Origin of the sequence: Jiangella endophytica, from assembly GCF_003427025.1 — a bacterium.
Classification (GTDB): Bacteria; Actinomycetota; Actinomycetes; order Jiangellales; family Jiangellaceae; genus Jiangella; species Jiangella endophytica.
On record NZ_QVAI01000002.1, the window covers coordinates 54,824 to 283,910 of the forward strand.

The following is a 229,087-nucleotide window of genomic DNA, read 5'->3' on the forward strand; positions in this document are numbered from 1 at the left end:
GGCCGGGCAGGAAGCCGAAGACGAGCCCGATCGCCATGCCGATGGTGAGGTACACCAGCGACGTCGGCTCGAGCAGCATCAACAGACCGTCGAGGAGAGCCTGGCCCATAGCGGAACTCCGTTACATGCGGGTGTTCGGGTCCGTGCCGGGTACGGGGCGCGCGTCCCGGCGACGCGCGCCCCGCGGCTGCCGGTTCAGTCCGACAGCAGTGCGCTCAGCGATTCGATCGACTCGCTGACCGTGCTGGACAGCTCCATGGTGTCGGCGCGGTTCAGCGCGTTGACCGGGTAGCTCGCGGCTTCCATCTCGTCGGCGTAGCCGCTCTCCGACGCGGCGGCGAAGATCGCCTCGGCCAGGTAGTCGGCGCGGGCCTCCGGCACCCCCGGCGGTCCGACGACCATCCGCTCGAGGTCGTAGACGGAGGCGAGAGGGGCGAGCTGTTCCTGCTGGTCCGCGTCGCCGAACTCGCCGATCACCGGGACGTCGGGCAGTTGCTCCAGCGGCTCGTTGCTCACCGCGACCACGCCGTGCGCCCCGGAGCCCTCGACCATGAGGACGCCCGCGCCGCCGGAGTTCACCGACACGTCGACCTCACCGGCCAGCAGTGCGGCGTCGGCCTCGTTGCTGCCCGGGTAGCCGCCGATGATCTCGTGCGGGAAGTCGAACACGTTCGAGATCGCGACGGCGACGTAGTAGGCGTCCGAGCCCACACCGCCGAGGCCGAACTTCACCGTGTCGCTCGCCCCGAGGATGTCGTCGAACGACGTGTACTCGGTGTCCGGCGACGTGTACACCAGCGGCGGCAGCGCGCCGAGCCGGCCGTACTGCGTCCACTCCGTGCTCTCGAACGTGACACCGTCGGTCCCCGTCACCTCGGCGAAGACCGCGCCGGGGTAGTTGATGAGGCCGATGGTGAGGCCGTCCGGCTCCGCCTGGTACACGGCGTTGGCGCCGATCAGCCCGCCGCCACCCGGCTGGTTCTCCACCCGGATGGTCGTGTCCGGCAGTTGTTCCTCCAGGTACGGCACCAGCAGCCGCAGATAGGCGTCGAAGCCGCCGCCCGGGTTGTAGGGCACGACCATCGTCAGCGTCTTGCCCTCGTAGAAGGCGGCCGGATCGTCGTCCTCGCTACCGGCCGTCGGCGAGGCGTCGCCGCTGCACGCCGTCAGCACCAGTGCCGTCGCGGCGGCGGTGCCGGCCAGCATCAACCCTTTCGCGTAATGCCCTCGCATGGCGTTCCCCACTTCGCTCGCGGTGGACGATCGGGACGGGTCGGGCGTCTACTGGGCCGTGCCGCCCTCGGGGAAGCGCTCGATGGCATGCAGGCCGAGCGCCTTCATCGAGAAGGTGTCCTGGACGGCCAGGTAACGGCAGGTGTCGGTGTCGCTGTCGTTGAAGTGCTGGTGCCACATCCAGACCGGGAAGCTGAAGAGGTCGCCCTCTTCCCAGTCGATGCGCTGCTCGTTGACGCCGTCCCAGCTGATGATCGAGTGGCCGAAGCCCTTGACGATGTAGATGACGGCCTCGGTGGTGTGCCGGTGGTTCACCGACGCACCGCCGGGCGGGAGCTCGCTCAGGTGCGGCTGGAGCCGGATGTCGTGGCCGAGGCGGTAGAACCGAGCGCTGGTGTTCCGGTACTCACGGGGCGTCAGCTCCGTCGTCCGGAGGTCCTTGATCAGCACGGCCTCGGTCGGCGGGTTCTTCTTGTTCCACGTCTCCCGCTGACCCATCTCGCTGTTGCGTGCGCCGCTCAACGGCTGCTCGCGACGCTCGATGTCGTCGAGGTCCGGCACGGACTTGCTCTGCGGTTCCACGGTCATGCGATGGCCTTCTTCCTGTGCGTCCGACCTGGATCGGGATGGGAGCCTCCGCGATGCTCCGACATGACGAGCGTCACGTTCTCGGAGCTCTTGAAGAGAGGATACATGATACAAATGGCGCGTCAACGGTCTCGGCGGACTCGTTCCGCCTGTCGACAATTGATGTCTGACCTGCTTCTATGAAGTTACTGCTGCGTCAACGCCGGCCAGCCAGCGCTTGATGCGACCGACCGATTCCACCGGCGCCTCCCAGAAGTAGCCGTGCTTCACGCCGGGCAGCACGGACAACGTCGCGGACGGCAGCGCACGCGCCAGGTAGAGCGACTGCTCGAGGTGCGAACCCGTCCCGCCGGCGTGCGCGTCCTCGTCGCCGACGAGCACGAAGGCGGGGTGTGCGATCAGCCGCAACAGCTCGACGGTGTCGTGCTGTTGCCGCGCGGCGACGTGCTGGAAGTAGTCCACGAGCGTCGGCCGCCCCGCCCAGAACGCGTCGAACAACCAGTCGACCGGCTCCGGATGCGCCTGCGCGTACGACTCGGTGAAGAAGGTGTCACGCTGGAGCTTGCGGACGTAGCCGTCGTAGCCGAGCTCCACCATCCCGGCGGCCGTCTTCGCGGGGATGCCCCGGACGTGCCGGTCTTCGCTGCCGGGCAGCGGTCCCGGCCCGCTGGCCGCCAGGACCAGCCCGCCGACCCTCGCCCCGCCGTCGATCGCCATCCACTGCGCCACCCGGCCGCCCATCGAGTGACCGAGCACGTGCGCAGTGGGGATCCCCAGCGTGGCCAGCAGTCCGAGGGCGTCGCGGGCCAGCGTCCGGGTCGAGAACGCACTCGACGGCCCGGTCGTCCGGCCGGTGCCGCGGTGGTCGTACGTGATGACGGTGTAGTCGCGCGCGAGGTCGTTGACCATGCCCGGCCACCACGTGCCGCCGTTGTACCCGGTGCCGGCCACCAGGAGCAACGCCGGACCGGCCCCGGTCACCCGATAGGCGACGTCCAGCTCGCCCACCCGAACTCTGCTCATCCGGCCTCCTGGACTTGATTAAATATCCAAGCTAGTGGGCGCCGGCGTTGGCGGTCAATGGGCGACGCGCTCACCGGCGCCTTCATGATCATCCAGGATCTGACCACCCATAGGTGGTTGGATCATTGATGATCATGGACGTCGGCCTACGGCAACGACGAGAGCGACCACGCCGAACACGACGAGAGCCCACCCAGCCCCGAACGCCGTCGCCAACGTTCCGGCCACGAGGGCGAACACCGGCCGCAGTCCCAGGTGCGCCATCGTGAAGACCGCCATCACCCGGCTGCGGAACTCGTCGGGCGACACCATCTGCAGCGCCGCGCTCAGCAGCGGAATGCTCAGCGAGAACCCCACACCGATCGGCAGCGCTCCGAGCGCGAGCACCGGCAGGCTCCCACCCACCGCCAGCACCCCGGCACCGGCGGCCTGCAGTCCGAACGCCGTCGGCAGCATCCAGCGCCGGGGCAGCACCTTCTCGATCCACCCGAACGTCACCAGGCCGAGCATCGCGCCGATGCTGTTCGCCATGATCAGCACACCCGCGGCGTCAGGCAGGGAGAGCTCGGACGACAACGTGGGCGCGAGCGTGCGCAGCGCCTCCACCGCGGCGTTGGTGAGGACGACGGCGGCCAGGATCGCCGGCATCTGGGGTGTCCGCACGACGAACCGCAGGCCTTCGGCCACGCCACCCGACGAGCGGGGCCGGGCCAGGTCCCCGCGCCCGTCGGAGGCCGGGAGACGGATGAGGAACATCGCCACGATCGGGCCGAGGCAGCTGACCGCGTTGATCGCGAACGCCCACGTCGGCGTCGCCGTCAGCAGGATGACCGAGGCGATGCCAGGGCCGGCGATCTGGCCGAACTGGAACTGGACGACGTTCAACGCCGTCGCCCGAGCGACCAGTGGCCGCGGCACGAGCAACGCGATCAGCGCGAGCATCGGCGGCTTGGTGAACGCGTTCGCGGTGCCCAGCAGGAAGCAGGTGCCGGCCAGCAGCCACGGCGTCAGCGCGTCGACGCCGCTCAGCACCGTCATCACCACCGCCACGACCAGCGCGGCCGACTGGGTGACGACGATCATGCGGCGACGCTCGACGCGGTCGCCGAGCGCACCGGCGGGCAGGCTGAACAGCAGGTTAGGGATGAAGAGGGCGAAGTTGACGACGCCCACCATGAACGGCGACCCGGTCAGCGACAGCATGAGCACCGAGGCGCAGACGTTGCTGGCCCAGCTGCCGGGGCTCGAGACGATGCCGGCCCACCAGTAGATCGCGAAATCGCGCCGGCGCAGCGGCCCACGCGCGTCGCCGTCGCCGTCGCCGAACAGAGAGTCCGTCACACCACTCCTTCAGGAGCCGCGCGGATCTGATTTTCGATCTAAGATACATCCATCCGAGCGAAGGAGCCCGCACCATGACCGACTCCGCAGGACCGGGGTTGCAAGCGCTGGTCTACGCCGCGCTTCCACCGAACGCGACGCCGACGGGCACCGCGTGCCACCCGATCCACCGGCACGTGCTCGAGCACGCCGAGGGTGACATCGTGGAGCTGACCAAGCAGAAGATGAGCGCGGAGTTCGGCGCCGACCCGCACGTCGTCATCACCATCGGCGACGGCGAGCTCGACCCGGCCACCGACGGCGACCTCATCGGCCCGCTGACGCTCACCGCCGGCGGGCTGCTGGTGTTCGGTGTGACCTACCGGCTGGAGGATGCGTGAACGTCACCGAGGAGACCTGCCCCGAGTGCGACTCCGGGACGAGGGTGGAGTTGAGCCGCGCGGACCAGCCCGACGCGCGCGGCTTCGTCGCCGTGCTCTACCAGTGCGAGGAGTGCGGCACGGCCTGGGACGCCTACGTCCGGCCGCAGCCGTAGAACAGCAGGTCAGCGCGCGCCGGCCGCCGCGGGGTCGTTCTCGGAGACCAGCTTCTGCAGTTCCTCGGAGACGTGCGACAGGTGGTCGCGCAACCACTTCTTGCCGCCCTCGAGGTCGCCCTTCTCCAGGTGCGACAGCAGGCCGGGGTGGCCGCCGTGCTCCTCGGTGACCCGCAGCAGCAGGAGATACCGGCCGACCGAGCCGCGCAGGTGCTTGGCCTCGGCGAGCGCCCGCGGCCGCTCGGCCAGGGCGTAGAGCTTCTCGTAGAAGTCCTTGCGGATCTCGAGGCCGTCGGCGAGGTCGGCGGCGGACTCCATGGCCTCGGCGGAGCGGCGCAGGTCGCGCAGGATGTCGTCGGTGAGGTGCGGCATGGCCCGCTCGAGCAGGTAGGTCTCGAGCAGGATGCGCAGCTCGTAGATCTCGGCGATCTCGTCGGGCAGCAGGACGGAGACGGTGACGCCGCGGTGCGCGTGGATGCGGACCAGGCCCTCACCCTCCAGCTGACGCAGGCTGGCCCGGACGGGCATGCGGCTGACGCCGAGGGTGGCGGCGATGTTGTCGAGGTTCAGCCGCTGTCCCGGGGGGAAATGCCCCTGCAGGATCGCCTCGCGGATGAACGACTGCGTCATGTCTTCGACGGTCTGGAAGGTGCCCCGCACGGACTGAGCGAGCCGGTCGAGGACCTCCTGACCGGCCGCTGACTGCCCGTTGTCCGCCCCGGCGGACTTCGCCTTCGCCATGATTGTTCCCCTGCCTCCGCTATTGCTTGAAGATACATTAGTCAATCGCTGCTCATCAGGCGCCAAACGCGCTCAGGAGTAAGTGGGAGACGGTCGGGCCACTTGCCGACGGCCCGTGCCACGGCCGCCGCCACCGCTCCCCCGATCGGATTGAGCGTGCCTTCCCCCGCGCCTTTAGCGCCATACGGTCCCACACCGTCCCTACGCTCGGCAATCATCAGATCGATCTTGCGTGGGAGGTCCTTCACGCGGGGTACGCGGTAGTCGACGACGTTCGCGTTGGCCAGCTGCGCGCCGTCGTAGACGAGCTCTTCGTGCAGCGCGCTGCCCAGGCCCTGCGTGGCCGCGCCGAGATCCTGCCCCTCGACGGCGCGCGGGTTGATGGCGAACCCGACGTCGGCGACGGTGACCAGCTGGTCGACGGCGACGACGCCGGTCTCGGGGTCGATCTCCACCGCGACGCCGACCATGCCGACCTCCCAGAACGGCGGCATCTTCTGCGTCGCGCCGTCGCGGCGGAGCAGCCCGACGCCGGTGACCTCGCCGGCCGAGCCGCCGAACCACTGCCGCACGACGGCGCCGAAGTCCAGCTCGCGTCCATCGGGGCCGGCCACGGCGCCGGGCAGGTCGCGCACCTCGCCGGGCGAGCACTCGAACAGTTCGGCGGCCATGTCGCGCAGCCGGGACCGGGCGTCGGCGCAGGCCCGCTGCAGCGCGAGGCCGACCAGCGTGGTGGTGCGGCTGGCACCGGTGGTCCGCTCGTACGGCGTCACCGAGGTGTCGGACTGGACGACCGTGACCACGGACAGGTCGACGCCCAATTCCTCGGCGGCGACCTGCGCGAGCAGCGACCGGCTGCCCTGGCCCATCTCCGTCGACCCGCTGAGCACCAGTACCGAACCGTCGATCTGCACGCGCACCTGGGCGGTCGAGATCGGGTAGGCGCCGGCGTCGGACGCGGAGCAGCCGAAGCCGATGCCGTAGTACGGAACGTCCTTGCGGTCGCGCTCCAGCGACTCGACCACCATCTCGAGGTCGGCCGGGATGTCGGCGTCGATGCCGCGCTTGCCGGGCAGGATCTCCTCGCCCTTGCGCACGAGGTTGCGCCGGCGGATGTCCGCGCCGGAGATGCCGAGGCGCTCGGCCGCCTGGTCGAGGTTGGTCTCGCCGGCCAGGTTGCCCTGCGGCGCACCGAACCCGCGGTACGACGACGCCGGCGAGGTGTTCGTGTAGATGGAGCGGCCGCGGGCGCGCAAGTGCGGCACCCGGTACGGCCCGAAGCACCGGTTCACCGACTTCGCCATGACCAGCGGGCTGTTGTCGGCGTACGCGCCGGAGTCCATGACGATGTCGAACTCGCGCGCCAGGATGGTGCCGTCGGCGGCGAACCCGCTCTTCACCCAGATGCGCGCGGAGTCGACCCGGGTCGTGTAGATGGCCTCCTCGACCGTCAGCGTCAGCTTGACCGGCCGGCCGGTGACCCACGACGCCACCGACGCCAGCGGCTCCACCTTCGTGTACGACTTCGAGCCGTAGCCGCCGCCGAGGTACGGCGACGTCACGCGCACCCGCGACAGCGGCAGCGAGAACACCCGGGCGAGGTCGTCGCGGACCATGTACGGGTGCTGCGCCGTGGAGACGACGGTCAGCGCGCCCTCGTGGTACGACGCGACGGCGTTGTACGGCTCCATGGCGTAGGCGTAGAGCATCGGGAAGTGCACGGTGTTCTCGACGACGACGGCGGCCTCGGCGAACGCGGCGTCGACGTCGCCCCAGCCGACGTTGACCTCGTGCGCGATGTTCGAGAGCACCGCTTCGGTGTCGTCCGCCTCGTCCTCGAGGTGTGACAGGTTCTGGAACGACTCGTCGCCGGTCGCGTCGTAGGACTGCTCGTGCACCAGCGGCGCGCCGCCGGCCAGTGCGGCGTCGACGTCCATCACCGCCGGCAGGTCCTCGTAGGACACCAGCACCAGCTCGACGGCGTCGGCGGCGGCCGCGACGGTCTCGGCGACGACGACGGCGACCGGCTCACCGTAGTAGCGCACCTTGCCGGTCGCCAGGATCCAGTGGTCGGAGATGATGTGGCCGAACCGCGCGTACAGCGCCGCGATGTCGTCGGCCGTCACGACCGCCACCACGCCGGGACTCTCCAGTGCGGCGGCGACGTCGATGCCGGTGATCCGCGCGTGCGCGCGGTCGGACCGCACGATCTTCGCGTGCGCCATGCCGGGCATCGTCACGTCGACGCAGTACTCCGCCGCGCCGGTGACCTTCTCGATGAGGTCGGGCCGGCGGACCGACCGGCCGACGACGTTCTCACCCATGCGTGCCTCCCCGCAGCTGCTCGGCGACGTGCTCGACGGCCTCGACGATCGGCTCGTAGCCGGTGCACCGGCAGATGTTGCCCTCGAGGTGCTCGACGATCGCCGCGCGGTCCGGGACCTCGTCGCCGTCGAGCAGCGCCTTCGACATCATCAGGAAGCCGGGCGTGCAGAACCCGCACTGCAGGGCGAAGTTGTCGACGAACGACTCCTGCAGCGGGTGCAGGGTCTGGCCGTCGGACAGCCCTTCGACGGTCGTGACGGCCGCACCGTCGGCGTCGGCGGTGAGGAACGTGCACGAGCTGACCGGGCGGCCGTCGACCAGCACGGTGCACACGCCGCACACCTGCAGCTCGCAGCTCACCTTGGTGCCGGTGAGGCCGAGGTCTTCGCGCAGGAAGTCGACCAGCAGCGACCGCGGCTCCACCTGCCTGCTGACGCTGACGCCGTTGATGTCGACGGTCACCGGGACGCGGGGTGGACCAGAGGGCTCGGTCATGCGCTCACCTGTTCCAGCTTGGCCAGGGCACGCCGCACGTAGACGGCCGTGACGTGCCGCTTGTACTCCTCGGAGCCGGACAGGTCCGGCGTCGGGTCGATCCAGGCGGCGACCTCGTCGGGGTCGATCTCGCCGAGCGACCCGAACGACCACGCCAGCGGCACCTCGCCGACCGCGCCGACGCCCAGCCGATACCAGCCGGCGGCGTCGTCGGCCAGCACCGCGACCCCGACCGTCGGCCGCTCCATGGTCTGGAACTTCACGTACGCGCCGCGCAACCCGTCGCGCAGCGGGATGCGGACGTCGACGAGCAGCTCGTCGGGCTCCTTCTCCGCGTAGTAGGGGCCGACGACGAACTCCTCGACGCTCGCCGTGCGCCTGCCCTCGGGTCCGGCCAGCGTGACCGACGCACCGAGCGCCATCAGCACCGTCGCGACGTCGGACTTCGGCTCGGCGAAGCAGAGGTTGCCGCCGATCGAGCCCTGGCTGCGCACCCGGGCGTTGCCGATGTGACGCTCCATGCGGGCGAAGACCGGCAACCGTTCCTGGATGACGGGATGCGTGGCGAGGTCGGCGTGCCGTTCGGTCGCGCCGATGACCAGCACGCCGTCCTCGACCCGGACCCCGGACAGCTCCGGGATGCGCTTGAGGTCGACCAGCGCGTCGGGCCGGTGCAGGCCGGCCCGCATGGCGAGGAGGAGCTCGGTGCCGCCGCAGTACGGCACCGAGTCCTCCGTCAGCTCGCGCAGCGCCTCGTCGAGCGTGACGGGACGCCGCAGAGCGAACGGCGGCAGCGTCATGCGGCGCCCAGCACCTTCTCCGCGTTGGCGAAGAACTCGCCGATGATCTTCTCGGCCTTCTTGTTGATGGTGCCGCCGCCCATGGCCGCGACCTTGCCGCTCACCTCGTAGACGCCGGCGACGCGCACCATGGTGCCGCCGTCAGCGGACGGGGCGAGGTCGAGCGTCGCGTCGACGACCAGCCGGGAGCCGACCTGGCGGTCCTCGCCCTCGGCGTGCACCGTGACGTGCTCCTCGGTGCGGACGTCGCTGAGCGTGATGGCGAGGTCGGCGCGCAGCTTGAACGGGCCGAGGCGGTCCAGCAGCACCGCCGAGTACCGCGCCAGGTGCTCCTGCTCCTCGGCCTGCTCGAGCACGCTGATCCACGACACCAGCACGGGCACGTCGATCAGCGTCGCCCACGCCTGCGCCGGCGCCGCGGACACCGACAGCTCGCGGCCGAACTCACTTCGAGGCATGCGGGCCCCCTTCTCGTCAGCCCTTGAGCTTGGGCAGGACCTCGTTGCCGAGCAGCTCGATCTGGTCGAACCACTTGTCGAACTTGAAGCGGAAGTCGAAGACCAGGTGCTCGACGCCGGCTGCCTCGAACTTACGGCATTCCTCGACGGCGCCGTCGACGTCGCCCGCGATGAGCTGGCCCTCGAGGTCCTCGACCGTCTCGAACGCGCCCGACGGCGGCTTGACCGCCCACTTGGACTTGTTCGCCCAGGCCAGCAGGCCCGGGATGTTGACGTGCCGGAGCGCCTCCTCGCGGGTGCGCTCGATCGACGTCGGCGGGATGACGGCGATCGTGGGACGCGGCTTGCCGGCCGCGGCCGACAGCTCCTCGATGGTCTCGACCCGCTTCCTCAGCGTGGCCATCGCGATGCGGCCGGGCATCCAGCCGTCGCAGAACTCCACCGCGAGACGGGCCGAGCGCGGCGTCGCGCCGCAGTACCAGAACGGGATGCGCCCGCCCAGCGGCTTCGGCTCGATGCTGACGTCCTCGAAGGAGAAGTTGTCGTCCTTGTAGGTGACCTCGTTCTCGGTGAACACCCGCTTGAGGATCTCGGCGTTGGAGCGGACCAGTTCGACGCGGTCGCGGTCGCCCCAGCCGATCGCCTCGAACTCGTGGTCGAACGTGCCGGCGCCGAAGCCCAGGATGAGCCGGTCCTCGCCCAGCAGGTGCGACATGGTGCCGGCCATCAGCGCCGTCACCAGCGGGTGCCGGAACGGGATCAGTGAGCCGGTGCCCAGCTGGATCCGCTCGGTGACCGCGCCGATCGCGGTGAGTGTGGTCAGCGCGTCGTAGAAGGTCCGGTTCGGCTTCTCCATCTCGCCGTGCGGCTCGAACACGAGGTGGTCGCGGACCCACACGGAGTCGAAGCCGAGCTCCTCGGCCCGCTGCGAGCCCCGCAGCAGCTTGTCGCGGTCGGCCTGCTCACCGAAATGCGGCAGCAAGAGTCCATATTTCATGCGTATCGTCCTTCGCGGGTTGGCGTCACGGGTGGGCGGTGGCGAGCCGGCCGTAGCCGGGCTTTCCGACGACGGCGCCGTCGGCGAAGACGTCCGCACCGCGGACGAGGGTGCGTTCGAACCGGACGCCGATGCTCCGGCCGTCGTACGGCGTCCACCCGACCCGGGAGAGGACGTCGTCGTTCGTGATGGTCCACGGGCTGTCGAGGTTCGCGATCACGAGGTCGGCGTCGTAGCCGACGGCGATGCGGCCCTTCACCCCGGTGAGGCCGAACGCGTCGGCCGGCCGGCGGGCGGCGGCCTCGACGGCACGCTCCAGCGGGAGCGTGCCCTGGCGGACCGCGTCGAGGAGCAGCGGGTAGTAGTACTGGATACCCGGAGTGCCGGTGTGGGCGCTCCACATCTTCGTCCAGCCGACCTCCTTCTCCTCACGCGTGTGCGGCGCGTGGTCGGAGGAGATCAGGTCGATGGTGCCGTCCAGCAGGCCCTCCCAGACGGCGGCGCGGTGGTCGTCGGGCACCCAGTACGACAGCGCGTACGGGCCGAGGGTCTCGACGTCGCGCCACGTCGACAGGAACAGCGCCCAGTGGTTGACCTCGCCCGTGACGTCGACCCCGCGCGCCTTGGCCCGGCGAACGGCGTCGATGGACCGGCGGGTCTGCATGTGGGCGATGTGGATCGGGCAGCCCGACGCCTCGGACAGCCGCAGCACGACGTCGATCGCGGTGTCCCAGATGACGCCGTCGCGGGCGGCGTAGGCACCGGCGTAACCCTGCGGGGTGTTGTCGCCGCGGGCCAGCACCTCGCCCTCGATGTAGTCCATCAGCGCCTGGTCGTGCGGGTGGATGATGAACCGTTTCCCGGTGGGCTTGATCAGGTCCATCATCTGCAGCAGATGGCCGTGGTCGTGCATGCCGGTGCCCGCGGGGTGCGGGTACGTGCGGCCGGTGTCGACGACCATGTAGATCTTGTAGGCGTTGATGCCGGCCTCGGCCATCGACGCGATGTCGTCGAAGTTCGTCGGCGCCGGGTTGTGGTTGTAGTCGACGATCGACTTCTCCGCGTACAGCGCCAGGACCTCGTCGAGGGTCTTGCGGTCCGTGGTCGGCGGGTCGAGGTTGGGCATGCCGAAGATCGTGGTGACGCCGCCCACCGCGGCCTGCTCGGTCGTGGTGGTGATGTCCTCCTTGTGCGTGTACCCGGGCTCGCGGGTGTGCACGTGGACGTCGACCATGCCGGGCAGCACCAGGCGGCCGGTGGCGTCGACGACCGTCGCGTCGTCGCCGATCGCGGTACCGGGCGAGACCAGCCCGGCGATCGTGCCGTCGTCGCCGATCAGGACGTCGGCGCGGACGGTGCCGCTCGGAGTGACGACGTCGCCTCCGTTGATCCGGGTCGTCACTGCCATGTCACTGCCCCTCCAGGTACGTAACCGACTCGGCCGGGCCGTCCTCGGTGGTGATGACGACGTCGCCGTTGCTCAGGTAGGTGTCGAACCAGCCCACGATCGCCGGGGTGACCTTCTCCCAGTACTTGTCGTAGGCGGCGTAGTGCGTAGTGTGGCGCTGCATGACCAGGCTGCGCGGGCCCTTGGCGGCCTCGTAGATCGCGACGGCGTGGTCGGTGGGTGTGGTCGCGTCGCCCTCGATGCCGATGACCATCAGCGGCGTGGTCAGCGTGCGGGCCGCGCCCAGCGGGTCGTACTCGAGGATCTCGTCGGCCGCGGCCAGCGAGATGGCGGTCGGGATGCGGCTGTCGACGTCGGCCTTGACGGTGGTGGCCCGCCGCTCCGGCGTCGGGACCATGATCTCCTCACGCGGGTGGACCAGCCGGCCCTTGCCGGTGGTGACCCGCTCGCGACGGTCGTCGTCCAGGCCCTTCAGGAAGTCCAGCCACTCGTACTCCGAGCGCATGCGGTGCAGCCAGTCGCGCCCGTTCGCGACGGGGAGCTGGCTGACGGCGGCCCGGACGCGGTCGTCGACCGCGGCCAGGAGGACGGCGTTGCCGCCACCGGTGCCGCCGGAGCCGAACACGCCGATGCGGTCGGCGTCGACGTCGACGCGCGTGGTCAGGTAGGTCACGGCGTTGCGCAGGTCCTGCAGCTGGACGGCCGGGGAGAGCTTCTTCTCGCCCTCGGAGTCACCGAAGCCCCGGTAGTCGATGATCAGCACGCCGAACCCCGCGGCGGTGAGCGCCTCGTGGTACCGCACGTACAGCTTGGCGTCCTTCAGGCCGAGCCAGCCCGGGCCCTGCACGATGGCCCGCAGCGGCCCGTCGGACCGATCCGGCGTGCGCCAGGACGCCGAGATCCGGCTGCCCTCGCTGTAGAAGACGACGTCTTCGCTCCGCATCGAACCTCCATTTTGGATAATTGATACAGAGTCTAAAGTCCGTGGCCTGTTCGGGCAAGACGCGAGCCGGCGCGACAGTGGGTGGCTCCGCCGGACCGATGCCGGTAACTAGCTACTTTATGCTGTATCCATCTGACCCTGGCCATGCGCCTTCAGCCAGGCGGTCACGTCGGTCAGCGACAGCACGTCGGCGTACTTCTGGTCTATGTCGAACAGGTTGATCGCGCGCGACGCCTCGTGCCGGTCGTAGACGCATTCCTCGACCACGATGACGTTGAGCCGGTGACTGCGGCCGTCGACGACCGTGGCGCGGACGCAGCCGCTGACGCTCTCACCGCAGACGATGATCGTGTCGATGCCCTGGCCGATGAGGTACGCGGCCAGCGGCGTGCCGAAGAACGCGCTCGGCGCCGTCTTCTTCAGCACCACCTCGCCGGGCAGCGGCGCGGCCTGCTCGACGATGTCCAGCCGGCGGCGGTGCCGGTCGGCCTCCTCCGGCGTGCGCACCGGCGGCGCGTGCCGCCCGCCGATCCGCGCACCCCAGGCCGGGATGCCGGACTCCTCCGCGCCGAGCGCCGTCAGATGGATGACCTCGACGCCGCACTCGCGCGCCGTCGCCAGCAGCCGCTCGATCTGCTCGAGCGCCGCCCAGCCGTCCAGGCCGGTGCTGCCGGGCCAGGTCCCGACCGCCTCGAGCAGCGGCTCCGGCCGGTCGCCGACCGCCTTGCGGTAGTTGTCGACCGAGAGCACGGCCGCCTTGCGGCCGAAGCCGTACGACGTCGTCGGCGGCGACGCGGCCAGGTGCGCCCGATCGCGCTCGGTGAGGAAGGCATCCCAGACACGCTCGGCCATCTCGACTCCGTCCGCCGGACCGCGGCGAGGACAGCCGCGACAGATTGGATACGAGATATAAGGCGCTCGTCCTCATCCGTCAACTCCGGCGCGGGAGCCGGGTAAGGTGGCGGTCCACCGGCCCGCGAGAGGGGACCATGGCGAGCCAGAAGCCCGACAGCAGGTTCTACCAGGGACTGGCCGGGATGTTCCTGCTGTTCGCCGTCATCTTCGCGATATCCGGCGCTGACGGCGCCGACGTCGTGCCGTGGATCTTCATCGGCGCGGCCGGGCTCGCGGTGGTCTTCGGCCTGCGGGCGAAGAAGTGACCCGTCCGCCCGCCGACGCCGGCGGGCGGACGTCGATCGCGAACGTCAGGAACGCGACCGCGCCCGGGCCGCGCGCTTCCGCGGCGCCGGGCCCTTGGCCCGCTTCTCGGCGATCAGCTCGACCGCCCGCTCGTGCGTCAACTGCTCGATGTCGGTGTCGCGCGGCACGGTCACGTTGACCTCGCCGTCGGTGATGTAGGGGCCGAACCGGCCGTCCTTGACCACCAGCGGCTTGTTCGACACCGGGTCGGTGCCCAGCTCGCGCAGCGGCGGGGTGGCCGCCCGGGCGCCGCGGCGGCCCTTCGGCTGCGCGAAGAGCTTCTCGGCCTCCTCGACGGTGACGGTGAACAGCGCCGGCTCGTCGGGCAGCGACCGGGTGTCGGTGCCCTTCTTCACGTACGGGCCGTAGCGGCCGTTGCTGGCGACGATCTCGGTGCCCTCGGCGTCCTTGCCGACCACCCGCGGCAGCGTGAGCAGCCGCAACGCGTCGTCGAGCGTGACGGTGTCGACCGACATGGTGCTGAACAGCGACGCCGTGGGCGGACGCTCGTTCTTCGGCGCGTCGTCGGGCAGCAGCTCGGTGACGTACGGGCCATAGCGGCCGGACTTGGCGACGACGGTGCGCCCGGTGGCCGGGTTCTCGCCCAGCTCGCGGTCGCCGTTGCCGCGGCTGACCAGCTCGCGGGCGAGGTCGACGGTCAGCTCGTCGGGCGGGAGGTCCTCGGGGATGCTGCCGCGGTTGCCCTCGGGGTCCTCGAGGTACGGCCCGTAGCGGCCGACCCGCACGGTGAAGCCGTCGCCGATGGGGAACGAGGAGATCTCGCGGGCGTCGATCTCGCCGAGGTTGTCGGCGAGCTTCTTCAGGCCCTCGACGCTGTCGTCGCCGTGCCAGAACTGCGCCAGCTCCGCGGCGCGGTCGGCGCGGCCGCCGGCGATCTCGTCGAGGACGTCCTCCATCCTGGCGGTGAACTCGTAGTCGACCAGCCGGGTGAAGTGCTCTTCCAGCAGCCGGACGACGGCGAAGGCCAGCCAGGCCGGCACCAGCGCGGTGCCGCGCTTGAACACGTAGCCGCGGTCGAGGATGGTGCGGATGATCGACGCGTACGTGGACGGGCGGCCGATCTCGCGCTCTTCCAGCTCTTTGACCAGCGTGGCTTCGGTGTAGCGGGCCGGCGGCTTGGTGCTGTGGCCCTCGGGCTCGACGCCGGCCGCCGTGAGTCCCTGCCCCTCGGCGAGCTGCGGAAGCCGGCGCTCGCGGTCGTCGAGCTCGGCCTCGGGGTCGTCGGCGCCCTCGACGTAGGCCTTGAGGAAGCCGTGGAACGTGATGGTGCGGCCGGACGAGGTGAACTCGGCCAGCTCGCCCGTCGAGGCCGTGGCGCCGACCCGGACGGTGACCGTCTCGCCCTTGGCGTCGCGCATCTGCGAGGCGACGGTACGCATCCAGATCAGCTCGTAGAGCCGGTACTCGTCGTCGCGCAGGCCGGTCTCGGCCGGGGTGCGGAAGGAGTCGCCGGCCGGGCGGATGGCCTCGTGCGCCTCCTGCGCGTTCTTCACCTTGCTGGTGTACTTGCGCGGCGCGTCGGGCAGGTACTCGGTGCCGTAGAGCTCCGCCACCTGCGCCCGGGCCGCGTTCAGCGCGGAGTCCGACAGCGTGATGGAGTCGGTACGCATATAGGTGATGAAGCCGTTCTCGTACAGCCGCTGCGCCACCTGCATGGTGCGGGCCGCGCCGTAGCCCAGCTTGCGCGAGGCCTCCTGCTGCATGGTGGTGGTGCGGAACGGCGCGTACGGCTTGCGGGTGTAGGGCTTGGCCTCGACCGAGCGGACCGTGTAGTCGACGTCGCCCAGCGCGGCGGCCAGGGCGCGGGCACGCTGCTCGTCGAGTACGACGACGTCGCGGCTCTTCACCTCGCCGCGGGCGTCGAAGTCGCGGCCGGTGGCGACCTTGGTGCCGTTGACCATGGCCAGCCGCGCCTCGAACGCGTGCGGCTCGTCGGACGTGCCGGTGTCGAGCGTCGCGGTGAGGTCCCAGTACTCCGCGGAGCGGAACGCCATGCGCTCGCGCTCGCGGTCGACGACCAGGCGCGTCGCCACGCTCTGGACCCGTCCCGCCGACAGGCCCTGCATGACCTTGCGCCACAGCACCGGAGAGACCTGGTAGCCGTAGAGGCGGTCGACGATGCGACGCGTCTCCTGGGCGTCGACGAGATCCTCGTCGATGTCGCGCGGGTTCTCGACGGCGGCCCGGATGGCGTCGCGGGTGATCTCGTGGAAGACCATGCGGCGCACGGGGACCCGCGGCTTCAGCTCCTCGCGCAGGTGCCACGCGATGGCCTCGCCCTCGCGGTCCTCATCGGTGGCGAGCAGGAGCTCGTCGGCCTCCTTGAGCATGGTCTTGAGCTTCTTGACCTGGTCCTTGGCCCGGCCCGCGGGCACGATGTACAGCGGCTCGAACCCGCCGTCGACGTCGACACCGACCGGATTGCCGTAGCGCTCGCGCTCGGCCGCCGGGACCTCCGTCTTCTTCGACGGGAGGTCGCGGATGTGGCCGAACGACGACTCGACCATGTAACCGTCACCGAGGTAGCCGGCGATGGTCTTGGCCTTCGCCGGCGACTCCACGACGACGAGACGGCGGCGGGCCGTGCCGTTCGTGGATCGGGCCATGAATGCTCCTCACTCCCCGGGCACGGTGAACCGACCCCTTCGGTTCACGCACACTCCCCTGCGACAACGCACGGTATCCGACGTTGTTCCCGAGACGCGAAGAGGATAACCGGACGGCGATACCGGCAGCCAATGATCAACACCGCCGTCTGCTGCGGCATCAGGCCGGCCGGGGCCGTGCGCCGAACACCGCGGAACCGATCCGGACCAGCGTCGCGCCCTCGGCGACGGCGGCCTCGAGATCACCGCTCATCCCCATGGAGAGCACCGGCAGGCCGGCCCCGATGACGTCGGCGGCGCGGTCGCGGAGCACGCGCAGGCCGCGGTAGGAGGCGCGCACCGCGGCCTCGTCGGGCGACTGCAGCCCGACCGTCATCAGACCGCGGACCCGCAGGCGGTCGAGGGCGGCGACCTCCTTGACGACGGCGACCGCCTCGTCCGGCGCGACGCCGGACTTGCTGGCCTCGCCGGACGTGTTCACCTGCACCAACACCTCGAGCGTGCGGTCGAGCACCTCCAGCCGGCGCTGCAGCCGTTCGGCCAGCTCGACGCTGTCGACCGACTGCACGCACGCCACGTAGCGCAGCACCTGGTTGACCTTGTTCGACTGGAGGTGGCCGATGAAGTGCCGCTCGAAGGACGCCGGAGCGGCGGTCGCCGTCAGCTCCGCGTCCTTGGCCGCCAGCTCCTGCACGCGGTTCTCGCCGATCAGCCGGGCGCCGGCCGCGACCGCCACCGCGATGCGGCCGGCCGGCTGGGTCTTCGTGGCCAGCAGCACCTCGACCTCGTCCGGTGCCCGGCCGGCCGCCGCACACGCGGCGTCGACACGGGCGCGCACCGCCGCGAGGTTGGCCCGGATGTCCGCGTCGGCCGGCATCGATCCCCTTCCAGGTCGGCCTCTAGAGTCTCAGACGTGACGGTACTGGTCGGCTGGATCCTCGCGCTCGGGATGGTCGTCGTGGTGCCATTCGGGCTGCGATTGATCGACGACGACCGGCAGCGGCTCGGGCCGGTCGGGCAGGTGTGGCCCGCCGCCGGTCTGCTCGGCGGATTGTCGCTGCTGCTGGACCGCGGCACCGCGTTCGCCGTGGCGCTGGCCTGCTGCTACGCCGCCGTGGCGGCCTGGCTCGCGGTGCTGGCGCTGTTGCGGCTGCTGCGACGGCGGTCGCTGGCGCCGGTCGAGATCGCCGTGCTCACCGCGATGGCCGCGCCGGCCGTCGCGGCGAGCTCGCTCATCGCGGAGCGCGGCGGCTGGGAGCTGTTCGGCTTCGGCATGACGACGCAGCTGCTGACCGTGGCGCACTTCCACTACGCCGGGTTCGCGGCGGCGCTGGTCGCCGCGCTCACGGCGAGCCGCGCGCCGTCCCCGTCGTCGTCGATCGCCGCCGTGACCGTACCGGTGGGGATCGCGCTGGTGTTCCTCGGCTACTTCACCGGCGACGAGGTCGAACTGGCCGGCGCCGTCGTGCTGACCGCGGGCATGTGGCTGCTCGGCTGGACCGTCTGGCGCGACGTGGCGCCGTCGGCGCGCGGACGGGTCACACGGGCGCTGTTCGGGGTGAGCGCCGCCGTCCTCGCGGTGACCATGCTGCTGGCGCTGAGCTGGGCGGCGGGCCACGTCTGGGACGCGGTCCCGCACCTGTCGCTGACCTGGATGGCCGCGACCCACGGCCTCGCCAACGCGCTCGGCTTCGCGCTGTGCGGGCTGCTCGCGTGGCGCCGGCTGCAGCGCGCGCCGTCGCCGGAGGTCAGGGAGCGGCCGTCCCGCCGTACTTGGCGATCTTGAAGTCGACGACGTCGATCGCGGTGCGCAGTGCCTCCATGCGGACCCGGACGGCCTCGCGGTGCCGCACGAGCAGCGCCAGCCGGTCGGGCTCGGTGCCCGGGCCGGCCGCGACCAGCTCGAAGTAGCGCTGGATGTCGCGGATCGGCATGTCGAGCTGGCGCAGCCGGGTGATGAACACCACCCGGTCGACGTCGTCAGGGGTGTAGTTCCGTCGCCCGGCGCTGTCGCGCGGGACGTCGAGCAGGCCGATGCGCTCGTAGTAGCGCAGCGTGTGGGCGGTCACGCCGGTGCGCTCGGCCACCTCTGAGATGGTCTCGGTGGGCGGGGTGATCGGGGTGTCGCGCAGTTCGAGCGTCGTCACACCTCGACGGTAGGACTTCGAGCGCACTCGAAGTCAAGTCATTCGTAGCCGAAGGTCTGGGTCCAGTACGGGCCGCGCGAACTGTCCGCCGCGCCGACGCCGATCGCCTCGAAGTCGCAGTTCAGGATGTTCGCCCGGTGGCCGGGGCTGTCCATCCAGCCCTCGACGACGTCCTCGGCCGACTGGTAGCCCCAGGCGATGTTCTCGCCGCCCCAGCTGTCGTAACCGGCCCGCTCGGCACGCTCACCAGGGCCGACGCCCTCCGGCGTCTCGTGGTCGAAGTAGTCGCGCTCGGCCATGTCCTGGCTGTGCTCGGCGGCCGCCTCGTACAGCCGGTCGTCGGCGCGGAGCGGGCCACAGCCCTCGTCCGCGCGGACCTCGTTGGTGAGCTCGACGACCTCCTGCTCGCGCTCGGACATGCCCTCGGGATCCGGCTCGTCCGGCGGCGGCTGGGTGCCGACGTTGGTGGGCTCCGGCTCGGCCGGCTCCTCGGGCTCGGGCTCGTCGGTCTCCTCGGGCTCGGGCTCCGGCTCGGGCTCCTCGGGGGTCTGCGTCGGCGACGGGGTCTGCGTGGGCGTGGGTGACGGAGTCGGCGTCGGCGTCGGGGTGGGAGTGACCGTGGGGGTCGGGGTCTCGGCGGGTGGCGGCGAGGCCGACTCCAGCGGGACCAGATCGGCGCTCTCCGCCCGCGGGATCGCCATCGGGTCGTCGCCGCAACCCGTCGCGAGGAACACCACGACGGCCACACAGGCCGCGACCCTCGCCCACCTTGGCCGCATGCCCGCCTCCGTCCGCTCGACGGTGGGCATTCTTGCCCCGGGCCCGAGTGTCCGAAACCTCCCGGTTCCGGATCAGAGCGTGCCGAGCCAGGCCCAGACGACGGTGCCGACGCGGCCCAGCTGAGCCGGATCGACGACCCCGGGCACGTCGCCGGGCGAGTGGTAGCCGTCGTACGGGATGCTGCCCAGCCGTGCCGACGGCAGGCCGGCCTTCTCGAACGACCAGTGGTCGCTGGCGCGGTTCTCGCAGGTCTGCACCGGGACGGCGGCCGTCGCGGCGGCGGCCACGAGCGCGTCGCGCAACGCCGTGGTGCCGCGCCCTCCGGTGCACACCGGCACGTGGCCCGCAGCCACGCCGACGCGGTCCAGCGACACCATGCCGGCCAGCGCCGCCGTCTGCTCCGCCGTCAGTTCGCGGACGTAGAACCGCGAGCCGAAGTGGTGCATGGCGTCGCCGTCGCCGCGCGGCTCCTCGGCGCCGAACGCGATGAACCGCACCGGCAGGCCGGGCGGTCGCGCGGCGGCCATGCGGGCCAACTCGACCAGGACGCCGACGCCGGACGCGTTGTCCTCCGCCCCCGGCGCCTGCGGGACGGTGTCGAGGTGCGCCCCGACCACGACGTGCGGTCGCGTGGGGTCGAACCCGGGCGGGTCGGCGATGACGTTGCGCGACGTCCCCGCTTCGACGTCGACACCCCAGGAGTTGCCGGCCGGCACCGCGAACGGCGTGGTGCTCACCTCGTAGCCGAGCGCCGTCATGGTGTCGACGACGTACTGCGCGGCCTGCTGGAATCCCGTAGACGTCGCCTCGCGCGGCCCGATCGTCCCGGCCAGCCGCTCGACGACGGCGTACGCGGCGGCCGGGTCGAACACCGGCGGCGGCGTGGGCGTGGGTGTCTGCGTGGGTGCCTGCGTGGGTGCCTGCGTGACAGTGGCCGTCGGCGCCGGTGCCGAGGACGTCGGCGCCGAGGCGGGCTCGTCGTCACCGTTGCACGCCGCCACCGTCAGGACGAGTGCGGCCGCCACGGAGAGGCTGTACCTGGCCACTCTGCATGATACGTCGGCCCTGTTCGGACACGGGACCGGCGCGGCCGTCGAGTTGATCATCCGGACGGCGGCAGGTAAGATCATTTCTATGTTCGAAAAAGCGCCTCTGACTGCCTTATCACCTGGTGTCGACCTGGTGGCGGGGTCGGCGGCGTGGCCTCCGGAACTGGACGGCTGGGAGCCGTTCGACCCGGTCGCCGAGATCGACCCAGCGCTGCTGCGGGAGTTGCGCACCGGCGAGCCGGCTCCTTCAGCGGCAGACGCGAGCCAGGTGCCGGTGGGTCCCCAGCCGGCGACGGAGCCCGCGTCCTCGCCGCACTCGCATCACGCCCCGAAATGCGCCCCGACACCACCGGCCACCGCTCACTGAACCCGGTCACCAACACCGCCGCCGAGATCGCCGCACGCTGCCACACCACCACCCGCCAAGCCGAGAACCAGGTCGGCCACGCCCTCCAACTCATCGACGACTTCCCCCACACCCACGCCGCGTTGTCCACCGGCCTGATCGACCACCGCCGCGCCCGCGTCATCACCGACGAACTCGGCGGCCAACACCCCGAGGTCCGCACACGCGTCGAGACAGCAGCGCTACCCGACGCGCCCGGACTCGACGCGGTCGCACTGCGCAAACGAGTCAAGAGGCTGCTGCACGAACTGACACCGGCCGAGACGGCCGAACGCCACCGCCGCGCCCGCGACACCCGCTACGTCGCCGTCACCCCCGCCTCCGACGGCATGACCCACCTCGAAGCACTCCTCCCCGCCGAAGACGCCACCGCCCTCACCACAGCGTTGAACGCCGCCGCGGCCGACGCCAAACGCACCGACACGTCCACTGACGCGCCGGCCCGCACCACCGACCAACGCCGCGCCGACGCGCTGGCGGAGCTGGGCTGGGCGGCGCTCGAGGCCTGCGCCCGCACGACCAACGTCGGCGACGCCGAGGCCGGCGCCGCACGCGCCCGGCCGGTCGCCGTGCATGTCACCGTCCCCTTCACCGCCCTCGCCGGCCTCGACGACCAACCCGGCCACCTCGACGGCTACGGACCCATCCCCGCCCACGTCGCCCGCGAACTCGCCACCGACGGCGTCTGGACCTGGCTGCGGACTCACCCCGCCACCGGCCACCTCCTCACCATGGGCCACACGAGATACCGGCCCAGCCCACGACTGGCCGAGTTCATCCGAACGCGCGACACCACCTGCCGCGCCCCCGGATGCCACCAACCCGCCAGACACGCCGACCTCGACCACGCCATTCGCTACGCCACCGGCGGCGCCACCAGCCCGGCCAATCTCCACGCCCTCTGCCGGACCCACCACCTCCTCAAACACCACGGCCACTGGACCGTCACCCGCCACCCCGACGGCACCACCCGATGGCGCAGCCCCACCGGCCACCAGTACCGGAAGCCACCCGAGGAGCTCGGCCCGGCGACCGCCAGACATCCCGAAGCCGACCGGACAGGCGGCGAGGCGAAGTTTTCCTAGGCCTGTCGAAGGCTGCACGACCCACCTGGATGGTTCTCGTGCCTCACCGTGACGCGAGCAGTGCGTCGAGGACCACCGAGAAGCAACCCGCAACCGACCGGCGGGGTCAGACAGGCATGAGCGTGGGACACGAAGACCTCCGTAGTGGGAGCCCTAGTCGCACGGTGTCGAGTCGCAGGGGCGATCCGCACTGACGGCGTAGGCGCGAGTGGTGCCCTCGTTCACCAGCCGCTCGACGGCGGCCAGGAGGCGGTCGACGTCGGTGGTGGTAGAGCCGAGGCCGAAGCTGGCCCGCAGCGCGCCGTCGTCGGCGCCCAGCCGTCCGAGCAACGGGTGCGCGCAGAACCGGCCGTCGCGCACGCCGATGGCGTGCTCGGCGGACAGGTACTCGGCCACCTGCCGCGCGGAGTACCCCTCGACGGTGAAGGCGACGACGCCGACGGCGGAGGCGCTGTCCGGCCAGAGACGCAGCGTCCGCACACCGTCGATGCGGTCGAGCCCGGCCAGCAGCCGTCGCCGCAGCGCGGATTCGTGCACCTCGACGCAGCCCTCGGGCAGCGCCGCGATCGCCTGACACGCGCGGGCCAGCGCGGCCGCGCCGATGACGTTCGGCGAGCCGCCCTCGTGCCGGGCCGGCGCGGGCGCCCACTGCGTGTTCGCCGTCGTGACCTCGCGAACGGCACCGCCGCCGGCCAGGTACGGCGGCGCGGCGTCGAGCCAGTCGCGCCGGCCGACCAGCACCCCGGCGCCGAACGGCGCGTAGAGCTTGTGGCCGGAGAACGCGACGTAGTCCAGCTCGCCGGCCACGATGTCGATGCGGCGGTGCGGCGCGAGCTGCGCGGCGTCGACGGCGATCCGCGCGCCGTTGCGGTGCGCCAGCCCGGCCAGCGCGCCGAGCGGCAGCTGCTCGCCGGTGACGTTCGAGGCGCCGGTGACGGCGAGCAGCGCCGCCGGGCGCCGGGACAGCTCGACCTGCAGCCGGCTCAGCGTCTGCGCCAGCGTCGGCGCGGCCTCGACGACGCGGTGCGGGCCGCGCTGCCACGGCAGCAGGTTGGCGTGGTGCTCGAGGTCGAGGACCACCACCTCGCCGCCGTCGGGCACGCAGCCGGCCAGCAGGTTCAGCGCGTCGGTGGTGTTGCGGACGAACACGACGACGTCGTCGGCCCGGGCGCCGACGAACCGGGCGACGCCCGCGCGGGCGTCCTCGTACCGCTGGGTCGACAGCTGCGACGCGTACCCGGCGCCGCGGTGCACGCTCGCGTAGGTCGGCAGGATCTCGGCGACGTGATCGGCGACGGCTCGCAGTGCGGGCGCGCTGGCGGCGTAGTCGAGGTTGACGTAGCGGGCGTCGCCGCCGTCGGCCAGCGGCGCTCGCAGGTCCGCGCCCACCACCGGAAGCAGCGGCTCCGTCGGCGCGGCGGGCAGCGGGGCGTCGACGCGGGGAAGGTCGGTCACGGTCACGGGGTCCTCCAGGTCCAGGACCCGGGGCTCGGGTCCGCGCTTGCCGGCTCGGGGCCGAGCCGGCCAGGTCGTCACCCGGGGCACCCCACCGCGGTGGAGGGTTGCCGGCCAGCGAGCCGGGGCTTGGCGCTGGCGCTCATGACCTCTCGACCAGGAGCCTAACCGTCCCCGGCGATCAACGTCCACACTTCGAGCAGATTCGTCTCAGAGAATGGGAACCTAAAGGCAGGCGAGTCCGGCTCGCGGCAATCCGGGCCGGCGCGGCAGAATGCCGGAGACGTCCTGACGAAGAGAGTGGAACCACGTGTCCAAGCCCGCCCTGCCGTCCGTCCAGCAGCGCATCGCCGAGGAGCTCGGCGCCCACGAGCACCAGGTCGGCGCCGCCGTCGGCCTGCTCGACGAGGGCGCCACCGTCCCGTTCATCGCCCGGTACCGCAAAGAGCGCACCGGCGGGCTCGACGACACCCAACTGCGCACGCTCGAGGAGCGGCTGCGCTACCTGCGCGAGCTCGAGGAACGCCGCGCCGCCGTGCTGGAGTCCGTCCGCGAGCAGGGCAAGCTCGACGACGCGCTCGAGGCGCAGATCCTGCTCGCCGACACCAAGGCCCGGCTCGAGGACATCTACCTGCCGTACAAGCCGAAGCGGCGCACGAAGGCGCAGATCGCCCGCGAGGCCGGCCTGGAGCCGCTGGCCGACGGCCTGCTCACCGACCCCACGCAGGACCCGCAGACGGTGGCGGCCGGCTACCTGAACCCCGAGGCCGGCGTCGACGACGCGGCCGCTGCGCTCGCCGGCGCCCGGGCCATCCTGGTCGAACGGTTCACCGAGGACGCCGACCTCATCGGCACGCTGCGCGAGCAGGTGTGGACGGCCGGGCGCATGACGGCGAAGGTGCGCGAGGGCAAGGAGCAGGCCGGCGCGAAGTTCGCCGACTACTTCGAGTTCGCCGAGCCGCTGACGAAGCTGCCGTCGCACCGGGTGCTGGCGATGCTGCGCGGCGAGAAGGAGGAGATCCTCGACCTCACCGTCGACCCCACCGGCGACGACGGCTCCACCGCGGCCTACGAGGGCGAGATCGCGCACCGGTTCGGCATCCGCGCCGAGGGCCGGCCGGGCGACGCGTGGCTGGCCGATACCGTCCGGTGGGCCTGGCGCACCCGCATCCTGCTCCGCCTCGACCTCGACCTGCGCACCCGGCTGCGCGAGGCGGCCGAGGAGGAGGCGATCCGGGTGTTCGCCACCAACCTGCGCGACCTGCTGCTGGCCGCGCCGGCCGGCACCCGGGCCACGCTGGGCCTCGACCCCGGGTTCCGCACCGGCGTCAAGGTCGCCGTCGTCGACGCCACCGGCAAGGTCGTCGCCACCGACACCATCTACCCGCATCAGCCGGCCAACCGATGGAACGAGTCGCTGGCCACGCTCGACCGCCTCGCCCGGGACCATCAGGTCGATCTGGTCGCCATCGGCAACGGCACCGCGTCGCGCGAGACCGACAAGCTCGCCACCGACCTCGTCAAGCTGCGGCCCGGGCTCACCAAGGTCATGGTCTCCGAGGCCGGCGCGTCGGTGTACTCCGCGTCCGCGTTCGCGGCCCAGGAGCTGCCCGGCATGGACGTCTCGCTGCGCGGCGCGGTGTCCATCGCGCGCCGGCTGCAGGATCCGCTGGCCGAGCTGGTGAAGATCGACCCGAAGTCCATCGGCGTCGGCCAGTACCAGCACGACCTCCCCGACTTCGCCCTGTCCCGCTCGCTCGACGCCGTCGTCGAGGACTGCGTCAACGCGGTCGGCGTCGACCTCAACACCGCCTCGACGCCGCTGCTCAGCCGGGTCTCCGGCATCACGCCGGGGCTGGCCGAGAACATCGTGGCCCACCGCGAGAACAACGGCCCGTTCCGCACCCGCACGGCGCTCAAGGAGGTCGCGCGGCTCGGCCCGAAGGCGTTCGAGCAGTGCGCCGGCTTCCTGCGCATCCCGGGCGGCGACGACCCACTCGACGCGTCCGGCGTGCACCCCGAGGCGTATCCGCTGGTCCGGCGCATCGTCGACACCTCGGGCCGCGAGCTCAAGGGGCTGCTCGGCGACACCCGGACGCTGCGCGAGTTCCGCCCGGCCGACTACGCCGACGAGGTGTTCGGCGTCCCGACGGTCACCGACGTGCTGCGTGAGCTGGAGAAGCCCGGCCGCGACCCCCGCCCGTCGTTCCAGACCGCCACGTTCAGCGACGGCGTCGAGAAGATCACCGATCTGACGCCCGGCATGCGTCTGGAGGGCGTGGTCACCAACGTCGCCGCGTTCGGCGCGTTCGTCGACGTCGGCGTGCACCAGGACGGCCTGGTGCACGTGTCGGCCATGTCGAAGCGGTTCATCTCCGACCCCCGCGAGGTGGTCAAGCCCGGCGACGTCGTCAAGGTCAAGGTGCTCGAGGTCGACGTAGACCGCAAGCGCATCTCGCTGACGCTGCGCCTCGACGACGAGCTGCCGGCGCCCGGTTCCGGTGGCCGCGGCGGCCAGCGCGGCGGCGGCCAGCCACGCGGCGGGCAGCCGCGTGGGAACGGCCAGCCCCAGGGCGGCGGCCGGCCGCAGCGCGAGCGCGACTCCGGGACCAGCGGCGCCATCGCCGACGCGTTTCGCCGGGCGGGGTACGGGCGCTGAGGGGCGCCGGCTCGCCCTCGGCGGCCCGGGCGGTCAGGCGAGCTCGGGGTCGAACGCCGTCACCCAGAACACCCCGTGCTCGGCGTCGTAGTCGTGGATCATCGCGGTGCTGCCGGGACGCAGCTCCTCGACGCCGTCGTGGCGCACCTCGATGACGACGGGTGCCCCGTCGGCGCCCGTGACCTCGGCCTGACCGGTGTCGGGGCCGACCTCGCCGGTGCGCACGACGCAGATGCTGCCGAGCAGCCGGGCCGGGTCGGACGGGCGGCCGGGCCGTAGCGCACGGCGGATCGGACGGGCCAGCAGCGCCGCGCCCAGAACGGCGGCCGCCAGCGCCAGCACGACGATCACGACGGACGCCGCCGCCCCCGGCGGGCGGGCGGCGGGATCGCCGCTGTGCAGCAGCGTGCCGGCCAGCGTCGCCAGCCAGGCGAGCACGATCAGCACCGATCCCGTGATGTTCAGCGGGACGCCGGTGCCGGACACGGGTGTGGTGCCGCCGACCATCACCAGCAGCCAATAAACGAGGACGGCGACGGCGAGGAACGTGAACGGCACCACCGGGAACGTCATGGCGGCGTCGAAGAGATGGTTGATCGCCACCGTCCAGCCTTCCGAACGCGCAGGTGGTCGACGTGACTATAGCGCCGCGGCCGCCCGCCGCACCGGGGATTTCCGGTAGCCGAATAAGGTCGGGCCGTGCGCGCGATGGTGTACGAGAGGTTCCGCGAACGGCCGGTCGTCCGCGACGTCGCGGCGCCGGCGTGCCCGCCCGGCGGCGCGGTCATCCGGGTCGAGGCGACCGGCCTGTGCCGCAGCGACTGGCACGGCTGGATGGGCCACGACGACGACATCGAGGTGCCGCACGTGCCGGGGCACGAGCTGGCCGGTGTGCTCGAGGAGGTCGCGCCGGAGGTCGCGGACCAAGGCTGGCGGCCGGGCATGCGCGTCACCGTCCCGTTCGTCTGCGCGTGCGGCGAGTGCGGGCAGTGCCGGGGCGGTGACCACCAGGTCTGCGAGCGGCAGACGCAGCCGGGCTTCACCCACTGGGGCTCGTTCGCGGAGTACGTGGCGATCGAATACGCCGCGGTCAACCTGGTCCGGCTGCCCGACGCGGTCGGCTTCGCCACGGCGGCCGGGCTGGGCTGCCGGTTCGCGACGGCGTACCGCGCCGTGGTGCAGCAGGGCAGGGTCGCCGCCGGCGAGTGGGTCGCGGTGCACGGCTGCGGCGGGCTGGGACTGTCCGCCGTCATGATCGCGGCGGCGCGCGGCGCGCACGTGGTCGCCGTCGACGTCGCCGCACCCGCGCTGGAGCTGGCCCGTGGCGTCGGCGCCACGGTCACCGTCGACGCGAGCGACGGGACCGATGTCGTGGCCGCCGTCCACGACGCGTCCGGCGGCGGGGCGCACCTCTCGCTCGACGCGCTGGGCAGCACGACGACGTTCCAGAACTCGGTGCGCGGGCTGCGCCGCCGCGGCCGGCACGTCCAGGCCGGGCTGCTGCTGGCCGAGCACGCGACCCAGGCGGTGGCGATGGGCCCGGTGGTCGGGACCGAGCTGGAGCTGCTGGGCAGTCACGGCATGGCGGCGCACCACTACCCGGAGATGCTGGCCGAGATCGCCGCCGGGACCCTCCGGCCGGAGCTGCTGCTCGGCCGCGAACTGTCCCTGGCGGAGGGCGTCGACGCGCTGCTGGCGATGTCGGACGGCTCGCCGACCGGCGTGACGGTCCTGCGCCCGCAGCAGCCCTGAAGGGGCCGTCCAGCGTCGCGACCTGGCCGAAGGGACCTATCGCCGATTGCTCCCGAATGGTATGACTGTTCACATGACCCGGAGACGACACACGGTCATCGCTGCCGCCGTCCTGTTCGCCGCCAGCTCCGTCACCGCCGCCACCCCGGTGAGCGCCGCCGACGCGCGCGTCCCGGAGCCCACCATCGCCACCGGTCTGGGCTTCGACACCTGCACCGCGCCGTCGGTCGCCGCGCTCGACGCCTGGTGGGGCACCTCGCCGTACACCACGGTCAACATCTACTTCGGCGGCATCAATCGCGGCTGCCGCCAGCCGAACCTGACGCCGTCGTGGGTACAGACGGTCAGCGGCATGGGCTGGGGACTGCTGCCCACGTACATGGGCCACCAGCCCATCTGCATCCTCGGCACCAAGGAACACCGGTTCACCGAGGCCGACGCCACCGCCATCGGCACCGCCAACGCCCAGGACGCCCTCGCGCAGGCCGAGCACCTCGGGCTGCTGCCGGGCAGCGCGCTGTACGCCGACGTCGAGCACTACGACCGCACCGACACCTCGTGCGTCACCGCGGTCCGCCGCTACGTCTCCGCCTGGACGACGACGCTGCACGACGCCGGCTACCTGGCGGGGGTGTACGTGCACCAGGACTCCGGCCTGCGCGACCTGTCCGCCGTCTACGACTCCCCCGAGTACGCCCGGCCCGACGCGGTCTGGATGGCCCGGTGGGACGGCAACCCGGCGCTCACCGGCTGGCCTACGGCGCCCGACACCCAGTGGTCGAACCACCAGCGGGCCAAGCAGTACCTCGGCGACCACAACGAGACCCACGGCGGCGTCACCATCAACATCGACAGCGACTCCCTGGACGCGCCCATCGCGACGGTCGCCGGTCGATAAGTACGCCGTCCTCCCTGTTCACCGGCGGTTTCGAGGAGCACACTCAGTGCTGGGGGTCCATCATGCGTACTCTCGGTAGAGCGGCCGGATCGGCCATCGCGGCGGCGGCCCTGGTGGCCACGACCTTCAGCACGGCGGCGGCGCTGCCGGAGGATCCGGCCGCCTACCCGGCGGGCTCGTCGGCGACGTGGGGCACCGGGCGCGGCTTCGACACCTGCACGGCGCCGTCGCTGGCGGCGCTGTCGGCGTGGCGGGCGTCGCAGTACCGGACGGTCAACATCTACTTCGGCGGGGTGAACCGGGGCTGCGCCCAGCCCAACCTCACCGCGGCCTGGGTGCGGAGCGCCGCGGCGGCCAGCTGGCGCATCCTGCCGACGTACTTCGGGCGGCAGCCGTACTGCATGCTCGGCAACAAGCCGCACCGGTACACGTCGGCCACGTCGAGCACGTACGGCGCGCAGGACGCCCAGGACGCGATCGCCCAGGCGCGGGCGCTGGGCCTGCTGCCGGGCAGCGCGCTGTACGCCGACGTCGAGCACTACGACCGGACGAACGCCGACTGCGTCCTGGCGGTACGCCGCTACGTCTCCAACTGGACGGTGACGCTGCACCGGGCCGGCTACCTCGCCGGTGTCTACGTGCACCAGGACTCCGGGCTGCGCGACCTGTCGGCGTCGTACCTGTCCACGTCCTGGGCCCGGCCCGACGCCGTCTGGATGGCGCGGTGGGACGGCAATCCGGCCCTCACCGGCTGGCCCACGGCGCCCAACTCCCAATGGGCCGGTCGGCAGCGGGCGAAGCAGTACCTCGGCGACCACACCGAGACCTGGGGCGGTGTCGCCATCAACATCGACAGCGACTCCCTGAACGCGCCGGTCGCGACGGTCGCGCTCTCCTACCGCGTCACCAGCTCGGTGCCGCTGTCCGCCCGCACCGGCCCGTCGACGGCGTACCCGCTGGTCCGCGGGTGGGCGCCGGGAAGCACGCTGTCGGTCGTCTGCCAGGGCGCCGGCCAGGCGGTCGGCTCGACGGCGGTCTGGAACCGGCTGACCGACGGGTCGTGGGTCACCGACTACTACGTCTCCACGCCGTCGAACACCACCTACTCCAGCCCGCTGCCGAAGTGCACGTACCCGGGGCCGGTCACCAGCACCACGCCGCTGGCCGCCCGCACCGGGCCGGGCACCTCCTACCCCGCCGCCGGCGCCGCGCTGCCGCGTGGGGCGCTGGCGTGGGTGATGTGCCAGCGGGCAGGCTCGCTGGTGGGCACGAGCCGGGTGTGGAACCGGCTCGACGACGGCCGCTGGGTCAGCGACTACTACGTGGGCAACCGCTCGGCGACCACCTGGAGCGCGCCGATCCCACGCTGCCCGTGATCAGTACGTCTGCCACTCCTCGCGGACGTACTCCAGCACGACCGGATCGAGCAGCGTCGACACCTCGGCGTCGGTGACCACGCGGTCCGGCGGGAACGCCGTCGCCGCGCGCAGCACGTCCTCGGACAGGTAGCGCAGCGGCGGCGCGCCGCCGGGCAGCGCCAGCGGCGGGCCGCTCGCCGTTCCCGGAGTGGCCAGCAGGAAGCCCCAGTCGCCGAAGCTCGGCACCGACGCGAGGTACGGGGTGACGCCGAAGCCGGCCGCGGTGACGGTCGCCCGGATGCTCGCGTGCGACCGCGGGGCGAAGTACGGCGATCCGGCCTGGACGACCATCCGCCCGTCCTCGGCGACGAGGTCGCGCACCATGCCGTAGAACTCCAGCGAGTACAGCTTGGACGTGGCCGTGGAGTCGGGGTCGGGCATGTCCACGACCACGACGTCGTACGGCTCGGCGCCCGCCTCGCGGTGCTCCCGGACCCAGCCGAACGCGTCGGCGGCGAACGCCTCGACGCGTTCGTCGGCGAACGCGTCGAGGTTGAGCGCGCGCACGCCGTCGTCCGTCCGGGCCAGCTCCAGCACGGCGGGGTCCAGCTCGACCAGGGTGACCGCCGCGACGTCCGGGTAGCGCAGGATCTCGCGCAACGCCAGGCCGTCGCCGCCGCCCAGCACCAGCACCCGCTCGCGCGACCCGGCCATCGCCGGGTGCACCAGCGACTCGTGGTAGCGGTATTCGTCGGGCGAGGCGAACTGCAGGTCGCCGTTGAGGAACAGCCGCAGGTCGTCGGCGCCGGAGAGCCGCCGCCGCTCGGTGAGCACGATCTCCTGGTACTCCGACCGCTCGGCGTGCACGATCGGATCGCGGAACAGCCGCTGCCGTGCGTCGACCTCGATGTCGTCGGCCCGCACCAGCAGCACGGTCAGCACGACACCCACCGCCGCCACCAACGCCACGATGACGCTCCAGCCGCGCCGCGACACCGTGCGCCGGAACAGCCAGGCCACGACGACGGTGCCCGCGACGAGGTTCAGGACGCCCGCCGCGATCGTCCCGCGGACCAGCCCGAAGGTCGGCAGCAGCAGGAAGGGGAAGGCCAGCCCGCCGAGCAGCGCCCCCAGATAGTCCGCGGCGAACATGTCCGCGACGGCGCTGCCGGCGTCCTGGGCGCGGATCCGCTGCAGCATCGTCATCAGCAGCGGGATCTCCGCCCCGATGAGCACGCCGATGAACGTCGCGAGCACGATCATCAGCGGCGTGTAGAGGTCGGTGACCGCGAACGCCCTGTACAGCAGCAACACGGCGGACCCGCCGGTCAGCGCCAGCAGCGACTCCACCACGACGAACGCCACCGCCGGCCACCGCTGCAACGGCTTGGCCAGCAGCGACCCGATGCCCATCGCGAACACCATGACGGACACGACGATGGACGCCTGGACCACGGTGTCGCCGATGAGATAGCTGCCCAGCGCGATCAGGGCGAGCTCGTAGACCAGACCGCAGGCGGCACAGACCAGCGCGGCGGCCAGGATGACGGCGCGCGCCGGCCGGGAGAAGCCGCCGGCCGGCGTCTCCCGGGGCGGCGTCGTGGTCGTGGACGTGGCCGGGCTCCCGGCGCTCAGACGATGGCGAGGGCGACGATGCCGGACACGACGATGCGCAGCACGCCCAGCACCCAGCTGGCCGGATGCGGCGTCTCGTGCACGAGGTCGTGCCGCACGCGGCCCGGGATCAGCAGGTCGACCAGCAGGAACACCACCGCGCTGATCACCAGCCCGATCAGGCTGTAGACGACGGTCGTCAGCAGGCCGTCGGCGAGCGCGTCGGAGCTGGCGTAGATGGCTGCCACCACGATCAGCCCCTGGGCGAGGAAGCCGGTCGACACGAGGACGGCGGCGTTGTGGTTGCGCTCGACCCAGATGAGGTCGCGCAGCTTGCCCGGCGTCAGCAGGTCGATCAGCACGAAGCCGAGCAGCAACATCGCCAGACCCACGCCGCAGTAGGCCAGCACGGCGCCGGCCTCCTCGACCAGCTCGCCGGCGTCGACCTCGCCATCGGCGCCCAGGGTGGTCAGCATGGGGTGTCCCTTCCCGTCGTCACTTGCCGAATCCGGACCCGCCGCCGGAGAAGCCGCTGCGGTAGCCGCCGCCGAACAGCCCCCACACCGGAACGATCACCGGCCCCCAGCGGTCGTAGCCGTCGCGGACGTCGGTGACCTCGATGTCCGAGCCACCGGCCGGCCCGGGAGCGATGTGCACCATGGTCTCCTCGTAGCCGAGGTAACGGTCCGAGCCCTCGCTGTGGTCGCGTCCGGCCTCGGCGGCGGACTCGATGGTCGCGGCGACGCTCAGCACGTCGTCGTCGCTGCGGTACGCGGCGTAGTCACCACTGTCGGCGACCAGCTCGTAGCGGTCGGCGATGGTGGAGCGGACGTCTTCGTCGGCGCTGCCGCAAGCGCTCAGCGTCAGCGCGGCGGCAACCAGAGCGGCCGGCAGGGCACGACGCGTCACCGGGTCAGCTCCGTCCGGGTGGTCACCAGTTGGCCGGCGCCGGGGTAGGCGTGCCAGGTGGACCAGCCCACCGCGCCGGCGTCGAGCCGGTCGGCCCGCAGCGCGGTGACGGCGTCGGGGTCGGACGGGAACGCGGCGACCACGGCGCCCGGCACTGCGGCGAGCCGGCGCAGCTCACCGACCCGGGCGCGCAGCACCGTCGCCGGCAGCTCCTCGACGGAGGCGCGGAAACGGTAGGTCCAGCCGCCGACCTCGCGGCGAACGGCGCCGGGCAGCCGGGCCGGCTCGCCCGGCAGGCAGGCCACCGTCTCGACGACGCCGTCCAGCACCACCTGGTGCGAGGCGCCCAGCACGCGCAGCTCGAGCGGTCCGGCGGCGGTCAGCGCGAGCGCCGGCACGACCGGGTGGTCCAGCGTCCAGACGAGATCGGCCGCGCGCGTGTCGACGTAAGGCACGTCCAGGGTGGCGAGCACGTCAGCGCTGGACCGGGTCGCTGCCGGGATAGACGGTGAGCGTGCCCGCCGGGACACGCTCGCCGACGGCGACCTCCCATTCCCCGCCCTCGAACCGCTCGAAGGACAGGTAGCGCCCGCGGGGACCCTCGAAGTCGACGTACTCGACCTGCCCGGCCGAGCCCAGGCCGGTGGTGCCCTCGGACGTGAACCGTGCGGTGCCGTGCTCGTCGCGCCGGTACTCGACGCCGTCGTGGGTGAGCGAGGCGGCGCTGGGGCGCAGCGCGGAGTTCTTCAGCCGGACCCACCGGACCACCTCGAGGTCGGGGTCCTCCTCGACCGAGAGCCAGCTGCGGCTGCCCGCGACATCGTCGAGGAAGTGCTCGCTCCACTGGTAGCCGCCCTCGCGCAGCCGCAGCGAGCCGCGGACGAACAGGCGGTCGCCGAGCAGCTCGACCATGTCGCCGGCGCGCAGCGTGCGCGGATCGCCGAAGGTGCTCTCGCCCGGGTCGAACGGGTCGCGCGGCGGTGGCGCCGCGGCGGGGCGCTGCCGGGACCGCAGTGCCCGGACCACCGCCACGGCCACGAACACGATCGCGATGACGGCCACGACGGTCAGCACGGTCCTCACGAGCAGCGAGCCTACATTGCACTGATCCGCCCCCGGCGACGGTGTCCGCGCCAAGACACCGCCCGATTCGGGCGCCGGACGTCCGGCCCTGGCTCTACGCTGCTGCTGCTACGCGTTCGTCGTCACAGGAGGGTTGACCCATGGCAGGGAAGTTCGAGCTCTACAAGGACAAGTCCGACCAGTACCGCTTCCGACTCAAGGCCGGCAACGGCGAGGTCATCGCCGTGGGCGAGGCGTACTCCAGCAAGAGCGGCGCCCTGAACGGCATCGACTCCATCAAGCGCAACGCCGCCGAAGCGGAGATCGACGACCAGACCGACTGACGTCCGTCCGTCGGCAGAGCCCCGGCCCGCCCCGTGCGGACCGGGGCTCCGATCGTCTAGCGTCGATGCGCATGGCAGCCCTCCGCGAGATCGTCGTCGACTGCGAGCACGCGCCGAGCGTGGCCCGGTTCTGGGCCGCCGTGCTCGACGACTACGACGTCCTTCCCTACGACGACGCCGAGATCGCGCGGCTGGCGGCACTCGGCCTCACCCCGGAGACCGACCCGACGGTGGCCGTCGGCGGGCCCGGCCCGACGCTGTTCTTCCAGCAGGTGCCTGAGCGCAAGACGGTGAAGAATCGCGTGCACCTCGAGGTCGAGGCTGCGGACCGGCAGGCCGAGGTGCACCGCCTGATCGCTCTCGGGGCAAGCGTGCACAGCGTCCACGAGCGGTGGACCACGTTGCTCGACCCCGAGGGCAACGAGTTCTGCGTCGCCGATCTCGGCTGACGCTCTAGTCCGCCGTGGTCGCCGCCTGGGCGGCCCGCTGCCGCAGCGCCTGCCAGGCCGGCAGCAGGGTCGCGGTCAGCGTGAGCCCCAGCGCGACCGCCACCACGCTCAGGTAGATCAGCGGCGAGCCCGACGGCGTCAGCTGATCGGCCCGCGCGAGGCTGAACGGGACCAGCGTCGCGGCCGACGCGAGCGTGCCGAGCGCGATGCCGATGGCCGCCACCAGCACGCCCTCGGCGCCGACCATCCGCAGCACCTGCGCGCGGGTGGCGCCGGTCAGCCGCTGCAGCCCGAACTCGCGCCGCCGCGCGCCGGTGCTGGCCGACAGCACGTTGATCACCGAGATCGCGGCGTACGCGACGATCATGATGACGATGGTGTAGTTGGCGAAGGCGAGGGTGCGTTGCCGGTCGCCGTACTCGTCGAACAGCGCCGCACGGTCGGCGACGGCCAGTCCGGGCGTCGCCGCGGCCAGCTCGCGCAACTCGGCGACGACCGCGTCCGCGGCGCCGTCGTCCGCGGCCACCAGGATCTCGTGCACCCCGCCGGTGGTCGTGTGCGGCGCCAGCAGGTCCACCGGCAGCAGCAGCGTGTCGTAGTCGTCGGCGGCGTCGAACGTCGCGGCCACCCGCACCGTCGCCGCCGCGCCGTCGCCCAGCCGCAGCGTCAGCTCGTCGCCGACGCCCACCCCGAGCGATCGCGCGTGGTCCGCGGCGAGCGCGACGGTGTCGCCGGTCAGGTCGGTGAGCGCGCCGTCGGCCGTCGCGACCGGGGCGGTCGCGGCCGCGCCGGCGGCGGTGACGCCCTGCAGCGTCCAGCCCTCGTCGCTCTGCGTGTCATCGTGCGGAGACTCGACGAAGCCGGTGCTGCGGGCCAGCTCCGAGGCGCCGGCGACGCCGGGCAGACCGGCGATCTGCTCGGTCAGCTCCGGGCCGGCGGGCGCGGACGACGTCACGACGGCGTCGGCGACCAATCCGTCGGCGAACGTGTCGCGGTTGACCGCCTCCTCGGTCGCCTGCAGGTAGAGCGTGCCGGTGGCGATGCCGGTGAGCATGATGATCGGGGTGACGACGGCGGCCGTGCGGGCCGTGCGGCCGCGTGCGTTGAGCACCGCCAGATGCCCGGACACCCCGGCCACTGCCCGGACCGGCCACTGCAGCACCGCGGTCAGCGCGCGGGTGAGGACCGGGCTCAGCAGTGCCAGGCCGATGGCCCAGAGGAACACCGCGGGTCCGGCCGTGCTGGACGTGAGCGGGCCGCTCATCACCGTCACCGTCACGACGCCCAGCGCGATGCCACCGCTCAGTGCCAGCAGGCCGAACAGCCAGCGCCACGCGCTCATCGTCCGGGTCTGCAGGTCGGCCTCGGTCAGCGCCTGGATGGGCCTGACGGCGGCGGCCCGGCGGCCCGCGATCAGCGCGCCGCCGATCGCCGCGATCAGCGCCGCACCGACCGCCGTCACCACCGGGATCCAGCCCTGCCGGAACTCCACCCCGTCCGGCACGATGCCCGCGCCGGTCATCCGCTCGAACAGGAACCGGCCCAGATAGTGGCCCGGGACCAGCGCGATCGCCGTCGTGAGGACCGCCAGCAGCAGCGTCTCGCCGAGCACCATGCGTCGCAGCTGGCCGGGAGTGCCGCCGACCGCGCGCAACAGCGCGAGCTCGCGGCCGCGCTGCTGGATGGACAGTGCCAGCATCGAGGCGACGCCGAACATCGAGACCATGATCGCCCAGCCGCCGAACACTCCCGCGAGCGAGATGAGGTCCTCGCTGCTGGCCCGCGCCTCGGGCAGCTCGGCAAGGCCGCGGTCGTCCCCGGTGAGCGTCGTGGTGGCGGTGCCGTCCAGCGCTGCGTCGACGCGCTCGCGCAGCTCGCCCGCGCCGACGCCCGGATCGGCGGTCACCGCGATCGCGTCGACCGTGCCGGCCGGCGCCGGCGCGTCCAGCACGCGCCCCTCGGCCGTGGCCACGCCGTCGACGGCGGCCACCGTCGCGACCAGCTCGTCGTCGACGCGCACCCGCTCGGGCAGGACGGCCGCCTCGTCGGTGCCGGGGATGTCGTAGCGCTGCTCCCCCGCGACGACGACGTCGGCGCCGGCCAGCTGCCGCGGCGGCACCGCCGTGCGGATGCCGGTCTCCATCAGGCCGCCGCAGGCCATGACCATGGCGGTGCCGAGCACCATCGCCACGAACGCCGCCGCGAACGCGCCCTTGCGATATCGCAGGGTCCGTACCGCCAGACCGAACATCGAAAGCTCCCGAGGACGTCGCCGCGCCGGGTGCGCGACCTCGGGATCGACGCTACGGAGCCGGCCGGGCCGGACCCATGGCGCTGACCGGCCGCTTCATCGGGGGGACAGCCCCACCTCAGGCCCTCAGCCAGTCGGCCCGGAGCAGGCCCATGAGGATGGCGTCGACCCGCTCGCCCTGCCAGAGCAGCGCACCACGCACCCGGCCCTCGACGACGAACCCGCACTTCTCGTAGGAGCGCTGGGCCCGCGGGTTGAACGCGTAGACCTCGAGGCCGACCCGGTGGACGCCGACCGCCTCGAACAGGTGGCGCAGCATCAGCTCCATGGCCTCGGGGCCGAGCCCGCGGCCGCGGTACGTCGCGACGAGGTCGATGCGGAAGCCGGCGGTCTCGTTGTCCTCGTCGACCTCGTTGACGGCCAGCCCGCCGGCGTACTCGCCCGACGCGGCGTCCTCGATGGCCCAGTCGAGACGGTCGTCCTGGGCGGCGCGGCTGGCGCAGAACGCGTCGATGGCCGCGCGGGTGAACGTCTGGTGGGTGCCGGTGAGCCGGGCCGACTCGGGCTCCTGCAACGACTCGAACACCGCCTCGGCGTGCTCGGGCCCGAGCGGGACCAGCCGGATGCGCTCGCCGGTCAGCGTGGGCGTGGTGGCCACGGCTGCTACGTTGATCACGGGCTCTGTCTACCGGCCGGGCCGACCGGCGGCAACGGGTTTTGGCCAGGCCCCGAAAAGGCGAAGGCCCCTCGGAGTAAGGGTCCGAGGGGCCTTCTCAGACGACCGGAACCATCGCGACCGGATGTACCGGCCTGATGCTCGCCACCTCCGATGACGGCGGCTCGAACGGCGAAGCTCACGGTTGCCCGCGGGGTACTCCGCTGCCCTTCCGGTCTGCCGTCCGGCTCCGTCAGCCACCCCGCCCATCGGTGTGCGGTCCGCCGGGTTGCCCCGACGTGGCGAACTGCCGTTCTCCGTCCGGCCCGCCTTCGACTTCCTTCGGCGTCTTTGACCAGGTCACCCCGGCTTTCCGGCTCCGAACTCGTCGATGACGATGGAGCATTTCTAGTCCCGTCGCCTAGGCCGCACAAGGGGGTTCGGCGAACAATTCCGGGCTGGACCGTCACCCACAAGCCTGTCCACAAGAGGCTGAGCGTGTGCCGCAGGTTACCCACAGCCCTGTGCACAGAATTTGTGGACAACTCACCGCCGGTTCAGCACCCGGGTGACGGCGGCGACGACGGTCGTGGCGAGCACCGCGCCGCTGAAGACGAGCCCGTAGGCCACGATGAGGTCGGTTCCGCGCGGGTCCCAGGCGGCGTCCTGGCCCAGGCTCAGGATCGGGATCAGCAGGTCGAGCGTGTAGCCGAACGGGTTGAACGTCGGGTGGACGTTCACCTCGACCGGGTCCAGCTCCTTGTTCCAGAAGTACGCCGTCCCGAACACCAGCAGGCCGAGGAACCAGATGGCCGCGAGGCCCGGCCGGTAGCCGAAGCCGACCGTGACGTCCTGCAGGTACCCCCAGCCCTTCATCAGCAGCTGACCGAACGACGACGTGCGCAGCAGGTCGCGGCGGTGCCGGAGCCGGGCCAGCAGGACGGTGCGCGCGGCGGCGTCGTCGCCGGAGCGGCGGTAGTGGTTGGCCAGCTGCTCGTACACCTGGTGCTGGTAACCGGTCGGGTCGCGGCGCAGCCAGGCGAGCGCAGTGTCGACGTCGGCGTCGCCGGGGTCGTCGAAGGTCAGGCCGGAGAGCATGACCATGGACGTGTCGGTGGGGTCCATGACCAGGGTCCGGACCTCGGAGTCGCGCAGGTCGACGGCGATCTCGCCGGCCGGCAGTTCGACGGTGCCGGCCTGCAGCTCGGAGAGGTCGATCAGCGCCCGCCGGCCGCGCTCCGCCGTGGAGCCGACGCTCAGGTCGTTCATGAGGATCCGCCGAGCGACCACGGACTCGTGCAGCGAGACCAGCGGGCGCACCTGCTCGGTCCCGGCCGCGCGGGAGTCCGCGGCGTGCTCCTGGCTGATGGTCACCTGCTCGCAGGAGAGCTCGCCGATGTGCGCGCGGTCGAGTCGCACCTCGCCGACGATGATCAGCGGGCCGTTGCCGGTGGAGCGTCGCGAGCCCAGCTCGACCGCCCCGGACACCCGCAGGTTGGGCGCGAACACCGCGGTGCCGCCCGGGTTCGTCAGAGTCGTGCGGCCCCGGACCAGCAGCCGGCCGGCCAGCGCCGCCTCGGCCAGCGAGAACTGCCCGGTCAGCGTGACGTCGCGGCATTCCAGGTTGCCCTCGACCTTGAGCCCGGAGGCCGCGACGATCTCGCGGACGGGGACCCGCCCGTCGTCCCGCTCGCCGATCTCACCGTGGACCGCCGTCATCGTGACGCTGAAGCCGACCTCGGCCCGGCGCAGCGCGACGCCGCCGGTCAGTTGCAGGTCGCGGACGAGCACCGAGCCGCCGGCCGCGACCTGGGCGGCGTCGACGGCGAACCGGCCCGGGTGGTGGTAGCGGCCGCCGTCGACGACGAGGTCGCCACCCACCCGGGACCGCGCGACGATGACGGCGCCGTCGACGTCGAGGCCGGTCAGCCGGAACACGCCGCAGGTGACGTCGGGCAGCAGCAGCGCCGTCTGCCCGGGCGCGGCGAACCGTGCGTGCCGCAGGCTCAGCCCCGCGGAGAACGCCGATCCGGTGAGCCGCAGCGCGCCGTTGAACACACCGCCGTCGACGAGGAACTCGTCGGACGTCGTCTGGATCGCGCTGAACACGATCGAGCCGTCGGTCGAGCCGACCCCGCGCCCGGCCAGGGTCGAGCCGCTGAGCACGAACCGGCGGCGTACGTGCGCCTGGTCGAACGAGACGGTGCCCTCGATCTCGGCCCGCTCGAGCGAGACCTTGCCGCCCACCTGCATCCCGGTGCAGTCCAGCGCCCGGTGGTCGGGCCTGCGCAGCACGGCGCCGTCGAGCACGAGGTCGCCGCCGACCTTGCCGTCGCGCATGACCATGCCGCCGTCGGCCCAGAACCCGCCGAGGTCGGACGAGTACGGGTCGTTGCCGACGACGAGGTCGCCACGGACCTCGATGCGCGGCGCGATGAGCGCGTTGCCGTCGGGGTTGTACAACTGCGCGCCGGTCAGCACGACGCTGTCGGCGACCGCCGCCGTGAGCCGGACGGCGCCGTCGCAGACCATGCCGCGAGCGGTGAACCGGCCGTCGACCCGCAGCCCGATGGCGTCGACGCCCATGCCGGAGGCCTCGATGTACGCGCCCCGCAACAGCACGTCGCTGCGGACCCGGGCCTGGAACAGCCGCAGCTGCCCCTGCACCCGGACGCCGTCCATCGCCAGGCTCTTGCCGAGGTCGGCGTGGGCGAGGTCGACGTCGCCGCGGCAGCGGAATCGCCGCCCGAGCACCATCCGCTCGCCGATCACGGCCCGCGAGGCGGCCAGCGCGCGGTAGCCGCCGTCGAGGTTCGCGCCGGTGAGGAAGACCGCCGCGCCGACCCGGATGCCCTTGATGTTCAGCCCGCCCTTGGCGGTCAGCCGCTCGAGGTTGAGGTCGCGTCGGACCGTCGCCGACTGCAGGCTCACCGCCCAGGAGTCGTCCGGGTTGGTGACCCGGGTCCCGACCAGCCGGACCGACGTCGCCTCCATCTCGTCCAGCATCACCCGGCCGACCAGCCGGGCGCGGTCGGCCACCAGCGAGCCGACCGCGGCGCCGATGCCGACCATGGCGTACCCGCCGGGGTTGCTGATCTCGATGCCGCGCAGCGCGAGCGTGTCGCGGACGACGGCGCGCGGGATCAGCAGGCGGCCGATGATGCGGGTGCCGTTCTCCGCCTCCAGGCGGTCGGCCTCGATGTCGCTGGCCACCAGCGCGTCGCCGCCCGGGTTGGCCAGCACCGCGGCGTCGAACACCACGCCGCCGGCCACCGTCGCGTGGCCGAGGTCGATGGTGCCGCTGCAGCGCAGGCCCTGGCCCTGCACCCCGCCCGCGATCAGCCGGCGGGCGTCGAGCGCGACGCCGTGGCGGTTGCGCAGCACGGCGTCGGTGAGGTCGACCTTCCCGGCCACGGTGGCGCCGGACAGCACGATCGGGCCTCGGACGCGAGCGCCGACCAGGCCCAGCCCGCCGTCGACGCGCAGCCGCTCGGCGTTGACGGCCTCGCCGGACGCCGCGAACAGCCGCGCCCGGGTGAGCAGCAGATCGCCGCCGACGCTGAGATTGCGGGCGTGGAACAGCGTCGAGTGGCCCAGGAACCGGCTGTCCTCGAACGACACCGACCGGTGCACGTGGGTGTCGACCATGCTCACCGAGCCGACCAGGCACTCGCGCACGGCGAGCGCGTTCTGCACGTCGACCGACGCCGTGCGCAGATCAGGCACCCGGCAGCGGACCAGCTCGACGCCGGCCGCCGTCAGCTCCGCGAGCGCGAGGATGTCGTCGATCCAGCACATGTCGAGCCGCAGCGGCCGGTCCAGCCGCCCGTCGCGCAACTGCAGGCCTCCGGTGATGCGGGCGCCGGTGAGCCGGACGGCCGCGCCGGGCACGCCGTCAGCGTCGCGCAGCAACTCGTCGACGATGCGGGCGCGGACGGTGCGCGACTCGTCCCACGCGTCGGCGGACTCGACGGAGCGAGGATCGATGTCGCGCCCGAGGTCGGCCTCGCCGCCGCGGGCCACGGCCGACCGCAGCGCCGACTCGGCACGGCTGAGCCTGTCGCGCACTCTGCCTCCTGGTCCGGCCGATCTCATCCCCGCCGTTCTCGGTGATCAATGTAACGGCTACGGCAAAGCGGTTGTATAGGGACGGACCAACTCGAACGGATCCCGGCGATGCACCGTGTCGTTACGCGGTGTTCATCGGGCGATGCGATAAGAATCGGGAAGACCCCTCGGGGTAAGGGTCCGAGGGGTCTTCCACCTGCAACGACACGGGAACGGACGGGGCGATACGCGGCGCGACCCACAGGTTGTGGATCAGTTGTGGAAAGCCCCGCCGAAACGTGACAAACGACGACGCGGACTGTCAATCGGCCGACACCGCCTGAAGGCCGTGCCCGCTGGGCGCCTCCAGCGCGAGCCGGTCACCGGTGATGGAGAACCGGACCGGGCCCGCGAGTACCGCCAGCACCGCCCCCTCGACCTGACGTACCGCGTCGTCGTCGCAGGCCGCGAGGGTGACGGCGGGACCGGCGACGGTGAACGTGTCGCCCTCGACGGTGACGGTGCCGGTCAGTTCGTTGCAGCCGGTGAAGGCGGTCAGGACGTCGCCGTCGATGCGCAGGTATGCCGTGACGCCGGCCGGCACACTCGAGGCCACCTCGCCGTCGGAGAGCCCGTCGACGTCCCAGCGCCGGCCGGTCAGCCCGACCGGAGGATCCAGCACGTCGCGGTCGGTCAGCGACACCACCCGCTCGCCCGCGGTGAGCACGAGGAGGTCGCCGTCGAGCTCCCAGGACGGCTCGGCGGACAGCAGGCCGGTGACCCACTCGTCGGAGGCCATGGCGTCGGACTCGCAGCCCATGGCCGTCATCGCGAGGTCGGCGGCGACGATGCGGCCGCGGGCCAGCTCGACCGGGCCGTTGGTGCTGTTGCAACCCGCCGCGGCCAGCAGCCGGCCGTCGTCGGTGAAGGTCAGCGTCAGCGGCCCGCCGCCGGGGATGCCGGCATCGCCGGTGGAGACGAAGGTGCGGCCGGTCAGCTCGGCGCCGGCGTCGTCGCCGGCCGCGCCTGCGGCGGCGTCACCGCAGGCGGCCAGGACCAGCAGGACGCCCAGCAGGCCGAAGCCACCCGCTGGGCGTCGCATGTCAGAGGTCGGTGGACGGGGCGTCGGACGCCATCATCGTCAGCGACTCGCCGTCGGCGTTGGTGATCGTCAGGCTGTCGCCCGTCACCGCGACCGTCACCTCGCCCCGGAGCACCGCCAGCATCGAGCTGTCGATCTGGCCGAGGTCGCCGGAGCAGCCGCGGCGGGTGGAGATGAGCGGCTGGAAGGTGATGCCGGCGTCGCTCACCTCGGCCGAGCCACTGAAGCCGTTGCAGCCGGTGGAGCCGGTGACGTCGCCGTTCTCGTCGATCTCGAAGTAGGCCTCGGGGTCGGACGGGCCAGCGACCGTCGCGCCGGCGGCCTGCAGCTCCTCGAGCACCCACCGGCTGCCCACGATCGGCACAGCCGGCTCGGTGGACCCGTCGGACCCGGAGTCGCCAGGGACGGCGGTGGTGTCGTCGCCGCTGTCGTTGCCGCCGCAAGCCGCCAGCAGGGCGATGCCGGCCACCGCGGCGAAGGTTCCTAGTCGTCGCATATCCATGGGACGGCCGCGGGGCCTTCGGCGTTCCTGGGTTGCGCGAAGTTACCGACAAGTAGCACCATGGGGTTACCGGCTGGTAGCAACGCGCTGACGGAGGATGCGATGAGCCACTACAGGTCCAACCTGCGCGACATCGAGTTCGCGCTGTTCGACGTGTTCGGCAGCGACGCGCAGTTGGGCAGCGGGCGCTACGAGGAGTTCGACACCGACACGGTGCGCAGCATCCTCGCCGAGGTCGACCGCATGAGCCGCGAGGACCTCGCCGCCTCGTACGCCGAGTCCGACCGCACGCCGCCCGTCTACGATCCCGCGGCCCGCACCGTCACCGTCCCCGAGGCGTTCAGGAAGAGCTTCGACACGCTGATGGACTCCGAGCTGTGGCGCTTCGCACTTCCCGAGGGCCTGGGCGGCACGCCGCTGCCGCCGTCGGTGTTCTGGGGCGCCGCCGAACTGATCCTCGGCGCCAACGCCGCCGCCTGGATGTACGCCTCGGGCCCGTCGTTCGCCAGCATCATCTGGCGCAACGGCACCAAGGCGCAGAAGCGCATCGCCGAGATCATGATCGACCGCCGCTGGGCGGCCACCATGGTGCTCACCGAGCCCGACGCCGGTTCCGACGTCGGCGCCGGCACCACCAAGGCCCACCCCCAGGCCGACGGCAGCTGGCACATCGAGGGCGTGAAGCGGTTCATCACGTCCGGCGAGCACGACATGAGCGAGAACATCGTCCACCTCGTGCTGGCCCGTCCGGTCGGCGTCGAGGGCGCCGGCGGCCCGGGCACCAAGGGGCTGTCGCTGTTCATCGTGCCGAAGGTCCGGTTCGACCCCGAGACCGGCGACCTCGGCGAGCGCAACGGCGTCTACGCCACCAACGTCGAGAAGAAGATGGGCCTCAAGGTCTCGACCACCTGCGAACTCACGTTCGGCGACGACGAGCCGGCGGTCGGCTGGCTGCTCGGCGACGTCCACGACGGCATCGCGCAGATGTTCCAGGTCATCGAGTACGCCCGCATGATGGTCGGCACGAAGGCCATCGCCACGCTGTCCTCGGGCTACCTCAACGCCCTCGACTACGCCAAGGAGCGGGTCCAGGGCGCCGACCTCACGCGGGCCACCGACAAGACCGCGCCCCGGGTTCCCATCACCCACCACCCCGACGTCCGCCGCTCGCTGATGACGCAGAAGGCGCACGCCGAGGGCATGCGGGCGCTCGTCCTCTACACCGCCACCATGCAGGACGCCGTCGCGGCCGCGACGGCGCGCGGCGAGACCGACGAGAACGCCGAGCGCATCAACGACCTGCTGCTGCCGATCGTCAAGGGCTACGGGTCCGAGCGGTCCTGGGTGCTGCTGGGCTCGGAGTCGCTGCAGACCTTCGGCGGCTCGGGCTTCCTGCAGGACTACCCGCTCGAGCAGTACGTCCGCGACGCCAAGATCGACACCCTGTACGAAGGCACCACCGCCATCCAGGGCCAGGATTTCTTCTTTCGCAAGATCGTCCGCGACAACGGCCAGGCCATCGGCTGGCTGTCGCAGCAGATCCAGCAGACCGTCGACGACGAGCTGGGCGGCGGCCGGCTGAAGGTCGAGCGCGAGCTGCTGGCCAAGGCGCTCCAGGACGTCCAGGGCATCCTCGGCACGATGGTCGGCTTCCTGATGTCGGCCGACGAGCGCACCGAGGGCGGCGACGTCCGCAACGTCTACAAGGTCGGCCAGAACACCACCCGGCTGCTGCTGGGCGCCGGCGACCTCGTCGTCGCCTGGTTGCTGCTCCGCCAGGCCGCCGTGGCCCTGACCAAGCTCGACGGCGACGTCTCGGCCACCGACCAGGCGTTCTACGAGGGAAAGCTGGCGGCCGCGCAGTTCTTCGCCCGGCAGGTGCTGCCGCGGCTGGCGGCCGAGCGGGCCGTCGCCGAGGCCACCGACAACGCGCTGATGGACCTCGACGAGGCCGCCTTCTGACCCGTCGCCCACGCGGCTGACCGCCGCCCCCGCACGTCGGCCCTCGGACCGTACCACCCACGGTCCGGGGGCCGTCGCCTGTCTTGACTGGGTCTTCGCGCCGCCGATATTCTGATATGCAGATAGCAACTTCCGGATTGCGGAATTTTTTGAGGAGCAGGCGATGGCGGGTATCGAGGTCACCGGTCCGATGCACGAACGGTTCGACGAGGTGCTGACCCCGGCCGCGCTCGCGCTCATCGAACGACTGCACCGCGAGCTCAACCCGCGCCGGCTCGAGCTGCTGCGCCGTCGCGCCGAGCGGACCGCCGCCGTCGCCGCCGGCGCCGAGCTCGACTTCCTCACCGAGACCAAGGACGTCCGCGAGGACGACACCTGGCGCGTGGCGCCGCCGGCGCCGGGCCTCGAGGACCGCCGGGTCGAGATCACCGGGCCCACCGACCGCAAGATGACCATCAACGCGCTCAACTCCGGCGCCAAGGTGTGGCTGGCCGACCAGGAGGACGCCAACACGCCGCTCTGGGAGAACGTCGTCCAGGGGCAGCTCAACCTGAGCGACGCCATCGACGGCACCATCGAGTTCACCAATCCCGACGGCAAGCACTACGCGCTGCGCACCGACCAGCCGCTGGCCACCATCGTCGTCCGGCCACGCGGCTGGCACCTGCCCGAGAAGCACATCACCGTCGACGGCGAACCGACCTCGGGCGGACTGGTCGACTTCGCGCTGTACCTCGCCACCAGCGGGCAGAAGCAGCTCGACCGCGGCCAGGGGCCCTACTTCTACCTGCCGAAGATGGAGAGCCACCTCGAGGCGCGGCTGTGGAACGACGCGTTCGTCATCGGCCAGGACGCGCTCGGCATCCCGCGCGGCACCATCCGCGCCACCGTCCTCATCGAGACCTACCCCGCGGCGTTCGAGATGGAGGAGATCCTCTACGAGCTGCGCGAGCACTCCGCCGGCCTCAACGCCGGGCGCTGGGACTACATGTTCAGCGTCATCAAGAACTACCGCACCCGCGGCTCCGACTGGGTGCTGCCCGACCGCAACTCCGTCACCATGACCGTCCCGTTCATGCGCGCCTACACCGAGCTGCTGGTGCGCACCTGCCACAAGCGCGGCGCGCATGCCATCGGCGGCATGGCGGCGTTCATCCCCAGCCGCGACCCGGTGGTCAACGAGGCGGCGTTCGCCAAGGTCCAGGACGACAAGACGCGCGAGGCCGGCGACGGCTTCGACGGCTCCTGGGTGGCGCACCCCGGCATGGTCGAGGTCTGCCGCGAGGCGTTCACCGCCGTCCTCGGCGACCGGCCGAACCAGATCGACCGCACCCGCGACGACGTCCACGTCACGGCCGCCCAGCTGCTCGACGTCGTGTCGACACCGGGTGAGGTCACCGAGGCGGGACTGCGCAGCAACATCTCCGTCGGCATCCAGTACCTCGCCGCCTGGCTGGGCGGACTCGGCGCGGTCGGCATCAACAACCTCATGGAGGACGCCGCCACGGCCGAGATCAGCCGCAGCCAGGTCTGGCAGTGGCTGCACAACGGTGTGGAGCTCTCCGACGGCCAGCGGGTCACCCGCGAGCTGGTCGAGCGCCTCATCGACGAGGAGTGCGCATCCATCGAGCAGCGCGTCGGCGCCGACGCCTTCGGCGGCGGGCACTGGGCCGAGGCCAGGGCCACCTTCACCGACCTCTCCCTCGCCGACGACTACACCGACTTCCTCACCCTGCCCGCCTACGAGCGGATGCCATGATCGGGGCATGAGTGACGAGCCTGCTCACGAGGTGACGAACGAGCTCCTCGAGCTCAGCGACGAGGAACTCGGCCGCACGATACGCGAGGCGATACTCGACTCCGGCCGCGACCACTGGCCCGATACCGACGAGCACGGCGTCCCCTACCCGCGGCTGCGCCTGGACGACCCGCCGGCGACGACCGACGACCCGCTGCTGACCGTGGGGTACACCCTGCTGGCCCACCTGCCGGACGGCTGGGAGTACGCGCTGCTCACCGTGTCGGCCGCGGCGGACGAGGTGCGGACCAACGTGACGGTCCGCCTGCCCGGCGGCGACGCCCGGAGCCGGATCCTGCTCTACCTCCCGGACGTCGCCGCGGCCTGCACGGCGCTACGCCGCGCGAGCTACGTGCCGGACGGACGGGGCGCCTGGTACGGCGCCATCGTCCGTCTCGACAGCGACGGCCGCCTCGCCACGAAGTACGACTTCGACAGCCCGCCGTTCCTGCAGTGGGGGCCGGGCGAGGTGGAGCTCCTCCGGCGAGATTACGAGCTCTACCCGCGCGATCCCGAGCACCTGCCGCCCTGGCACGCCGTCAACCGGCCTGGGCCGCCTGCTTGACGGCGGCGGCGACGGCCGGCGCGACCTCGGGGTCGAACACCGACGGCACGATGTAGCTGGCGTTCACCTGCTCCGGGCCGACGGCGTCGGCGATGGCCTGGGCAGCGGCGAGCATGACGGCGTCGGTGATCTCGTGGGCGCCGGCGTCGAGCATGCCGCGGAAGAAGCCGGGGAAGGCCAGCACGTTGTTGATCTGGTTCGGGAAGTCGGACCGGCCGGTCGCGACGACGGCGGCGTGCTCGCGCGCCGCGATCGGGTCGACCTCGGGGTCGGGGTTGGCCAGCGCGAACACGATCGCGTCGGACGCCATCGTCGCGATGTCCTCGCCGGTGAGCAGGTTCGGGCCCGAGACGCCGATGAACACGTCGGCGCCGGCCAGCACCTCGCGCAGCGAGCCGGCGGCGGCGCGCGGGTTGGTGTTCTGCGCGATCCAGCGGCGGAACTCGTCGCGGCCCTCGCCGTTGTCGGGGTGGACGGCGCCGCGGCGGTCGCAGGCGACGATGTCGGTGACGCCCTGGGCGTGCAGCAGCCGGATGATCGCGTGCCCGGCCGCTCCGACACCGCTGACGACCACGCGGACCTGGTCCAGCGGCTTCCCGACCACGCGCAGCGCGTTGTAGAGCGCCGCGAGCACGACGATGGCGGTGCCGTGCTGGTCGTCGTGGAAGACGGGGATGTCGAGCAGTTCGCGCAGCCGAGCCTCGATCTCGAAGCATCGCGGCGCCGCGATGTCCTCGAGGTTGATGCCGCCGTACACCGGCGCCAAGGCTCGGACGATCGAGACGATCTCGTCGGTGTCCTGGGTGTCGAGGCAGACCGGCCAGGCGTCCACGCCGGCGAACTGCTTGAACAGCGCGGCCTTGCCCTCCATGACGGGGAGGGCGGCGGCCGGGCCGATGTTGCCGAGTCCGAGCACGGCCGACCCGTCGGTGACGACGGCGACGGTGTTGCGCTTGATGGTGAGCCGCCGGGCGTCCTCGGGGTTCTCGGCGATCGCCAGGCACACCCGGGCGACGCCGGGGGTGTAGGCGCGGGAGAGGTCGTCGCGGTGCTTGAGCGGCACCTTCGGGTTGACCTCCAGTTTGCCGCCGAGGTGGATGAGGAACGTCCGGTCGCTCACCTTCCGGACGGTGACGCCGTCGACCTGCGTCAGCGCCTTGGTGATCGACTCGCCGTGGTCGGAGTCGACGGCGTCGCAGGTGACGTCGACGACCAGGCGGTCGGCGAAGGACTCGACGACGTCGAGGGCGGTCAGCGCACCCCCGGCCGCGCTGACGGCGGCGGCCAGGCCGCTGGTGGCCGTCGACGAGGACGGCGCCTCGACGCGGACCGTGATCGCGTATCCCGGGCTGGGCGTTGCCATGCGGTACCTCTCCAAAATTCTGTATTGCGGACGTTAGTATCTGCTGTGTGGAAACCGAGTCGTCGCGAGCTCGCTCGGGTGGCGTGCAGTCGGTCGAGCGTGCGTTCGGCCTGCTCGAAACCATGGCCGACCACGGCGGCAGCATGGGGTTGTCCCAGCTGGCCACGGCCTCGCACCTGCCACTGCCGACCATCCACCGCATCGTCCGTACCCTCGTCGACCTCGGCTACCTGCGTCAGGAGCCGTCGCGACGCTACGCCCTCGGACCGCGCCTGATCAGGCTCGGCGAGAGCTCTTCGACCATGCTCAGCACGTGGGCACGGCCGCAGCTCACTCACCTGGTCGACGAGCTGGGCGAGTCGGCGAACCTCGCGATGCTCGACGGTGACCAGATCGTATACGTGGCTCAGGTGCCGTCGCGCCATTCCATGCGGATGTTCACCGAGGTCGGCCGTCGGGTCTGGGCTCACTGCACCGCCGTCGGCAAGGCCGTGCTGGCCACGCTGCCGGAGACGACGGTGCGCGACATGCTGCAGCGCACCGGCATGCCGATGCAGACCGAGCACACGATCACCGACCCGGCGGAGTTCGGCCGCGAGCTCACGCTCACCGCGGACCGCGGCTACGCCATCGACGAGGGCGAGCAGGAGATCGGCGTCCGCTGCGTCGCGGTGGCCGTGCCGGACGCGCCGTCGAGGCTCGGGCTGTCCATCTCCGGGCCGTCGTCGCGGGTCACCGACGACCTCGTCGCCCGCGCCGTCCCGCTGCTGACCCGGGCTGCACGCGACCTCTCCGAGGAGCTGAGCGGGCAGACCCGAGCCTGACGGCGTCATCGCCGCGCCTTCTCCAGCGGCACGCCGCGGATGGACGCGTCGAGGATCTCGATCGGGTGCACGAGCGGGATGTCGGCGGTGAGGAAGCGGCGTACTTGGAGCAGGCAGCCGGCGTTCGCGGTGGCGATGACGTCGGGCGCGGCGGACTCGATGTTGGCCGCCTTGCGCCGGCCCAGTTCCTCGGCGGTGGCGGGTTGGACCAGGTTGTAGATGCCGGCCGATCCGCAGCAGATGTCGGCCTCGGGGATGTCGGTGACCTCGATGCCGGGGACGGCACGCAGCAGGTCGCGCGGCTGGGTCCGGATCCGCTGCGCGTTCGCCAGGTGACAGGCGTCGTGGTAAGCGACCTTGGCCTGGACGGGGTGCCGGGGCGCCCGCGGTTCCAGTTCGGCGAGCAGCTCGTTGACGTCGCGGACGGACGCGGCGAACCGGGCGGCCCGGTCGGCGTAGGCGGGGTCGTCGGCGAGCAGCCGGTCGTACTCCTTCATCGACGAGCCGCAGCCGGCGACGTTGACCACGACGACGTCCGCCTCGGCCTGCTCGAACGTGTCGATCAGCCGGCGGGCGCGGGCCGCGGCGTCGTCCTCCAGGCCGGCGTGCAGGTTCAGCGCGCCGCAACAGCGCTGGCCCTGCGGCACGACGACCTCGCAGCCCTCGGCCGCCAGGACGCGTGCCGTCGCGGCGTTGACGTCACCGAAGAGCACCCGCTGCGCGCAGCCCTCGAGCATGGCCACGCGCAGCCGCCGCTCCCCCGCCGCCGGCACGAGCGGCGCCGGCCGCCGGAACAACGACCGCACCGGCACCGGCGGCAGCAGGTCCTCGGCGGCGCGCAGCTCGGCCGGCAGCCGGGCCACGATGCCGAGCCGGTGCGCCAGCGCCCGCAGCCCCAGCCGCCGGTACAGCACCCCGAACAGCGCGGCGGCCCGCATCCGCGCCGGGTACGGGAACACCGCGAAGATCGCCCGGCGCACCAGCCGCTCGCGCCGGGTGCGCGGGACGTGCCGCTCCAGCTGCGGCCGGGTCGCCTCCAGCAGCAGGTCGTACTGCACACCGGACGGGCAGGCCGTGACGCAGGCCAGACACCCCAGGCAGGAGTCGATGTGCCCGGCGATGGTGCGGTCCAGCGGGATCTCGCCGCGCTCGGCCAGGTCCATCAGGTAGATCCGTCCGCGCGGCGAGTCCATCTCCTCACCGTCGACCGCGTACGTCGGGCAGCTGGGCAGGCAGAACCCGCAGTGCACGCAGTCGTCCAGCAGCTCGCGCCGCGGCGGGTGGTGCGCGTCGAACGAGCCGGAACCGCCTGGAGTCAGAACCATGGTGCGAACCTCCCGCTGCCGAGGCGATCGTCGGGGTCGAACGCGCGCTTGACCGCGCGCAGCACGGCGACCGCGGGCGGCGGCTCGCCCCACGCCGGCAGCTCGTCGTGCAGGCCGTCGGCCCAGCGGCACACGGTGGTCGCCGGGAATTCGGTGCGCAACGCGATCACGACGGCGGCGTGCGCGGCCGCGGTCGCGCCGCGCAGGCGCACGGTGTGCGCGCCGGCGAACGGGCTGCTGGTCAACGCCGCGTCGACGGCGTGCGCCCGCGCCTCACGGTCGACCAGCGCGGCCAACGACGGGGCGCGGTCCGGCGCCGCGCCGAGACGGACGACGGTGTCGCCGTCGGCGCCGCGGACCAGGTCGGCGACGGCGGACCAGCGCGCGCCCGCGCGATGGTCGTCACCGGGCAGCCACTCGGCGCCCGCTCCGGCGAGCGCCATCGCGCGGCGGCCCCGGTCCTCCACGCCACCTGCGGTGCCGTCGAACCGGGCCAGCAGTGTGCCGTCGCACCACTCGACCGCGACCGGCTCCAGCGAGCCGTGCACCAGCCGGCCGCCGAGGTCGAACGCCGCGGCCGCGTCGCACGGCACCGCCAGCGTCGCCGTCGCCGCCGGACGCGGGTGCAGCCGGAGCACCACCTCGGCCAGCACACCGAGCGTGCCGAGCGACCCGTGGAACACCTTCGCCAGGTCGTACCCGGCGACGTTCTTGATGACATGCCCACCGGACCGCGCCACCGTGCCGTCGGCCAGCACCACCGTCACCCCGATGACACAGTCGCGCGACGTGCCGAACGCGTGCCGCACCGGGCCGGCGTCGGCCGTGGCGACCAGCCCGCCGACGGTGCCCGCGCGGGCCGGGTCGAGCGCCACCCACTGGCCGTTCCCGGCCAGCGTCTCCTGCAACGCCGCGAACGGCATCCCGGCCTGCACGGCCACCGTCATGTCCGTCGGGTTGTAGGCGATCAGGCCGCTCATCGCGGTGGTGTCGAGGACGGCGTCATACCGCGGCGCGCCGCCCCACGCGGCGGCGCTGCCACCGCCGGCGATGGCCAGCCGCTCGCCCGCCCGGGCACTGTCGACCAGGGCGTCGCGCAACTCCGCCAATGCGGCCGGCCGGTAGGTCGTCACGGTGCTCATAGCCGCTCGATCACCCCGGCCTCCTCCAGCGGGTGCGGCCTGTACGGCCCGGGCCGCTCACCGCACAGCCGCGGCGTCGGGAAGACCTTGCCCGGATTGCACAGGCCGTCCGGGTCGAACGCCGTGCGCAGCCGGAGCATCGTCGCGAGGTCGTCCTCGCCGAACATCCGGGGCATCGAGCAGGCCTTGTCGGCGCCGATGCCGTGCTCGCCGGAGAGCGACCCGCCGAGCTCGACGCACAGCTCCGCGATCTGGGTCGACAACCGCTCGGCGCGGTCGTGCTGGCCCTCGGCCTCGCTGTAGAGCACCAGCGGGTGCAGGTTGCCGTCACCGGCGTGGAAGACGTTCGCGACCCGGACGCCGGCGTCGTCGGCCATCGCGGCGATGCGGCCGAGCACCTCGGCCAGCCGGCCGCGCGGCACGACGCCGTCCTGCACGAAGTAGTTGGGGCTGATCCGCCCGACCGCCGCGAACGCGGCCTTGCGGCCCTTCCAGATCAGCGCTCGGTGGTCGGCGTCCCTGGCCAGCATGATCTTCGTGCTGCCGTGCTGGCGGCAGATCTCCTGCACCTCGTCGAACTGCTCGGCGACGTCGTCGGGCGGGCCGTCCAGCTCGACCACCAGCGCCGCGACGGTGTCGGGGGTGTAGACGCTCTCGGTGGACGCGGCGACCGCCTGGATGGCGAGGTTGTCGAGCATCTCGACCGCCGCCGGCACGATGCCCGCCGCGATGATGCCGGTGACCGCGTCGCCCGCGCCGGCCACCGTCGCGAAGTCGGCCACCATTGTGCGGACCGCGGCCGGCTTGGCCAGCAGCCGCACGGTGACCTTCGTGACGATGCCCAGCGTGCCCTCGGAGCCGATGAACGCACCGAGCAGGTCGTAGCCGGGCACCTGCGCGGAGTCGCCGCCCAGCGTGGTGACGGTGCCGTCGGCGAGCACCACCTCGGCGGCCAGCACGTGGTTGACGGTGAAGCCGTACTTCAGGCAGTGGGCGCCGCCGGAGTTCTCCGCGACGTTGCCGCCGATGGTGCAGACCTGCTGGCTGGACGGGTCCGGGGCGTAGTAGAGCCCGTAGGGCGCTGCCGCCTTGCTGATGTCGAGGTTGGTGACGCCCGGCTCGACGACGGCGCGCAGGTTGACCGGATCGACCTCGACGACACGGCGCAGCCGCTGCAGCGAGATGACGATGCCGTCGGCCACCGGGAGCGCACCGCCGGACAACCCCGTCCCGGCGCCACGGGCGACGAACGGGACCCCGTGCCCGGCGCACACGCGGACGGCCGCGGCCACCTGCTCGGCGGAACGTGGCAGCACCACCATGGCGGGCTGAACGCGGTAGCCGGTGAGGCCGTCGCACTCGTACGTCCGCAACCGCGCCGGGTCGGTGATGACGTTCTCGCGGCCCAGCGCCTCGGCCAGCTCCGCAGACCAGCTCATATTCCACGATCCGGAACAGAACACGTCACCATACGGATACCTTAGGACCGCAGGGTGGGGCGGTCAACCGCCTCCGGCGGGGCGCGGTTCCGCCCTCACCGAGGTTCGCGGCACAACCTATAGGATCAATGACAGGTTTCCTTCGTGTTGCCTTGCGGTAAAGCCGCTGCAACCACAGCTGATCTGCGTTGTTGTCGGCCCTCGACACTCTGAGTCGAGCGGACGATCAGATAGGATCTCGCTGTTCGCGCGGAGGGAGTTGCATCGTGTCCACGGGCGCCGTGATCACCGGCATCGCCGGCCTCGCACCGCTGAATCGCATGCAACGCGCCGGACGCACCGCGCCGCACGTACGCGACCTGTTGGAAGAGGCCATCCTTCAGGGGGTGCTGCTACCCGGCGCGCACCTCAACGCCGACGGCCTGGCCAAGCAGCTCGGCATCAGCCACATCCCGGTCCGCGAAGCGCTGCGCGCCCTCGGCGTCGACGGCTGGATCGAGTTCCGGCCGCACCAGGGCGCGTTCGTCCGCGGCCGCAGCGAGCAGGAGCTGGCCGACCTCTTCGAGAGCCGCACCTTCCTCGAGGCGCATGCGGCGGCGCTGGCGGCCGAGCGGCGCACCGGCGAGCAGCTGGCCATCCTCGACGACGTCCTCGCCCGGCAGCGGCACTCCACCGACCCGATCGAGCTGGCCCGCATCAATGCGGAGTTCCACAGCGCCATGGCCGACTGCTCGCAGAACAACCTCATGGCCGGGTTCGTGCGCACGCTGAGCATGCGGGCGCGGTTCTACTTCTCCACGGTCCCGCCGCAGCGGCAGGACACCTCACGGCGGCAGCACGAGGCGTTGGTCGACGCGATCCGGCGGCGCGACAGCGCGGCGGCCGGCCAGCTGGCCCGCGAACACGTCGCCGCCACCCGGCGCGACGTGCGCGCGGAGCTGCTCGCCCCCTGACCCCGGCGGAGTTGATCACGTTCAGCACGGCCGCTCCCGCTTCACCATGCATGCATGCCTGGGGAAGCGAGCAGAAACCCACTTAACGTGGTCATTCACGGCGACGCGCCGCCGCGGCCCGGTGCGGGCGGCGACGGCGCGTCGTGGTGCCGTGCGGTGGTGTGACGGTGTGTCAGTCGCGGCGGCGGTACCCACCCGACGGGCGGCCGCGGCCGGCGCCGCCACCCTTGTACGGGCGACCCGAGCGGTTCGGACGGCCACCACCACCGGAGCGGGGCCGCTCGCGCTCCGGCGCCATGGCCGGGGCGTCGGCGAGCGCCGTCGGCGTGATCGGGCCCTCGACAGCGCGGGCGTCGACGTTCTTGGCGGTGACGCCCGCGCGACGGAACAGCTCACCGAGGCCGCGCACCTGCCGCGGCGTGGCGACGGTGACGACGGCCCCCGTGGCGCCCGCGCGGGCCGTGCGGCCGGAGCGGTGCAGGTACGACTTCGGCTCGCCGGCCGGGTCGAAGTGCACGACCATGCCGACGCCGTCGACGTGGATGCCGCGGGCGGCGACGTCGGTGGCGACGACCACCTTCGCCCGGCCCGACCGGAAGCGGTCGAGGTTGCGCTCGCGGACCCGCTGCGACAGGTCGCCGTGCAGGTCGACCGCGGCGACGCCGGCGTCCTCGAGGTCCTCGGCCAGCCGGGTGGCGCCGTCCTTGGTGCGGGTGAAGACGATGCTGCGCGGGTTGGCCCGCATCAGCTCCGTCATGACCTCGAGCTTGTTGTACGGGCCGACCACGAGCACGTGGTGGTCCATCGTCGTGACCGAGCCGGCGTCGGGGTCGATCTCGTGCTTGGCCGGGGCGTTGAGGTGCCGGCGGACCAGCTTGTCGACGTCGCCGTCGAGGGTGGCCGACAGCAGCAGCCGCTGCCCGCCCTCGGGCGTGGCCGCGAGCAGCTCGTCGACGACCGGGAAGAAGCCGAGGTCGCACAGGTGGTCGGCCTCGTCGAGGACGACGACCTCGACGTCGTCGAGCTTGCAGACGCCCTTCTCGATCAGGTCGCTGAGCCGGCCCGGGGTGGCGACGACGATGTCGGCGCCGCGGTCGAGCCGGCGGATCTGCCGGTCGTACGGCGCGCCGCCGTAGACGGTGACCATGCGCAGCCGCAGCGCCTCGGCCAGCGGCTCGAGCGCGGTGGTGACCTGACCGGCCAGCTCGCGGGTCGGCACGACGATGAGCGCCCGCGGGCGGTTCGGCTCGCTGCGCGCGCCGTCGAGACGGGTGAGGACGGGCAGGCCGAACGCCAGCGTCTTGCCGGAGCCGGTGCGGGCGCGGCCGAGCACATCGCGGCCGGCGACGGCGTCGGGGATGACGGCTGCCTGGACGGGGGTCGGCTCGACGATGCCGTCGACGCCGAGGATCTTCACGACACGGTCCGGCACGCCCATGCCGGAGAACGCCGAGCCGGCCGGGTCGAACGCCTCGATGGCGGCCCGGCGGGCGGGGTCGAAGGAACGGCGGTCGTTCGGACGGCCACCCTGGCGGCGGTCGCCGCGGAACGGCCGGCGGCCTTCGCCGTCGCGGCGGAATCCGCCTTCGCGACGGTAGCCACCCTCACGCCGGTGGCCGCCGTCCTCGCGACGCGGACCGCCGCGGCGGTCGGACTGCTGGCGGTAGCCGGAGGAGGAACGGGAGTCGGTGCCAGCCGAAGTGCTGGCAGAGTCGTACGAGGTCACAGTGCTCCGAATCGGTAGAGCGCGGGCGCGCACCCCAGCGCGTCCGCAAGCGGGCGGACGCACGGTGAGCCTTCGAGGGCGCGGGGTACCCGACTTTCCCTCGACGTTCCACCGTCACAGAATTCGGGCACAAATCAGGCCTCGCTGAGAACACGAGGCCTTGGCTTGGCCCTCAGTCTACCGGTTTCCGTCCCGCGGGACACCTCGGACGACGGAGACGCTCATCACCCCGCCGGAATGCGAGCGGCGGGCTCGCACGTTGGTCGCCACATGAGCGACGACTCCCTCCGCAAACTCCTCGCCGCACACCGCCTCGGCGTGCTGGCCACCGTGAAGCGCGACGGCCGGCCGCAGGTGTCGGTGGTGACCTACGTCTACGACCTCGGCTCGGACCTGATCCGCGTGTCCGTCCGCGATCCGCTGGCCAAGACCCGCAACCTGCGCCGCGACCCCCGGACGACGCTCGAGGTGACCTCGCCGGACGGCGGCTCGTGGGTGGCCGCGGAAGGGCTGGCGCAGCTGACCCCGGTGGCCCGCGACCCGCACGACGACACCGTCGAGGCACTGGTCGAGCACTACCGCGACGCTCGCGGCGAGCACCCGGACTGGGACGACTTCCGCGCCGCTATGGTCCGCGACGAGCGGGTGCTGCTCCGGGTGCCGGTCGACCACGTCTACGGCCGCGCCTGAGCCGCCACGGGATCGTCCGCGGCGGCCGCCGTCGCCACCCGGAACGGGGTGAGCAACCCGGGAGCCGCGGCGTCGGCCAGCTCGACGGCATCGGCCGCCGCGACGTCGAGCGCGGAGTACCCGCCCATGCCGGCCGCCGTCGTCGCCTCGACGGTCACCAGTCCCAGCCGCCGCTGCAACAGCGACTGCCGGAACGTGACACCGACGACGGCGCGGCTCTGCAGCGCCGCGGTGGTGCGGGCCCAGGCGCCGGATCGGACGACGAGGTAGCCGTCGGCGACAGTGTGCCCGAGCGCGCGGTACGCCACGACGGCCAGCCCCAGGCCCACCGGCAGTACCCCCAGCCCGGCGAACCAGACGCCGTCGGGCAACCCGTCGATCAGCGTGGTCAGCCAGGCCAGCAGCCCAGTGACCACCGCGGTGGTGGTGAGCGCCCAGCCCGCCCGGCGGCGCAGGGCACGGCGCGGGTGGGTACGCAGCGGCCGGTCGACGGGACTGGGGGTGGTCTCGAGCACCTCGGCGGCGACCCGGCGGGCGACGGAGACGGGCCCGCGCGGCAGGATCTGCGCCGACGGCGTCGTGCTCCACATGCTCAGGCCGGTCGAGACGACCGTGGTGTCGGCCATGCCGATCCAGCGCCAGAGCAGCGGCTCGGCGATCTGGACGCCGCGCAGGCGGTTGTCGTCGCGATTGACCTCCCGGGTCTTGAGCAGGCCCTGGGTGGTGCGCAGAACGGTGCCGCGCTCGCCGGGCACGCGTTGCAGCACGAACCGCCAGTTCTCGGTGACGAAGGCGACCGCCAGCCCGGCGACGCCGACGACCCCGACCGCGGCCACCGCGATGACGATGGTCCACGCGGTCCCGATGGCGTCCCAGTCGGCCAGGCCCTGGACGAAGCCCTCCGGGTCGAGGCCGAACATCCGCAGCAGCCAGTAGGTGCCCCACAGCAGACCGGCCGCCATGAGGAACGCCCAGATGCTGAACATGTTGTAAAGGACCCAGGACCGCTCCAGCCGGGCCAGCACCTGCCCGTCCGCCTGCTCCCGGCGAGGCGCGGCCTCCGCCGGTGCCGCCGGTGTGGCGCCGTAGAGGAGGTCCTGCCGCAGCCGCAGCGCGGTCTCGGTGCGGACGGCGTCGAGCACCAGCGCCGCCTCACCGGCCGCGCTGTGCTGACCGGCGCCGACGGTGACGACGCGCAGGCCGGCCAGCTTGTGCCGCAGCTTCGCCGACGTGTCGACGCTGCGGATGCGGTCGCGGCGGATGGAGCGGTGCTGGCGCACCAGCAGTCCGGTGCGCCGCTCGACGTACTGGTCGGTGATGCGGTAGCGGGTCTTGACCCAGCGCAGCAGGTCGGCGATGCCGCCGAGCACCCCGAACGCCGTGGCAGCGAGGATGGGGGCCATGGTGCCCCAGTTGATCTCGGCGCCGAAGAACGCGATGGCGATGCCGGCCGGGACCATGGACAGCAGCGTCTTGGCGGCGTCGACCCAGACGACGCGGGTGTCGAGCCGCTGCCACGGCTCGTCGGAGGCGGGGTCGGGGGTGTCGGTGACGGCCGGCTCGGTGCTCATGTCGCGTCGCCGGGAGTGCGCTGGGTGATCTTCGTCAGTTCGTCCGCCACGCGCGCGGCGACCTGCGCGTCGATGCCGGGGATCTTGACCGCGCCGCGCGACGAGGCCGTGGTGACGACCAGGGTGGCGAGGCCCATCGCCTGCTCGAGCGGCCCGCGGATGGTGTCGACGGTCTGGATGCGCGAGAGCGGCACGACCCGCCACTCGCGGACGATCCAGCCGGAGACGGCGTAGACGGCGTCCTCGGTGACCTCCCAGCGGTGGACGGCGTAGCGCCACAGCGGCATGACGACGGTGACGACGGCGCCCCAGACCACCACGACGACGAGGATCGGGCCGAGCCAGGAGCGCGCGCCGTCGAAGATCAGGTAGGCCGCCGTCAGCAGGCCGGCCAGCACGGCGAAGCCGATGAGCGACTGCAGCGCCCACAGGCCGATGGCGCGCCGCTCGACCCGGTGCTCCGGCGGGCGCAGGGCGATCGGCTGCTCAGCCACGGGTGATCCGGCTCAGGCGCGACCGGCGGACGGCGAGGTCGTACGTCATGGACAGCTCCTTCGCGTAGGCGGCGACGTCGGTGCCGGGACGGGCGAACAGCTCGGCCGGGATGGCCTCGATGCTGCCGAGCAGGGTGACCGCCATGAGCCGCGGCGAGAAGTCGCGGAACTCGCCGTGCTCCTGGCCCTCGCGCAGCATCTGCTCGATCTGGCCGACGGACTGCTCGCGCTGCGACCGCACCAGTTCGCCGTTCTCCTGCCCGCCGACGCCGGCCAGCACCTGGCCGAGCGCGAGCACGTGCGCGCGGTGGGAGTCGCAGAACAGCACGAAGCCCTCGATGAGCCGCTGCAGGGCCTCGCGGTAGCTGGCGGCCTCGCCGATGTGCTCGGTCAGCCAGCCGTCCATCAGCGCGTTGATATCAGCGACGACCTGCTGGAACAGCTCGGACTTGTTGTCGAAGTGGTACGAGATGAGGCCGGCGCTGATGCCGGCGTGCTCGGCGATGCGGGCGAACGACGACTTCGCATACCCCAGTTCGGACAGCGTCTCGATGGCGGCCTGCACGATCTGGTCGCGGCGTGCGGCCTCGATGAAGGAACGGCCCTTCTGGTTGGCCGCCCCATTTCTTGGTCGCATGACCAAAATTCTAGCGGTACCTTCAGGATCCCTGAAGGGTCGATCGTCAGTGCAGGTCAGCCACCGGAGAGCACGAGTTCGATGCGGCTGGTGCCGCCGTCGACCACGCGGACCGGGATGCCCCAGTCCTGCTGGTGGATGTGGCACGCGGCGTTCTCGCCGCCGTCGTCGCAGGACGCGGCCATGGCGGCGACGTGCAGGACGCCGGCGCCGTCGCTGCAGCCGTCGGCCGCGATGGTCAGCCGACGGGCGAGCGCGGTGTCGCGGCCCACCCCGCCGGTCAGCAACGGCGCGGGCGTCGACGACACCGCCAGCCGGGTGGCCGGGCCGTATCGCTCGTCCAGCTTCTGCCCCGGCGGCGGGTCGAACACGACGACCAGCTCGACCTCGCCCGGTGCGACGTCGAGAGCCGGGCGCTGGGTCCGGTGCGCCGAGCCGGACGCCGTCGCCGCCGATCCGAGCGGAACCCGGGTGAGCCGGTGCGCGGCGGACTCGACCACCACCAGGAACTCGCCGTCGACGACGGCGCCGCTCGGCTCGCGCAGGCCGGTGGCCGGCGTGCTCACCTCGCCGGTCGCGGGGTCGAAGCGGCGGACGGCGTTGTTGTAGGTGTCGCTGATCGCGACCGAGCCGTCCGGCAGCGCCGTCACGCCCAGCGGATGCTGCAGCAGCGCCTGTCCGGCCGGGCCGTCGCGGAAGCCGAAATCGAACAGCCCGGTGCCGACGGCGGTCTCGACGACGCCGTCGTGGATCGACCGCAGCGCCGACGTCTCGGAGTCGGCCAGCCAGAGCGTGTGGTCGGTCGTGACCGTCAGCCCGGACGTCTGCGCGAACCAGGCGTCGCGCGGCTTGCCGTCGACCAGCCCCTCGTTCGTGGTGCCGGCCAGCACGTGGATGGACGGTTCCTTCGGGTCGAACGCCCAGAGCTGGTGGATGCCCGCCATCGCGACGACGACGGTGGTGTCGGCCGGCGACCAGACGACGTCCCACGGCGACGACATCGGGATGGCGCGTGGGTCGCCGCTGACGTCGTCGCCGTTGGGATCGCCCTGCATCCACGGCGTGCCGGTGCCGGCGATGGTCGTGACGTGGCCGTCGGCCAGCCGGACGCCGCGCAGCACGTGGTTGACGGTGTCGGCGACGATGACGTCGTAGCCCGTGTGCGGGCGCAGCTCGGACGGCAGCAGCGTCAGGCCCTGCGGCTCACTGAAGCGGGCCTCGCCCGGGCCGCCGTCGACGAGGCCGCGCTCGCCGCTGCCGATGCGCCGGACCACCGTCTCAAGGTCGTCGGCCAGCTCGACCAGGCTGTGGTTGCCGGTGTCGCTGACCAGGAACGTGCCCCCGGGCAGCACGATGGCCTTGCCGGGGAAGCGCAGCGTGGTGGGCACCGGCTCCGGCGGGATGTAGGGGCCGTCGCCGCGGCGCAGCGTGCCCTTGGCCTCGTGCGCCGGGATCAGCTCGTCGAGGATCGCGGTGAGCGCGTGGGCGTGGCCCTCGCCGGAGAACTGCGCAGCGACGTACCCCTCCGGGTCGACGAGCGTCAGCGTCGGCCAGGCCCGGACGGCGTAGTTCTGCCACGTCGTCAGATCCGGGTCGTCGAGGACAGGGTGATGCACGCCGTACCGCTCCACCGCCGCGACGACGGCCTCGTGCTCGGCCTCGTGCACGAACTTCGGCGAGTGCACGCCCACCACCGTGAGCACGTCGCCGTACTGCTCCTCCAGCGGCCGCAGCTCGTCGAGCACGTGCAGGCAGTTGATGCAGCAGAAGGTCCAGAAGTCGAGGATGATCCATCGACCACGGAGGTCTGCGAGCCTGAGCTCCTCGCCGCCGGTGTTGATCCATCCTCCGCGCCCGACCAACTCTGGCGCGCGGACTCGCGCTCGTCCTCTCACATGACAAGTGTCCCTGACGCCCGACTGGGCGCTCGACCCTGGTAGCCCGCCGATCGTCGTTGCGCTGGGCATCAAGAGCCGGGGATCGCCGGCGTGGGAGCGCCTACCCCGACCGCTTCCAAGCCCATCTGTTGACCGTTCTGATGTCCGACCGTCGTTCTAGTCGGCTAACTACAACGGGAATCCGCCCGGCGTAGTCCAGAGATGGCTACCGGGCGGGCTGTGGGAGCGGCTCTCCGGTGGCCTCAGCACTCAGGAGGTAGCCGGTCCCCTTCGTGCGTCGGGCGGCGACCGACTTCACAGGCGCGACGGGCGGGCGTCACCGAGTGGCCCATCACCGCACACCTTCCCGCCCGAGAGTGGGTGGTTCACCCCCACCCCATCGGGAGAACCCCATGCCCAGCACCCTGAGGACGACGGCGGTCACCACCGCCGCGGTCGCGCTGACGGTCGCCGGCTTCGTCCGCGCGGACGACCACGCGCCACCGCCGAGTGCACCCGAGCAGACCACCGTGGCGGCCCAGCCGACCGGCCGGGTCCGCGGGATCGACGCGATCCACGAGCTGTACCTGGAGCACGGGCCGGATGCCGGCGTCATGGTGATCGCGCACCGCGGCTACTGGCGCGGCGCGCCGGAGAACTCGATCGCCGCCGTCGAGCAGGCGATCGAGCGCGGTGCGCACGTCGTCGAGATCGACGTGCAGCGGACGGCGGACGGCCAGCTCGTGCTCATGCACGACACCACCGTCGACCGGACCACGAACGGCACGGGCGCGGTCTCGTCGCTCACCCTCGCCCAGATCAAGGCGCTGCGACTGAAGGAGCACCTGGGTGGCGCCCAGGCCGCCGTCACCGACCACCAGGTGCCCACGTTGGAGGAGGCGCTGGCCGTCGTCAAGGACCGGGCGATGGTCAACCTCGACAAGGGCTGGCCGTTCCGCGACCAGGAGTACGAGCTGCTGACCGAGACAGGCACGCTGCGCAACGCGATCTTCAAGAGCAGCGCCCCGGTGGACGAGGTCGAGCAGTTCCTCGCGCGCGACCCGGAGATCCTGTACACGCACGTGGTCAACGACGGCAACGCCGCGTCGATCGGCGCCTTCACCGACGGCGCCGGCCGGCCACAGGCGTACGAGGTGGTGTTCGACCGGCTGACCGACCCGCAGATCCAGCCGGCCGCGGTCGCCGGGATCCGCGAGGACGCCCGGGTGTGGGTCAACACCATGTGGTACGGCCTGGCCGCCGGGTACACGGACGAGAGGTCGCTGGCCGACCCGGCCGAGGGCTGGGAGTCCGTCGTCGAGCGGCACGGCGCGTCGATGATCCAGACCGACGACCAGGACCAGCTGGTCGACTGGCTGGCCGCGCGCGACGCCGGCAGGGACTGGCCGGCGCTCCCGCGCGACGTGGTGCGGGTCGAGGCCGAGGACTACTCGACCGCCGGGCTCGGCGTCGGCTACGCGGACCAGGACGTCGAGAACCGTGGCGGCGCGGCCCGCGAGTACGAGGGCGTCGACGTCTGCGACAACGGCGGCGCGATCGTCGTCTGCTGGATCCGCGGCGGCGAGTGGATGCGCTACTCCGTCGACGTGCGGGTGCCGGGCCGGTACGCCGTCACCGCGCGGGTGTCGTCGCCGTACCGCCCGGCCGGCCGCTTCACGCTCGAGTTCGACGACGGCGCGAGCCTCGGCCCGGTGGACGTGCGGACCACCACCGGCCACAACCTCTTCATGACGCAGCCGGTCGGCGAGGTCGTCCTGGACCGCGGCGTGCACGCGTTCACCGTCCGGATCGACCCGGACGCCTACCAGAACTTCAACCTCGACCGGATCGACGTCGAGCGAATCGGGAGCCGCTGATGCGCCGCACCACCGTCCTCACCGCCGCCGCGGCGCTGGCCCTCACCGGGGCGGTCGCGCCGGCCGCCACCGCCGACCAGCCGGTCGCCGAGACCGTCCCCGTCCAGCTGCTGTCGATCACCGACTTCCACGGCTACTTCGGCGACTACACCGCGAGCATCCGCGGCGCGCAAGCCGGCGACCCCGCGCAGACCGTCGGCGGCGGCGTGTACCTGGCGACGCACCTGAAGCAGCTCGCCGCGGGGCAGCCGAACTCGATCCTGTTCTCCGCCGGCGACGACTTCTCCGGCTGGCCGGACGAGACCGAGTTCTTCTGGAACGAGCCGACGATCGAGTACCTCGACGCGATCGGGCTGGAGTTCAGCACTGTCGGCAACCACGAGATGGATCGCGGCTTCGCGTTCCTCGACCACCTGCGGAACGGCACCTGCGAGGGCCGCCCGGACGACGACCTGTGCTTCACCGACTCGACCGGCCGGGTGTTCGACGGCGCGGAGTACGACTACTACTCGGCGAACCTCATCGACCGCGCGACCGGTGAGCCCGCGCTGTCGCCGTCGCACATTCAGTACGTCGACGACGGCGCCGGCGGCACGCTGCCGATCGGGTTCGTGCACGCGACCACCTCGCTGACGTCGAGCGAGCAGATGTCGTACACCCCGGCCGGCTACGACTACGCGCCCGAGGTGGCCGCGATCAACGCGGCGACGGCCGCCCTGCGCGGCCAGGGCGTCGAGGCGATCGTCGTCGTGCTGCACGAGGGCTTCTCGCAGCAGGCCGGCGCCGGCTACGACGACTGCGTCGCGCCGTTCGGCCCGGCCGTCGACTTCAATCGCGAGATCGACCCGGCCGTCGACGCGATCGTCACCGGGCACTGGCACGGCATGGCCAACTGCTTCCTGCCCGACCCCGACGGCGTGCCGCGGCCGATCGTGCAGGGTGGCAACCATGGCCACCTGATCAGCGAGATCGGCCTCGAACTCGACGCGGACACCGGCGACGTCGTGCGCGACCGCACCACGTCCGACCTGCACCCCAACACGCAGGACGTCGCGCCGGACCCGGAGGCGGCGCGGATCGCCGGCTACTGGCGGGCCCAGCTGGCCGAGCGCAACGCCGCCGAGGTCGCCACCATCACCGGCGACATCCGGCGGGCGCCCGGCGACGCGGCCGAGTCGCCGGCGTACAACCTGGCCGCCGACGCGTTCCTGTGGGCGGCGAACCAGGACGGCGCCGCGGACCTCGCGGTGGCGATGCCCGGCATCCTGCGGGCCGATCTGACCTACGCCCCGACGCCGACGCGGCCCGGCGACGCGCCGGGGCGGGTGCTGTTCCCCGAGCTCGCGGTCGGCGTGGTCTACGACTCCGGCATCGGCGTCGGGCTGGTCCGCGGGACGGTGACGGGGCGGGATGTGCTCGACCTGCTGGAGAGCCAGTGGCAGGCGGGGCCGAACGGCACGGTCACGTTCAGGTCGATGGCGGTGTCGGGCAACGTGACCTACACCTACGACTCGACGCGGCCGCTGGGCCGGCGCGTGGTGCCCGGCTCGGTGCGGATCGACGGCCGGCCACTGCGTCCGGGCGGCGACTACCGGGTGGCGACGCTGGCGAACAACTTCTTCGCCAAGAACGCGACGCCCGGTTTCACTGCCCTGTTCGATGCCCGCGACCAGGATCGCAGCCTCTTCAACGGCGGCGACGCACTGTGGCGGTACGCCGAGGCGCACTCGCCGCTCGCCCCGCCAGAGGTGGGCAGGGCGAGCGCGCGCTGACGAATGCGGGGGCGCCGGCGGTCAGGTGAGGATCGCCGGCGTCTCCCAGTCCTTGCCGAGCACGTGGTGCGCGAGGAAGGCGAACACCGTCTGGTACCAGACCTTCGCGTGCTGCGGCGAGAGGATCCAGTGGTTCTCATCGGGGAAGTACAGGAACTTGTGCGGCATCTCGCCGTCCTCGCCCTGGGCCCGGGAGGCGATCTCGAACCAGAGCCGCAGCGCCTCACCGATGGGGACCCGGTAGTCGCGGTCGCCGTGGATGACGAGCATGGGCGTGGTGATGGAGTCGACGTGGTTGTGCGGCGAGTTGGCCGCCGCCATCTCGGCCGACATCTCCTTGACCCAGTAGAACGCGGCGTCGGTGGTCGGGCCGAACTGGTCGAGGGCCCAGAGGCTGGCGTGGGTGACGATCGCGTCGAAGCGGTCGGTGTTGCCGGCCACCCAGTTGGCCATGTAACCGCCGAACGAGCCGCCCATGGCCCCGGTGCGGGTCTCGTCGACGTCGTCGCGGGCGACCGCGGCGTCGGTGACAGCCATGAGGTCGGTGAACGGCGCCTTGCCCCACGCACCCCAGCCGCGGCGGATGAAGTCGAGGCCGTAGCCGGTCGACAGGGCGGGGTCGGGCAGCAGGACGGCATAGCCCTGGGCGACGGCCAGCCACGGGTTCCACCGCCACGACCACGCGTTCCACGACCCGAGCGGGCCGCCGTGGATCCACAGCAGCAGCGGCGCCGGGCTGGTCGCGGACGCGCCCTCGGGCAGCGCAAGCCAGGCCCGGACTCGAACACCGTCTGCCGCCGTCGTCTCGATCTCGGTGAGAGTGCCGGGAAGCTCCGGCACCGGCGCGGGCGCCGGCAGCGGCTCGGAGTCCTGCCGGGCCGCGGTGGCGGACAGGCGCACCGGCCGCGGCGGCTCGAGGTAGGACGTGCGCATGGCGTAGAGCGTCTGACCGTCGGGCGAGACCACGAGGTCGGAGTAGGCGAAGTCGTCGGCGGTGAGGCGGGTGATCTCGCCGCTGGCGAGGTCGGCCCGGAAGACCGGCGCCCGGCCGTCGTCGTCGCTGGCGAACAGGATGGCCGAGCCGTCGGGCGTCCACACCGGGGCGCCCGGCCAGCGGTCCCAGTCGGCGGTCAGCGATCGGACGGCGCCGTCGGCGACGGTGATGACCACCAGCTCCTGGTCGACCGGCTCGGTGGGCGTCGAGCGGCGGCCCTTGATGGCCGCGATGGCGGCGCCGTCAGGAGCGAACCTCGGGGCGTCGAACTCGTGCTCGGCCTCGTCGGCCAGCACGCGCCGCTCACCGGTCGCGACGTCGATCAGGACCAGCGCCTGACGGAACCCGCCGCGCTCGGGCATGTTCCACAGCGCGACGACGGTGGAGCCGTCGGGGCTGACGTCGAACGCGGACGAGTCGAGCGCCCGGCCGGCGTCGGGGGTGAGGTCGCGCAGCTCGACCGCGGGATCGTCGAGCGGCGACTCGCCGTCGCGCAGCGTGCCGGCGAACAGCCGCGGGGCGTCGGGACCGAGGTCGTGGTCCCAGTACCGCACCGGGTAGCGCTCGTGCAGGATCGCGGCGACCTTCTTCTCCTTGCGCTCCTTGCGCCGCTTCGCCTCGGACTCGACGTCGGTCGACGAGGGGAAGGTGCTGGAGGCGACCACGACGGTCCCGGACTCGCGCGCGACGACCACGCCACCGACGCCGCCGGGCCGCTTGGCGACGACGCGCGCCTCGCCGCCGTCGGCCGGGAGCAGCCACAACAGCGGAACGGCGTCGTCGGCGTCTCCGGAGGAGGACGGGTCGGGGCGGCCCGAGCCGAACAGCAGCGAGCCGTCGGGCAGGAACGCGGCGCCGCTCTCGCCCTTGGCGCTGCGGGTCAGGCGCCGGGCCGGACGCTCGCCGGCGGGGTCGACCTCCCACAGCGCGGTGACGTACTTGGTGCTGTCAGGGCTCAGCGTGGACACGGCGGTCACCAGGCGGGTGCCGTCAGGCGACAGCGTCAACCCGCCAGTCCGCGGCAGTGCCACGTAGGCGTCCAGGTCATGGAACGGAGTGGGTGGGATGGCCGGGGTCTCCGGCGTGTTCTCTGTCACGGTTTCTTACCTATCACGGGAATGAGACGTCCTGACAGGACTACGTACGCAAGACCACGACGGCGTTCTACCTGCTCGGCGTCGTGGCCGTGAGCACGATCGTCGCGTAGTCCACGGTGATGCTCCCACCTGCGGCTCGACCACGTCACCGAGGCCGGAGAGCAGCTCCTCCAGCTGCTCGGGCGCGATGCGGTCGTGGCCGCCGGATCGTAGGGCAGGCCCGGGTCGACCCGGCGGTACACCGCGCCGACAAGCAGGGCGACCCGCTGGACACCGAGACGATGATCGGCGCCCGGGCCAGCAACGACCAGCTGGAGAAGATCCTGAGGTACCTGGAGATCGGCAAGGCCGAGGGCGCCCGCGTCCTCACCGGCGGCGAGCGGGCCGACCTCGGCGGCGACCTGTCCGGCGGCTACTACGTGCAGCCGACCATCTTCGAGGGCGACAACTCGATGCGGATCTTCCAGGAGATCTTCGGCCCGGTCGTCGCCGTCACCGGCTTCAGCGGCTACGACGACGCCATGAAGATCGCCAACGACACGGCCGCGGCCCCGCCCGTGCACGGGCCGCGGCACTGACGGCATCAGCGCGGCGGCGCGGCGCTGGTGCGGACGATCAGCCGGGTCGGGACGGTGGTGACCGACGGCTCGCTGTCGACGCCGGAGCGCAGCCACTCGACCAGCGCCGTCGCGGCCACCCGGCCCTCCTCGCGGACGTCCTGCTTGACCGTGCTCAGGCCGAACAGCCAGGACAGATCGTGGTCGTCGACGCCGACGACGGAGAGGTCCTCGGGCACCCGGACGCCCTGCTGCCGGGCGGCGTACATGACGCCCATGGCGACCTCGTCGGAGACCGCGAACAGCGCCGTCGGCCGGACGTCGCGGGCCCGCAGTTCCTCATACGCGGCGATGCCGGCCTCGACGGTGAACTTGGCGGGCACCGTGAGCCGAGGGTCGGGCTCGACCCCGGCCTCGCGCAGCACCTCGGCGTAGCCGAGGCGGCGGTCCGGCGAGACCGGGAAGCCGAGGTGGTCGTCGGGGTCGCCGCCGGCGAACGCGATGCTGCGGTGGCCCAGCTCGACCAGGTGCCGCGTCGCCTGCCGGCCCACCTCGACGTCGTCGACGCGGACCGTGGGGATGCCCGGCACGATCGGCCCGACCACCATGACCGGACGGTGCATGGCGTGCAGCGCGGCGACCTCGTCGGCGTCCAGCGGCAGGCTCATGATGAGCAGGCCGTCGGCCCGCTTGCGCAGCAGCTGGGTGTCGAACACCTTGCGCCGGTTGGTCTCGACCTCGGACAGGTCGTAGCGCAGGACGTCGTAGCCGTGCTGCGCCAGCACCTCCTGCGCACCCTCGAGAACGGCGGTGAAGTACCAGCCGCGGGCCACCGGCGACACGACCGCGACGGCGCCCGTGCGGCCGGTGGGCAGGCCGGCCGCGCTGGGCGACGCGACGTAGCCCAGCTCGGCCGCGATGTCCTGCACGACCTGCCGGGTGGCGGCGGACACCCCCGGCAACCCGCGCAGCGCCCGGGACACCGTCGCCACCGAGACCCCGGCTCGGGCGGCGACGTCGACGATTCCGGTCATCGTTTCGATCTCTCGGCGACGGTCGGGTCCAGGGTCACCCCTTGACGCTACCCGCGAGCAATCCGCGGACGAAGTACCGCTGCAGCGACAGGAACACGATCACCGGGATGACGATCGACACGAACGCTCCCGCCGTGAGCAGGTGCCACTCCGTGCCCTGGCTGCCGGCCAGCTCGGCGAGGCGGGCCGTCAGCGGCGCCACGTCCCGCGTGCCGCCGACCATCGTGACCGCGACCAGCAGGTCGTTCCAGACCCAGAGGAACTGGAAGATGCTGAACGCGGCGATCGCCGGCGTGACCAGCGGCAGCATGATCCGCAGGAAGATCGTGACGTGTCCCGCGCCGTCGACCCGCGCCGCCTCGACCAGCTCGGCCGGGACCTCCTTGAAGAAGTTGTGCAGCAGGAAGATCGCCAGCGGCAGCGCGAAGATCGTGTGCGAGATCCACAGCGGCCAGAACGACCCCGCTCCGTGCAGGCCGGTGTCGACGTACAGCCGCAGCAGCGGGATCAGCGCGATCTGCAGCGGCACGATCTGCAGGGCGAACACCGCGACGAACAGCGTGTCGCGGTACGGGAACCTCATCCACGCGAACGCGTAGGCCGCGAGGCACGCGATCGTCACCGGGATGACCACCGCCGGGATCGTGATGACGATCGAGTTGATGAAATACGTCGAGAGCGCGGTCCCGCCGTAGAGCACCTCGTCGTAGTTGGCGAGCGTCAGCTCCGGGTTGGTGAACCAGGTCCACCAGCCGGTGGTCTTCAGCGACTGCTCCGGCCGGAACGACGTCAGCAGCAGGCCGAACGTCGGGATCGTCCACAGCACCGCGATGATCAGCGCGGCCAGCGACGCCCAGCGGGACGTGAGGCGCTTGCGCGCGCGGCCGGAGATGGTGGCCGGCTCGCCGCCCGCGAGCTCTTCCTGGACGGCCGGGGTCGGGATGACGGCGCCGCTCATCGGTACTCCGCCTTTCGCATCTGCCGGACGTTGTAGACGACGATCGGCACCACCAGCACGAACAGCACGACGGCCAGCGACGACGCGATGCCGGTGTTCAGCGTCCGGAAGCCCTGCGTGTAGAACTCGTACGAGATGACGCTGGTCCCGAACTGACCGCCGGTCATGGTCCGGACGATGTCGAAGACCTTGAGCGTGCCGATCGCGATCGTCGTCAGCACGACGACCAGCGCCGGCCGGATGCTCGGCACCGTGATGTAGCGGAACATCCGCACGCCGGTCAGGCCGTCGAGCTGGGCCGCCTCGGTGATGTCCGCCGGAATCGCCTTGATGGCCGCCGCCAGGACGGTCATCGCGAAGCCGGCCTGGACCCACACCATGATCACGATGAGGAACAGGGTGTTCCACGGCTCGCCGATGAGGAACTGCCGTGGTTCGGCGCCCAGCCAGACGAGTACTTGGTTGAGCAGGCCGATCTGCTCGATGCCCTGCTGGTCCGGCCGGTACTCGTAGACGAACTTCCAGATGATCGACGCGCCGACCAGCGAGATCGCCATCGGCAGGAAGATGACCGCCTTGGCGGCGGCCTCGACCCGGCTGCGGTCGACGAGGACCGCGTAGACCAGTCCGATGAACGTCGACAGGAGGGGCGTCAGGAACACCCAGATCGCAGTGTTGCGCAGCACCGTGATCATCGCTTCGTTCGTGAAGACGAAGTCGTAGTTGTCCAGGCCGACGAAGTTCTCACTCGTGCGGTCGAAGAACGACTGGTAGCCGGTCCGGATGGCCGGATAGACCAGCCCGACGATCAGGAGCAGCAGCGCCGGCGCCACGAACGCCAGCGACTGCCAGAGATCGGCTCTGCGCCGAGCCCGGCCGGTGACCAGCAGGATCACGCCCATCAACGCGACGAACAGGGCGATCGCCAGGAGCATCTGGCCGAGCTTCTCGTAGTTGTCCACGTGTCACCACCTCGAGATGCAGACGACAAGGGGCATGGAGACGAGCACGGACGAGCGGGATGCGGAGCCGGCGTCTGACAACCGGCGAAGCACCCGCTCGCCCGTGGCTCACCCCTTTACGGCCAGGCGTTCTCGATCGCGTCGACCGTCTCCTGCGTGCTGGCGCCGGTGATCCAGTTGACCATCCCGGTCCAGAACGCGACGGTCCCGACCTCGGCCGGCATCAGGTCCGACGCGTCGAATCCGAAGGCCGCCTCGGGGTCCTGGATGATCTCCGCCGACAGCTGGTTGACGGGGCTGTCGTACGCGTCGACCGGCACCGTCTTGTTGGCCGACACGAAGTTGCCCTTGCTGGCCCGCTCTGCATGCCAGTGGTCGCTGGACAGGTAGGTCTGGAAGGCCTGGACCTCGGGACGCTCGGTGAACGCTGCGGTGAACTCGCCGCCGCCCAGCACCGGGTTGCCCTGCGCGGGGTCGATCCCAGGCAGGTAGAAGGCGTACACGTCGCCATCCTCAGCAACCTCGACGCCGTCGCCCCAGTTCGCCTGGTAGAACGACGCTTGGCGATGCATCCAGCACTGGCCCTGCAGGATCGGCAGGCCGCCGTCCTCGAACCGCGTGGTGGCAATGCTGGAGACGTCACCCAGGCCGCCATTGACGTACTGGTCGTTCTTGAGGATCTCGCCCACGGTGTCGAACGCCTCGACCACCTGAGGGTCGTTGAACGGGATCTCGTGCTCGTACCACTGCCGGTAGACGTCGATGCCGGCGGTGCGGAGCATGACCTCCTCGACCCAGTCGGTGCCCGGCCAGCCGGTGGCGTCGCCGGAGCCGAAGCCGGCACACCACGGCATGCCCCCGTCGGCGACGATCTGATCGGACAGTGCGATCAGGTCGTCCCAGGTCTCGGGGATCTCGTAGCCGGCCTCCTCGAAGGCCGACGGCGAGTACCAGACGAACGACTTCACGTTCGCGCCGAACGGCGTGCCGTAGTACGTGCCGTCGACGGTGCCGTAATCGATCCACGCCGCGTCGAACGACGCCTCGACGTTCGCCCGGGCGTCGTCCGGCACCGGGATGACGGCGTCGTAGTCGCGGACCAGCGTGGCCAGCAGACCCGGCTGCGGAATGATCGCCAGATCGGGCGGCGAACCACCCTGGATGCGCACCGGCAGCTGAGCCTCGAACTCGTCCGAGCCCTCGTAGACGACCGTCATGCCCGTGCACTCTTCGAACGTGTCGAAGGACGCCTCGAGGGGCGCGTCCTCCGGCGCGACGATGGTGCTGTAGACGCTCACCTGAGTGCCCTCGAGGTCGCCGTAGTCCTCCGCGAAGGCACAGTCGGCGTCGCCTCCGCCAGTGTCGCCGCCGCCCGCGGTGTCGTCGTCGCCGTCGTCGCCGCCGCACGCGGCCAGGACGAGCGACACGCTTGCAGCCAGGCCGACAGCCGCCCAACCCTTGCGGGCGCTGCTCATCGCCATGTGTCCGTCTCCCTCCCAGCAGGGATCGGTCCGAGCTCCTGCCGCTCGAATCCCAGTGCATGAACGAAAACGTTTACGCTCGAAAAATGCAAGAGCCCATCGGCAACTTCGCCGTAACGATTACGTCACGCCGCACGGGCGCATGTGAGGTGTCACACGTCGGTGAGCGTCAGGCGTGCCGCCGCGCCGCGACCACCCGGAACCGCGAGGCCACGAACGCGGCATCGGTGAGACAGGCGTTCGCGGCCGGGTTGGCGCCGGTGCCGTGGAAGTCGGAGAACGCGGCCGACTGGTTGACGAAGACGCCGCCGGTCAGGTTGATCGACAACGGCACGCCGGCGTCGACGGCGGCCAGCTCGGCGGCATCCAGCACGGCCGGGTCGGTGGAGTAGACCGACGCCGTCATGCCACCGTGCTCGCGGACCGACGCGGCGAAGCGGTCCAGCGCCTGCTCCGTGGAGTCGGCGGCGATGAGGAACGAGACCGGGCCGAAGCACTCGGCGGAGTAGCGGTCCTCGTCGGCGATGTCGACGGCCACGACGGCGGGCGTGCGGACGGTGGCGCCCGGCCAGGCCGGGTGCGTGATCGTGCGCGCGGCGAGGACGGCGCCGTCGTCGCCGGCCGTCGCGTCGACGCGGTCGCGGACGCCGTCGTTGACCACGGCGCCGAGGATCTCGACGGCGCGGGCGTCGTCGCCGAGCAGTTTGTCGATGGCGCCCGCGAGCGCCGCGCCGAACTCGTCGAACGTCACCTTGCCCTGGTCGGTGAGGATGCCGTCGCGCGGGACGAACACGTTCTGCGGCGCGGTGCACATCTGCCCGGTGTAGAGGCTCAGCGAGAACGCGAGGTTGTTCACCAGGCCGCGCAGGTCGTCGGTGGAGTCGACGACGACGGTGTTCAGCCCGGCCTTCTCGGTGAACACGACGGCCTGGCGGGCGTTCTGCTCGAGCCAGGAGCCGAACGCCGTGGAGCCGGTGAAGTCGACGATGCGGATCTCGGGCCGGACGGCGAGCACCGCGGCCAGCCGGTCGGCCGGGTCCTCGGCCGCGAGCGTGACGAGGTCGGGATCGAAGCCGTACTCACCGAGCACCTCGCGGATCGTCTGCACGGTGATGGCCAGCGGCAGGACGGCGTTGGGATGCGGCTTGACGACGACGGCGTTGCCGGTGGCCAGCGATGCGAACAGGCCGGGCCAGGAGTTCCAGGTCGGGAACGTGTTGCAGCCGATGACCAGGGCGACGCCGCGGGGCACCAGGTGGAACGTCTTCGTCATGCGCAGCGGCTCGCCCTTGGCGGGCTTCTCCCACAGCACGTCGCCGGGGATGCGGGCCTGCTCGGCGTGCGCGTACGCGACCGCCTCGAGCGCGCGGTCCAGCGCGTGCGCGCCGCCGGCCTGGAATGCCATGACGAACGCCTGGCCGGAGGTGTGCATGACCGACTGGGCCACCTCGAAGATGCGTCCGTGCAGCCGCGACAGCACCTCGAGGCACACCGCGGCTCGGCCGTCGGCGCCGGCGTCGCGCCAGGCGGGGACGGCCGCCTGAGCCGCGGCCAGCAGCGTCGTGACGGCCTCGTCGGTGGCCGGGACCCGCGGGTAGCGGACCCGCAGTTCCGGCCCGAACGGGCTGGTCTCGGTGGCGACGGTGCCCTCGGCGCCGGGGGTCCGGAGCGGGAAGTCGGTGCCGAGGTGCGCCTCGTGCGCGGCCTGCCCCTCGGCCGCTGCCGTCTCGCCATAGACTCGCGGGCTCGGCGACTCCGGGTAGGCGGAGAAGAACGTCCGCTCACCGATGGCGGTCTCGGCCCGGCCGAGGAGGTCGCGGTGCCGATCGATCAGACTTCCCAGCGCCATCGCGGGACCTCCAGAGCATGTGACAGACTAACGCACAGATGGCTCTACTCTGTCACAACGACCCGCCGCCCGTCCATGAGGGGAGACACTCGGAACATGGACGCGATCGCTCGTTCAGTGCCCGTCGGCGTCGTCGGCGCCGGGACCATGGGCGCGGGCATCGCCCAGGTGGCGGCGGCGGCCGGGCACGAAGTGCGGCTGTACGACGCGGCCGCCGGCGCCGCCGAGACCGCGGTCGAGACGATCTTCCAGCGGCTGGCGCGCGCGGTCGACAAGGGCCGGTTGCTCGCCGAGGAGGCCGAGGACGCCGTGAGCCGGCTGCACGCCGTCGCGACGCTCGAGGACCTCGCCGGCTGCGGCCTGGTGATCGAGGCCGTCGTCGAGGATCTGGGGGTCAAGCGGGCGCTGTTCACCGGGCTCGAGGCGGTCTGCGGTCCCGACGCGGTGCTGGCCACCAACACGTCGTCGCTGTCGGTCGACGCGGTCGCCGCCGAGCTCGCCCACCCGGCCCGGTTCGCGGGCCTGCACTTCTTCAACCCGGCGCCGTTGCTCCCGCTGGTCGAGGTGGTCAGCGGCGAGCACACGGATGCCGCGGTGGCGGACCTGCTGGTGGCGACGGCGCAGGCCTGGGGCAAGACCCCGGTGCGGGCGGCGTCGACGCCCGGCTTCATCGTCAACCGGGTGGCCCGCCCGTTCTACGGAGAGGCGTTCCGGCTGCTCGAGTCCGGCCGGGTCGACGCCGCGACGATCGACGCGCTGCTGCGCGAGTCCGGCGGCTTCCGGATGGGCCCGTTCGAGCTGGCCGACCTCATCGGCCACGACGTCAACCTCGCGGTGAGCCGCTCGGTGTGGGAGGCGTTCGGTCGCGACCCTCGGTTCACGCCGTCGGTGCTGCAGGAACGGCTGGTCGCCGACGGCCGGCTGGGCCGCAAGACCGGCGGCGGCGTCTACGCCGCGGACACGCCGCGCCCGGAGCCGGCGACGGCCGACCCGGTCCCCGCCGCACCGGCGGCGTGGGCCGGCGCAGGCGGGGTGGACCCGTCCGCACCGGGCTGGAGCGTGGGCACCGGCGAGGTCGAACTGCGGCCCACCGACGGGCGCACGGCCGCCCAGCACACCGGCGGCGGGCCGCGCACCGTCGTCCTGGTCGACCTCGCGCTGGACACGTCGCCGGCACGCGTCGGCATCGCCGCACCCGAGCACGCGCCGAAGGAGCATCTCGAGGCCGCGATCGGATTCCTGCAGGGCCACGGCTACGCGGTGACGGTGCTGCCGGACGTCCCCGGCCTGGTGGTGGCCCGGACGGTCGCGACACTCGCCGCCGCGGCCGCCGATGCCGTCGACTCCGGCGTCGCGACCGCCGAGGACGTCGACACCGCGATGCGCCTGGGCACGAACTATCCGCGCGGCCCGTACGAGTGGGGCTCCGCCCTCGGCTGGGACTGGGTGACCGGCGTGCTGGACGCGCTGGCCGCCGCCGACGACCCGGGCCGCTACCGGGTCTCGCCGCGGCTGCGCGACCGCGCCACGGCCGGCGACGGCTGGCGCGACGACGCGGAGGTCGCCGAGCGCGACGACCTGGCCCGCAATGCCGCCGAGGCGATGTGGTCGGCCGACGCCGCCTCGCGGGCCCTGGGTATGGCGGTCGAGCAGGTCTCGTCCGGCACGGCCGTGGTGAGCATGCTGGTCCGTCCCGACATGATCAACGGCCACGGCGTGTGCCACGGCGGCCTGGTGTTCGCGCTGGCCGACAGCGCGTTCGCCGTCGCTTGCAACACCCACAACCGGCGCACGGTCGCGCAGGGTGCGGACGTCACGTTCGTCGCGCCCGCCCACGAGGGCGACCGGCTGCTCGCCGTCGCCGACGAACGGCACCGTGGCGCGCGCAGCGGCATCTGCGACGTCACCGTGTACCGCGAGGATCCCGCGGGCCTCGAGACGATCGCCCTGTTCCGCGGCCGGTCGCGGGAGATCCCCGGCACGCTGGTGCCCGACGAGGAGGAGACATGACCGAGGCGTTCCTGGTCGGCGGCGTGCGCACCCCGATCGGCCGGTACGGCGGCGCGCTGTCGTCCGTGCGCCCCGACGACCTCGCGGCGCACGTGCTGCGTGCGCTGCTGGTCCGCCATCCCGAGGTGCCGGCCGACGCCGTCGACGAGGTCGTGCTCGGCTGCGCCAACCAGGCCGGTGAGGACAACCGCAACGTGGCCCGCATGGCCGTGCTGCTGGCCGGCTACCCGGCGACGGTGCCGGGCGTGACGGTGAACCGGCTGTGCGGCTCCGGGCTGGACGCGCTCGCCTACGCCGCCCGGGCCGTGCGCACCGGCGAGGCGGACGTCGTCGTGGCGGGCGGCGTCGAGTCGATGTCGCGGGCGCCGTTCGTCCTGCCGAAGGCGCAGTCCGCGTTCGACCGCGGCAACGCGCAGGTCTACGACACCACGATCGGCTGGCGGTTCGTGAACCCCGTGCTGGAGACCGCCTACGGCACCGACTCGATGCCCGAGACGGCGGAGACCGTCGCCGCCGAGTACGCGATCTCGCGCGCCGACCAGGACGCCTTCGCACTGCGCAGCCAGCAGCGGGCGGCCGCCCGGCGCAAGGAGCTGGCGGCCGAGATCGTCCCCGTCACCGTCCCCCGCAAACGCGGCGAGCCCGATGTCGTCGACGCCGACGAGCACCCGCGAGAGACCTCGCTCGAGGCCCTGGGGCGGCTGCGGCCGATCGTGCGGCCCGACGGCACCGTCACGGCCGGCAACGCGTCCGGCGTCAACGACGGCGCCGCCGCGCTGCTGGTGCTGAGCGCCGCCGCGGTCGAGCGCTACGGCGTCGAGCCGCTGGCCCGGGTCACCGGCGCGGCCACCGCCGGCGTCGAGCCGCGGGTCATGGGCCTCGGCCCGGTTCCGGCGACGCGCAAGCTGCTCACGAAGGCCGGCGTCGCGCTGGCCGACGTCGGGAACGTCGAACTGAACGAGGCGTTCGCGGCCCAGTCGCTGGCCTGCCTGCGGCTGCTCGGGCTGCCCGACGACGCCGAGCAGGTGAACCCGAACGGCGGCGCGATCGCGCTCGGCCACCCGCTGGGCATGAGCGGTGCCCGCCTCGCGCTGTCCGCCGCGCTGGAGCTGCAGCGGCGCGGGTCGCGGCACGCGCTGGCCACCATGTGCATCGGGGTGGGCCAGGGGATCGCCGTCCTCCTGGCCCGTCCCTGAGCCGACGTCGGCGCCGGGTTCCCCGTCGACCTCCGGCCCGTCGGCGCCGCGATGGGGCACGATGGGCCCTATGAGTGATGATCAGCTGGAGGACGGGGCGCACGAGGCGATCATCTACGACGAGGACGGCCTGCCCGTCGCCGTCGCCGACCTGGATCGGGTCTCGACCAGGGGCATGTGGCTGGCGTTCGCGCTGGCCGCCGAGAGCGGGCACCTCGAGAGGTTCACCCCCATCATCAACGACGCCCTCGAGGGAGCCGGCGACGAGGCCCAGTACATCCTGACCGCGGCGCTGCACACCCTCGGCGGGCTGCTGCTGAACGACGCCTTGACCATCGCGGAGTCCGCTGGCGTCGACATGCGCGGCACCATCCGTGCGGTGCGCGACGGCGAGGACTACCCGCCCGGCGGCCGGGCCTGAGGGCCTCCGCCGTGCCGGGCGTCGCGTGACGCCGCCGCACAGCGGAGGCCCAAGGCGTCGATCAGCCCCAGACCAGGGCGTTGCCCGGGTCGTCGAGCAGCGCGGCGATGTCGGCCAGGAACTTCGAGCCCTGCTCACCGTCGACCAGCCGGTGGTCGAACGACAGCGCGAGCGTGGTGACCCAGCGCGGCTTCACCCGGCCCTTGTGCACCCATGGCTGCTTGCGCACCGCGCCGAACGCGACGATGGCCGCCTCGCCGGGCGGCAGGATCGGTGTGCCGGTGTCGACGCCGAACACGCCGACGTTGGTGATGGAGATGGTGCCGCCGAGCATGTCCTCGGGCGGCGTCTTCCCCTCGCGCGCCGTGGCCGCCAGCTGGTTGATCGCCACCGCCAGCTCGCGCAGCGGCAGCAGATCGGCGTCCTTGACGTTCGGCACGACCAGCCCGCGGGGGGTGGCCGCGGCGATGCCGAGGTTGACGTAGCGCTGCACGATGATCTCGCCGGCGGCGTCGTCCCAGCGGGAGTTGACGTCGGGGTTGCGGCGAGCCGCGATGCAGACCGCCTTGGCCAGCACGGCCAGCGGCGACAGCTTCACGTCGCGGAACTCGCGGGCGTCACGCAGCCGCTCGACCAGTTTCATCGTGCGGGTGACGTCGACGGTGACGAACTCGGTGACGTGGGGAGCGGTGAACGCCGAGGTGGTGACCGCCTTCGCCGTGGCCTTGCGGACCGACCGGATGGCGACCCGCTCGTGCCGCGGCAGACCGGCCCAGCCGGTGCCGGCCGGCGGCACGGACGGGGCGGCGGGGACGGCGGCCGGCCCGGCGGCCGCGGCCTGGACGTCGTCGCGGGAGATGGTGCCGTTGGGGCCGGTCGGGCTGACGGTGGCGAGGTCGACGCCGAGATCCTTGGCGAGCTTGCGCACCGGCGGCTTGGCCAGCACCGACACCCGTGCGAAGGCCGGCTCGGGCGCCGGCGCGACCGGCGCCGGTGCGACGGGCGCGGGTGGGACGGGTGTGGGTGGGACGGGCGCCGCCGCGACGGGCGCGGCGGACGGCGCCGGCGCGGGAGCGGGAGTCTTGCGCTGCCGCCGCTTCGCCGTCGTCGACCGCGGGCCGTACCCGACCAGTACCGCCTGCCGCTCCCCCTCGGGCTCGGCCTCGGCCGCCGGTGTGGGCACGAGGTCCTCGGCCGGCGCGGGCGCCGCGCCGGCACCCGTGCGCACCGCGATGATCGGGGTGCCGACGTCGACCGTCTGCCCCTCGTCGACCAGCAGGGTCTCGACCACGCCGGCGAACGGGCAGGGCAGCTCGACCAGCGACTTGGCCGTCTCGATCTCGACGATGACGTCGTTGACCTTCACGTCGTCGCCGGGCTTGACCTTCCACGACACGATCTCCGCCTCGGTCAGCCCTTCGCCGACGTCGGGGAGGTTGAACTGCGACACACTCATGCAGACCCTCCTCAGTAGGCGAACGTGCGGTCGACGGCGTCGAGCACGCGGTCGAGGCCGGGGAGGTACTCCTCCTCGACCCGCGCCGGCGGGTACGGGGTGTCGTAGCCGGTGACGCGCTGGACCGGTGCCTCGAGCGAGTAGAAGCACTCCTCGGTGACGCGAGCGGCCACCTCGGCGCCGATGCCGAGCGTGCGCTGCGCCTCATGCACGACGACCAGCCGGCCGGTGCGCCGGACGGAGTCGTACACCGCGCGCAGGTCCAGGGGCGCGAGCGTGCGCAGGTCGATGACCTCCAGCGACCGGCCGTCGTCGGCGGCGGCCGCGGCGGCGTCGAGGCAGGTCTTCACCATGGGGCCGTAGGCCACCACCGTGGCGTCGGTGCCGGGTACCGCCACGCGCGCGGACTCGAGCGGGAGGTCGGCCGCGCCGTCGAGGTCGACCTCGCCCTTGGTGTAGTAGCGACCCTTGGGCTCGAAGAACACGACGGGATCGTCGAGCTCGATGGCCTGCTGGATCATCCAGTACGCGTCGAGTGGGTTGGAGCAGGTGACGACCTTGAGGCCCGGTGTGTGGGCGAAGTACGCCTCAGGGCTCTCGCTGTGGTGCTCGACGGCGCCGATGCTGCCGCCGAACGGGATCCGGATGACGATCGGCAGCCGCAACCGGCCGCCCGAGCGGTAGTGCATCTTCGCGACCTGGTTGACGATCTGGTCGTACCCGGGGAACACGAAGCCGTCGAACTGGATCTCGCATACCGGGCGGTACCCGCGCAGCGCCAGGCCGACCGCGGTGCCGATGATGCCGGACTCGGCCAGCGGGGTGTCGATGACGCGGTCTTCGCCGAAGTCCTTCTGCAGACCGTCGGTGACCCGGAAGACGCCGCCGAGCTTGCCGACGTCCTCGCCCATGACCAGCACCTTGGCGTCGTTCTCCATCGAGCGCCGCAGGCCGGCGTTGATCGCCTTGACGATGTTGAGGCTCGTCATCGGGCCACCTCCTCGGCGAAGCTGTCGAGGTACGCCGACATCGCCTCGCGCTGGGCGACGAGGTCGGGCGTCGGCTCGACGTAGACGTGGTCGAAGATCGACGCCGGGGTCGGGTCGGGCAGCGCCCGGCAGGCCGCCCGCAGGTGCACGGCCAGCTCCTCGGCCTCCTGCTCGACGCTGTCGAAGAACGCCTGGTCGGCGATGTCGCCGCGGACCATATAGGCCTTCACCCGCTCGATCGGGTCTTTGAGCTTCCAGTGCTCCAGCTCGGCGTTCAGGCGGTAGCGGGTGGGGTCGTCGGTGGTGGTGTGCGCGCCCATGCGGTACGTGAACGCCTCGACCAGCGTCGGGCCCTCGCCGTCGCGAGCCCGCTGCAGCGCCTCGCGCGTGACGGCCAGGCAGGCGAGGACGTCGTTGCCGTCGACGCGGACGCCGGGGAAGCCGAAGCCGGCGGCGCGGCGGTACAACGGCACCCGGGTCTGCCGCTCCAGCGGCTCGGAGATGGCCCACTGGTTGTTCTGGCAGAAGAACACCACCGGGGCGTTGACCACGCTGGCCCAGATGAACGCCTCGTTGACGTCGCCCTGGCTGGTGGCGCCGTCGCCGAAGTAGGCGATGACCGCGGCGTCGCGGTCGGGGTCGCCGGTGCCGATGGCGCCGTCGCGCTGAATGCCCATGGCATAGCCGGTGGCATGCAGCGTCTGTGCGCCGATGACGATCGTGTAGAGGTGGAAACGGGTCTCGACGGAGTCCCAGCTGCCTTGGTCGACGCCGCGGAACAGCGCCAGCAGCTTCACCGGGTCGACGCCGCGGCACAGGGCTACGGCGTGTTCGCGGTAGGTCGGGAAGACGTGGTCCTGGTCGCGCAGCGCGCGGGCGGACCCGACCTGGGCCGCTTCCTGGCCCAGCAGGCTGGCCCACAGTCCCAGTTCGCCCTGCCGCTGCAGGGCGACGGCCTCGCCGTCGACGCGGCGGCCCAGCACCAGGTCGCGGTACAGGGCGCGGACGTCGTCGTCGGTGATGTCCGCGATCAGGGCGTCGTAACGCTCATGCGGGACCCGCTGACCCTCGGGGGTGAGCAGCTGGACGAGCTCGGGATCGGGCGGGGTGGCCCCGGCCGCCGTCTCGACAGTCATGTGTCTCCTTCACGTCGTCGGCCCCGCAGGATTGCCGCGGGAGCCTGCTCCTCGTGACCACCGGCGGCGTGGGTGAGGACTACGGGTGGGTCCTCGCCCTCGCCGCGGTGCATGACCGTGACCGGAGTCACGACCTCGCTACCGCCACGGTACCCAGATCCGGGGTCGGACGGGTGCATCGCGGCGGCAGGTGGGGCTCATCCTGCAGCACCTGATGTCAGCCTGCCCGCTGGGGATCGCTCACAGGCTCGTCGTTCCGGACAAACTTCCTCGCCGTGACCCTGCAGTGACCGCACAAGTCGTCTGTCGTCCGACTAACCGCGGCCGCCGGGCCAGGAACGACGCGAAGCCGCGCGGTGCGCCCCGGAGGACGCGCCGCGCGGCTTCGGATGTGGCGTACGTTACTCCGGGCCGTTACTCACCGGCCGCGGCGAAGCGGCGACGCAGCAGGAACGCGGCCGCGGCGACCAGTCCCAGGCCGACCGCCAGCAGCAACGTCGGCGAGGCACCGGTGTCCGGCAGGTCCTCGTCCGGCGTCTCGCTCGGCGACGGCGTCGGGCTCTCGCTCGGCGTCTCCGACGGGGTCTCGCTCGGCGTGGGCGTCTCGGACGGGGTCTCGGTCGGCGTCGGGGTCGGCGTCTCCGACGGCGTCTCGGACGGGGTCTCGCTCGGCGTCGGCGTCGGGGTCGGGGTCGGGGTCTCGGTCGGGGCGGCGGTCCAGTCGACCGTTCCCTCGACCGTGAGCTCGGTCTTCTCCGACTGCGCCAGGATCAGCGACTGGGTGCGGATCTCCTCCACGGAGCCGACGAAGAGCCGTCCCGTGTTCAAGTTCGCCTCGGCGTGCAGCTGGACCGTGCCGTCGCCCGGCTCGGCGTCGGCCGGCACGTCCACGCCGAAGGTGTCGCCGTCGGCCAACTGGCCGTCGAGCGGCGCGCCGTCGGCGTCGACCAGCTCGACACCCTCGGGAAGGTCGGCGGTCACATCGACGGTCTCGGCGTTGGTGCTGACGGTGAACGGGCCGAGGACGCTGCCCACCTCGCCCGACAGCGACGTCGGGTCCAGGGTCAGCGCGGGCTCCGGCTGCTCGCCGATGCCGACGTTCTCCTCGCCGGTCAGGTAGTCGTAGAGCGCCAGGACGTCGGCGTCGATCTGGTCGTTCGCCGTGGTGATGTCGTCGCGGTCGACCGTCATGCCGTCGCTGAAGGTCCACACGGCCGCCGCGGTGGCAGTGATGGCCTCGTCGGCCGAGAGCCCGCCGTTGAACGCGACGTCGGGCAGCGCGGCCTCGATCTCCTCGACCGAGAGCACGGGGTACGAGTGCTGCAGCGCCCAGAGGATCCTGGGCGAGTTCGCGGTGAACGGCGCGCCGGGCACCGGGTAGGCGTCCCAGGGCACCTCCGACATCTCCACGTCGGGCGCCGCGATGGGCACGTTGAGCTCGACGCAGTAGGCCCGCAGCAGCGCGCCGTCGTCGGCCCGCAGCCCGAACAGCACGGCTGCCACGGTGCCATCGGCGTCGGTCCGGTTCACGTCGTAGGCGAAGTCGTGGCCCCCGGGGTCGAGGTTCGCCCGCGGCTCGACGCCGGACAGGTCGAACTCCGAAGCGGCGGCGGGGGTGAGGAACGCGCCCCCGGCCAGCACGCCGACGGCCAACGCGCCGGCACCGAGGCGGCGCCGGCTCGGAAGGGTGGACATAGAACTCCTTAGGGAAATGTCATCGCTCACGAAGGCAGGCGCCGCGGCACAGAGAAATGGCAAGAAAACGCCAGCGAAGCCCCCCAAGGCGGGCATCCTAGTTGATAAGCCCATTCACCCGGAAGACCGGGACGATCAGCGCCACGCACACGACCGTCGGCGCTGTCGATGTGGCGCGGAGTCGCATAGGGTCTTGACTCGTGCCTGACTTCGACGAAGCGTCGGCAACGCGCCGGGTGTCGCCCGGGCGCCACGACGTCGACATCGACGGGACCTGGTCGGTGGGCGACGTGCCGAACGGGGGCTACCTGCTGGCTCTGGTGCTGCGCGCGGTGCTGGCCGAGTCGGCGCACCCGCACCCGGTGAGCACCAACGCGCACTTCGTGGCGCCGCCCAGCGCCGGTCCGGCGCACGTGCTGGTCGACGTCGTGCGCACCGGGCGGACCATCGAGACCCTGCGAGCCACCCTGGTCCAGGACGACGAGCCGCGGGTCGAGGCCACCGTCACCACCAGCGTGCTGTCGCGTACGTCGCCGGTCGAGTGGGTCGGCCCGCCGCCGGAGCCGGTGGCGCCGGTCGACGAATGCATCCCGGCGGTCGTCGACCTCCCCGACGGCACCCACGTCGGCCTGCTCGAACACGTCGACCTGCGGCTGGACCCGCAGACCCTGGGCTGGTTCTCCGGCCGCCCGGCCGGCCAGCTGTCCATGCGCGGGCACGTCCGGCTGGCCGACGGCACCCAGCCCGACCCGGTGGTGCTGGCGCTGGCCGTCGACTCCCTGCCGCCGACGGTGTTCGGGCTGGGCCGGCTCGGCTGGGCGCCCACCGTCCAGCTGACGGTCCTCACCCGCAGCCTGCCGGCACCGGGCTGGCTGACGGTGCACCTGCGTGGCCGGCTGGTCCGCGACGGCTGGTTCGACGAAGAGGCCGAGGTCTACGACGCCGACGGCGCCCTGGTCGCCCAGTCGCGGCAGCTGGCCCGGATCCGGGTGACCTGAGCGGCGGGCCTGATCCGGTGAGCGTCACCGAGTCCGGCCGCCCGGACGTACGGCTGCGCCGAGCCCGCTGGGTGGTGCTGCTGTTCGCGCTGGTGGCGGCCGTCGCGACGGCGCTCGCCGGCGGACTCGTCGGGGTGCTCGGCGAGGACGACGCGACCCGGGCCGCACTGGGCGCGCTCGGTGTCACGCTGTTCTGCTCGGCCCAGGCCGGCGCGCTGTACGCGGTGCTGACGCCGTCGGTCGGCGAGCCGGCACGGCGGCGCCGGCTGGTCGCGTTCCTGCTGGCGGCGGCCGCATCCGTCCCGCTCGTCGGACCGGCCGACGCCGACGACTGGGAGACGTGGGCGTGGCTGGGCGGGCCGCTGGCCGGGTCGGCGCCGCTGCTGCTCGGCCGGGTCGCCGGGACCGCGCTGGCCGCCGTCGCCGTCGGGGTCTCGGCCCTGGTGGGCTGGTGGACCGGCGGGTCGGTGCCGACGTACGTCCTGCTCACGCTGATCAACGCGATCACGGTGGCGGCGCTGTGCGGGGTGCCCATGTGGCTGTGGGACCTGCTGGTCGAGGCGCGCGAGGGCCGGGTGGCGCAGGCACGACTGGCCGCGACCGAGGAGCGGCTGCGGTTCGCCCGCGACGTGCACGACCTGCTCGGGCACACGCTCTCGGTGATCGCGCTCAAGACCGAGCTGGCCGCCCGCCTCGCGCCCGTCGACGGCGACCGCGCCGGCCGCGAGGCCGAGGAGGCCCGCGCCCTGGCCGCGTCGGCGCTGAACGAGATGCGCCAGGTGGTGCACGGCTACCGGACGGTCGACCTCACCGGCCAGCTGGACGCGATCCGGCGCGTCCTGGAGTCCTCGGGCGTCCGCTGCACCGTCACCGGCTCGGCCGGGTCGCTGCCCGAACAGGTGAGCGCGCTGCTGATCCCGGTGCTGCGCGAGGCGAGCACCAACGTGCTGCGGCACAGCCGGGCCCGATGGTGCACCATCGACATCGGCAGAGAGGGTGACGAGGTGCGCATGACGGTGATCAACGACGGCGCCACGGGCGACGGCCCCGACGCGCACAGCTCCGGCCTGCGCGGGCTCGCCGACCGGTTGGCCGAGGCCGGCGGCACGCTGCGCTCCGACCGCGACGGCGACACCTTCACGCTCGACGTCACGCTGGCGGTGCGGCCGTGATCCGCGTGCTGCTGGCCGACGACGAGGAGCTGATCCGCACCGCCGTCGCCGCGCTGCTCGGTCTCGAGCCGGACCTCGAGGTGGTGGCGCAGGCACCGGACGGCCGGGCCGCCGTCGACGCCGCGCTGGCGCACCGGCCGGACGTCGTCGTCGCCGACCTGGAGATGCCGCGGCTGTCCGGCATGGAGGTGGCGGCCGAACTGGCCACCGCGCTGCCGTCCTGCGCCGTCGTCATCCTCACCGGGCACGGCCGGCCGCCGCACCTGCAACGGGCACTGACGGCGGGTGCGAAGGGCTTCCTGCCGAAGGGGTCGCCGGGCGGCACGCTGGCCGACGTCATCCGCCGCGTGCACGGCGGCGAACGCTACGTCGACCCCGGGCTGGCCGCCGATGCGCTGACCGCCCCCGTCAACCCGCTGACGCCGCGCGAGCTGGAGGTGCTCCGGCTGGCCGGCTACGACACCCCGGTCGCCGTCATCGCCCGGCGCACGCACCTGTCCCCCGGCACCGTCCGCAACTACGTGGCCGCGGCCGTCGCCAAGCTCGGCGCGTCGAGCCGGGCCGAGGCCGTGCGCATCGCCGACGAGAACGGCTGGCTCTGAGACCGGCTACCCGAGCACCGTCAGCGTCAGCAGCGCGACGTTGAGGCTGACGACGACCACGCTCACCAGCACCGCCAGCGCCGTCGTCAGCCGCGAGTTGGCCCACCGGCCCATGACCGACGACTTCGCCGTGACGGCGACCAGCGGGATGATCGCGAACGGGATGCCGAACGAGAGCACCACCTGCGAGAGCACCAGCAGCCACGTCGGCTCGGCGCCCGTGGTCAGGATCGCGACCGCCGGCACCAGCGTCACCAGCCGCCGCACCAGCAACGGAATGCGGCGCAGCAGCAGGCCCTCCATGATCACCGCGCCCGCGTAACAGCCCACCGACGTCGACGCCAGGCCGGACACCAGCAGCCCGACCGCGAACAGCGCGCCGACCGCCACCCCCAGCCCGGACTCGACGGCGGCGTGTGCCCCCGCGATGGTATCGGTGCCGTCGACCCCGCGCAGCGAGGCCGCCGCGACCAGAAGCAGCGCGATGTTCACGCTGCCGGCCACGACCATCGCGGCACCGACGTCGACCCGGGTGGCGCTCAGCAGCCGCCCGACCAGCCCAGGCTCCGGCGTGGCGCCGAAGCGGTCGCGGGCCAGCGCCGAGTGCAGGTACACCACGTGCGGCATGACCGTGGCGCCGAACATGCCGGCCGCCAGCAGCACCGTCTCGGTCCCCTCGAACCGCGGCACCAGCCCTTCGACCATGCCCGAGGGCGACGGCGGCTGGACGAACAGCCCGGCCACGAACCCGACGGCGATGACCAGCAGCGCCGTCGTCACGACCCGTTCGAAGGCGCGCTGCCCGCGGCCGTTCTGCACCGTCAGCAGCGCCATGGAGGCGACGCCGGTGATCAGGCCGCCGAGCCACAGCGGCAGGCCGAACAGCAGGTTCAGCGCGATGGCGCCGCCGACCACCTCGGCGATGTCGGTGGCCATCGCGACCACCTCGGCCTGCAGCCAGTACGCCAGCCGGCCGCCGCGGGGCAGCCGGTCGCGCAGCACCTCGGGCAGCGACGACCCGGTGACCACGCCGAGCTTCGCCGAGAGGTACTGCACCAGCCCGGCCATCGCCGTCGCCAGGACGAGCACCCACACCAGCAGGTAGCCGTAGCCGGCCCCGGCCGACAGGTTGGTCGCGACGTTGCCGGGGTCGACGTAGGCCACCGCCGCCACGAACGCGGGACCGAGCAGGCCCATCCCGGCGCCGGGCAGCCGAGTGACTGGCTCGGCGGACCGATCAGGCCGGCGACGCCGCACCCGTACGTACATGGGTCCCTATCCTCCGCTGGCTCGGGCGTCGACCTCGTAGCTGGTGTTGATGGACTCGAAGAAGTTCACCAGTTGCAGCGTGTCGTTCGCAGTCGCCATCCACTTGGCGGGATTGGCGACCTTGTAGTGCGGTTCGAAGCCCAGCTCCTCCAGCCGGCGGTCGGCCAGGTACTTCACGTACTGGTTGATGTACTCGGCGTTCATACCCAGGATGCCGGTCGGCAGCAGGTCGCGGTTGTACTGCTCCTCCATCGCGACGCCGTCGATGATCATCTGCTCGATCTCGGCGGCGAACTCCGGCGTCTGCAGCTCCGGGTTCTCGTCGAGCACGGTGAGGACGAGGTTGATGCCGAACTTCAGGTGCAGGCTCTCGTCGCGGACGATCCAGTCGATCAGCGACGCGAAGTTGCGCAGCAGGTTCCGCTGGCGGAAGCTCAGCGCCACCATGAACCCGCTGTAGAACCAGATGCCCTCGAGCACGATGTTGTAGGCGACCAGGTTCCGGACGAAGTCCTGCTTGCCCTCGACGGTGGTGACGTCCAGCGTCTGCTCGGCCATCCGCTTGATGTAGCGGACCTCGAACTCCTCCTTCGCCACCATCGACGGGATCGTGACGTGTGCGGCGTAGGCCTGCTCGCGGTCGATCGGGAACGTCTCGAGGACGTATTCGAAGGCCATGACGTGGTTGGCCTCCTCCCACATCTGCTTGGCGAGGTACAGGTGTGCCTCGGCCGCGCTCAGGTACGGGTAGACGCCGAACGCCAGCGCCTTGTTCACCAGCAGCTCGTTGGGGTTGAAGTAGCTCATCAGGAACGTCAGCGCGTGCCGTTCCTCGTCGGACATCTTCCTGAAGTCGGCCATGTCCTCGCCGAGCTGCACCTCGTGCGGGAACCACGTGTTCGCGACGGCCTGGTTGTACAGCTCGTAGGCCCAGGGATAGCGGACCGGCTTGAGCAGCAGGCCCTCCTGGATACCGGTGCCGAGAATGCTCATCGACGTGTCTCCTCTACTGGCAGGACTCGCACTGCAGCCGTTCCTGGGGATCGACGGGGCAGGCGATCGCCTCGTCGCCGGTGTCGACCAGGTCCAGCTCCGCGACGGTCTCGGGCTTGACGGGTTCGGGCACACGCTCCGGCGACAGCGGGGCGGGGGCCGGCGCCGGCGCCGCCGCCCGGGCCGCGCCGAAGCCGCGCCGTTGCCCGCCCGCCGAGGCGCCGGTGCCGGCCAGCGACTCGGCCTTGTTCACCCGGACGGTGCTCTGCTCAGCCGTGTGCCGCGGCTTGACGTGCAGGTAGTAGGTGGTCTTGACGCCCTTGGCCCAGGCGGCGGAGTAGATGTCGACGTAGTCGTCCAGGTCTCGGGTCTCGAGGTACATGTTGCGGCTGATGGCCTGGTCGATCCACTTCTGCGCTCGGGCCGCGACCTCGATGAACGCGTACGGCGACAGCTGGAACGACGTCTTGTAGATCGCCTTGAGATCGGCCGGGACGGCGTCCAGCGTGGACACGTCGCCCTGGGCGCGCAGCAGGTCCTCGCGAACCTCGTCCCACAGCCCTCGCTCCTTGAGGTCGGCCACCAGGTTGCGGTTGACCTCCAGGAACTTGCCCGAGCTGGTGGCCCGGCTGAACAGCTGCGAGAACTGCGGGTCCAGCCCCGGGGTGGTGCCGGCGACGAGGCCGATGGACGCCGTGGGGGCGATGGCCATCAGGGTGGCGTTGCGCATGCCGCCGCGGACCTTGTCGCGCAGCACGTCCCAGTCGAGCCGGCTGGCCCGCGAGACGGTGATCGGCACACCGCGCTCCCGCTCGGCGCGGTCGAGCGTGTCGATCGGGACCAGGCCACGGCTCCAGCCCGAGCCCTCGAAGTTGGCGTACGAACCCCGCTCGCGAGCGAGGTCGGCGCTCTCGTCGATGGCGTGGTAGCTGATGAACTCCATCAGCCGGTCGATGAGGTCGTAGGCCTGCTCGCTCTCGTAGGACCAACCCAGCCGCTCGACGACGTCGGTGAAGCCCATGACGCCGAGGCCGACGGCGCGGTTCAGCTCGTTGGACCGCTCGGACTCCGGCACCGACGAGACGGTGATGTCGATGAGGTTGTCGAGCTGCCGGACGGCGAGCCGGACGCTCTCGCGCAGCCGGTCCCACTCGACCCGGCCGTCGGCCAGGTGCGCCGACAGGTTGATCGACGCCAGGTTGCAGACGGCGATGTTGTCGCGGTCCTGCGGCAGCGTGATCTCGGTGCACAGGTTCGACAGGTGGATGGTGCCGGTGTTGTCGTTGAGTGCGCGGTTGTTGATGGTGTCCTTCCACGTCAGCCAGGGGTGCGACGTGGTCTGCAGCGCGACGAGGATGGCCCGGAACTGCTCGCGCGCCTTGATCCTGGTGAACGAGCGCAGTTCGCCGGCCTCGGCCGCCGCGGCGTACTCGGCGTAGCGGCGGCTGAAGGCGGCGCCGTACAGCTCGGGCAGGTCCCGCACCTCGAGGGGGTCGAACAGGTACCAGTCGTCGTCGTTGGCGACCCGGGTCATGAACTCGTCGGAGATCCAGACCGCGGTGTTGGCGGTGCGGACCCGCCGGTACGGGTCGCCGGCGTTCTGCTTGAGGTCGAGGAACTGCGGGAAGTCGAGGTGCCAGTTCTCGATGTAGAAGGCCAGCGCACCGAACTTCTTACCGCCGCGCGACACCGCCCGCAGCGTGGAGTCGATGGTGTGCATGAACGGGATCGGGCCGGTCGAGGCGGTGTTGTTGCTGCGGATGGGCGAGCCCTCGGCGCGCAGCTTCGTCACCGACAGGCCGATGCCGCCCGTCCCTTTGGTCAGCCACATGACGTCGCGCACGCTCTTGGCGATGTGCTCGATGTCGTCGTGCATCTCCATGACGAAGCAGTTCGACAGCTGCGAGTACGCCGTACCGGCGTTGACCAGCGTCGACCCGGCCGCCAGGTAGTCCAGGCGGGACATCTTGGCGTAGAACTCGACGGCCGTCGAGGTCGGGTCGGCCTCGTTCAGCGACAGTCCCATCGAGACGCGCATCCAGAAGAACTGCGGCACCTCCAGCCGGTGGCCGTCACGGTCGTTGATCATGTAACGGTTGCTCATGGTGACCGCGCCGATGTACTTCAGCAGGTCGTCGCGCGACGGCTCCAGCGCGGCGGCCAGCCGGTCGAGGTCGAAGTGGGTCACGAGCCGATCGTCGAGAAGCCCAGCGGCCACGCCCTCCGCCACGTAGCCGGGGAACCTCTGCCGATGCAGTTCGGCCAGCTGGTCCGGGGTCTCGTAGTCGCCCAGGACCCGCTTGTACACCGTCTTCAGCAGCACCCGCGCCGCGACGGTGTCGAACGCGGGGTCGTCGCGGACGTTCTGCAGGGCCACCTGGACGACGGCCTCGTCCAGCTGCTGACTGGTGATGCCGTCGAAGACGGTGATCTCGAGTTCGGACTGCAGCTGCGTGACCCGGGCGACCTGGTTGTCCAGGCCCACGCTGGCGGCCTCGATGGCCCGGGCGATCTTGTAGCCGTCATAGGGCTCCACCGACCCGTCACGCTTGACGACGCTGACGCTCATGCTCTCTCCTCGCGAGCTCGGCTGGCTCGGCCCGCGGCACTGAGGCAGGTTCTGGAGAGATGCGTCGCCGGCACCGCGCCTGGTGCGCTGGTGGCGCGGCGCGGCGGTGAGTACGTCGCCGTATCGTCCCCTGGCCCCTCCCTCGGGAGCCGCGGACCACCGCACGCGTGTGGCGTGCGGTGCGCTGGCAGGTCTTCGGACTCACGGGCACGGAGGCCACCTGGCGGGTGGCGTTCCATCTACTGGCCGTCGCTTCCCAGGCCCTCTCGCGTGGAGGGCCCAGTGCTTCGTTGACGGCGGTCGTTCCCGTTCACCGCTGCGGGGCAGTCCCGGACTCACACCGGGTTCCCTGTTGCCTCCACCGCTCTGGCTGAACGGTGGAACCAGCTGCAAGAGCCACAGTATCTGGTAGTTACAAAGATGCAAGTCACCTACATCTAGTGTCTCGCCAGCCGGTCGCTCACACCGTGACATATGCCGCGGAGGCGTTGTCCCGATATCGCAGCGACATGGCCGAAACTCGCTGTCGCTCCTGGCCGGCCATCCGCAACAATGAGCGCGGTCAGCACTGTTAGGAGGAGACGCTCGTGACCCAGGCGCCCGCACGGCCCACCATGATCTGGGCCGCGCTGATCGTCGTCTACATCGTGTGGGGCTCGACGTATCTCGCCATCCGGGTGGTGGTCGAGGCCGACATCCCGCCGTTCCTCGGCATGGGGCTGCGGTTCCTGGCCGCCGGACTGCTGATGCTGGGCTACCTGTGGCTCCGGCACGGCCGGGAACGGCTGCGGGTGAGCCCGCGCGAGCTGCGCGGGGCGGCCGTCATGGGGCTGCTGCTGCTCGTCCTCGGCAACGCGATGGTCGCGGTCGCCGAGCAGACGGTGCCGAGCGGTCTGGCCGCACTGGTCGTCGGGGCGATCTCGCTGTGGTTCGTCCTGCTCCAGGTCGCCGGCGGCCAGCGCCCGCCCGCGCTGACATGGATCGGCATCCTGGTCGGCCTGGCCGGCGTCGCGGTCATCTGCCTGCCCCGCGGCGGCATCGAGGGTGTCGAGGCGTGGGGCATCGGGATCCTGCTGTTCGGCACCATCTCGTGGGCGTTCGGGTCCTACTTCTCACCCCGCCTCGGGCTGCCCCGTAACGCGCTGGTGGCCTCGGCGTACGAGATGCTGACCGGCGGCGTGCTGCTGCTGATCGTGTCGGCCGCGACCGGCGAGTTCGCCGACCTGCACGTGGCGTCGGTGCCGGCGAAGGGCTGGCTGGCACTCGTGTACCTGATCGTGCTGGGTTCACTGCTCGCCTACACGGCCTACGGGTACCTGCTGGCGCACGCACCGTTGTCGCTGATCGGGACGTACGCCTACGTGAACCCGGTGGTCGCGGTCATCCTCGGCTGGGCGATCCTGGCCGAGCCGGTGACGTCGATCGTGCTGGCCGGCGGCGCGCTGGTCGTCGGCGGCGTCGTGCTGGTGGTCAACGGCGAACGGACGCCCACCACGGGGCCGCGCGCCGAGCCGGCACCGGACCGCGCGCCCGACGAGGCCGTGGTCTGAGTCGATCATTCAGAGCCGTTGACATTTCGTCGCGCAAGTTGCAATGATTCACGGCACTCTTCCGAAAGGGCGCGTTTGTCGCGTCCAAGCCGCCGGAAGGAGGTGAGAGACGTGATCCGAAGGATTGCCCTCGCGACGCTGGTCGCCGTGGCGGGCCTCACCGGGACCGCGGTCGTCGCGGTCGGCGGCCTCGGCGGCGCCCCCGCAGAAGTGGCCCCCTGGAACGATGACGGCGTGCGCAACACGCCAGACGGCGGCTCCGACTTCTGTTGCTGATCGGCTCGGACGCACCGATGCCCCAGCGCTTCCGGCGCTGGGGCATCGGTGTGTTGCGAGGTGCCTGTGACCGTCAGGCCGAGGCCGACGAGAGACCGAGCGGGCCGTCGAGACCCCCGGTGACGGCTTCGTCGGCGAGACCGGCCGGGATGTGCGGACCCACGCGGACCGACCGCAGCGCGTTGTCGTAGGCATCGAGCGCCGCGTCGGTGCGACCGAGGTCGCGGTAGAGGTCGGCCAGCTCACGCCAGGCCAGCGCCGCCACGCGCGACGCCCCCATGGACTCGAGCGCCGAAGCCGCCAGTGCCGCCTCGCGGATGCTCTGCTCGACGTCGCCCTGGGCACGCAGCACCCGTGCCAGGGTGAGCCGCGCGAGCGCCCCGCCCATCCGCGGCTGGTCGCCGAGCTCGCGCAGCGCGAGGTCGGCCGCGTCGCGAGCGTCGTCCAGCCGGCCGAGGCGCAGCAGGGCTTCGGCGCGCTTGGTGCCGAAGCTGGCGATGTCGGTGGCGCTGCCATGCTGGCGGATGGCCGCCTCGACGCCGTCGAGGATGGTCAGCGCCTCCTGCGCCCGAGGCTCGCTGCCCTGGAGCAGCAGCCAGGCGTGTGCCAGCCGCAGCCGGGCGAGGTTGCGGAGGTCGTCGCCCTCGCCGAACATCGCCAGCGCGCGGTCGACCAGGTTCAGCGCCAGCGCCAGCTCGCCGCGGGACTCCGCGATGAGCGAGGCGTTCCAGTACGCCGCGCCGCGAGTGTGCGGCGTGCCGATGCGGTCGGCGGCGGCCACCAGCTCGGCGGCGAGCGCCTTGGAGCGCACGAGGTCGCCGCGGCCGGAGTAGGCGCCGAGGACCGTGCACCCGAGGCGGATGTACTCGTCGGTGCTCTCGAGCCCGAGGTCGAAGGCCGCGCGGCGGGCCTCCTCGCCGACCTGGATGGCCATGTCGTAGTCGCCGGCGCGGTCGTAGCACCGGGTCAGCGCGATGGCGACGTCGAGCCAGGACTGCACCGCGGGCGTCTGCCGCGCTTCGTCGGCCAGCTCGCTGAGGATCTCGATGGCGCCCTCGAGGTCGCCGGTGCGCTCGCGGGCCAGTGCCCGGCCCAGACGGGCGGCGCGGCTCTGCTCGTCGTTCAGACCCGGATCGCCGACCAGCGTGGTGAACTGCTCGTAGGCTTCCTCGGGCCGGCCCTCGCGCAGCGCCATCTCGGCGCGGCCCAGGGCCAGGCGGGCCTTGGTGCGGACGGACGCGTCGACGCCGTCGCGCAGGTACTCGACGTCGATGCGCAGCCTCTCGGCGATGTGCGCGAGCGCGGACGACGCCGGCTGGCGGCGGCCGCTCTCGACGAGCGAGACGTAACTGGGGGACAGCATGCCCTCTGCGATCTCTGCCTGGGAGAGACCGAGCTCCAACCGGCGGGATCGGATACGCTGCCCGACGGGCGTCGGAAGCGGCGCCTCGTCCACTGTTGCTGGCTGGTCTTCTGTCATGACAGTATTGGACTACAGTCAGTCACATTTTGCCAGTCCAAATGCCGACTTTAGGAGTTCGATCTAGATGGGGCGTGCCAAGCGAGTTGTGATCGCGGTTGTCGCATCGTTCGCACTCACGTTCACGGTGAGCGCACCTGCGGTTGCCGCCTTCTCGCCGACCGCGAGCCCTGGAGACTTCTGCTGCTGACGCAGTAGCCATAGACCGCACGGACGGCGTCCGGCGTCTCGCCCCCCGAACGCAGGACGCCGTCCGTGCTCATTCGCCCAGCGTCCTGGGATCAGTGCTCGGAGGTCGCGTCAGCGTGCCTTCCACTCGCCGGTCAGTCGAATGAGCCTGTCATTGGCCTCCTGCTCGGCGATCGTGACCCGGCAGCCGTCGCCCGCGAAAGGCCGCACGACCAGCCCCGCGTCCTCACAGAAGCGGGCGAAGTCGACGGTCTGCCCACCCAGCGCCAGCCACACGAAGTTCGCCTCGGTGTGAGGTATCTCCCACCCCTGCCCCACCAGGGCGTCGTACACCCGCGTCCGCTCCCCGACCAGCGCCTCGACCCGCTCGAGCAGCTCGGCCTCGCGGGCCAGCGACTCGACGGCGGCCCGCTGGGCGATGCCGGAGACGCCGAACGGCACCGCGGTCTTGCGCAGCGCGTCGGCCACCTCGTCGTGCGCGATGGCGAAGCCGACCCGCAGCCCGGCGAGACCGTACGCCTTCGAGAACGTCCGCAGCACGCACACGTTGCCGTGCTCGCGGTAGGCCTCGATGCCGTCGGCGGCCTCGGGGTCGCGGACGAACTCGCGGTACGCCTCGTCGACGACCACCAGGACGTCCTCGGGCACCCGGCGCAGGAACGCCGTCAGCTCGGCGCGCGTCACGACCTGACCGGTCGGGTTGTTCGGCGTGCACACGAACACCACGCGGGTGCGATCGGTGATGGCGTCGGCCATGGCCGTGAGGTCGTGTCGCGCACCGGGCGCCAGCGGCACCTGCACGGCGGTGGCGCCGGAGATGCCCACCACGATCGGGTACGCCTCGAACGACCGCCATGCGTAGACCACCTCGTCGCCCTCGGCAGCGGTGGCCTGGACGACCTGCTGGAGCACGCCGACGCTGCCGGTGCCCGTGGCCACGTGCTCCGGCGGCACGTCGAAGCGGTCGGCCAGCGCCGAGACGAGGCCGGTGGCGAACATGTCCGGATAGCGGTTCAGCGACCCCGCGGACGCGGCGACGGCCTCCAGCACACCCGGCAGCGGCGGGTACGGATTCTCGTTCGACGAGATCTTGAACGCCGGCTCCGCACCGGCGCCCGGCGCCGCCGGCCGGCCCGGCTTGTAGGACGGCAGACCGTCGAGAGCCTTGCGAATGCGCACCTGGGAACCGCTCATGTTCCGCACGATAGCCGCTCCCACGGAGGGCCTCCGATGTGTACGCTCGGCAGCCGTGACGTCCTTCATCATCCGCCTGCTCGTCAACGGATTCGCCCTGTGGGTGGCGACCCGGATCGTCGACGGCGTGACCATCAGCTCTGACAGCACGTCAAGCGAGCTACTGACCTTGCTTGTCGTGGCCCTGATCTTCGGACTCGTCAACGCGTTCATCAAACCAGTGGTCCAGTTGTTGTCACTGCCATTGTTGATCTTGACTCTCGGCCTGTTCACGTTGATCGTCAACGCGCTGATGTTCGAGCTGACCTCGTGGATCGCCGACGTGCTCGACGTGCCGTTCCACGTCGACGACTTCTTCTGGTCGGCGGTGCTCGGTGCGCTCGTGGTCTCGTTCGTCAGCTGGATCCTGAATCTGTTGTTGCCGAACTGACGAACGGGGCACGGCCGGTCGTCCGTCCGTCGTCGTGGAGTGGGCCTTAACGCCAACTTGATACGACCCTTCTTCCGCTGGGCCGATGTTTGACGTACCTTTGGCCCTAGCATCCTCTGCACGACGGATAGGCGCCCGTTTCTGCTGGCGCCACGGGGGTTCGTTGTGCCCTGAACTCAGTGTGGGCATGGTGAACAAATGACGATCGGCTACGGCCCCGTCGGATCGGTTCTGACCGAACAACCTCCTTCGGGCCATCAGCGCGCCCGGCACCCGGATCGCGGCACCTCTCCGTCGCGACCGGTACCTCTCGCGGTCACCACGCCGCCGGGATATCCGGAACCCGACACCAACCGGCACGCGCTGACGGGCTCGATGGTCTACGAGGTCGTCTACGACGATCCGCATGGCAACCCGATGCTCGCCTTCGCCGACGGCCAGTGGTTCGATGTCACCTCCTTCTCGCCACGTCCGGTGTCGGTCCGGCACGCGCTGCGCCGTGATCCCGCGTGGTCGGGCGCCGTCGTGCAGACCATCTGTCTGTGGATGCGTAGCAACCCGAACCACGAGCGGTCCTTCGATCTGGCCACCGAGCTCGCGTTGGCCGTCGGGGAGCTGGCGCGCCAGCGCCGCTGAGGCGCCCGGCCGTGACCGACCCGAGCACCCCATACCGCGTCTGCGTCGTCTGCGCCGGGAACATCTGCCGGTCGCCCATCGCCGAGTTCGTGCTGCGTCACCGCCTCGAGGGGGCCGGCCTCGGTGACCTCGTCACGGTCGACTCCGCCGGCACCGGCGGCTGGCACGCCGGCCAGCAGGCCGACCCGCGCGCCCTCGCCGCGCTGCACGACCACGGCTACGACGGCAGCGACCACCGGGCCCGGCAGTTCCGCCGTGAGTGGTTCGCCGACGTCGATCTCGTGCTGGCCCTCGATCGCGACAACTTCGCCGACCTCAGCACGCTGGCTCCCGACGACGACGCCCGCGCCAAGGTGCAGTTGCTGCGCAGCTACGACCCCGACGCCGAGGCCGGCGACGACACCGAGGTCCCGGACCCCTATTACGGCGACGCCGCGGCGTTCGAGCGGGTCCTGCTCATGATCGAGCGGGCGTCCGACGGCTTCGTGACGGCTGTGAGCGAGGAGATCGAACTCGACGTGCCGGGCGGTGAGCCCAGTCGACAGTGAGCATCTGCACACGTTGCTGGGCACCGCCGTCGAATCGCTCACCCCGGTCGGCGGCGGTTCCATCTGCGAGGCGCGGCGAGCCCGGCTCGGCGACGGCCGCACCGTCTTCGTGAAGACCCGGGCCGGCGCTCCGGAGGGATTCTTCCGGGCCGAGGCGTTCGGCCTGGAGCGACTGGCGGCGGCCCGAGGCGGCGTCCCCGTCCCGCAGGTGCTCGCGCACGACGAACGCTGCCTCGTCCTCGAATGGGTCACGACGGGTGTCCCGTCCGCGGCGGCCGCCGAACGGTTCGGCCGAACCCTCGCCGCGACGCACCGGCACGGCACCGACGTGTTCGGTTCCGCCCACGGCGCCGGCTGGATCGGCAGCCTCGACCTGCCCCAGGGTCCATGGCGGCACTGGGCGGACCTGTGGGCGTACGGACGCCTCGAGCCGTACCTGCGCACGGCCCGCAAGGCCGGCACCGTCGACAAGCGCACCGTCGCCGACGTCGAGAAGGTCATCGCCGAGCTGCCCCGGCTGGCCGGCCCGGCCGAACCGCCTGCGCTGATCCACGGCGACCTCTGGGCCGGCAACGTGTTGTGGACCGAGACCGGCGCCTACCTCGTCGATCCCGCCCTGCACGGCGGGCACCGCGAGACCGACCTCGCCATGCTCACGCTGTTCGGGTTGCCGCACCTCGACCGCGTCCTCGCCGCCTACGACGAGGCCTGGCCGCTGGCCGCGGGCTGGCGCGAACGGCTGCCGCTGCATCAGCTGCATCCGGCGCTCGTCCACGCCGTGCTCTTCGGCGGTTCCTACGGCGCCCAGGCCGGCCGGCTGGCCCGCCAGGCGCTGCGCGCCGGCTGATCATCCGGGTTCGCCGGGCTTGCCCCTCCTCCTGAGGTCGGACACGCACCTTCCGCAGCGCGAATGAGCTGGCCGGGGCCGCTCAGCGGGTAGGTTCGCAGCGACCGACCAACGATCGGGAGATCATGATCACGGCCAAGGGGCTACACAAACGATACGGCGCGAAGACCGCCGTCGATCATCTGTCGTTCGAGGTGCGTCCCGGCATGGTGACGGGCTTCCTCGGACCCAACGGCGCGGGCAAGTCGACGACGATGCGGCTCATGCTCGACCTCGACAACGGGGGCGGCGAGACGCTGTTCGACGGTCGCAGGTTCGGCACGATCATGCACCCGATGCGTGAGATCGGCGCCGTGCTCGAGTCGAAGGCGTTCCACCCGACCCGCACCGCCCGCAACCACCTGAGGATGCTGGCCGCGGGCAGCGGCATCGCATACCACCGGGTCGACGAGGTGCTCGAGTTCGTCGGCCTCACCGAGGTGAAGAACAAGAAGCCGAAGAACTTCTCCCTCGGCATGGCACAGCGGCTCGGCCTGGCGCAGGCCCTGCTCGGCGACCCGAAGACGCTGATCCTCGACGAACCGGCCAACGGCCTGGACCCCAGCGGCATCCACTGGCTGCGCACCGTCCTCAAGTCGCTGGCCGACCAGGGCCGCACGATCTTCGTCTCCAGCCACCTGCTGTCCGAGATGGCGTTGATGGCCGACCAGCTGGTGGTCATCGGCCGCGGCAAGATGATCTACAACGGCGACGTCGACGGCTTCGTCCGCGACTTCACCCAGTCCAGCGTGCTGGTGCGCAGCCCGCAGGCGGCCCAGCTGGCCGAGCTGCTGCGCCGGGTCGACGGCGTCACCGTCGACGAGGTGCCCGAGGATCGCCACGCGCCGGGCGCAGACCCGGCCGCGGCGCCGGCTCCGTCGCCGGCCCTGCGGGTGTCCGGCATCGAGACCGCCGCCGTCGGCGAACTGGCCTTCCAGAACAACGTCATGCTGCACGAACTGGTCACCCAGACCGCCTCGCTGGAGACCGCCTTCATCACCGCGACCGGCGAGTCCGAGGAGTACGTCGCGCACGACCTCGGGCCGGCCGGCAGCGCTCCCGGCTCCGCGCCGGCCCCGGCGCACCAGGCCGGTCCGCCCGCGGCACCACCCGTCCCGCCGGTGCAACCCGGCGGCCCGACCGCGGGAGGTGCGGCATGAGCAGCGCGCTCCGCTTCGAATGGGTGCGGCTGCGCACCCTGCGCTCGACCTACTGGCTGAGCGGCATCGGCGTGCTCATCACGGCCGGCGTGGCGTTCATCATCGCCTACGCCACGCGCAACGACCCGCTCGACGTCGACATCACGGCCCAGGTGCTCACCGGTGGCGCCGAGTTCGCCACGTTCATCCCGGTGTTCATGTCGATCATCGGTGTCTTCTCCACCGGCCACGAGTATCGGCACGGCACCATCCAGCCGACGCTGACGGCCATCCCGCAGCGGTCCCGGCTGCTGCTGGCGAAGATCGTCATCGTCAGCCTGTGGTCCGTGCTGGTGGTGGCGGTGTCGCTGGCGGTCAACCTCGGTCTCGGGCTGATCTTCTGGGGCGAGCTGCCGTCGTTCGACAACCCGCTCGACGAGGTCATCCCCGGCTACTTCCTGCTGGTGGTCCTGTACGCCATCTGCGGGCTCGCGCTCGCCCAGTTGTTCCGCGGTGTGCCGAGCGCCATCGTCGTGCTGCTGGTCACGCCGCTGCTGGTCGAAGGGCTGATCTCCGGGCTGTCGCTGGTGCCGGCGCTGGACTGGCTGCAGCCGGCGCTGAAGTTCCTGCCGTTCTCGGCCGGTGGGCGGCTGCTGGCCACGAGCCCGTATGAAGCGAACGGCGGACCGGAGTTCGACCCGCTGAGCCGCTGGGAGTCCGGTGGCGTGTTCGCGGCGTTCGTCGCGCTCATCCTGGCTGTCGCCTGGTACCTGTTCAAGAAGCGCGACGCGTGACGGCGTGCTGCGCCCGGATCAGGACGCGGTGAAGTCGGCGGAGATCGTCGCCGACACCACGATCCGTTCCGGGCGCAGCGACACCGACGGACCGCCGTGGTCGGCGGCACCCATCTGCACGATCTTGAACGGCCCGCGTCCCTCCCAGCCGGGCTGCTCGTGCGGCCGGAGGCCCGGCTCGTACAGCGCCTCCACCTCGACCGTCGCGAACCCGAGCGTGGTGGCGTAGCCGGCCGCGCGGTCCTGCGCGTCGCGCACGGCCTCGGCCCGCACCTCGCGCTCGACCTCGCGGCGGCGCGCCTCGGTGAGCTCCCACTCGACGCCGTCGACGACCACGCCGTCGACGGCGCCCACGTCGGTGACCCAGGTGGAGAGCGCGACGAAGTCGGCGAACCTCACGGCCACGCCGGCGGCCGCGACTTGGAACGTCTCGCTGACGTCGGAGTCGCGGCGGTATCGCTGCACGGTCGACACGTACAGCTGGTCGGCCGACCAGCGGGTCGCCGCGCCCGCCGTCACGTAGCGTTCCGCGTCGGCGGACAGCCGCGCGTGCAGATCGACGACGAACGGGATGACGTCGGCCGAGCGGCGCGCCTCGCGGGTGGCGCGCAGGTGGACGGTGCCGCGTTCGGCCGGGAGCGGCCGCTGTGCCGTCCCGGCGACGGTGATGGTGACCATGGCTCAGACCGTGATCTCTCCGTGGCCGGTGCTGAACCGCACCGACCGCACGCCCGGCCCGCCGTTCACCGGCAGCCACCGCACGTCGACGTCGTCGAGCGGGTGGTCCTCGGGCTCGCCCAGCCAGGCCGTGACGAAGTGCGGGTCTCCGGCGATGTCGAGACTGAGCAGCTCGACGTCGTGGCCGCCCTTGGACGGGTGCTCGGCGGGGTCGGACTCCCAGTGCACGAAGAACGGCAGCTGCGGGTCGTTCATCAGGCCCATGACGCCGATCTGCCTCCACACCAGGTCGAAGCCGTCGGGCCGGACCCGGTGGCCGTCGACGGCGGGACGGCCCAGCCGCTCCTCGATCGGCGCGAGGTCGTCGACCGCGACCACCCAGCCGAGCCAGCCGCCGCCGGCCTCCGACCGCGCCTTCACCGCCTGACCGAACGGCACCTTGTCGACGGCGGGATGGTCCAGCGCCGCCACCACCTCGAGGTAGTGCCCACCGGCCAGCGGGAGCACGCGGTTGCGGGTGCCGAACCGCGGATGGAGGCCGCCGTCGACGAGCTCCACTCCCAGTTCACCGGCCAGCCGCTCCGCGGTGGCGTCGAGTCCGTCCGGTCCAGCCGCGTACGAGACGTGATCGAGGCGCATCCGTGCATCGTGGCAGCCTCCGGACCGGTTTGGCGAGCCGAGCCCGTCCGGACTGTCCGGCCCGTGCGTTACGGTTGCAGATCGGTGATCGCTGCGCATCGGGAAGATCGGTGCGAAGGGTCACCGGCACGAGTAGAAATGATCATGCAGCATCTGTGGCATCGATCCAGCATCCCCCTGGAGGCGACTGCGCGTGAGCATCGAGATCACCAGGACCGCCCGCAGCTACGCCGCTTACCTGGACGGACTCCGGGTCGGCGAACTCACCTACGCCCGCCGCGACGACGAGATCGTGGCCCTGCACACCGTGGTCGAGGAGGCCGCCGAGGGCAAGGGGGTCGGCGGCGCGCTGGCCCGGGCCCTGCTCGACGACGCCCGCGAAGGCGGCCTGAAGGTGGTTCCGCAGTGCCCGTTCGTCGCCGGTTTCCTCGACCGGCACCCCGACTACGCCGAGCTGCGAGCCGGCTGAGGTCTCACACCCGCAGCGCTGCCCGGAGCCGCCGGGCCGCGCCCTCCGGGTCGTCCGCGGCGGTGATGGCCCGGACGACGACCACCCGTCGGGCACCCGCGTCGACCACCTCGGCGACGCTGCGCTCGTCGATGCCGCCGATGGCGAACCACGGTGTGGCCGGCGCCGTCGCGGCGACCGCTCGAACGGTCTCGACGCCGACCGCCGGCCGGCCCTGCTTGGTCGGCGTCGGCCAGACAGGTCCGACGCAGAAGTAGTCGACGTCCGGGTCGGCCTCGGCCACCGCGGCCTGCTCGACGGAGTGCGTCGACCGGCCGAGCAGCACGTCCGGCCCGAGCAGCCGCCGGCTCGCCGCGACCGGCAGGTCCTCCTGGCCGGTGTGCAGAACGGCCGCCCCGGTCAGCTGGGCGAGGTCGGCGCGGTCGTTGACGGCGACCAGCGCGCCGTACCGCGCCGCGACCTCGGCCACCAGCGGCTGCAGTTCCAGCTCCGCGCGGGCGTCCAAGGACTTGTCGCGCAACTGGACGATGTCGACCCCGCCGGACAGTGCCGCGTGCAGGAACGACTCCAGGTCGCCGCGGGCGCGCCGGGCGTCGGTGCACAGGTAGAGCCGGGCGTCGGCCAGCCGGTGGCGCCGCAGCGCCGCCGTCGTCGCGTCGGGTGGCGTGGTCACAGGCGGAGTCTGCCACGGCCCGGTGCGGAGCCGGGGAGTACGGTGGACAGTGCACGGGAGCCCTGACGGCAGGGCTGAGAGGGCCAGCAGGCCGACCGTTGAACCTGAACTGGGTCATGCCAGCGGAGGGAGCATCGACGTGAGTGTGGACGTGGCCGTGGTCGGCTGCGGCATCATCGGCGCCTCGGTCGCCTGGCGGCTGTCCCAGCTCGGACTGACGGTCGCGTGCTTCGACCCGGCGCCCGGCGACGGCGCCACCTACGCCGCGGCGGGCATGCTGGCCGACGTCACCGAGGCCGAGTTCGGCGAGGACCACCTGACCGCACTGAACGTGGCGTCGGCGCGGTCGTGGCCGGACTTCGCCGCCGAGCTGACCGACGCCACCGGCGCCGACCTCGCGTTCCGGCGCACCGGCACGCTGACCGTCGCGTACGACTCCGGCGACCGGCAGCAGCTGCGCCGGCTGCTGGAGCTGCGCCGCGGTCTCGGGCTGCCGATCGAGGAGATCACCGTCGACGACGCCCGGCGGATGGAACCGCTGCTCGGCCCGCGGCTGGCCGGTGCCACGTGGACGCCTGACGAGCACCAGGCCGACCCACGCCGGGTGCACGCGGCGCTGCTGTCGGTCCTGGCCGACCGGGGCGTGGCGGTCGTCCGCCGGCGGGTCGCCGAGCTGAGCCCCGCCCCGTCGGGCGGGGTGGACGGCGTGGTCGACGACCACGGCACCCGGCACGGGGCCGGGTCGGTGATACTGGCGGCCGGCTGGGCCAGCCGCGAGCTGGCCCGCACGCTGCCCGGGCTCGCCGGCGTGCCGACCCGGCCGGTCAAGGGGCAGCTGCTGCGGCTCGACGCGTCCGGGCAGCCGGGGTTCACGCTGGGCCGGGTGGTCCGCGGCTTCGTGCAGGCCCGGCCGGTCTACCTCGTCCCGCGGCCCGGCGGCGAGGTCGTCGTCGGCGCCACCAGCGAGGAGCAGCCCGACGACCGTCAGGTCACCGCAGGCGGCACGTTCGCGGTCCTGCGCGACGCCCGGGCGCTGGTACCCGGCATCGACGAGCTGCCACTGACCGAGCTGACCGCGCGGGCCCGCCCCGGCAGCCCGGACAACCTGCCGTTGATCGGCGATTCCGGCATACCGGGCCTGCTGCTGGCGACCGGTCACTATCGCAACGGCATCCTCCTCGCGCCGCTCACCGCCTCGGCGCTCGCGGCTCGGTACCGTGCGGGAACGGTGCCGGAGTGGGCCGCGGCCGCGGATCCGCGCCGGTTCGCCGCGACTGTGACGGGAGGACCCACATGACCACGGTGGTGACGATCAACGGTGACGTCGTCGCGTTCGACTCCGACGCGACGCTGGGCGACGTCGTGCTGCGCACCATGACCAAGCCCGACGGAACGTTCAGCGACCGCGGCATCGCCGTCGCCGTCAACCAGATCGTCGTGCCCCGCGCCGACTGGGCCGCGACGCCGCTGCACCCCGACGACAAGATCGAGATCATCACCGCCGTCCAAGGAGGCTGACATGTCCACCGACCCCCTCGTCATCGCCGGGGTGCCGCTGTCGTCGCGGCTGATCATGGGCACCGGTGGCGCGCCCAGCCTGCTCGGGCTGGAGGCGGCGCTGCTCGAGTCCGGCACGGAGCTGACGACGGTCGCGCTGCGCCGGGTGCAGGCGAACGGCGAGGGGTCGGTCTGGGAGCTGCTGCAGCGCAACGGCATCCGGGTCCTGCCGAACACCGCCGGCTGCTTCTCCGCCGCCGAGGCGGTGCTGACGGCGAAGCTGGGCCGCGAGGCGTGCGAGACCGACTGGGTGAAGCTCGAGGTCATCGCCGACGACGTCACGCTGCTGCCGGACCCCATCGAGCTGGTGTCGGCGGCCCGGCAGCTGGTCGACGACGGGTTCACGGTGCTGCCGTACACCAACGACGACCCCATCCTGTCGCGCAAGCTGGCCGACGTCGGCTGCGCGGCCGTCATGCCGCTCGGCGCGCCGATCGGCACCGGTCTCGGCATCCTCAACCCGCGCAACATCGCCGCGATCGTCGCCGACGCGTCGGTGCCGGTCATCCTCGACGCCGGTGTCGGCACCGCGTCCGAGGCGGCGCTGGCGATGGAGCTGGGCTGCGACGCCGTCCTGCTCGCCACCGCGGTCACCCGGGCCGCCGATCCCGTCCGCATGGCCCGGGCGATGCGGCTCGCGGTCGAGGCCGGCCGCGACGCCGCGCTGGCCGGGCGCATCCCGCGCCGCGAGGACGCGCTCGCGTCGTCGCCGGTCGACGGCCGGGCCAACCTGGATCTGGCGATGTGACCGTCCCGGGTGCCGGAGTCCGGCTGTCGCCGGATGATCGTTCCTGGCACGATTCGTCCTCATGGGTCTGATCGACGTCCTCCTGCTCGACCTCGACGGTGTCGTACGCCACTACGATCCGGCGGCGACGGAGGCGATCGAGAAGGGCTCCGGCCTGCCGCCGGGCAAGCTGTACGAGACGGCGTTCGAGCCACGGCTGCTCCAGTCCGTCGTCACCGGCGGCATCACCCGCGCGCAGTGGGTCGACCGCGTCGCCGAGATCGTCGGGCCGGTCGCCGCCACCGCGTGGGCGACACAGCGCCCGTCCGTCGACCGCCAGGTGCTCGGCATCGTCCGCAAGCTGCGGGTGGCCGGGCTGCGGGTCTGCCTGCTCACCAACGGCACCGACCGCGTCGGCGCCGAACTGGCCGAGCTGCGTATCGCCGGCGACTTCGACCAGGTGTTCAACTCCGCGGACATCGGCGTGGCCAAGCCGGACCTGCGGGTGTTCATGCACGTGCTGCGGGTGCTGGGCGTCGATCGGTCGTCGGTGCTCTTCCTCGACGACTCCGCGGCGAACGTGCGGGGCGCGTCGGCGGTGGGCATGCGGGCGCACCTGTTCACGTCGGCGAGCGACCTCACCGACGCCTGCAAGACCTACCGGCTGCTCTGACCGGCCGCCAGCAGGCCGTGCGCGTACCCGATGGCCTCGGGCGTGCCGGCGAACACCCGGCCCTGGTCGCGTAGCCGGGAGATGACGCCCAGCCGGTCCAGCGGGCGCGCGTGACCGCCGCGCAACCCGGAGAGCAGCACGACGACGTGCCGGCGCTCCAGCCGCTCGATGGCGTCCTTGAGCACCAGTGCGCCGGTGGCGTCGATCGTCGTCACCCGCGACATCCGCAGGATCACCACCCGCACGTCGGCGACCTCGGACAGCTCCAGCAGGAAGCGGTGCGCGGCGGCGAAGAACAGCGGCCCGTCCAGCCGGTACGCGACGACGTGCGAGGTCAGCAGCGCCCGTTCCTCATCGCCGTGGTCGGCGGGGATGTCGTCGTGCAGCGGGACCTGGTCGAGTCTGACGTTGCGGGCGACGGCGCGCAGCGCGAGCGCACCGGCCGCGACCAGACCGAGGATGACCGCCTGCACCAGGTCCAGCGCCAGCGTCGCGACCGCGGTCAGGACCAGCACGAGGGCGTCGCCCCGAGTGGCGTGCAGCATCGCCCGCACCGAGCCGGCCTCGACCATGCGCACCGCCGTCGCCAGCAGCACCCCGGCCAGCGCGGCCAGCGGGATCCGCCCGACCACCGACGCGGCGGCGAACACGACCACCGCGAGCAGCACCGCGTGCGAGAGCGCGGCCAGCCGCGACACCGCGCCCGAACGCACGTTCACCGCCGTCCGGGCGATCGCGGCCGTCGCCGGAACACCGCCGAACAGCGGGGTGGCGACGTTGGCGAGGCCCTGGCCGAACAGTTCCTTGTCCGGGTCGTGCCGCTGGTCGACGCTCATGCCGTCGGCGACGGTGGCCGACAGCAGTGACTCCAGCGCGGCCAGCGCCGCGACCGCCACGGCGGGTGCGAGCAGGTCCGGCAGCACGGCAGGGTCGACGAAGTCGAGCGACGGCGCGGGCAGCCCGGCCGGCAGCGCCCCGATGCGCGCGACGTCGAACGCGGCCAGTTCGGCGACGACGGTGGCGGCGACGACCGCGATCAGCGAGAACGGGACGGACGGGCGCCGGCGCGCGCCGGCCAGCATGATCGCGGCGACGCCGGCGGCCAGGCCCATCGCGACCCAGTCCGGCGCGGCCACGAAGTCGCGCACCGCCTCGGCGGCCACCAGGACCACGCGGTCACCGTCGGGCACCGGCACCCCCAGCGCGGCCGGCACCTGCTGCAGGGCGATGACCGCCGCGATGCCGATCGTGAAGCCCTCGACCACGGGCGCCGGCACGTAGGCCATATACCGGCCGGCCCGGGCGACCGCCAGTGCCAGGAGGAGCAGCCCGGCCAGCAGTCCGACCATCAGGACGCCGTCGGCGCCGTGCTGGTGCACGATCGGTACCAGCACCACGGTCATCGCGCCGGTCGGCCCGGAGACCTGCAGGTTCGACCCGCCGCACAACGCCGCCACCGCACCAGCGACCACCGCCGTCGCGATGCCGGCGGCCGCGCCCAGACCGGACGAGATGCCGAACCCGAGCGCGAGCGGCAGCGCGACGACCGCGACGGTGGCCCCGGCCAGCAGGTCGCGCCGTGGCTGCCGGCGCATGCTCGCAAGGTCGGCGCGGGTGGGCAGGACCGACCGGACCCGGGACCACGCCCGGTTCATCGGGCGGCGGCGGCTTCCTCTTCCAGCTCCTGCAGGAGCTCGCGCTGACCGGCGAGCAGCTCGGTGAGGATACGGCGGGCCGCGCGCAGCAGATCGGCGACGTCGGGCCCGGCCATCGCGTAGACGACGGTGGACCCCTCGCGCGCGGAGGTGACGATGCCCGAGCGGCGGAGCACCGCCAGTTGCTGGGACAGGTTCGACGGCTCGACGTCGATCTGCTCGAGCAGCTCGCGTACCGGCACCGCACCGTCCTGGAGCAGCTCGAGGACCCGGATGCGGACCGGGTGACCGAGCATGCGGAAGAACTCCGCCTTGGCTTGGTGCAACGGGACCGGCATCGCTCCATCATCTGCGCAATTGAAGAATTCTTCAAATCGTGGCGGGCAGCCCGGCGCTGCGCCGGTGTTCTGTCCGCGACGTCCGCTACGGTCGTCTCACGAGGTGAGGCCGATGACCGACGCCGATTCGGTAGTGCCGCTCGAGCGTGTCGTGCCGCCGCTGCGGGCCGACGAGCGCGAGGCCCTGATCCTGCGTCTCGACTTCCTGCGCGAGACCGTGGTCAACAACGTGGCCGGCCTGAGCCTGGTGCAGGCCACCACGGCGCCCGTCGCGCCGAGCACGCTCACTCCGGCCGGCATCGTCCGCCACCTCATCGGTGTCGAGCGGTGGTGGTTCGCGTTCACCTTCGCGGCACTGCCCGAGGTCACCGATCCCTGGGCCGGCGACGACGGCGGCTTCGAGCTGGCGCCCGGCGAGTCGCTGGCCACCGTCGTCCGCAGCTACCTCGCCGAGTGCGCCCGCTCCAACGAGATCGTCACGGCCCACTCCCTCGACGACGTCGCCGGCCGCGACGGACACGATTTCGACCTGCGCTACGCCGTCCTGCAACTCGTCGAGGAGACCGCGCGGCACTGCGGCCATCTCGACCTCCTGCGCGAGGCCATCGACGGCGCCGCCGGCCACTGATCGAGTGGCGCGCCGGACGCCTCACGCCAGATCGCCTTCGAGCGGACAGCGGACGTCCGGATCGGGGTCCGGCGGGCAGTCGGGGTCGAGGTCCAGGTGCACGTGGCGCGACCCGGTGCCGAGGTACCGGACGAGCGCCGTGCGCCTACCGATCACCACTCGAAGGCGGCTCAGTCGACCAACTTGAGGCGGATGCGGCGGAAGCCGCGGCCCTTGTTCTCGACCTTGGCCACCTCGACCCGGCCGATCTGTCTGGTCGACGCGACGTGGGTGCCGCCGTCGGCCTGGAGGTCGAGGCCACGGATGTCGACCAGCCGGATGTCCTGGAGGTCCGGCGGCAGCAGGTCGGTGGCGGTCTTGACGATCGGGCCGAGCGCGTACGCGTCGGCGCGCGGCAGCACCCGGACGTCGATGACGCGATCGGCGGCCACCTCGGCGTTGAGCCTCTCGGTGAGGCTCTCCTTGAACCCGGCCGGCACCTCGGCGAGGTCGAAGTCGAGGCGGGCCTGGCCGGGCTCCATGTTGCCGCCGGTCACCGGCACGCCGAAGTCGCGCGCCATGACGCCGCACAGCACGTGCAGCCCGGAGTGCGTGCGCATCAGCAGGCTGCGCCGCTCGTCATCGACGGCGCCGCGGACCTGCGTCCCGACCGGCGGCAGCGGATCGTCGGGGTCGGGCACCAGCCACAGGTCGTCGCGTGGGCGGACACCGACGATGCGGGTGGTGACGCCGCCCCAGATCAGGACGCCGTGGTCCGGCGGCTGGCCGCCGCCGCCCGGGTAGAACGCGGACCGGTCGAGGACCAGCCCTTCCTCCGGGTCGCTGGCGAGGACCGTGCAGTCCCACTCGCGCAGCGTCTGGTCGTCGAGTTCCAGGCGATGCGTCCGCCCGTGGTGGTCGTGTCGCACCTACGCGAACGTACTCCCGCCCCGGTGCTCAGGGAAGGCTGATCGCCACGTACTTGGTCTCGAGGTACTCCTCGATCCCCTCGGCGCCGCCCTCGCGGCCGAACCCGCTGGCCTTGACGCCGCCGAAGGGGGCGGCCGGGTTCGAGACGATGCCGGCGTTGAGACCGACCATGCCCGCCTCGAGTCCTTCGCTGACTCGCAGCGCCCGCTGCAGGTCGCGGGTGAAGACGTACGCGACCAGCCCGTACTCGGTGGCGTTGGCGCGGGCGACCGCCTCGTCGTCGGTCGAGAACGTGGTGACGGGGGCGACCGGGCCGAAGATCTCCTCGGTCAGCAGCCGGGCGTCGTCGGGGACGGCGGCGAGGACGGTGGGCTGGTAGAAGTAGCCGGCGTCGCCGGTGCGGCTGCCGCCGGTGACCACCTTGGCGCCGCGGTCGACGGCGTCGGCGACCAGCTCCTCGACGGCGCCGCGCTGTTTGGCGCTGACCAGCGGGCCGACGTCGACGCCGTCGTCGGTGCCACGGCCGACCCGCAGCGACGTCATGCGCTCGGCCAGCTTGTCGGTGAACTCGGCGGCGACGGACTCGTGGACGTGGAACCGGTTGGCCGCGGTGCACGCCTCGCCGACGTTGCGCATCTTGGCCAGCATGGCGCCGTCGACGGCGGCGTCGAGGTCGGCGTCGTCGAACACGAGGAACGGCGCGTTGCCGCCCAGCTCCATGGAGACGCGGAGCACCTGCCGCGCGGACTGCTCGATCAGCGTGCGTCCGACCGCGGTGGAACCGGTGAAGGAGAGCTTGCGCAGCCGCGGGTCGCGGATGATCGGCTCGGACACGGCGCCGCTCGACGTCGTCGGGATGACGTTGAGGACGCCGTCGGGCAGGCCCACCTCGCGCAGGATGCGCGCCAGCGCCAGCATCGACAGCGGCGTCTCGTGCGCCGGCTTCACGACCATGGTGCAGCCGGCCGCGATGGCCGGGGCGATCTTGCGAGTGCCCATGGCCATCGGGAAGTTCCACGGCGTGATGAAGAACGACGGCCCGACCGGCTGCTTCATGGTGAGCAGCCGGCTGCCGCCCGCGGGCGCGACCGAGTAGCCGCCGCTGATGCGCACGGCCTCCTCGGAGAACCAGCGCAAGAACTCCGCGGCGTAGGCGATCTCGGCCTTCGACTCCTTGACCGCCTTGCCCATCTCGAGCGTCATGATCAGCGCGAGGTCGTCGGCCTGCGCCGTGACGGCCTCGAACGCGCGGCGCAGCAGCTCGCCACGCTCGCGCGGCGGGGTGGCCGCCCACGAGGCCTGCGCCTCGGCAGCGGCCGCCAGCGCCGCCAGACCGTCGTCGGGCGTGGCGTCGGCGACGGTGGTGACGACCTCGCCGGTGGACGGGTCCTCGACGCCGAACCGCTCGCCGGACGACGCGGCCCGCCACTCACCGCCGATCAGCAGGTCGGCCGGCACCCCGGACACCACGGCACGCTCTCTGTCCGCACTCATGCTCCATTCCTACCCCGGCGGCCGTGCCATGTCGCGGGCCGTGCCGGGAATGGTCACGGCCGGGCCGTCGACGACGAGGGCGAGGCCGTCGACGTCCAACTCGGCGCTCAGCGTGTAGGCGCCGCCGGCCAGGCCGGACAGCACGTGCAGGTACCGCACGCCGGCCCAGCGAAGGTCGTGCCGGGCCACCTCCGCGCCGGTCGCATCGCGGACGACGAGCACGGCGGCGTCGGCGGGCGCCCCGGTCGCCGACGGGCCGGTGAGGTCCAGCGTGACCGGGCGGACCCGGCCGGTCCCGCTGACGGTCCACTCCGGTTCCCACCGCTCGAGGGCGACGGGGGCGGACGCGCCCGACTCACCCGCGGCGTTGGCGGCGACGGCGGTCAGCTCGTTCGGGCCGACGCTCACCGGCACGGCCGCGTGCCAGCTGCCGTCCGGCGCAGTCGATGCCGTCGCGACCGGCTCGCCGCCGGCCAGCACCGTCACCGTCGACGGCCAGTCCGCGGTGCCGCTCGCCTCGACGGTGCTGGTCACCGTGACGGCCGGCGCGGTCAGCGCGGGAACCGACGGAGCGGTCAGCGTGGCGTCACGAGCCCAGTCGACGGCGTTGAGCAGCAGCCGCCCGCCGTCCTCCGTCCAGCCGCGGCCGGGGCCGACGGCGCCGGTGACCGCGCTGGCCGAGAGCACGACCTCGACGCTCCCGGCGGTGCGCCAGTCGTAACCGGCGGCGATGCCGGTGACCGGCGACGAGAGCGACGCCAGCGGCCGGCCGGCGTACGCCGACAGGGCGCTGTAGTACCCCCCGTCGGTGATCAGTGTGGCCGGGTCGGCGAGGCCGGCGAACAGGTCGTGGGCCGGGTCGAAGCCGGTGATCGTCACCGGCCCGTCGCCGTAGCCCTGGTCCCCGACGACGACCCGATCGGTGTACGCCTCCAGCAGCCGGACGCCGCCCTGGTCCACCCCCCAGGTACCGGTGAGGACGAGGCTGGTCTCGGCGGCGTCGGCCGCGGTCAGCACACCTTCGAAGGTCGCGCGGTCCGGCTCGCCGCCGTTGACCACGACCACCTCGTAGGCGTCGAGGCTCCCGGCCGCGACGGTCCAGTCCAGCGGCGCGGCCGCGACGCCCGCGTCGCGCAGGAACGTGGTCACCGCACCGCCCACGTCGCCGAGCACGCCGACATCCAGCGGCTCCAGCGTCACGTCCAGTGTGGCGGTGGCTCCCGCGGTCACGGTGACGGACGCGGTCCCCGGCAGGTGGCCGTCCGCGGTCACCGTCACCTCGTACGTGCCCTCCAGCAGGCCGTCGGCCACGTACGCGCCGGACTCGTCGGTGATGGCGGTCCAGCCGTCCGGCCCGGTCCCGGTGAGGACGGCGCCGCCGACCGGGTCGCCGTCGGCCGTGACGGTACCGGCGACGCTCCCCCGCGGCAGTGGCGTCAGGTCGGCGTCGAGCGTGACGGTGCCGGATGCCGGGACCTCGACGGTGTGCGTCGACGGCGCGTACCCGAACGCCTCGACGCGGACGGTGTGCGTTCCGGCCGCCAGGCCGAGCACGTACGAGCCGTCCGTCTCGGTCGTCGTCGACACGGCGGCCTCGACCGCCGTCACCGTCGCGCCGCCGACCGGTTCGCCGCCTGCCGTCACGGTGCCCACCACCTGGGCCTGCCGCGCCTCGGTCGCCCACGCGACGGCGTTGAGGTAGATGTCCGCCGCGGCCTCGGTCCACCGGTCGCCCGGCCGGCCGTACGAGCTGGCCGCGAGCCCGCCGAGCAGGATCTCGACGCTGGATCCCGACGTGAACCGGTAGCCGACCGCGTCGCCCAGCGCGGTGCCGTCGGCCGCCCGCAGCGAGGCGACCGTCGTCCCGCTGTAGCCGGAGTAGGTGAGGTACTGCTGGTTGCCGCCGGGGTTGAGCAGCAGCGGGATCGGCTCACCGGCCGGGTACCCGGCGAAGATCGGGTGCGCGGCCGACGGCACGTACTCGACCGCCTCCGGCACGAAGTCGTACTCGACGTCCGCAGGGTCGCCGCGCAGGCCGGACAGCGCACCGACCGCGTACCCGCCCCACTGCCCGGCGTAGACGACGGACACACCCGCCGCCTCCGCGGCCGCGACGACCTCGCCGAACGCCGCGCGCTCGGAGCTGAGGACCGTGCCGTTGAAGACGATCAGCCGGAAGTCGCCGGCCCGAGCGGCCAGCCCGCCGAGCTGCGCGCCGCTGACCTGCTCGACGGCGTACCCCTCACGCTGCAGCAGCCCGGTGATCGACGACGACAGGTCCTTCACGACCGCGATCGGCAGCGACGCCCGCAGCCGGACGTCCACCTGCGCCGTCGCGCCGTCCGGCACCGCGACCGGCCGCTCGGCCGCCTGGAACCCGGCCGCCGTGACCCGCAGCGTCCACCCGTCGGCCGGCACGCCGGGCACGCTGAACGTGCCGTCGGCGGCGGTCGTGGTGGTCAGCGGGGTGCCGAGCAGCTCGATCCGCGCGCCGCCGACCGCCGCGCCGTCCGGGCCGGTGACCGTGCCGGCGACGGTGCCCATCGGCCGAGTGGCCAGCTGGATCGGCCGGGTCAGCACCTGTCCGGCGGTCACCGTCACCGCGACCTCCGCCGTGACGTGCCCGAAGCTCTCCGCGCGCAGCGTCCACGTGCCCGGCGCCAGCGGGACGACGAAGCTGCCGTCGCCGGCCCGTGCCGGGACCGTCTCACCGGTCTCCGCCACCGAGACGGTTCCGGTCAGCGCCGCGCCACCGGTGCCGGTGAGTGCGCCACGCACCTCCGCGCCGAGCCGCTCGCCGTCCAGCGCGTAGCCGAGCGCGTTGCGCAGCAGGCGCTCCGCCTCCGGCGACCAGCTCAGCCCGGCCTGCGAGCCGTAGGCCGGGTAGCCGTAGGTGCTCACGGAGAGCGAGCCGAGCAGCACGTCGACGGCCCGAGCCCCCCGGTGCCGCACTCCGGCGAGGCCGCCACCGGACCCGTCCGCGGCGGCGACCGTCGCGACCGTCGTGCCGCTGAACTCGTCGAACCACGAATACTCGGCATCGGCCTCGGCCAGCGGGAACGTCGCCGGCAGCCCGGCCAGCAGCGGGTGCTCGGGCAGCGCGGCGGACGCCGTGACGGCGCCGTCGTCGCGGCCCTCACCGGTGACCCCCGGGTCGCCGCCGTAGTCGGACAGGTACCGGAACGCGCCGCGGCCGAACTGGTCCAGCCAGATCGCCGGCACGCTCGCCCGGTTGAGCGCGTCGTCGAACGCGGCCCAGCCGGCCGAGCCGGGGTCGGACCCGGACGCCGAGCCGAAGTTCCCGACGACGAGGTCGAGGTCGCCGACAGCGGCGGTGTCGGACCAGGTCAGGGCGTGCGGCTCGTAGCCCCAGTACGCGAGGTACGCGGTCAGCCTGCCCTGGTAGTCGTCCAGCACGCCGACCGACGGCGACGACCGCAGCTCGGCGTCGGCGCCGGTCTGCCCGCCGATCGTGACGGTCACCGGCACGCGGGTGCGGACATGCCCGTCGGCGACCACCTCCAGTTCGTAGTCGCCAGGCTCGACCAGCGTCAGCGTGTACGTGCCGTCGTCCGCGGTCGTGGTCGTCAGCGGGGTGCCGAGCAGCGTCACCGTGGCGCCGGTGACGGGGTCGCCCAGCGCGGACGGCCCGGTGACGCCGGCCTCGCCGGTGATCCGGCCGCTGATCGTCCCGGTGTCGGCCGGGGTCAGCTCGACGTCGAGGGCGGTGACGCCGTTGCGCGTGACGGTGACGGCGTGCTCCGCGGTCTTGTAGCCGAACGCGGTGATCCGCAGCGTGTAGTCGCCGGCCTCCAGCGGGACGACGTACGTACCGGCGGCGTCCGCGGCGACCGTGCGGCCGGACTGCGTGACCTCGATCGTGGCCGGCACCCGGACGCCGCCCGCGCCGGTGACGGTGCCCTCGACGCTGCCCAGCCCGGGCGCGGCGGCCCAGCGGACCGCGTTGAGGTAGAGCGCGCGGCCGTCGTCGGTCCAGTCGTCGGCCGGGTGCTGCAGCACGGTCGCGGCCAGCCCGGACAGCAGCAGGTGGACGCTGCCCGGTGTGCGCGCGGTGAAGGCGGCGCCGACGCCGCGGTCGCCACCCTCCTCGGTGATCGTGTGCGCCAGCGGGGTGCCGGAGTAGTCGACGATGCCGGCGGTGTACCGGTCGGCGCGCAGGATCTCCGGCTGGTCGGGCAGCCCGGCGAACAGCGGGTGGTCCGGCCGCGTCGGCGCGAACGCGACCAGGCCCTCGCCGGTGATCGGCGTGGTCCCGGCCGGGTCGCCGAGGTACTTGCGCAGCAAGCGGACGCCACCGTCGGTGCTGAACCGGTCGTCCGGGAAGATGCCGCTGACCTGCGCGGCGTCCATCGCGTCGAGGAAGGCGCGGAAGGTCGCCTCGCCCGGGTCCGGCGGGTCGTTGAACACGACCACGTCGAACTCGCCGACGCGCGCGACGTCGGTGAACGCGATCGGCTCGGCGGCGATCTCCGCGGCGGTGAGCAGCGCGACGATGCCGTCACTCGCGTAGTCGCCGATGACGCCGACCCGCGGCGACGCTGCCAGCTCGACGTCCGCGACGCTCTCCTGACCGGCCACGACGTCGACGGCGGCGCTCGCGGTGAAGTGCCCTGGGGCCGAGACCCGCAGCTCGTACGTGCCGCCCGGCACGTCGGCCAGCGTGTACGTCCCGGCCGCATCGGTGGTGACGGTCAGCGCGGTGCCGGTGACGGTGACCTGCCCGCCGGCGACCGGGCTGCCGTCGCGGCCACTGGTGACGGTGCCGCGGATCGCGCCGAGGCCGGAGCCGGCCAGCGTCGCGTCGACGGTGATCGTTCCGCCGCCGGCGACCGTGACCGGCCGCTCGACCGGTGTGCTGCCGGGCCGGGCGAACCGGACCGCGTGGTCGCCGGGTTCGAGCAGCAGCCGGTAGCCGCCGTCGGCGCCGGTCGTGGCGCTCTGCCCGGCCGCCGTGACGGTGACGCCTGGCAGCGCCGCGCCGGCCTCGTCGGTGACGGTGCCGGTGACCGCGCCGAACTCCGCGTCGGCCGCGTAACGGACCGCGTTGCCGAGCACGGTGAACGCAGGCGGCAGCCAGTCCTCGTCCGGGACGCCCCAGCTCGCCGCCGCCGCCAGCGAGCCGAGCAGCACGTGCGCACCGCCGACGCCGCGCGGTGCGTAGCCGATCGCACCGCCGGCAGCGCCGGTCTCGTCGGTGTGCAGCTCCGCGACCGTCACACCGGAGTAGCCCGTGAACGCCGACCACGCGGAGCCCGCGGCCAGGAGCTCCGTTCGCTCACCCGGCGCCAGCCCGGCGGTGAGCGGATGCTGCGCCGTCGGCAGCAGCGACACCCGGCCGGCGCCGCTGAGGTCGCCCGGTGCGGCCTGCGGGTCACCGGTGTAGTCGACGAGGTGGTTGATCGCGCCCCAGCCCAGCGACCACTGGTCCAGCCAGACGACGCTGGTGCCGGCCGCGTCCGTGGCGGCGAGGAACGCGTCGAATCCCTCCTGGCCGGGCTCGCTGCCGTCGGCGCCGTTGGCCACGACCACCTCGAAGTCGCCCGGCCGCGCCGTGACGTCGGCGTAGTCGGTGGCCTGCGCGGCGTAGCCGAGGTCCTCGAGGACCGCGAGGATGCGCCCGCGGTCGTCCCCGACGACGGCCACCTCGTAGCGGGTGAGGGTGAGGTCCGCGGTCGCGGTCTGACCCGCGGTGACGGTGATCCGCTGATGCAGCGGCGCGTAGCCGGGCAGCTCCGCCGTGACGGTGTACGCGCCGGCGGCGACGCCGTCGAACCCGAAGCCGCCGTCGTCGCCGGTGGTCGTGGGGTCGAGCGGGGTGCCACCGAGCGTGACGGTGACGCCGGCCAGCGGGTCGCCCGCGGCGTCGCGGACGGTTCCGGCGACGGCGCCGGTCTCGACGGCGGTGAGCTCGGCGTCGATCGTGACGGTGGCGCCGGCGGCCAGCTCGACCGTCTCGGTGTGCGTGCTGAGCCCGTAGTGCGCGACGGTGACGGTGTAGCTGCCGGGCGGCTCGGTGAACTCGAAGGCCCCGGTGTCCGGGTCGGCCGTGAGCTCGGTGCCTGACTCCTCGACGCGGACGGTCGCGGCAATCGGGCCGTCCGGCCCGGTGACGGTGCCGCGGATGGTCCCGGTCGGGCGGAACGCGTGGACGTTGCCGCGAACGTCGGCGCTGACCAGCAGCCCGTCGGCGTAGGCAGGCGACGTCGTCACGTTGCCCGCGGCCGCGGCGTCCCAGACCAGCCTGCCGGTGACCGCGTCGAGCGCCCAGAGCCGGAAGTCCAGTTGCGAGCCGCCGACCACGAAGCCGTCGTCGGTGACCATGATCGACGCGCTGACCGCGCCGGACACGGCGTACTGCCAGACCCGCTCGCCGGTCTCGCGGTCGTACGCGACGACCAGCCCGAGGCCGTGCGACCCGGCGATCACCAGGTCGCCGTAGACGGCCGGCGTGCTGCCCTGGCCGTCGCCGTGCGTCGCGGCCTCCCAGCGCAGCGTGCCGGTGGCCGCGTCGACGGCGAGCAGGCTGCCGCCGCCGTCGCCGTCCGTCGTCGGGACGAACACGGTGCCGTCGACGATGCTCGCACCGCCGATGAAGTAGTCGCGGTCGCGCGTCAGCGTCCAGCGGACCGCGCCGGTGGCCGCGTCGAGCGCGATCAGCTCGCCGTCGTCGGCGTTCCCGACGATCGCCAGGCCCTCGCCGACCGCGGGTCCGGCGAACACCGACGTGCCGACGTCGGTGGCCCAGAGCTGCTCCCCCGTCGCCGCGTCCAGCGCGAACACGGTGTCGTCGCGGGTCTGGGTCGGTCCGGTGGCCGCATAGACGACGCCGTCGACGACGCTCGGCGCGGTGTAGACGGTGAGCCGGCCCGGCGTGGGGACGGACCACCGCGGCTGCCCGGTCGCCGTGTCGAGCGCGACCAGTCCGCCGTCCAGCCCGCCGCCGGTGACCACCAGGTCGCCGGCCACGGCCGGGGTGCCGCGCAGCGCGTCGCCGGTCTGGTACGACCACAACCGCTCGCCGCCGCCCGCGTCGTAGGCGGCCAGCCGGCCGCCGTCGGAGCCGAGGAACACCCGTCCGCCGGCGATCACCGGCGAGGCGAACGTCACCGCGCTGCCGGCGCGCTGCGTCCAAGCCGGGCGCAGCGTCGCCGCGGCGAGCGCGTCGCCGCTCATACCGCTGCGGGTCGCGTTGTTCTGGTACTGCGTCCAGCCCGGGTCGGTGGGCTGATCGAGCGCGTCGAGCGCGATGTCGAGGTGCTCGTCGGCGTCGAGCGTCCACTCCTGGGTGCGCGGCTGGTGGCCGGCCGCGGTGACCCGGACGGTGTACGTGCCGGCCGCGACCCCGTCGAACGCGAAGCCGCCGTCGGCACCGGTGGTGGCGGGGTCGAGCGGGGTGCCGTCGAGCGTCACCCGGGCGTGCGCGACCGGGCCGTCGCCGCCGGTGACGGTGCCGGTGACGTCGTGCGTCGCGGCGGCGTCGAGCACGAGGTCCAGGGTGGTCGTCTCGCCGATCGTGACGGCGACGGCCGCGGTCGCCGTCACGTAGCCGTAGGCGGCCGCCGTCACGTCGTGGTCGCCGGCCGCCGCGGGCAGCGAGTATGTGCCGTCGGCGGCGGTCGTGGCCGCGTCCTCCCCGGCGGTGACCGTGACGCCGCCGAGCGGGTCGCCGCCGGCGTCGGTGACCGTGCCGCCGACGGTGCCCGAGTAGGCCGCGCGCGTGACGGCGGCGAACGCGTCGACGATGCCGGCGCCGTAGGTGTCGTTCGGGACCTCGCCCATGTGCGCCTCGGTGCGCGCGGTGTCCTCGAGCAGGCCGCGGACGTCGTCGATGGTGAGGTCCGGGTTCGCCGACATCATCAGCGCGACGACACCGGTGGCGTGCGGCGCGGCCATCGACGTGCCGGAGATGGTGTGGTAGCCGTCCTCGCCGTCAGGGAGATCCCGCGGCCAGGTGGAGCGGATCTGGTGGCCGGGCGCGCTGAACTGCGGCTTCCGGTACCGCTCGCCGTCCCAGATCGACGGGCCCCGGCTGGAGAAGCTCGCGACGAGGTCGTTGACGTCGGTCGCGCCGATGCCGATGGCGTTCGGGAAGCTGGCCGGCGAGCCGACCGTGCCCGGCGCCGGGCCGTTGTTGCCGTTGGCGAAGATCGGCACGATGCCGGCCGCCTCCCATGCGGCCACGTCGTCCCAGAACGTCGTCGCGCCGCCGGCGTCGGAGCCCCACGAGTTGTTCACGACGTCGGGTGCGGCGGCCGGATCGCCGCCGGGCGCGAGCATCCACTGAAAGCCGTCGTGGATGATCGACTCGGTCGTGCTGCCGGAGTCGCGGAAGATCTTCGCCGCGATCCAGGTGGCGCCGGGCGCGACGCCGGTCAGCTCGCCGGGCGCGGAGCCGACGATGCTGCCGGTGACGTGCGTGCCGTGGCCGCTGCCGTCGCCGGGCGTCGGGTAGTTCTCGCCGGTCGGGACGTACCAGCTGGTCGCCGGGTCGCCGGAGGTGCCGCGCCACGACGGCGCCAGCGCCGGGTGCCCGCCGTCGGCGCCGCCGTCCATGATGCCGACGACGACGCCCTCGCCGCGGACGCCGTACTCGCCCCAGACGTCCGGCGCGTGGATCTTCTCCAGGCTCCAGCTCGGCAGCAGCGCCTCGCCGGGCGCGGGCTCGATCGGCTCCTCGAGGGTGATCTCCTCGTCCAGCCCGACGCTCTGGACGTCCGGGTGGCCGTCGAGGGCGGCCAGCGTCGCGGCGTCGATCGTGGCGGCGATGCCGTTGAAGATCCAGTACGGGGTGACGGCGGTGGCCCCGCGCTCCGCGAGCAGGTCGAGGACGGCCGGCTGGGTGGCGTCGGCGGTGTCGCGCAGTTCGGTGACGACGGTCTCGGCGCGGGCGGCCCGGGCCCGCTCGGCGACCGCTCGCTCCGCCTCGGGCCCGCTGGACCGCAGGCTCGCGCGCGCTTCGGTGGCGGCCGCCGTCGCGGCGGCGTCGGCGCGGTCCGCCACGGCGGCGATGTCGGCCTGGTCGCGCAGCCGGATGATCACGGGGACGGTGCCCCCGTCCGCCGCTGCGGTGCGGACGGCGTCCTCGACGCCCGTGGGTGCCGCGGTGTCCGCGTCCGGCACGGCGCTCGTCGCGGCTCCGAAGCTCGCCGGGTCGACCGGGAGCCCCGCTGTGAGCTCGGCCGCTATGCCGTCAGCCCCGGCCGCGGCCTTCGTGACCGCGGGCCGGGCCGGGAGAGAGCCGGACGCCGTCGCCGTCGGCGGCAGCACCCCCACGGCCAGCAGCGGCGCCAGAAGCACGGCGAGCGACCGCGAGAACAGCGTCGCCACAACCATGGTGACCACCCTTCACCACGAAGTCAGACATTGTGGTGCGTAACGGTATAGACCAGTCACGGCGGGTGTAAAGATCGTGATGTGACGATCGTGTGTCCGGTTGCTGCCAGTGACAGCTACGGGACAGCGCGCGCCGCGCGATACGCCATCGGGGCGAGGCCGGTGTGCCGGCGGAAGTGTTGCCGCAGGTTGGCAGCCGTGCCGAAGCCGGTCGCCCCCGCGATCTCGGCGACGTCCAGCGCGGTCGTCTCCAGCAGTGAGCGGGCGAGGTCGATGCGCTCGTGGTGCAGCCAGCGCAGCGGCGTGGTGCCGGTCTCGGCGAGGAAGCGGCGGTGGAACGTGCTCGGGCTCATCGCGGCGCGACCGGCCAGCTCGGCGACGGTGAGCGAGTGGTCCAGATGCGCCGACGCCCAGGCCATCGCACCGGCGAGCGTCGCCGCGCCGGGCCGCGGCACCGGCCGCTCGATGAACTGCTGCTGGCCGCCGTCACGGTGCGTCGGGAACACCAGCCGGCGGCTGACCGCGCTGGCGACCGCGGCACCGTGGTCGGACCGGATGATGTGCAGGCCCAGGTCCATGGCCGCCGCGCTGCCGGCCGCCGTCAGCACCTGTCCGTCGTCGACGAACAGCACGTTCGGCCGCAGGTCGACGGCCGGGTAGCGGCGGCTGAACCGGTCGGCCCAGCGCCAGTGCGTGGTGACGGTGTGCCCGTCCAGCACGCCGGCCTCGGCCAGCGTGAACGCGCCGGTGCAGAAGCTCACCATCCGGGCGCCGCGCGAAGCGGCCGCCCGGAGCGCGTCGAGGACCTGGTCGCCGAAGCCGTGCTCCGGGTCGGGCCGGTTCGGTGCGATCACGGTGTCGGCCGCCGCGACGTCGTCCAGCGTGCCGGGGCAGCGCATGGTGAACAGGCTCTCGCGGACCTCCAGCTCGTCGCCGGCCGAGCAGACCACGAAGTCGTACCAGTCGACGTCCAGCTCCGGCCGGGCGATGCCGAACAGCTCCATCCCGATGGCCATCTCCAGCGGGTTCGCGCCCGGCCCGACCAGCAGGGCGACGCGGTGCGAGGATCCTTGCGACATATGCCATTTCTACTACTCGCGGCGACGTCGCCGCCGGTGGATCCTGGCGGCATGACCTCCTCGCCCATCGGCCTCGACGCCGCCCTCGCCTCGTTCGACGACCTGTGGAACCCGCGCATCGTCACGCGCGTCAACGACTACGACGTCCGGGTGGCCAAGGTGGCCGGCGACTTCGTCTGGCACTCGCATGACGACACCGACGAGTTCTTCCTGGTTCTGGACGGCGAGCTGACCATCGCGCTGCGCCCGGCCGCCGACGAGCCGGAGACGGCTGTCGTGCTGCGCCGCGGCGACGTCTTCGTCGTCCCGCGCGGCATGCCCCACCGCCCGTCGTCCAGCGGCGCGTCGATCCTGCTGTTCGAGCCGACGGGCACGGTGAACACCGGTGACCACGACGGCGACGTGCCCGGCCACATCACCCGCACGACCGGCCAGGAGCTGCCGGCCTCGTGAGCGGGCCGAGGAGGTTCGTGCGGGCGTCACGCGTCAGCCGAGCGGTGACCCCCAGCGGTCGAGGTAGCTGAGCTCCTCGACCGGCTGCCGGGTGCCGGGCTTGAAGTCCTGCGTCGTCGTGTAGGCGACCGGCAGCAGGCCGACCTGCGTGACGTCGTCGGGGATGCCGAGGATGCGGGCCGCCTCGGCCTCCTTGACCAGGTGGTAGGACGTCAGCGTGGAGCCGAGGCCGCGGGAGCGCAACGCCAGCTGGAAGCTCCACACCGCCGGGAAGATGCCGCCGTAGAACACCGAGTCGGCGGCGTTGTCGCCGTGCGGCCGGCCCCGCACGCAGGGGATGACGAACACCGGCACCCGCTCGATGACGTCGACGAGGTACTGGCCGGACGCGAGGATGCGTTTCATCGGCTGCTGCTCGGCGGCCGGGCCGGCGGCCTCGCGGCGGCGGCGCATGTACTCGGAGCCCACCTCACGGAAGATCGCGCCGAGCTGGTTGCGCAGCTCCTGGTCGCGCACCACCAGCCAGCGCCAGCTCTGCGCCGCGCCCGGGGTGGGCGCCTGCACGGCGAGACGCAGGCACTCGGTGATGACCTCGGGCTCCACCTCGCGGTCGAGGTCGAGCTTGCGCCGGACGGCGCGCGTGGTGCTGAGCAGGTGGTCGGTGACGACGGTGTCCATCGTGCGGGGCCTCCTCGATGAGTGAGTCCGATTGTCGGTGATCGCGCTCGGGGGCGACGTGTCCGCGGCCGTCCCGGGGTCGCTGGGCACACCAGCGACACCAGGACTCACTCAGCTGGTGGCCCGGAGGCGGCATCGTGCCGGCGCCCGTCGGTCGCGTACTCGACCAGGCGGCACAGCGCGTTGATGCCCTGCACCTGGTCGAGGCTGCGGACCGGTGCGCTCAGCAGCGCCGGGCTGCCGACCAGTACGGCCAGCGACCGAGCCCGGGAGACGGCGACGTTGAGGCGGTTGCGGTTGGCGACGAAGTCGACGCCGCGAGAAGCGTCGGCGGAGGAGGACGTGGTCAGGGAGACGATGACGACGGGCGCCTCCTGGCCCTGGAACTTGTCGACGGTGCCGACCCGGGCCCGGCCGTCGAGCGCGCCGAGCAACTGGCCGACCTGCGCGTTGTAGGGCGCGACCACCAGGATGTCGCCGGGTCCGAGTGCCCGCGACGAACCGTCGGCGGCCGTCCACGGACGCCCGGTCAGCGACGCGACCAGCTCGGACACCACGGCGACCTCGGCGTCGCTGCGGACGGAGCAGCCGGCGTGCTCGACCGGGACCCAGCGCACCCCGGCGCCGGCCAGCGCGTCGGACCCGCCGACCAGCTGTGCGGCCAGCCCGGCCCGCGGCACCAGCAGGGCGTCGTAGGACAGCTCGGACACCGGAGCGCACACGTCGGGGTGCATGCGCCACGTGGTGTCGAGGAACAGGCCGCGCTCGGGCGGAACGGTGTCGTGCTCGCCCAGCACGTGGTCGAGCGCGGACACGCCGGCGCCGTCGGGGTGGTTGCCCTTGGCCGGCTGCGGCAGCTGGCGGGGGTCGCCGAGCAGGACGACGGAGCCGGCGGCGGCGCCCGCGGCGACGGTGTTGGCCAGCGAGAACTGCCCGGCCTCGTCGACCACGAGTACGTCGACGTGGATGTCCGGACGGGCGAACAGCCAGCCGGTGCCGGCCACGAGGTTGACGGTGCCGGCCGCGACGGCCGCTTCGACGTCGTCGTTGGAGTTCGTGACCGTGACGCCGGGATGCCGGCTGGCGTTGCCGTCGTCGGCCTTCTGAATGGCCCGCACGAGCCGGCCGGCGTCGTCGCCGGCGGCCGTCATGACGGCGTCGAGCAGGTGCGTGATGACCCGGTGGCTGAGCGCGGTGATGCCCACCGTGCGGCCCGCACGCAGCAGCTCGACGACGGCGTGCGAGCCGGCGTACGTCTTGCCCGCGCCCGGCGGACCCTGCACCGGCAGCGCGCCGTCGAGCAGCGGCGCCACCCGGCGCAGCGCGTCGGCGCCGGGCTCGCCCGCCAGCCGCAGCGGCGCGTCGCCGGCCAGCCCCGGCGGCCGCCCGGCCAGCAGGTCGCGCACGCCGCGGAACGGGCCGGCACCGGCGAAACCGTGCTCGGCCACCCAGCCGCCGACCCGGACCAGCGCCTTCTCCTGCACGCCGGCCGGGATCGGGCCGACGTTCAGCACGCCGGTGGGGTGCGGGTGCTCGTTGGCGAGCGAGCGCTTGAGGTCGACGTGGCCGTGCTCGAGGTCGAGCCCGACGACGATGCTCGACCGGCCCTCCTGCCCGGCGTGCTCGACCCGCTCGCCGACTCGGACGCGGCAGTCCTGCGGCGGAATGGAGTAGCGCCACACCCCGGACCGCAGCTCGGTGCGCAGCAACCGCGGATCGGCCAGCCCGCCCAGCGGCGACACGTCGTCGACGAGCTCGCCGGAGGAGAGCCGGCGCAGCCGGAAGTACTCCCACCACTCCGCGCGGGCCTCGCGCCGGTGCCACTCGAGCAGCCCCGCCAGCAGCGCCCGGGCCTGCTGGTCGGGCGTCCGGGCGTCGGGGTCGGCCGGCACGCCGTCGAGCAGCCGTTCCTCGACCGCGACGAGGTCGGGGTCGCGTTCCTTGAGGTAGTCGCCCTGCTCGTCGACGTCGTCGGGACGTGGGACGTGGTGCCCGGCGGACAGTGCCTCGGACCGGCGGTCCTCCAGCCAGTCGCGCAGCTGCCGCGTGCTGACGCAGTCGTCGCGGTTGTAGGCCTCGATGTCGTCGAGGATCTGCTGGTCGCGCTCGGCCAGCCAGCGCTCGTACTCGACGATGCTGGACCCGGCGTCCTTGACGGCGGCGCCGGCCCGGCCGCCGGGCGAGTAGAACCGTTCCAGCGCCTTGATGGAGTAGGACTCGGTCCCGATCAGCAGCCCCTGCCTGACCACGGCGTAGAGGTCGACCAGCCGCTCGCCCCGCAGCAGGGCGTCGACCTCGTCGATGCGGGTGCCGTAGCGCTGCGACAGGCCCTTGAGCCGGCTCGGCTCGTACGGCGCGTAATGGTAGACGTGCATGCCTGGCCGGGCCCGCCAGGCCGCCATGAGGTGGTCGACGACGTGCTCGAACGCGCGCCGCTCGGCCAGGGGGTCGTGCGCCCACCAGGACGTGAAGCCGTCCTGCGCGTCGGAGACGCCCCACAGGTACTCGAGCCCGTGGTCGCCGAAGAACGGGTCGCCCTCGAGGTCGAGGAAGAGGTCGCCGTCGTCGGGATCGGGCAGCAGCGCCAGCCCGCGGCGCACCTCGACCGGCGTGACCAGCTCGTACGGCGGCAGCTCCCGCGACCGCGCGCCGACCTGCAGCCGGGCCTGCGCGGCCAGCTTGCGCTTGGCCGACCCGCCGACCCGGCCGACGGCGTCGAGCTCGCCCGGCGCCGTGGCGGCCAGTTGCTCGACCGTCGTGATGCCGGCCGACCGGAGCGCGTCGCGCTGGTCGCGCCGCAGCAGCGGCACCAGCACGAGGTCGTCGTCGCGCTGCCACTGCTGCGCGCAGGGCTCCTTCCACGGGCAGATGGCGCAGTGGCTGACGCGCAGCGGATAGGTCTGCGGCGGATGGGCCAGCCACTGCCCGTACTGCCGCATGGCGTGCCGCGCGTAGGCTGCGACGTCGACGTACGGGACCGCGACCTGCTGGCGGTCGCCGAGGATGACGGTGAGCGTCTGCGGCGGCACGCCCTGCAGCTCCTCGAGCCGCTGCGCGTAGACGGCCATCTGCAGCAGCGCCGCCGCCTTGACGTGCCGCGCGAGCTTGGTGTCGGCGATGTCGTAGGACCACGCGCCGAGGCCGGACGGGCGGTCGTCGTTGCGGATGAGGAAGTCGGCGTGGCCGCGCCACCGGCCGTCGAAGAACGTGGCCTGGAAGATGCGGTCGGCGCCGTCCTTCATGGCCGCCAGCGTGCGGTCCTCGGCGTCGGCCGGACCGATGCCGCGCGGGATCTCGACCACCCGGTGCGCCCTGGCCATCTCGGCCAGCACGGCGGCCTCGTGCTCGTCGCCGCGGCGACGCACGACGTCGGCGCCGGGATCGGCGGCCGCCGGCCGCGGCCGGCGGCCCTCGGCGACCTCGCGGTTCAGCGTGGTGAGGTGCGCGCACTCCAGATGGCCGACCAGGTCGGTCGGGCTCAGGACCAGGTGGCCGTCGGTGACGTACATGTCCGCACCTCCTCGCTGCTCACTGCGGCCAAGCCTGCCGTATGCCACCGACAGAATCAGGGGCGCGACATCAACCGGCGAGTGAACGGACGATCAGGGTCACGGCCGACACCGCGCACACCACCATCACCGCCAGCCGCAGCCGCCCGCCGTCGACGAACGCCCGCAGCGCCGACGCCGCCAGGAAGCCGGCCACCATCGGCGGCGCGAGCCAGAGCGCCGCCTTCGTCTCCGTCAGCCCCAGCTCCCCGACGACGCTCAGCGCGACCAGCGAGAATCCGGCACCGAACAGGAAGTACACCGCCAGCGTCGAGCGCACCCGCGGGCCCAGCTCGCTCTGGTACACCAGCGCCAGCGGCGGCCCGCCGATGGAGGTCGCCGTCCCGGAGATGCCCGACACCGCGCCGGCCGCCGCCAGCACGCCGCGCCGCATCGGCAGCCGGATCGTCCGCACGGTGAGCGCGACCGCGACCAGGATCACCAGGCCGACGACCACGCTCAGCACGCGCGGCGAGCTGACCGAGACGATCCACGCACCCAGCACCGTCGCTGGGACGCGGCCGAGGAACGCCCACCGCAGCCCCCACCAGTCGACGTGCGCCCACTCCCGGGCCAGCGTGAACACCGGCAGCAGCATCGACAACCAGAGCAGCGTGCCCGGCACCAGCTCCGGCGCCAGCAAGGCCGCCACCGGCGCGGCCAGCAGGCCGAGGCCGAGTCCGATCGCACCCTGCACGGCGGCGCCGGCGAACACGGCGACCGCGAGCACGATCATCACGTCAACGGGCGGCATCATGAGCCCCGTGACCGACACCTCGAGCCTGGACGGCCTGCGCGACCGGCTGCACCGCTTCGTCGCCGACCGTCAGTGGGAGCCGTACCACACCCCGAAGAACCTCGCGATGGCGCTGGCCGGCGAGGTCGGCGAGCTGCTGGCCGAGCTGCAGTGGCTGACGCCGGAGGAGTCCGTGGCGGTGGTGACGGCCGACCCGGAGGCGGCCGCGCGGATCCGCTCCGAACTGGCCGACGTCACCAACTATCTCGTCCACCTCGCGATGGCCCTGGACGTCGATCTGGTCGCCAACGCGCACCACAAGCTGGACGAGGTGGAGGTGCGCTACCCGCCTGGCACCTGACGGCGTCACGCGCGAGCGCCGCGGTCCGCCTCGACAGCGGCGGCCACGATCGCGACGTTCGACCGCACCAGGTCCAGGCAGTCCGCCGGCGTGGCGGTGCTGGGCGAACCGACCTTGACGCCGACGATCGCCGGGCCGCCGGCCGCGCGCACGCAGCCGGTCACCTCGGCGGAGGTGAGCAGGCTGGTCGCGGCCTCGCCGGCGATAGGGGCGTCGGACCAGTCGCGGATCGGCAGGTGCAGGTCGGCCCACGCCGGCCCGTCCAGGGTGTCGGCGTCGGACACCCCGGAGAACACCAGCCCGTCCAGCCGGCCGCCGCGGACCGCGGCGGCGATGTGCTCGCGCGGGCCGTCGGCGCTGCGGGTCTCGATGGCCGAGCGGCCCCAGTTCAGGGACAGCCCGATGCCACGCTCGTCCGCGACCGCCAGCTCGTCGGCCAGCGGCAGGAACCCCTTGGCCGGCTCGTGCGCGTCGCTGTGCGCGTCGGAGTGCTCGATCAGCAGCCGGACGCCGCCCCAGTCCCAGGCCAGCACCTCGTCGAGGGTCGCGCGGAACGCGTCGGCGGACGTGTGCGGGTGCCGCGGCGCCGAGTGCAGCTCCACCGCGGTGAACCGGCCGCCCGATCCCGCGTTGACGTCGGTGACGAACTCGAACGCGCGGCGCAGCTGCTCGACGGCCTGCTTCCGACCCGCGTCGTCCGACGACGCCAGCCCCTGGGCCGGCGACCCGGCCAACGCCATGATCGTCGCCGGGATCATCGTCAGCACGTGCTCGCTCGTGGGAGCGGTCGCCCGCAGGTAGGCGGGGTCGTTCCAGGGCGAGCCGTTCTCCTGGAACGGCACCTCCAGCCCGTCGACCGCCGGCAATCCCAGCACGTCGTCGACGTAGGTCCGGAACTGCGTGCCGGGCTCGAGGCCCCGGGGTGCCGCGGCGTACGCACCGACGATGAAGGGCATGCCGATCTCCTCGCTGCTGTGGACCGAGTCGCGCTCAGCGTAGGTCGGGCCGGCATGGAACGGTATGCCGGGTCGGCTCGACGCGGTCAGCGGCGCCGGGCGGCGAGCAGGCCGAGGGCGAACAGCACGACCGCGACCCCGGTGATGAGCAGACCGACATCGTGCAGGCCGCCGGTCGAGAGGTTCTGTTCGAGGATGACGCCGAGCACGCTGGTGGCCGCGATGGCGCCGAGGTAGCGGAACGTCTGGAACAGACCCGCGGACGCGCCCATCCGGCCGGCCGGCGCCGCCGAGTAGAGCGCCGTCTGCAGGCTGAGGCCCGTCACGCCGTTCGGGATGCCGAGCAGGACGGCGATGCCGAGCAGCAGCGCGACCGGCGTCGTGTCGCCGAGCAGTTGCAGTGCCGACGCCGCGACCACCAGGAGGCCGAGCCCGAGCAACCGCGGCCCGGTCGACCCGTGCCTGCCGATCGCCCGGGCCGTGATCGGCGTGACCAGCATGCTGAGCACCGTCATCGGCAGCACCAGCAGGCCTACCGTCGCGGGGTCGAAGCCGCGGACCTGCTCCAGCCAGATCGGCATGCCGAAGAAGATGCAGTAGAAGACCAGGTTGACCCCGCTCTGCTGCACGAGAACGCTGCCCAGCGCGCGGTTCGCGACCAGCCCCCGCACGTCGAGGAACGGCTCGGGCACGGTCCGCTCCCGCCACACCAGCAGCGCACCCAGCACGACGACGACCGCGCCCAGCCACCACAGCGGCTCGTCCGCCAGCGACAGCACGCCGAAGATCAGCGCGACCAGCGTGCCGGCGAACAGCGCGATGCCGGGCAGGTCCAGGTCGCGCAGCCCGATCCGCGGGCCCCGCTCGACCGGGACACCGGCCAGCACCCGCACCGCCAGCACGATGCCCACCGCCGTCACCGGCACGTTGACCAGGAACACCGCCTGCCATCCCGCGACGGCGACCAGCAGGCCCGCGAGCACCGGGCCGAGCGCCGCGCTCCCGGACGCGGCCACCGACAGGACGGCGAGCGCGCGGGCCGGCGGCCGGGCGCCGTCGCCGCCGTGATCCCCGCCCGCGGCCGACCGCACCAGGATCAGCGCCGACGGGTACGCCGTCGACGTCGCCGCCGCCTGGATCAGCCGGACCACCAGCAGCCAGCCGAAATCCGGCGCGAGCGGCGCCAGCGCCGACGCCGTCCCCATGACCACCAGCCCGGCGACGAACAGCCGCCGGGCGCCGAGCTGGTCGGCCAGTCGTCCCATCAACGGCTGACACACCGCGGCGACGACGTAGAACCCGGACGCCAGCCACGTCGAGGTCGCGATGCCGACGCCGACGTCGCGATGCAGGCTGACCAGCGCCACCGCGATCATCGACGAGTTCAGCGGGTTGAGCGCCGTGCCCAGCGACAGCGTGAGCAGCAACCGGTTGGTCACGCCGCCGGGGCCCTCGGTCATGGCGTGGCGCCGTTCCGCGGCACCCAGCGGGCCATCAGCGCCGCCGCGACGAACGCGACGGCGCCGGCCGTGGCGATCGCGGCGCCCAGCGTGGCGGCTGCCGTCACGACACTGACGAGAACCGGCCCGACTCCGTTCCCGACATCGGCGAACAACCGCCACGCCCCCAGGAACGTCGCGCGGCTGACGTCCGGCGACACGTCCGAGCCGATCGTCATGATGATGCCGCTGCCCAGGCCGTTGCCGAACCCCATGAGCAGCGCGACCGCCGTGTAGGTGCCGATGCCGCTGGTCAGCGGCAGCAGCACGAGCGAGAGGCCGAGCAGCACCATCGACGGGACGACGATCCACCGCCGGCCGAGGCGGTCCATCGCGTAGCCGGCCGGGTAGAAGATCAGCATCTCCATCGCGCCCGAGACACCGAACAGCAGACTCACCGTCGCCGGGTCCAGGCCGATGTGCTCACCCCACAGCGGGATCGCCACCTGCCGCGACGCCCGGGCCGCCCCGACCAGCAGCGCGCCGACGCCCAGGGTGCGCAGGACCGGCAGGTGACGGCGGATGATGCGGGCCGTGCTGTCCGGCTTCGCCGCCGACCGGACCGCGGCCCGCTCACTCGCGCCGCCGGCGGCCGGTGGTTCGCGGACCACGAGCAGCACCACGGCGGCGGCGACCGCGACCACGACGTGGACCCAGTAGCCGCCGGCGATGCCCAGCCAGCGCATCACCGCCGCGCCGAGGAACGGGCCCACGAACAGGCCGATGCGTTGCATCCCGCCGAGGGTCGACAGCGCCCGGCCGCGTAGGTGGAACGGGATCGCCTCGGTGACGTACGCATGCCTGGCCAGCCCGAACACCGACGACGAGATGCCGATCAGCACCACCGCCGCCGCCAGCAGCTGGACCGACGGCGCCAGCAGGCAGGCGGTGAGCGCGGTCAGGACGAGGCCGAGCGCGAAGAGCATCGCGCGCCGCTCCCCCAGCCGGACCGCCAGCATGCCGGCCGGCAGATCGCCGACGATCTTGCCGACGCCCAGCAGCGCGACCACCAGGCCGGCCGTCGCGACCGAACCGCCCAGCTCCCGCGCCGACAGCGGGATGACCGGCGCGATCGCCCCCTGGCCGATGCCGAACAGGAGCGACGGAAGGTACACCGAGGGACCGATCGACCAGATGCCGACCTGCGGGCGCGCCGTCAACGCCGGTCCTGCACTGGGGCAGCCTCCCTGGCCCGGTCACGCGGGGCTGTGGCGCTCGTTCTGTCCGGGGTCCGTCGTACCGTCCTCTCGCTCCGGTCGACCTGCTCGGTCTTTGGGGGTGCGGGCAGGTCGGCCGGAGTCCAGCCGCATCGTTGCGGCGGGGCCTTCACGTCCGGTGGATATTGTAGCCGTGGGTCGGGGTCTGGCGGGCGGGTTCGGGCGGCGCCCCAGCAGCCCGCCAAAGTCTGCGCGCGAGTCCCGCCGACGACCCAGCCGACGTCAGACGTACAGGCCGGCGCCCGTCGTGGGGGCCCAGCCGCCGTCGCCGGTGAAGCGTTGGAGCGTCGCCGTCGTGACCGCGTCGCCGTCGGCCAGGACCGAGCAGCGCACCAGCTCGCGCAGGTCGGCGCCGGACGCGCCGTCGGTGGCGTCGGCGATGGCCGCGACCTCGACGGCGGCGGCCAGCGGTCCCAGGTAGCGGCGCAGGATGGCCCGCCGTTGCGCGGTGTCGGGCAGCGGCACCTCGACCGTGCGGTCGAACCGCGCGGCCCGCACGGCGGCATCGTCGAGCACTCGCGGGTCGTTCGTGGTGGCGACCGTGACGACGCCCTGGTGCCGGCTCATCGCGCCGTCGAGCGCGGCGAGGAACCCGTGCAGCCCGAGATCGTTGCCCTGCCGCCGGCGGCCGATGACGAGGTCGAGGTCCTCGAGGACGACCAGCGCCGGTGCGAGCCTCGTCAGCTCCTCGTACACCGCCTCGACAGCGTCGGCGACACTGCGCGCGTCGCAGAACACCACCGTGATGTCGCCGGCCAGCTCGGCGGCGAGCACCCGGCACAGCGCCGACTTGCCGGTGCCCGGCGGGCCGTGCAGCAGCAACCCGCGGTTGGTGCCCAGTCCGAGCCGTGCCAGCAGGTCGCGACGGCGGAACAGCCCGGCGACGTTGAGGTCGATGTCGGCCCAGACCGACGCCGGCACGATGACGCCGTCGCGCGAATCGTCCGGCCGCGGGACGGGCACGACCTCGAACGAGCTGCGGGTGGCGCGAATGTGCAAGCAGCGGCCCTTGAAGTAGTTCCGCGGCCCGCGCGCCCGTGCGACGACGTCCTGCAGGTACCGCTCCGCCGCCTCGACGTCGGCCGTGCGGGCGTGCACGATGAGCTCCTTGTCGGACCACCGCGCGTCGATGGCGACGACCAGCGGCGCGGCGCTCAGGGTGCCCGGCTCGAACGCCGCGACGAGCGACGTCGGCACGGTCTCGACGGTGTCGTCGAGCTGCAGGCGGTCCCAGCGCGGGCTCTCGTCGCTCTCCAGCCCGGCGAGGTCGGACGGCTGGTGCGCGTGCATGTCCTCGGCCAGCACGCGGGCGACCAGCGGCGCCGTGAACGGCCCGAGCCGCTCCCGCACCGCGACGACCCCGACGGTGTCGCCGGCCAGCTGCCGCCGGGCGAACTCGTCGTGGTCCTCGGCCGCGCGAAGGGGCAGCGTGGTGTCGAGCATGTGCGCCAGCCACGACAGTGTGTCGCGGATGCCGGCCGGCATCCGCCGCGTCACGTCATGCGCGTGCGCAGGCTCCTCCTCGGCGTCCGTCACCGTCACCTCCCCCGGCGTCGAAGCGCGACACCTCCTGATGCGCGCTCCACCGTGAAGGCGCTGGTCGTTGCGTGACCGTTTCCCATGCCTCGACGATACGGGCGGCCACCGGCCGATCTCCATCGGTTTATCCGGCCGCCCGGGGCCCCGCCGCCCGTGCCACCGCAACCAGCTCGGGCGGGCGGAGATCGACGGTGTGGAGGAGGTCGAGCGGGACGCGCTCGGGGGTGTGGCCGTCGGTGAGTTCGGGGCCGCAGCGCAGGGCCGGGTCCACGGTCAGCAGCCGGGCGAGGAAGACATGTTGACGGGTGGGGTGAGCGGGGGTCGGCGGGACGACGTGGACCTGGCCGAGGAGGGCGGCGGTCGCGCCGAGCTCCTCCATGAGCTCCCGGTGCAGGGCGGCCTCGATCGACGCGTCACAGGGCTCGACCCGGCCGCCGGGCGTCGTCCAGTAGGGCGGGCGGCCCGGCTTCGTGCGCTTGATCAGCACCAGCCGCCCGGCGTCGTCGACGAGGAGGGCTCGGGCCGAACGGGTCACCGTCACGGCCCCCGATCATGTCAGTCCCGCCCCGTACCTTGACCCCATGAGCACGTCGCCGCCACCGGTGCTGCGCGATCTGCTGGACCGCTACGCCGACGTGCGCGAACAGCCCGCACCCCTCCGGCCGAGCACCTGGCAGAACGCGCTCATCCGCGTGCCCGACGGGCTCGAGGCCACCACGCTGCTGAGCAGCCGCCGCTTCACCAGCGCCGTGCCGGGGTCGAAGACGCACGACCGCATGGTCAGCCGCGACGGCGTCCGGCGGGCGTGTGCCGCCATGAACGTCGACGACACCAACGAGGTGGTGCAGACGTTCGTGCTGGCCATGGCATGGTCGTCCGGCCTGACCGGCGGTCGCTACCAGGCCAACACCGCGACGGCGATCCTCGACCCGGCCCGCGCATTCCGCGTCCTCAGCGACGCCGCCAAGGCGCTGCGGCACGCCGCCTCCATGCACGACGGCGCGCTCGAGGACGTGCACCGGTGGTGGTCGTTGCCGGGCATCGGGCAGTCCTACGCCAGCAAGTGGTGGGCCTTCGCCGGCCACGCCCGCGGGCGCGACTGGCAGCCGCTCGTCCTCGACACCCGGGTCTACGCCACGCTCAACGACACCCTGCGCATCGGCGGCACGGCGCGGCTGGCCGGCTCGCGGCGCCGGGCCGACCGCTACCGCGCCTACGTCGAGACCATCCACCGCTGGGCCGTCGACCTGCAGGTGTCCGGCCTCGACGTCGACGCCGGACGCATCGAGTTCGTGCTGTCCCACCACAACGGAGGCGCACCACCGGCCGCATAAAACCACTGACCAACAGTCCCTCCATGGGCGTAATGTCCCGATCAGAGACATCAGCGGCCCACGGGGGTGGCCACATGGTGCGCACCATCAGCGGCACGAGCCTGCCGGCCGCACTGCCGGCGCTCATCGACAAGTACCGCGACGCCCAGCCGAGGCCGGTGCGGTTCCGCCCGCCGAACTGGACGGCGGTGCTCTACCACGTGCACCCGCAGCTCGACGTCACGGCACTGCTGCGCAGCCGGGCCTACACGACGCCGCTGGACGGCTCGAAGGCGAGGGACCGGACGGTCACGTTCGCCGCCGTCCGGGCGGCCTGCCACGCGATGGACATCGGCAACGAACGCGAGGTGCTGCAGGCGTTCGTCCTCACGATGGCCTGGGCGTCGGCGGGCGCGGCCAACCCGACGTTGCGGGCGACCGCGCGGGCGCTCGGCGACCCGGACCGCGCACACCGGATCCTCAGCGACTCGGTGCGCCGGCTCCGTTCGGCCGAGACCCTGCACGACGGCGTGCTGGAGGCCAACCACCGGGCCTGGTCACTGCGCGGCGTCGGCCAGTCGCTGGCCAGCCGCTGGTGGACCGGCGCCGGCGACGTCACCGGGCGCGCCTGGCAGCCACTGGTGCTCGACGACCGGATCTACGCGACCCTCAACCGGACCCTCCTGATCGGCGGCACGGCCCGGCTCGCCAGCTCGCGCAGCCGCGCGGACCGCTACCGTGCCTACGTCGACGCAGTGCATCGGTGGGCGCTGGAGCTGCGGCACGAGGGGCGCGACGCCGACGCGGAGCGCATCGCGTTCGTGCTCGAGCGGCACGACGGCGGGGCGACCCCGTCGGCCTGACGAGGTCACTGGAAGGCATCTTTCCGATCGTTCGCCTGACCCACGCGGGGATCTGCGCAATCATGGTCAAATACCGCAACGGCGCGGGACGTTCCGCGGGGTAGGTCGCAGCTGTCGACGTCGCACCCGGCACACCCAGGTGATGGAAGGGACAGACGTGACGACACACCCTGCTCTCGACGACGAGCAGCAGCAGCTCGACCGCTCGTACGCCCTTCTGGGCGACGACGCGCCGGACCTGCCGCCGCTCTTCGGCCGGGTCGACGACGCCGGCGGCTCGCGCTACGTGGGTCGCGTCGACGTCCGCGACGTTACCGGCGACACCATCGTCGCCGCCTGGCACTCGCCCGAGGCCGGCGCGTTCTATCGGTCCTGCGCCGCCGATCCGGCCGGCGTCACGCTCAAGCGGATCGTCACGGTCAGCGACCGCCAGGTCATCGCCGTGCACGACGAGATCGCTGACGGCGCCGCCGGCGACGTCAGCACCAGCCGCGACCACCGCCCCGTCGTGGGCAAGGTCGTCGTCGCGGCGCTCGAGCAGTTCCGCACCGGCGCGCTCGCCGAGACCACCGCCACGCTGCGGCCCGAGCAGTACGACATCGTCCGCCGGCCGGCGCGGAGCGTCCTCGTCATCCAGGGCGGCCCCGGCACCGGCAAGACCATCACCGCGCTGCACCGCGCCGCCTGGCTGGTCGCCAACGACACCGCCGTGCGCTCCGCCGGCCTGCTGGTCGTCGTCCCCACGCCCACGCTGCGCAGCTACGTCGCCGACGTGCTGCCCCGACTCGGCGTCGACGCCGTCGTCACCGACATCGCGGCGCTCTACGACGGCCCGGCGGCCCGGCGTGGCCACGACACCCGGCCGGAGGCGGCGCGGGTCAAGGGCTCGGCCGTCATGGCGATGGTGCTGCGCCGGCTGGTCGAGGCGTCCGGCGAGCCGGCCACACCCGAAGAGCTGCTCAGCGGCCTGTACGCCGACCCCGCCCTGCTGGAGCGGCTGGCCGACGACCTGCTCAAGGCCGGCCAGCGCGACGTGCTGTATCGCGAGCCGGCCGCGTCACTCGACGCCGAGCCGTGGACCGCCGACGACCTCGTGCTGCTCGACGAACTGTCGCACCTGATCGGCCGCGCGGCGCCGCGTTACGGGCACGCCGTCGTCGACGAGGCGCAGAACCTCTCGCCGATGCAGGCCCGCGCCATCGCCCGGCGCTGCCGCGACGTCACGCTGACCGGCGACCTCGAGTGCTCGACCGGCCGCGGCAAGCACGACGACTGGAGCGAGCTGACCGGCTACTTCGGGTCCGAGTCCCACGAGGCCACGCTGACCCTCGGCTACCGCGTCCCCCGTCCCGTCGTGGAGCTGTCGCGGCGGCAGCTGCCCGACGGCGGCGCGCTCGATCTCGCGCGGTCGCTGCGCGACGGGCTCGGCCATCCGCTGGTCCGCCGGGTCGACCCGGGCGACGAGGCGGCGGTCGCGCTGTCCGCCGGCGAGGCCGCGGCGGGGACGGGGTTCAAGGTCGGCGTGGTGGTCGCGCCGGCGCGTTACGACGAGACACTTCGGTACTGCCAGTCGGCCGGCGTCAAGGTCGGCGACGGTCGCGAAGGCGACCTCGCCCAGCCGGTCACCCTGATCCCCGCCGACCTCGCCAACGGCCTCGAGTTCGACGCGATCGCGCTGGTCGAGCCGGCCGAGATCGGCGACGGCACCGAGCTGGGCCGGCGGCTGCTCTACGTCGCGATGACGCGCTGTACGCAGTCGCTGGCGATCTTCCACTCGACGTCGCTGCCCGCCGGCATGGAGCACCTGGAGCGCCCGGCTGCGCCGTCCCGCGAGCCTGAGGTCGAGCACCGTCCGCGCGCGGCCCGCTCGGAGGACCTCTTCGAGCTGTTCGAACTGCTGCGCGACGACGACCGCATGCTGGTCGAGGTCCTCATTCGGCGCCTCGTCCGCGACTCCCTCGAACGCGGCGACTGAGTCCGACCCTCGGGCATTTAGTTCACCTAGTGAAACCGTCACCACCTAGTGCCTAACGTATTCCAAGCGTTCTAGGGGGTTAGCAGCAATCTACACTCCGATAATTCTCCCCCAATGAGAAACGACCAACTAGTCTGGCCTTTCTCGTGACTCGGGCATAGCATAATCGTCCGATGTTGCTGTGGAGGGGCGCCATGGCTGGTGGACGGGACCAACTCGGTCCTTTGGAGAGGGTGACGCGGGTGCTGGTCGCGCTGGTCGCGGCCGAGCCCAAGGGCATCCGCACGCCGCGATTGCTGAAGATCGCGGCCTTCGGCGGGGGAGAAGAACATCATGTCCGGCAGTTGAAACGACTGATCGAGGATCTCAACGGCGCCGGGTGGGACATCCGCAACACCGCATCCCCCGGCCAGACAGCCATCTATCGCGCGTTCGCCGGTGACAATCGGCTGCGACTGAGCCTGACGCCGGAACAGCGGACCGAACTGGCCCGCGCCGCACTGATCGCCGGCTACGCCGAGTTCGCCACGCGGGCCGGTATCGAGGGCACCGGCGCACCGCCCACCCCGGAGCTGCGCACCGCGCCGCAGTCCGAACGCAACGACGACGCACTGAACAAGGTGCTCTACGCGCTGGAACGGCACTGCCGGCTCCGTTTCGTCTACAAGCGGCGCCCGCGCGTGGTGCACCCGCATTTCGTCTATCCCGGAACGTCGGGATGGCATCTGGTCGGCCACGAGGACGGCAGCGAGAAGCACAAGCGGTTCGTCACCGACCGCATGTCAGACGTGCGCGTCGACCTGCCTCGTACGGCCGACCCGCGGTACGAGCCGTACCGCGACGAGCTCGATCCCCTGACCTGGGCGATCGACGAACCGATGGACGTGACGGTCGAGACCACGCCGGCACACCGCAACCAGGTAGAGACGCTGCTCGGCATGTCGTCGTACCACGAGATCGACGACGACGCCGTCCGGCTGACCATCCGGGTGACCCACCGAGCGGCGTTCCGCAACCGTCTCTACGAACTCGGCCCCCGAGTGCGCGTGCTCGCACCCGAGACCATCCGTCGCGAGCTCCTGCAGGAGCTGGAATCACTTCTGGACTGACCCATGAGCGTTCCTCCGCCCGTGTTCGTCCGCCGCTTCGAGCGGGTGACACACGCACTTCGCATCCTCACCATGCACCCCGACGGCATCCCGCTGCGCCGGCTCGCGGCCGAGCTGGATGTGGACGAGCCGACGCTGCGCGGCGAGCTGGTCGCGTTCTACTGCGCCGACAGCGCCGCGTTCGATCCCGGCCCGCTGCGCCAGGTGCGCATCGAGTTCCTGAACGCCGGCGGCGAGACCGACGACGTCGACCCGGCGGTCGCCGAGGTGGTGCGCGCTTCGGCCGACCACCCGGCGGCGGAGATCGGCGTGCAGCACACGTCGCCGGCCGAACTCGCGCACATCTACCGCGCCGGCCAGGCGCTGCTGTCGCTGGAACCGGAGAACGACGCGCTCGACGGCGCGCTCCGGGCGCTCGGCGACACCCTGCTGCAGGGCATCCGCCCGGTCGACGACCACTGGAAGGCCGAGCTGGCCGGCCTCCTCGTCCGCGCGATCGAGCAGCGGCGCTGGGTGCGGGTCGAGTACACGCCGGTGTGGCGCGAGGACGGCCTGGCGCACCGCATCGCGCCGTACCGCCTGTTGCGCACCCGGCGCGGCTGGGAGTGCGACGCCGGCATGTCCACCGACGGGCGGGTGGTCGGCAGTTTCCTGCTCACCGGCATCCGCGAGGCGACGATGCTGGACGAGACCTTCGAGCGTCCGCCGGAGGTCGACGACCGGCTGGCCGGCACCCGATTCGAGCAGCAGGTCGAGCTGGTGGTGCCGCAGGACGCGCGCTGGGCGGTCGACCGGTTCACCGAGGGCTCGGAGCTGCTCGACGAGGACGCGGAGTCGGCGAAGTTGCGGGTCCGGCTGCTGCCGCCGGTGGAACGGCGCCTCGGCATCCTGCTCCTGGCGGCGGGGCCGCTGGCGTTCGTCACCCACCCGCCCGCGCTGGCCGACGCCGGGCGCGCGCTCGCCCGCGAGCTCCTGGTCCACCACGGCCGCACCGCCCGCTGACCGCCCGGCGCCGCATGCCAGGCTTACGGCATGGCTGAGAACGCACGACGGACGGTGTCCCTGCGACGAGTCGGCGAGCGCCGCTACGTCGCCACCAACGCCCGCGGCGGCGAGCTGCCGTTCGGGCAGGGCGACGACGGCGACTTCACCCCGGTGGAGCTGCTGCTGACCGCGATCGCGGGGTGCTCGGCGGTCGACATCGACCTCATCACGTCGCGCCGTGCCGAGCCGGAGAAGTTCGAGATGGTCACCACGGCGAACAAGATCCGCGACGATCAGGGCAACCGGCTCGAGGACATCGAGGTGTCGATCCGCATCCGGTTCCCCGGGGGCGAGGCCGGCGACGCCGCGCGCGAGGTGCTGCCCGACGCCGTCCAGAAGTCGCACGACCGCCTGTGCACCGTGAGCCGGACCGTCGAGATCGGCACGCCGATCGCGATGCGCGTGGACTGACGCGCGCATGCCCTGGCTCGACGGCCTCCACGACCTGGCGGACTCACGGACCGTCGAACGCGGCCGCGCCTACGCCGAGCGCGGCCACGTGGTCGAGGTGGTCGAGAACGGTGACCGGCTGAGTGCGGTGGTCCGTGGCACCGACGACTACCGGGTCGAGCTCGTCGCCGCCACCGAGAGCTGGTTCTGCGACTGCCCGGTCGGCGTGACCGGCGCGTTCTGCAAGCACTGCGTGGCCGTCGCCATCGCGGCAGCACGCGGCGGCCCGCGCGACGACCCCGACGACACCGCGGTCGATCTCGCGAGGTACGACGACGAGCCTGCCGATATCGACGTGACCACCCTGGCCGACGAGGTCGCGCAGGTGTTCAGGCCACGACGACGCTCCTACGACTACACCCAGGCCAACGCCTACGCGGACGAGGCGGAAGCGACGGTCGGGCGGCTGGAGAATCGGTCCCGCGAGACGGCCTCCCCGGAGCTGCTGACCGTGGTGCAGGCCGCGATCGACCACGCGGTGCGCGCCATCCTGCGCAGCGACGACTCGTCCGGGGCGCAGGGTTCACAGATCGAGCGCTTGCTCGACGCGCACCGGAGCGCGGCCGCACACGTCGGTCTCGATCGGAAGGCCGCGACGAAGCTGGCCGAATGGCTGTTCCGGTTCATGTTCGACGGCCGGCAGGACTTCTTCGTCGTCGACATCGACCAGTACGCCGATGCCGTCGGACCCGACGGGATCGACCTGTACCGGCGCCTGCTGGACAACGTCGGCGACGACCAGGCGCCCGGGTCGGCGGTGCGCCACGCCCGGGGCCGGCTGGCGATCCTGAGCCGGGACCCGGACGAGATCATCGCGCACTTCGACGTCGACCCGCCCCACCTCGTCCACGTGACGGATCTCGTCAGCGCCCTGGACGACGCCGGGTACACCGACCTCGCGACGGAGCAAGCCCGGCGAGGAGTCGCCGCCGACCCCGGGTCGCCGTTCGTCGCGACCCTGGTCGACCGGCTGGTCGAGGACGCGCAGCGGCACGGCGCCCTGGACGAGGCGGCTCGGCTGCGAGGCGACGACTTTCGCCACCGGCCTTCCACCGCCACCTACGCCGCGTTCGAACGGGTGGCGATCGACGCCGGCACGTGGGCCGCTGAGCGGGACCAGGCCGACCCGATCCTGGCCGCGGCCGACCCACGAGGCTGGGTGTCGACACTGCTGCGCCGCGGCGAATCGGGCGCGGCGTGGGCGGCGGCGGAGACGTTGCCGGAGCGGATCGGCCTCGACCTCTGGCGGCGGCTGTTCCGGGCGCAGGTGCGGATCGACCCGGCATCGACGCTCCCGCACTACCGCCGTCTGGTCGACGAGGCGGTGGTCATCGCGGACCGCCGGAACTACCAGACGGCCGCACGGCTGCTCCGGAGCATGCGCGACGCCGCGGCGAAGGCGAACCGATCGGCGGAGTTCGACACCTACCTGGCCAGCCTCCGCGATCGCTACCGGCGCCGTCGGGCGTTCGACGACGAGCTGCGGCGATGCGGACTGTGACCGGCGGCCGTCAGCGCGGTGCGCCGGCCGCGATGCGCGCCTCGTAGCGTGCCCGCGCCTTGGCCGCCTCGACCTCACGGTCGCGCGGCGGGGCGTTGGTGACCAGCGCGTCGAGGAGGTGGCGCGTGGAATGCGCGATCTCCTCGACGGCGAGGTCGAACGCCTCGCGGTTGGCCTGCGACGGGCTACGGGTGCCGGCGAGCTTGCGCACGTACTGCAACGCGGCGTCGTAGACCTCGTCGTTGGAGGCGGGCGGGGCCAGGTTGTTGAGTGGTCTGATGTTGCGGCACATGACTCCGAGCCTAGGCGCAGCCGCCGACAGCACGCACCCCGTCAGTCGCCGACCACCACGTCGCCGCGGGCGCTGCGCTGGTAGCGGACCACCCGGCCGTCCCTGGTGCGGGCCACCAGCCCGGCCCGCAGCAGCACACCGAGGTGGTGCGAGACGGTCGCGGCGGCCAGGCCGTGCCGCGCGCTGAGATCGCCGGTGGACCGCGCCTCGCCGAGGTCGCACAGCAACGCGCCGCGGGTGCTGCCGAGCAACGCCGACACCGCCCGGCGGCGACGGTGCCCAGCAGCCGGCCCGGTACCCAGGCCGTCGGCCGGGTAGCTGAGCACGGCGTTGCCGGGCGCGCAGACCTGCACGCTCAACGCCGGCCAGCGCAGCGCGGACGGCGCCAGCACCAGCTCGTCGTCGCGCAGCGCCAGCCGTTCCCGGTAGGGCTTGCGCACCTCCAGTCTGCCGTCGACCCAGCTCAGGTCCGGGTGGAGGGAGGCGAGCACGGCGCCGACGCCGAGCTCGGCGAGGCGGTGCGAGCGAACCCGGATGTCGGCGTCGAGCGTGTCGCGCAGCGCGGCCCAGCCGTCGGCGAGCGTCGCCCGCCAGAACGTGCGCATGCCCTCCGCGACGCGAACGGCGAAGGTGCCGGCGCTCGCGGCGGCGCGCACCTCGCCCGGCATCGGCCGCTCCGCCGCGCACCAGGCGAGTTGCTGGTCCACGGCGACGGCCGGGGTGGCGGCGACGGCGTCGAGCTGCGCCGCGAGCACGTGGGCGCGCCGCCCGGCCGGCGGTTGTGGCGTCAGGAGATCGGGGATGTACCCGCGGCCCGCCGGTGGCAGAACCGAGGCGACGAGCGCGGTCCGCGGGTCGCGCAGGGCCGCCCGGGCCGCCGGGCCCGGATCACCGAACACCGGGTGCCGACGCCCCTGAGCCGCGAGCAACAGCCATCCGACCAGCTCATAGGCCGGCGACGGCGTCAGCCGTACCTTCGCGAGGCTCGCGCTGTCGACGTCCACCACGATCACGGATGCACGATAACCCCGGCCGCCCGGATTCGACCCAGGTCGAATCTCTTCGCCGTCGTCCGGCCCTGCTCTTGACTCGGGCGCACCGTCCCCTGAGAGGAGCACCATGAAGATCCGCGCCCGGGCCGCACTGCCGGCCGTCGCCGTCCTCGCCGCCGCCGCGCTCCCCGCGGTCTCGCATGCCGACACCAGCGCCGAGGCGTCACCCGCCGGGCTTGCGCACCGCATGTGCGCCAAGGCGTTCGACCGTGCCGTCGACGCCTACGTGCAGACCACCCACGATCGCGACGTCGACGGCTTCGCCGCGGTCCTGCACGAGGACGTCACCGCCGTCTTCGCCGACGGCGGCGTCCTCTACGGCAAGGACCAGACGATGGGCTTCATCGAACGGTTCTTCGCCGTACCCGGCTGGACCCAGACGTTCGCCGAGCTGACCCGGGAGGTTCGCGGCTGCGGCACCGGCTTCGTCCTCTTCGACTCCGTCTACACGCCGGCCGCGGACGCCCCCGGTGAACCGCTGGTCATCGGGGTGACGTTCGTGTTCGAGCGGGGACGCTGGCTGGCGCTGCACAACCAGGACAGCACCGGGCCGGCCGGCGGGACGCCCTGAGCGACGGGGAACGGCGGCGGCCGGTGCATGTCGTCAGCCGCCCGCGAGCTCGCGCTCCAGCGGCGTCCGGAAGCTCGGGATGATCGACGCGCCGCCGAGCCGCGGCTCCAGCGAGGCGGCGGCCTGCTCGACGGCGGCGGCCGCCTCGGCGCCGGCGTCCTCGAGCAGCCGCCACCGGATGGCGCCGCCCTGCATGCCCCAGCCGCCGACCACCCGCCCGCCCCACCACACCGTGGGCCCGATGTTGCCGTTGCGGTCGAACAGTGCCTCGCGGTGCGGGCCGAGGAACCAGTCGCGTCGCTGCCAGCCCATCGGCGTGGGATCGAGGGCGGGGAGCAGCGTGGCCACCGGCGCGGGGTCGGCCTCGGGCTCGACGTCGTCGGCGAGGACGATGCCGGGTTCGCCGTCGAGCTCGACGTCCGCGGTGTCGAGCCCGGCGAGGACCTTGCGCGTGACGCCGAGGGTCCACCCCGTCCACCACTGCACGTCGGCGACCGTGGCCGGGCCGAACACCCGCAGCCAGCGCCGGGCCAGCTCGGCACGCGCGTCGGCCTCGGGCACGTCGGGCAGGCCGTCGGGCCACAACCCGCGCACCGACGCCCACCGGTGCTGCCGCGACAGCCATGTCCCCGCGGGCCGGCCCCGCACGACGCGGCCGTCGGCGCCCATGAGCGTGAGCACGCGGCTGGTGATGTTCTGCTTGACGTCCCACCTCTTGTCCGTGGTCGGCAGGACGGCCGTGCGCAGCCGCGGTTCGGCCTTGGCCAGCTCGGTGGCCAGCGCCTCACCGCGTTCGTCGAGCGCCTTCTCGGTGCCGGTCACGACGTCGGCCAGCCAGGCGGCGACGTCGCCCTCGACGGGCGGGTCGGTGGGCAGTGTGCTGAGCTGCTGGACCAGCTGGCGGCGCAGGCGCTCGGCGATGGCCAGCCCGGCGGCGCTGTGCACGACCGGCACGAACTCCGTGGGCGTGACGAACATGGTGCGCCGCATGGCGATGAGCTTGACCAGCGTGTGGTCGTCGTAGAGCGCCGCCGACACGTCGCCGAGCGTCGCCTCAGGTGCTCTGACCAGCGCCGACACGTATACCGTGGCGGGGTCGGTGGCGTGCAGGACGACCATGCCGCCGGCCGCGGCGGCGACCGACCCCGCCGGCGTCTCCCGGGCGAGGTGGTGCCGGCGCAGCAGCCGGGCGCGGCGCTGTTCGGCGCTGATGGTGAGCACGTTCCGATCCTGGCACGGCGCTCCGACAACGTCGGAATGTCCAGGATTCACTGGACCACGGAAAGGGAACGATCTCCACGTATCGATTGACAGCACCTCTAAGGTATGTCTTTGGAACAATTCTTCTCGGTCCGTGGACTTCTCGGGGGGATCCGTGAGTCAACCCAAGGCAACGGAAGAACGGCGTTACCGCCTGGAAGTGGCGGTCGTCATCCTCATCGGCCTCGCCATCGCCGTCGGTGCCGTCATCGCGATCCTCAGCCTGGGCGGGTCGTCCGGCGACGACCTGCAGCAGGAGTTCGGCGGCCTCTCCGCGGGCGTCGAGTAGGCGTCAGCTCCAGCGCACCCGCACCTGGGCGCGCCAGTCGCGCAGGATGCTCGGGCGGCCGGTGGCGGTGAGCTCGTCGCCGCGATTCCACAGGCCGAGGTAGAGCTGCGCCGCGGTGCCGGACAGCTCGGCGTCCGGCGCCGGCTCCGGCGCGGCGCCCGCCGTCGTCGTCAGCGACTCCGGCTCGACCCGCAGCAGCCAGGCGTCGCCGGTGTCGGTGGCCCGGACGGCGATGGTGTACGGCTCGTCGGTGCGCAGCTTGCCGCGGCCGCGGGTGATGAAGCCGGCGAGCAGCTCGTCGACGCCGTCGGCGGCCAGCTCCGGCGCGACGGCCACTTCGGCCGCCGCCGGCACCCGGCCGAGGTCGGCGGCCAGTGCGTCGGCGCCGTGGATGGTGGTCTCGTGGGCCTGCCGCCGGGCCCAGAACCGTCGCGGCGGCGGTGCGTCCTTCAGGAACACCATGGCATCGACGTCGTCGGGCGCGGCCGCGATGGTCGCGAGCAGTGCGTCGAGACCGTCGGCGAACCAGGCCAGCAGGTCGGGCGCCGTCCGCGCCGCCTCCACCGAGTCACCGGTGTCGTGGTTCTTCTCGCCGCGCAACTGGGCCGCCGCCCAGCGGTGCACCATGCCCTGGTGCGTGACCAGCGCCCGCACGTCCCAGTTCGGGCAGGTCGGCACGGGCGCCTCGAACCCGGCCCGCACCGCGGCGTCGCGCAGTGCCGCGCCGCTGCGGGCCAGCAGCCTCACGTGGTCGTGGAGCTCGAGCCGGGTCGCCACGAACGCATCGTAGACGCCGCCACCGACGCCCTCACCACTCCGCGAACGAGCCGTCCCGGTGCCGCCAGACCGGGGCGCGCCAGCGGTGCCCCACCTCGTCGGCGCGGCGGACGGCGTCCTCGTCGATCACGATGCCCAGCCCGGGCGCCGACGGCCGCTCGACGTGGCCGTCGACGAACCGGAAGACGGCGGGGTCGACGAGGTAGTCGAGCAGATCGTTGCCGACGTTGTAGTGGATGCCGAGGCTCTGCTCCTGGATGAGGAAGTTCGGGGTCGCGAACGCCACCTGCAGGCTCGCCGCCAGCGCGATCGGGCCGAGCGGGCAGTGCGGCGCCAGGCTCGCGCCGGTCACCTCGGCCTGCGCGGCGATGCGGCGGACCTCGGAGATGCCGCCCGCGTGCGAGATGTCCGGCTGCACGACGCTGACGCCGGCGGCCAGCGGCTCGACGAACTCGTGCCGGCCGAACAGCCGCTCGCCGGTCGCGATCGGCACCGAGCTCGACGCGACCACCGAGGCCAGCTGGGCGCCGAGCTCCGGTAGCACGGGCTCCTCGACGAACAGCGGGTGCAGCGGCGCCATCAGCGGCAGCAGCCGGCGCGCATTGGCCGGCGAGACCCGGCCGTGGAAGTCGACGGCGACGTCGCGGTCCGGGCCGAGCACCTCGCGGGCCGCGGCCAGCCGCCGCAGCACGTCGTCGGTCTCGGCGACGGTGGCGATCGGCCCCAGCGCAGCGGACCCGTTCATCTTGACCGCGGTGAAGCCCTCGGCCACCTTGGCCGCGATGGCGTCGGCGACCTCGGCCGGCTCGTCGCCGCCGACCCAGGTGTAGATGCGGACGCGGTCGCGCACGGGGCCCCCGAGCAGCGCGTGCACCGGCGCGCCGTACACCTGGCCGGCGATGTCCCACAGGGCCTGGTCCAGCCCGGCGACGGCGCTGGAGAGCACCGCCCCGCCGCGGTAGAAGCCGCCTTTGGAGAGCACCTGCCAGTGGTCCTCGATCCGCAGCGGATCCTGGCCGACGAGGTAGTCGGCCAGCTCGTGGACGGCGGTGCGGACGGTGTCGGCGCGCCCCTCGACGACCGGCTCGCCCCAGCCGACGATCCCCTCGTCGGTGACGACGCGGCAGAACAGCCAGCGCGGCGGGACCTGGAACGTCTCGATCGCGGTGATCTTCACTCGGACTCCTTCCCGGACGCGATCGCCCGGACGTCGCGGTCGGCCTGGATCAGCAGGTCACGGACGGCGCGCTCGGCGGCGTCGGCGTCGCCGCGGGTGACGGCATCGAGCACGACGCGGTGCGCGGGGACGCTGTCGGCCCGCCGTCCGCCGCCGTGCACCAGCAGGTCACGGGCGCGCAGGCCGGTCGCGATGACCTCCTCCAACTGCCGCAGCAGCGCGTTGTGCGCGGCGGCCAGCAACGCCCGGTGGAACGCGAGGTCGGCCTCGACGACGGCGTCGACCGAGGCGTCCGGATCGGCCATGCGATCGAGGGCCTCGCTCAGCGCGGCGAGGTCGGCGTCGGTGCGGCGGGCCGCCGCCAGTCGCGCACCGGCCGGCTCGACGATGTCGCGGACCTCGGCGAGGTCACCCAGGAACACGTCGTCGGCGCGGTTCTGCGCCTGCCACCGCAGCACGTCGGCGTCGAGCAGCGCCCACTCCTCGCGCGGGCGGACGATGGTGCCGCGCTTCGGCCGGGCGTCGACCATGCCCTTGGCGGCCAGCACGCGCAGCGCCTCGCGGACGACCGTGCGGCTGACGCCCAGCTCTTCCTCGAGCTTCACCGGATCGAGGGCCGCGCCCGGCGCGACGTCGCCGCGGACGATCACCTCGCCGAGATGCGCGACCACGGCGCCGTGGATGCCCCTGAACATACTCATGCCGACGCTCCTCGATCCGCGGCCGGTCGGATAGCTGCAGGTCCGGCGGGCGGAGCTGCTGCGGCCCCGGCCGACCGGGTGGCGTGGGCGCGAGCGCCGGTGCTGTCGGTGCCCGCCCGTAGGGTGGGCCTCCCACCCGGCCGGGAGGGGACCCGACCTCGGCCCGCGAGCGCGAGGCGCGGACCGGCGAGCGCGACCGGAGAACCCGCGAGCGCGAGGCGCGGACCGGCGAGCGCGGCGTCCGCAAGACCAGCGCCGAGGGGGCTCATGCGGAGTCCGCCGTCACGCTCCAGCCGCCGTCGACGACCAGGCTGGCGCCGGTGACGTAGGAGGCGTCGGCGGAGCCGAAGAACGCCACCGCGGCGGCCACCTCGTCGGGCCGGCCGAACCGGGCCAGCGTGGTGGCGCGGATGCTCCGCTCGCGGTCCGCCTCGCTGACGTCGTCCCAGGCCGGCGACATGATCGGCCCCGGGACGACGGTGTTGACGCGCACGTCCGGGCCGTAGTCGGCGGCCAGCTGCCGGCCGAGCGAGAGCAGCGCGCCCTTCGTCGCCGCATAGGCCGGCCGGCCGGGCAGCCCGCGCATCGCGTGTACCGACGACGTGATGACGATCGACCCGCGGCTGCGGGTCAGCTGGCCGACCAGCGCACGCACGGCGAGGAACGTCGCGGTGAGGTTGACGTCGAGCTGCCGGTGCCAGTCGGCCACGGCGAGCCGGTCGGCCGGCTCGATCACGGCGATGGCGGCGTTCGAGTGCAGCAGGTCCAGCCGGCCGGGCCCGTCCTCCAGGCGCCGGGCGACCCGCGCCCAGCCGTCCTCGTCGGCGACGTCCAGCGACATCCCCTCCGCGCCGCCGCCGAAGTCCGCGGCGGTCACGGACGCCTCGACCGCGCCGCCCAGGGCGGCTTCGTCGACGTCGGCCAGCAGGACGTGGGCACCCTCGGCGGCCAGCCGCTGCGCGGTCGCGGCGCCGATGCCGGAGCCGGCGCCGGTGACCAGCGCGACCCGGCCGCGGTAGCGGGGCGCGAGGACGCTGTCGGTCTCGCTCACGAGCGGCAACCTAGCATTCATCATCTTGTATGACTATTCGAATCGCGTCGGCGATGCGGTTGACGAACCGGATGTGATGGTTCACATTTGCTCCCATGACCGAGCGACCCGCAGACGGCAAGGCGAACCGCCCGCCGGACATCCACGCGGTCGCCCGGCATGCCGGCGTCTCGCACCAGACGGTGTCGCGGGTGCTCAACGACCATCCGCGCGTCCGTCCGTCGACCCGCGAGCGGGTCCGCGAGGCAATGCGCGTGCTCGGCTACATCCCCAACGTCGCCGCCCGCACGCTGATCACCCGCCGGTCCCGGACGCTCGGCCTGGTGGTGCTGAACGAGGAGCTGTACGGCCCCGCGTCGGCGCTGCGCCACATCGAGCAGGACTCCCGGTCGGCCGGCTACGGGCTGCGCATCCTCAACCTCCCGCCGATGGCCCGCAGCACCCTGCGTGAGGCCGTCGAGTCGCTGCGGCAGCAGTTGGTCGACGCCGTGATCGTGGTCGACCCGCACCCCGAGGACCAGCCGCTCCTCGGGCCGCTGCCGTCCGACCTGCCGCTGGTGACGGTGGGCGGGCTGCGCTCGGCGGGCGTGCCGAGCGTGTCGTACGACTCCGGGCCGGGCGTGCGCCAGGCGGTCGAGTACCTGCTCGGCCTGGGCCACCGGACGGTGCACCACATCGCCGGACCGGCCGGCTGGGCCGAGGCCGACATCCGCCGGACCGTCTGGCAGCGCACACTGGAGCAGGCCGGACGCGAGGTTCCGCCGCCCGTCGAGGGCGACTGGACGGCACGGTCGGGGCACGCCGCGGGGCTGGCACTGGCCGGCCGCGACGACGTCACCGCCGTGTTCAGCGCCAACGACCAGATGGCGCTGGGTCTGTTCCACGCGCTGGCCGAGCGCGGCGTCCGCGCACCCGAGGACGTCAGCGTCGTCGGCTTCGACGACGTACCGGACGCCGCGTACTACCGGCCGTCGCTCACCACGCTGCGGCAGGACTTCGCCGAGCTGGGCCGCCACACGGTCCAGCTGGCCCTCCGCCAGATCGAGACCGGGACCCGCGAGGGGGTCGAGAGCGTGACCCTCGCGCCGCCGAGCCTGATCCTGCGGGCCAGCACCGCACCGCCCCTGTCGACCTGACCCACACCCACCCGAACCGGCACGTCCAGGCACCCAGCACATGCATCGTGAAAATGTTAAGGATCACATCCAGGAGGACACCATGGCGCGCGTTCAACGACGAGCCCGCCCGGCCCGCCTCGCGGCCGCCGTCGCCGCGACGGCACTGCTGCTGGCGGCCTGCGGCTCCGACGACGAACCGACCAGCACCGGCGGGCAGACCGACGACACCGCTGACGCGGGTGGCGACACCGGCGCGACGCTGACGATGTGGGCCCGTTCGGTGACGGCGCCGCAGACCGAGGCGCTGGTCGAGGCGTACAACGCCACGCACGAGAACCAGATCGAGCTGACCGTCGTCCCGTTCGACAGCTACCTGCAGAAGGTGGCGGCGGCGGCCGGCGGCCGCGAGCTGCCGGACCTGCTGGCCGCCAACGTCGTCGAGGCGCCCAACTACGCGCAGCTCGGACTCTGGCAGGACATCGGCGACCGCATCGACTCGCTCGACCACGCCGACGCGCTGGCGCCTTCGCACATCGACGCGGGCACGGTCGATGACAAGCGCTACGCGGTCCCGCACGTGGTCGACACCTCGGCGCTCTACGTCAACACGAAGATCCTGGAGGCGGCCGGCGTCGACCCGGCCGACCCGGCGCCGACGCTGCGGGCACTCGCGGACAACATCGCGACGATCCAGGCGGCGAATCCGGACGTCCAGGGCCTCTACGTCGCCGGCAGCTGCGGCGGCTGCCTGGTCTTCACCATCTGGCCGTCCATCTGGGCCTCCGGTGGCGAGGTGCTCGGCGAGGACGGCACCGAGTCGCTGCTGGACCAGCCCGAGGCGCTGGAGGTGTTCGAGGCGTACAACCAGCTGTTCGCCGACGGCGCGATCCCCGAGGCCGCGCGGAACGAGGCCGGCCCGACCCAGAACGAGCCGTTCGCGAACGGCCAGGCGGCGTTCTCGCTGCTCGGCTCGAAGGCGCTCGCGACCATCCCGGAGTCGGACGCGCTCAGCATCGGCGTCGTGCCGATCCCGGGCGTCGACGGCGGCCGCTCGTCGTTCGTGGGCGGCGACGTCCTCGGCATCTCCTCGTCGTCGGAGCAGGCGGACGCCGCCTGGGACTTCGTCGAGTGGACGCTCAGCGACGAGGCGCAGCTCGAGGTCATGGCGAAGAACAAGAACCTCACCGTCCGCACCGACCTCGCGTCGAACCAGTACTCCGAGCAGGACCCCCGGCTGGTGCTGCTGAACGAACTGGTCGGCGAGGGCCGCACACCGTACGCGGGCAACTTCTTCCAGACCTTCAACGACCCGAACGGGCCGGGGCTGCCGCTGATGCGGGCCGGGCTGTTCGGCGACGATCCCGCGGCGGAGGTGCCCGAGCTCAACGGCGCCGTGAACGACTCGCTGCAGCGGAACTGATCGGAGCGACGTGAGCGCGATCGCCCTCACCCGGCGGCGCGGACGGCGGCACAGCATCCGCCGTCCGCGCACCGGATTCCTGCTCGTCCTGCCGGCGGCGCTGGTCGCGGTGGGCCTGTTCGTCGTGCCGCTGGTCCTGGCGGCGCGGATGTCGGTGTCGGACTGGCCGCTGCTGGGCGAGCCGTCCTTCACCGGCCTGGAGAACTACCGCGCGATCGCCGGCAACGATCTGGTCGGCCAGGCGCTCGGGTTCACCGCGAAGTACGCGGCGGTGATCCTGGTCGTGCTGCTCGCGGTCGCGCTGGGGCTGGCGATGCTGGTCCGGCGGCCGCGGCGCGGCGTCGGACTGCTGCGGACGGCGTTCTTCCTGCCGGCCGCCGTGGGCCTGACGTCGGCGGCGCTGCTGTTCTACGAGCTGTACTTCGCCGGGCTGTCGCCGGTGGACGACGCGCTCACCGGGCTCGGGCTCATCGACAGGCCGATCGACTGGCTGGGTCAGCCCGGGACGGCGTTCCTGTCGGTCGTCATCATGATGACCTGGCGGTTCGCCGGGTTCTACATGCTGATCCTGCTGGCCGGGCTGCAGTCCATCCCCGACGACGTCTACGAGGCGGCCCGGCTGGACGGCGCCAACCGGTGGCAGACGCTGCGGCACGTGACGCTGCCGCTGCTGCGCCCGTCGCTGGCGCTCTGCACGATCCTCATCATCACCGGCGCGCTGCTGGCCTTCGAGCAGTTCTACGTGCTGACGAACGGCGGGCCGGACAACTCGACCGTCACGCTGGTGATCGTCATCGTGCGCGAGGCGTTCTCGTTCCTCGACCTGGGCTCGGCCGCGGCGATCTCGATGGTCGTGCTCGGCGGGCTGATCGTGCTCAACGTCGTCCAGCTGCTCGCGCTGCGCCGGGAGAGGTGACCGTCATGACCGCCCTGCTCACGAGGCCGACGGCCGCCCCCGGCGCAGCGCGCCGGGCGAGACACCGCCGCGCCGGCGTCGTCTCCGGCGTCCTGGCCGCTCTGCTCGCGCTGCTGTTCGCGTTCCCGCTGGTGCGGGCCGCGATCCTGTCGGTGACCGACGGCGGCGGCCTCACCACGGACAACTACGGCAAGCTGGCCGACTTCGGCGCCGGCCTGCCGACGTACCTGTGGAACAGCGCCGTCGTCACGGTCATCACGGTGGCCGGGTCGCTGGCGCTGGCCATTCCGGCCGGCTACGGGTTCGCGCGGTACACGTTCCGCGGCAAGAACCTGATCTTCGTGCTCATCCTGGCGATCCTGATGATCCCGCACCCGACGATCCTGATCCCGCTGTATGTGCTGCTCGGCGACCTCGGCCTGCAGAACACGCTGATCGGCGTCGCGCTGGTGATGATCATGTTCCAGCTGCCGTTCTCGGTGTTCATGATGCGCATCGCGTTCTCCGCGGTGCCCGAGGAGCTGGAGGAGGCGGCCATGCTGGACGGCTGCTCCGAGACCCGCGCGATGCTGCGGGTGTCGCTCGCGGCGGTCGTGCCGAGCGTCGTGACCGTCGGGCTGTTCGCGTTCTTCGCCGCCTGGAACGAGTTCCTGACCCCGCTCATCCTGCTCAACGACGGCTCCCGGTTCACGCTGCCGATCGCCCTGGTCAGCCTGCGTTCCGGCGACTTCGGCGCGGTCGACCTCGGCGCGCTGCAGGCCGGCGTCATCGTGTCTGCGCTGCCCTGCGTCGTGCTGTTCCTGCTGCTGCAGCGGCACTACGTGCGCGGCCTGCTCGCGGGGGCGCTGCGTGGCTGAGCCGACCGCCGTCCCCTCTGACACCCCAGGAGGCTCCATGCCCGACGCGTCCCATCCGCAGCGCGGCCTGCCCGTCGCACCGTCACGCGGGCGGCTGACCCCGGTCCCGGCCGGCGACGTCGTCCTCGAGGACGGGTTCTGGCAGGCCCGGCAGGACCTCAACGCGAGCACCGTCCTCCCGCACGCGCTGGACTGGATCGACCGGCTGGGCTGGACCGACGCGTTCCGGCGGGCGGCGGCGGGCGAGGACGCGCGGCCCCGTCAGGGCAAGCTGTTCACCGACGCCGACGTGTACAAGACGGCCGAGGCGCTGGCCTGGGAGGCGAGCCGGACGCCGTCCGGTCCCGCGGGCGAGCGGCTGGCCGACCTCGGGGCGCTGATCCGCTCGGCTCAGGAGCCCGACGGCTACCTCAACACCTGGTTCGGGCACCGGCACGCCGCGGAGAAGTACACGAACCTCAGCCACGGCTTCGAGCTGTACTGCTACGGGCACCTGATCCAGGCCGGCGTGGCGCGCCTGCGCGGTGGCGCCGAGGACGACCTGACGGCGGCCGCGCTGGCCGCCGCCGACCACGCCGTCGCGACCTTCGGGGGCGACGGCGACACCCGGATCGACGGCCACCCGGAGATCGAGGCGGCGCTGGTCGAGCTGGCCCGCGTCACCGGACAGGAGCGCTACCTCGACCTGGCCGGACGGTTCCTGGCCCGGCGTGGCCACGACACCCTGGAGCACCACGCGATCGGCCCCGAGTACTACCTCGACGACAGCCCGTTGCGCGATGTCGACGTCCTGCGCGGGCACGCCGTCCGGGCGCTCTACCTGACCGCTGGCGCACTCGACCACGCCGTCGAAACCGGCGACGACGCTTTGGTCGAGCACCTGGTCGCGCAGTGGGACCGCACCGTCGCGACCCGCACCTACCTGCACGGCGGCATGGGCTCGCGGCACCTCGGCGAGTCGTTCGGCCACGACTACGAGCTGCCGACGGAGCGGGCCTACGCCGAGACCTGCGGCGCGATCGCCGGTGTCATGGCCGCTTGGCGGTTCACGCTGGCCACCGGCGAACCGCGGTTCGCCGACTACGCCGAGCGGGCCCTGTTCAACATGGTCGCCACGGCCCTGCATCCCAGCGGGCGGCGCTTCCTCTACGTCAACCCGCTGCATGTGCGGCACCCGCTGCCGGAACCGGGCGACGACGAGGCGCCGTTCCGCAAGGACACGCCGCGGGCGCCATGGTTCTGGGTGTCCTGCTGCCCGACGAACCTGGCCCGGCTGTTCGCGTCGTTCGCCGGCTACGTGGCGACCACGGACGCCGGCGGCCTGCAGCTGCACCAGCTGACCGCGGCCCGCATCGCGACCGACGTGGCCGGCCAGCGGGTCGTGGTGCGCGTCCACACGTCCTATCCGTGGGACGGCAGCGTCGAGATCGAGATCGTGGAGGCGGACGGCCGCGACTGGGAGCTGGCGGTCCGGGTGCCCGGCTGGGCCCGGTCGGCCCGCATCGAGGTGGCCGGCGACGTGCGCGTCGTGGTGCCGGGGACGGCCCGGGCGCGGCGCAACTGGCGCCCCGGCGACCGGCTGACGCTACGGCTGGACACCACGCCGCGGCTGAGCGTCCCGGACCCGCGCATCGACGCGGTGCGCGGCACGGTCGCCGTCGAGCGTGGGCCGCTCGTCTACTGCGCCGAGGTCCCCGGCGGCGCCGCCGAGGCGCGGCACACCCTGCCGGAGTCGCGACCCAAGCTGACCGAGGTGCCGGCCGGCGTCGACGGCCTGGACCCGGATGCCGTCGGCGTCGCCACCACCGTCCGGACCACCACCGAGGCCGCGATGCCCGCCTGGCCGTACGGCGCGGCGGCGCCCGAGGCCGAGACGACCGAGCACGAGCTGACGCTGGTGCCGCTCTACCTGTGGGGCCTGCGCGGCCCGTCGACGATGCGGGTGTTCCTGCCCGTGGAAGGGACGCAGAGATGAGTGAGGCGAGCGTGCGGCTGGTCCGCCGCGGCGAGCTGTCCGGCGCCACCGCCCAGACGGCGGGCGGGCTGGTCCGCCTGTCCGCCGTCTCGACGTCGATGACCGGATCGGCGGGCATCTGGATGGGCATCGCCGAACTGCCGGCCGGGCACGCCACCGAGGTGCACCACCACGGCGAGTCCGAGACCGCCGTGCTGGTGCTCGACGGCGTGACGCGCTGGTGGTACGGGTCCGGCCTGACCGAGCACGTGGTGGCCGAGGCGGGCGACTTCGTCTACGTCCCGGCCGGCGCACTGCACGTCGAGGAGAACCCGTCCACCACCGAGCCGGCCCGCATCGTCGTCGCACGGACCAGCGGCGAGGCGATCGTCGTCAACCTGCCCGACCACCCCGCCAACCCCCGCTTCCGCTGACGCCCGCCTGGAAATGATCACGTTGAGTAGGGGTCTGCTCGCTTCGCCAGGCATCCATTCCTGGTGAAGCGGGAGCACCCCCACTCAACGTGATCATCTAGCCGGGAGCCAGACGCGCATCGTCGACGAGCCGCGGTTGCCCCACGAGTGGTACGGGGTCAGCCGCAGCGTCACGGCGCCTTCCACGCCGGGTGCCGCAGGGCTGGCGATCCCCGTCCCCCGCTGACCTCCTCCCCACCCCGACCCAAGTTGATCTTGGAGTAGTTCGGCGCTCCATCGGACATTTCACCCGGCATTGCCGAACAACTCCAAGATCAACTTGGGCTCGACGCCGTGACGGCGGCGGCCGCGCGCGCTCCCAAGGCCGCGACCGCCACCCGCAGCGCGGGCGGTTCCTGGACGGTGAACGGGCAGCCGAGCGCCACCAGACGGGACGCCAGCCAGTCCATCGAGTCGTCCCGCCGGGCGTCCAGCCGGCAGTGCCCGTCGTCCACCGCGACGACCTGCCCCGGCGCGTCGCCGAGCCGGCCTGCCACCGCCCTCGCCGGCGCCTCGAACGTCACCACGACGCGCAACCGCGGCGTGCCCCAGTCGGTGCGCCGCCCGGCGACATAGGCCGCGGCGTCGTCGGCCGGCAGCGTCCGCTCCTCGCGCACCCGCACGCCGGTCGGCTGGACCCGCGCGATGCGGTCCACCCGGAACGTCCGCCAGCCGTCGCCCTCGCTGCCGAGATGACCGTGGTTGTCGGCGCCCGCCCGTAGGGTGGGATGACCCTCCCAACCGGGCGGGGTCTGCGCAGGGGCCCGGTCGACGTCACGGGCGGACGAGGACGTGCCGGCCGCCCGGTCGACGTCCCAGGCGACGAGGTACCAGCGGCGTCCGGCGGGCACCAGCGCCAGCGGCTCGACCAGCCGGCCCGACTCCGTCGCGTCACCGGACGTGTAGCTGAACCGCACCCGCTCCCGGGTCGCGGCGGCCGCTGCCAGCGCCGTCAGCACCTCCGGGTCGACCACCGGCCCGTCGGCGCCGAGCGGCAGCGTCGCCGCGCCGAGCGTCCGCACCCGGTGCCGCAGCCGCGGCGGCAGCACCTGCTCCAGCTTGCCCAGCGCCCGCACCGACGCCTCCTCGATGCCCGCGACAGCAGCCCCGGCGGACGCCCGCAGCCCCACCGCGATCGCCACCGCCTCCTCGTCGTCGAGCAGCAACGGCGGCAGCGCGGCGCCCGCGACCAGCCGGTAGCCGCCCGCCGCGCCCAGCGTCGCATCGACCGGATAGCCCAGGTCGCGGAGCCGGTCGACGTCGCGGCGGACGGTGCGCGGGCTGACGCCCAGCCGCTGGGCCAGCTCGCTGCCGGGCCACTCGCGCGGCGTCTGCAGCAGGGACAGCAGCGCGAGCAGCCGAGCCGGGGTGTCGGTCATGGATCCCAGCATGCGCCATAACTAGGACAAGAACAGACCTAGATGGCCCCTAGCGTCCGGCGCATGACACCTTTCACCATCGCCGTCCCTCAGTCCGACCTCGACGACCTGCGCGAACGTCTGGCCCGCACCCGGTGGACACCGCAGCTGCCCGGCGACGGGTGGGACCGCGGCGTGCCGACCGCCTGGCTGCGTGACCTCGCCGAGTACTGGCGCACCGGCTACGACTGGCGCGCCCGCGAGGCTCGGCTGAACGCGTTCCCGCAGTTCGTCGAGGAGATCGACGGACTGGATCTCCACTATCTGCACGTGCGCTCGCCGGAGCCGGACGCGCTGCCGCTGGTCCTGACGCACGGCTGGCCGAACTCGTTCGTCGAGTTCGCGCGCACGATCCCGCTGCTCACCGACCCGCGAGCGTATGGCGCCGAGCCGGCGCAGGCGTTCCACGTCGTCGTGCCGTCCGTGCCCGGCTTCGGCTTCTCGGCGGCTCCGCGCACGACGGGGTTCGGCATCGGCGCCGTCGCGGCGACGTACGGGCAACTGATGGACCGCCTCGGCTACGACCGCTACGGGACCCAGGGCGGCGACCTGGGCGCGTACGTCGCGCCGGAGCTGGCCCGGCAGCACCCGGACCGCGTCGTCGGCGTGCACATCGACGGCGGCTTCGGCTTCCCGACCGAGGACGACGTGCCCGGCATGACCGAAGCCGAGCGGGCCGAGTGGGACCTCATGCAGCAGTGGATGGCGGGCGGCGTCGACCACCACGCGCTGCTGCGCGCCGCACCGCAGACCTTCGGTCACGGCTGGCACGACTCGCCGGTGGCGCTGCTGGCCTGGCACGCGCACAAGTTCCAGGAGTTCTCCATGTCCGACCAGCCGCTGCTGGACGTCATCGACCGCGACCTGTTCCTCGACAACGTCAGCATCTACTGGTTCACGAAGACGGCGGGGACGTCGTCATGGCCGATGTACGAAGGGCTGGGCAACGCCGACGGTGCGCGCTTCGCGTGGCCGAAGGGCCAGAAGGCGGTGCCGTCAGGCGTCTACGGCGGCGGCTCGGCGCTGATGCAGCGGCTGGCCGAGCGGGACAACACCATCGTGCACTGGCCCGAGGGTAATCCGGGCCGGCACCACTTCGTCGCCATGGAAGAGCCCGCCGGGCACGTCGAGGACATCCGGGCGTTCTTCGACAAGGTCCGGTGACCCCCCGGCGGGTCGATCGGGCGAGATTCACAGTGTCTCTGACTACCCTCGGAGCATGCGCCCCTACTCGCCCCGGCCCGGAGGGGTCGTCCTCGGCCTGCTGATGTTCCTGGCAGGCGCTCTGGGCACCTGGGCGAGCTGGCGATGGTTCGTCGACACCGCTGTCGGGCAGCGCATCGACCAGGTCGCCTTCCGCGGCTCCGGCATCGGCCGGTCCACGTTGTGGTCCGGCGCGGAGCAGGTGCTCGACGTCGTGTCGGTCCCGTTCGTCGTGGTCGTGCTCGGCGCGGTCGCGCTCATCGCCCTGATGCGGCAGCGGTGGCTGCTTGCGCTGCAGGTCATCGTGCTGGTCGGCGGCGCCAACCTCACCACCCAGGTGCTCAAGCACGTCGTACTGGACCGCCCGCGTCTCGCCGCCGACACCGGCCCGCTGGACAACTCGCTGCCCAGCGGGCACACGACGGTCGCGGCGAGCGTCGCGGCCGCGCTGGTCCTGGTGGTGCCGCGACGCGCCCGGCCGGCGGTCGCGATCGTCGGCGCCGGGTACACCGCCCTCACCGGTGTCTCGACCATGGTGGGCGGCTGGCACCGGCCGTCCGACGTCGTCGCCGCCGTCACCGTCGTGCTCGCCTGGGCCGGGCTGGCGACGGTGCTCACCGCGCTGAGCAGCCCGGAGCGCATGCCGTCGCCGCCGGTCGGCAACGCCCCGACGGCCGTCGTCACCGGTCTCTTCGTCGTGGCGGCCGGGGTCGCCGGCGCCATGTCCGCGTCGGCGCTCCTGCGCACCCGCGACGTGCTGAACACCGCCGGTGAGGTCACCGAACGGTCCGATCTGGCGACGGCGTACGTGGGTGCCGCGCTCGGCGTGGTGGCCGCGACGGCGCTCGCCTTCGCCGCCATACTGGTCGCGCACCAGGTCGCCAGCCGCCCCGCGCAGGCCGGTCGGTCGTCGTCCGCCAGGTCCGTTTCCGCGGGCGTCTCCTAGGCCTTCACTACTGTCACGGCAGCGTGCCGGACGAGCGGGAACAGGTGTTCAACGCTGCCCGCCGAACTGATGGTCAAGAGTTGACATAGTCTTCCAAAGAGGGCTACACAACGGCGCGCCTGAGCGGCACACTGGCGTAATGACCTCTCGTACACCGGCCGCGAGGCCTGTTTTTCCTTCTAGCCCGTTCCGCCCCGCTGCCCCTCCCCCCCTCCAGAAGTTCTCCGTCGATGACCTGCTCACTCACGACCGTCACGGTCTTGGCCGCGTTGTCAGCGTGCCCGGCGACCACGAGGTACACGTCGATTTCGGCACCGCGGTACGCCGCATCGCCCTGCCGAACCCGAAGGTCACCCGGCTCTGAGCCGTCGCCTTTCTGAAATAGCCGCAAAACATCACCGAAACGTCCCGGCATCCGGCCGCCCGGCATCGGGTTGTGTCAATATCCGCCATGCCGGCCGGCCGGGGCGGGACGCTCATCTCCACATGCGCCGCACACCGGTCAGCCGATCCGGGTTCCGGAACCCCAGCACCTGCACGACCTGGCCGTCCCTCGTCTCGATGAGACCGGCCACGTCCAGCCGCCCGTCCAGCCAGCCGACGACGCCGGGCTCGCCGTTCAGCTCCGCGTACTCGAACCGGTAACCGGCCATCTCGCCGCGCGCCACCAGGCCGCGGAGGAACCGGGCCACCTTGTCCGCGCCCACGATCGGGCGGCGGGCGGCGCGCACCTTCCCGTCGGTGTCGTTGATCATGACGACGTCGGGAGCGAGAACCTCCATCAGCTCGGCCAGGTCGCCCTCCGCGGTGGCGCGAAGGAAGCGCTCGGTGACCGCCCGGCGCTGCTCCGGGTCGGTGTCGAAGCGCGGGCGCCGCGCCTGCACGTGTTCGCGGGCCCGGTGCGCGACCTGGCGTACCGACGCCTCGCTCCGGTCCAGCGCCGTCGCGATCTCCGCGTGCGCGAACCCGAACACCTCACGCAGCACGAACACCGCCCGCTCGATCGGCGTCAGCGTCTCCAGAACCACGAGCATCGCCATCGAGACGTCCTCGGCCAGTTCGACCCCACCGGCGGCGTCCGGGCCGGTCACCAGCGGCTCCGGCAGCCACGGCCCGACGTAGGTCTCGCGGCGGGTGCGCAGCGTGCGCAGCCGGTTCAGCGCCACCCGGGTCGCGATGCGCACGAGGTACGCCTTCGGCTCGACGACGTCGGAACGATCGGCGGCGGACCACCGCAGCCAGGTGTCCTGCACGACGTCCTCGGCGTCGGCGACGCTGCCGAGCAGCTCGTAGGCGACGGTGAACAGCAGGCCGCGGTGCCGCTGGAACGGGTCGTCGGTCATGGCGCCGGCGTCTCGCAGCGGTCCTTGAACCCCTGCCCGGTCAACCCGAGTGCGGCGTTGTTGCGGTTGCGCAGGTTCTCCAGTCCGACGGTGGCCGTCAGCTCCACCAGCTCGGCCTCGCTCAGGTCGTTCCGCAGCTCCGCCACCATCTCGTCGGTCACCTCCGGCGGTGTGGCGGTCATAGCCTCGGCATAGGCCATCACCCGGCGTTCCAGCGCAGTGTAAAGGTCGCTGTCGCGCCACCCGGTCACCGCGCGCAGCTTGGCCGGGTCGACGCCGGCGTGGTGGTTCTCCCAGTAGCCGAAGTCCATGCACCAGGCGCAGCCCGTACGGGCCGACGTCGCCAGCAGCGCCAGCGCCTTGAGGTCGCGGTCGAGCGTCCGCCACCGCCCCGCGCCGGCCTCCAGCAGACCTATCGTGCGGAGCACTCTCCGGTTGTGCGCAGCGGCGGCGACCGGATCGAGGACGACGCCGTAGCGGCGACGCAGGACGAGGCGGACCAGCCGGTAGCCGAGGGTGGGCTTCGGGTCGAGGGAGATGCGTGCCATGCCCACTCAGACACGCACCGGCGCGCCGTTGTGACACGCCTCTGTGGCAGAGTCGCGCGTGATGTCCTTCACCTACCCCGAGGTCGGCGCCACCCGCGACGGCGGGCCGCTGCCGTCCGGCTACCACCACGCCCGGGTCCGCGAACGCATCGGCCACGGCCGGGCCGCCTTCACCGCCGTCGTCGAGGGCGTCGTGACGTTCGAGCTGCACCGCAGCATCGGCCTGCGCGTCGCCACGTCGCAACCGCGCGCCGCTGAGGGCGTCCGGGTCACCAGCACGCTGGCCGGGCTGCTGCGGGTCCCCTGCGAAGTGGTCTGGGTGCTCGACGAGGACCGCCGCGGCGGGTACGCCTACGGCACGCTGCCCGGCCACCCCGCGCACGGCGAGGAGTCCTTCGTCGTCGACCTCGACGACCACGACGACGTCTGGTTCACGGTGACGGCGTTCAGCCGGGCGGCCGCCTGGTACGCCCGCCTGGGCGGCCCACTCACCCGTACCGCCCAGGCCGTCGCCACCCGCCGCTACGTCACCGCGGCACGCCGTATCGCCGAACGCGCAGCGCGCTGATCGGCCCGCGGCTCTCCGTCGCCGTCCGCGCTGGTCCGGACCCGTCCGCACAGCGAGATGATCAGCGGGTGAACGTGACCTGGACCTCGACGATCTGTCCGGTATGGTGTAGGAATCGAAGTGGGATCGTGCCGGTCATCGGAACGGTCTCGCCCTTCCGGCGGTCGACCACCGGACCGAAGGGTCCAGCGATGACACCGGGCTGACGCCCGGGGTCCCAGAGCAGTTCACATCACGGGTCCATTCGACGAGTGCCGTGGAGTCCGAACACCGGCGGGGGTCAAGCAAGAGCCGCCGAGCCATCGGATCCATGGCAGCGTTCGGGTACCGGTTGCGGCCCCGGCTCGCTGCGGAGGCCGGGGTCGCAACCTCCGGCCGGCAAGGCATCCTCGTGCCATGCCCGATCGCGTGCTCACCGTCTCGCCGGAACGGCTCGAGGCCTGGCTGGCGGGCTTCGCTCGCCGGCACGGCGCCACCACTCACCGCGCCGAGCCCGACGCCGTCGTCGTCGAGGCGGCCGACGGGGCGGTCGCGCGCTGCGCGGTCCCGTTCCCGCCACTGGAACCCGACGGCGCCGCACCCTACAGCGGCCTGCTCACTCACGCCGTCCGCAACCGCAGGGTCGGTGTGCTGCTGGTCCGCCGCGGCGGCTACGCGACCGGCGTCTTCGACGGCGCCGCGCTGATGACGTCGAAGGTGGGCTCGCGGCACGTGCAGGGCCGGACGGCCGCCGGCGGTCAGTCGCAGCAACGATTCGCCCGGCGCCGCGAGAAGCAGGCCCGCGAAGCGTTCGAGGCCGCGGCCGATGTCGCGGCGCGCGTCCTCCTGCCGCACGTGGCCGAGCTGGACGCCGTCGTCACCGGGGGCGACCGCGCGGCCGTCGACCACGTGCTCGCCGACCGGCGGTTGACGGCACTGGCGCGGCTGCGCGACCGCTCCGCCGGACTTCCGCACCTGGCCGTGCCGGACCCGAAGCGGGCGGTCCTCGAGGCGACGCCGGCCACATTCCGGGCGATCCGCATCACCCTCTCCGAGCCGGACAGCGCGTGATCAGAACGACACCGCCGAGTCCGGGCCGTCGCTGGTCGCGCCCGATGGGCAGGCGTAGGTTAGCAACTGACAGGTCCCGGGCCTGACGATGTCGTCGAGAGGAAGCTCAGAAGCTATGGCCGACTATTCTCTGCCGGATCTCCCCTACGACTACGGTGCGCTCGAGCCGCACATCGCCGGTCAGATCATGGAACTCCACCACTCCAAGCATCACCAGGCGTATGTCGCCGGCACGAACACCGCCCTCGAGCAGCTGGAGGAGGCGCGCGCCACGAACAAGCTCGGCACCGTCAACCAGCTGCAGAAGAACCTGGCCTTCAACCTCGCCGGCCACGTCAACCACACCGTCTTCTGGAACAACCTGTCGCCCGAGGGTGGCGACAAGCCCGACGGCGACCTGGGCGCCGCGGTCAACGAGTTCTTCGGCTCCTTCGACGGCTTCCGCGCGCACTACACGGCGGCCGCGCTGGGCATCCAGGGCTCCGGCTGGTCCATCCTGGCGTGGGAGAGCATCGGCCAGCGACTGGTCATCGAGCAGCTCTACGACCACCAGGGCAACCTCGCGGCGGGCACCGTCCCGCTGCTCATGCTCGACATGTGGGAGCACGCGTTCTACCTGCAGTACAAGAACGTGAAGCCCGACTACGTGGCGGCGTTCTGGAACATCGTCAACTGGCCGGACGTCGCCGCACGCTTCGAGGCAGCCCGGACGAAGACCTCGGGGCTGATCACGCCCTGATCCGCTCCTGAGGGCGCCGGCAGCCGGCCGGCGCCCTCCACTGCCCGGAGGCCAGCGTGTTCAAACCGCCGCCGCAGCCGAGCCGACGCGGCACCACGGTCCGCATCGCGCTCGCCGCGCTGTGCGTCGGCTATGCGTCGGTGCTCGCGGGCCTGTTGCTCGGCCGCTGAGCGCGGCCGCGTGTGGGCGGCCTCACACCCGGTGCCCGTCACGCTTTCCGGGTCCTCCGCAGTCGTCTCGGTGACACGATCATCGGCACCGAGAGGAACCTCCATGACGCAACGCCTGAACGTCCCCGCCACGACACCTGCGGGCTACCGGGCGGTCTACGGGCTGACGGAGTACGTCAAGGCCAACGTCGACCACACGCTCATGCGGCTGATCGAGCTGCGCGCCTCGATCATCAACGGCTGCTCGTTCTGCGTCGACATGCACAGCCGCGACGCCCTGGCCGACGGTGAGGACTCCCGCCGGCTGTTCGCCGTCGGCGCGTGGGAGGACGCGCCGTTCTTCGACGAGCGGGAGCGGGCGGCGCTGGCGCTCACCGACGCCGTCACCCGGCTGGCCGACGGCGGCGGCGTGTCCGACGACGTGTGGGACGCGGCCGCGAAGCACTTCACCGAGAAGGAGCTGGCCGACGTGTTGCTGACGATCGCGACGATCAACGTGTGGAACCGGCTCAACGTCCCGACCAGAACGCCGGCGCCGGCGACGGTGTGATCGACGGCGGCTGAGCTCCGGCGGCATCGGCCGATGCCGCTGGGGCGCCGGGCCGGCTCGCCAACCGCCCCATCGAGCGACCCCCAAAGCGACCTGCCGACCCCCCAGCGACCGGGCCGAAACCCGGCACGCCCGGGCTGTACCGTCGGCACCATGATCGCATCGCTCACTCGGCGGGCGCTCTACGCGCTCGCCACCAGCACCGAGGTCGAGTCCGTGGTCCGCGCGATCCCACCGGCCCAGGACCTCGCCCAGAACGCCGCCCGCCGCTATGTCGCCGGCACGACGCTGGACGAGGCGCTCGAGACCGTCCGCCGGCTGATCGGCGACGGACTGGCGGTCAGCCTCGACCTGTTCGGCGAGGGCGCGGCCGACGAGGAGGCGCTGGCGGCGACGGTGCGCGGCTACCGCGAGGCGGCCGCCGCGCTGGCGGACGTCGACGGCGACGTGTACCTCGAGATCGTGCCGTCGCACCTCGGCCTGGACCTGGGGCTCGACGTCTGCCGCGGGCACGTGGAACAGCTCCTGGAGGTGCTCCCGGCGAACTCGCGGCTGGAGATCAGCGCCGAGGAGAGTCACCGGACGCCGCACATCATGGACCTCACCGTCGCGCTGGCCGAGGCGGGCGCGCCGGTGCTGGCGACCGTCCAGGCGAACCTGCGGCGCAGCCCCGGCGACGTCGACCGGCTGCTCGCGGCCGAGGTACCGGTCCGGCTGGTCAAGGGCGCGTACCTGGAGTCCGCCGAGGTCGCCCACGCATGGGGCGAGCCGGCCACCGTCGCCTACGTCAAGCTGGCCCACCAGGTGCACGCCGGCGGCGCGGCGCCGGTGCTGGCGACGCACGACCGCGTGCTGCGCGAGGCACTACTGGAGGCGCTGCCCGGCGCGGGGGTCGAGATGCTGCTGGGCGTCCGCGAGGACGACGCCCGCGAGCTGGTCGCCCGCGGCGTCCCGGTGCGCATCTACGCGCCGTACGGCGACAGCTGGTTCCGCTATTGGATGCGCCGGGTGGCCGAATCCCAGGGGGCGTGACCCGCGGCCACCCGGCTGCCCGGGGGTAGGTGCCTCACGCCGGCTGCAGGGTGCGGGTCTCGTACAGCTGGTCCGCCACGCGCTCACCGTCGCGCACGAACGCGACGAGGTAGGAGCGCAGTTCGCGGACGAACTCGGCGACGGCGTCCGGTCCGAAGCCGGCGATCCCGGCCAGCGCGACGACGTCGGCGGTCTCGGCGTCGATGACGGCCTCGGTCATCCGGTCCGGGTCCTGACCGCAGGCGATCGCCAGGCTTCGGATGGTCTCGCCGCGCTCGAGCGCGGCTTCCAGGGCCGTCGGGGTGACGCCGAGGATCTGTGCCGCCGTCGGGATCGCATACATGGCCGTCTCCATCGTGTCGGGTTCGAGTCGGTTCGTGATAGCGATCCTTCCGGTCGTTCCTGAGAACATCCGGAGACGGTCCTGAGAAACGGGTATGAGTCCGTGCTCCTCGGGTACATGCTGGTCCTTGACGAGCAGACCCACCGAAGGAGCGGCGACGATGCTCGACGAGGCCAGCACCCGGACCATCGACGACGCCCTGCTCACGCGCATCGACGCGTGGTGGCGGGCGGCCAACTATCTCTCCGTCGGGCAGATCTACCTGCTGGACAACCCGCTGCTGCGCGAGCCGCTGCGGGCCGAGCACGTCAAGCCACGGCTGCTCGGCCACTGGGGCACCTCGCCCGGCCAGAACTTCCTGTACGCGCACCTCAACCGTGCGATCGTCCAGCGCGACCTCGACATGATCTACCTGTCCGGGCCGGGCCACGGCGGCCCGTCGCTGGTGTCGGCGGCCTGGCTCGACGGCACCTACAGCGAGGTCTACTCCAACGTCGGCGACGACGAAGCCGGCCTGCGCGAGCTGTTCCGGCAGTTCTCCTTCCCCGGCGGCATCCCCAGCCACGTCGCGCCGGAGACACCCGGCTCGATCCACGAGGGCGGCGAGCTGGGCTACGTGCTGTCACACGCCTACGGTGCCGCGTTCGACAACCCCGGCCTCACGGTGGCGGCCTGCATCGGCGACGGTGAGGCCGAGACCGCCGCGCTGGCCACGGCCTGGCACAGCAACAAGTTCCTCAACCCGGCCACCGACGGCGCCGTGCTGCCGATCCTGCACCTCAACGGCTACAAGATCGCCAATCCGACGGTGCTGGCCCGCATCCCGCGGCGCGAGCTGGAACACCTGATGGTCGGTTACGGCTACACGCCCTACTGGTTCGAGGCCGGCCTCGACGACGAGGACCACCTGTCGATCCACCGCCGGTTCGCCGAGCTGCTCGACCACGTACTCGACCAGATCGCGACGAACCAGCGCGAGGCGCGCGCCGGCACCCACGACCACCGCCCGGACTGGCCGGTGATCATCTTCAAGACACCGAAGGGCTGGACCGGGCCGCGCGAAGTCGACGGCCACCTCGTCGAGAACACCTACCGGGCGCACCAGGTGCCGATGAGCGCGGTCCGCGGCAACGAGGAGTACACGCGGCTGCTGGAGCAGTGGATGCGCTCCTACCGGCCCGAGGAGCTGTTCGACGACGACGGCCGGCTCCGCGCCGACCTGCGTGACCTGTCGCCGTCGGGTCCCCGGCGCATGAGCGCGAACCCACACGCCAACGGCGGTGTGCTCACCCGAGACCTGCGGCTGCCCGATTTCCGCGGCCACGCCGTCGACGTGCCGGTGCCGGGTGGCTCGATCGCCGAGCCGACCCGGGTGCTGGGCGAGTGGCTGGCCGGCGTCGTCCGCGAGAACCCGACGAACTTCCTCATCATGGGGCCGGACGAGACGGCCTCGAACCGGCTCTCGGCCGCGGTCGACGTCGCCGGCAAGCGCTGGCTCGGCGAGACGCTGCCCACCGACGACTCGCTGTCGCCCGACGGCCGGGTGCTGGAGATGCTGTCCGAGCACCAGTGCCAGGGCTGGTTGGAGGGCTACCTGCTGACCGGCCGGCACGGGCTGTTCAACTGCTACGAGGCGTTCATCCACATCATCGACGCGATGTTCAACCAGCACGCGAAGTGGTTGAAGGTGACCCGCGAGATCCCGTGGCGGGCGCCCATCCCGTCGCTGAACTACCTGCTGTCGTCGCACGTGTGGCGCCAGGACCACAACGGCTTCTCGCACCAGGACCCCGGCTTCATCGACCACGTCGTGAACAAGAAGGCCGACGTCATCCGGGTCTACCTGCCGCCGGACGCGAACACGCTGCTGTCCACGTACGACCACTGCCTGCGCAGCCGCGACTACGTCAACGTCGTCGTCGCCGGCAAGCAGCCGGGGCCGCAGTGGCTGACCATGGACGAGGCCGTCGCACACTGCACGCGCGGCATCGGCATCTGGGAGTGGGCCAGCACCGACGGCGGCGAGGGCGAGCCCGACGTCGTCCTCGCCTGCGCCGGCGACATCCCCACCGTCGAGACGCTGGCCGCGGTCGACCTCATCCGCCAGCACCTGCCGCAGCTGCGGGTCCGGGTCATCAACGTCGTCGACCTCATGCGGCTGCAGGACGAGGCCGAGCACCCGCACGGGCTGAGCGACCGCGAGTTCGACGCGCTGTTCACCACCGACAAGCCGGTCGTGTTCGCCTACCACGGCTACCCGTGGCTGATCCACCGGCTGACCTACCGGCGCACCAACCACGACAACCTCCACGTCCGCGGTTACAAGGAGGAGGGCACCACCACCACGCCGTTCGACATGGTGATGCTCAACGACCTCGACCGCTACCACCTGGTCATGGACGTCATCGACCGCGTGCCCGGGCTGGCGTCCGAGCAGGCAGTGCTGCGGCAGCGCATGACCGACGCCCGGCTGCGAGCCCGGCAGTACACCCGCGAGTACGGCACCGACCTCCCGGAGGTGGCCGGATGGGCGTGGCCCGACGCGCGGGCCCGCGGGTTGCCGGGCGCCGCGGGCGACGACACCGCGGCCGACTTCGAGGCGACACCGGGACCGGCGCGAGCGGAGGGCTGACGGGTTCCGGCTGTCGGCGGTCCGGGGCACATGCCGGGCATGACGATGACCGTCCGGGAGCTGAACAGGGCCACGCTGGCCCGGCAACTGCTGCCGGAGCGCGCGGCCACCGGCGTCGCCGACGAGGCCGCAGGGCTGTCCACGCCGCTCTCCGACCGCGACCCCACGGTGTACCGCCGCTACGACCGCTGGTGGGCCGGACTCCCCGCCGAGGAGGTCCGGGTGCTCCCCCGCTGACGGTGTGACCGGGGCGACTCGCGGAACCGCCATCCCGGTCGCCGAGTTCCTCGTACTACAAGCAGGTACACCCACTGCATGGAGGTCGACCAGATGTCTCTGTTCACCCGCCGCCGCGTGGTCATCGGTGTCGGCTCGCTGGCCGCCCTCGTGCTGATCGTGATCGGCGGGACGTATCTGTACGTCAACGTCATCAGCGGCGACGCGCCCGCACCGCTCTCGTTGGAGTCGTCGCCGCCGCCCGCCACCGGTGGCAACACCGACCTCACCGGCGACTGGGCGGTGGCCGGCGGGTCCGAGGCCGGCTACCGGGTCGACGAGGTGCTCAACGGCCAGGACAACACGGTCGTCGGCCGCACCAGCGACGTGACCGGTCAGGTCACGGTGGCGAACGACGAGGTGACCGCCGGCGAGATCACCGTCGACATGACCACCGTCACCACCGACAGCGGCAGCCGCGACGGCCAGTTCCGCGGCCCGATCATGCAGACCGACGAGTTCCCGACGTCGACGTTCACGCTGACCTCACCGGTGCCGTTGACCGGCCTCGACGCCGGCGGCCCGATCAGCGTCACGGCGACCGGCGACCTCAAGGTGCGCGACGTCACCCACTCGATCGAGATCCAGCTGGAGGTGCAGCGCTCCGGCAACGGCGTCCAGGTGGCCGGCTCCGGCGCGATCCAGTTCTCCGACTTCGACGTCGACCCGCCGAACCTCGGCTTCGTCAAGGTCGAGGACCACGGGACGGTCGAGTTCCTGCTGACGCTCGACCGCGGCTGACGCGACGGCGCCGGCCACACCGCGCGATGCGGTCCGACCGGCGCCGGCGTCGAGACGTGCCGGGTCAGCGCGGCGCGGCCGGCGGCTCCGGCTGGTCACCCTCGGCCGAGGGCTCCGGCTGGACCGGGAGCGGCGTCGTGGGTTGCACGGGCGCCTCCGCACCGCTCGGCGGCGCGAACGGGCCGGCCGGCGGCGAGGCGGCAGCCTCCGGAGCAGCCTCGGCGTCGGGCCCGGGACCGGGCGGCGGCGGGACCGCGCCGACGGTCGCCTCCTCCGCGGGCGGCGCCTGGTCGCGGTTGCGCGACAGGAAGAACAGCAGCCCCACCAGACCCGCCACCACGACCACGATGAGGATCCAGATCCACACCGGGATGCCGTCGCCGCCCCCGCCGCCGGAGTCGGCGGACCGGGCGCTGAGCTCGTTGGCCTCGCCCGGCACCGGCGTCCAGCTGACGGTGGTGCCGTCGAGGTCACCGTTGTGCTCGGTGACCTCGCCGGGGAACGTGATGCTGATGTTGAGGTCGAAGGAGTCCATCAGACCCTCGAGGTCGCCGAGGTCACCGGCCCCGGCGCCGAGCTCGTCCTGGAGCTGCTCGAGGTCGCCGCCCATCGACTCCGGATCCAGGTCCGACATGTCGAGGCTCCCGGCGACGACGATCTCGTCGCCCTCGTGGGTGATGCTGAAACCGGACGCACCGGCGTCAGCGAACTCCGACAGCGCGCTGTCCTCGAAGACGAGCCGCTGGCCGACGTAGTCGCCGTCCTCGTACGCCTCGGCCTCGGCGCCGTCGGGCAGGTCCTGGCCCAGCTCGCCGAAGAGGTCGCTCGGGTCCTCGCCCATCGCGTCGGCCACGGCCGAAGCGTCGCGGCTGATGGCGAGGATGATCTCGCCGTTGACCGTGTCGTCCTCGCCCACGTCGAGCTGCATATCCATCTTCACGCACCCGGTCAGCAGCAGCGCCGCTGCCACCACCGTCAGGGCACGCACAGGTCGGGTTCGATTCATGGCCCGCAGCCTGGCACAACGGTCACCGTTTCGGCACCTCCGAACGGCGCCGGGTTCCGGCTACCGTGAGGGGATGCGGATCGTGTCGCTCCTCCCGTCGACGACGGAGATCCTGTTCGCGGTCGGCGCTGGCGACGACGTCGTCGGCGTGACCTTCGAGTGCGACCACCCCGCGGCCGCTCGTACCAAGCGCATCGTCTCGACCAGCACGCTCCCCGAGGGCATCGGCCCGGCGGAGATCGACCGGCTGGTGGCGCAACGCATGGCCGCCGGCGACGATCTCTACCACCTCGACGAGGGCGCGCTGGCCGGGCTCGACGCCGACCTCGTCGTCACCCAGGACCTGTGTGCCGTGTGCGCCGTCGACGTCACCGAGGTGCGCGACGCGCTGGCGCACCTGCGCTGCACGGCCGACGTGCTCACCATCGACCCGCAGGACCTCGGCCAGGTGCTCGAGTCCGTCCGCCGCATCGGCGCCGCGGTGGGCGCGGCGACGCGGGCGGACGAGCTGGTCCGTTCGCTGACCGGCCGCCTCGACGTCGTCCGGTCGAAGGTCGCGCACCTGCCGCCGGTGCCGACCATGGTGCTGGAGTGGACCGACCCGCCGTTCGCGCCCGGTCACTGGGTGCCGGACATGGTCACGTCAGCGGGCGGCACGCCGGTGCTGGGCCGGGCCGGCGAGCGCTCCTACCGCATCACCCCGGAGGCGCTGGCGGCCTGCGGGGCCGACGTCGTCGTCTGCGCGCCGTGCGGCTATGGCCTGGACGAGTCCGCGCGGCTGGCCGCCGAGCTGGTCAGCCGCGGTGGCCTGCCGGACGCACCGGTGTGGGCGGTCGACGCCAACGCCTCGTTCGCGCGGCCCGGGCCACGGCTCGTCGACGGCGTCGAGGCGCTGGCCGCGATCCTGCACCCCGGCGCCGCGGGCGAGCCGCACCCGGCGTTGGCGCGCCGGATCGTCTGACCGGGCTCAGGCGGCGGCGCGCAGGATGTCCAGCGCGCGATCGGCGTGCTTCTCCATGGCCAGCTCGCTGCGGACCACGCCGATGACTCTGGCGTCGGTGCCGATGACGAACGTGTGCCGCTTGACCGGTATGGCGCCCAGCCGTCGCTTGACGCCGAACTGCTCGGCCACCGTGCGCTCGGGGTCGCTGAGCAGCGGGTACCCGAGGTCGTTGCCGGCGGCGAAGGCCTGCTGTCGCTCGACGGCGTCGGCGCTGATGCCGACCGGCTGGGCGCCGGCGGCGGCGAACTCGACGGCGAGGTCGCGGAAATGGCAGGCCTCGGCCGTGCAGCCGCGGCTCATCGCGGCGGGGTAGAAGAAGAGCACCACCGGGCCGGTGGCCAGCAACTCGCTGAGGCGACGCGGGGTGCCGGACTGGTCGGGCAGGGCGAAGTCGTCGACGGTGTCACCGACATCCATGCCTCCATCCTGCCACCGCGGACGATCAAGCGGTGACGGCGGCCGCGATCAGCAGGACGGCCGACGCCGCCAGCACCGCGATGCTCGCGACGGCGGGCGTCGCCGCCACCCCGCCTGACGGCGCGGTGCGGCGCGCCTCCCAGCGCTGCCGCACCGCCAGCAGGGCCGGTGCGGGCCGCCGTCCGGCCAGGGCGACGGCGTCGCGCTCCAGGACGCCGCCGGGGGTGACGTGCCGGTCGTAGAGGGCGGACATCGACGCCGGCCCCGGCGCCGCCACCGCCCGGCAGCTGAGGTCGCCGGCGCGCAGCCGCAGCGACCAGCCGAAGCTGGCCTCGTCGAGCGCGGACCAGCCGATGCGCACGTCGCGCAGCGGGTTGCGGACGGTGACGGCGGCATCGTCGATGACCACCGCCGGGCGCCAGCACATCACCCACAACAGCCCGCTCACCGCGGCGGCGAACGGCAGCCCGGCGCCGCCCGGCGGCCAGGCCGCCACCAGCCAGCCGAGCACGAGTGCCCAGCCCACGACGGCCACGGCGCGACCGAGCGCGTGCCGCACGACCACAGAATCCGTCACGGGTCGATCGTGGCACATCAGGCGACGCAACCGTTCTGACCGACCGATGCGTCATCCTCTATATGCGTCGGCGATTCGAGGCGGGTGATGCGGATGCGGCTACGGGCCAGTGCGGCGCTCGTCCTGGTGCTGCTCACGTGTTGCCGTGCCGAGGCCGGGACCACCGACGTACCGTCCGGCGCGAAGGTCGGGGCGGCGCCGCCGGCCACCCGCGTCTGCGACCTCGTCAGCCCCGACGGGGTGCGCTCCATCTACGCCGGTGTGCGGATCGAGTTGAGCGACTATGCGGGCCCCGTCGGTGACCCGTCGTTCGACAGCTGCGAGATCACCGTCGACCACGGCACGACCACCAGCCCGCAGACCCCGTTCCAACTCCAGGTGTCCATCGACACGGTGACACCGTCCGAGCACCGGGCGATCCTGGACAAGTTCGTCGCCGACGGCCTGGGCCCGCGGGTCGAGGTGCCCGGGCTGGGCGACGCGGCGCACGTCGTCGGGGCCGGCTTCATGCAGGTCTACGCCGACGGCCGGCTGCTGCGCGTCCTGGGTGGCGGCGACCAGAACGCCATCGAGCTGGCCGAACTGGTGCTGCCGCGGCTGCCGGAACTCGCTCCGGCGACGGAGCTGGGCGCCCTGCCGGCCTGCGACGCGCTGACCGCTCAGGCCGAGGCGTTGCTGGGCACGCACGCAGAGGAGCGCGACGATCGGCGCACCGTCGACGAGCTGCGGTGCGCATGGATCGCCGGCGCCGAGTCGGTGTCCGCGCGCATCAGCGGCTACGGCGACGAGGTCGGGCGCATGTGGGCGACGACCGAGCTGCCTGGCGCCGAGACGATCCACGTCGGCGGACTGCGCGACAACGGCGTCTACATGCCCAGCGGCGGCATCTACCTCTGGATGGGCGAGCAGCAGGTCAACCTGTATCTCCGGCATCGGCCGCACCAACCGGCCGACCGCGAGGCGCTGACGGCGCTGGCCGAAGCGTTCGCTCCCACGCTGCTCGCCGTCGCGCCCCGGATCGGTCCGCCCGTGGGCTGAGACGTCACCAGTGGCCGTGCACCAGCGGCCGGACGCGCTCGTCGTAGATCCGCCCGATAGCCGCCGCGGTCGACGCGTCGAGGGGGGCCAGCCGTGCCGCGCCCGCGTTCGCGACGGCCTGCTCCGGGCTGCGCGCGCCGGGGATGACGACGGTTACGGCCGGCTGGTCGAGGATCCAGCGCAGCGCGAACTGCGCGGTACTGACGTCGGGCGGGGTCAGCGCCGCGATCTCGCGGGCCGCCTCGACCCCGACCTCGAACGGGACGCCGGAGAACGTCTCGCCGACGTCGAACGCCTCGCCGGCCCGGTTGAACGTGCGGTGGTCGTTCGGGCCGAACGTCGTCGACGCGTCGTAGCGGCCGGACAGCAGCCCGCTGGCCAGCGGGACGCGGGCGATGATGCCGACTCCGGCCGCGGCGGCCGCCGGGAGCACGTCGTCCAGCGGCTTCTGCCGGAAGCAGTTGAGGATGATCTGGATGGTGGCCACGCCGGGACGGCGCAGTGCGGCCAGTGCCTCGTCGCAGGTCTCGACGCTCACTCCGTAGGCGGCGACCCGCTTCTCCTCGACCAGGGTGTCCAGCGCGTCGAAGACGGCGTCGCGGGAGTACACCTCGGCCGGCGGGCAGTGCAGCTGCACGAGGTCGAGCGTGTCGACGCCCAGGTGCTCGCGGCTGCGATCGGTCCAGCCCCGGAACGCGTCGAGCGTGTACGCCGACGCCACGTGCGGGTTCGCCCGTCGGCCGAGCTTGGTGGCGACGGTGAGCCCGGCGTCCGGGCGGCGGCGCAGCAACTCGCCGACGAACCGCTCGCTGCGGCCGTCGCCGTACACGTCGGCGGTGTCGACGAACGTCACCCCGGCGTCGACCGCCGCCTCGAGCGCCGCCAGCGCGGCGTCGTCGTCGACGGTGCCCCAGTCGGCGCCGATCTGCCACGCCCCGAACCCCACGATGCCGACCGCGCGGCCCGTCGGCCCCAGCTCTCTCGTCTCCACGGGGGCGAGCCTACGGGGACGCGTGGGGGGCGGGTGTCCTGGCTCAGCGCGGCAGGTGAGCCTCGATGGCCCGCACCAGCTCGTCGGACTCCGGCTCGACCCCCGGGCGGAACCGGCCGAGCACGGCGCCGTCAGTGGAGACCAGGAACTTCTCGAAGTTCCACTGGACGTCGCCGGCCTCACCACCGGTGTCGGCGACCTGGGTCAGCTCGGCGTACAGCGGCTGCTGATCGGGCCCGTTGACGTCGGCCTTCTCGTACAGCGGGAACGTCACGCCGTAGGTGGTGGAGCAGAACTCCTGGATCTCCTCGGCGGTGCCCGGCTCCTGGCCACCGAACTGGTTGCACGGGAAGCCGAGCACGCTGAAGCCGCGGCCGGCATAGCGCTCCTGCAACCGCTCGAGGCCCTCGTACTGGGGTGTCAGGCCGCACTTCGACGCGACGTTGACCAGCAGGAGGAGGTCTCCCCGATGGTCGGCAAGCGAGGCGTCCGCCCCGTCGATGGTGTGCAACGGAATGTCGTACAGGCTGCTCAACGCGGGACTCCTCATGCCTGGGTGGTGGTCTTCCCCTCGGAAGACAACCACACCGCCGGTGCGGTTCTTCCGGCCGGGAGGCATTGCCGACGCGGCGGGTGAGGAGAAGAATCCGAAGTACCAGCCCCAGTCGTTTCGAGGGGGAAGATCATGCTGACCAACGCCACCATGAGCACCGTGCTCCCGGTCTCCGACGTCGACCGCGCGGCCGCGTTCTACCGCGACCGGCTCGGCCTGCAGGATCTCGGCGACGTCCCCGGAGGCAACCACGCACTGCGCACCACCGCGGGCGCCACCATCGAGCTGATGGAGGCCGAACCCGGCGCACAGAGCCACCACACCGCCGCGACGTTCGGTGTCTCCGACCTCCCTCAGGAGGTCGCCGAGCTGGAGTCGCGCGGGGTCGCGTTCGAGGACTACGACCTGCCCGAGCTCAAGACGGTCGGCCACATCGCCACGCACGGCGACGACCGCGCCGCGTGGTTCACCGACACCGAGGGGAACATCCTCTGCCTGCACGAGGCGCCCCGCTGACACCACATACGCTCGCCGGATGGAGATCAGGGACGCGCGGGCCGACGACTGGCCGGCCATCTGGCCGATCCTGCGGCACATCGTCGCGGCGGGCGAGACGTACACGCTGCCACGCGACCTCGACGCCGAGCTGGGACGGCGCATCTGGCTGCTGGAGCCGCCGGACCGCACGGTCGTCGCCGTCGACGAGGACGGGACGGTGCTCGGCTCGGCGAAGATGAACCGGAACCACCTGGGGCCGGCGTCGCACATCGCCAGCGCGAGCTTCATCGTGGCGCCGGAGCATTCCGGACAGGGCGTCGGGCGGGCGCTCGGCGAGCACGTCATCGACTGGGCCCGCACCGCCGGGTACCGGGCGATGCAGTTCAACGCGGTGGTCGAGACCAACACCCGGGCGGTCGCTCTGTGGCGATCGCTCGGGTTCGAGGTCATCGGGACGCTACCGGAGGGGTTCTCGCACCCGATGCACGGCTACGTCGGGCTGCACATCATGCACCGGCGGTTGTGACCGGCTCGAGATCGCGGCGGCGCAGGTCGCTGAGCCAGGCGTCGACCCGTCCGGTGTCGGGCCCGGGCGACAGGTACGACGCCGCGGCCGCCTCGTCGAGCTGCTGCTGCAGCTCCACGCGGTAGGCATCGACCCGCTCCCACGGCAGCGCACCGGCCCGGACGGCCGCCAGCCTCTCGACGTGCTCATCGGACGGGACGCCGACGTCGCCGCCGCGCAGCAGCGCCTGCCCGTCGATGAGCAGGCGGAGCAGGTCGGCGGCAGCGGTCGCCTGTTCCTTGTCCAGGCCGTCGTCGCCGGCCAGCCGGGTGAATCCGGCCAGCACGTGGTCGGCGTAGGCGGCGGAGATGGTCTGCGACAGGAACGCCGGCCGCAGGTCCAGCAGCTCGCTGCCGACCTCGCTGACCCAGACCCGGCGCGGCGACCACAGCAGCTCCAGGCAGATCGGGTCGGCGTCGAGGGCCAGCCGGCAGAACTGCTCGACCTCCCACGACAGCCAGGACGGTCCCGGCCCGGCGACCTGCTCAGGCGGCTTGCGCAGCGACCAGAACGCCGCCGTGGGCGCCTGATAGACGGCGCGCACCGTCAGCTCGGCGCCGGGGTCGGCGGGCGGATGGCCGACGGCGGCGGCGAGCAGCGTGCGCGCGACGACCAGGTCGTCCGGCGCACCGGAGCGGACCGGTTCCGGCAGCTCGGACGGCGGGTCGGCGAGCGGGGTCAGCTGGTCGGGCGTGGCCTCGACCAGCCGGCCGTCGGCCAGCGCGACGGTGTACGCGCCGTCGGCCTCGCGGAGGACGCGGCCGGCGAGACCGCGGCCGTTCCCCGGGCCGGCGGCGTCGGCCGCGGTGCCGTGCACGACGACCTGCATGCCGACGGGGACTCGCGCAGGGGCGCTCAGGCGAGACATGACGACCATTCTCGCTCGCCGCAGGCGCGCCCGTCCGACGATCCATCGGGTTTCAACCGTTTGGACCGGATCATTTGCATCGGCAGGTACCTGCGCCGCCGGTAGGTTGAGGTCATGAGCGAGCAGCAGTGGACCGCCGTCGACCGCTATCTCGGCGAGCACCTCGTCGGCGCCGACCCGGCGCTCGACGACGCGCTGCGGGCCAGCGACGCGGCCGGCCTGCCCGCCATCAACGTCGCACCCAACCAGGGCAAGTTCCTGCACCTGCTGACACTGATCGCCGGCGCCCGGCGGGTCCTCGAGATCGGCACGCTGGGCGGCTACAGCACCATCTGGCTGGCCCGGGCGCTGCCCGACGACGGCCGGCTGATCACGCTCGAGGCCGACCCCGCCCACGCCGAGGTGGCCACGGCGAACCTCGGCCGTGCCGGTCTCCTCGACCGCGTCGACGTCCGGGTCGGCAAGGCGCTGGACACCCTCCCACGATTGCAGGCCGAGGGCGCCGGTCCGTTCGATCTCGTCTTCATCGACGCGGACAAACCGTCCAACCTCGACTACGTCAGCTGGGCGCTGCGGCTGGGCCGCCGCGGCACCGTCATCGTCGTCGACAATGTCGTGCGCGCCGGCCGGGTCATCGACGCAACCACCGGCGACGCGTCGATCGACGGCACCCGGCGGCTGTTCGAGTACGTCGCCACCGAGCCGCGGCTCACCGCGACCGCCGTCCAGACCGTGGGCACCAAGGGCTACGACGGCTTCCTGCTGGCGCTGGTGACTACCGACCTCTGAGAACGGGCCGTCAGGCCAGGACGCCGGCCGACGAGTCGTTCGAGCATCACGCGACCGCGCGGCCGAACCGCTGCGAGATCTCGCGCAGGTAGCCGCGCAGCTCGGCCGGCTCGACGACGTCGAAGTCGGCGGCGATCGCGCCGAGCATGAAGGCCGGCCAGTCCAGCGTGTCGACGTTCATCGTGAGCCGGCAGGACGCGGCACCGGTCGGCTCGACCGTCCCCCAGGTCGACACCTGGGACGCGACCTCGCCGGCCGGCGCCCGGACGTCGACGACGACGCGGTAGCGGGTCGGCACGGCGGCCAGCCGCTCGTGGACGAACGTGGCGGCGTCGGCGGCCGGCAGTTCGCGCGGCCGGAACCGGGCGCCGGTCGCGACCGGCTCGGTCAGGCGGTCGACGCGGAACGTGCGCCAGTCGTGCCGTTCGACGTCCCAGGCGACGAGGTACCAGCGGCGCCCGCGCGACACCAGCCGGTACGGCTCCACCAGCCGGCCGGTCGCGGCGCCGTCACGCGACGTGTACCGGAACCGCAGCCGCTCGTCGTCGCGGCAGGCCTGCGCGATGACGGTGAGCGCGTCGGAGTCGACCCGCGGGCCGTCGCCGGGGACGGACGGGACGGTGTAGGTGTGCAGTGCGTCGACGCGGCGACGCAGCCGCGGCGGCAGCACCTGGACCACCTTGGTCAGTGCCCGCACCGACGTCTCCTCGATGCCGCCGACGCCACCGCCCGCGGCCGTGCGCAGGCTGACCGCGATGGCCACCGCCTCCTCGTCGTCCAGCAGCAGCGGCGGCAGCGCGGCACCGGCCTGCAACTGGTAGCCGCCGGCGACCCCCCGGGCGGCGTCGACGGGGTAGCCCAGCTCGCGCAGCCGGTCGACGTCGCGGCGCAGCGTGCGCGGGCTGACGCCGAGCCGACCGGCCAGTTCCTCCCCCGGCCAGTACCGATGCGTCTGCAGCAGCGACAGCAGCCGCAGCATCCGAGCACTCGTGTTCGCCATGTCCCCACCGTCCTCGCTATTGAGGTCAGAAAGTGGCCGGAATGGATTCTAGCGTGGTTCCCATGAACGCCACCATGATCCAGACCAGCGACCTGACCAGGCACTTCACGGTCAAGAAGGACGTCGTCGAGGCCGTGCGCGGGCTCGACCTGCACGTCGCGGAGGGCGAGCTGGTCGCCCTCCTGGGACCGAACGGCGCCGGGAAGTCGACGACGCTGCGCATGCTGACGACGCTGATCCCGCCGACCTCCGGCACCGCGACGGTCGCCGGCTACGACGTGGTCGACCGGCAGCGCGACGTGCGCCGGGTCATCGGGTACATCGGCCAGGGCAACGGCGCGGCGCACAGCCAGCGCGGCCGCGACGAGCTGGTCAGCCAGGGCCGGGCGTACGGCATGAGCGTGCGCGACGCGAAGGCGCGTGCGGACGAGCTGGTCGCGTCGCTGGACCTCGCCGCCGTCGCCGAGCGGCCGGTGTCGTCGCTGTCGGGCGGGCAGCGACGGCGGCTGGACATCGCGATGGGCCTCATCCACGCGCCCCGGCTGCTCTTCCTCGACGAGCCGTCGACCGGGCTGGACCCGCAGAACCGGGCCAACCTGCAGGAGCACATCCTGAAGCTGCGCGCCGAGCACGGCACGACGATCGTGCTGACGACGCACTATCTCGACGAGGCCGACGCGATGGCCGAGCGGGTCATCGTCATCGACCACGGCACCGTCATCGCCGACGACACCCCGGCGCGGCTGAAGGCCGAGCACTCGGGCGACCTGATCACGCTCGGCTTCGGCTCCGCCGCGGACGCGGGACGGGCGGTGACGCGGCTCGGCGCGCTCGCGGATGCGGCCGTGAGCGCCGACGGCGCGGTGGTCGAGGTGCGGGTGGCGGGCGGACCGCGGCTCGTCCCGGGGGTCCTCCGCGACCTCGACGCCGCCGGCATCGCCGTCGAGTCCACCGCCGTCAACCGGCCCACCCTGGACGACGTCTTCCTCAACCTCACCGGGCGCAGCCTGCGCGAGGGCGTCGTCACCACGTCGACCGAGGAGGTCGCGGCATGAGCGGCACGACCATGATCACCGACACCGTCACCGTCTTCAGCCGCGAGCTGCGGCCGGTCCTGCGCGACCCGTTCTCCGTCGTGTTCAGCATGATCCAGCCGCTGGTGTTCCTCGGGCTGTTCGCGCCGCTGCTCCCCGAGGTCGAGGGCGGCTCCGCGCTGCAGTGGTTCGTGCCCGGCATCGTGGTGATGTCGTGCCTGTTCAGCACATCGTTCACCGGATCGAACCTGCTGTTCGAGATCCAGACCGGCGCGCACGAGCGGATGCTGGTGACACCGCTGCGACGGCCGGCGCTGATCGTCGGCCGGGCGCTGAAGGAGATCGTCCCGATGATCGTGCAGACGGCGATCATCGTGCTGGTGTGCGTGCCGTTCGGCTTCGACCTGCACGTGCTGGGTGTCCTGGCCGGCGTGGCCATTCTGGCCGTCATGGCCGTGGGGCTGGGCGCGCTGTCGTACACGCTGGCGCTGGCGTCGAAGAACACCGAGTGGATGTTCTGGACCGTGCAGCAGACCGTGCTGTTCCCGCTGTTGCTGCTGGCCGGCATCCTGCTCCCGGTCGACGACGGGCCCGGCTGGCTGCGGGCGCTGTCCAGCGCGAACCCGCTGGCCTACGTCGTCGACGCGGAACGGGCCCTGTTCAACGGCGAGTTCCCGGCGTCGACCGTGCTGAGCGCCGTCGTCGCCTCGGTCGCCGTCGCCGCCCTCGGTCTGGCGGTCGGGACGCGGGCGATGCGGCGCTCGTCCTGAGCAAGGCTGCGCGGCCGGCCGCAGGGTCTGACGTCAGTCCCTAAGGTGGTCGCATGGGCGTCATCGGGGTCGGCTACGAAGGGCACACCATCGAGTCCTTCGTGGCCGGCCTCGCCGCGTCCGGGGTCGGGCTGGTCGCCGACGTGCGGTTCACACCGATGTCGCGCAAGCCCGGCTTCTCCAAGCGCGGCCTGGCCGCGGCGCTGGCCGGCGCCGGCATCGACTACGTGCACCTGCCCGCACTGGGCAACCCGAGGGACAACCGGGTGCCGTTCGCCGCGGGCGACCCGGCGGCGCGGCAGCGCTACGCGGACCGGCTGGCCGAACCGGAGGGCCGCGAGGCGCTGGACCTGCTGGCCGGTGAGTCCGAGACCCGGCTGGTGGCGCTGCTGTGCCTGGAGGAGGACCAGTCCCGCTGCCACCGCCAGGTCGTGCTCGACCGGCTCGGTGGAACGGCCCCAGGTCGCCCGGACGACCGGTAGGCGGGGCTCGTCGACAACCTGGTCGACAAGGCTGGTCGACAGGCGGCCGGCTCCGCTGCGTCGGCGGGCGCCCGATGCGACGGCGCCCGCACGTGTGTCGGCGTCGGCCCGACCCGGCAGCACGCCGACACGGCAGGGCGGCGACGCAGCAGCGTTCGCCGACGTTGTCGGTGCCCGCCCATAGGGTGGGCCCCCTCCCAGCCGGGCGGGTTGCGTCTTCGGTCACGCGCCGCGCACGAGCCGGGCCGCCGCGCCCCACCCGCGAGCCAGGCCGCCGCGCGCCACCCACCGGCCGAGCCGCTGCACGGCCACCCATCGGCCGGGCCGCCGCGCCCGCCGTCCGCCCTCGTCAGCTCGCGGCGAGGTGCGGAGCGGGGAAGACGCCGTGCGGGTCGCGGTCGCGCTTGACCGCGGCCAGGCGGGCCAGCGTCTCCGGCGGGAACGCCTCGTGGGCCAGCGCGGCGGCAGCCGGTCCGCCGAGGAAGTTGAGGAACCGCAGGCCAGTGCTCCAGGGCCGCAGCCGGTCCAGCACGGCCTCCGTCGCCACCGGATCCAGGCCGAGGGCGGCCAGGCTGAACTCCGCCGTGCCGTGGTCGAGCGCGCGCGGATGCTCAGGCCGGCGGGGCAGCGCCCCACCCAGGCGCCGCACGTCCACCATGATCACGCCACCGGGCGCATCCGGACCGGCCACCTCGACGAGTGCGTCCACGGCGGCGTCGTCGAACGAGGCCAGCAGGAGCGAGCGCTCGTCGTAGGGGATCGGCTCGGTCGGGTCGTTGTACACGGCGCCGATCGCGGCCGGCGACAGCGGCGCGACGGTGTCGGCCAGCGGGCCGAGGCCGCGCAGCGGCCGGACCAGCGCGGCGCCGTCGTCCGCGTCGCCGGCGTACGCGATGCGGACGTGCGCCGTGAGCGGGCCGCCCGGTAGCCGCACGAACGCGAGCGCGGTGTTCATCGCCTCGGGCAGCTCCGCCGACCACGCACGCCACGCGTGCGCCACCGTCGCCACCATCGCCGCCGACTCGGCCGCGAAGATCAGACCGCCTCCGTACAGCCGAGGCAGCGGCACCAGCTCGACCTCGGCCGTCGTCACGATGCCGAAGCCGCCCTTGCCGCCTCGCAACGCCCAGAACAGGTCGGCGTTCTCGTCCGGGCCGGCGGCGACCAGCTCGCCGTCGGCCGTGACCACCTCCAGCCGGCGGACCCGGTCGGCGCCCCAGCCGAACGTCCGGCCGAGCACCGGCAGGCCACCGCCGAGCAGGTACGAGACCGCGCCGACCAGCGGCGAGGATCCGCTGAGTGGCGCCAGACCGGCGGCCGCGGCCGGCTCGATGACCTGCCGCCACCGCACGCCGGCCTCGACCCGGGCGAGCCGGGCGCCCGCGTCGAGCCGCACGCCGTCCAGCCGCCGTGTGCCGACCAGCACCCCGCCGTCCAGGGGAACGCCGGCGCCGTGGCCGGTCGCCTGTGCCGTGACCCGCAGACCGTGGTCCGCGGCGAACCGCACCGCTGCCGCCACGTCCGCCGCCGAGACCGCACCCACGATCAATGCGGGCCGCTGATCGACGGCGAGGTTGAAACCGGACCGCTCGCGGTCGTAGTCGTCGTCGCCCGGCCGCAGCACGGGCCCGTCGATGCGGCGGGCGAGGCCGGCGACCGCCGGCCGTGGTGTCGTGTCCATGATCTCGATCCCACCCGAGCCGCGCCCCCCGGACCAGGCCGAGGACGCACGTACAGTTATCACTGACCGTGATGAATGCGAATGTCCCGGGGAGGCCCGTGGAGCTGCGTCAACTCGCCTACTTCGTCGCCATCGCCGACGAGGGTGGGTTCGCCCGCGCCGCGGAGGTGCTGCACGTCGGTCAGCCCGCCGTGAGCCAGCAGCTGCGCCGGCTGGAACGCGAGCTCGGCGTGGTGCTGTTCGACCGCACCACGCGCCGGGTGCGGCTCACCGCCGAGGGCGACCGGCTGCTGCCCGAGGCGCGGGCCGTGCTGGCCGCCGCCGACCGCACCCGCCGGCTGGCGGCCGATCTCGCCGGCGCCGGCTCGCTGCGGCTCGGGACCAGCCCCGCGCCCGGGCGCCGGCTGCCCACGTTGCTCGCCGCGCTCGCCGCTCGGGAGCCGCGGCTGCGGGTCCGGCTGAGCACGGTGAAGCTGGCCGACCGGCTGGCGTCCGTGCGGTCCGGCGTACTGGACGCCGCTCTGGTCCGCGACGTCGACGACGCACCCGGGCTGGAGCTGCTCGCGCTCTGGGACGACCCCGTCCTGGCGGCGCTGCCGAGCGGGCATCCGCTCACCACCGGTGACACGGTGCGGCTGCGTGATCTGGGCGGCCTGCCGGTCCGGCTGGCCGATCCGCGCGCCAATCCGCCGTTCCATGGCCTGATGACCGCCGCGTTCCGAGCCGCCGGCGTCGATCCGCCCGCCGGCCCGCCGTTCACGTCGTTGCGCGAGACGCTCGCCGATCTCGCCCATGCCGCGCCGTCGTGGACGCCGTTCTACGAGGTCGGTCCCCCGCCGCCGATGCCCGGCGTCGCCTACCTCCGCGTTGAGGCACTGGTCTCGACGACGTACCTCGCCGTGCGCGCCGAGCCGCCGCCGGCCGCGATCCGGCAGTTGCTGGCCGCCGCGCGCGACCTCGAACCGCTCTAGGGTGCCTCCTCCACGGTGCGCTGGAACACCAGGCAGTAGTCGCCGGTGAGCCACTCGGGCTGCTCGTCCCAGCACAGGAACGTCTCCTGCCGGAAGGTCAGGTGCCGGCCGACGATGCGGCCGACGTCCCAGGCGAGGGTGGTCGCGACGCCGTCGTCGATCATGTTGCCGACGTTCAGGACCAGGTGCCCCCACGGCCGCAGCAACCCGGCGACCTGGCCGAAGATCTGCTCCAGCTCGCCGAGGTATTTCTCGTAGTCGCCGTCGAGGGTCTCGTAGGCGTTGAGCGGATTCTCCGGGTGGTTCTCGAGCGTCATGTACGGCGGCGACGTGAAGCACAGGTCGACCGGCCGGTCCACCAGCGCCGCGACGTTGCGGGCGTCGCCCGTGATGATCTCGCCGCTGCCGCCGAGCCGGCGGCGGATCATGTCGGCCCGGTCCGGCAGCAGTTCGACGCCCAGACCGGACCGGCCCATCCGCTCGGCGACGACCAGGGTGGTGCCGAACCCCGCGAACGGGTCGAGCACCAGCTGACCGGGCAGGGAGTACTCGGCGATGACCGTCTCGGCCAGGTTCTCGGTGAAGTGGACGTTCTCGTCGGCCTCCACGTAGCGCTCGTTGACGAGGTCGTCCATCCACTGCTGCAGCCAGGGCCTCATGCGGTCCATCTTGCTGGACCGGCCGCCGCCGCGCTCCTCGGACCCGGCCCGTACGCTGCTCGCTGTGAGCGCGGAGCGGTCGAACTGGGCGGGCAACGTCACCTACGGCGCGGCACGGATCCACGCGCCGTCGTCGGTCGAGGAGCTGCAGGATCTCGTCGCACGAACCGAGCGGATCCGGGCCTTGGGCAGCCGGCACTCGTTCAGCGACGTCGCCGACACGACCGGCGAGCTGGTGTCCGTGGCCGGGCTGCCGGCGCGGATCGACGTCGACGCGGCGGCGCGGACGGTGACGGTCGCGGCCGGGCTGCGCTACGGCGACGTCGCCGAGGAGCTGCACCGGCAGGGCTGGGCGCTGCACAACCTCGGCTCGCTGCCGCACATCTCGGTGGCCGGCGCGGTCGCGACGGCCACGCACGGGTCCGGCGACGGCAACGGCAACCTCGCGACGGCGGTGGCGGCGCTGCACCTGGTCCGCGCCGACGGCGAGCTGGTGACGCTGCGCCGCGGCGAGCCGGACTTCGCCGGCGCGGTCGTGGCGCTCGGTGCGCTCGGCGTCGTGGCGGCGGTGACGCTGGACGTCGTGCCCGCGTTCGACGTGCGGCAGGTGGTCTACGACGACCTCGCCCTGGACACCGTCGCCGAGCGGTTCGACGAGATCTTCGCGGCCGCGTACAGCGTCAGCGTGTTCACCGACTGGGCCGGCACGACCCGCAGCTGGGTCAAGCACCGCACCGGCGACGGCGAATGGACACCGGACCCGGCCTGGATGGGCGCACGGCTGGCCGACGCCCCCCGCAACCCGGTCCCCGGCATGCCGGCCGTCAACTGCACGGAGCAGCGCGGCGTGCCCGGCCCGTGGTACGACCGGCTGCCGCACTTCCGGCTGGAGTTCACCCCGAGCAGCGGCGAGGAGCTGCAGTCGGAGTTCCTGGTGCCGCGCGAGCACGGCGTCGAGGCGTTCGGCGCGATCTCGACGCTGGCCGATCGCATCGCGCCGGTGCTGCAGGTCTGCGAACTGCGCACGGCCGCCGCCGACGACCTCTGGCTCAGCTCGTCGTACGGCCGCGACGTCGTGGGCTTCCACTTCACCTGGAAGAAGGACCCCGACGGCGTCCGCCCGGTGCTGGCCGAGATCGAGCGCGCGCTGGCCCCGTACGACGCCCGGCCACACTGGGGCAAGCTGTTCACCGTCGCGCCCGAGCAGGTGCGCGAGCGCTACCCGCGGCTGGCCGACTTCCGCCGGCTGCGCGGCGAGTACGACCCGGACGGGCGGTTCGGCAACGTTTTCCTCGACCGTTACGTCGGTTGACCTCGGCAGTCACGGAACCTGTCGCTGACCACCGCCGTCGAATCGGTCATGAGGCGGTGGTTTGCCGGCCTTGTCTCTTTGGGCATGCTCGCCGGTTGCTCGTTCGGTGCTGACGACGAAGAAGACGGTGCGATCGCCGTCATGGGGCTGACGTCCTTCGATGCTTGTGAGGACGTCCTGGATCACCTGAAGGACGAGGCGCGCGACAGGGTCGGGCCGTGGGGGCTGGGCGGCAACGAGATGATCGCCTACGCGGCGGACGGGGCGGCGCGCGTCGACGGCGCGGAGTCGTTCGCGGCCGAGGACAGCGGCGGGCAGGCGCCGGCCCAGCCACACTCCGCCACCAACGTGCAGGAGGCCGGTGTCGACGAGCCCGACATCGCCAAGACCGACGGGCGGCTGCTGGTCACCGCCGCCGGCGGCGACCTGCGCATCATCGACGTCACCGGCGCGGCCCCACGCGAACTCGGCCGGCTCGCGCTGGTCGAGGGTGCCGAGCAGGAGTACGCCGACGCGACGGTGTTCCTGGCCGGCGACCGCGTCGTCGTGCTGGTCAGGCAGAACACGATGATCGCCTACGACGCCGCGGTCAGCTACTACCCCGGCGGCGGGCCGCCGTCCACGACCGCGGTGCTGGTCGTCGACATCTCCGATCCCGCGGCGCCGATGGTCGAGTCGCGGCTCGAGGTCGACGGCAACTACCTCGACGCCCGCATGATCGACGAGACCGTGCGACTGGTCGTCACCTCCTATCCCACCCTCGCCTTCCCGATGACGGAGGAGGACCTGAACCGGCCGGAGGACGAGCTCACCGAGCGCAACCGTGTCGTCGTCGAGGAGTCCACCATCGGCGACTGGCTGCCGTCCTACACGTTCACCAGCGGCGACGCCGAGCCCGTGACGGGGCAGCTGGTCGACTGCGAGCGGCTGAGCCGGCCCGACGACTTCGCCGGCTACTCCACGCTCAGCGTGCTGACGTTCGACCCGGCCGACGGACTGAGCCCGGACGAGACGGTCGGCGTGCTGACCGACGGCGACACCGTCTACGCCAGCCAGGACCGTCTCTACGTCGCGACGACCCGATGGGGCGACCCGTTCGGGGCGGACGACCGCGCGATCAGGCCGATGCCCCGGCCCGGCGAGATCACCACCGGCATCCACGCGTTCGACATCACCGGCAACGTGCCCGCGCGGTACCTGGCCTCCGGCGAGGTCGAGGGGCGCATCATCGGCCGGTACGCGATGTCCGAGTACGAGGGTGTGCTGCGGGTGGCCACGACGCTCGACTCCTGGACCGGCACCACCGACACCAGCGAGAGCCGGCTCTACACGCTCGAGGAGAGCGACGACGGGCTGGTCCGGCTGGGACAGGTCGGCGGACTGGGCAGGGGCGAGCAGATCTACGCCGTCCGCTACTTCGGCGACACCGGCTACGTCGTCACGTTCCGGCAGGTCGACCCGCTGTACGTGCTCGACCTCTCCGACCCGGCGAACCCCTCGGTCACCGGCGAGCTGAAGATCACCGGGTACTCGGCCTACCTGCACGACGCCGGCGACGACCGGCTCATCGGCGTCGGCCAGGAGGCCTCTGCCGAGGGGCAGACCATCGGCGCGCAGGTCTCGCTGTTCGACGTCGCCGACCCCGCGGCCCCGGCGAAGCTCGACGGCCACGTCGTCCCGGACGCGTGGTCGCAGACCGAGTGGGACCCGCAGGCGTTCCTGTTCTGGGCCGACACGGGTCAGATCGTCGTGCCGATCGAGACGGCGACGGGGTCCAGCGCCCTGGTCGTCCAGCTGGGCGACGACACCGTCACCGAGCAGGGCCAGGTCAGCCGCACCGAGGCGCCGCGCGACGGCTGGACGTGGCTGCGCCGCACGATCGTCGTCGGCGACACGCTCTACACGGTGTGGCAGGACGGCGTGCAGGCGAACGGGCTGGCCGACCTGGAGCCGCGCGGCTGGCTGGCCTTCGGCTAGCCGAACGGGGTCGCGCCGGCGCTCGCCTCCGCCTCGGCGGCGCACGCCTCGTCGAGCGTGGCGAGGTAGTCGTCCAGCGGCTCCAGCCCGGCCTCCGCCCGCCGCTCGTCGACCGTGTCCGGGTCGGCGAGCGGCGCGGGCTCCGGGACGCCGTCGACGCAGGCGATCTGCGTGCCGTACACCTGCTCGCCGCCGGTGTTCAGCCCGACGCGGTCCTCGAGGTAGGCCAGCTCACCGGGGTCGGCGAGGCCGGCCTCGGCGGCCGGCCGCATCAGCTCCAGCGCCCGCTGCTGGAACGCCGGATCGAGGTCGGAGTGTTGGGCGATCACCCAGGCCGCGCTCGCGCCGTCGGTGCCGACCAGGTCCGAGCCGGGCCAACCGTGCTCGTCGACGATCTCGGCCAGCCGGTCGGTGCGCTCCTGGTCGTTCCACTCGGCGACGTCGCCGGAGCGCTCGGCCTGGTCCTGCTCCATCATCGCCAGCAGCTCCGTGCGCAGCTCCTCGTCCCGCTCCCGCTGCGTGGCCGACGGCGTCGGGCCCGCGTCGCCGTCGTCGCCCGCACACGCCGTGACCAGCAGGACCAGCAGCAGCAGCGCCGTGCGGATCATCGAGTCAGTATGGCCGGGCGACGACACCGCGGGAACCCATAAGGTTCGTGGCGTGACCGACATGACCGACCTGACGGCGGCGCAGTGGGCCGCGGTGGTCCCCGAGGCCCGGTTCGAGGAGTCGCGGCACGAGTTGGACGAGCGCGTGCTGGCGGTCGCGCCGGACTACGCCGACACGGTGCACCGGGAGCTGAACCTGCTCGCGTCGGCCCTGCGCACGCCTGTGGCCACGCCGGTCGGGACGAGCCGCTGGACGCGGCTGCTCCGGCGCGAGCTGATGGTGTTCAGCACGTTCGTCGTCAGCATCGGCGCGGTCTTCACGTTCGATCTCGCCCTCAGGGACCTGGAGCTGGTCCTGACCCACAGCCTGGTGGGCGCCCTGATGCTGGTGAGCACCGGGTGCTGGGTCCTCTGGGTCTGGCCGGTCCTGCGCGGCCGGCCGGTGCCGGAGCGGAAGGACCTGTTCTACGCGGCCGGGTACCAGGCGCTGATCACGGTCGCGGTCGCCGTCCGGATGCTCGAGGCCGCGGGGGGCGACGGCATGCAGCTGGGCTGGGTCGTGGTGTGCGTCCTGTGCGCGGCGGTCAGCGTGCTGGTGCTGTTCCTGCTGCTCCGGGCGAGGACACGGCCGCCGCGTGGGCCGGAGGACCCGGAGACCCGGCGGCTGCGACGGCGGCGTCAGCTCGAGAGCGCGACCCTGGCAGGCCAGGACCGGCTGCTCGACGCGTTCGAGCACCTGCCGGCCGATGACCAGGCGGCGTTGCAGGCGGAGTACACCGCCGCCATGGCCGTCCTGCGCGACCGCGGCCTCGACACCACCCCCGCCGGCGAGGAGCCGGTGCCCGGCTCGGCACTGCTGCGGCGGCGTGCCGACGAGCTGACCAGGCTGGACGGCGTGGGCTAACGATCGGTGTTCGCGCCGCAGAGCACGATGCACGGCAGCTCGCCGGGGACCCGCCCGGCCAGCCAGGCGGCGAACGGCACAGCGGCGGCCGGTTCGACCAGCAGCCGGAACTCGTCCCACAGCCGGTCCCGCGCGGCCAGCAGCTCGTCGTCGGTGACCAGCACCGACCGCACCGGCGCCGCCGTCAGGATCATGAACGGCAGCTCGCCCACCCGGGTGGCGCCCAGCGCCGACGACGCGACCGAGTCGACCGCCGCGTCGACCGGCTCACCCGCGGCCAGCGCCTGGTGCAGGGCGCTGCAGTGCTCCGGCTCGACGGCGACGGTGGTGCGCCCGCCGGCGGCCAGCGCGGTGCCGGCCGCCAACCCGCCCCCGCCCACCGCGACCGCCACCGCGTCGACGTCCGGCGCCTCGGCCACCACCTCGGCGGCGACGGTGCCCTGACCGGCGATGACGTCAGGATGGTCGTAGGCGGGCAGGTACCGCGCACCGGGTGCGGCGGCCGCGTCCGTCGCCGCCGCGGCCGCCTCGGCGTACGTGCCGCCGTGCCGGATCAGCCGTGCGCCGGTCTCCTCGATGCGCCGCGCCTTCGTGGCCGGCACGGTCTCCGGGACGTACACCGTCGCGGGCAGTCCGAGCAGCCCGGCCGCCGTCGCGACCCCGAGGCCGTGATTGCCGCCGGACGCCGTCACGACCTGCTCCGGCCGGTCGCCGCCGAGCAGCGCCGTCAACGCACCGCGCAGCTTGAACGATCCGCTGCGCTGCAGGTGCTCGAGCTTCAGCAGCAGTGGTCGCCCGTCGAGCTCGGCGCGCAGCAGCGGCGTGTGGCGGATGTACGGGGCGATGGTCGCCGCGGCGGCGGCCACGGCGGCCGGACCGGGCAGGTTCGTCGACGTCGTCACCGTCCCACCTTGTGCCCTTCCGGCTCCAGGCGCCACGTCAGGGTCCTGATGTCGCGCACGGCGAACAGCGCGGCCGTGCATCCCACCAGGCCGGCGACGCAGCCCCACAGCACCGGGGCGGGGCCGATCCGGTCGGCCACCGATCCGCCGAGCAGGTACCCGACCGGCACCAGGGCCAGCTCGCTGAGCTGCCCGATCGACGTGACCCGCCCGATCAGCCGCTCCGGCACGTGCTGCTGCCGCGCGGTCTCGAAGAACACGATCGACAGGTCGAGCGCCAGCCCGCTGATCGCCATCGGCACCAGCACCCAGGCCAGGTGCACGTCCAACGCCAGCACGGCGAGCGGCAGCGGCCAGGCGAGCAGCACGGCCACCGTCGCGAGCATGGGCCGGCGCGGCCGCCACCGCAGCGCGACCAGCGAGCCGGCCAGCATGCCGACCACGAACGCCGACACCGCCCAGCCCCAGAACTGAAGGCCGGCCGGTCGCTGGGCCGCGATCACCGGTCCGAGCAGCTGGTAGCCGGCCAGCCAGAGCGGGACGCCCACAGCGCCGGACAGCAGGTAGGTCCACATCCACGTCCGCCCGGCGACCGCCGCCCCACCCTCTCGGGCGTCCGCCCACCACGTCGCCGGCGCGGCCCGGACCACGCCCAGAGGGAGGGTCGCCAGCACGACGGCACTCGCCACGAACGCGGCGCCGGCGCCGATCAGCACCGGTCCGAAGCCGACGGCCGCGGCGAGCACCCCGCCCAGCCCGGGCACGCCGACCCGGGCCACGTTCACGACCAGGCGGTGCCACGCGTTGGCGGACTGCCGCGACTCCGGCGGCACCAGCTCGACGACGATGCCCTGCAGCGCCGGCTTCGTGGCCGCGGCCGCCGCACCGGACACGGCGGCCGCGGCGACGAACGCCACCATCGGCACCCGGTCCGGCGCGATCACCAGCAGCAGACCCATCGTCGTCTGGGCGACGGCGAGCGCGACGTTCGCGGCGACGACGACCCTCCGCCGAGGCGCACGATCGGCCAGCACCCCGGCGACCGGCAGCCCGAGCGCCTGCGTCAGCACCGACGTCGTCAGCACCAGCCCGACGGCGAACGCGTCGCCGCCCGCGTCGAGCACGGCGAACGCCAGCACGATCGTCGCCAGTGTGCTGCCGGCCAGTGAGAGTCCGCGGCCGGCGAGGTAGCGCAGGAACGGGCCGCGCCAGGACTGCGCCGCGGCCGGCACCTCCTAGGAGAGGTGCGCGGCGAGGTCGTGCAGCGACGAGAGGCGATCGCGTTCGCCGGCCGGTCCGGTGCCGCGACGGTCGAGGTGGACGGCACGCAGTCCGGCGGCGCGAGCGGCGACGACGTCGAGCCGGTGGTCGTCGCCGACGTAGAGGATGGTGGCCGGGTCGAGGCCGAGCTCGGCGCACAGGCCCGCGTAGGCGCGCGGGTCGGGCTTCGCGCTGCCCAGCGCCTCGGCCGTGAGCACCGGGCCGACCCGCCCGGTGAGCCCGATGACGGCGAGCTTGTCGTGCTGCATGTCTTCGGGGCCGTTGGTGAGGATGCCGGTGCGCAGCCCGGCGGCGGCCACGAGCTCGACGGCCGCCTCGGCGTCGTCGAAGCGCTGCCAGCCCGACCGGTAGGCGGTGAAGTACTCGCCCCAGAGCGCGTCGAGGCCGGACGGCCCCGGCGCCGGGCGGCCGAGCAGTTCGAACAACCCGCCGATGCGCCGGCGCCGCTGCTCGATCATGCTGACGTGGCCGTCGCGCCAGGCGGCGAAGTGGCGGTCCTGCAGCTCGAACCAGGCCGTCGTCAGCTCAGGGGTTGCCGGTCCGTGGAAGGTGGCCAGCCAGCTGCCGAAGCCGCGGGCCGCGGATCCGGAGTGGTCGAAGAGCGTGTCGTCGAGATCGAACACCACCGCCGCGAGCTCAGCCACGTCCTCACCCTACGACGGGCCGGATCCAGAGCCGCTCGCCGTCCTCGTACTGGTCGGTGGGCCGGAGTCCGGCCCGCTCGGCGACCGCCATGGACGCGCGGTGGTCGGGGTGCACGTGTGCGGTGATGGTCTCGACGCCGCGCTGGTCGAGCCAGCCGACCAGGGCGGCGGCCGCCGCGGTGGCGTAGCCGTGCCCCTGGAACGCGGTGCCGACCACCCAGGCGATCTCCGCCTGCCGGCCCTCGTCGGTGATGGTCGCCTGGACGTAGCCGACGGCGTGGTCGTCGGACCGGCGGCGGACGATCCAGTTGTGCCACTGCTGCCGTCCGTCGAGGGACCGGCCGGCCACCTGCCGGGTGTAGCGCTCGCGCAGCTGCGGCAGCGTCGGCGCAGCCCCGCCGATGAACGTGTAGAGCGCTGGGTCGCTCAGCACGTCGACCATGTCGGCAGCGTCGTCGACGGTCAGGGGCACGAGATCGCACGGGCCGGCGACGATGCGTCCCCCGCTCACAGCACGCTCACCGCGACGACCGCGCGCGCTCCCAGGAACGCGCCGAGGTCGTCGGCCGCGACCTGCAACGCCCGCGACTCGGCGGCGTCGAACGGCCGGTACAGCACGGCGTCGACGGTGACCTCGTGCTTGCGGACGGTGCGCTTCCACCGGCCGGCCACCTGGGTGTCGACCGTGATGACGCCGTTGGGCAGGGCGAGCTTGTCGGTCGCCGCGGCGACCAGGCCGCTGAGGTCGAGCAGGTACTTGCTCCCGGTGTAGCCGACGATGTACTCGTCGTACGCCTGCAGCAGCCGCACCGACGGCGACGGAGCCGGCGGCGGAGGGTCGTCAGGCGCGAACCAGTAGGTGAGGCCGTCGACCTCGATGCTCTCGAGGGCATCGCCGGCGAGCGCCAGCCCGGTGGCGATGTCGGCGCGAGTGAGACTGGACCACCACGACAGATCCTTCACCGTCGCCGGGCCGTGACTGGCGAAGAACCTGCGGACCACCTCGGCCAGCGCCGCCTCGCGATCCAGGCTCGGCGCCTGCGGCGCGCGCTCGTCGAGCAGGGCATAGGTGTGCTGCTTGCCGTGGAGCGGGCCGCTGCAGATGACCCGCTCGAGTTCGGCGTGGATGAGGATGTAGCCGAGCCGGACCCGCGCTGCGGTGATGCCGTTGCGGTCCAGCATGGTCGCGACCTCGGCGCGGGTGAGATGGTTCCCGCCCGCGAGGGCGTCGGCGATGAGGTCGGTGGCGCGGCGCAGGACCCCGGCGTCGAGGTCGGTCGCCCGGTACGCGTAGGCGTTCAGCGCGTGCACGCGCGGCGCGGTCAGCTCCAGCAGCCAGCGGATGTCGGCCGGCGTGACGAAGTGCCAGGTCGGGCGCAGCACATGGGTGCGCAGGATGAGGCCGTCGTCGAAGGCGCGGTCGAGGTCGGCGTCGGTGACGCCGGTGCCGAGTCGCTGGGCGACCGCCCACTTGGCCGGGTGGTAGTCCTGCGACTGCAGCGCACCGAACCAGCCGACGACGTCGGCGGCGCCGTTGAACGGGGCCGGCTGCGCGCTGCCCAGCCCGACGGTGCCGGTGCGGCGGCGCGCGAGCTGGAGGCCGTCCACGCCTCAGCCCGGCCGCGAAGCCCAGGTGCCGACGACGTCGTCGAGCACGCTCATCGGCAGCGGGCCGTTGCCCAGCACGACGTCGTGGAAGGCGCGCAGGTCGAAGTGGTCGCCGAGGGTGGCCGCGGCGGCGGCGCGGATGCGCTGGATCTCGAGCCGCCCGACCATGTACGCCAGCGCCTGGCCGGGTGCGGAGATGTAGCGGTCGACCTCGGTCTCGATCTCGACCCGGCTGGTGGCGGTGTTGGCGACCATGAAGTCGACCGCCTGCTGCCGGCTCCAGCCCTTGGCGTGCAGCCCGGTGTCGACGACCAGCCGGCAGGCCCGCATGGAGTCTTCGCTGAGCATGCCCAGCGTGGCGATGTCGTCGGAGTACAGGCCCATCTCGTCGGCCAGCCGCTCGGCGTAGAGGCCCCAGCCCTCGTCGAAGGCGGTGACGGAGGCGAGCCGGCGCAGCAGCGGGAGGTCGGCGAGCTCTTGGGCGATGGTGAGCTGGAAATGGTGGCCGGGAACGCCCTCGTGGAACGCGACGGCCTCGGCGCTGTAGCGGTCGCGTTTCTCGGCCTCGTGGGTGTTGGCGAAGTAGGTGCCCGGACGGCTGCCGTCCATGGCCGGCTGCATGTAGTAGGCGCCCGGAGCGCCCGGCGCCTCGGCCGCGGGCACCGCCTCGACGACGCAGCTCTGCGACGGCAGCCGGCCGAACCACTGCGGTGCGACCTGCTCGGCCCGCCGGATGGCCGAGCGGGCGGCGCCCAGGAGTTCGTCGGCGTCGCGCCAGCGCATGGCCGGGTCGGTGCGCAGGCGCCGCAGGATCTCGCCCAGCTCGGCGGTGCCGAAGACCCGGCCGCCGACGGCGGCGTACTCCTCGGTGAGACCGGCCAGCACGTCGAGACCGGTCTGGTGCAGCTGGTCGGGCGTGCGGGTGGTCGTGGTGTGGCCCTTGGTGAGCTTGGCGTAGTAGTCGTCGCCGCCCGGCAGCCAGCACAGGCCGGCGCGATCGTCGGGCCGGCCGTGCGGCGCGACCTCGGCGGCGACGGCGTCGCGGTAGCGGCCGATGGCGGGGTGGACGACCTCGGCGAGCAGGCGGTCGCGCTCGGCGCGGAACGCCGCGGCGTCGGCGCCGCTGCCGGGTGCCGGCTCGGGCCGGCGGAGCGGGTCGTCGTCGGGGCTGGCGAGGTAGCGGGTGAAGTGCTCGGCGGTGGCCTCGGCCAGCCGGCGCACGGGCAGCCGGCCGGCGGCGATGCCCGCGCGGTGCCGCTCGGCGATGGCGTCGAGCAGCGCCGGCAGCCCGGCCAGCCGGGCGAGGTAGCCGTCGGCGTGGGCGGGCTCGGTGATGCCGGTCATCGGCAGGAACGAGAGCGTGGCGGGCGCCGGCGCGAAGAAGGAGTCGGTGACGGTGTACTCGACACCGCGCACGGCCAGGCGGTCGCGCTCGGTCTCGGCCTGCTGCAGGATGACCGCCCGTGTGATGCGGTCGGTGTCGTCGAGCCCGGCCGGGTCGACGGCTTCGGCGCGCGCCGCGATGCCGGCCAGCCGGGCGTCGGCCGCCGACTCGCCGGCCTCGGTGTAGTCGGTGAGCTGGTCCTCGCGGTCGCGGAAGCCCAGCAGCGATGCTTCGACCGGGGCCGCGTCGAACAGGGCGTCGATGAGCTCGTCGGCGAGCTGTGCGATGGTCATGCGGATCTCCCACGGGGTCGATGCGTGGGCACGACGCTATCCCGGCGGGCCGACAACGTGACAACGGATATCGCCAGCGCCGACACGAGCACGGCGCTCACCGTCGCGGCGACGGCGATGCCGTCGGTGAACGCCTCTCGCGCGGCCGCCAGCACGGCCGGGTCCTCGGCCGACGCGACTGCCGCGCCGAGCGTGTCCGCCCCGGTGTCCGCGCTCCGGAACACCGCCGCCACCACGCTGCCCAGGACGGCGATGCCCAGCGCGCCGCCGAGCTGCGGCGCCATGGACGAGAGCGCCGCGGCCGCACCGGCCCGCTCCGGCGGCGCCGCCCCGACGACCTGGTCCGTGGCCAGCGCCATCAGCGGGCCGAGCCCCGCCGACACCGTCACCGAACCGGCCACCACCAGGCCCAGTCCCGAGGTGGCCGTCAGCTGGGTGAGCAGCACGAAGCCCACCATTGACACCGTCAGCCCGGCACCGATGACCACGCCCGGCCGGATCCGCCGCGTCAGCCGCGGCGCGAGCAGCGAGCCCGCGATCACCCCGAACGCCGACGGCGCCGTCCACAGTCCCGCCTCGAGCGGGTCGAGGTCCTGGACCAACTGCAGGTACTGGGCGACGTAGTAGTTCGCGGCCCAGAGCACGAAGATCCCGAGCGTCAGCGTCGCCACGATCACCGAGAACGCCGGATCGCGGAACAGCCGCACGTCGACGACGGGGTCCGCGAGACTCCGCTGCCGCGCGACGAAGACGACGCCGACGACCAGTCCGGCGACGACGGCGCCCAGGGCGGCCGCGCCCACCCCGTCGGCCACGATCTCCTTCAGCCCCCACACCAGTGGCAGCACGGCGGCCAGCGACAACCCGACGCTGAGGAGGTCGATCGGCGCGGAGCGGGCGGCCCGGTGCTCCGGCAGCAGCACCGGGCCGAGGACGAGGATCAGCACCATCACCGGCGCGCCGAGCAGGAAGACCGAGCCCCACCAGAACCGCTCCAGCAGCGCGCCGCCGACCAGCGGCCCGACCGCCGTACCACCCGCCACGCTGGCGACCACGATCCCGAGGGCGACGGCCCGCTGCCGCGCGTCGCGGAACATGGTCGCCGCCAAGGCGAACGCCGACGGCATCAGCGTCGCCCCGGCGACTCCGAGCAGAGCGCGCGCCGCGATGAGCAGCTCCGGCGTGGGCGCATAGGCGGCGAGCGCGGAGAGCACGCCGTACGCACCGGCCCCGATCATCAGCAGCCGCCGCCGGCCGATCCGGTCGCCGAGGGCGCCCAGCGCCAGCGTCGAGCCGGCCAGCAGGAACGCGTAGACGTCGACGATCCAGAGCAGCTGCGTCGCGGACGGCCGCAGATCGGCGTCGATGGCCGGCAGCGCGAGATGGGTGACGGTCAGCTCCAGCGACGCCAGCACGGAGACGACGCACAGCACAGCCAGTCCGGCGCGGGCCCGGCGAGGGGTCTCGGTGGTCACGCCCCACAGCCAACAACCTCAATCGAAGTTGAGGTCAAGCCCGGCGTCGGACCTAGAACTCGGAGCGCAGCTCCGCGGCCCGGGCGGCCACGGTGGCGAGCACCCTCCGCGTGGTGGCCAGCTCCGCGGCGTCGATGCCCTGATACACCTGCGTCGTCACCGCGACCACCCCGGCGTGCAGCTCGTCGTGCTGCGCCCGGCCGGCCGGCGTGAGCCCGACCTGCTCGTAGCTGTCGTAGGCCAGCAGCCCTCGATCCTCCAGGGCGCAGAGCACCGCGACGGCCTCTGTGGGTGCGATGTCGAGGGCGAGGACGAGACCGTCGCGCAGGGACGGCTGCGACACGCGGTCCGGCGCGGTGCCCAGGGTGCGCAGGGCGACCCATTCGGCGAGCGTGACGCCCTTGGCGTCGAGGACCACGCCGAGCAGGGAGTGGACGGCCTTGGCTGCGGCGCCGATGTCGACACCGACGAGCGGGGTGATGATCACGGGTTCCTCCCGGGGTCGGGCGGCGGTGGCGCGTCGAGCAGCGTCGTGAGGGTGGCGACGAGCTCGCGGGTCTGGTCGCTGCCGGGCCCGCCGAGCGGCTCGGTGAGCTGGGTCTGCAGCGTCATGACGCGGTCGATGGCGGCTCGGGCGGCATCGGCGCCGCGGTCGGTGAGGGTGAGGCGGACGGCGCGGGAGTCGGACGGGTCGGCGGTGCGGCGCAGCAGGCCGTTGCCCTCGAGCGTGCGCACCAGCTTGGAGACGAAGACCGGGTCGAGGCCGGTGTGGTCGGACAGCTCCCGCTGGCTGGGCTGTCCGCCGTCACGGCTGACGCCGTACAAGGTGGCGAGCACGGAGTACTGCGCCTGAGTGAGCCCGAGCGGCGAGAGCGCCCGATCCAGCAGCCCGCCCCACTTGGTGGCGAGCCGCCAGACGAGGTAGCCCGCGGTCGGGTTCTTCTTCATCACCGAAAAAACTGTACGTGGACATTATGTCCACGGCAACCATTTATTCCGTCGGGTCAGAGCCGTGGGTCGACCGGCTCCGACTCGAGCGCCAGGACGGCGAAGACCGGCTCGTGCACCCGCCACAGCGGCTCGGCCCGGGCCAGTCGCTCCAGCGACTCCAGCCCGAGCGCGTACTCACGCAGCGCCAGGGATCGCTTGTGCCCGAGCCCGCGGTCCTTCAGCCGATCGAGGTTGGCCGGCAGCGTGTAATCGGGACCGTAGATGATGCGCAGGTACTCGCGCCCTCGCACCTTGAGCCCCGGCTGCACCAGCCCCTTCCGGCCGCGGACGAGGTTGGCCGCCGGCTTGACGACCATGCCTTCGCCCCCGCTGCCGGTGAGCTGCGTCCACCACTCGACCCCGGCCGCGACCGACGACGCCGACGACGGGGTCACCTCCAGGCGCCGGGTCGGCCGGAACAGGACGGGGTCGGCGGCGACCAGCCGGTCGGCCAGCCCCAGGTGCCACAGGTGCGGCCGGTCGTGCCACGTCGCGCCTTCCGAGGCGAGCAGCTGGAACGGCGCCAGCTGCACGCCGTCGAGCCCGTCGACCGGCCAGACGTAGCGCCGGTACGCGTCGGTGAAGGCCGCCGCGTTGTCCGACCGCGCCGTCGTACGGTCGAGCAGCGCCGAGACGTCGAGTCCGCGCGACGCCGCACGCGTCAGCTCCGTCACCGCCGCGGGCAGCGCCGAGCGCGCCGCCGCCGCGACGGACGCGTACTGGCCGCGCAGCAGCGACTCCGCCTTCGCCGACCAGGGCAGGAGTTCGGCGTCGAGCAGCAGCCAGCCGGTCCCGAGCTCGTCCCACAGCCCGGCGGTGTCCACGGCCGCCCGCACACCGTCCAGCAGGGCAGCCGTCAGGCCGGACGAGAAGAACGACCGTCCCGTGCGCGTGTACACCGCGCCGGTCTCGCCGGCCGGCGCGCCGAACCGGCGGGTCGCCGTCTCGTGGTCGCGGCAGACCAGCACGACGGCGCGCGAGCCCATGTGCTTCTCCTCGCAGACCACCTGCTCGACGCCGTCGGCGGCGTAGGCGGCGAACGCCTCGGCCGGGTGCTCCAGCAGGTCCGGCAGCGGCGACGTCGCGACCGGCGCCATGGTCGGCGGCAGGTACGGCAGCCAGCGCGGGTGCAGCGCGAACCGGCTCATCACCTCGAGCGCGCCGGCCGCGTTCTCGGCGCGCACCGAGACCCGGCCGTGGTGCGCGGTCTCGACCACCCGCCTCCCGAGCACATCGGTGAGGTCGAGGTCGTCACCGCCACGCGACGGCACCGACGCGGCCGGAGTCAGCGGCTTGACCGGCTCGTACCAGACCTGCTCGGCCGGCACCTGGACGACCTCGCGCTCCGGATAGCGCAGTGCCGTGAGATGCCCGCCGAACACGCAGCCGGTGTCGAGGCACATCGTGTTGTTGACCCACTCGGGCTCCGGCGTCGGCGTGTGGCCGTACAGCACCATCGCGCGGCCGCGGTAGTCGTTGGCCCACGGGTAGCGCACCGGCAGGCCGAACTCGTCGGTCTCACCGGTGGTGTCGCCGTAGAGCGCGAACGCCCGCACCCGGCCGGACGCCCGCCCGTGGTAGGCCTCCTTGAGTCCGGCATGCGCGACCACCAGCTGCCCGTCGTCGAGGACGAGGTGCGAGACGAGGTCGCGGCACCAGCGCAGCGCGGCGTCGCGGAACTCCCTCGGCTGCTGCTCCAGCTGCTCCAGCGTCTCGGCCAGCCCGTGCCCGATCTTCACCTGCTTGCCGCTCAGCGCGCGGATCAGCTTGTGCTCGTGGTTGCCGGGGACGGCCAGCGCGTGTCCGGCCGCCGTCATGCCCATGGCCAGTCGCAGGACGCCCGGGCTGTCGGGGCCGCGGTCGACGAGGTCGCCGAGGAAGATCGCCCGGCGGCCCTCGGGGTGGACGGCGTCGACGGCGTGCCCGGCATCGTCGCGCACGACGGCGTAGCCGAGCCGGTCGAGCAGCGCCTCCAGCTCGGACCGGCAGCCGTGAACGTCGCCGATGACGTCGAACGGGCCGTGCTCGTCGCGCCGGTCGTTGTACAGCCGCTCCCGCACGACCGTGACCGACTCGATCTCCTCGACCGAGCGCAGCACGTGGACCTGCCGGAAGCCCTCCTTCGCCAGCCCGCGCAGCGACCGGCGCAGCTGGTCGCGCTGCCGCCGGACGACGTGCGGGCCGAAGTCGCGGTCCGGACGGTCCCGGTTGCGCTCGAGGCAGACGCTCTCGGGGACGTCGAGGACGATCGCGATCGGCAGCACGTCGTGTGCCAAGGCCTGCTCGACGATCTGGCGCCGCGCCTCGCGCTGCACGTTGGTGGCGTCGACGACGGTGAGCCGGCCGCCGGCCAGCCGCTTGCCGGCGATGTAGTGGAGGACGTCGAACGCGTCGGCGCTGACCGTCTGGTCGTTCTCGTCGTCGGCGACGAGGCCGCGGCAGAAGTCACTGGACACGACCTCGAACCGGCCGAACTGGTGCGCCGCGAACGTCGATTTGCCCGAGCCGGACGCACCGACCAGGGCGACGAGGCACAGCTGCGGGATGGCGATGCTGCTCACTGTGACCTCAGTCGGTCGGCTCATGCGGCTGTACCTCCATCGCTCCAGTCGGCAATCGGTCTGGACCGGCGACTCGGCGGGACCTCCGGTCTCGCCGAGGCCGTCGGTGCCGCATGAGCCTCCCTGGGCACCTCCGTCCGGGTGAACGTCGCGAGCTGCGTCGGCGGCCCGGCGTCGGGGTGGGGCTCACCCACCGGCGCGTGGGCGACGGTGTACCCGTGCGCGGCGGCGACCCGCTCCGCCCAGCCGGCGAACTCGGCCCGGGTCCACTCGAACCGGTGGTCCTGGTGCCGCAGCGCGCCCTCGGACATCCCCGGGAACAGCACGTTGTACTCGATGTTCGGCGTGGTGACGACGACCGTGCGGGGCCGCGCGTGCCCGAACACCGACCGCTCGAGGTCGGGCAGACGCTCGGGGTCGACGTGCTCGACGACCTCCATGAGCACGACGGCGTCGAAGCCGGCCAGCCGGTCGTCGCGGTAGGTGACCGAGGACTGCAGCAGCGTGATGCGCGACCGCTGGCGATCGCCCATGCGGTCCAGCCGCAGCCGGTCGGCCGCCTTCTCCAGGACGCGCGGCGCGACGTCGGCGCCGACGATCTCGGTGAACGACGCGTCGGCCAGCAGCTCGCGCAGCAGCGCTCCCTCACCGCAGCCGAGGTCGACGACGCGCTGCGCGCCGGCCGCCCGGAGCTGCTCGACGACGGCCGCCCTGCGCAGCGTCACGAGCGGCACCGCCGCCGGCGGATCGACCTCCTCCGTCTCGTCGACGACCTCATCGGCGGAGTCGGCGGAGTCGGCCGCCTCGTCCAGCTCGGCCAGCCGGGCCAGCGCGTCGGCGACGAAGCCGCGCTTGTGCGCGAGGTAGCGCTTGACGATCGCGTCGCGCTCGGGGTGCCCCTGCAGCCAGGACCCGCCGCTGCGGATCAGCTTGTCGACCTCGTCGCTGCTCACCCAGTAGTGCTTGGCGCCGTCGAGCACCGGCAGCAGCACGTAGAGGTGCGACAGCGCGTGGTCCAGTGGCAGCGTGCCGCGCAGCGTGACGTCGACGTAGCGGGAGTCGCCCCACGCGGGCAGCTCCGGGTCCAGGGGCCGTACCTCCGCGTCGACCGACCAGCCGAGCGGCTCGAACAGCCCGGCCACGACGTCGGCTCCACCGCGCGACGGCAGCGCCGGGACGTGCACCTCGAGCGGCAGCGGCACGCCCACCAGCTCGGGCCGCGCGTCGCAGCGTGCCTTCAGCGCCGACCCGAACACCCGGCCCAGCGCCACCGACAGCATCGACGACGCCGCGTACGGCCGGTCGTTGACGTACTGCGCGAGGCTGAGCGCGTCGCCGCCGAACCGCCGCCCGCGCACCAGCTCGACCGGGTCGACCTCGAGCAGCAGCGCCACCGTGCACCGCTCGTCGGTCGCCTCGGGGTAGAAGACGTGCGCGACGCCGACGCTCAGCTCGAAGCTCTGCACCCGTTCGGGATGCTTGTGCAGCAGGTAGCCGAGGTCGCTGGCGTGGGACGCGGTCGAGGTCAGGGTCAGCAGCACCCGACCATTGTGACCGCCCGGGTACTCGGTGACGATGTGGTTTTCTCGCTCCTGCGAGTGAGGACGGCGCCGGTGGCCACACCCGATACTGGGCACGTGGCGCGACTGAACGAGTACGGCGAGCGACTGGCCGCGTGGGCGCGCGGCCTGCCGCCGGTCGCCGTCGACGCCGTCATCGCGGCCGCCTGCGCCCTCTACGTCATCTTCAACGCCGGCGTGGCCGACAAGCTGTACTGGTGGGTGCCGCTGGCCGCCTCGGTCAACGCGCTGCCGCTGCTGTGGCGCCGGCAGTACCCGTTCGCCGTCACCGCCGTCACCGGTCTCTCCACGACCGTGCTGGCCAGCGCCGACGTGCTGGCCGACGTGCCGGCCTCGCAGCTGGTCGCCACCTACACGCTGGCCGCGCTGTCGCCGCCGCTGAAGCGGCTGATCGCCGTCGTGGCGACGATCGCCGGCATCACCGTCTCGATCGTCATCCCCGACGACGAGGCACTGAACCTCGGCATGATCGGCATCATGTTCGTGGTCGCGTACGCGCTGGGGACCGCGGCCCGGGCCCGCCGCGACCGCATCGCCATGCTGGAGGAACGCGCGCTGCGCCTGACCCAGGAGCAGGAGACCGCCGCGACCCGGGAACGAGAACGGATCGCCCGCGAGATGCACGACATCCTCGCCCACTCGATGGGCCTCGTCGTGGTTCAGGCGGAGGCCGGGCCGGTCGCCGTCCGCCACGATCCCGACCGCGCGGAGCAGATGTTCGACGCCATCTCCGGCACCGCGCGCGACGCGCTGGCCCAGCTGCGCCGCGTGCTCGGCGTGCTCCGCACCGCCGACGGCGACGACCGCGCGCCTCAGCCCGGTCTCGACGCGCTCCCCGGCCTGGTCCAGCGGGTCAACGACGCGGGACTGGCGGCGACGCTCACCGAGGACGGCGCGCCGCGGCCGGTCCCGGCCGACGTCGCGACGACGGCGTACCGGATCGTCCAGGAGTCCCTGACGAACACCGTCAAGCACGCCGCCGCCGGCCGCGTCGACGTGCGACTGAGCTGGACCGGCGACCACCTGCGCATCGAGGTCGCCGACGACGGCAGCGGCCCGCCGAGCGCACCGCATACGCCGTCGGGCCACGGGAGCGGGCACGGCCTGATCGGCATGCGCGAGCGGGTCGCGGCGGCGGGAGGGACCCTCGACACCGGACCGGGAGCCGGCGGCGTGGGCTTCCGTGTGACCGCCTCGCTGCGCTTTGATTGACCGAGCGCCGACCGCGTGGTCCCATCACGGCGGCGAGTCCCACGAGGGAAAGGGAACGAGGCGCGTGCCCGACCCGACCATCCGCGTGCTGATCGCCGACGACCAGGCGCTGGTGCGTGGCGGCTTCGCGATGATCCTCGACGTCCAGCCCGACATCGCCGTCGTCGGCGAGGCCGAGGACGGCGCCCAGGCCGTCGCCGCCGCCCGCGAGCTGCGGCCCGACGTCGTGCTGATGGACGTCCGGATGCCGACCATGGACGGCATCGAGGCGACCACCGCGGTCTGCCGCGAGACCGACGCCCGGGTGCTCGTGCTGACCACGTTCGATCTCGACGAGTACGTCTACGACGCGCTGCGGGCCGGCGCCAGCGGGTTCCTGCTCAAGGACATGCGCCGCGACGAGCTGGTCGAGGCGGTCCGCGTGGTCGCCTCCGGCGAGGCGCTGCTGGCGCCGTCGGTCACGCGCCGGCTGATCGCCGACGTCGTGAGCCGCGGCGGCCCGCCTCCGGGCGCCGGTCAGGGCGCCGCCGACGGCCGGCTCGACGTGCTGACCGCCCGCGAGACCGACACCCTGCGCCAAGTGGCCCGGGGACTGTCCAACGCCGAGATCGCCGCGGAGCTGTTCGTCACCGAGCACACCGTGAAGACGCACGTGAGCAGCATGCTCAGCAAGCTCGGTCTGCGCGACCGCGTTCAGGCGGTCGTACTCGCGTACGAGACCGGCCTGGTCACACCGGGCGATTCCACCTCCGCTGGTGCGTGACCTCGCGGCCGGTCGCCGGCCTCGTCACTCCTGAGAGCGAGGCCACCGCTCCTGGGAGCGGGGCGCGAATCCGCTCTTCACGGCGATCCGCCGCATGGGGGTCCGAGGACACGATCGACGCAGTCCATCGGAGCCTCTGGAGGCCGCCATGTTGCGCAGCATCACCGGGTTCGCCGTCAGGCGGCCCCTCGTCGTCATCCTCGCGTGGGTCGCCGTCCTGGCCGCCGGGTTCGGCATCGGCACCGGCGTGTTCGATCGCCTCACCTCCGACGTCGGCACGGTCCCGGGCAGCGAGTCGGCGCAGGCCGAGGATCGCGTCGACGACGTCGCACCGCGGCCGGACGTCATCACCGCCGTCATCGACGGTGCGGACGCCGCCGCACTGGAGTCCGGGCTCGCCGACGTCGCGGCGCTGCCCGGCGTCGCGTCCGTCTCGCCACCATTGCCCTCGGAGTCCGGCGACGCGGCCCTCGTCGAGGTCGCGCTCTCGCCCGGGCTGGAGGACGACGGCGCGGGCGAGGCGACAGCCGCCGCCGAGCGGCTGGGGTCGATCGACGCGACGTCGGTCGTCGTCGCCGGTGGCCCGCTGTCCGAGGTCGAGTTCGCCGAGACGGCCCAGGAGGACGTCGCCCGCGCGGAGATGCTGACCATGCCGGTCGTGCTGATCCTGCTGCTGGTGGTGTTCGGCGGGCTGCTCGCGGCCGGGTTGCCGCTGCTGATCGCGGCCGTCGGCGTCGGCGCGACGTTCGGGATCCTGTTCACGTTCAGCCAGGTCACCGACGTCTCGGTGTACTCGATCCAGATCACGACGATGCTGGCCGTCGGTCTCGCCGTCGACTACGCGCTGCTGATGGTGAGCCGGTTCCGGGAGGAGCGGCGCACCGTGACCGACGTGCGCGAGGCGGTGCTGCGCACCTCGGCCACGGCTGGGCGGACGGTCGTGTTCTCCGGCCTCACGGTGGCCGTCGCGCTGGCCGGCCTGGTGGTCTTCAACGACCCGTTCCTGCGCTCGATGGGGCTGGCCGGATCCGCCGTCGTGCTGGCCGACATGGCCGCCGCGCTCACCCTGCTGCCGGCGCTGCTGGCGAAGTTCGGCCACCGCGTCTCGCCGTCGCGGGAGCGTTCCGGGGACGGCGTGTTCGCCCGGGTCGCGCGCGGCGTGCAGAAGCGCCCCGTCCTGACGCTGGTGACGACGGCGGCCGCGCTGGTCACGCTGGCGGCGCCGGTCGCGGACATGCACATCTCGCAAGGCGATCCGCGCATGCTGCCGACGTCGACGGACACCCGGGAGCTGTGGACGCAGCTCGGCACCCACTTCCCGGAGCAGGCCCGGTGGGCCGGCGACATCGAGATCGTGGCGTCGGCGCCCCGGAGCGCCGTCGACGACCTGCGCTCCACCGTCGCGGACCTGCCGGGCATCGCGTCGGTCGAGGTCGTCCCGCTGACCGACGACCTCACCGGGCTGGCCGCCACCCCTGCGGGCGACGCCGAGGGCGACGCGGCCAAGGACGCCGTCCAGGCCGTCCGCGACCTCGACCTGCCGTACGAGGTGCTGGTCGGCGGCGACACCGCGACGCTGGTCGACTACCAGGCGATGCTGGCCGACCGGCTGCCGTGGGCGATCGCGCTGGTGGCGATCGGCACGCTGACCCTGCTGTTCGCGTTCACCGGCTCGATCCTGCTGCCGGTCAAGGCGATCCTCACCAACCTGCTGAGCATCGGCGCCGCCCTCGGCGTGGTCGTCTGGGTGTTCCAGCACGGGCACTTCGCCGGTCTGCTCGGCGCCGACGGTCTCGGCTACCTGCACCTCACCGTCCCGATCCTGGTCGGCGCGATCGCGTTCGGGCTCTCCGTCGACTACGAGGTGTTCCTGCTGTCGCGGATCCGCGAGCGCTGGCTGGCCGGCGACGGCGCCCACGGCTCGGTGGTCTCCGGCCTGCAGCACACCGGCGGCATCGTCACCGCGGCGGCACTGATCATCGGGGTGGTCTTCGCCGGGTTCGTCTTCGGCGGGTTCGCGCCGATCAAGGCGATCGGGCTCGGGTTGGTGCTGGCGATCGCACTGGACGCCATCGTGGTCCGGATGCTGCTGGTCCCGGCGACGATGACGCTGCTCGGCGCGCGCAACTGGTGGCTCCCGCGGCCGCTGCGCCGCGTGCACGAGCGGCTGGCGCTCACCGACGCCGCGCCCGATCCGGGCACGCCGGCCGAGGCGCGGGCCGAGCGCGGGCCGGCCCTGGTGGGCTGACCCCTCGATGAATTCCGCCCGATGGGCCAGTCTGAGGACTCATGGACACCACCGTGAATCCTCGGCTGGCCCGCCTGGACGTCCTGGTGGGTTCGTGGGAGATCACCGCGACCATCGACGACCGCGTCATGAGCAGGGCCACCACGACGTTCCGCCGGCTCGACGGCGGGTTCGTGGCCCAGCGCACCGACCCGCAGTCCTTCGTCGTCCCGGAGTGGGAGGGCCTGGCGCCGGAGTGGACCGAGGCCGTCATCGGCGTCGACGACCACTCCGGCGCCTACACGATGCTCTACACCGACTCCCGAGGCGTCGGCCGCGTCTACGCGATGGCCTTCGGCGACGGCCGGTGGACGCTCACCTCCCGTCCCGGCGAGGACTTCCACCAGCGCTTCAAGGGCACGGTCGCCGACGACGGAGCGACCGTCGACGGGCGCTGGGAGGCGTCGCCGGACGGCCGGGTGTGGGCGTCGGACTTCGTCGTCAGCTACCGCCGGCTGGACCGCTGACCTCGCGCAGCCGTCGTTCCAGCAGCTGCCGCTCGGGCTCCGACCGGGCGGAGGCGACGGCGTCGCGGTAGGCGGCGGCCGCCTCGCGACGCCGTCCGGCCCGGCGCAGCAGGTCGGCCCGGACGGCGGGCAGCAGGGGGTAGTCCGCCAGCTCGTCGCCGAGTTCGTCGACGGCGGCCAGCCCGGCCGCGGGACCGTCGCGGAAGCCGGTCGCGACCGCCCGGTTGAGCGCGATCACCGGCGACGGCCGCAGCGTCAGCAACGCGTCGTAGGCGGCGACGATGCGGACCCAGTCGGTGTCGTCCGCGTGCGCCGCGGTCGCGTGCAGCCCGGCGATCTCGGCCTGCAGCCGGTAGTAGCCGGGCGGCCGTCCCGTGGCCCGCGCCGCCGCGAGCGCCGCCAGCCCGGCGACGACCCGGTCGTGGTCCCACCGGCCCCGGTCCTGGTCCTCCAGCGTGACCAGCTCGCCGCCGGCGTCGGTCCGCGCGGCCCGGCGGGCGTGCTGCAGGAGCAGCAGCGCGTGCAGGCCGAGCGCCTCGTCGTCCTCGGGCAGCAGCTGCGCGACCAGCCCGGCCAGCTGCACGGCCTCGGCGGCGAGGTCGTCGCGGAACGGCTCGCCCTCGGTCGCCGCGTAACCCTCGGTGAAGGTCAGGTAGACGACGGCGAGGACGGCGTCCGTGCGGGCGGCCAGCCGATGCGGCTCGGGCACGCGGAAGCCGATGCCGGCGTGCTCGATCTTGTTCTTCGTGCGCAGCAGCCGCTGCCCCATCGTCGCCTCGCTGACCAGGAACGCCCGGGCGATCTGCCGCGTCGACAACCCCGCCACCGACCGCAGTGTCAGCGCCACCCGGCCGGCCATCGGCAACGCCGGGTGGCAGCACGTGAACAACAGCTTCAGCCGGTCGTCGCCGTACGGGCCGGGCTCGTCGCCGGTGAGGTCGCGAGACAGCTCGGCCAGTGCCTGAGCTTCGCGCAGCTTCGCCCGCTCCGTCTGCCGCCGCCGGAGGACGTCGACGGCACGGCGCCGGGCGGTCGTCGTCAGCCAGGCGCTCGGATGGTCCGGGACGCCGTCGAGCGGCCAGCGCTCCAGCGCCCGCTCGACGGCGTCCTGCAGGCAGTCCTCGGCCAGGTCCCAGTCGCCGGTGACCCGGATCAGCGCGGCGACGATGCGCAGCCGCTCGGCGGCGACGGCGTCGCCGAGGGCCGCGCGGACATCGGCCGCGTCGGTCACTGCCCGTCGAGAGGCCAGAACGGTCGCAGCTCGAGCCGGCCCGTGTAGGCCATCGAGTGCTTCGACGCGATCTCGATCGCCTCGTCCAGATCGGCGCAGTCGAGAACGTCGAAGCCGACGATCCACTCGTTGGTCTCGGCGAACGGGCCGTCGGTGACCAGCAGCTCACCGCCCCGGACGCGCACCGTCGTGGCGGCGGACGACGGCCGGAGGCGGTCGCCGACGACGTGCTTGCCGGCGCCGCTGACGTAGGCGAACCAGTCCTCGATGTCGGGCGCGGCCGCGGCGTCGGCCTCGGTGTGGTCGGGGTCGGTGCCGACGAGCATCAGGTACTTCATGGGATGTCTCCTTCGCTGGCTGGTGCCATCTTCGCGGTACGCCCCACGACGAACGGAGCGGGCCCGATCCGACACCGCTCGCGAAGAAATCTTCTCCCTCAGCCGGGCACGAAGTCGATCCGCATCACGACACGGCGCTTGCTGGGATGGCTGACCTGCGTGAACCCGGCCTCCTCGAACACCTGCCGGGCGCCGACGTGCAGCTCGCCCCAGGTGATCTCCCTGCCCGGCTCGGTGATCATCGAGTACGCCTCCAGCGCGCGGGCGCCGCGGTCGCGCGCGTAGCCGACGGTGGCCGCGGCGAGGTGGTACGTCAGGCCGCGGCCGCGGTAGCCGCGACGGACGATCGTGCAGGTGACGGCCCAGACGCCGTCGTCGTCGCGGTCCTCGTGCCGGCCCCGCCAAGGCACCGGCGACCTGCCCTTGATCAGCTTCGGGTAGGCCGTGCGCGGCTCGACGGCGACCCAGCCGGCCGGTTCACCGTCGACGTAGGCGACCAGCCCGCTGGTCCGCGTCGCGTCCGGCTCGTCGCAGTTCGTCTGCGCCTGCTGCCGCTCGACCCGCTCGTCTAACGTGGTGTCGCGCCAGATCCAGCCCTCGACCTTCAACCGCTGGCAGCGGCAGCGGGCCGCGTAGTCGGCCGTCCCGAAGACGAGGGTCAGGTCGTGCCAGGACGCCTCGTTCGCCGGAACGACCCGCACCTGGCCCGCGCGGATCGGCTCCTTCACGACGACGGCTGCGGCGGGTCCTCGCCGACGCGACCGTCGACGTTCTCGCGGAGGAGGTCGGCGTGCCCGGCGTGCCGGATGTAGTGCTCCACCGCATCGACCAGGACTCGGCGCAGGTTGGGGTGCTCACCGGACCCGGTCGTGAAGATCGACGGCTGGTCGAGGCCGCCGTCGGCCAGCACCGTCGCCCACGCCGCGCGGGACCGCCCGACCGACGCGCGCCAGAGCCCGTACAGCTCCTCCGGCGTGTCGTCGGCGGCGGAGTGCCAGTCCCAGTCGGAGTCGGCGTCGAAGTTCTCCTGCTTCCACGGTTCGGGCATGTGGTCGCCGGTGATGAACTCGGCGATGCGCAGGTCCTCGGCCAGGGCCATGTGCTTGAGCAGCCCGCCGAGCGTCATGGTCGACGGCGGCAGCGGCTTGTTCAGTGCCGCGGCGTCGAGGCCGTCGCACTTCCAGGCGAACTGCGCCCGGGCGCGATCGAGGGCGAACATCAGCATCTCGACCTCGTCGCCCGCCATCGACTCCTTGATGACGGTCATGTCCTGTAGGTCCATGGGAGCACGCTAGAGTCGATTCCGGACGTTCTACTTCCGGATCCGGAAAGATCTTGCGATGGCGCCAGGCACCAGTCCCACGGCTCGGGCGCTGCTCGCTCTCGAGCTGATCCAGGCGGGCCCCGGCATCACGGCCGAGCGCCTGGCCGCCGCCCTTGACGTCACCGAGCGTGCCGCCCGCCGTTACGTCAGCATCCTGCGTGAGGCCGGGCTGCCGATCGAGTCGGTCCGCGGCCCCTACGGCGGGTACCGGCTCGGCCGCGGGGTCCGGCTGCCGCCGCTGCTGTTCAGCGCCGCCGAGGTGCTCGGCCTGGTCATGGCCGTCCTCGACGGTCACCACGACGCCGCGAACGCCACCGACCCGGTCGGCAGTGCGCTGGGCAAGCTGCTGCGGGCGCTGCCCGAGCCGATCGCCCACCAGGCCGAGGCGGTCCGGCGGACGACGGCGCCGGCGCCGGACCCCGCGGCCGCCCGCCCCGACCCGTCGATCGCGACGACCCTCGTGCAAGCCTGCGCCGACCACCACCTGGTGCAGCTCGGCTATCGCTCCGAGACAGGCTCCGAATGGACCGCCGACGTCGAGCCCTGGGCCGTCGTCGTCCGGCACGGCCGCTGGTATCTGCTGTGCTGGTCGCACGGCTCCGCCGCCCGGCGCGCCTACCGCATCGACCGGGTCACGTCGGTGTCCGTGCTGACGGCGTCGTTCACGCCACCGCCCGGCCTGGACGCCGTCGCCGAACTGGAGGCGCACCTGGCCCGCGGCTGGGAGTTCGACACCGAGGTGATCATCGAGGGACCGCTGGCGAAGGTGCGGCCCTGCGTGGCGCCCATGCTCGGCACGCTCGAGGCGATCGACGACGACACGACCCGGCTGACCGGCAGCACCAGCAACCCCTGGTGGTATGCCGAGCAGCTGGCCCGGCTGCCGGTCGCGTTCCGGATCGTCGGCTGCGTCGAACTCCGGCACACCGCCCGCGCCGTCGGCCGGCGCCTCGTCGACGCCTCCGGGCTCTAGCGCCGCTCGCTGTCGAGGTCGGCCATGAACGGCGCCGGGTAACGGTCGCCGCGCGCGGCGCCGGCCGGGATCAGCTCGTCGAGGCGGGCGAGGTCGGCGTCGTCCAGGCTGATGGCGGTGCTGCCGATCATCGACGTCACCTGCTCGAGGCGGCGCGCCCCGACCACCGGGACGATGTCGTCGCCCCGGGCCGCGACCCACGCGATCGCCAGCTGGGCGAGCGACGCGCCCTTCTCCTCGGCCAGCCCCCGCAATCGGGCGACCAGCGCGTCGTTGTGCTCGCGGTTGGCGCCCTGGAACCGCGGCGACAGCGCGCGGGCGCCGTCGTCCGAGCCGCTGCCGCCGATGAGCCCGCGCGAGAGCACTCCGTAAGCGGTGATGCCGATGCCCAGCTCCCGGCAGGTGTCCAGGATCTCGTCCTCGATACCTCGGCTGAGCAGCGAGTACTCGATCTGCAGGTCGCAGATGGGTGCGACCGCCGCGGCCCGGCGGATCGTCTGCGCTCCGACCTCGCTCAGCCCGATGTGGCGGACGTAGCCCTGCTCCACCAGTTCGGCGATGGCGCCGACGGTCTCCTCGATCGGCACGCCGCGGTCCAGCCGGGCCGGCCGGTAGACGTCGACGTGGTCGGTGCCGAGACGCTGCAACGAGTAGGTGAGCGCGTTCCGGACCGCGGCCGGCCGTCCGTCGAAACCCGCCGGGGGCCGGCCCGGGGCCAGGACGGCGCCGAACTTCACCGAGAGCACCACGTCGTCGCGGTCGCGGGTGCTCAGGGCCCGGGCGATCAATAGTTCGTTGTGACCGGCGGCGTAGAAGTCGCCGGTGTCGAGGAGAGTGCCGCCGGCGTCCAGGTAGCTGTGGACGACCCGGACGCTCTCGTCGTCGTCGGTGCGGCCGTAGGCGCCGGAGAGGGCCATGCAGCCGAGGCCGGGCGACGTGACGGCGGGTCCGGTGCGGCCGAGGGTGCGGGTGTCGAGTGGTGCTGTCATGAGATTCAGCGTGGTCGCGACCGAGCCGCTCGGGCAGGCGCGGCGCATCCAGGGACGGCCTCTCCCTGGATACCGCCGCGCGGCGGTTGCACCATGGAGGCGTGATCGACCGTGCCGGGCTCGCCGACTTCCTCCGCCGACGGCGTGAGGTGCTGCGCCCCGCCGACGTCGGTCTGCCCGACGGCGTCCGGCGGCGCACGCCCGGCCTGCGGCGTGAGGAGGTGGCGCAACTGGCGGGCGTGTCCACCGACCACTACTCGCGGCTGGAGCAGGCCCGCGGCTCGGCGCCGTCCGCGGCCGTCGTCGCGGCACTCGCCCGGGCGCTGCGCTGCGATGCCGACCAGCGCGACCATCTCTTCCACCTGGCCGGGTTGTCCGCGCCGCCGCGCCGGGCCGGCCGCCACGTCCGTCCGGGCCTGATCACCCTCGCCGGCCGCCTCGTCGACGTCCCCGTCTGCATCTACAGCGACCTGGGCGAGGTGCTGTGGCGCAACGATCTCGTCGCGGCCCTCGTGGGTGAGCGCGACCTCCGGCCCGGCCGCGAGGGCAATGTCTACTGGCGCTGGTTCACCGTCCCCTCGACCCGCGAGCTGGCTCCCGAGGAGGACTGGCCACGGTTGTCCGCGGCGCACGTCAGCGACCTGCGCGCGACGTTCTCCCGCCGGGCCGGCGACCGCGACGTCACCGCACTGGTGCACGACCTGCTCGCGCGCAGCGTCGAGTTCCGCGAGCTCTGGGAGCGGCACGAGGTCGCCGTGCGCCGCTCGGACGTCAAGAGCTTCATCCACCCCGAGGTCGGGCTGATCCGCCTGCACTGCGAGGTGCTACTCACCCCCGAGGAGGACGTCAAGCTGCTGGCGTACTTCCCCGTCGAAGGCACCGACGCCGCCGAGAAGCTCGAGCTGCTGAGGGTGATCGGCACCCAGGACTTCCGGACCGCCGGCTGAGAACCGGTCGCGGCATCAACCACGCCGTCCGCGCGATCAACCGCTGCCGGTCCCGCGCGCCGAGGCTGGACGGGTGGCCTCCTCCTCCCGCGCCCGGACGGCGACCGCGTCCGCCGACGCCGTCGACCGCCCGAACTGGACCCCCGTCGTGGCGCTCGCGGCCGGGATCGCGATACTCGTCGCGAGCGAGTTCCTGCCGGCCAGCGTGCTGCCCGCCCTCGCCGCCGACGTCGGCGTCAGCGAGGGGGTGGCCGGGCTGGCCGTCGCGGCGACAGCGATCGCCGGTGCGGTCACGGCGCCGAGCATCGCCGTCGTCCTGCCGCGCACCGACCGGCGCACCGTCCTGGTCGGCCTGCTGATCGTCGGGGCGGTGGCCAATCTCGCGGTGGCCGTGGCGCCGAACTTCGCCGTCCTGCTGGCCGGCAGGTTGCTGCTGGGGGTGGCGATCGCCGGCTTCTGGTCGTTCGCCTTCGGCGCCGGCCTGCACGCGATGGGCGGCCGGGACCGCGCCGTGTCGTCGGCCATCGCGTTCGGCGTCAGCCTCGCCACCGTCGTCGGCGTGCCGGTCGGTGCCGTCGTCGGCGACTCGGTCGGCTGGCGGGCCGCGTTCGCCGGCGCCGCGGTGCTCGGTGTGCTCACGGCCGCCGGGATCGCGCGGGCGCTGCCGTCCGTCCCGGCGCATCCGACCGCGGGCATCCGCATGCTGCGCGAGGCGCTGCGACACCGCCGGCTGCTGGCCGGGATCGGCTGCGTCGTCCTGGTGGCGTTCGGCAACTTCGCGGCCTACCCGTACATCCGGGTCGCCACGGAAGAGTTGGACCCCGGCAGCGCGACCTGGCTGCTGCTGGCGTGGGGGGTCGGCGGCGTCGCCGGGACGGTCATCGCCGGGGCGGCCGCCGTCCGGCTGCGGCTGCTGACCGCCACGGCGCCTGTGCTGCTCGGCGTCAGCCTGCTGGTGGCGGGGACGGCGGACTCGCTACCGCTGCTGACGGTGGCGATCGTGCTGTGGGGCCTCGCGTTCAACATGGTTCCCGTGGCGACCCAGCTCTGGGTGACGCGGGTCGAACCCGAACGCGTCGAGTCCGCGATGTCGCTGCAGGTCACCGCCTTCCAGGTGGCTATCACGATCGGCTCCGCGGCAGGCGGCGCCCTCCTCGACGCCTACGGCGTCGGGCTCCCGTTCATCGTCGGCGCGGCCGCCGCCGTCGCCGCCGGGCTCGGCTTCGCGTCGCTGCGGATCCCGTCGCGCTGAGCGGTCGCGCCACTGCTGCGGTGCGACGCCGTGCCGGGACGAGAACGCGCGGCTGAACGCGGCGACCGACCCGTAGCCGACGGCGTACGCCACCTGCGTCACCGCCTGCCCCTCGACGCCCAGCCGCCGTCGCGCCTCCCACATCCGCACGTCGCGCACCATCTGCATGGGGCTGCGCCCGGTGACCCGGCGGAACCGCTCGGTCAGCGCGGAGCGGGACAGGTGCACGAGCCCCGCCATGCGGTCCAGCGTCCAGGCCTCACCCGGCCGCTCGACCAACGCGGCGACGACGGAGGCGACCTGCTCGTCGCCCTGCGTGGTGTCGTCGGCTGGCGGCGTCTCCTCCAGCCAGGACGCCGTCATCGCGGCGCCGATCAGCCCCGCATAGCTCGCCACGAACAGCGACGGGTGGCAGCCGTCGTTGATCGGGCAGGTCATGACGAGGCCGGTGACCCCGCGGTGCCGGTCGCTGAACGCCGTCACCACCAGCGGGCTCGGCAACGGATGCGCCGGCACGACCAGCCGCAGGTCGGCGACGAGCACGAACGCCGGCTCCGTCGCCACCACCCGATACGCCGTTTTCGCATCGACGTACACGGCGTCGCCCGCCTCGATCCGCCGCCGCCCGGCCGCGGTCTCCACGGCGACGGCGCCCTCCCAGACCATCGCCCACACCGACCCCGGGGCGTCTGCGAGCGGCTCGTCCTCGGCCATGCGAACGCGCCGCACCGACGACATCTCCCACTGGGCCGCCAACCCGGCCGAATCCGTGGCGGCGGCCGGCTCCGGGCTCGGCAGGACTGCGGTCACAGACAAGCCAGCCGCGACGCGCCGTCCGGTTATTCCCGGTGCCTCACTGAGCCATGTCGACGAAGCGGCTGTAGTGGCCCTGGAAGGCGACCGTGATGGTGGCCGTCGGGCCGTTACGGTGCTTGGCCACGATGAAGTCGGCCTCGCCCGCGCGAGGTGACTCCTTCTCGTAAGCGTCCTCGCGGTGCAGCAGGATGACCATGTCGGCGTCCTGCTCGATGCTGTTGTGGGTGGCGACACCGTCGGCGATGAAGTTGTGGGTGCCCATGACCGTCGCGTCGTAGACGTCCTGTTCGCCGAGGGACTCGATGGCGACGACCTCGTCCCAGAGGAGGTCGTTGGTGGCGTACATCTCCAGCTCCGCGCTGCCGAGTACCGACGCCACGCGGCTCAGGCGGTCGCGGCTCGGCGCACGCTGCCACCTGGCGCTGCCACCGAACTGGGTGTTCGTGGCGGCCGCGAGCTGACGGTGGGTCGTGCCCTGCTCGGCGAGGATGGAGCGGACGTCCTGCCAGACACCGCGGGGGACGGTGTCGACGTCGGCGTTGGAGGTGCCGGGCTCGAGGACGGCGAGCAGGCGCGCGCATCCCGCGGACCTGGCCCCGTGGCAGCCGATCTCGCGCAGGAACCGCAACTGCTCGTCGCGGCCGGAGACGTCGAGGGTGTACTGGGGCCGGTAGCCCGCCTTCGGCGTCGCGACCCGCAGCCGGGTGGAGATGCCGTAGCGCAGCAGAAGCCGGGAGACACCGTCGAGGAGGCGCCGGCTGGTGGAGGCGTAGTAGAGCCGCCCGGACCGGCCGTTGCGGTTCACCGTCACCGAGCCGTCGGTGGCCCACAGGTGCCGCAGGAACGTCGTGATCTGCGCCTTGGGCAGGCTGAACACGGCGTCGGGGACGAACGTCTCGTGCGACCGCAGGCCGAGCAGCCCGAGCCCGTCGAGCCAGGCGGCGATCGGGTTCCGGCGCCCGTGCGTCAGCCGGTAGGGCGCCGGCAGCCGCAGCGTCGTCACGCGCGCGGCAGCGTGGTCGTCGCGAATGGCGGTGATGCCGAAGTGCCGCGCGGCCTCGGTGACCGCCGCCAGGTTCTCCTCGTCAACGGACGCGTACCGGATCGGCTCACGACGGACGAAGGAGCCGTCGCCGATGAGATGCGCGAGCATCACCACCTCGGCGTCGGCCCACTGCCGCGTGAGCAGGGGCGCCGGCACGTGGCGAGGGACGGCGAGACGGCTTCCGACGGAGACCTCGCCCAGCGGCCGCCAGCCCTCGTAGGTGAGGAACGGGTGGTTCGCCGTGGCATCGATCTGCTTGCCCGAGGCCAGCCGGAGCCGGAAGGTCTCCTTACGGCCACTCGGGAAGGCGTGCGTCATGGTGCGCGGGACATAGCGCAGGCTGTCGTCAAGGCTCCAGACCGGGATGTCGCGCGCGCTCGACGCCATCAGCTCGCCGATGGTGATCTCGGCACCGGTGTCGGCCCGCAGGATGCGGGTCGAGGCAGGGAGGCAGCCGGACTCGCGCAGGTCGGAGAGCATGGGCTTCTTGTCCTGGCGCTGCTCGGGGCCGCGGTTCAGCTGGCTCATGGCGATGACCGGGACCTCGAGCTCCTTGGCCAGCAGCTTGAGCGCCCGGGAGAACTCGGCGACCTCCTGCTGGCGGCTCTCGACGCGCTTGCCGCTGCTCATCAGCTGCAGGTAGTCGATGATGACGAGCCGGAGGTCGTTGCGCTGCTTGAGGCGCCGGCACTTGGCCCGGATCTCCATCATGGTCATGTTCGGCGAGTCGTCGATGTAGAGCGGGGCGCTGGAGACCTCGCCGGTGCTGCGGGCGATGCGGTTCCAGTCGTCGTCGGTCATCTGACCGGAGCGCATGTGGTGCAGGGGGACCTTGGCCTCGGCGGAGAGCAGCCGCATGGTGATCTCGTTGCGGCCCATCTCGAGCGAGTAGACGACCGACGTCAGCCCATGCTTGATGGATGCCGCCCGAGCGAGATCCAGTCCGAGGGTGCTCTTGCCGACGGCCGGTCGGGCGGCGAGGATGACGAGCTGGCCGGGGTGCAGGCCGTTGGTCAGAGCGTCGAGATCGGTGAAGCCGGTAGGGACGCCGACCATCTGGCCGCCACGGGAGCCGATGGCCTCGATCTCGTCGAGCGTGCCCTCCATGATCTCCGAGAGCGGGTGGTAGTCCTCGGATGCCCGCTTCTCGGTGATGGCGTAGATCTCGGCCTGCGCGCGATCGACGATCACGTCGGCGTCGCCGTCGTCGCTGTAGCCCATCTGGGTGATGCGGGTGCCGGCCTCGACGAGGCGCCGCAGGATGGCCCGCTCGCGGACGATCTCGGCGTAGAACCCGGCGTTGGCCGCCGACGGCACGGAGGAGACCAGGGTGTGCAGGTACGGCGCGCCGCCCACCCGGCCCAGCTCGCCGCGCTTCTGCAATTGGGCGGCGACGGTGACGGCGTCGGCGGGCTCGCCGCGGCCGTAGAGGTCGATGACCGCCTCGTAGACCGCCTCGTGCGCCGGGCGGTAGAAGTCGTTGCCGCGGATGATCTCGACGACGTCGGCGATGGCGTCCTTGGACAGCAGCATGCCACCGAGGACCGACTGCTCGGCGGCGACGTCCTGCGGTGGCGTACGCCCGTAGTCGACGGGGGCTTCCTCCCGCCGATCCGGCAGCTCCGCGACGCTCACGCACACCCCTTCGGCACCGGACGGTGCATACATCTGTTCTAACAGGCGCCACCGACAATTCGGCGCTGGACAGGCACGCCGCGACTGCCGTGTCGCGAACCTATGACCCGCCTCGGCGCGTCGCCAAGTCCGTGATCCACAGGTGCTGTGGACCGGCTGTGGAGACGCCTCGTAAACGATCATCCCCAACTGTGGACAACCCTGGGGACAGTGGACCCGCATGGTGTTCACCACTCGGGCGAAACCGCAGCTCACGCGCGAGATTCGTCGTCCACCGGGTGTGGACGGAGATCCACAGGGCAACATCTCAGATGGCGAGACGCCAGTCACACGTTGACAGGCGTCACCCCTACCGTCGGTGCTGCCATGATTCGACATCCGTTCCGCCGGCACCAGGCCGACGGCGAGATCCTGCGCCTCGCGCTGCCCGCCCTGGGCGCGTTGGTCGCCGAGCCGCTGTTCCTGCTCACCGACGCCGCCATCATCGGCCACCTCGGCACTCCCGAGCTGGCCGGCCTGGGCATCGCGTCGGCGGTGCTCGGGACGCTGGTGAACGTCTCGATCTTCCTCGCCTACGGGACGACGGCGGCGGTCGCCCGGCGGCTGGGCGCGGGCGACCATCCGGGTGCGCTGCGCTCCGGCATCGACGGCTGCTGGCTGGCCGTCCTGATCGGCGTCGCGACGCTGGCAGCCGGCTGGCCGCTGACGCCGTGGGTGGTGTCGCTGTTCGGCCCGGGCGACGACGTGGCCGAGCACGCCGAGACGTACCTGCGCATCAGCCTCCTCGGCATCCCCTCGATGCTGCTCGTCCTCGCCGCGACCGGCGTGCTGCGCGGGCTGCAGGACACCAGGACGCCGCTCTACGTCGCGGTGAGCGGCGCGGTCGCGAACGTCGTGCTCAACGTCGTGCTGGTGTACGGGCTCGACCTCGGCATCGGCGGGTCGGCGCTGGGCACCGTCCTCGCCCAGGCCGGCATGGCCACGGTGTTCGTCCGGGTCGTGGTGCGCGGCGCCCGGCGTGCGGGCGTCAGCATCCGGCCGGACGTCCGCGGCGTCGCCCAGGCGTTCGGGGCCGGTGTGCCGCTGATCGTGCGGACGGCCGCCATGCGGGTCGCGCTCATCGTCATCACGGTGGTGGCGGCCGGACTGGGGACGGCCGAGCTGGCCGCGCACCAGGTGGCGTTCACGACGTGGACACTGCTCGCGCTGATCCTCGACGCGGTCGCGATCGCCGCTCAGGCGCTGGTCGGCCGCGCGCTCGGCGCCGGCGACGTGGACGGCGCGCGGTCGATCACCCGGCGCATGGTCCAGTGGGGCGTGCTGTCCGGCGTCGTGCTCGCGGTGCTGCTGCTGGTGATCGGCAACGGCTACGCGCGGCTGTTCACGCCGGACGCCGAGGTGCGGACGCTGCTGTTCGCCGCGCTGGTCGTGGCCGCCGCGATGCAGCCGATCGCCGGCTGGGTGTTCGTGCTCGACGGCGTGCTGATCGGCGCCGGCGACGGGCGCTACCTGGCCTGGGCTTCGGTGGTCTCGGTGGCGGCGTTCCTGCCGGCCGCCTGGGCGGTCGCCGTCGCGGACGTGTCCGGACGGGCCGGCCTCATGTGGCTCTGGGCCACGATCGGCGTCTGGATGCTGGTGCGGCTGGTTACGCTGGCGCTACGCGAGCGCGGCGACACGTGGATGGTGACCGGCGCCGTCCGCTGAACCGCCCGCTCCACCAGGCCTCTGCACGCTTCACCAGGCATGCATGGGTGGTAGAGCGTGAGGACCCCTACTTCACGTGATCATTTCCGGTTCGCCTGCTGCTGGTGCGACCGTTGGCGATACCGTCGCGGCACCGAACCGCTCGCACGAGCGACAGAGGAGCACCCCTGTCCGGCGGGGGTCAGGCCCAGCCGTGCTTCGCCGCCTGGAAGCCCAGCTGCAGCCGGGTGTCGGCGCCGGCCGCGTCCATCAGCACCCGCACCCGCCGCTGCACCGTCCGCAGCGACAGGTTCAGCATGTTCGCGATGGCCTGGTCGGTCAGCCCGGCCAGCAGCAGCCCGAAGATCCGGCTGTCCAGCGTGGTCAGCCCGGACGGCCGCCCCTCGGCCAGCGCCCCGCCGGCGCCGAGGACCAGCGGCACCGCCTCGTCCCAGACCTTGTCGAACAGCGCCATCAGCGCGTCCAGCAACCCGCTCTGGTGCACGAGCAGGGCGCCGACCGCCCGCGACCGGCCGGACACCAGCGGCACCAGCGCGATCTGCCGGTCGACCACGAGCAACCGGATCGGCACCTCGGACGCGACCCGCACCTCCTCTCCGTCGGCAAGCGCGAGCTCGGCGGCGGACGCGAAGCCGGGCCGGTCGAACGCCGCCCGTTCGAGGACGACCCGGAACCGGACGCCGCGCTGGACGGCGGCCTCCTCGGCGGTGTTCTCCTCGCCGGAGATCGCGACGACGTCGGCCTTCGTCAGCCCGAGCACCTCGGACCGGGCGGAGGCCTGCAGCTGCATGAACCGCTGCGCGACGGCCTGTGAGCCGTAGACGACGTCGACCACGTCGCCGACGCTGCGGTCGGACTCGGTGCGCCGGTACGCCTCGGTGAGTGCGGCGATCTCGACCTCGGCGCGGCGCAGTTCCTCCTGCCGGTCGACGACGAGGGCGGCGAGCGCGACGGACGGCGGCGAGGCGACGTAGTGCTCAGGGCTGGCGCTGGACCGGGCGGCGAGGCCGCGGCGCTCCAGTGACGCCAGCGCGGTCGCCGCCTCGCCGGGGCGCAGGCCCAGCCGCGCGGCCAGCGCGGCGACGTCGGCGGACGGCACCTCGACCAGCGCGCGATAGGCGGACTCCTCCACCTCACCCAGCCCGAGCACATCGAACACGATGCCTCCCCTGCCCGCGTGTCGTCGCTGGCGGATACCGGTCATGACGCATTCGCGCCAGCATGCATTGTCCCGAATCGTGGCAGATTTACGAATGGTCTGTCTCCTCAGGAAAGCGGGGCCGAACCGTGCCTGCCCTCCGCCGCACCGCCGTCGCACTGACGTTCGCACTGGCCGCGCTTCCCCTCACCGGCCAGGCGGCCGCGCCCGCGGACGACCACCCGGTCACGCCCTTGCCGCAGATCCCCGACGGCGTCGAGGCCGGGGGCGTCCGCACCGTCACGCTGATCACCGGCGACGTCGCGGTGCTCACCTACGGACGGGGCAGCACGCCGGCGGTGCGGGTGCAGTCCGACGACCCCGGCGGCTATGACGTGCGCACCGAGGGCGACGACGTCTACGTCATCCCGGCGTCGGCCGAGCAGGCGCTGGCCGACGACCGCGTCGACCGGCAGCTCTTCAACGTCACCGGACTGGTCGAGCAGGGCCTCGACGACGCGTCGGCGGACAGCATCCCGCTGATCGTCACCTATGCCGGCGGCGCCGCATCCTCCCGCGGCGCCGCCCTCCCCGCCGGCGCCGAGCGCACCGCGCGCCTGCCGTCCATCGGCGCGGACGTGTTCGACGCGGACAAGTCCGCCACCGAGGCCGTCTGGAACGCCGTCGTGCCGCAGCCGACGGCGTTCGGCCGCCAGGTGGCGAAGATCTGGCTGGACGCCCGCGTCGCGCCGGTGCTGGACGAGAGCGTCCCATACGTCGGTGCGCCGGACGCGTGGGCGGCCGGGTACGACGGCGCCGGCAGCACGGTCGCCGTCCTCGACACCGGCATCGACGCCGGGCACCCGGACCTCGCGGAGGCGCTCGTCGTCGCCGAGAACTTCACCGACAGCCCCGACGCCGTGGACCGCGACGGCCACGGCACCCACGTCGCGTCGACGGTGCTCGGCTCCGGCGCCGCCTCCGGGGGCAGCCACCGCGGTGTCGCGCCGGGCGCGGGCCTGCTGGTCGGCAAGGTGCTCGGCGACGACGGCTACGGCGAGCTGTCGTGGATCATCGCCGGCATGGAGTGGGCCGTCGCCCAGGGCGCCGACGTCGTCAACATGAGCCTGGGCAACAACGAGCTGGGTGCCTGCGACGACCCGATGGTGCAGGCGGTCGACGCGCTGTCGGCCGCGTCGGACACGCTCTTCGTCATCGCCGCCGGCAACCTCGGCGGCCCGGGCCGAGACCGTCACCAGCCCCGGCTGCGCCGCCGGCGCGCTCACCGTCGCCGCCGTCGACCTGACGGACACGACGGCGGGCTTCTCCGGCCGCGGCCCGGTGCCGGTGACGCACGCCGTCAAGCCGGACATCGCGGCGCCGGGAGTGGACATCACCGCCGCGCGTGCGGGCGGCCGCGGCGATGCCGCGTACACGGACCTCAGCGGCACCTCGATGGCCACGCCGCACGTCGCCGGGGCCGCCGCCGTCGTCCGTCAGGCGCACCCGGACTGGACCGGCGAGCAGGTCAAGGCGGCATTGCAGAGCACGGTCCGGACCGGCAACGACACCGACGTCTACGAGCAGGGAGCCGGCATCCTCGACGTCGCGACGGCCGCGAGCGCGCAGCTCAGCGGCCCGGGCACCGTCGACCTCGGCACCCTGGCCTGGCCGCACGACCCGTCAGAGGCGGTCACCACCGACGTCGCCTACACGAACACCGGCACCGCCGACGCGACGCTGACGTTCACGCTGGACGCCCGCGGCGAGAACGGCGCCGAACTGCCGGACGATGCGGCGGTCCTCGGCGCCACGACGCTGACCGTCCCGGCCGGCGGCACCGCCACGTTGCCGGTCACGTTCGACCCGTCCGTGCTCGACTACGGGCACTACGGCGCCGTCAGCCTGCGGCTGGTCGCACGGGACGGCGATGCCACCGTCGTCACCCCGATCGGCGCCTACGCCGAGCCGCAGCACGTCGACGTCACGTTCCGGGTGCTCGGGCGCGACGGCAAGCCGGCCACCGACGCCAGCTCGCTGGACGTGTTCGACCTGGACAGCATCGCGGCGCAGCGGATCAGCCTCGAGGGCAGCGACGTCACGCTGCGGCTGCGCGCCGGGACGTACTCCGTCGCCGCGACCGTCGCCACCACCGACCCGGAGACGTACCAGGTCACCGAGGCGGCCTTCCTGGCGGAGCCGGAGCTGGAACTGGTCCGCGACCGCACCGTCACGCTCGACGCCCGCCGCGCGCTGCCGGTCAAGGTCCGCACCGACCAGCCGCTGCGGATGCACAGCGGCAGCGTGTCGTACGCGCGCATCGTCGACAACTGGATCCTCTCCAACACCCGCTACTTCCGCGACGGCCTGAAGTCGCTGTACCTGGGCCGGATGGGCGATGTCGACCGCGGCGACTTCGACGTCACCGAGTCGTGGCTCTACACGACGCCGGACGGCGCGGCCGAACCGGCCGACTACCACCTGGTCTACCCGCACACCGGGACGATCACGACGCGCGACGTCAACCACCGGGTCGAGCAGGACCGGCTGGCCCGCATCGACTCGACGTACCACACCCCCGGCGCCGCCGACCGCTACGCGCAGTACCTCGACGCGTACAGCACCCAGCGCGATGCGTACGTCCCGCTCGGCGACGTCGTGCAGTTCGCGGCGCCCGGCGCCAGGACGGCGTACGTGACGCCGGACGTGCCGGTGCGCCAGACGGTCGTCCACCCCGACGGCACGTCGTGGTACTGGGGCACGCCGATGTCGTCGGCGACCCGGCCGCTGGCCCCGGGGAGTCGCACCGCGGAGACGTGGTACGGCGGCGGGCTGCGGCCCGCGGTCCCGGCCGACGCGCAGGGCCGCTACGACCCGACCGGCCGGGTCGGGAACGTCATCTGGACGAACTTCCCTGCGTGGGCCGACAGCCAGCCCGGTCACTTCGCGTGGAACGGGCTCAACGACCTCGGCAGCACCGAGCTGTTCGCCGGCGGCGAGTCGCTGGGCCGATGGGGCTGGTACGGCCAGGGCCAGTGGGACGTGCCGGCCGCCGCGACGGAGTTCGAGCTGGTCTACGACCTCGTCCGGTACGACCGTGGCCACTCGACCTGGTCGTCGCCGCTGTTCGCGCAGACCAGCTGGCGATTCACGTCGTCCGCGGCGGACGGTGGGGCGCTGCCGCTGCTGTTCCCGGTCTACGACGTCGACGTCGACGCGCAGAACCGGGCCGCCGCGGTGGACGGCTATCGGGTCGAGGTCGGCGTCGAGGCGACCCCGTCGTACGCGCCGGGCGCGCTCACCGCGGCCACCGCCTGGGTCTCCTACGACGACGGCGAGACGTGGACGGAGGTGCCCGCGACGCTCGACGGCGACACCGTCGTCGCGACCGTCGACAACCGGCCGGCCGCCGGCGGGCACGTCTCGTTCAAGGTGGAGCTGACCGACGCCAACGGGGTCGGCGTGACCCAGTGGACGCAGCGGCTCTACGGCGTCGCCTGAGGCGGGTTGCCGGGCCGCTCGGGGTTCACCCTGCGAGACTGTCGCCGGACCAGTGAGCCGAACCCCGAGGGGCCTGACCCGCCATGGAAGTACTGACGTTCCCGATCGTCGCGACCTTCTCGGTCCTGACCGCGCTGGTCTTCGGGCTGATCGCGCAACGGCTGCTGGGTGTCCGGCTCGGGCTGTTCCGGCTGCTGCTGACCGGAGCCTTCGCGCTGTTCGTCGGCCCGCTGATCATGTACGCACTGCTCGACCAGTTCACGCTCTCGCCGCACGGGCTGACCGACCAGAGCGAGGGACCGGTCGCGTTCTGGTTCGCGCTGCTGGCCGGCGTGCTGACGATCCTCGCGTCGATGGTGCTGCTCGTGATCATCGAGGCGTTCGTGCCGATGGGCTCGCTGCCGCCGGCGCTGGTGTGGGGCCGCGGGCTGCTCGGCCGGCTGCGGCGGGCCCGGCGGTACTGGCAGATCATCGGCATCGCGATGCGCCACGGTCTCGGGTCGTACCTGCGCGGTACCCGCGACCGCGCGCTGGACGTGCCGTCCGGCCGGGCCCAGCTGGGCCGGGCGCTGACGAGCACGCTCAACGCGGGCGGCGTCACGTTCGTGAAGCTCGGCCAGATCCTCGCCACCCGCCGCGACGTGCTGCCGGCCGAGGTGGCCGACGAGCTGGCCCGGCTGCAGGACGACGCCACGCCGGTGCCGTGGCCGGACGTCGAGCGGGTCCTCGTCGCCGAGCTGAACGCCCCGGTCGAAGACGTCTTCGCCGAGTTCGACCGCGAACCGCTGGCGGCCGCCTCCGTCGGCCAGGTGCACCTCGCCCGGCTGCACAGCGGCGCCGAGGTCGTCGTCAAGGTGCAGCGCCCCGGCATCCGGCCGGTGGTCGAGCGCGACCTCGACATCGCCGCGCGGCTGGCCGCCCGGCTGGAGTCCGGCACCCGGTGGGCCCGTCGCATGGGGGTGCGCCCGCTGGCCGACGGCCTGGCCGAGGCGATCCGCGAGGAGCTCGACTACCGCATCGAGGCCGAGAACATCACCGCCGTGGCGTCGGCGCCGAGCCGGCACCCCGACGTCGTCCTGCCCGAGCCGCACCTCGCGCTGTGCACCGAACGGGTGCTGGTGATGGACCGTCTGCAGGGCACGCCGCTGAACCGCGCCGACGCCGTCATCCGGCAGCGCGACGTCGACCGCGACGCACTGGCGACGACACTGCTGGACTGCCTGCTGCGCCAGATCGTCCTCGACGGCATCTTCCACGCCGACCCCCACGGCGGGAACATCTTCCTGCTCGACGACGGCCGGCTCGGCCTGCTCGACTTCGGCTCCGTCGGCCGGCTGGACGGCGCCCTGCGCGACGCCCTGCAACGGCTGCTCGTCGGCGTCGACCGCGGCGACCCACTCGCCGTCAGCGACGCGCTGCTCGAGCTGGTGCCGCGGCCGGACGAGATCGACCAGCAGCAGCTCGAGCGCGACATCGGCCGGTTCATGGCCAAGCACACCTCCGGCGCGCCCAGCACCGGCGTGCGAATGTTCGGCGACCTGTTCCGGGTGGTCGCCGACCACGGTCTGGCCATCCCGCCGGAGATCGCCGCGGTGTTCCGCGCGCTGGCGACGGCCGAGGGGACGCTGACCCGGCTCACCCCGAAGTTCGACCTGATCGGCGGCGCCCGCGCGCTGGCCAGCGGCTACGTCGAGGAGCAGTACGGCCCGGAGCACCTCAAGCAGGCGGTCACCGACGAGCTGGCCGCGCTGCTGCCGATCCTGCGCCGGCTGCCGCGCCGGGTGGAACGCATCGCCAGCGCCGCCGAGCACGGCCGGCTCGGCCTCAACATCCGGCTGCTGGCCGACGAACGCGACCGCGCGGTCCTGACCACGATGCTGCACGAGGTGCTGCTGACGTTCCTCGCCGCGACCACCGGCATCATGGCGGTGCTGCTGATCGGGACCGGCGGCGGACCGCAACTCACCGACTCCGTCGGGCTGTACGAGCTGATCGGCTACAACATGCTGGTCATCAGCGCGATCCTCGCGCTGCGGGTGCTGGCCCAGATCTTCCGGCGCGGCTGACCGGCCACCGCTCTCACCCGTTCCGGGGGACCCCGGGCGGCCGCGCCGTCCCTAGCGTCGAGTCATGGCACGGCACGAGGACACCTACGACGACCGTTACGGCAACGCGTTCCTGCGGCGACCGGCCCCGGACGACCGGCTGCCGCAGCAGGGCATGCCGGCCATCGACGCGATGCGCCTGCTCGGCGAGGAGCTCATCCTCGACGGCATCCCGATGCGCAACCTGGCCACGTTCGTGACGACGTGGATGGAGCCGGAAGCGCAGCGCGTCATCGCCGAGAACCTGCACCGCAACTACATCGACCACGCCGAGTATCCGCAGACCGCGCTGATCGAGCAGCGTTGCATCCGCATGCTGGCCGACCTCTTCCACGCGCCCGGCCCGACCACGGGGACGCGCACCCAGGGGTCGTCCGAGGCGATCATGCTCGGCGCGCTCTCGCTGAAGTGGAAGTGGCGGCAGCGACGCGAGGCGGCGGGCCGGAGCACCGACCGGCCGAACCTGGTGTTCGGCGGCGACGTCCACGTCGTCTGGGAGAAGTTCTGCCGCTACTTCGACGTGGAGCCGCGGATCATCCCGCTGCGGCCGGACCGTCTCACGATCGGCCCCAGCGACGTGGAGCCGCACGTCGACGAGAACACCATCGGCGTCGCCGCCGTCCTCGGCACCACCTTCACCGGGCACTCCGACGACATCGCGGGCATCGACGAGCTACTCGTGCGGCTGCGCGACGAGAAGGGACTCGACGTCCCGCTGCACGTCGACGCCGCGAGCGGCGGCTTCGTCTGGCCGTTCCTCTACCCGGACACGAAGTGGGACTTCCGGCTCGAACAGGTCCGCTCGATCAACGTGTCCGGCCACAAGTACGGCCTGGTCTACCCGGGCATCGGCTGGCTGGTGTTCCGCGGTACCGAGGACCTCGCCGAGGACCTCGTCTTCTACGAGAACTACCTCGGCAAGCGCGACGCGACGTTCACGCTGAACTTCTCCACCAACGCCAGCATGGTGCTCGCGCAGTACTACAACTTCGTCCGTTACGGCCACGAGGGCTACCGCGCGATCATGCAGACCATGCAGACCAACGCGCAGGCGCTGGCCAAGCGGATCGTCGCGGCCGGCGACTTCGAACTGGTCGGCCACCCCGACGCGGAACAGCTGCCGCTGGTCGCGTTCCGGTTGGCCGGTGAGCACGCCTACGACGAGTTCGACGTCGCGGGACAGCTGGCCGGAGAGCACGGCTGGATGTTGCCCGCGTACTCGCTGCCGCCCAACGCCGACCACGTGACGATCATGCGCGCGTTGGTCAAGCAGACCCTCGGCCGCTCACTCGCGGACACGCTGGCCGACGACCTCGCACACGCGTGCACCACGCTGGACGCGAAGGGCGGGCTGCACGAACGCGAACGTCGCCGGGTGAAGTCGGGGATCGGTTACTGATCGCGCTGGCGCGCCAGCGCGGCCTCGAGACGCTCGACCTTGCCGGTGAGCTCGCCGGTGTGGCCGGGCCGGATGTCGGCCTTGAGCACGAGGCTGACCCGGTTGCCGTGCCGCCCGACCGCCTCGCAGGCGCGCTTGACGACGTCCATGCACTCGTCCCAGTCGCCCTCGATGGTGGTGAACATGGAGTCGGTGCTGTTGGGCAACCCGGACTCACGGACGACGGCGACGGCGTCGGCGACCGCCTCGGTCACCGAATCGCCGGTGCCGGACGGTGCGACGGAGAACGCGATGAGCATGCTGCCATCGTAGATCGGCGCTCAGGCTGCGCCGCAGTCCCCGCACGCGCCCCGGCGGCGCAGCCAGTACGCCAGCGTCGCCCAGCCGAGCGCGACGCCCCACAGTGGCCACAGCAGCGCCGGCCCGAAGGCGGCCCACTCGTCCGTGGCGATCAGGTCCTGGGCGAGGCCGACCTTGATCAGGCCGATCCCGCCGGACGTCGCGAGCACCGCCACCACCGACGCCGGGACGACGGCCAGCCCGACCGGCACCCGGCGACCATGCAGCACCGGGACCCAGCGCGGGAACACCTCACCCCACCGCTGCACGAGCCCGAGTGTCAGCACCGTCCCGACCAGCGCGAACGACGCCAGCCAGGCGCCCGCCCAGAGGGAACCGTCGGCCAGCCCCGCCGCGTGCTCGTCCTCGTTCATGCCCAGCGGGACGCCGGCCACCCAGATCCAGCGGGTGACGGCGTACAGCGCCGGGATCGCCGCCGCCACATAGGTCGCGGGACGGGCCCAGCGCTGCACCGTCGCGACCGCCGCCGACCGGTCCGGCCGGCCGCACCGTGCGCAACTGCCCACCGTCCGCCGGGCATAGACGACGGTCGCCGCCGCCCAGAGGAACCCGCCGGCGAGAACGGCCAGCTGGTGCAGGTGTTCGACGCCGAGCGCGGCGCCGATCTGCCCGCGGATCTCAGCGTCGAACGGCGCCTTGACCAGGATCATCGGCAGGTACCCGGCGACGGCCAGGATCCGGGTGTCCGGGACGACCACCAGCAGCGCCACCGACAGCGTCGCGCCGAGACCGATGGCGAAGCGTCGCCACCAGCGCGGCACGGGGGCGCCGGGTCGATAGCGAGCCATGACGGCGCCCGTGCCCGCGCCGGCCAGCGCGACCGCCGCGAACAACGGCGCGCCGGCGTCGGCCGGCACGCCGCCCAGCAGGGACAGCTCCCGGTCCGGGTCGGCCGCGCCCAGGGGGAAGCCGGCGCCGGTGAGCGTCCAGCCCAACGCCGTCAGTCCATAGCCGAGCGCCCACAGCGTCGCGGCCCACGGCGCCCACTCCGGCCAGCGGCGCAGCACACCGGTCCGCACGGCCGGGCCGCGTTCCGCCTCGGTCGCCGTCGTCATCGTCGAGTTCATACTCCGACCATCGCGCGTGGACGGTGGCCGCGGCCTCCCGCCGCCCGGTGAGCCGCCTCCCCCACCCGAGGGACCCCCCAGCCGAGTTGATCTTGGAGTTCTTCGCCCATCAATCGGACATTTCACCAAGAAATCGCGAACAACTCCAAGATCAACTCGGGCGGGGTCAGCGGGGGCTGATGAAGCCGGACTCGTAGGCGGCGATGACGGCTTGGGTGCGGTCGCGGACGCCGAGCTTCGTGAGCACGTTGCCGACGTGCGTCTTGACCGTCTCGACGCCCACGACCAGCTCGGCGGCGATCTCGGCGTTGGACAGCCCGGCCGCCATCAACCGCAGCACCTCGGCCTCCCGCTCGCTCAGCCCGGCACCGGCCAGCGCATCGCCGCCGTTGCCGACGTGCGACGCCGCCAGCCCGCGGATGGCGGCCGGGAACAGCAGCGAGTCGCCGCGCGCCACCGTCCGGACCGCCTGCACGATCTGCTCCGGCCGGGCCCGCTTCAGCAGGAACCCGTGCGCGCCGGCCCGCAGCGCCTCGTAGACGTAGTCGTCGTTCTCGAAAGTGGTGACGACGAGGATGCGCGGCGGGTCGTCGCGGCGGCTCAGCAGCCGGGTCGCCTGGATGCCGTCGACGGCCGGCATCCGCACGTCCATGAGCACGACGTCGGGGCGGGACCGGCTCACCAGCGGCCCGACCTCGGCGCCGTCGGCCGCCTCGTCGACGACCCGCAGGTCCGGCTCGGCGTCGATGATCGCCCGCAGGCCGGCCCGCACCAGCGGCTCGTCGTCCACCAGCAGCACCGTGATCTCGTCCGTCACCGGCCCTCCCCCGCCCGGCCCGGCAGCTGCACCCGCACCCGCCACACCCCGTCCGCGGCCTGCGCGGACAACTCGCCGCGCAGCAGCCGCACGCGCTCTCGCATGCCGCGCAGGCCGCGGCCACCGTTGGCCCGCGGCGTCCGCACCGGCCCGCCGTCCGGCAGCGGGTTCGACACCTCGATCTCCAGGCCGTCCGCCGTCGCCGCGACCCGGAGCCGGACCGGGACGTGCGCCGCGTGCCGGGCCGCGTTCGTCAGGCCCTCCTGCACGATCCGGTACGCCTCGCGCGACAGGGCCGGCGGCACGGCCGCCAGATCGCCGTCGACCGTCGCCTCCAGGTCCATGCCCGTGGTCCGGGTGTCGTCGATCAGCCGCGGCAGGTCGGCGAGCGTGCGCTGCGGCGACGCGCTGTCGTCCGGCGCCGTGCCGCCGGCGCGGAGCACGCCGAGCACGTGGTCGAGGTCTTCCATGGCGGCCCGGCCGGCGTCCTCGACGGCGAGCAGGGCGCGGCGGACGAACTCAGGATCGGCGTCGAGCACCCGGCGCGCGGCCGCGGCCTGCAGCGTCGTCACCGTCAGGGCGTGGCCGACGGAGTCGTGCAGGTCGCGGGCCAGCCGGTTGCGTTCGGCGAACTCCTGGGCCTGCGTCTCCATGGCCAGCCGCAGCTCGGCCGGCGACGGGCCCAGCAGCAGCGGAGCGAACCACGCCAGCAGCGCGCCCAGCCCGGCCACCAGGTACGCCGTCGCCGCGACCAGCCCGAGGCCGAGCAGCACCGCCCACACACCGCCGACGCCGTCGAGCACCGCCAGCCCGGCGATGCCGGAGCCGTCGTCGAACCCCAGCCCGCGCGCCACCAGCAACACCGCCGTCGGCGCGGAGAACAGCACCGCCGCCATCGCCGCGCCGCCGCAGAGCAGGTGCAGCACGTACCAGCCGGCGCCGAACAGGCGGCTCTCCCACGGTGGGTCGGCGGCGGGATCGGGCAGGTCGACGTCGAGCAGCCCGCGGGTCGCGGTGATCTCCAGCGCCCGCATCGCCGGCAGGAACGGCGGCACCGTCCCGATGACGAACGTGACCACCGCCAGCACGGCGGCCGGCACGTACGGCGTCGCCGGCTCCGTGAACAACTGTACGAAGCCGATGATCAGCAGGACGTACGGGAGCAGGATGACGCCGCCGAGCAGCAGGTGGACGCCACGGCGGAGCAATCGGCGACCGGCGAGCGGCGCGACGATGCTCCGGATCGGTCCCACGCCCCCGATTGTCGCAGGCGGCGTCAGGCCGGCGGGCGCTCGGCGTCGCCGTCGGGCACCAGCGACAGCGCGACCGAGCACGCGGCGTCGAAGACCTCCTCGGAGGTGGCCTCGATGTCGCTCATGATCATCGGCGCGCCGTGCAGCGCGAAGAACGCCATGCGGCCGCACAGCTGCACGGGCAGCGGGTCGCGGGGATCGACGACGAAGTCGACGAGCACCCGCATGCGCTCGCGCAACGCGTCGCCGCACGCGTGCACCCGCAGCGCCGGCTGGTTCTCCATGAGGAATCGCAGCAGCGGCGTGCCCTGGCCGCGGATCGCCTTGGCATAGCGCTCGATCAGCTCGCGCCGGTTCTCCGGCGTGCGGGCCTGGCCGCGGGTCCACCCGACCACCTCGTCGACCGCCGTCAGCAGGTCGTCGACCAGGCTCTGGACGATGTCGTCCTTGCTCTTGAAGTAGTAGTAGAGCGACGCCTTCGTCAGGCCGAGGCGCTCGGACAGCTCGCGCAGCGACGTCTTGTCGTAGCCCTGCTCGGCGAACAGTTCCAGCGCGACGTTCTGGATGCGCGTTCGCGTGCTGCCAGGGTCTCGGTCGAGCATGAGGCTCCGTCATCGTGGGGGTCGTGCAGAGAACGTACCCAGATAC

Annotated in this window: 207 protein-coding genes, 3 pseudogenes and 3 riboswitches (1 of these 213 only partly in view); of the genes and pseudogenes, 91 read left to right on the forward strand and 119 right to left on the reverse strand. The window is 72.8% G+C overall.

Translation table 11 applies throughout. The features are described 5' to 3' along the window. The 5 genes from DZA62_RS04630 to DZA62_RS04650 form a co-directional block, all read right to left on the reverse strand. On the reverse strand, positions 1-109 hold the 5' portion of the coding sequence (locus DZA62_RS04630; RefSeq protein WP_116947633.1) for a tripartite tricarboxylate transporter permease. 1,448 nt of this gene lie to the left of the window's left edge; only the first 109 of its 1,557 coding nucleotides appear in the window; it begins with the start codon at positions 107-109; its stop codon lies off the left edge, out of view. An 86-nt stretch (positions 110-195) separates the two neighbouring features. Next, positions 196-1,233: a Bug family tripartite tricarboxylate transporter substrate binding protein gene (locus DZA62_RS04635; protein ID WP_116947634.1), complete on the reverse strand. Its 1,038-nt coding sequence runs from the start codon at positions 1,231-1,233 to the stop codon at positions 196-198. 48 nt (positions 1,234-1,281) lie between these two features. Beyond that, positions 1,282-1,821 carry a cupin domain-containing protein gene (locus tag DZA62_RS04640; protein ID WP_116947635.1) on the reverse strand — a complete coding sequence of 180 codons (540 nt, stop codon included), beginning with the start codon at positions 1,819-1,821 and terminating at the stop codon, positions 1,282-1,284. 177 nt (positions 1,822-1,998) lie between these two features. After that, positions 1,999-2,844 carry an alpha/beta fold hydrolase gene (locus DZA62_RS04645; RefSeq protein ID WP_116947636.1) on the reverse strand — a complete coding sequence of 282 codons (846 nt, stop codon included), beginning with the start codon at positions 2,842-2,844 and terminating at the stop codon, positions 1,999-2,001. Between the two features lie 132 nt (positions 2,845-2,976). Next, positions 2,977-4,185, reverse strand: coding sequence for an MFS transporter (locus tag DZA62_RS04650; protein WP_116947637.1), 1,209 nt, complete (start codon positions 4,183-4,185; stop codon positions 2,977-2,979). 74 nt (positions 4,186-4,259) lie between these two features. Between DZA62_RS04650 and DZA62_RS04655 the strand changes: the two genes are divergently transcribed. Beyond that, positions 4,260-4,565, forward strand: a complete 306-nt coding sequence (locus tag DZA62_RS04655; protein WP_157987476.1) for a hypothetical protein — start codon at positions 4,260-4,262, stop codon at positions 4,563-4,565. Further along, positions 4,562-4,720, forward strand: a complete 159-nt coding sequence (locus DZA62_RS35510) for a hypothetical protein (protein WP_157987477.1) — start codon at positions 4,562-4,564, stop codon at positions 4,718-4,720. Before DZA62_RS04655 ends, DZA62_RS35510 begins: the two co-directional genes overlap by 4 nt. Before the next feature lie 9 nt (positions 4,721-4,729). Here DZA62_RS35510 and DZA62_RS04660 read toward each other — a convergent pair whose 3' ends face one another. The 9 genes from DZA62_RS04660 to DZA62_RS04700 all read right to left on the reverse strand — a co-directional run bounded on the left by DZA62_RS04660 (position 4,730) and on the right by DZA62_RS04700 (position 13,739). After that, on the reverse strand, positions 4,730-5,461 hold the full coding sequence (locus tag DZA62_RS04660) for a GntR family transcriptional regulator (protein ID WP_116947639.1): 732 nt from the start codon (positions 5,459-5,461) through the stop codon (positions 4,730-4,732). Between the two features lie 41 nt (positions 5,462-5,502). Next, positions 5,503-7,785 (reverse strand): xanthine dehydrogenase family protein molybdopterin-binding subunit, encoded by a 2,283-nt coding sequence (locus DZA62_RS04665; protein ID WP_116947640.1) that lies wholly within the window; start codon positions 7,783-7,785, stop codon positions 5,503-5,505. Continuing rightward, positions 7,778-8,281: a (2Fe-2S)-binding protein gene (locus DZA62_RS04670; RefSeq protein ID WP_116947641.1), complete on the reverse strand. Its 504-nt coding sequence runs from the start codon at positions 8,279-8,281 to the stop codon at positions 7,778-7,780. Before DZA62_RS04670 ends, DZA62_RS04665 begins: the two co-directional genes overlap by 8 nt. Next, positions 8,278-9,081 (reverse strand): FAD binding domain-containing protein, encoded by an 804-nt coding sequence (locus DZA62_RS04675; RefSeq protein ID WP_116947642.1) that lies wholly within the window; start codon positions 9,079-9,081, stop codon positions 8,278-8,280. The genes DZA62_RS04670 and DZA62_RS04675 overlap by 4 nt, the downstream gene beginning before the upstream one ends. Then, positions 9,078-9,539, reverse strand: a complete 462-nt coding sequence (locus DZA62_RS04680; RefSeq protein WP_116947643.1) for a CoxG family protein — start codon at positions 9,537-9,539, stop codon at positions 9,078-9,080. Before DZA62_RS04680 ends, DZA62_RS04675 begins: the two co-directional genes overlap by 4 nt. A 16-nt stretch (positions 9,540-9,555) precedes the next feature. Beyond that, complete coding sequence (locus tag DZA62_RS04685) at positions 9,556-10,536, reverse strand: LLM class flavin-dependent oxidoreductase (RefSeq protein WP_116947644.1); 981 nt, start codon at positions 10,534-10,536, stop codon at positions 9,556-9,558. Positions 10,537-10,561: 25 nt separating this feature from the next. Then, on the reverse strand, positions 10,562-11,944 hold the full coding sequence (locus DZA62_RS04690) for a dihydroorotase (RefSeq protein WP_116947645.1): 1,383 nt from the start codon (positions 11,942-11,944) through the stop codon (positions 10,562-10,564). A gap of 1 nt (position 11,945) precedes the next feature. Next, a complete protein-coding gene (locus tag DZA62_RS04695; protein WP_116947646.1) occupies positions 11,946-12,887 on the reverse strand; it encodes an alpha/beta hydrolase in 942 nt (313 codons plus the stop codon). Between the two features lie 117 nt (positions 12,888-13,004). Next, a complete protein-coding gene (locus DZA62_RS04700; protein ID WP_116947647.1) occupies positions 13,005-13,739 on the reverse strand; it encodes an isochorismatase family protein in 735 nt (244 codons plus the stop codon). Between the two features lie 137 nt (positions 13,740-13,876). Between DZA62_RS04700 and DZA62_RS35515 the strand changes: the two genes are divergently transcribed. Continuing rightward, positions 13,877-14,047: a hypothetical protein gene (locus DZA62_RS35515; RefSeq protein WP_157987478.1), complete on the forward strand. Its 171-nt coding sequence runs from the start codon at positions 13,877-13,879 to the stop codon at positions 14,045-14,047. A gap of 45 nt (positions 14,048-14,092) precedes the next feature. Here DZA62_RS35515 and topA read toward each other — a convergent pair whose 3' ends face one another. Then, the gene (topA, locus tag DZA62_RS04705; protein ID WP_116947648.1) at positions 14,093-16,714 is read right to left on the reverse strand and encodes a type I DNA topoisomerase; all 2,622 of its coding nucleotides are present in this window, start codon (positions 16,712-16,714) and stop codon (positions 14,093-14,095) included. A gap of 160 nt (positions 16,715-16,874) precedes the next feature. After that, entirely contained in the window at positions 16,875-17,591 is a 717-nt protein-coding gene (locus DZA62_RS04710) for a YggS family pyridoxal phosphate-dependent enzyme (RefSeq protein ID WP_116947649.1), read from the reverse strand. 36 nt (positions 17,592-17,627) lie between these two features. On the opposite strand from DZA62_RS04710, the gene DZA62_RS04715 reads away from it, so the two are divergent. After that, positions 17,628-18,500, forward strand: coding sequence for a YndJ family transporter (locus tag DZA62_RS04715; protein WP_116947650.1), 873 nt, complete (start codon positions 17,628-17,630; stop codon positions 18,498-18,500). Here DZA62_RS04715 and DZA62_RS04720 read toward each other — a convergent pair. The 3 genes from DZA62_RS04720 to DZA62_RS04730 form a co-directional block, all read right to left on the reverse strand. Next, on the reverse strand, positions 18,463-18,861 hold the full coding sequence (locus tag DZA62_RS04720) for a MerR family transcriptional regulator (protein ID WP_198663427.1): 399 nt from the start codon (positions 18,859-18,861) through the stop codon (positions 18,463-18,465). The two genes, DZA62_RS04715 and DZA62_RS04720, sit on opposite strands and share 38 nt — an antisense overlap. A gap of 38 nt (positions 18,862-18,899) precedes the next feature. Further along, a complete protein-coding gene (locus DZA62_RS04725; protein WP_157987479.1) occupies positions 18,900-19,640 on the reverse strand; it encodes a CAP domain-containing protein in 741 nt (246 codons plus the stop codon). 72 nt (positions 19,641-19,712) lie between these two features. Next, the gene (locus DZA62_RS04730; protein ID WP_198663428.1) at positions 19,713-20,666 is read right to left on the reverse strand and encodes a M28 family metallopeptidase; all 954 of its coding nucleotides are present in this window, start codon (positions 20,664-20,666) and stop codon (positions 19,713-19,715) included. Positions 20,667-21,023: 357 nt separating this feature from the next. On the opposite strand from DZA62_RS04730, the gene DZA62_RS04735 reads away from it, so the two are divergent. After that, on the forward strand, positions 21,024-22,181 hold the full coding sequence (locus DZA62_RS04735) for an HNH endonuclease signature motif containing protein (RefSeq protein WP_116947654.1): 1,158 nt from the start codon (positions 21,024-21,026) through the stop codon (positions 22,179-22,181). Positions 22,182-22,334: 153 nt separating this feature from the next. On the opposite strand, the gene DZA62_RS04740 is transcribed toward DZA62_RS04735, so the two are convergent. Next, positions 22,335-23,642 (reverse strand): aminotransferase class V-fold PLP-dependent enzyme, encoded by a 1,308-nt coding sequence (locus DZA62_RS04740; RefSeq protein ID WP_232827258.1) that lies wholly within the window; start codon positions 23,640-23,642, stop codon positions 22,335-22,337. Between the two features lie 31 nt (positions 23,643-23,673). Then, positions 23,674-23,786: riboswitch (SAM riboswitch) on the reverse strand. A 160-nt stretch (positions 23,787-23,946) separates the two neighbouring features. On the opposite strand from DZA62_RS04740, the gene DZA62_RS04745 reads away from it, so the two are divergent. Next, positions 23,947-26,295: a Tex family protein gene (locus DZA62_RS04745; RefSeq protein WP_116947655.1), complete on the forward strand. Its 2,349-nt coding sequence runs from the start codon at positions 23,947-23,949 to the stop codon at positions 26,293-26,295. 33 nt (positions 26,296-26,328) lie between these two features. Here DZA62_RS04745 and DZA62_RS04750 read toward each other — a convergent pair whose 3' ends face one another. Then, positions 26,329-26,898 carry a hypothetical protein gene (locus DZA62_RS04750; protein ID WP_116947656.1) on the reverse strand — a complete coding sequence of 190 codons (570 nt, stop codon included), beginning with the start codon at positions 26,896-26,898 and terminating at the stop codon, positions 26,329-26,331. A 96-nt stretch (positions 26,899-26,994) separates the two neighbouring features. On the opposite strand from DZA62_RS04750, the gene DZA62_RS04755 reads away from it, so the two are divergent. The 3 genes from DZA62_RS04755 to DZA62_RS04765 all read left to right on the forward strand — a co-directional run bounded on the left by DZA62_RS04755 (position 26,995) and on the right by DZA62_RS04765 (position 30,321). Next, complete coding sequence (locus DZA62_RS04755) at positions 26,995-28,047, forward strand: zinc-dependent alcohol dehydrogenase family protein (protein WP_116947657.1); 1,053 nt, start codon at positions 26,995-26,997, stop codon at positions 28,045-28,047. A 73-nt stretch (positions 28,048-28,120) separates the two neighbouring features. Beyond that, complete coding sequence (locus tag DZA62_RS04760; protein WP_198663429.1) at positions 28,121-28,945, forward strand: DUF1906 domain-containing protein; 825 nt, start codon at positions 28,121-28,123, stop codon at positions 28,943-28,945. Positions 28,946-29,007: 62 nt separating this feature from the next. Continuing rightward, positions 29,008-30,321, forward strand: a complete 1,314-nt coding sequence (locus DZA62_RS04765; RefSeq protein ID WP_116947659.1) for a glycoside hydrolase domain-containing protein — start codon at positions 29,008-29,010, stop codon at positions 30,319-30,321. On the opposite strand, the gene DZA62_RS04770 is transcribed toward DZA62_RS04765, so the two are convergent. The 5 genes from DZA62_RS04770 to DZA62_RS04790 are packed head-to-tail and all read right to left on the reverse strand — an operon-like array spanning position 30,322 to position 33,909. After that, positions 30,322-31,938 (reverse strand): polyamine aminopropyltransferase, encoded by a 1,617-nt coding sequence (locus DZA62_RS04770; protein ID WP_116947660.1) that lies wholly within the window; start codon positions 31,936-31,938, stop codon positions 30,322-30,324. Further along, the gene (locus DZA62_RS04775; RefSeq protein ID WP_116947661.1) at positions 31,935-32,393 is read right to left on the reverse strand and encodes a DUF350 domain-containing protein; all 459 of its coding nucleotides are present in this window, start codon (positions 32,391-32,393) and stop codon (positions 31,935-31,937) included. Before DZA62_RS04775 ends, DZA62_RS04770 begins: the two co-directional genes overlap by 4 nt. 19 nt (positions 32,394-32,412) lie before the next feature. Further along, complete coding sequence (locus tag DZA62_RS04780; RefSeq protein ID WP_157987480.1) at positions 32,413-32,826, reverse strand: DUF4247 domain-containing protein; 414 nt, start codon at positions 32,824-32,826, stop codon at positions 32,413-32,415. Continuing rightward, positions 32,823-33,299 carry a DUF2617 family protein gene (locus tag DZA62_RS04785; RefSeq protein WP_116947663.1) on the reverse strand — a complete coding sequence of 159 codons (477 nt, stop codon included), beginning with the start codon at positions 33,297-33,299 and terminating at the stop codon, positions 32,823-32,825. The genes DZA62_RS04780 and DZA62_RS04785 overlap by 4 nt, the downstream gene beginning before the upstream one ends. A gap of 1 nt (position 33,300) precedes the next feature. After that, a complete protein-coding gene (locus tag DZA62_RS04790; protein WP_116947664.1) occupies positions 33,301-33,909 on the reverse strand; it encodes a DUF4178 domain-containing protein in 609 nt (202 codons plus the stop codon). 140 nt (positions 33,910-34,049) lie between these two features. Here DZA62_RS04790 and DZA62_RS04795 point away from each other — a divergent pair, with 140 nt between their 5' ends. Together DZA62_RS04795 and DZA62_RS04800 are read left to right on the forward strand one after the other, a co-directional pair. Next, complete coding sequence (locus DZA62_RS04795; protein WP_116947665.1) at positions 34,050-34,232, forward strand: YegP family protein; 183 nt, start codon at positions 34,050-34,052, stop codon at positions 34,230-34,232. A gap of 71 nt (positions 34,233-34,303) precedes the next feature. Beyond that, positions 34,304-34,681 (forward strand): VOC family protein, encoded by a 378-nt coding sequence (locus tag DZA62_RS04800; RefSeq protein ID WP_116947666.1) that lies wholly within the window; start codon positions 34,304-34,306, stop codon positions 34,679-34,681. Positions 34,682-34,685: 4 nt separating this feature from the next. Here the strand turns inward: DZA62_RS04800 and DZA62_RS04805 are convergent, their stop codons facing one another. From DZA62_RS04805 to DZA62_RS04830, 5 genes are all read right to left on the reverse strand, one after another. Beyond that, positions 34,686-36,932: an FtsX-like permease family protein gene (locus DZA62_RS04805; RefSeq protein WP_116947667.1), complete on the reverse strand. Its 2,247-nt coding sequence runs from the start codon at positions 36,930-36,932 to the stop codon at positions 34,686-34,688. 118 nt (positions 36,933-37,050) lie between these two features. Continuing rightward, positions 37,051-37,590, reverse strand: a complete 540-nt coding sequence (locus DZA62_RS04810) for a GNAT family N-acetyltransferase (protein ID WP_198663430.1) — start codon at positions 37,588-37,590, stop codon at positions 37,051-37,053. 543 nt (positions 37,591-38,133) lie between these two features. Beyond that, the gene (locus DZA62_RS04815) at positions 38,134-41,655 is read right to left on the reverse strand and encodes a hypothetical protein (RefSeq protein ID WP_157987481.1); all 3,522 of its coding nucleotides are present in this window, start codon (positions 41,653-41,655) and stop codon (positions 38,134-38,136) included. 301 nt (positions 41,656-41,956) lie between these two features. Next, the gene (locus DZA62_RS04825) at positions 41,957-42,736 is read right to left on the reverse strand and encodes an META domain-containing protein (protein WP_116947671.1); all 780 of its coding nucleotides are present in this window, start codon (positions 42,734-42,736) and stop codon (positions 41,957-41,959) included. A gap of 1 nt (position 42,737) precedes the next feature. Then, complete coding sequence (locus tag DZA62_RS04830; protein ID WP_157987482.1) at positions 42,738-43,232, reverse strand: META domain-containing protein; 495 nt, start codon at positions 43,230-43,232, stop codon at positions 42,738-42,740. A 108-nt stretch (positions 43,233-43,340) separates the two neighbouring features. Between DZA62_RS04830 and DZA62_RS04835 the strand changes: the two genes are divergently transcribed. The 3 genes from DZA62_RS04835 (at position 43,341) to DZA62_RS04845 (ending at position 47,563) form a co-directional block, all read left to right on the forward strand. Continuing rightward, positions 43,341-45,200, forward strand: coding sequence for an acyl-CoA dehydrogenase (locus tag DZA62_RS04835; RefSeq protein ID WP_116947673.1), 1,860 nt, complete (start codon positions 43,341-43,343; stop codon positions 45,198-45,200). Between the two features lie 163 nt (positions 45,201-45,363). Then, positions 45,364-46,959: a malate synthase A gene (gene aceB / locus DZA62_RS04840; protein WP_116947674.1), complete on the forward strand. Its 1,596-nt coding sequence runs from the start codon at positions 45,364-45,366 to the stop codon at positions 46,957-46,959. 7 nt (positions 46,960-46,966) lie between these two features. Then, positions 46,967-47,563 carry a hypothetical protein gene (locus tag DZA62_RS04845; protein WP_116947675.1) on the forward strand — a complete coding sequence of 199 codons (597 nt, stop codon included), beginning with the start codon at positions 46,967-46,969 and terminating at the stop codon, positions 47,561-47,563. Here DZA62_RS04845 and DZA62_RS04850 read toward each other — a convergent pair. Continuing rightward, complete coding sequence (locus DZA62_RS04850; protein WP_116947676.1) at positions 47,538-48,926, reverse strand: NAD-dependent malic enzyme; 1,389 nt, start codon at positions 48,924-48,926, stop codon at positions 47,538-47,540. The genes DZA62_RS04845 and DZA62_RS04850 overlap by 26 nt on opposite strands. A 47-nt stretch (positions 48,927-48,973) precedes the next feature. On the opposite strand from DZA62_RS04850, the gene DZA62_RS04855 reads away from it, so the two are divergent. Continuing rightward, positions 48,974-49,750, forward strand: coding sequence for an IclR family transcriptional regulator (locus DZA62_RS04855; RefSeq protein ID WP_232827259.1), 777 nt, complete (start codon positions 48,974-48,976; stop codon positions 49,748-49,750). A gap of 5 nt (positions 49,751-49,755) precedes the next feature. Here DZA62_RS04855 and DZA62_RS04860 read toward each other — a convergent pair whose 3' ends face one another. From DZA62_RS04860 to DZA62_RS04870, 3 genes are read right to left on the reverse strand one after another with little or no spacing between them, the layout of a single operon-like run. Continuing rightward, positions 49,756-51,075 (reverse strand): (Fe-S)-binding protein, encoded by a 1,320-nt coding sequence (locus tag DZA62_RS04860; protein WP_116947677.1) that lies wholly within the window; start codon positions 51,073-51,075, stop codon positions 49,756-49,758. Next, positions 51,066-52,217 (reverse strand): FAD-binding oxidoreductase, encoded by a 1,152-nt coding sequence (locus DZA62_RS04865; RefSeq protein WP_116947678.1) that lies wholly within the window; start codon positions 52,215-52,217, stop codon positions 51,066-51,068. Before DZA62_RS04865 ends, DZA62_RS04860 begins: the two co-directional genes overlap by 10 nt. After that, positions 52,214-53,656, reverse strand: a complete 1,443-nt coding sequence (locus DZA62_RS04870) for an FAD-binding oxidoreductase (protein WP_116947679.1) — start codon at positions 53,654-53,656, stop codon at positions 52,214-52,216. Before DZA62_RS04870 ends, DZA62_RS04865 begins: the two co-directional genes overlap by 4 nt. Positions 53,657-53,922: 266 nt before the next feature. On the opposite strand from DZA62_RS04870, the gene DZA62_RS04875 reads away from it, so the two are divergent. Next, on the forward strand, positions 53,923-54,609 hold the full coding sequence (locus DZA62_RS04875) for a GntR family transcriptional regulator (protein WP_116947680.1): 687 nt from the start codon (positions 53,923-53,925) through the stop codon (positions 54,607-54,609). 172 nt (positions 54,610-54,781) lie between these two features. Here the strand turns inward: DZA62_RS04875 and DZA62_RS04880 are convergent, their stop codons facing one another. Continuing rightward, positions 54,782-56,335 carry a DEAD/DEAH box helicase gene (locus DZA62_RS04880; RefSeq protein WP_198663431.1) on the reverse strand — a complete coding sequence of 518 codons (1,554 nt, stop codon included), beginning with the start codon at positions 56,333-56,335 and terminating at the stop codon, positions 54,782-54,784. 270 nt (positions 56,336-56,605) lie between these two features. Here DZA62_RS04880 and DZA62_RS04885 point away from each other — a divergent pair, with 270 nt between their 5' ends. Beyond that, positions 56,606-57,025: a PPOX class F420-dependent oxidoreductase gene (locus DZA62_RS04885; RefSeq protein WP_198663432.1), complete on the forward strand. Its 420-nt coding sequence runs from the start codon at positions 56,606-56,608 to the stop codon at positions 57,023-57,025. Here the strand turns inward: DZA62_RS04885 and DZA62_RS04890 are convergent. Genes DZA62_RS04890 through DZA62_RS04905 form a run of 4 tightly spaced genes read right to left on the reverse strand, consistent with a single transcriptional unit; the run spans position 57,010 to position 61,622 of the window. Next, the gene (locus tag DZA62_RS04890) at positions 57,010-58,596 is read right to left on the reverse strand and encodes a PH domain-containing protein (protein ID WP_116947682.1); all 1,587 of its coding nucleotides are present in this window, start codon (positions 58,594-58,596) and stop codon (positions 57,010-57,012) included. The genes DZA62_RS04885 and DZA62_RS04890 overlap by 16 nt on opposite strands. Further along, positions 58,593-59,090, reverse strand: a complete 498-nt coding sequence (locus DZA62_RS04895; protein ID WP_116947683.1) for a PH domain-containing protein — start codon at positions 59,088-59,090, stop codon at positions 58,593-58,595. The genes DZA62_RS04890 and DZA62_RS04895 overlap by 4 nt, the downstream gene beginning before the upstream one ends. Beyond that, positions 59,083-59,727, reverse strand: a complete 645-nt coding sequence (locus DZA62_RS04900) for a TetR/AcrR family transcriptional regulator (protein ID WP_157987483.1) — start codon at positions 59,725-59,727, stop codon at positions 59,083-59,085. The genes DZA62_RS04895 and DZA62_RS04900 overlap by 8 nt, the downstream gene beginning before the upstream one ends. Positions 59,728-59,783: 56 nt before the next feature. Then, positions 59,784-61,622, reverse strand: coding sequence for an NHL domain-containing thioredoxin family protein (locus DZA62_RS04905; RefSeq protein ID WP_232827260.1), 1,839 nt, complete (start codon positions 61,620-61,622; stop codon positions 59,784-59,786). Positions 61,623-62,017: 395 nt separating this feature from the next. Between DZA62_RS04905 and DZA62_RS04910 the strand changes: the two genes are divergently transcribed. Both DZA62_RS04910 and DZA62_RS04915 read left to right on the forward strand, forming a co-directional pair. Beyond that, on the forward strand, positions 62,018-63,481 hold the full coding sequence (locus tag DZA62_RS04910; protein ID WP_116947686.1) for a glycerophosphodiester phosphodiesterase family protein: 1,464 nt from the start codon (positions 62,018-62,020) through the stop codon (positions 63,479-63,481). Beyond that, complete coding sequence (locus DZA62_RS04915) at positions 63,481-65,253, forward strand: bifunctional metallophosphatase/5'-nucleotidase (protein WP_116947687.1); 1,773 nt, start codon at positions 63,481-63,483, stop codon at positions 65,251-65,253. The genes DZA62_RS04910 and DZA62_RS04915 overlap by 1 nt, the downstream gene beginning before the upstream one ends. A gap of 21 nt (positions 65,254-65,274) precedes the next feature. On the opposite strand, the gene DZA62_RS04920 is transcribed toward DZA62_RS04915, so the two are convergent. Beyond that, positions 65,275-67,344 (reverse strand): prolyl oligopeptidase family serine peptidase, encoded by a 2,070-nt coding sequence (locus DZA62_RS04920; protein ID WP_232827261.1) that lies wholly within the window; start codon positions 67,342-67,344, stop codon positions 65,275-65,277. Positions 67,345-67,586: 242 nt separating this feature from the next. On the opposite strand from DZA62_RS04920, the pseudogene DZA62_RS37145 reads away from it, so the two are divergent. After that, positions 67,587-67,886 (forward strand): annotated as a pseudogene (locus DZA62_RS37145) (aldehyde dehydrogenase family protein); the annotation flags it as partial. Between the two features lie 41 nt (positions 67,887-67,927). On the opposite strand, the gene DZA62_RS04930 reads toward DZA62_RS37145, so the two are convergent. The 5 genes from DZA62_RS04930 to paaN all read right to left on the reverse strand — a co-directional run bounded on the left by DZA62_RS04930 (position 67,928) and on the right by paaN (position 74,185). Continuing rightward, a complete protein-coding gene (locus DZA62_RS04930; protein ID WP_116947688.1) occupies positions 67,928-68,935 on the reverse strand; it encodes a LacI family DNA-binding transcriptional regulator in 1,008 nt (335 codons plus the stop codon). Between the two features lie 34 nt (positions 68,936-68,969). Beyond that, entirely contained in the window at positions 68,970-69,893 is a 924-nt protein-coding gene (locus DZA62_RS04935) for a carbohydrate ABC transporter permease (protein ID WP_116947689.1), read from the reverse strand. Beyond that, positions 69,890-70,828: a carbohydrate ABC transporter permease gene (locus tag DZA62_RS04940; protein ID WP_116948133.1), complete on the reverse strand. Its 939-nt coding sequence runs from the start codon at positions 70,826-70,828 to the stop codon at positions 69,890-69,892. Before DZA62_RS04940 ends, DZA62_RS04935 begins: the two co-directional genes overlap by 4 nt. Before the next feature lie 143 nt (positions 70,829-70,971). After that, entirely contained in the window at positions 70,972-72,336 is a 1,365-nt protein-coding gene (locus DZA62_RS04945) for an ABC transporter substrate-binding protein (protein ID WP_116947690.1), read from the reverse strand. Between the two features lie 169 nt (positions 72,337-72,505). Beyond that, positions 72,506-74,185 carry a phenylacetic acid degradation protein PaaN gene (gene paaN / locus DZA62_RS04950; protein ID WP_116947691.1) on the reverse strand — a complete coding sequence of 560 codons (1,680 nt, stop codon included), beginning with the start codon at positions 74,183-74,185 and terminating at the stop codon, positions 72,506-72,508. 96 nt (positions 74,186-74,281) lie between these two features. Here paaN and paaI point away from each other — a divergent pair, with 96 nt between their 5' ends. The 3 genes from paaI to DZA62_RS04965 all read left to right on the forward strand — a co-directional run bounded on the left by paaI (position 74,282) and on the right by DZA62_RS04965 (position 77,812). Then, the gene (gene paaI / locus DZA62_RS04955; RefSeq protein WP_116947692.1) at positions 74,282-76,195 is read left to right on the forward strand and encodes a hydroxyphenylacetyl-CoA thioesterase PaaI; all 1,914 of its coding nucleotides are present in this window, start codon (positions 74,282-74,284) and stop codon (positions 76,193-76,195) included. After that, a complete protein-coding gene (gene pcaF / locus DZA62_RS04960) occupies positions 76,192-77,391 on the forward strand; it encodes a 3-oxoadipyl-CoA thiolase (RefSeq protein WP_116947693.1) in 1,200 nt (399 codons plus the stop codon). The genes paaI and pcaF overlap by 4 nt, the downstream gene beginning before the upstream one ends. Before the next feature lie 70 nt (positions 77,392-77,461). Further along, entirely contained in the window at positions 77,462-77,812 is a 351-nt protein-coding gene (locus DZA62_RS04965) for a hypothetical protein (RefSeq protein ID WP_116947694.1), read from the forward strand. Positions 77,813-77,873: 61 nt separating this feature from the next. On the opposite strand, the gene DZA62_RS04970 is transcribed toward DZA62_RS04965, so the two are convergent. The 4 genes from DZA62_RS04970 to DZA62_RS04985 form a co-directional block, all read right to left on the reverse strand. Next, complete coding sequence (locus DZA62_RS04970) at positions 77,874-79,268, reverse strand: dihydrolipoamide acetyltransferase family protein (RefSeq protein WP_116947695.1); 1,395 nt, start codon at positions 79,266-79,268, stop codon at positions 77,874-77,876. An 11-nt stretch (positions 79,269-79,279) separates the two neighbouring features. After that, positions 79,280-80,257, reverse strand: a complete 978-nt coding sequence (locus DZA62_RS04975) for an alpha-ketoacid dehydrogenase subunit beta (RefSeq protein ID WP_116947696.1) — start codon at positions 80,255-80,257, stop codon at positions 79,280-79,282. Continuing rightward, complete coding sequence (pdhA, locus tag DZA62_RS04980; protein ID WP_116947697.1) at positions 80,254-81,393, reverse strand: pyruvate dehydrogenase (acetyl-transferring) E1 component subunit alpha; 1,140 nt, start codon at positions 81,391-81,393, stop codon at positions 80,254-80,256. Before pdhA ends, DZA62_RS04975 begins: the two co-directional genes overlap by 4 nt. Before the next feature lie 414 nt (positions 81,394-81,807). Beyond that, the gene (locus tag DZA62_RS04985; RefSeq protein ID WP_116947698.1) at positions 81,808-83,088 is read right to left on the reverse strand and encodes a thioester domain-containing protein; all 1,281 of its coding nucleotides are present in this window, start codon (positions 83,086-83,088) and stop codon (positions 81,808-81,810) included. A 200-nt stretch (positions 83,089-83,288) separates the two neighbouring features. Here DZA62_RS04985 and DZA62_RS04990 point away from each other — a divergent pair, with 200 nt between their 5' ends. From DZA62_RS04990 to DZA62_RS05000, 3 genes are read left to right on the forward strand one after another with little or no spacing between them, the layout of a single operon-like run. Further along, entirely contained in the window at positions 83,289-84,086 is a 798-nt protein-coding gene (locus DZA62_RS04990; protein WP_116947699.1) for a thioesterase family protein, read from the forward strand. Between the two features lie 17 nt (positions 84,087-84,103). Further along, positions 84,104-85,258 carry a sensor histidine kinase gene (locus DZA62_RS04995; RefSeq protein ID WP_116947700.1) on the forward strand — a complete coding sequence of 385 codons (1,155 nt, stop codon included), beginning with the start codon at positions 84,104-84,106 and terminating at the stop codon, positions 85,256-85,258. Continuing rightward, complete coding sequence (locus DZA62_RS05000) at positions 85,255-85,860, forward strand: response regulator transcription factor (protein ID WP_053206469.1); 606 nt, start codon at positions 85,255-85,257, stop codon at positions 85,858-85,860. Before DZA62_RS04995 ends, DZA62_RS05000 begins: the two co-directional genes overlap by 4 nt. A gap of 6 nt (positions 85,861-85,866) precedes the next feature. Here DZA62_RS05000 and DZA62_RS05005 read toward each other — a convergent pair whose 3' ends face one another. The 3 genes from DZA62_RS05005 to DZA62_RS05015 all read right to left on the reverse strand — a co-directional run bounded on the left by DZA62_RS05005 (position 85,867) and on the right by DZA62_RS05015 (position 90,691). Next, positions 85,867-87,057 carry an Nramp family divalent metal transporter gene (locus DZA62_RS05005; RefSeq protein ID WP_198663488.1) on the reverse strand — a complete coding sequence of 397 codons (1,191 nt, stop codon included), beginning with the start codon at positions 87,055-87,057 and terminating at the stop codon, positions 85,867-85,869. 78 nt (positions 87,058-87,135) lie between these two features. Continuing rightward, positions 87,136-88,122, reverse strand: a complete 987-nt coding sequence (locus DZA62_RS05010) for a ribonucleotide-diphosphate reductase subunit beta (protein WP_116947702.1) — start codon at positions 88,120-88,122, stop codon at positions 87,136-87,138. A gap of 13 nt (positions 88,123-88,135) precedes the next feature. Then, positions 88,136-90,691: a ribonucleoside-diphosphate reductase subunit alpha gene (locus tag DZA62_RS05015; protein WP_116947703.1), complete on the reverse strand. Its 2,556-nt coding sequence runs from the start codon at positions 90,689-90,691 to the stop codon at positions 88,136-88,138. 169 nt (positions 90,692-90,860) lie between these two features. Continuing rightward, positions 90,861-91,094, reverse strand: a riboswitch (cobalamin riboswitch). 184 nt (positions 91,095-91,278) lie between these two features. Between DZA62_RS05015 and DZA62_RS05020 the strand changes: the two genes are divergently transcribed. After that, positions 91,279-92,241: an EamA family transporter gene (locus DZA62_RS05020; RefSeq protein WP_198663434.1), complete on the forward strand. Its 963-nt coding sequence runs from the start codon at positions 91,279-91,281 to the stop codon at positions 92,239-92,241. Positions 92,242-92,352: 111 nt separating this feature from the next. Next, on the forward strand, positions 92,353-92,517 hold the full coding sequence (locus DZA62_RS35520) for a hypothetical protein (RefSeq protein WP_157987485.1): 165 nt from the start codon (positions 92,353-92,355) through the stop codon (positions 92,515-92,517). A gap of 73 nt (positions 92,518-92,590) precedes the next feature. On the opposite strand, the gene DZA62_RS05025 is transcribed toward DZA62_RS35520, so the two are convergent. Next, positions 92,591-93,997: a tetratricopeptide repeat protein gene (locus tag DZA62_RS05025; protein ID WP_116947704.1), complete on the reverse strand. Its 1,407-nt coding sequence runs from the start codon at positions 93,995-93,997 to the stop codon at positions 92,591-92,593. 300 nt (positions 93,998-94,297) lie between these two features. Next, positions 94,298-95,380 (reverse strand): histidinol-phosphate transaminase, encoded by a 1,083-nt coding sequence (gene hisC, locus DZA62_RS05030; RefSeq protein WP_116947705.1) that lies wholly within the window; start codon positions 95,378-95,380, stop codon positions 94,298-94,300. Positions 95,381-95,435: 55 nt separating this feature from the next. Here hisC and DZA62_RS05035 point away from each other — a divergent pair, with 55 nt between their 5' ends. The 6 genes from DZA62_RS05035 to DZA62_RS05060 all read left to right on the forward strand — a co-directional run bounded on the left by DZA62_RS05035 (position 95,436) and on the right by DZA62_RS05060 (position 99,813). Then, a complete protein-coding gene (locus tag DZA62_RS05035) occupies positions 95,436-95,810 on the forward strand; it encodes a phage holin family protein (RefSeq protein ID WP_116947706.1) in 375 nt (124 codons plus the stop codon). A gap of 198 nt (positions 95,811-96,008) precedes the next feature. Next, positions 96,009-96,446 (forward strand): hypothetical protein, encoded by a 438-nt coding sequence (locus DZA62_RS05040; RefSeq protein ID WP_116947707.1) that lies wholly within the window; start codon positions 96,009-96,011, stop codon positions 96,444-96,446. Between the two features lie 11 nt (positions 96,447-96,457). Beyond that, positions 96,458-96,994 carry a low molecular weight protein-tyrosine-phosphatase gene (locus DZA62_RS05045; protein WP_116947708.1) on the forward strand — a complete coding sequence of 179 codons (537 nt, stop codon included), beginning with the start codon at positions 96,458-96,460 and terminating at the stop codon, positions 96,992-96,994. Further along, positions 96,975-97,841 carry a fructosamine kinase family protein gene (locus tag DZA62_RS05050; protein ID WP_198663436.1) on the forward strand — a complete coding sequence of 289 codons (867 nt, stop codon included), beginning with the start codon at positions 96,975-96,977 and terminating at the stop codon, positions 97,839-97,841. Before DZA62_RS05045 ends, DZA62_RS05050 begins: the two co-directional genes overlap by 20 nt. 125 nt (positions 97,842-97,966) lie before the next feature. Beyond that, positions 97,967-99,040, forward strand: a complete 1,074-nt coding sequence (locus DZA62_RS05055) for an ABC transporter ATP-binding protein (RefSeq protein ID WP_116947709.1) — start codon at positions 97,967-97,969, stop codon at positions 99,038-99,040. Next, positions 99,037-99,813, forward strand: coding sequence for an ABC transporter permease (locus DZA62_RS05060; RefSeq protein ID WP_116947710.1), 777 nt, complete (start codon positions 99,037-99,039; stop codon positions 99,811-99,813). The genes DZA62_RS05055 and DZA62_RS05060 overlap by 4 nt, the downstream gene beginning before the upstream one ends. Positions 99,814-99,831: 18 nt before the next feature. Here the strand turns inward: DZA62_RS05060 and DZA62_RS05065 are convergent, their stop codons facing one another. Both DZA62_RS05065 and DZA62_RS05070 read right to left on the reverse strand, forming a co-directional pair. Continuing rightward, complete coding sequence (locus tag DZA62_RS05065; protein WP_116947711.1) at positions 99,832-100,491, reverse strand: SIMPL domain-containing protein; 660 nt, start codon at positions 100,489-100,491, stop codon at positions 99,832-99,834. Between the two features lie 3 nt (positions 100,492-100,494). Beyond that, complete coding sequence (locus tag DZA62_RS05070; RefSeq protein ID WP_116947712.1) at positions 100,495-101,130, reverse strand: VOC family protein; 636 nt, start codon at positions 101,128-101,130, stop codon at positions 100,495-100,497. A 193-nt stretch (positions 101,131-101,323) separates the two neighbouring features. Here DZA62_RS05070 and DZA62_RS05075 point away from each other — a divergent pair, with 193 nt between their 5' ends. Beyond that, a complete protein-coding gene (locus DZA62_RS05075; protein WP_198663437.1) occupies positions 101,324-101,599 on the forward strand; it encodes a GNAT family N-acetyltransferase in 276 nt (91 codons plus the stop codon). A 4-nt stretch (positions 101,600-101,603) separates the two neighbouring features. Here the strand turns inward: DZA62_RS05075 and thiE are convergent, their stop codons facing one another. Further along, on the reverse strand, positions 101,604-102,272 hold the full coding sequence (gene thiE / locus DZA62_RS05080) for a thiamine phosphate synthase (protein ID WP_116947714.1): 669 nt from the start codon (positions 102,270-102,272) through the stop codon (positions 101,604-101,606). Positions 102,273-102,315: 43 nt separating this feature from the next. Continuing rightward, positions 102,316-102,420, forward strand: a riboswitch (TPP riboswitch). On the opposite strand from thiE, the gene thiO reads away from it, so the two are divergent. The 4 genes from thiO (at position 102,412) to DZA62_RS05100 (ending at position 105,229) form a co-directional block, all read left to right on the forward strand. After that, positions 102,412-103,569, forward strand: coding sequence for a glycine oxidase ThiO (thiO, locus tag DZA62_RS05085; RefSeq protein WP_116948136.1), 1,158 nt, complete (start codon positions 102,412-102,414; stop codon positions 103,567-103,569). It overlaps the preceding riboswitch by 9 nt. Further along, positions 103,566-103,790 (forward strand): sulfur carrier protein ThiS, encoded by a 225-nt coding sequence (gene thiS, locus DZA62_RS05090; RefSeq protein ID WP_116947715.1) that lies wholly within the window; start codon positions 103,566-103,568, stop codon positions 103,788-103,790. The genes thiO and thiS overlap by 4 nt, the downstream gene beginning before the upstream one ends. 1 nt (position 103,791) lies before the next feature. Further along, positions 103,792-104,577 (forward strand): thiazole synthase, encoded by a 786-nt coding sequence (locus tag DZA62_RS05095; RefSeq protein ID WP_116947716.1) that lies wholly within the window; start codon positions 103,792-103,794, stop codon positions 104,575-104,577. A 61-nt stretch (positions 104,578-104,638) separates the two neighbouring features. Next, positions 104,639-105,229 (forward strand): HAD-IA family hydrolase, encoded by a 591-nt coding sequence (locus DZA62_RS05100; RefSeq protein WP_116947717.1) that lies wholly within the window; start codon positions 104,639-104,641, stop codon positions 105,227-105,229. Here DZA62_RS05100 and DZA62_RS05105 read toward each other — a convergent pair. Continuing rightward, positions 105,214-106,884: a SulP family inorganic anion transporter gene (locus DZA62_RS05105; RefSeq protein WP_116947718.1), complete on the reverse strand. Its 1,671-nt coding sequence runs from the start codon at positions 106,882-106,884 to the stop codon at positions 105,214-105,216. The genes DZA62_RS05100 and DZA62_RS05105 overlap by 16 nt on opposite strands. Next, entirely contained in the window at positions 106,881-107,222 is a 342-nt protein-coding gene (locus tag DZA62_RS05110) for an ArsR/SmtB family transcription factor (protein ID WP_116947719.1), read from the reverse strand. The genes DZA62_RS05105 and DZA62_RS05110 overlap by 4 nt, the downstream gene beginning before the upstream one ends. 112 nt (positions 107,223-107,334) lie before the next feature. Here DZA62_RS05110 and DZA62_RS05115 point away from each other — a divergent pair, with 112 nt between their 5' ends. Next, on the forward strand, positions 107,335-107,850 hold the full coding sequence (locus tag DZA62_RS05115; RefSeq protein WP_157987486.1) for a DinB family protein: 516 nt from the start codon (positions 107,335-107,337) through the stop codon (positions 107,848-107,850). Positions 107,851-107,871: 21 nt separating this feature from the next. Here the strand turns inward: DZA62_RS05115 and DZA62_RS37150 are convergent, their stop codons facing one another. From DZA62_RS37150 to DZA62_RS05135, 5 genes are all read right to left on the reverse strand, one after another. Next, on the reverse strand, positions 107,872-108,006 hold the full coding sequence (locus tag DZA62_RS37150; protein WP_269813845.1) for a hypothetical protein: 135 nt from the start codon (positions 108,004-108,006) through the stop codon (positions 107,872-107,874). Positions 108,007-108,020: 14 nt separating this feature from the next. Then, a complete protein-coding gene (locus DZA62_RS05120; protein ID WP_116947721.1) occupies positions 108,021-108,758 on the reverse strand; it encodes an alanyl-tRNA editing protein in 738 nt (245 codons plus the stop codon). Between the two features lie 28 nt (positions 108,759-108,786). After that, on the reverse strand, positions 108,787-110,253 hold the full coding sequence (locus DZA62_RS05125) for an NAD-dependent succinate-semialdehyde dehydrogenase (RefSeq protein WP_116947722.1): 1,467 nt from the start codon (positions 110,251-110,253) through the stop codon (positions 108,787-108,789). Positions 110,254-110,262: 9 nt separating this feature from the next. After that, positions 110,263-119,607, reverse strand: coding sequence for a carboxypeptidase regulatory-like domain-containing protein (locus DZA62_RS05130; protein WP_157987487.1), 9,345 nt, complete (start codon positions 119,605-119,607; stop codon positions 110,263-110,265). A 116-nt stretch (positions 119,608-119,723) separates the two neighbouring features. Further along, a complete protein-coding gene (locus DZA62_RS05135) occupies positions 119,724-120,686 on the reverse strand; it encodes a GlxA family transcriptional regulator (protein ID WP_116947724.1) in 963 nt (320 codons plus the stop codon). A 51-nt stretch (positions 120,687-120,737) separates the two neighbouring features. Here DZA62_RS05135 and DZA62_RS05140 point away from each other — a divergent pair, with 51 nt between their 5' ends. After that, complete coding sequence (locus DZA62_RS05140) at positions 120,738-121,139, forward strand: cupin domain-containing protein (RefSeq protein ID WP_116947725.1); 402 nt, start codon at positions 120,738-120,740, stop codon at positions 121,137-121,139. 33 nt (positions 121,140-121,172) lie between these two features. Here the strand turns inward: DZA62_RS05140 and DZA62_RS05145 are convergent, their stop codons facing one another. The 3 genes from DZA62_RS05145 to DZA62_RS05155 all read right to left on the reverse strand — a co-directional run bounded on the left by DZA62_RS05145 (position 121,173) and on the right by DZA62_RS05155 (position 126,101). Beyond that, positions 121,173-121,817, reverse strand: coding sequence for a nitroreductase family protein (locus DZA62_RS05145; RefSeq protein WP_116947726.1), 645 nt, complete (start codon positions 121,815-121,817; stop codon positions 121,173-121,175). A gap of 107 nt (positions 121,818-121,924) precedes the next feature. Continuing rightward, on the reverse strand, positions 121,925-125,326 hold the full coding sequence (locus tag DZA62_RS05150) for a TM0106 family RecB-like putative nuclease (RefSeq protein WP_116947727.1): 3,402 nt from the start codon (positions 125,324-125,326) through the stop codon (positions 121,925-121,927). Between the two features lie 70 nt (positions 125,327-125,396). Further along, positions 125,397-126,101 (reverse strand): sulfite exporter TauE/SafE family protein, encoded by a 705-nt coding sequence (locus DZA62_RS05155; protein ID WP_232827284.1) that lies wholly within the window; start codon positions 126,099-126,101, stop codon positions 125,397-125,399. Between the two features lie 28 nt (positions 126,102-126,129). Between DZA62_RS05155 and DZA62_RS05160 the strand changes: the two genes are divergently transcribed. Further along, positions 126,130-126,462, forward strand: coding sequence for a nucleotide pyrophosphohydrolase (locus DZA62_RS05160; protein ID WP_232827265.1), 333 nt, complete (start codon positions 126,130-126,132; stop codon positions 126,460-126,462). A gap of 5 nt (positions 126,463-126,467) precedes the next feature. Here DZA62_RS05160 and DZA62_RS05165 read toward each other — a convergent pair whose 3' ends face one another. The 5 genes from DZA62_RS05165 to DZA62_RS05185 all read right to left on the reverse strand — a co-directional run bounded on the left by DZA62_RS05165 (position 126,468) and on the right by DZA62_RS05185 (position 132,214). Then, positions 126,468-127,418, reverse strand: coding sequence for a DUF4862 family protein (locus DZA62_RS05165; RefSeq protein WP_116947729.1), 951 nt, complete (start codon positions 127,416-127,418; stop codon positions 126,468-126,470). A gap of 86 nt (positions 127,419-127,504) precedes the next feature. Continuing rightward, on the reverse strand, positions 127,505-128,878 hold the full coding sequence (locus DZA62_RS05170; RefSeq protein WP_116947730.1) for an MFS transporter: 1,374 nt from the start codon (positions 128,876-128,878) through the stop codon (positions 127,505-127,507). Further along, the gene (locus tag DZA62_RS05175) at positions 128,875-130,077 is read right to left on the reverse strand and encodes an MFS transporter (RefSeq protein WP_116947731.1); all 1,203 of its coding nucleotides are present in this window, start codon (positions 130,075-130,077) and stop codon (positions 128,875-128,877) included. Before DZA62_RS05175 ends, DZA62_RS05170 begins: the two co-directional genes overlap by 4 nt. Before the next feature lie 279 nt (positions 130,078-130,356). Next, positions 130,357-131,670, reverse strand: a complete 1,314-nt coding sequence (locus DZA62_RS05180) for an AAA family ATPase (RefSeq protein ID WP_157987488.1) — start codon at positions 131,668-131,670, stop codon at positions 130,357-130,359. A gap of 127 nt (positions 131,671-131,797) precedes the next feature. Next, positions 131,798-132,214 (reverse strand): NUDIX domain-containing protein, encoded by a 417-nt coding sequence (locus DZA62_RS05185; RefSeq protein ID WP_116947733.1) that lies wholly within the window; start codon positions 132,212-132,214, stop codon positions 131,798-131,800. 40 nt (positions 132,215-132,254) lie between these two features. On the opposite strand from DZA62_RS05185, the gene DZA62_RS05190 reads away from it, so the two are divergent. From DZA62_RS05190 to DZA62_RS05220, 7 genes are all read left to right on the forward strand, one after another. After that, positions 132,255-133,007 carry an 8-oxoguanine DNA glycosylase OGG fold protein gene (locus DZA62_RS05190; protein ID WP_116947734.1) on the forward strand — a complete coding sequence of 251 codons (753 nt, stop codon included), beginning with the start codon at positions 132,255-132,257 and terminating at the stop codon, positions 133,005-133,007. A 74-nt stretch (positions 133,008-133,081) separates the two neighbouring features. Then, entirely contained in the window at positions 133,082-133,849 is a 768-nt protein-coding gene (locus DZA62_RS05195; protein WP_116947735.1) for an 8-oxoguanine DNA glycosylase OGG fold protein, read from the forward strand. A gap of 157 nt (positions 133,850-134,006) precedes the next feature. After that, positions 134,007-135,824, forward strand: a complete 1,818-nt coding sequence (locus tag DZA62_RS05200; protein ID WP_116947736.1) for a helicase domain-containing protein — start codon at positions 134,007-134,009, stop codon at positions 135,822-135,824. Positions 135,825-136,066: 242 nt separating this feature from the next. After that, the gene (locus DZA62_RS05205) at positions 136,067-136,933 is read left to right on the forward strand and encodes a WYL domain-containing protein (protein WP_157987489.1); all 867 of its coding nucleotides are present in this window, start codon (positions 136,067-136,069) and stop codon (positions 136,931-136,933) included. Between the two features lie 3 nt (positions 136,934-136,936). Then, positions 136,937-137,935, forward strand: a complete 999-nt coding sequence (locus DZA62_RS05210; protein WP_157987490.1) for a helix-turn-helix transcriptional regulator — start codon at positions 136,937-136,939, stop codon at positions 137,933-137,935. A gap of 30 nt (positions 137,936-137,965) precedes the next feature. Then, complete coding sequence (locus DZA62_RS05215; RefSeq protein WP_116947739.1) at positions 137,966-138,388, forward strand: OsmC family protein; 423 nt, start codon at positions 137,966-137,968, stop codon at positions 138,386-138,388. Between the two features lie 7 nt (positions 138,389-138,395). Then, on the forward strand, positions 138,396-139,928 hold the full coding sequence (locus DZA62_RS05220; protein ID WP_116947740.1) for an SWIM zinc finger family protein: 1,533 nt from the start codon (positions 138,396-138,398) through the stop codon (positions 139,926-139,928). Between the two features lie 10 nt (positions 139,929-139,938). Here the strand turns inward: DZA62_RS05220 and DZA62_RS05225 are convergent, their stop codons facing one another. Together DZA62_RS05225 and DZA62_RS05230 are read right to left on the reverse strand one after the other, a co-directional pair. After that, complete coding sequence (locus tag DZA62_RS05225) at positions 139,939-140,220, reverse strand: DUF2277 domain-containing protein (protein WP_116947741.1); 282 nt, start codon at positions 140,218-140,220, stop codon at positions 139,939-139,941. A 41-nt stretch (positions 140,221-140,261) separates the two neighbouring features. Next, positions 140,262-141,233 (reverse strand): ArsR/SmtB family transcription factor, encoded by a 972-nt coding sequence (locus DZA62_RS05230; protein ID WP_116947742.1) that lies wholly within the window; start codon positions 141,231-141,233, stop codon positions 140,262-140,264. A 106-nt stretch (positions 141,234-141,339) separates the two neighbouring features. Between DZA62_RS05230 and DZA62_RS05235 the strand changes: the two genes are divergently transcribed. Further along, complete coding sequence (locus DZA62_RS05235; protein ID WP_116947743.1) at positions 141,340-141,843, forward strand: YybH family protein; 504 nt, start codon at positions 141,340-141,342, stop codon at positions 141,841-141,843. A gap of 33 nt (positions 141,844-141,876) precedes the next feature. On the opposite strand, the gene DZA62_RS05240 is transcribed toward DZA62_RS05235, so the two are convergent. Continuing rightward, the gene (locus tag DZA62_RS05240; protein ID WP_198663439.1) at positions 141,877-143,064 is read right to left on the reverse strand and encodes a winged helix DNA-binding domain-containing protein; all 1,188 of its coding nucleotides are present in this window, start codon (positions 143,062-143,064) and stop codon (positions 141,877-141,879) included. A gap of 199 nt (positions 143,065-143,263) precedes the next feature. Between DZA62_RS05240 and DZA62_RS37155 the strand changes: the two genes are divergently transcribed. Further along, positions 143,264-143,392 carry a hypothetical protein gene (locus tag DZA62_RS37155; protein WP_269813846.1) on the forward strand — a complete coding sequence of 43 codons (129 nt, stop codon included), beginning with the start codon at positions 143,264-143,266 and terminating at the stop codon, positions 143,390-143,392. Positions 143,393-143,395: 3 nt separating this feature from the next. On the opposite strand, the gene DZA62_RS05245 is transcribed toward DZA62_RS37155, so the two are convergent. The 4 genes from DZA62_RS05245 to DZA62_RS05260 all read right to left on the reverse strand — a co-directional run bounded on the left by DZA62_RS05245 (position 143,396) and on the right by DZA62_RS05260 (position 147,098). Beyond that, positions 143,396-144,169, reverse strand: a complete 774-nt coding sequence (locus DZA62_RS05245) for a maleylpyruvate isomerase N-terminal domain-containing protein (RefSeq protein ID WP_198663440.1) — start codon at positions 144,167-144,169, stop codon at positions 143,396-143,398. Positions 144,170-144,200: 31 nt separating this feature from the next. Then, on the reverse strand, positions 144,201-145,346 hold the full coding sequence (gene dgoD / locus DZA62_RS05250) for a galactonate dehydratase (protein WP_116947744.1): 1,146 nt from the start codon (positions 145,344-145,346) through the stop codon (positions 144,201-144,203). After that, positions 145,343-146,047, reverse strand: coding sequence for a FadR/GntR family transcriptional regulator (locus DZA62_RS05255; protein ID WP_116947745.1), 705 nt, complete (start codon positions 146,045-146,047; stop codon positions 145,343-145,345). The genes dgoD and DZA62_RS05255 overlap by 4 nt, the downstream gene beginning before the upstream one ends. 265 nt (positions 146,048-146,312) lie before the next feature. Beyond that, positions 146,313-147,098, reverse strand: coding sequence for an SDR family NAD(P)-dependent oxidoreductase (locus DZA62_RS05260; protein ID WP_232827266.1), 786 nt, complete (start codon positions 147,096-147,098; stop codon positions 146,313-146,315). Positions 147,099-147,193: 95 nt separating this feature from the next. Between DZA62_RS05260 and DZA62_RS05265 the strand changes: the two genes are divergently transcribed. The 6 genes from DZA62_RS05265 to DZA62_RS05290 all read left to right on the forward strand — a co-directional run bounded on the left by DZA62_RS05265 (position 147,194) and on the right by DZA62_RS05290 (position 153,797). Beyond that, a complete protein-coding gene (locus tag DZA62_RS05265) occupies positions 147,194-148,234 on the forward strand; it encodes a LacI family DNA-binding transcriptional regulator (RefSeq protein ID WP_116947746.1) in 1,041 nt (346 codons plus the stop codon). A gap of 82 nt (positions 148,235-148,316) precedes the next feature. Continuing rightward, positions 148,317-149,636 carry an ABC transporter substrate-binding protein gene (locus DZA62_RS05270; protein ID WP_116947747.1) on the forward strand — a complete coding sequence of 440 codons (1,320 nt, stop codon included), beginning with the start codon at positions 148,317-148,319 and terminating at the stop codon, positions 149,634-149,636. A 10-nt stretch (positions 149,637-149,646) separates the two neighbouring features. Continuing rightward, the gene (locus tag DZA62_RS05275) at positions 149,647-150,552 is read left to right on the forward strand and encodes a carbohydrate ABC transporter permease (RefSeq protein ID WP_198663441.1); all 906 of its coding nucleotides are present in this window, start codon (positions 149,647-149,649) and stop codon (positions 150,550-150,552) included. Between the two features lie 5 nt (positions 150,553-150,557). Continuing rightward, positions 150,558-151,409, forward strand: coding sequence for a carbohydrate ABC transporter permease (locus tag DZA62_RS05280; protein WP_116948142.1), 852 nt, complete (start codon positions 150,558-150,560; stop codon positions 151,407-151,409). 37 nt (positions 151,410-151,446) lie between these two features. After that, complete coding sequence (locus DZA62_RS05285) at positions 151,447-153,384, forward strand: glycoside hydrolase family 127 protein (RefSeq protein ID WP_116947748.1); 1,938 nt, start codon at positions 151,447-151,449, stop codon at positions 153,382-153,384. After that, positions 153,381-153,797, forward strand: a complete 417-nt coding sequence (locus DZA62_RS05290; RefSeq protein ID WP_116947749.1) for a cupin domain-containing protein — start codon at positions 153,381-153,383, stop codon at positions 153,795-153,797. The genes DZA62_RS05285 and DZA62_RS05290 overlap by 4 nt, the downstream gene beginning before the upstream one ends. Positions 153,798-153,890: 93 nt before the next feature. Here the strand turns inward: DZA62_RS05290 and DZA62_RS37490 are convergent, their stop codons facing one another. Beyond that, entirely contained in the window at positions 153,891-153,983 is a 93-nt protein-coding gene (locus DZA62_RS37490) for a hypothetical protein (RefSeq protein WP_408618146.1), read from the reverse strand. A gap of 128 nt (positions 153,984-154,111) precedes the next feature. After that, positions 154,112-155,215: a helix-turn-helix transcriptional regulator gene (locus DZA62_RS05295; RefSeq protein ID WP_198663442.1), complete on the reverse strand. Its 1,104-nt coding sequence runs from the start codon at positions 155,213-155,215 to the stop codon at positions 154,112-154,114. Between the two features lie 63 nt (positions 155,216-155,278). On the opposite strand from DZA62_RS05295, the gene DZA62_RS05305 reads away from it, so the two are divergent. Next, a complete protein-coding gene (locus DZA62_RS05305) occupies positions 155,279-156,418 on the forward strand; it encodes an epoxide hydrolase family protein (protein ID WP_116947751.1) in 1,140 nt (379 codons plus the stop codon). A gap of 55 nt (positions 156,419-156,473) precedes the next feature. After that, positions 156,474-157,403 carry a phosphatase PAP2 family protein gene (locus tag DZA62_RS05310; RefSeq protein WP_116947752.1) on the forward strand — a complete coding sequence of 310 codons (930 nt, stop codon included), beginning with the start codon at positions 156,474-156,476 and terminating at the stop codon, positions 157,401-157,403. Positions 157,404-157,879: 476 nt separating this feature from the next. Here the strand turns inward: DZA62_RS05310 and DZA62_RS05320 are convergent, their stop codons facing one another. Further along, positions 157,880-158,746 carry an RNA polymerase sigma-70 factor gene (locus DZA62_RS05320; RefSeq protein WP_116947754.1) on the reverse strand — a complete coding sequence of 289 codons (867 nt, stop codon included), beginning with the start codon at positions 158,744-158,746 and terminating at the stop codon, positions 157,880-157,882. Further along, positions 158,743-159,294, reverse strand: coding sequence for a carboxymuconolactone decarboxylase family protein (locus DZA62_RS05325; protein ID WP_116947755.1), 552 nt, complete (start codon positions 159,292-159,294; stop codon positions 158,743-158,745). The genes DZA62_RS05320 and DZA62_RS05325 overlap by 4 nt, the downstream gene beginning before the upstream one ends. A 61-nt stretch (positions 159,295-159,355) precedes the next feature. On the opposite strand from DZA62_RS05325, the gene DZA62_RS05330 reads away from it, so the two are divergent. The 5 genes from DZA62_RS05330 (at position 159,356) to DZA62_RS05350 (ending at position 163,403) form a co-directional block, all read left to right on the forward strand. After that, positions 159,356-159,862, forward strand: coding sequence for a DUF1990 family protein (locus tag DZA62_RS05330; protein WP_116947756.1), 507 nt, complete (start codon positions 159,356-159,358; stop codon positions 159,860-159,862). Positions 159,863-160,258: 396 nt separating this feature from the next. Continuing rightward, positions 160,259-160,912, forward strand: a complete 654-nt coding sequence (locus DZA62_RS05335; protein WP_116947757.1) for an acVLRF1 family peptidyl-tRNA hydrolase — start codon at positions 160,259-160,261, stop codon at positions 160,910-160,912. A 115-nt stretch (positions 160,913-161,027) separates the two neighbouring features. Continuing rightward, positions 161,028-161,651 carry a superoxide dismutase gene (locus DZA62_RS05340; protein WP_116947758.1) on the forward strand — a complete coding sequence of 208 codons (624 nt, stop codon included), beginning with the start codon at positions 161,028-161,030 and terminating at the stop codon, positions 161,649-161,651. A 273-nt stretch (positions 161,652-161,924) separates the two neighbouring features. After that, on the forward strand, positions 161,925-162,371 hold the full coding sequence (locus DZA62_RS05345) for a carboxymuconolactone decarboxylase family protein (protein WP_116947759.1): 447 nt from the start codon (positions 161,925-161,927) through the stop codon (positions 162,369-162,371). Between the two features lie 153 nt (positions 162,372-162,524). After that, entirely contained in the window at positions 162,525-163,403 is an 879-nt protein-coding gene (locus tag DZA62_RS05350) for a proline dehydrogenase family protein (protein WP_157987491.1), read from the forward strand. 34 nt (positions 163,404-163,437) lie between these two features. Here the strand turns inward: DZA62_RS05350 and DZA62_RS05355 are convergent, their stop codons facing one another. After that, positions 163,438-163,746, reverse strand: coding sequence for a hypothetical protein (locus tag DZA62_RS05355; protein ID WP_157987492.1), 309 nt, complete (start codon positions 163,744-163,746; stop codon positions 163,438-163,440). Positions 163,747-163,906: 160 nt separating this feature from the next. On the opposite strand from DZA62_RS05355, the gene DZA62_RS05360 reads away from it, so the two are divergent. The 3 genes from DZA62_RS05360 (at position 163,907) to DZA62_RS05370 (ending at position 167,395) form a co-directional block, all read left to right on the forward strand. After that, the gene (locus DZA62_RS05360; RefSeq protein WP_116947762.1) at positions 163,907-166,378 is read left to right on the forward strand and encodes a phosphoketolase family protein; all 2,472 of its coding nucleotides are present in this window, start codon (positions 163,907-163,909) and stop codon (positions 166,376-166,378) included. Between the two features lie 39 nt (positions 166,379-166,417). After that, complete coding sequence (locus DZA62_RS05365; RefSeq protein ID WP_157987493.1) at positions 166,418-166,615, forward strand: hypothetical protein; 198 nt, start codon at positions 166,418-166,420, stop codon at positions 166,613-166,615. 78 nt (positions 166,616-166,693) lie between these two features. Then, positions 166,694-167,395, forward strand: coding sequence for a YceI family protein (locus DZA62_RS05370; RefSeq protein WP_116947764.1), 702 nt, complete (start codon positions 166,694-166,696; stop codon positions 167,393-167,395). 64 nt (positions 167,396-167,459) lie between these two features. On the opposite strand, the gene DZA62_RS05375 is transcribed toward DZA62_RS05370, so the two are convergent. After that, a complete protein-coding gene (locus DZA62_RS05375; RefSeq protein WP_157987494.1) occupies positions 167,460-168,401 on the reverse strand; it encodes an LppM family (lipo)protein in 942 nt (313 codons plus the stop codon). A 73-nt stretch (positions 168,402-168,474) separates the two neighbouring features. On the opposite strand from DZA62_RS05375, the gene DZA62_RS05380 reads away from it, so the two are divergent. Next, entirely contained in the window at positions 168,475-169,362 is an 888-nt protein-coding gene (locus tag DZA62_RS05380; protein ID WP_116947766.1) for an ABC transporter substrate-binding protein, read from the forward strand. 6 nt (positions 169,363-169,368) lie between these two features. Here the strand turns inward: DZA62_RS05380 and DZA62_RS05385 are convergent, their stop codons facing one another. Continuing rightward, positions 169,369-169,821, reverse strand: coding sequence for a peroxiredoxin (locus tag DZA62_RS05385; protein ID WP_116947767.1), 453 nt, complete (start codon positions 169,819-169,821; stop codon positions 169,369-169,371). Positions 169,822-169,846: 25 nt separating this feature from the next. Beyond that, positions 169,847-170,398: a PH domain-containing protein gene (locus DZA62_RS05390; RefSeq protein ID WP_198663444.1), complete on the reverse strand. Its 552-nt coding sequence runs from the start codon at positions 170,396-170,398 to the stop codon at positions 169,847-169,849. Positions 170,399-170,491: 93 nt separating this feature from the next. Here DZA62_RS05390 and DZA62_RS05395 point away from each other — a divergent pair, with 93 nt between their 5' ends. Next, on the forward strand, positions 170,492-171,436 hold the full coding sequence (locus DZA62_RS05395) for a hypothetical protein (protein WP_157987495.1): 945 nt from the start codon (positions 170,492-170,494) through the stop codon (positions 171,434-171,436). A gap of 4 nt (positions 171,437-171,440) precedes the next feature. Here the strand turns inward: DZA62_RS05395 and DZA62_RS05400 are convergent, their stop codons facing one another. Further along, complete coding sequence (locus tag DZA62_RS05400) at positions 171,441-172,427, reverse strand: aldo/keto reductase (protein WP_116947770.1); 987 nt, start codon at positions 172,425-172,427, stop codon at positions 171,441-171,443. A 43-nt stretch (positions 172,428-172,470) separates the two neighbouring features. Then, positions 172,471-172,962 (reverse strand): glutathione peroxidase, encoded by a 492-nt coding sequence (locus DZA62_RS05405; protein WP_116947771.1) that lies wholly within the window; start codon positions 172,960-172,962, stop codon positions 172,471-172,473. 150 nt (positions 172,963-173,112) lie between these two features. Between DZA62_RS05405 and DZA62_RS05410 the strand changes: the two genes are divergently transcribed. Both DZA62_RS05410 and DZA62_RS05415 read left to right on the forward strand, forming a co-directional pair. Next, the gene (locus DZA62_RS05410; RefSeq protein WP_116947772.1) at positions 173,113-173,496 is read left to right on the forward strand and encodes a VOC family protein; all 384 of its coding nucleotides are present in this window, start codon (positions 173,113-173,115) and stop codon (positions 173,494-173,496) included. A gap of 19 nt (positions 173,497-173,515) precedes the next feature. Beyond that, positions 173,516-174,004, forward strand: a complete 489-nt coding sequence (locus tag DZA62_RS05415; protein WP_116947773.1) for a GNAT family N-acetyltransferase — start codon at positions 173,516-173,518, stop codon at positions 174,002-174,004. On the opposite strand, the gene DZA62_RS05420 is transcribed toward DZA62_RS05415, so the two are convergent. Next, positions 173,985-174,911, reverse strand: coding sequence for a DNA polymerase beta superfamily protein (locus DZA62_RS05420; RefSeq protein ID WP_157987496.1), 927 nt, complete (start codon positions 174,909-174,911; stop codon positions 173,985-173,987). The two genes, DZA62_RS05415 and DZA62_RS05420, sit on opposite strands and share 20 nt — an antisense overlap. Positions 174,912-175,025: 114 nt before the next feature. On the opposite strand from DZA62_RS05420, the gene DZA62_RS05425 reads away from it, so the two are divergent. Then, on the forward strand, positions 175,026-175,700 hold the full coding sequence (locus DZA62_RS05425) for an O-methyltransferase (RefSeq protein WP_116947775.1): 675 nt from the start codon (positions 175,026-175,028) through the stop codon (positions 175,698-175,700). Between the two features lie 46 nt (positions 175,701-175,746). Here the strand turns inward: DZA62_RS05425 and DZA62_RS05430 are convergent, their stop codons facing one another. Next, on the reverse strand, positions 175,747-176,700 hold the full coding sequence (locus DZA62_RS05430) for a helix-turn-helix transcriptional regulator (protein WP_198663446.1): 954 nt from the start codon (positions 176,698-176,700) through the stop codon (positions 175,747-175,749). Positions 176,701-176,774: 74 nt separating this feature from the next. On the opposite strand from DZA62_RS05430, the gene DZA62_RS05435 reads away from it, so the two are divergent. The 3 genes from DZA62_RS05435 to DZA62_RS05445 are packed head-to-tail and all read left to right on the forward strand — an operon-like array spanning position 176,775 to position 178,986. Continuing rightward, complete coding sequence (locus DZA62_RS05435) at positions 176,775-177,755, forward strand: ATP-binding cassette domain-containing protein (protein ID WP_116948143.1); 981 nt, start codon at positions 176,775-176,777, stop codon at positions 177,753-177,755. Continuing rightward, on the forward strand, positions 177,752-178,504 hold the full coding sequence (locus tag DZA62_RS05440; RefSeq protein ID WP_116947777.1) for an ABC transporter permease: 753 nt from the start codon (positions 177,752-177,754) through the stop codon (positions 178,502-178,504). Before DZA62_RS05435 ends, DZA62_RS05440 begins: the two co-directional genes overlap by 4 nt. A 53-nt stretch (positions 178,505-178,557) precedes the next feature. Beyond that, entirely contained in the window at positions 178,558-178,986 is a 429-nt protein-coding gene (locus tag DZA62_RS05445) for a DUF488 domain-containing protein (RefSeq protein WP_116947778.1), read from the forward strand. Positions 178,987-179,335: 349 nt separating this feature from the next. Here DZA62_RS05445 and DZA62_RS05450 read toward each other — a convergent pair whose 3' ends face one another. Further along, positions 179,336-180,667: an FAD-binding oxidoreductase gene (locus DZA62_RS05450; RefSeq protein ID WP_116947779.1), complete on the reverse strand. Its 1,332-nt coding sequence runs from the start codon at positions 180,665-180,667 to the stop codon at positions 179,336-179,338. Positions 180,668-180,765: 98 nt separating this feature from the next. On the opposite strand from DZA62_RS05450, the gene DZA62_RS05455 reads away from it, so the two are divergent. Then, a complete protein-coding gene (locus tag DZA62_RS05455) occupies positions 180,766-181,638 on the forward strand; it encodes a LysR family transcriptional regulator (RefSeq protein WP_116947780.1) in 873 nt (290 codons plus the stop codon). On the opposite strand, the gene DZA62_RS05460 is transcribed toward DZA62_RS05455, so the two are convergent. Then, positions 181,635-182,297, reverse strand: a complete 663-nt coding sequence (locus DZA62_RS05460; protein ID WP_157987498.1) for a DNA methyltransferase — start codon at positions 182,295-182,297, stop codon at positions 181,635-181,637. The two genes, DZA62_RS05455 and DZA62_RS05460, sit on opposite strands and share 4 nt — an antisense overlap. A gap of 64 nt (positions 182,298-182,361) precedes the next feature. Between DZA62_RS05460 and DZA62_RS05465 the strand changes: the two genes are divergently transcribed. Next, entirely contained in the window at positions 182,362-183,609 is a 1,248-nt protein-coding gene (locus DZA62_RS05465) for a D-arabinono-1,4-lactone oxidase (RefSeq protein ID WP_232827268.1), read from the forward strand. Between the two features lie 141 nt (positions 183,610-183,750). Beyond that, the gene (locus DZA62_RS05470) at positions 183,751-185,586 is read left to right on the forward strand and encodes a beta-propeller domain-containing protein (protein ID WP_157987499.1); all 1,836 of its coding nucleotides are present in this window, start codon (positions 183,751-183,753) and stop codon (positions 185,584-185,586) included. Here DZA62_RS05470 and DZA62_RS05475 read toward each other — a convergent pair. Continuing rightward, positions 185,583-186,194: a DUF6624 domain-containing protein gene (locus DZA62_RS05475; RefSeq protein ID WP_198663447.1), complete on the reverse strand. Its 612-nt coding sequence runs from the start codon at positions 186,192-186,194 to the stop codon at positions 185,583-185,585. The two genes, DZA62_RS05470 and DZA62_RS05475, sit on opposite strands and share 4 nt — an antisense overlap. Before the next feature lie 52 nt (positions 186,195-186,246). Between DZA62_RS05475 and DZA62_RS05480 the strand changes: the two genes are divergently transcribed. Beyond that, entirely contained in the window at positions 186,247-187,098 is an 852-nt protein-coding gene (locus DZA62_RS05480) for a hypothetical protein (RefSeq protein WP_116947784.1), read from the forward strand. Here DZA62_RS05480 and DZA62_RS05485 read toward each other — a convergent pair. From DZA62_RS05485 to DZA62_RS05535, 11 genes are read right to left on the reverse strand one after another with little or no spacing between them, the layout of a single operon-like run. After that, positions 187,095-188,000 (reverse strand): serine/threonine dehydratase, encoded by a 906-nt coding sequence (locus DZA62_RS05485; RefSeq protein ID WP_198663448.1) that lies wholly within the window; start codon positions 187,998-188,000, stop codon positions 187,095-187,097. The genes DZA62_RS05480 and DZA62_RS05485 overlap by 4 nt on opposite strands. Further along, complete coding sequence (locus tag DZA62_RS05490; RefSeq protein WP_116947786.1) at positions 187,997-189,232, reverse strand: MFS transporter; 1,236 nt, start codon at positions 189,230-189,232, stop codon at positions 187,997-187,999. The genes DZA62_RS05485 and DZA62_RS05490 overlap by 4 nt, the downstream gene beginning before the upstream one ends. A 3-nt stretch (positions 189,233-189,235) precedes the next feature. Beyond that, positions 189,236-189,925, reverse strand: a complete 690-nt coding sequence (locus tag DZA62_RS05495) for an HAD family hydrolase (RefSeq protein ID WP_116947787.1) — start codon at positions 189,923-189,925, stop codon at positions 189,236-189,238. Between the two features lie 4 nt (positions 189,926-189,929). Next, a complete protein-coding gene (locus DZA62_RS05500; protein WP_198663449.1) occupies positions 189,930-190,436 on the reverse strand; it encodes a GNAT family N-acetyltransferase in 507 nt (168 codons plus the stop codon). Next, a complete protein-coding gene (locus DZA62_RS05505; RefSeq protein ID WP_116947788.1) occupies positions 190,433-191,533 on the reverse strand; it encodes a winged helix DNA-binding domain-containing protein in 1,101 nt (366 codons plus the stop codon). The genes DZA62_RS05500 and DZA62_RS05505 overlap by 4 nt, the downstream gene beginning before the upstream one ends. 3 nt (positions 191,534-191,536) lie before the next feature. Continuing rightward, positions 191,537-193,210: a DUF885 domain-containing protein gene (locus DZA62_RS05510; protein WP_116947789.1), complete on the reverse strand. Its 1,674-nt coding sequence runs from the start codon at positions 193,208-193,210 to the stop codon at positions 191,537-191,539. Next, the gene (locus DZA62_RS05515; protein ID WP_198663450.1) at positions 193,207-194,685 is read right to left on the reverse strand and encodes an MFS transporter; all 1,479 of its coding nucleotides are present in this window, start codon (positions 194,683-194,685) and stop codon (positions 193,207-193,209) included. Before DZA62_RS05515 ends, DZA62_RS05510 begins: the two co-directional genes overlap by 4 nt. Positions 194,686-194,737: 52 nt before the next feature. Then, entirely contained in the window at positions 194,738-195,172 is a 435-nt protein-coding gene (locus tag DZA62_RS05520; protein WP_116947791.1) for a MarR family winged helix-turn-helix transcriptional regulator, read from the reverse strand. Then, positions 195,169-195,633, reverse strand: coding sequence for a MarR family winged helix-turn-helix transcriptional regulator (locus tag DZA62_RS05525; RefSeq protein WP_116947792.1), 465 nt, complete (start codon positions 195,631-195,633; stop codon positions 195,169-195,171). The genes DZA62_RS05520 and DZA62_RS05525 overlap by 4 nt, the downstream gene beginning before the upstream one ends. Positions 195,634-195,689: 56 nt before the next feature. Then, positions 195,690-198,260: a polynucleotide kinase-phosphatase gene (locus DZA62_RS05530; protein WP_116947793.1), complete on the reverse strand. Its 2,571-nt coding sequence runs from the start codon at positions 198,258-198,260 to the stop codon at positions 195,690-195,692. Beyond that, the gene (locus DZA62_RS05535; protein WP_116947794.1) at positions 198,257-199,777 is read right to left on the reverse strand and encodes a 3' terminal RNA ribose 2'-O-methyltransferase Hen1; all 1,521 of its coding nucleotides are present in this window, start codon (positions 199,775-199,777) and stop codon (positions 198,257-198,259) included. Before DZA62_RS05535 ends, DZA62_RS05530 begins: the two co-directional genes overlap by 4 nt. A gap of 96 nt (positions 199,778-199,873) precedes the next feature. Here DZA62_RS05535 and DZA62_RS05540 point away from each other — a divergent pair, with 96 nt between their 5' ends. The 4 genes from DZA62_RS05540 (at position 199,874) to DZA62_RS05555 (ending at position 204,545) form a co-directional block, all read left to right on the forward strand. Beyond that, positions 199,874-201,028 carry a sensor histidine kinase gene (locus tag DZA62_RS05540; RefSeq protein WP_116947795.1) on the forward strand — a complete coding sequence of 385 codons (1,155 nt, stop codon included), beginning with the start codon at positions 199,874-199,876 and terminating at the stop codon, positions 201,026-201,028. A gap of 64 nt (positions 201,029-201,092) precedes the next feature. After that, positions 201,093-201,791 carry a response regulator gene (locus DZA62_RS05545; RefSeq protein ID WP_198663451.1) on the forward strand — a complete coding sequence of 233 codons (699 nt, stop codon included), beginning with the start codon at positions 201,093-201,095 and terminating at the stop codon, positions 201,789-201,791. 148 nt (positions 201,792-201,939) lie between these two features. Beyond that, positions 201,940-204,039, forward strand: coding sequence for an MMPL family transporter (locus DZA62_RS05550; RefSeq protein WP_116947796.1), 2,100 nt, complete (start codon positions 201,940-201,942; stop codon positions 204,037-204,039). A 41-nt stretch (positions 204,040-204,080) separates the two neighbouring features. Then, positions 204,081-204,545: a hypothetical protein gene (locus DZA62_RS05555; protein WP_116947797.1), complete on the forward strand. Its 465-nt coding sequence runs from the start codon at positions 204,081-204,083 to the stop codon at positions 204,543-204,545. On the opposite strand, the gene DZA62_RS05560 is transcribed toward DZA62_RS05555, so the two are convergent. The 4 genes from DZA62_RS05560 to DZA62_RS05575 all read right to left on the reverse strand — a co-directional run bounded on the left by DZA62_RS05560 (position 204,520) and on the right by DZA62_RS05575 (position 207,396). Continuing rightward, positions 204,520-205,776, reverse strand: a complete 1,257-nt coding sequence (locus tag DZA62_RS05560) for an RNA polymerase sigma factor (protein WP_116947798.1) — start codon at positions 205,774-205,776, stop codon at positions 204,520-204,522. The genes DZA62_RS05555 and DZA62_RS05560 overlap by 26 nt on opposite strands. Beyond that, the gene (locus DZA62_RS05565; RefSeq protein WP_116947799.1) at positions 205,773-206,114 is read right to left on the reverse strand and encodes a YciI family protein; all 342 of its coding nucleotides are present in this window, start codon (positions 206,112-206,114) and stop codon (positions 205,773-205,775) included. Before DZA62_RS05565 ends, DZA62_RS05560 begins: the two co-directional genes overlap by 4 nt. 98 nt (positions 206,115-206,212) lie before the next feature. Continuing rightward, positions 206,213-206,842, reverse strand: a complete 630-nt coding sequence (locus DZA62_RS05570; protein ID WP_116947800.1) for a GNAT family N-acetyltransferase — start codon at positions 206,840-206,842, stop codon at positions 206,213-206,215. Then, complete coding sequence (locus tag DZA62_RS05575; protein ID WP_116947801.1) at positions 206,839-207,396, reverse strand: mycothiol transferase; 558 nt, start codon at positions 207,394-207,396, stop codon at positions 206,839-206,841. Before DZA62_RS05575 ends, DZA62_RS05570 begins: the two co-directional genes overlap by 4 nt. Positions 207,397-207,454: 58 nt before the next feature. Here DZA62_RS05575 and DZA62_RS05580 point away from each other — a divergent pair, with 58 nt between their 5' ends. Further along, on the forward strand, positions 207,455-208,411 hold the full coding sequence (locus tag DZA62_RS05580; protein WP_116947802.1) for a helix-turn-helix transcriptional regulator: 957 nt from the start codon (positions 207,455-207,457) through the stop codon (positions 208,409-208,411). Here DZA62_RS05580 and DZA62_RS05585 read toward each other — a convergent pair. Next, entirely contained in the window at positions 208,408-209,400 is a 993-nt protein-coding gene (locus tag DZA62_RS05585; RefSeq protein ID WP_232827269.1) for an aldo/keto reductase, read from the reverse strand. The genes DZA62_RS05580 and DZA62_RS05585 overlap by 4 nt on opposite strands. A 104-nt stretch (positions 209,401-209,504) precedes the next feature. On the opposite strand from DZA62_RS05585, the gene DZA62_RS05590 reads away from it, so the two are divergent. Next, positions 209,505-210,347, forward strand: coding sequence for an MmyB family transcriptional regulator (locus DZA62_RS05590; protein ID WP_116948148.1), 843 nt, complete (start codon positions 209,505-209,507; stop codon positions 210,345-210,347). A 73-nt stretch (positions 210,348-210,420) separates the two neighbouring features. Next, on the forward strand, positions 210,421-211,599 hold the full coding sequence (locus DZA62_RS05595) for an MFS transporter (RefSeq protein ID WP_116947803.1): 1,179 nt from the start codon (positions 210,421-210,423) through the stop codon (positions 211,597-211,599). Positions 211,600-211,611: 12 nt separating this feature from the next. On the opposite strand, the pseudogene DZA62_RS37400 reads toward DZA62_RS05595, so the two are convergent. Both DZA62_RS37400 and DZA62_RS05605 read right to left on the reverse strand, forming a co-directional pair. Then, positions 211,612-212,337 (reverse strand): annotated as a pseudogene (locus DZA62_RS37400) (helix-turn-helix domain-containing protein); the annotation flags it as partial. Between the two features lie 115 nt (positions 212,338-212,452). Further along, positions 212,453-215,128, reverse strand: a complete 2,676-nt coding sequence (locus DZA62_RS05605; protein WP_116947805.1) for a replicative DNA helicase — start codon at positions 215,126-215,128, stop codon at positions 212,453-212,455. 333 nt (positions 215,129-215,461) lie between these two features. Here DZA62_RS05605 and DZA62_RS05610 point away from each other — a divergent pair, with 333 nt between their 5' ends. Next, positions 215,462-216,799, forward strand: coding sequence for an MATE family efflux transporter (locus tag DZA62_RS05610; RefSeq protein WP_116947806.1), 1,338 nt, complete (start codon positions 215,462-215,464; stop codon positions 216,797-216,799). A 181-nt stretch (positions 216,800-216,980) separates the two neighbouring features. On the opposite strand, the gene DZA62_RS05615 is transcribed toward DZA62_RS05610, so the two are convergent. Next, positions 216,981-217,958, reverse strand: coding sequence for a helix-turn-helix domain-containing protein (locus tag DZA62_RS05615; protein ID WP_116947807.1), 978 nt, complete (start codon positions 217,956-217,958; stop codon positions 216,981-216,983). A 62-nt stretch (positions 217,959-218,020) separates the two neighbouring features. Between DZA62_RS05615 and DZA62_RS37495 the strand changes: the two are divergent. From DZA62_RS37495 to DZA62_RS05635, 4 genes and pseudogenes are all read left to right on the forward strand, one after another. After that, a pseudogene (locus DZA62_RS37495) lies at positions 218,021-219,112 on the forward strand (S8 family serine peptidase); the annotation flags it as partial. Further along, on the forward strand, positions 219,084-221,438 hold the full coding sequence (locus tag DZA62_RS37410) for a S8 family serine peptidase (protein ID WP_116947808.1): 2,355 nt from the start codon (positions 219,084-219,086) through the stop codon (positions 221,436-221,438). The pseudogene DZA62_RS37495 and the gene DZA62_RS37410, both read left to right, overlap by 29 nt. Before the next feature lie 83 nt (positions 221,439-221,521). Next, positions 221,522-223,504, forward strand: coding sequence for an ABC1 kinase family protein (locus DZA62_RS05630; protein WP_116947809.1), 1,983 nt, complete (start codon positions 221,522-221,524; stop codon positions 223,502-223,504). A 64-nt stretch (positions 223,505-223,568) separates the two neighbouring features. Then, the gene (locus tag DZA62_RS05635) at positions 223,569-224,942 is read left to right on the forward strand and encodes a glutamate decarboxylase (protein ID WP_116947810.1); all 1,374 of its coding nucleotides are present in this window, start codon (positions 223,569-223,571) and stop codon (positions 224,940-224,942) included. Here the strand turns inward: DZA62_RS05635 and DZA62_RS05640 are convergent. The 5 genes from DZA62_RS05640 to DZA62_RS05660 all read right to left on the reverse strand — a co-directional run bounded on the left by DZA62_RS05640 (position 224,936) and on the right by DZA62_RS05660 (position 229,041). After that, positions 224,936-225,241 (reverse strand): thiamine-binding protein, encoded by a 306-nt coding sequence (locus tag DZA62_RS05640; protein ID WP_116947811.1) that lies wholly within the window; start codon positions 225,239-225,241, stop codon positions 224,936-224,938. The two genes, DZA62_RS05635 and DZA62_RS05640, sit on opposite strands and share 7 nt — an antisense overlap. A 21-nt stretch (positions 225,242-225,262) precedes the next feature. Continuing rightward, positions 225,263-226,357, reverse strand: coding sequence for a hypothetical protein (locus DZA62_RS05645; RefSeq protein WP_157987501.1), 1,095 nt, complete (start codon positions 226,355-226,357; stop codon positions 225,263-225,265). A gap of 178 nt (positions 226,358-226,535) precedes the next feature. Then, positions 226,536-227,186: a response regulator gene (locus DZA62_RS05650; RefSeq protein ID WP_198663453.1), complete on the reverse strand. Its 651-nt coding sequence runs from the start codon at positions 227,184-227,186 to the stop codon at positions 226,536-226,538. Next, positions 227,183-228,439, reverse strand: coding sequence for a sensor histidine kinase (locus DZA62_RS05655; protein ID WP_198663454.1), 1,257 nt, complete (start codon positions 228,437-228,439; stop codon positions 227,183-227,185). The genes DZA62_RS05650 and DZA62_RS05655 overlap by 4 nt, the downstream gene beginning before the upstream one ends. A gap of 23 nt (positions 228,440-228,462) precedes the next feature. Further along, positions 228,463-229,041 (reverse strand): TetR/AcrR family transcriptional regulator, encoded by a 579-nt coding sequence (locus DZA62_RS05660; protein ID WP_116947813.1) that lies wholly within the window; start codon positions 229,039-229,041, stop codon positions 228,463-228,465. Positions 229,042-229,087 lie beyond the last annotated feature (46 nt).

Bases quoted from the DNA above. Each gene is read 5' to 3' on its own strand.
- DZA62_RS05105 (WP_116947718.1), bottom strand. From the start codon at position 106,884: ATGAACCGGGCGTGGTCCCGGGTCCGGTCGGTCCTGCCCACCCGCGCC.
- DZA62_RS04640 (WP_116947635.1), bottom strand. From the start codon at position 1,821: ATGACCGTGGAACCGCAGAGCAAGTCCGTGCCGGACCTCGACGACATC.
- DZA62_RS04675 (WP_116947642.1), bottom strand. From the start codon at position 9,081: ATGACGCTGCCGCCGTTCGCTCTGCGGCGTCCCGTCACGCTCGACGAG.
- DZA62_RS05355 (WP_157987492.1), bottom strand. From the start codon at position 163,746: ATGTATGCGATCCCGACGGCGGCACAGATCCTCGGCGTCACCCCGACG.
- DZA62_RS05065 (WP_116947711.1), bottom strand. From the start codon at position 100,491: ATGGTCACCATCACCGTCGCCGGGACGGCACAGCGGCCGCTCCCGGCC.
- DZA62_RS04700 (WP_116947647.1), bottom strand. From the start codon at position 13,739: ATGGCCGAGCGTGTCTGGGATGCCTTCCTCACCGAGCGCGATCGGGCG.
- DZA62_RS04680 (WP_116947643.1), bottom strand. From the start codon at position 9,539: ATGCCTCGAAGTGAGTTCGGCCGCGAGCTGTCGGTGTCCGCGGCGCCG.
- DZA62_RS04965 (WP_116947694.1), top strand. From the start codon at position 77,462: ATGAGTGATGATCAGCTGGAGGACGGGGCGCACGAGGCGATCATCTAC.
- DZA62_RS05110 (WP_116947719.1), bottom strand. From the start codon at position 107,222: ATGCCGGTCCCGTTGCACCAAGCCAAGGCGGAGTTCTTCCGCATGCTC.
- aceB (WP_116947674.1), top strand. From the start codon at position 45,364: ATGGCGGGTATCGAGGTCACCGGTCCGATGCACGAACGGTTCGACGAG.
- DZA62_RS05660 (WP_116947813.1), bottom strand. From the start codon at position 229,041: ATGCTCGACCGAGACCCTGGCAGCACGCGAACGCGCATCCAGAACGTC.
- DZA62_RS04930 (WP_116947688.1), bottom strand. From the start codon at position 68,935: ATGACCGGAATCGTCGACGTCGCCGCCCGAGCCGGGGTCTCGGTGGCG.
- DZA62_RS04655 (WP_157987476.1), top strand. From the start codon at position 4,260: ATGACCGACTCCGCAGGACCGGGGTTGCAAGCGCTGGTCTACGCCGCG.
- DZA62_RS05435 (WP_116948143.1), top strand. From the start codon at position 176,775: ATGATCCAGACCAGCGACCTGACCAGGCACTTCACGGTCAAGAAGGAC.
- DZA62_RS05335 (WP_116947757.1), top strand. From the start codon at position 160,259: ATGCCCGATCGCGTGCTCACCGTCTCGCCGGAACGGCTCGAGGCCTGG.
- hisC (WP_116947705.1), bottom strand. From the start codon at position 95,380: ATGAGCGGTTCCCAGGTGCGCATTCGCAAGGCTCTCGACGGTCTGCCG.
- DZA62_RS05440 (WP_116947777.1), top strand. From the start codon at position 177,752: ATGAGCGGCACGACCATGATCACCGACACCGTCACCGTCTTCAGCCGC.
- DZA62_RS04735 (WP_116947654.1), top strand. From the start codon at position 21,024: ATGCGCCCCGACACCACCGGCCACCGCTCACTGAACCCGGTCACCAAC.
- DZA62_RS04725 (WP_157987479.1), bottom strand. From the start codon at position 19,640: ATGCGGCCAAGGTGGGCGAGGGTCGCGGCCTGTGTGGCCGTCGTGGTG.
- DZA62_RS05255 (WP_116947745.1), bottom strand. From the start codon at position 146,047: ATGAGTATGTTCAGGGGCATCCACGGCGCCGTGGTCGCGCATCTCGGC.
- DZA62_RS05215 (WP_116947739.1), top strand. From the start codon at position 137,966: ATGGCTGAGAACGCACGACGGACGGTGTCCCTGCGACGAGTCGGCGAG.
- DZA62_RS04760 (WP_198663429.1), top strand. From the start codon at position 28,121: ATGACCCGGAGACGACACACGGTCATCGCTGCCGCCGTCCTGTTCGCC.
- DZA62_RS05150 (WP_116947727.1), bottom strand. From the start codon at position 125,326: ATGTACGTCACCGACGGCCACCTGGTCCTGAGCCCGACCGACCTGGTC.
- topA (WP_116947648.1), bottom strand. From the start codon at position 16,714: ATGGCCCGATCCACGAACGGCACGGCCCGCCGCCGTCTCGTCGTCGTG.
- DZA62_RS05630 (WP_116947809.1), top strand. From the start codon at position 221,522: ATGGAAGTACTGACGTTCCCGATCGTCGCGACCTTCTCGGTCCTGACC.
- DZA62_RS04975 (WP_116947696.1), bottom strand. From the start codon at position 80,257: ATGACGAGCCTCAACATCGTCAAGGCGATCAACGCCGGCCTGCGGCGC.
- DZA62_RS05370 (WP_116947764.1), top strand. From the start codon at position 166,694: ATGGAGGTCGACCAGATGTCTCTGTTCACCCGCCGCCGCGTGGTCATC.
- DZA62_RS04795 (WP_116947665.1), top strand. From the start codon at position 34,050: ATGGCAGGGAAGTTCGAGCTCTACAAGGACAAGTCCGACCAGTACCGC.
- DZA62_RS05125 (WP_116947722.1), bottom strand. From the start codon at position 110,253: ATGAGTGCGGACAGAGAGCGTGCCGTGGTGTCCGGGGTGCCGGCCGAC.
- DZA62_RS05415 (WP_116947773.1), top strand. From the start codon at position 173,516: ATGGAGATCAGGGACGCGCGGGCCGACGACTGGCCGGCCATCTGGCCG.
- DZA62_RS05305 (WP_116947751.1), top strand. From the start codon at position 155,279: ATGACACCTTTCACCATCGCCGTCCCTCAGTCCGACCTCGACGACCTG.
- DZA62_RS05235 (WP_116947743.1), top strand. From the start codon at position 141,340: ATGAAGATCCGCGCCCGGGCCGCACTGCCGGCCGTCGCCGTCCTCGCC.
- DZA62_RS05395 (WP_157987495.1), top strand. From the start codon at position 170,492: ATGCGGCTACGGGCCAGTGCGGCGCTCGTCCTGGTGCTGCTCACGTGT.
- DZA62_RS05475 (WP_198663447.1), bottom strand. From the start codon at position 186,194: ATGATCCGCACGGCGCTGCTGCTGCTGGTCCTGCTGGTCACGGCGTGT.
- DZA62_RS05410 (WP_116947772.1), top strand. From the start codon at position 173,113: ATGCTGACCAACGCCACCATGAGCACCGTGCTCCCGGTCTCCGACGTC.
- DZA62_RS05320 (WP_116947754.1), bottom strand. From the start codon at position 158,746: ATGACCGACGACCCGTTCCAGCGGCACCGCGGCCTGCTGTTCACCGTC.
- DZA62_RS04805 (WP_116947667.1), bottom strand. From the start codon at position 36,932: ATGTTCGGTCTGGCGGTACGGACCCTGCGATATCGCAAGGGCGCGTTC.
- DZA62_RS05295 (WP_198663442.1), bottom strand. From the start codon at position 155,215: ATGACCGACACCCCGGCTCGGCTGCTCGCGCTGCTGTCCCTGCTGCAG.
- DZA62_RS05015 (WP_116947703.1), bottom strand. From the start codon at position 90,691: ATGAGCGTCAGCGTCGTCAAGCGTGACGGGTCGGTGGAGCCCTATGAC.
- DZA62_RS05270 (WP_116947747.1), top strand. From the start codon at position 148,317: ATGGCGCGCGTTCAACGACGAGCCCGCCCGGCCCGCCTCGCGGCCGCC.
- DZA62_RS05225 (WP_116947741.1), bottom strand. From the start codon at position 140,220: ATGTGCCGCAACATCAGACCACTCAACAACCTGGCCCCGCCCGCCTCC.
- DZA62_RS05420 (WP_157987496.1), bottom strand. From the start codon at position 174,911: ATGTCTCGCCTGAGCGCCCCTGCGCGAGTCCCCGTCGGCATGCAGGTC.
- DZA62_RS05565 (WP_116947799.1), bottom strand. From the start codon at position 206,114: ATGAAGTACCTGATGCTCGTCGGCACCGACCCCGACCACACCGAGGCC.
- DZA62_RS05055 (WP_116947709.1), top strand. From the start codon at position 97,967: ATGATCACGGCCAAGGGGCTACACAAACGATACGGCGCGAAGACCGCC.
- DZA62_RS05195 (WP_116947735.1), top strand. From the start codon at position 133,082: ATGGTGCGCACCATCAGCGGCACGAGCCTGCCGGCCGCACTGCCGGCG.
- DZA62_RS05510 (WP_116947789.1), bottom strand. From the start codon at position 193,210: ATGACCATCGCACAGCTCGCCGACGAGCTCATCGACGCCCTGTTCGAC.
- DZA62_RS05190 (WP_116947734.1), top strand. From the start codon at position 132,255: ATGAGCACGTCGCCGCCACCGGTGCTGCGCGATCTGCTGGACCGCTAC.
- DZA62_RS04915 (WP_116947687.1), top strand. From the start codon at position 63,481: ATGCGCCGCACCACCGTCCTCACCGCCGCCGCGGCGCTGGCCCTCACC.
- DZA62_RS05345 (WP_116947759.1), top strand. From the start codon at position 161,925: ATGACGCAACGCCTGAACGTCCCCGCCACGACACCTGCGGGCTACCGG.
- DZA62_RS04845 (WP_116947675.1), top strand. From the start codon at position 46,967: ATGAGTGACGAGCCTGCTCACGAGGTGACGAACGAGCTCCTCGAGCTC.
- DZA62_RS05575 (WP_116947801.1), bottom strand. From the start codon at position 207,396: ATGGACCTACAGGACATGACCGTCATCAAGGAGTCGATGGCGGGCGAC.
- DZA62_RS04970 (WP_116947695.1), bottom strand. From the start codon at position 79,268: ATGAGTGTGTCGCAGTTCAACCTCCCCGACGTCGGCGAAGGGCTGACC.
- DZA62_RS04885 (WP_198663432.1), top strand. From the start codon at position 56,606: ATGAGCGACGACTCCCTCCGCAAACTCCTCGCCGCACACCGCCTCGGC.
- DZA62_RS04935 (WP_116947689.1), bottom strand. From the start codon at position 69,893: ATGAGCGGCGCCGTCATCCCGACCCCGGCCGTCCAGGAAGAGCTCGCG.
- pcaF (WP_116947693.1), top strand. From the start codon at position 76,192: ATGACCGAGGCGTTCCTGGTCGGCGGCGTGCGCACCCCGATCGGCCGG.
- thiS (WP_116947715.1), top strand. From the start codon at position 103,566: ATGACCACGGTGGTGACGATCAACGGTGACGTCGTCGCGTTCGACTCC.
- DZA62_RS05060 (WP_116947710.1), top strand. From the start codon at position 99,037: ATGAGCAGCGCGCTCCGCTTCGAATGGGTGCGGCTGCGCACCCTGCGC.
- DZA62_RS04940 (WP_116948133.1), bottom strand. From the start codon at position 70,828: ATGCTCCTGGCGATCGCCCTGTTCGTCGCGTTGATGGGCGTGATCCTG.
- DZA62_RS05280 (WP_116948142.1), top strand. From the start codon at position 150,558: ATGACCGCCCTGCTCACGAGGCCGACGGCCGCCCCCGGCGCAGCGCGC.
- DZA62_RS05290 (WP_116947749.1), top strand. From the start codon at position 153,381: ATGAGTGAGGCGAGCGTGCGGCTGGTCCGCCGCGGCGAGCTGTCCGGC.
- DZA62_RS05380 (WP_116947766.1), top strand. From the start codon at position 168,475: ATGCGGATCGTGTCGCTCCTCCCGTCGACGACGGAGATCCTGTTCGCG.
- DZA62_RS04690 (WP_116947645.1), bottom strand. From the start codon at position 11,944: ATGGCAGTGACGACCCGGATCAACGGAGGCGACGTCGTCACTCCGAGC.
- DZA62_RS04900 (WP_157987483.1), bottom strand. From the start codon at position 59,727: ATGCGACCAAGAAATGGGGCGGCCAACCAGAAGGGCCGTTCCTTCATC.
- DZA62_RS04660 (WP_116947639.1), bottom strand. From the start codon at position 5,461: ATGGCGAAGGCGAAGTCCGCCGGGGCGGACAACGGGCAGTCAGCGGCC.
- DZA62_RS05135 (WP_116947724.1), bottom strand. From the start codon at position 120,686: ATGTCGCAAGGATCCTCGCACCGCGTCGCCCTGCTGGTCGGGCCGGGC.
- paaI (WP_116947692.1), top strand. From the start codon at position 74,282: ATGGACGCGATCGCTCGTTCAGTGCCCGTCGGCGTCGTCGGCGCCGGG.
- DZA62_RS05580 (WP_116947802.1), top strand. From the start codon at position 207,455: ATGGCGCCAGGCACCAGTCCCACGGCTCGGGCGCTGCTCGCTCTCGAG.
- DZA62_RS05070 (WP_116947712.1), bottom strand. From the start codon at position 101,130: ATGCGCCTCGATCACGTCTCGTACGCGGCTGGACCGGACGGACTCGAC.
- DZA62_RS05155 (WP_232827284.1), bottom strand. From the start codon at position 126,101: ATGATCGTGCTCGCGGTCGCCGTGTTCGCCGGCGCCGCCGTGCAGGGT.
- DZA62_RS05285 (WP_116947748.1), top strand. From the start codon at position 151,447: ATGCCCGACGCGTCCCATCCGCAGCGCGGCCTGCCCGTCGCACCGTCA.
- DZA62_RS04865 (WP_116947678.1), bottom strand. From the start codon at position 52,217: ATGAGCACCGTGACGACCTACCGGCCGGCCGCATTGGCGGAGTTGCGC.
- DZA62_RS04645 (WP_116947636.1), bottom strand. From the start codon at position 2,844: ATGAGCAGAGTTCGGGTGGGCGAGCTGGACGTCGCCTATCGGGTGACC.
- DZA62_RS05265 (WP_116947746.1), top strand. From the start codon at position 147,194: ATGACCGAGCGACCCGCAGACGGCAAGGCGAACCGCCCGCCGGACATC.
- DZA62_RS05385 (WP_116947767.1), bottom strand. From the start codon at position 169,821: ATGGATGTCGGTGACACCGTCGACGACTTCGCCCTGCCCGACCAGTCC.
- DZA62_RS05605 (WP_116947805.1), bottom strand. From the start codon at position 215,128: ATGTATGCACCGTCCGGTGCCGAAGGGGTGTGCGTGAGCGTCGCGGAG.
- DZA62_RS05645 (WP_157987501.1), bottom strand. From the start codon at position 226,357: ATGACGACGGCGACCGAGGCGGAACGCGGCCCGGCCGTGCGGACCGGT.
- DZA62_RS05365 (WP_157987493.1), top strand. From the start codon at position 166,418: ATGACGATGACCGTCCGGGAGCTGAACAGGGCCACGCTGGCCCGGCAA.
- DZA62_RS05005 (WP_198663488.1), bottom strand. From the start codon at position 87,057: ATGGGCCTGCTCGGTCCCGCGTTCGTGGCGGCGGTGGCCTACGTCGAC.
- pdhA (WP_116947697.1), bottom strand. From the start codon at position 81,393: ATGACTGTCGAGACGGCGGCCGGGGCCACCCCGCCCGATCCCGAGCTC.
- DZA62_RS04910 (WP_116947686.1), top strand. From the start codon at position 62,018: ATGCCCAGCACCCTGAGGACGACGGCGGTCACCACCGCCGCGGTCGCG.
- DZA62_RS04665 (WP_116947640.1), bottom strand. From the start codon at position 7,785: ATGGGTGAGAACGTCGTCGGCCGGTCGGTCCGCCGGCCCGACCTCATC.
- DZA62_RS05100 (WP_116947717.1), top strand. From the start codon at position 104,639: ATGGGTCTGATCGACGTCCTCCTGCTCGACCTCGACGGTGTCGTACGC.
- DZA62_RS04695 (WP_116947646.1), bottom strand. From the start codon at position 12,887: ATGCGGAGCGAAGACGTCGTCTTCTACAGCGAGGGCAGCCGGATCTCG.
- DZA62_RS05095 (WP_116947716.1), top strand. From the start codon at position 103,792: ATGTCCACCGACCCCCTCGTCATCGCCGGGGTGCCGCTGTCGTCGCGG.
- DZA62_RS04945 (WP_116947690.1), bottom strand. From the start codon at position 72,336: ATGGCGATGAGCAGCGCCCGCAAGGGTTGGGCGGCTGTCGGCCTGGCT.
- DZA62_RS04850 (WP_116947676.1), bottom strand. From the start codon at position 48,926: ATGGCAACGCCCAGCCCGGGATACGCGATCACGGTCCGCGTCGAGGCG.
- DZA62_RS05430 (WP_198663446.1), bottom strand. From the start codon at position 176,700: ATGGCGAACACGAGTGCTCGGATGCTGCGGCTGCTGTCGCTGCTGCAG.
- DZA62_RS05360 (WP_116947762.1), top strand. From the start codon at position 163,907: ATGCTCGACGAGGCCAGCACCCGGACCATCGACGACGCCCTGCTCACG.
- DZA62_RS05350 (WP_157987491.1), top strand. From the start codon at position 162,525: ATGATCGCATCGCTCACTCGGCGGGCGCTCTACGCGCTCGCCACCAGC.
- DZA62_RS05310 (WP_116947752.1), top strand. From the start codon at position 156,474: ATGCGCCCCTACTCGCCCCGGCCCGGAGGGGTCGTCCTCGGCCTGCTG.
- paaN (WP_116947691.1), bottom strand. From the start codon at position 74,185: ATGGCGCTGGGAAGTCTGATCGATCGGCACCGCGACCTCCTCGGCCGG.
- DZA62_RS05165 (WP_116947729.1), bottom strand. From the start codon at position 127,418: ATGCCCTTCATCGTCGGTGCGTACGCCGCGGCACCCCGGGGCCTCGAG.
- DZA62_RS04775 (WP_116947661.1), bottom strand. From the start codon at position 32,393: ATGCTGACCACCCTGGGCGCCGATGGCGAGGTCGACGCCGGCGAGCTG.
- DZA62_RS05325 (WP_116947755.1), bottom strand. From the start codon at position 159,294: ATGGCACGCATCTCCCTCGACCCGAAGCCCACCCTCGGCTACCGGCTG.
- DZA62_RS05010 (WP_116947702.1), bottom strand. From the start codon at position 88,122: ATGAGCATTCTCGGCACCGGTATCCAGGAGGGCCTGCTGCTCAAGCCG.
- DZA62_RS05330 (WP_116947756.1), top strand. From the start codon at position 159,356: ATGTCCTTCACCTACCCCGAGGTCGGCGCCACCCGCGACGGCGGGCCG.
- DZA62_RS05220 (WP_116947740.1), top strand. From the start codon at position 138,396: ATGCCCTGGCTCGACGGCCTCCACGACCTGGCGGACTCACGGACCGTC.
- DZA62_RS05115 (WP_157987486.1), top strand. From the start codon at position 107,335: ATGACCGACGCCGATTCGGTAGTGCCGCTCGAGCGTGTCGTGCCGCCG.
- DZA62_RS04710 (WP_116947649.1), bottom strand. From the start codon at position 17,591: ATGCCGGCCGACGCGGACATCCGGGCCAACCTCGCGGCGGTGCGCGCC.
- DZA62_RS04860 (WP_116947677.1), bottom strand. From the start codon at position 51,075: ATGGTTCTGACTCCAGGCGGTTCCGGCTCGTTCGACGCGCACCACCCG.
- DZA62_RS05025 (WP_116947704.1), bottom strand. From the start codon at position 93,997: ATGACAGAAGACCAGCCAGCAACAGTGGACGAGGCGCCGCTTCCGACG.
- DZA62_RS05145 (WP_116947726.1), bottom strand. From the start codon at position 121,817: ATGGACACCGTCGTCACCGACCACCTGCTCAGCACCACGCGCGCCGTC.
- DZA62_RS04635 (WP_116947634.1), bottom strand. From the start codon at position 1,233: ATGCGAGGGCATTACGCGAAAGGGTTGATGCTGGCCGGCACCGCCGCC.
- DZA62_RS04800 (WP_116947666.1), top strand. From the start codon at position 34,304: ATGGCAGCCCTCCGCGAGATCGTCGTCGACTGCGAGCACGCGCCGAGC.
- DZA62_RS05130 (WP_157987487.1), bottom strand. From the start codon at position 119,607: ATGGTTGTGGCGACGCTGTTCTCGCGGTCGCTCGCCGTGCTTCTGGCG.
- DZA62_RS05470 (WP_157987499.1), top strand. From the start codon at position 183,751: ATGGGGCTGACGTCCTTCGATGCTTGTGAGGACGTCCTGGATCACCTG.
- DZA62_RS05610 (WP_116947806.1), top strand. From the start codon at position 215,462: ATGATTCGACATCCGTTCCGCCGGCACCAGGCCGACGGCGAGATCCTG.
- DZA62_RS04825 (WP_116947671.1), bottom strand. From the start codon at position 42,736: ATGCGACGCCCAGCGGGTGGCTTCGGCCTGCTGGGCGTCCTGCTGGTC.
- DZA62_RS04670 (WP_116947641.1), bottom strand. From the start codon at position 8,281: ATGACCGAGCCCTCTGGTCCACCCCGCGTCCCGGTGACCGTCGACATC.
- DZA62_RS05425 (WP_116947775.1), top strand. From the start codon at position 175,026: ATGAGCGAGCAGCAGTGGACCGCCGTCGACCGCTATCTCGGCGAGCAC.
- DZA62_RS05460 (WP_157987498.1), bottom strand. From the start codon at position 182,297: ATGAGGCCCTGGCTGCAGCAGTGGATGGACGACCTCGTCAACGAGCGC.
- DZA62_RS05375 (WP_157987494.1), bottom strand. From the start codon at position 168,401: ATGAATCGAACCCGACCTGTGCGTGCCCTGACGGTGGTGGCAGCGGCG.
- DZA62_RS05550 (WP_116947796.1), top strand. From the start codon at position 201,940: ATGTTGCGCAGCATCACCGGGTTCGCCGTCAGGCGGCCCCTCGTCGTC.
- DZA62_RS05170 (WP_116947730.1), bottom strand. From the start codon at position 128,878: ATGACCGAGGGCCCCGGCGGCGTGACCAACCGGTTGCTGCTCACGCTG.
- DZA62_RS05635 (WP_116947810.1), top strand. From the start codon at position 223,569: ATGGCACGGCACGAGGACACCTACGACGACCGTTACGGCAACGCGTTC.
- DZA62_RS05555 (WP_116947797.1), top strand. From the start codon at position 204,081: ATGGACACCACCGTGAATCCTCGGCTGGCCCGCCTGGACGTCCTGGTG.
- DZA62_RS05210 (WP_157987490.1), top strand. From the start codon at position 136,937: ATGAGCGTTCCTCCGCCCGTGTTCGTCCGCCGCTTCGAGCGGGTGACA.
- DZA62_RS04685 (WP_116947644.1), bottom strand. From the start codon at position 10,536: ATGAAATATGGACTCTTGCTGCCGCATTTCGGTGAGCAGGCCGACCGC.
- DZA62_RS05585 (WP_232827269.1), bottom strand. From the start codon at position 209,400: ATGACAGCACCACTCGACACCCGCACCCTCGGCCGCACCGGACCCGCC.
- DZA62_RS05445 (WP_116947778.1), top strand. From the start codon at position 178,558: ATGGGCGTCATCGGGGTCGGCTACGAAGGGCACACCATCGAGTCCTTC.
- DZA62_RS04830 (WP_157987482.1), bottom strand. From the start codon at position 43,232: ATGCGACGACTAGGAACCTTCGCCGCGGTGGCCGGCATCGCCCTGCTG.
- DZA62_RS05140 (WP_116947725.1), top strand. From the start codon at position 120,738: ATGACCTCCTCGCCCATCGGCCTCGACGCCGCCCTCGCCTCGTTCGAC.
- DZA62_RS05340 (WP_116947758.1), top strand. From the start codon at position 161,028: ATGGCCGACTATTCTCTGCCGGATCTCCCCTACGACTACGGTGCGCTC.
- DZA62_RS05525 (WP_116947792.1), bottom strand. From the start codon at position 195,633: ATGAAGAAGAACCCGACCGCGGGCTACCTCGTCTGGCGGCTCGCCACC.
- DZA62_RS05450 (WP_116947779.1), bottom strand. From the start codon at position 180,667: ATGGACACGACACCACGGCCGGCGGTCGCCGGCCTCGCCCGCCGCATC.
- DZA62_RS04765 (WP_116947659.1), top strand. From the start codon at position 29,008: ATGCGTACTCTCGGTAGAGCGGCCGGATCGGCCATCGCGGCGGCGGCC.
- DZA62_RS35515 (WP_157987478.1), top strand. From the start codon at position 13,877: ATGGCGAGCCAGAAGCCCGACAGCAGGTTCTACCAGGGACTGGCCGGG.
- DZA62_RS04890 (WP_116947682.1), bottom strand. From the start codon at position 58,596: ATGAGCACCGAGCCGGCCGTCACCGACACCCCCGACCCCGCCTCCGAC.
- DZA62_RS05640 (WP_116947811.1), bottom strand. From the start codon at position 225,241: ATGCTCATCGCGTTCTCCGTCGCACCGTCCGGCACCGGCGATTCGGTG.
- DZA62_RS04985 (WP_116947698.1), bottom strand. From the start codon at position 83,088: ATGTCCACCCTTCCGAGCCGGCGCCGCCTCGGTGCCGGCGCGTTGGCC.
- DZA62_RS04870 (WP_116947679.1), bottom strand. From the start codon at position 53,656: ATGAGCTGGTCTGCGGAGCTGGCCGAGGCGCTGGGCCGCGAGAACGTC.
- DZA62_RS05040 (WP_116947707.1), top strand. From the start codon at position 96,009: ATGACGATCGGCTACGGCCCCGTCGGATCGGTTCTGACCGAACAACCT.
- DZA62_RS04835 (WP_116947673.1), top strand. From the start codon at position 43,341: ATGAGCCACTACAGGTCCAACCTGCGCGACATCGAGTTCGCGCTGTTC.
- DZA62_RS05530 (WP_116947793.1), bottom strand. From the start codon at position 198,260: ATGAGCCGACCGACTGAGGTCACAGTGAGCAGCATCGCCATCCCGCAG.